The 180813-nt window shown below is 68.4% G+C and carries 168 protein-coding genes, 2 tRNA genes, 2 pseudogenes and 1 riboswitch (1 of these 173 cut by a window edge); of the genes and pseudogenes, 77 read left to right on the top strand and 95 right to left on the bottom strand.

Annotation, left to right across the window (positions count from 1 at the left end; translation table 11 throughout):
- Window positions 1-1654 (bottom strand): ATP-dependent helicase HrpB (gene hrpB / locus GGR89_RS03190; protein WP_245201532.1); only part of this gene is annotated, 1654 nt, incomplete at its 3' end.
- A 60-nt stretch (window positions 1655-1714) separates the two neighbouring features.
- Here hrpB and GGR89_RS03185 point away from each other — a divergent pair.
- Window positions 1715-1933 (top strand): hypothetical protein, encoded by a 219-nt coding sequence (locus tag GGR89_RS03185; RefSeq protein WP_125973848.1) that lies wholly within the window; start codon window positions 1715-1717, stop codon window positions 1931-1933.
- Between the two features lie 82 nt (window positions 1934-2015).
- Here the strand turns inward: GGR89_RS03185 and GGR89_RS03180 are convergent, their stop codons facing one another.
- A complete protein-coding gene (locus tag GGR89_RS03180; RefSeq protein ID WP_167712742.1) occupies window positions 2016-3029 on the bottom strand; it encodes a polyprenyl synthetase family protein in 1014 nt (337 codons plus the stop codon).
- 82 nt (window positions 3030-3111) lie between these two features.
- On the opposite strand from GGR89_RS03180, the gene GGR89_RS03175 reads away from it, so the two are divergent.
- The 4 genes from GGR89_RS03175 to GGR89_RS03160 all read left to right on the top strand — a co-directional run bounded on the left by GGR89_RS03175 (window position 3112) and on the right by GGR89_RS03160 (window position 7479).
- Entirely contained in the window at window positions 3112-3420 is a 309-nt protein-coding gene (locus GGR89_RS03175) for a chorismate mutase (protein WP_125973852.1), read from the top strand.
- Between the two features lie 37 nt (window positions 3421-3457).
- A complete protein-coding gene (locus tag GGR89_RS03170; protein ID WP_167712740.1) occupies window positions 3458-4573 on the top strand; it encodes a glycoside hydrolase family 130 protein in 1116 nt (371 codons plus the stop codon).
- A 190-nt stretch (window positions 4574-4763) separates the two neighbouring features.
- On the top strand, window positions 4764-6347 hold the full coding sequence (locus tag GGR89_RS03165; protein WP_167712738.1) for an alpha-amylase family glycosyl hydrolase: 1584 nt from the start codon (window positions 4764-4766) through the stop codon (window positions 6345-6347).
- 121 nt (window positions 6348-6468) lie between these two features.
- Complete coding sequence (locus GGR89_RS03160; protein ID WP_167712736.1) at window positions 6469-7479, top strand: glycosyltransferase family 4 protein; 1011 nt, start codon at window positions 6469-6471, stop codon at window positions 7477-7479.
- Here GGR89_RS03160 and GGR89_RS03155 read toward each other — a convergent pair.
- Window positions 7465-8352, bottom strand: a complete 888-nt coding sequence (locus tag GGR89_RS03155) for a helix-turn-helix domain-containing protein (RefSeq protein ID WP_126001205.1) — start codon at window positions 8350-8352, stop codon at window positions 7465-7467. The two genes, GGR89_RS03160 and GGR89_RS03155, sit on opposite strands and share 15 nt — an antisense overlap.
- 115 nt (window positions 8353-8467) lie before the next feature.
- Between GGR89_RS03155 and pobA the strand changes: the two genes are divergently transcribed.
- Window positions 8468-9637 carry a 4-hydroxybenzoate 3-monooxygenase gene (gene pobA, locus GGR89_RS03150; RefSeq protein ID WP_167712734.1) on the top strand — a complete coding sequence of 390 codons (1170 nt, stop codon included), beginning with the start codon at window positions 8468-8470 and terminating at the stop codon, window positions 9635-9637.
- A 2-nt stretch (window positions 9638-9639) separates the two neighbouring features.
- Window positions 9640-10650 (top strand): aldo/keto reductase, encoded by a 1011-nt coding sequence (locus GGR89_RS03145; protein WP_167712732.1) that lies wholly within the window; start codon window positions 9640-9642, stop codon window positions 10648-10650.
- 7 nt (window positions 10651-10657) lie between these two features.
- Here GGR89_RS03145 and GGR89_RS03140 read toward each other — a convergent pair whose 3' ends face one another.
- Together GGR89_RS03140 and GGR89_RS03135 are read right to left on the bottom strand one after the other, a co-directional pair.
- Entirely contained in the window at window positions 10658-11347 is a 690-nt protein-coding gene (locus GGR89_RS03140; RefSeq protein WP_126001208.1) for a GntR family transcriptional regulator, read from the bottom strand.
- Between the two features lie 41 nt (window positions 11348-11388).
- A complete protein-coding gene (locus GGR89_RS03135) occupies window positions 11389-12474 on the bottom strand; it encodes an aromatic ring-hydroxylating oxygenase subunit alpha (protein WP_167712730.1) in 1086 nt (361 codons plus the stop codon).
- 681 nt (window positions 12475-13155) lie between these two features.
- Here GGR89_RS03135 and GGR89_RS03130 point away from each other — a divergent pair.
- A complete protein-coding gene (locus GGR89_RS03130; protein WP_126001209.1) occupies window positions 13156-13938 on the top strand; it encodes an aldolase/citrate lyase family protein in 783 nt (260 codons plus the stop codon).
- 129 nt (window positions 13939-14067) lie between these two features.
- On the opposite strand, the gene GGR89_RS03125 is transcribed toward GGR89_RS03130, so the two are convergent.
- The 14 genes from GGR89_RS03125 to GGR89_RS03060 all read right to left on the bottom strand — a co-directional run bounded on the left by GGR89_RS03125 (window position 14068) and on the right by GGR89_RS03060 (window position 31437).
- The gene (locus GGR89_RS03125) at window positions 14068-15705 is read right to left on the bottom strand and encodes a glycosyltransferase family 39 protein (RefSeq protein WP_167712728.1); all 1638 of its coding nucleotides are present in this window, start codon (window positions 15703-15705) and stop codon (window positions 14068-14070) included.
- Window positions 15702-17321 carry a hypothetical protein gene (locus GGR89_RS03120; RefSeq protein ID WP_167712726.1) on the bottom strand — a complete coding sequence of 540 codons (1620 nt, stop codon included), beginning with the start codon at window positions 17319-17321 and terminating at the stop codon, window positions 15702-15704. Before GGR89_RS03120 ends, GGR89_RS03125 begins: the two co-directional genes overlap by 4 nt.
- Window positions 17322-17359: 38 nt before the next feature.
- Window positions 17360-18742 (bottom strand): hypothetical protein, encoded by a 1383-nt coding sequence (locus GGR89_RS03115; protein WP_167712724.1) that lies wholly within the window; start codon window positions 18740-18742, stop codon window positions 17360-17362.
- Complete coding sequence (locus GGR89_RS03110) at window positions 18739-19122, bottom strand: GtrA family protein (RefSeq protein ID WP_167712722.1); 384 nt, start codon at window positions 19120-19122, stop codon at window positions 18739-18741. Before GGR89_RS03110 ends, GGR89_RS03115 begins: the two co-directional genes overlap by 4 nt.
- A gap of 2 nt (window positions 19123-19124) precedes the next feature.
- Window positions 19125-20081, bottom strand: a complete 957-nt coding sequence (locus GGR89_RS03105) for a glycosyltransferase family 2 protein (protein WP_342449826.1) — start codon at window positions 20079-20081, stop codon at window positions 19125-19127.
- Window positions 20078-21166 (bottom strand): hypothetical protein, encoded by a 1089-nt coding sequence (locus GGR89_RS03100; protein ID WP_167712719.1) that lies wholly within the window; start codon window positions 21164-21166, stop codon window positions 20078-20080. Before GGR89_RS03100 ends, GGR89_RS03105 begins: the two co-directional genes overlap by 4 nt.
- A complete protein-coding gene (locus GGR89_RS03095; RefSeq protein WP_167712717.1) occupies window positions 21166-23061 on the bottom strand; it encodes an SLBB domain-containing protein in 1896 nt (631 codons plus the stop codon). Before GGR89_RS03095 ends, GGR89_RS03100 begins: the two co-directional genes overlap by 1 nt.
- A 156-nt stretch (window positions 23062-23217) precedes the next feature.
- Window positions 23218-24162 carry an NAD-dependent epimerase/dehydratase family protein gene (locus tag GGR89_RS03090; RefSeq protein WP_167712715.1) on the bottom strand — a complete coding sequence of 315 codons (945 nt, stop codon included), beginning with the start codon at window positions 24160-24162 and terminating at the stop codon, window positions 23218-23220.
- Entirely contained in the window at window positions 24155-24817 is a 663-nt protein-coding gene (locus tag GGR89_RS03085; RefSeq protein WP_126001218.1) for an HAD family hydrolase, read from the bottom strand. Before GGR89_RS03085 ends, GGR89_RS03090 begins: the two co-directional genes overlap by 8 nt.
- Window positions 24814-26658, bottom strand: coding sequence for a thiamine pyrophosphate-binding protein (locus GGR89_RS03080; protein ID WP_126001219.1), 1845 nt, complete (start codon window positions 26656-26658; stop codon window positions 24814-24816). The genes GGR89_RS03085 and GGR89_RS03080 overlap by 4 nt, the downstream gene beginning before the upstream one ends.
- Window positions 26659-26837: 179 nt before the next feature.
- Window positions 26838-28199, bottom strand: a complete 1362-nt coding sequence (gene rfbH / locus GGR89_RS03075) for a lipopolysaccharide biosynthesis protein RfbH (protein WP_126001220.1) — start codon at window positions 28197-28199, stop codon at window positions 26838-26840.
- A gap of 4 nt (window positions 28200-28203) precedes the next feature.
- Window positions 28204-29277, bottom strand: a complete 1074-nt coding sequence (gene rfbG, locus GGR89_RS03070) for a CDP-glucose 4,6-dehydratase (RefSeq protein WP_167712713.1) — start codon at window positions 29275-29277, stop codon at window positions 28204-28206.
- Entirely contained in the window at window positions 29271-30044 is a 774-nt protein-coding gene (gene rfbF, locus GGR89_RS03065) for a glucose-1-phosphate cytidylyltransferase (RefSeq protein WP_126001222.1), read from the bottom strand. Before rfbF ends, rfbG begins: the two co-directional genes overlap by 7 nt.
- A gap of 313 nt (window positions 30045-30357) precedes the next feature.
- Window positions 30358-31437, bottom strand: a complete 1080-nt coding sequence (locus GGR89_RS03060; protein ID WP_126001223.1) for a T6SS phospholipase effector Tle1-like catalytic domain-containing protein — start codon at window positions 31435-31437, stop codon at window positions 30358-30360.
- A gap of 424 nt (window positions 31438-31861) precedes the next feature.
- Here GGR89_RS03060 and GGR89_RS03055 point away from each other — a divergent pair.
- Window positions 31862-32860 (top strand): annotated as a pseudogene (locus GGR89_RS03055) (glycoside hydrolase family 43 protein); the annotation flags it as partial.
- A 162-nt stretch (window positions 32861-33022) separates the two neighbouring features.
- Here the strand turns inward: GGR89_RS03055 and GGR89_RS22170 are convergent.
- Window positions 33023-33208 (bottom strand): annotated as a pseudogene (locus GGR89_RS22170) (hypothetical protein); the annotation flags it as partial.
- Between the two features lie 140 nt (window positions 33209-33348).
- Between GGR89_RS22170 and GGR89_RS22165 the strand changes: the two are divergent.
- Together GGR89_RS22165 and GGR89_RS22555 are read left to right on the top strand one after the other, a co-directional pair.
- Window positions 33349-33633 carry a TadE/TadG family type IV pilus assembly protein gene (locus GGR89_RS22165; protein WP_167712709.1) on the top strand — a complete coding sequence of 95 codons (285 nt, stop codon included), beginning with the start codon at window positions 33349-33351 and terminating at the stop codon, window positions 33631-33633.
- The gene (locus GGR89_RS22555) at window positions 33623-33754 is read left to right on the top strand and encodes a hypothetical protein (protein ID WP_280740951.1); all 132 of its coding nucleotides are present in this window, start codon (window positions 33623-33625) and stop codon (window positions 33752-33754) included. Before GGR89_RS22165 ends, GGR89_RS22555 begins: the two co-directional genes overlap by 11 nt.
- 37 nt (window positions 33755-33791) lie before the next feature.
- On the opposite strand, the gene GGR89_RS03040 is transcribed toward GGR89_RS22555, so the two are convergent.
- On the bottom strand, window positions 33792-34910 hold the full coding sequence (locus GGR89_RS03040; RefSeq protein WP_167712707.1) for a collagen-binding domain-containing protein: 1119 nt from the start codon (window positions 34908-34910) through the stop codon (window positions 33792-33794).
- 576 nt (window positions 34911-35486) lie between these two features.
- Window positions 35487-35577, bottom strand: a tRNA-Ser gene (locus GGR89_RS03035).
- 79 nt (window positions 35578-35656) lie between these two features.
- Here GGR89_RS03035 and GGR89_RS03030 point away from each other — a divergent pair.
- Window positions 35657-36544 carry a peptidylprolyl isomerase gene (locus tag GGR89_RS03030; RefSeq protein WP_167712705.1) on the top strand — a complete coding sequence of 296 codons (888 nt, stop codon included), beginning with the start codon at window positions 35657-35659 and terminating at the stop codon, window positions 36542-36544.
- Between the two features lie 3 nt (window positions 36545-36547).
- Here GGR89_RS03030 and GGR89_RS03025 read toward each other — a convergent pair whose 3' ends face one another.
- The 4 genes from GGR89_RS03025 to GGR89_RS03010 are packed head-to-tail and all read right to left on the bottom strand — an operon-like array spanning window position 36548 to window position 40042.
- Window positions 36548-37141: an ABC-type transport auxiliary lipoprotein family protein gene (locus GGR89_RS03025; RefSeq protein WP_125976817.1), complete on the bottom strand. Its 594-nt coding sequence runs from the start codon at window positions 37139-37141 to the stop codon at window positions 36548-36550.
- 8 nt (window positions 37142-37149) lie between these two features.
- On the bottom strand, window positions 37150-38115 hold the full coding sequence (locus GGR89_RS03020) for an MlaD family protein (RefSeq protein WP_125976818.1): 966 nt from the start codon (window positions 38113-38115) through the stop codon (window positions 37150-37152).
- Window positions 38115-38936 (bottom strand): ABC transporter ATP-binding protein, encoded by an 822-nt coding sequence (locus GGR89_RS03015; protein WP_125976819.1) that lies wholly within the window; start codon window positions 38934-38936, stop codon window positions 38115-38117. Before GGR89_RS03015 ends, GGR89_RS03020 begins: the two co-directional genes overlap by 1 nt.
- Entirely contained in the window at window positions 38933-40042 is a 1110-nt protein-coding gene (locus tag GGR89_RS03010; protein ID WP_125976820.1) for an ABC transporter permease, read from the bottom strand. Before GGR89_RS03010 ends, GGR89_RS03015 begins: the two co-directional genes overlap by 4 nt.
- Before the next feature lie 61 nt (window positions 40043-40103).
- Here GGR89_RS03010 and GGR89_RS03005 point away from each other — a divergent pair, with 61 nt between their 5' ends.
- The 3 genes from GGR89_RS03005 (at window position 40104) to GGR89_RS02995 (ending at window position 45173) form a co-directional block, all read left to right on the top strand.
- A complete protein-coding gene (locus GGR89_RS03005) occupies window positions 40104-40781 on the top strand; it encodes an HAD family hydrolase (protein WP_125976821.1) in 678 nt (225 codons plus the stop codon).
- Between the two features lie 91 nt (window positions 40782-40872).
- Complete coding sequence (locus tag GGR89_RS03000) at window positions 40873-42582, top strand: histidine kinase famiy protein (RefSeq protein ID WP_125976822.1); 1710 nt, start codon at window positions 40873-40875, stop codon at window positions 42580-42582.
- Window positions 42579-45173 (top strand): PAS domain-containing protein, encoded by a 2595-nt coding sequence (locus tag GGR89_RS02995; protein WP_125976823.1) that lies wholly within the window; start codon window positions 42579-42581, stop codon window positions 45171-45173. The genes GGR89_RS03000 and GGR89_RS02995 overlap by 4 nt, the downstream gene beginning before the upstream one ends.
- Window positions 45174-45177: 4 nt before the next feature.
- Here the strand turns inward: GGR89_RS02995 and GGR89_RS02990 are convergent, their stop codons facing one another.
- From GGR89_RS02990 to GGR89_RS02965, 6 genes are all read right to left on the bottom strand, one after another.
- Window positions 45178-46119 (bottom strand): Gfo/Idh/MocA family oxidoreductase, encoded by a 942-nt coding sequence (locus GGR89_RS02990; protein WP_125976824.1) that lies wholly within the window; start codon window positions 46117-46119, stop codon window positions 45178-45180.
- Between the two features lie 23 nt (window positions 46120-46142).
- Entirely contained in the window at window positions 46143-46988 is an 846-nt protein-coding gene (locus GGR89_RS02985; protein ID WP_125976825.1) for a class III extradiol dioxygenase subunit beta, read from the bottom strand.
- Complete coding sequence (ligA, locus tag GGR89_RS02980; RefSeq protein WP_125976826.1) at window positions 46988-47392, bottom strand: protocatechuate 4,5-dioxygenase subunit alpha; 405 nt, start codon at window positions 47390-47392, stop codon at window positions 46988-46990. The genes GGR89_RS02985 and ligA overlap by 1 nt, the downstream gene beginning before the upstream one ends.
- Window positions 47389-48414: an amidohydrolase family protein gene (locus GGR89_RS02975; RefSeq protein ID WP_125976827.1), complete on the bottom strand. Its 1026-nt coding sequence runs from the start codon at window positions 48412-48414 to the stop codon at window positions 47389-47391. The genes ligA and GGR89_RS02975 overlap by 4 nt, the downstream gene beginning before the upstream one ends.
- Window positions 48411-49283: a DUF1932 domain-containing protein gene (locus tag GGR89_RS02970; protein WP_125976828.1), complete on the bottom strand. Its 873-nt coding sequence runs from the start codon at window positions 49281-49283 to the stop codon at window positions 48411-48413. The genes GGR89_RS02975 and GGR89_RS02970 overlap by 4 nt, the downstream gene beginning before the upstream one ends.
- A 64-nt stretch (window positions 49284-49347) precedes the next feature.
- Window positions 49348-50505, bottom strand: coding sequence for a LysR family transcriptional regulator (locus GGR89_RS02965; RefSeq protein WP_125976829.1), 1158 nt, complete (start codon window positions 50503-50505; stop codon window positions 49348-49350).
- A gap of 100 nt (window positions 50506-50605) precedes the next feature.
- Between GGR89_RS02965 and ligK the strand changes: the two genes are divergently transcribed.
- The 5 genes from ligK to GGR89_RS02940 all read left to right on the top strand — a co-directional run bounded on the left by ligK (window position 50606) and on the right by GGR89_RS02940 (window position 56005).
- The gene (ligK, locus tag GGR89_RS02960; protein WP_125976830.1) at window positions 50606-51280 is read left to right on the top strand and encodes a 4-carboxy-4-hydroxy-2-oxoadipate aldolase/oxaloacetate decarboxylase; all 675 of its coding nucleotides are present in this window, start codon (window positions 50606-50608) and stop codon (window positions 51278-51280) included.
- A 201-nt stretch (window positions 51281-51481) separates the two neighbouring features.
- A complete protein-coding gene (locus GGR89_RS02955) occupies window positions 51482-52534 on the top strand; it encodes a 4-oxalomesaconate tautomerase (RefSeq protein ID WP_167712703.1) in 1053 nt (350 codons plus the stop codon).
- Window positions 52531-53406: an amidohydrolase family protein gene (locus GGR89_RS02950; RefSeq protein ID WP_125976832.1), complete on the top strand. Its 876-nt coding sequence runs from the start codon at window positions 52531-52533 to the stop codon at window positions 53404-53406. The genes GGR89_RS02955 and GGR89_RS02950 overlap by 4 nt, the downstream gene beginning before the upstream one ends.
- Before the next feature lie 126 nt (window positions 53407-53532).
- On the top strand, window positions 53533-54648 hold the full coding sequence (locus tag GGR89_RS02945) for a polysaccharide pyruvyl transferase family protein (RefSeq protein WP_125976833.1): 1116 nt from the start codon (window positions 53533-53535) through the stop codon (window positions 54646-54648).
- Between the two features lie 79 nt (window positions 54649-54727).
- Complete coding sequence (locus GGR89_RS02940) at window positions 54728-56005, top strand: Coenzyme F420 hydrogenase/dehydrogenase, beta subunit C-terminal domain (protein WP_206434315.1); 1278 nt, start codon at window positions 54728-54730, stop codon at window positions 56003-56005.
- 42 nt (window positions 56006-56047) lie between these two features.
- On the opposite strand, the gene GGR89_RS02935 is transcribed toward GGR89_RS02940, so the two are convergent.
- A complete protein-coding gene (locus GGR89_RS02935) occupies window positions 56048-56950 on the bottom strand; it encodes a manganese catalase family protein (RefSeq protein ID WP_125976835.1) in 903 nt (300 codons plus the stop codon).
- A gap of 256 nt (window positions 56951-57206) precedes the next feature.
- On the opposite strand from GGR89_RS02935, the gene GGR89_RS02930 reads away from it, so the two are divergent.
- Window positions 57207-57449, top strand: coding sequence for a hypothetical protein (locus tag GGR89_RS02930; protein ID WP_125976836.1), 243 nt, complete (start codon window positions 57207-57209; stop codon window positions 57447-57449).
- Between the two features lie 57 nt (window positions 57450-57506).
- Here GGR89_RS02930 and GGR89_RS02925 read toward each other — a convergent pair whose 3' ends face one another.
- The 8 genes from GGR89_RS02925 to GGR89_RS02890 all read right to left on the bottom strand — a co-directional run bounded on the left by GGR89_RS02925 (window position 57507) and on the right by GGR89_RS02890 (window position 67192).
- Window positions 57507-57989, bottom strand: a complete 483-nt coding sequence (locus GGR89_RS02925) for a hypothetical protein (protein WP_125976837.1) — start codon at window positions 57987-57989, stop codon at window positions 57507-57509.
- A gap of 127 nt (window positions 57990-58116) precedes the next feature.
- Window positions 58117-58485: a hypothetical protein gene (locus GGR89_RS02920; RefSeq protein WP_125976838.1), complete on the bottom strand. Its 369-nt coding sequence runs from the start codon at window positions 58483-58485 to the stop codon at window positions 58117-58119.
- A 78-nt stretch (window positions 58486-58563) separates the two neighbouring features.
- On the bottom strand, window positions 58564-60525 hold the full coding sequence (gene ftsH / locus GGR89_RS02915) for an ATP-dependent zinc metalloprotease FtsH (RefSeq protein ID WP_125976839.1): 1962 nt from the start codon (window positions 60523-60525) through the stop codon (window positions 58564-58566).
- Between the two features lie 68 nt (window positions 60526-60593).
- Window positions 60594-61607, bottom strand: coding sequence for a tRNA lysidine(34) synthetase TilS (gene tilS, locus GGR89_RS02910; RefSeq protein ID WP_125976840.1), 1014 nt, complete (start codon window positions 61605-61607; stop codon window positions 60594-60596).
- Window positions 61585-62493, bottom strand: a complete 909-nt coding sequence (locus GGR89_RS02905) for a tol-pal system YbgF family protein (RefSeq protein WP_125976841.1) — start codon at window positions 62491-62493, stop codon at window positions 61585-61587. The genes tilS and GGR89_RS02905 overlap by 23 nt, the downstream gene beginning before the upstream one ends.
- Window positions 62494-62575: 82 nt before the next feature.
- Entirely contained in the window at window positions 62576-63496 is a 921-nt protein-coding gene (locus tag GGR89_RS02900; protein ID WP_241218024.1) for a helix-turn-helix domain-containing protein, read from the bottom strand.
- Between the two features lie 123 nt (window positions 63497-63619).
- The gene (gene ptsP / locus GGR89_RS02895; protein WP_125976843.1) at window positions 63620-65896 is read right to left on the bottom strand and encodes a phosphoenolpyruvate--protein phosphotransferase; all 2277 of its coding nucleotides are present in this window, start codon (window positions 65894-65896) and stop codon (window positions 63620-63622) included.
- Between the two features lie 264 nt (window positions 65897-66160).
- Entirely contained in the window at window positions 66161-67192 is a 1032-nt protein-coding gene (locus GGR89_RS02890) for an NAD(P)H-dependent flavin oxidoreductase (protein WP_206431115.1), read from the bottom strand.
- Between the two features lie 135 nt (window positions 67193-67327).
- Between GGR89_RS02890 and GGR89_RS02885 the strand changes: the two genes are divergently transcribed.
- Window positions 67328-69916: a glycosyl hydrolase 115 family protein gene (locus GGR89_RS02885; protein WP_167712701.1), complete on the top strand. Its 2589-nt coding sequence runs from the start codon at window positions 67328-67330 to the stop codon at window positions 69914-69916.
- Window positions 69917-69944: 28 nt separating this feature from the next.
- Here GGR89_RS02885 and GGR89_RS02880 read toward each other — a convergent pair whose 3' ends face one another.
- Complete coding sequence (locus GGR89_RS02880) at window positions 69945-71216, bottom strand: aspartate kinase (protein WP_125976845.1); 1272 nt, start codon at window positions 71214-71216, stop codon at window positions 69945-69947.
- Between the two features lie 58 nt (window positions 71217-71274).
- Between GGR89_RS02880 and ubiG the strand changes: the two genes are divergently transcribed.
- From ubiG to GGR89_RS02860, 4 genes are read left to right on the top strand one after another with little or no spacing between them, the layout of a single operon-like run.
- Window positions 71275-72006, top strand: coding sequence for a bifunctional 2-polyprenyl-6-hydroxyphenol methylase/3-demethylubiquinol 3-O-methyltransferase UbiG (gene ubiG / locus GGR89_RS02875; RefSeq protein WP_125976846.1), 732 nt, complete (start codon window positions 71275-71277; stop codon window positions 72004-72006).
- A gap of 4 nt (window positions 72007-72010) precedes the next feature.
- The gene (ung, locus tag GGR89_RS02870; RefSeq protein ID WP_126001265.1) at window positions 72011-72706 is read left to right on the top strand and encodes a uracil-DNA glycosylase; all 696 of its coding nucleotides are present in this window, start codon (window positions 72011-72013) and stop codon (window positions 72704-72706) included.
- 39 nt (window positions 72707-72745) lie between these two features.
- The gene (locus tag GGR89_RS02865; RefSeq protein WP_125976848.1) at window positions 72746-73000 is read left to right on the top strand and encodes a type II toxin-antitoxin system Phd/YefM family antitoxin; all 255 of its coding nucleotides are present in this window, start codon (window positions 72746-72748) and stop codon (window positions 72998-73000) included.
- Complete coding sequence (locus GGR89_RS02860; RefSeq protein ID WP_125976849.1) at window positions 72997-73263, top strand: Txe/YoeB family addiction module toxin; 267 nt, start codon at window positions 72997-72999, stop codon at window positions 73261-73263. The genes GGR89_RS02865 and GGR89_RS02860 overlap by 4 nt, the downstream gene beginning before the upstream one ends.
- An 84-nt stretch (window positions 73264-73347) precedes the next feature.
- Here GGR89_RS02860 and thiC read toward each other — a convergent pair whose 3' ends face one another.
- The 5 genes from thiC to GGR89_RS02835 form a co-directional block, all read right to left on the bottom strand.
- Complete coding sequence (thiC, locus tag GGR89_RS02855; RefSeq protein WP_125976850.1) at window positions 73348-75219, bottom strand: phosphomethylpyrimidine synthase ThiC; 1872 nt, start codon at window positions 75217-75219, stop codon at window positions 73348-73350.
- A 45-nt stretch (window positions 75220-75264) separates the two neighbouring features.
- Window positions 75265-75375, bottom strand: a riboswitch (TPP riboswitch).
- A gap of 69 nt (window positions 75376-75444) precedes the next feature.
- Entirely contained in the window at window positions 75445-76152 is a 708-nt protein-coding gene (locus GGR89_RS22160; RefSeq protein ID WP_241213333.1) for a PEPxxWA-CTERM sorting domain-containing protein, read from the bottom strand.
- 134 nt (window positions 76153-76286) lie between these two features.
- A complete protein-coding gene (locus GGR89_RS02845; protein ID WP_125976851.1) occupies window positions 76287-77141 on the bottom strand; it encodes a MipA/OmpV family protein in 855 nt (284 codons plus the stop codon).
- Between the two features lie 66 nt (window positions 77142-77207).
- Window positions 77208-77567, bottom strand: coding sequence for a DUF2141 domain-containing protein (locus GGR89_RS02840; protein WP_245201557.1), 360 nt, complete (start codon window positions 77565-77567; stop codon window positions 77208-77210).
- Window positions 77557-78354, bottom strand: a complete 798-nt coding sequence (locus GGR89_RS02835; RefSeq protein WP_125976852.1) for a sterol desaturase family protein — start codon at window positions 78352-78354, stop codon at window positions 77557-77559. The genes GGR89_RS02840 and GGR89_RS02835 overlap by 11 nt, the downstream gene beginning before the upstream one ends.
- A 196-nt stretch (window positions 78355-78550) precedes the next feature.
- On the opposite strand from GGR89_RS02835, the gene GGR89_RS02830 reads away from it, so the two are divergent.
- Window positions 78551-81019, top strand: a complete 2469-nt coding sequence (locus GGR89_RS02830; protein ID WP_241218025.1) for a TonB-dependent receptor domain-containing protein — start codon at window positions 78551-78553, stop codon at window positions 81017-81019.
- Window positions 81020-81066: 47 nt separating this feature from the next.
- Here GGR89_RS02830 and GGR89_RS02825 read toward each other — a convergent pair whose 3' ends face one another.
- Window positions 81067-81861 (bottom strand): PEPxxWA-CTERM sorting domain-containing protein, encoded by a 795-nt coding sequence (locus GGR89_RS02825; protein WP_126001267.1) that lies wholly within the window; start codon window positions 81859-81861, stop codon window positions 81067-81069.
- A 198-nt stretch (window positions 81862-82059) separates the two neighbouring features.
- On the opposite strand from GGR89_RS02825, the gene crtY reads away from it, so the two are divergent.
- The 4 genes from crtY to GGR89_RS02805 all read left to right on the top strand — a co-directional run bounded on the left by crtY (window position 82060) and on the right by GGR89_RS02805 (window position 86397).
- Window positions 82060-83217 carry a lycopene beta-cyclase CrtY gene (gene crtY, locus GGR89_RS02820; RefSeq protein ID WP_125976853.1) on the top strand — a complete coding sequence of 386 codons (1158 nt, stop codon included), beginning with the start codon at window positions 82060-82062 and terminating at the stop codon, window positions 83215-83217.
- A complete protein-coding gene (locus GGR89_RS02815) occupies window positions 83217-84695 on the top strand; it encodes a phytoene desaturase (protein ID WP_125976854.1) in 1479 nt (492 codons plus the stop codon). The genes crtY and GGR89_RS02815 overlap by 1 nt, the downstream gene beginning before the upstream one ends.
- Window positions 84696-84892: 197 nt before the next feature.
- On the top strand, window positions 84893-85474 hold the full coding sequence (locus GGR89_RS02810; protein ID WP_125978155.1) for an LOG family protein: 582 nt from the start codon (window positions 84893-84895) through the stop codon (window positions 85472-85474).
- On the top strand, window positions 85474-86397 hold the full coding sequence (locus GGR89_RS02805) for a phytoene/squalene synthase family protein (protein WP_125978157.1): 924 nt from the start codon (window positions 85474-85476) through the stop codon (window positions 86395-86397). Before GGR89_RS02810 ends, GGR89_RS02805 begins: the two co-directional genes overlap by 1 nt.
- A gap of 143 nt (window positions 86398-86540) precedes the next feature.
- Here GGR89_RS02805 and GGR89_RS02800 read toward each other — a convergent pair whose 3' ends face one another.
- From GGR89_RS02800 to ftsE, 4 genes are read right to left on the bottom strand one after another with little or no spacing between them, the layout of a single operon-like run.
- Window positions 86541-87224: a lysophospholipid acyltransferase family protein gene (locus GGR89_RS02800; RefSeq protein WP_125978159.1), complete on the bottom strand. Its 684-nt coding sequence runs from the start codon at window positions 87222-87224 to the stop codon at window positions 86541-86543.
- A complete protein-coding gene (locus tag GGR89_RS02795) occupies window positions 87224-87763 on the bottom strand; it encodes a YdcF family protein (protein ID WP_125978161.1) in 540 nt (179 codons plus the stop codon). The genes GGR89_RS02800 and GGR89_RS02795 overlap by 1 nt, the downstream gene beginning before the upstream one ends.
- Window positions 87760-88644 carry a cell division protein FtsX gene (locus GGR89_RS02790; RefSeq protein ID WP_125978163.1) on the bottom strand — a complete coding sequence of 295 codons (885 nt, stop codon included), beginning with the start codon at window positions 88642-88644 and terminating at the stop codon, window positions 87760-87762. Before GGR89_RS02790 ends, GGR89_RS02795 begins: the two co-directional genes overlap by 4 nt.
- On the bottom strand, window positions 88641-89342 hold the full coding sequence (gene ftsE / locus GGR89_RS02785) for a cell division ATP-binding protein FtsE (RefSeq protein WP_125978165.1): 702 nt from the start codon (window positions 89340-89342) through the stop codon (window positions 88641-88643). Before ftsE ends, GGR89_RS02790 begins: the two co-directional genes overlap by 4 nt.
- 165 nt (window positions 89343-89507) lie before the next feature.
- On the opposite strand from ftsE, the gene GGR89_RS02780 reads away from it, so the two are divergent.
- Complete coding sequence (locus tag GGR89_RS02780; RefSeq protein ID WP_125978167.1) at window positions 89508-90203, top strand: zinc-ribbon domain-containing protein; 696 nt, start codon at window positions 89508-89510, stop codon at window positions 90201-90203.
- Here GGR89_RS02780 and GGR89_RS02775 read toward each other — a convergent pair.
- Window positions 90175-91533 carry an MATE family efflux transporter gene (locus GGR89_RS02775; protein ID WP_125978169.1) on the bottom strand — a complete coding sequence of 453 codons (1359 nt, stop codon included), beginning with the start codon at window positions 91531-91533 and terminating at the stop codon, window positions 90175-90177. The two genes, GGR89_RS02780 and GGR89_RS02775, sit on opposite strands and share 29 nt — an antisense overlap.
- 129 nt (window positions 91534-91662) lie before the next feature.
- Between GGR89_RS02775 and GGR89_RS02770 the strand changes: the two genes are divergently transcribed.
- The 4 genes from GGR89_RS02770 (at window position 91663) to GGR89_RS02755 (ending at window position 96457) form a co-directional block, all read left to right on the top strand.
- A tRNA-Leu gene (locus GGR89_RS02770) sits at window positions 91663-91749 on the top strand.
- A gap of 169 nt (window positions 91750-91918) precedes the next feature.
- On the top strand, window positions 91919-94489 hold the full coding sequence (locus GGR89_RS02765; protein WP_164542728.1) for a TonB-dependent receptor: 2571 nt from the start codon (window positions 91919-91921) through the stop codon (window positions 94487-94489).
- Window positions 94490-94568: 79 nt separating this feature from the next.
- The gene (locus GGR89_RS02760) at window positions 94569-95906 is read left to right on the top strand and encodes a M28 family metallopeptidase (protein WP_125978171.1); all 1338 of its coding nucleotides are present in this window, start codon (window positions 94569-94571) and stop codon (window positions 95904-95906) included.
- Window positions 95907-95920: 14 nt separating this feature from the next.
- On the top strand, window positions 95921-96457 hold the full coding sequence (locus tag GGR89_RS02755) for an NADPH-dependent FMN reductase (protein ID WP_125978173.1): 537 nt from the start codon (window positions 95921-95923) through the stop codon (window positions 96455-96457).
- Window positions 96458-96580: 123 nt separating this feature from the next.
- Here GGR89_RS02755 and GGR89_RS02750 read toward each other — a convergent pair whose 3' ends face one another.
- Genes GGR89_RS02750 through argH form a run of 5 tightly spaced genes read right to left on the bottom strand, consistent with a single transcriptional unit; the run spans window position 96581 to window position 101192 of the window.
- The gene (locus GGR89_RS02750; RefSeq protein WP_125978175.1) at window positions 96581-97531 is read right to left on the bottom strand and encodes a CorA family divalent cation transporter; all 951 of its coding nucleotides are present in this window, start codon (window positions 97529-97531) and stop codon (window positions 96581-96583) included.
- A complete protein-coding gene (locus GGR89_RS02745) occupies window positions 97528-98283 on the bottom strand; it encodes a precorrin-2 dehydrogenase/sirohydrochlorin ferrochelatase family protein (RefSeq protein WP_125978177.1) in 756 nt (251 codons plus the stop codon). Before GGR89_RS02745 ends, GGR89_RS02750 begins: the two co-directional genes overlap by 4 nt.
- The gene (lysA, locus tag GGR89_RS02740) at window positions 98280-99539 is read right to left on the bottom strand and encodes a diaminopimelate decarboxylase (protein WP_125978179.1); all 1260 of its coding nucleotides are present in this window, start codon (window positions 99537-99539) and stop codon (window positions 98280-98282) included. Before lysA ends, GGR89_RS02745 begins: the two co-directional genes overlap by 4 nt.
- Before the next feature lie 34 nt (window positions 99540-99573).
- Entirely contained in the window at window positions 99574-99819 is a 246-nt protein-coding gene (locus tag GGR89_RS02735) for a hypothetical protein (protein WP_125978181.1), read from the bottom strand.
- Entirely contained in the window at window positions 99816-101192 is a 1377-nt protein-coding gene (gene argH / locus GGR89_RS02730) for an argininosuccinate lyase (RefSeq protein ID WP_125978183.1), read from the bottom strand. Before argH ends, GGR89_RS02735 begins: the two co-directional genes overlap by 4 nt.
- On the opposite strand from argH, the gene GGR89_RS02725 reads away from it, so the two are divergent.
- A complete protein-coding gene (locus GGR89_RS02725; RefSeq protein ID WP_125978185.1) occupies window positions 101191-101775 on the top strand; it encodes a TlpA family protein disulfide reductase in 585 nt (194 codons plus the stop codon). The genes argH and GGR89_RS02725 overlap by 2 nt on opposite strands.
- Before the next feature lie 162 nt (window positions 101776-101937).
- On the opposite strand, the gene GGR89_RS02720 is transcribed toward GGR89_RS02725, so the two are convergent.
- From GGR89_RS02720 to GGR89_RS02710, 3 genes are all read right to left on the bottom strand, one after another.
- The gene (locus GGR89_RS02720) at window positions 101938-102873 is read right to left on the bottom strand and encodes an alpha/beta fold hydrolase (protein WP_125973271.1); all 936 of its coding nucleotides are present in this window, start codon (window positions 102871-102873) and stop codon (window positions 101938-101940) included.
- A 49-nt stretch (window positions 102874-102922) separates the two neighbouring features.
- Window positions 102923-103792, bottom strand: coding sequence for a hypothetical protein (locus tag GGR89_RS02715; protein WP_125973269.1), 870 nt, complete (start codon window positions 103790-103792; stop codon window positions 102923-102925).
- Window positions 103793-103880: 88 nt separating this feature from the next.
- Window positions 103881-105701 (bottom strand): ABCB family ABC transporter ATP-binding protein/permease, encoded by a 1821-nt coding sequence (locus tag GGR89_RS02710; protein ID WP_206431074.1) that lies wholly within the window; start codon window positions 105699-105701, stop codon window positions 103881-103883.
- A gap of 90 nt (window positions 105702-105791) precedes the next feature.
- Here GGR89_RS02710 and GGR89_RS02705 point away from each other — a divergent pair, with 90 nt between their 5' ends.
- The gene (locus GGR89_RS02705; protein WP_125973267.1) at window positions 105792-106028 is read left to right on the top strand and encodes a hypothetical protein; all 237 of its coding nucleotides are present in this window, start codon (window positions 105792-105794) and stop codon (window positions 106026-106028) included.
- 123 nt (window positions 106029-106151) lie between these two features.
- On the opposite strand, the gene GGR89_RS02700 is transcribed toward GGR89_RS02705, so the two are convergent.
- Entirely contained in the window at window positions 106152-107060 is a 909-nt protein-coding gene (locus GGR89_RS02700) for a prephenate/arogenate dehydrogenase family protein (protein ID WP_125973265.1), read from the bottom strand.
- Complete coding sequence (gene hisC / locus GGR89_RS02695; RefSeq protein WP_125973263.1) at window positions 107060-108154, bottom strand: histidinol-phosphate transaminase; 1095 nt, start codon at window positions 108152-108154, stop codon at window positions 107060-107062. The genes GGR89_RS02700 and hisC overlap by 1 nt, the downstream gene beginning before the upstream one ends.
- Window positions 108155-108271: 117 nt before the next feature.
- Here hisC and metX point away from each other — a divergent pair, with 117 nt between their 5' ends.
- Genes metX through GGR89_RS02675 form a run of 4 tightly spaced genes read left to right on the top strand, consistent with a single transcriptional unit; the run spans window position 108272 to window position 111283 of the window.
- Window positions 108272-109408 (top strand): homoserine O-acetyltransferase MetX, encoded by a 1137-nt coding sequence (gene metX, locus GGR89_RS02690; protein WP_125973261.1) that lies wholly within the window; start codon window positions 108272-108274, stop codon window positions 109406-109408.
- A complete protein-coding gene (locus tag GGR89_RS02685) occupies window positions 109408-109833 on the top strand; it encodes a GNAT family N-acetyltransferase (RefSeq protein ID WP_125973259.1) in 426 nt (141 codons plus the stop codon). The genes metX and GGR89_RS02685 overlap by 1 nt, the downstream gene beginning before the upstream one ends.
- On the top strand, window positions 109830-110423 hold the full coding sequence (gene metW / locus GGR89_RS02680; protein ID WP_125973257.1) for a methionine biosynthesis protein MetW: 594 nt from the start codon (window positions 109830-109832) through the stop codon (window positions 110421-110423). The genes GGR89_RS02685 and metW overlap by 4 nt, the downstream gene beginning before the upstream one ends.
- Entirely contained in the window at window positions 110420-111283 is an 864-nt protein-coding gene (locus GGR89_RS02675) for a pirin family protein (RefSeq protein WP_125973256.1), read from the top strand. Before metW ends, GGR89_RS02675 begins: the two co-directional genes overlap by 4 nt.
- Window positions 111284-111449: 166 nt before the next feature.
- On the opposite strand, the gene pgmG is transcribed toward GGR89_RS02675, so the two are convergent.
- The 3 genes from pgmG to GGR89_RS02660 form a co-directional block, all read right to left on the bottom strand.
- Window positions 111450-112838 carry a phosphoglucomutase/phosphomannomutase PgmG gene (pgmG, locus tag GGR89_RS02670; protein WP_125973254.1) on the bottom strand — a complete coding sequence of 463 codons (1389 nt, stop codon included), beginning with the start codon at window positions 112836-112838 and terminating at the stop codon, window positions 111450-111452.
- A 137-nt stretch (window positions 112839-112975) separates the two neighbouring features.
- Window positions 112976-113239 (bottom strand): J domain-containing protein, encoded by a 264-nt coding sequence (locus GGR89_RS02665; protein ID WP_125973252.1) that lies wholly within the window; start codon window positions 113237-113239, stop codon window positions 112976-112978.
- Complete coding sequence (locus GGR89_RS02660; RefSeq protein WP_121072932.1) at window positions 113239-114033, bottom strand: division plane positioning ATPase MipZ; 795 nt, start codon at window positions 114031-114033, stop codon at window positions 113239-113241. The genes GGR89_RS02665 and GGR89_RS02660 overlap by 1 nt, the downstream gene beginning before the upstream one ends.
- A gap of 80 nt (window positions 114034-114113) precedes the next feature.
- On the opposite strand from GGR89_RS02660, the gene panC reads away from it, so the two are divergent.
- Both panC and GGR89_RS02650 read left to right on the top strand, forming a co-directional pair.
- On the top strand, window positions 114114-114947 hold the full coding sequence (panC, locus tag GGR89_RS02655) for a pantoate--beta-alanine ligase (protein WP_125973250.1): 834 nt from the start codon (window positions 114114-114116) through the stop codon (window positions 114945-114947).
- A gap of 90 nt (window positions 114948-115037) precedes the next feature.
- Complete coding sequence (locus GGR89_RS02650) at window positions 115038-115334, top strand: SEL1-like repeat protein (RefSeq protein WP_125973248.1); 297 nt, start codon at window positions 115038-115040, stop codon at window positions 115332-115334.
- 6 nt (window positions 115335-115340) lie between these two features.
- Here the strand turns inward: GGR89_RS02650 and GGR89_RS02645 are convergent, their stop codons facing one another.
- Window positions 115341-115811, bottom strand: a complete 471-nt coding sequence (locus tag GGR89_RS02645; protein WP_241213174.1) for a hypothetical protein — start codon at window positions 115809-115811, stop codon at window positions 115341-115343.
- A 149-nt stretch (window positions 115812-115960) separates the two neighbouring features.
- Between GGR89_RS02645 and GGR89_RS02640 the strand changes: the two genes are divergently transcribed.
- Window positions 115961-117610 carry a hypothetical protein gene (locus tag GGR89_RS02640; protein WP_125973246.1) on the top strand — a complete coding sequence of 550 codons (1650 nt, stop codon included), beginning with the start codon at window positions 115961-115963 and terminating at the stop codon, window positions 117608-117610.
- Between the two features lie 23 nt (window positions 117611-117633).
- Here GGR89_RS02640 and GGR89_RS02635 read toward each other — a convergent pair whose 3' ends face one another.
- Together GGR89_RS02635 and ssb are read right to left on the bottom strand one after the other, a co-directional pair.
- On the bottom strand, window positions 117634-118992 hold the full coding sequence (locus GGR89_RS02635) for a TIGR02594 family protein (protein WP_164542617.1): 1359 nt from the start codon (window positions 118990-118992) through the stop codon (window positions 117634-117636).
- A 130-nt stretch (window positions 118993-119122) separates the two neighbouring features.
- A complete protein-coding gene (ssb, locus tag GGR89_RS02630) occupies window positions 119123-119704 on the bottom strand; it encodes a single-stranded DNA-binding protein (RefSeq protein ID WP_125973242.1) in 582 nt (193 codons plus the stop codon).
- 62 nt (window positions 119705-119766) lie between these two features.
- Between ssb and GGR89_RS02625 the strand changes: the two genes are divergently transcribed.
- The 3 genes from GGR89_RS02625 (at window position 119767) to GGR89_RS02615 (ending at window position 123273) form a co-directional block, all read left to right on the top strand.
- Window positions 119767-119952, top strand: a complete 186-nt coding sequence (locus tag GGR89_RS02625; protein ID WP_125973240.1) for a DUF4169 family protein — start codon at window positions 119767-119769, stop codon at window positions 119950-119952.
- A gap of 64 nt (window positions 119953-120016) precedes the next feature.
- Complete coding sequence (locus GGR89_RS02620; protein ID WP_125973238.1) at window positions 120017-122743, top strand: ATP-dependent DNA helicase; 2727 nt, start codon at window positions 120017-120019, stop codon at window positions 122741-122743.
- Window positions 122740-123273, top strand: coding sequence for a SixA phosphatase family protein (locus tag GGR89_RS02615; protein ID WP_125973236.1), 534 nt, complete (start codon window positions 122740-122742; stop codon window positions 123271-123273). The genes GGR89_RS02620 and GGR89_RS02615 overlap by 4 nt, the downstream gene beginning before the upstream one ends.
- A 182-nt stretch (window positions 123274-123455) precedes the next feature.
- On the opposite strand, the gene GGR89_RS02610 is transcribed toward GGR89_RS02615, so the two are convergent.
- The 5 genes from GGR89_RS02610 to rpmF all read right to left on the bottom strand — a co-directional run bounded on the left by GGR89_RS02610 (window position 123456) and on the right by rpmF (window position 126485).
- A complete protein-coding gene (locus GGR89_RS02610) occupies window positions 123456-123785 on the bottom strand; it encodes a MerR family transcriptional regulator (RefSeq protein WP_125973234.1) in 330 nt (109 codons plus the stop codon).
- An 8-nt stretch (window positions 123786-123793) separates the two neighbouring features.
- Window positions 123794-124102, bottom strand: coding sequence for an integration host factor subunit alpha (locus GGR89_RS02605; RefSeq protein WP_277600087.1), 309 nt, complete (start codon window positions 124100-124102; stop codon window positions 123794-123796).
- A 134-nt stretch (window positions 124103-124236) separates the two neighbouring features.
- Window positions 124237-125208 (bottom strand): beta-ketoacyl-ACP synthase III, encoded by a 972-nt coding sequence (locus GGR89_RS02600; RefSeq protein WP_125973232.1) that lies wholly within the window; start codon window positions 125206-125208, stop codon window positions 124237-124239.
- Between the two features lie 24 nt (window positions 125209-125232).
- The gene (plsX, locus tag GGR89_RS02595) at window positions 125233-126264 is read right to left on the bottom strand and encodes a phosphate acyltransferase PlsX (RefSeq protein ID WP_125973230.1); all 1032 of its coding nucleotides are present in this window, start codon (window positions 126262-126264) and stop codon (window positions 125233-125235) included.
- A 41-nt stretch (window positions 126265-126305) separates the two neighbouring features.
- Window positions 126306-126485: a 50S ribosomal protein L32 gene (gene rpmF, locus GGR89_RS02590; protein ID WP_064310610.1), complete on the bottom strand. Its 180-nt coding sequence runs from the start codon at window positions 126483-126485 to the stop codon at window positions 126306-126308.
- A 202-nt stretch (window positions 126486-126687) separates the two neighbouring features.
- Between rpmF and GGR89_RS02585 the strand changes: the two genes are divergently transcribed.
- Entirely contained in the window at window positions 126688-127089 is a 402-nt protein-coding gene (locus GGR89_RS02585; RefSeq protein ID WP_125973228.1) for an MAPEG family protein, read from the top strand.
- A gap of 131 nt (window positions 127090-127220) precedes the next feature.
- On the opposite strand, the gene GGR89_RS02580 is transcribed toward GGR89_RS02585, so the two are convergent.
- The gene (locus tag GGR89_RS02580) at window positions 127221-127901 is read right to left on the bottom strand and encodes an MBL fold metallo-hydrolase (protein ID WP_125973226.1); all 681 of its coding nucleotides are present in this window, start codon (window positions 127899-127901) and stop codon (window positions 127221-127223) included.
- Window positions 127902-127981: 80 nt separating this feature from the next.
- Here GGR89_RS02580 and pabB point away from each other — a divergent pair, with 80 nt between their 5' ends.
- The 3 genes from pabB to msrA are packed head-to-tail and all read left to right on the top strand — an operon-like array spanning window position 127982 to window position 131708.
- Window positions 127982-129751: an aminodeoxychorismate synthase component I gene (pabB, locus tag GGR89_RS02575; RefSeq protein WP_206434263.1), complete on the top strand. Its 1770-nt coding sequence runs from the start codon at window positions 127982-127984 to the stop codon at window positions 129749-129751.
- Window positions 129752-129785: 34 nt separating this feature from the next.
- Window positions 129786-130985 (top strand): pyridoxal phosphate-dependent aminotransferase, encoded by a 1200-nt coding sequence (locus GGR89_RS02570; protein ID WP_125973224.1) that lies wholly within the window; start codon window positions 129786-129788, stop codon window positions 130983-130985.
- Window positions 130986-131030: 45 nt separating this feature from the next.
- The gene (msrA, locus tag GGR89_RS02565) at window positions 131031-131708 is read left to right on the top strand and encodes a peptide-methionine (S)-S-oxide reductase MsrA (protein WP_125973222.1); all 678 of its coding nucleotides are present in this window, start codon (window positions 131031-131033) and stop codon (window positions 131706-131708) included.
- Window positions 131709-132039: 331 nt separating this feature from the next.
- Here msrA and GGR89_RS02560 read toward each other — a convergent pair whose 3' ends face one another.
- The gene (locus tag GGR89_RS02560; RefSeq protein WP_125973220.1) at window positions 132040-132201 is read right to left on the bottom strand and encodes a DUF1674 domain-containing protein; all 162 of its coding nucleotides are present in this window, start codon (window positions 132199-132201) and stop codon (window positions 132040-132042) included.
- 113 nt (window positions 132202-132314) lie between these two features.
- Here GGR89_RS02560 and GGR89_RS02555 point away from each other — a divergent pair, with 113 nt between their 5' ends.
- The 4 genes from GGR89_RS02555 (at window position 132315) to purH (ending at window position 137719) form a co-directional block, all read left to right on the top strand.
- The gene (locus tag GGR89_RS02555) at window positions 132315-133595 is read left to right on the top strand and encodes an RsmB/NOP family class I SAM-dependent RNA methyltransferase (protein WP_125973218.1); all 1281 of its coding nucleotides are present in this window, start codon (window positions 132315-132317) and stop codon (window positions 133593-133595) included.
- A 131-nt stretch (window positions 133596-133726) separates the two neighbouring features.
- Window positions 133727-134383, top strand: coding sequence for a ribulose-phosphate 3-epimerase (rpe, locus tag GGR89_RS02550; RefSeq protein ID WP_125973216.1), 657 nt, complete (start codon window positions 133727-133729; stop codon window positions 134381-134383).
- Window positions 134380-136110, top strand: a complete 1731-nt coding sequence (locus GGR89_RS02545; protein ID WP_125973214.1) for a heparinase II/III family protein — start codon at window positions 134380-134382, stop codon at window positions 136108-136110. The genes rpe and GGR89_RS02545 overlap by 4 nt, the downstream gene beginning before the upstream one ends.
- Before the next feature lie 40 nt (window positions 136111-136150).
- A complete protein-coding gene (purH, locus tag GGR89_RS02540) occupies window positions 136151-137719 on the top strand; it encodes a bifunctional phosphoribosylaminoimidazolecarboxamide formyltransferase/IMP cyclohydrolase (protein WP_125973212.1) in 1569 nt (522 codons plus the stop codon).
- 158 nt (window positions 137720-137877) lie between these two features.
- Here purH and GGR89_RS02535 read toward each other — a convergent pair whose 3' ends face one another.
- The 4 genes from GGR89_RS02535 to nadB all read right to left on the bottom strand — a co-directional run bounded on the left by GGR89_RS02535 (window position 137878) and on the right by nadB (window position 145065).
- Window positions 137878-139326, bottom strand: coding sequence for a lipopolysaccharide biosynthesis protein (locus tag GGR89_RS02535; protein WP_164521686.1), 1449 nt, complete (start codon window positions 139324-139326; stop codon window positions 137878-137880).
- A gap of 56 nt (window positions 139327-139382) precedes the next feature.
- Window positions 139383-142139: a DNA polymerase I gene (gene polA / locus GGR89_RS02530; protein WP_125973207.1), complete on the bottom strand. Its 2757-nt coding sequence runs from the start codon at window positions 142137-142139 to the stop codon at window positions 139383-139385.
- Window positions 142140-142217: 78 nt separating this feature from the next.
- Entirely contained in the window at window positions 142218-143327 is a 1110-nt protein-coding gene (locus GGR89_RS02525) for a serine hydrolase (RefSeq protein ID WP_241217825.1), read from the bottom strand.
- A 133-nt stretch (window positions 143328-143460) separates the two neighbouring features.
- Window positions 143461-145065, bottom strand: a complete 1605-nt coding sequence (nadB, locus tag GGR89_RS02520; protein ID WP_125973205.1) for an L-aspartate oxidase — start codon at window positions 145063-145065, stop codon at window positions 143461-143463.
- A 93-nt stretch (window positions 145066-145158) separates the two neighbouring features.
- On the opposite strand from nadB, the gene GGR89_RS02515 reads away from it, so the two are divergent.
- Together GGR89_RS02515 and GGR89_RS02510 are read left to right on the top strand one after the other, a co-directional pair.
- Window positions 145159-146052 (top strand): CE1 family esterase, encoded by an 894-nt coding sequence (locus GGR89_RS02515; protein WP_125973203.1) that lies wholly within the window; start codon window positions 145159-145161, stop codon window positions 146050-146052.
- 145 nt (window positions 146053-146197) lie between these two features.
- On the top strand, window positions 146198-146647 hold the full coding sequence (locus GGR89_RS02510) for a hypothetical protein (RefSeq protein WP_125973201.1): 450 nt from the start codon (window positions 146198-146200) through the stop codon (window positions 146645-146647).
- A gap of 18 nt (window positions 146648-146665) precedes the next feature.
- Here GGR89_RS02510 and GGR89_RS02505 read toward each other — a convergent pair whose 3' ends face one another.
- Window positions 146666-147583 carry an ABC transporter ATP-binding protein gene (locus GGR89_RS02505; protein WP_125973199.1) on the bottom strand — a complete coding sequence of 306 codons (918 nt, stop codon included), beginning with the start codon at window positions 147581-147583 and terminating at the stop codon, window positions 146666-146668.
- Between the two features lie 67 nt (window positions 147584-147650).
- On the opposite strand from GGR89_RS02505, the gene GGR89_RS02500 reads away from it, so the two are divergent.
- Window positions 147651-147881: a zinc-finger domain-containing protein gene (locus GGR89_RS02500; RefSeq protein WP_019369149.1), complete on the top strand. Its 231-nt coding sequence runs from the start codon at window positions 147651-147653 to the stop codon at window positions 147879-147881.
- A gap of 49 nt (window positions 147882-147930) precedes the next feature.
- A complete protein-coding gene (gene tldD / locus GGR89_RS02495; protein ID WP_125973197.1) occupies window positions 147931-149358 on the top strand; it encodes a metalloprotease TldD in 1428 nt (475 codons plus the stop codon).
- Here tldD and GGR89_RS02490 read toward each other — a convergent pair whose 3' ends face one another.
- Window positions 149359-149655 carry a CcdB family protein gene (locus GGR89_RS02490; RefSeq protein ID WP_125973195.1) on the bottom strand — a complete coding sequence of 99 codons (297 nt, stop codon included), beginning with the start codon at window positions 149653-149655 and terminating at the stop codon, window positions 149359-149361. It abuts the gene before it with no gap.
- Entirely contained in the window at window positions 149655-149900 is a 246-nt protein-coding gene (locus GGR89_RS02485) for a type II toxin-antitoxin system CcdA family antitoxin (protein WP_125973193.1), read from the bottom strand. The genes GGR89_RS02490 and GGR89_RS02485 overlap by 1 nt, the downstream gene beginning before the upstream one ends.
- 50 nt (window positions 149901-149950) lie before the next feature.
- Here GGR89_RS02485 and GGR89_RS22875 point away from each other — a divergent pair, with 50 nt between their 5' ends.
- Complete coding sequence (locus GGR89_RS22875) at window positions 149951-150082, top strand: hypothetical protein (RefSeq protein WP_425338735.1); 132 nt, start codon at window positions 149951-149953, stop codon at window positions 150080-150082.
- A gap of 14 nt (window positions 150083-150096) precedes the next feature.
- Window positions 150097-150165: a hypothetical protein gene (locus tag GGR89_RS22870; RefSeq protein WP_425338737.1), complete on the top strand. Its 69-nt coding sequence runs from the start codon at window positions 150097-150099 to the stop codon at window positions 150163-150165.
- Here the strand turns inward: GGR89_RS22870 and GGR89_RS02475 are convergent.
- The 3 genes from GGR89_RS02475 to GGR89_RS02465 form a co-directional block, all read right to left on the bottom strand.
- Complete coding sequence (locus GGR89_RS02475; RefSeq protein WP_125973191.1) at window positions 150155-151372, bottom strand: UbiH/UbiF/VisC/COQ6 family ubiquinone biosynthesis hydroxylase; 1218 nt, start codon at window positions 151370-151372, stop codon at window positions 150155-150157. The genes GGR89_RS22870 and GGR89_RS02475 overlap by 11 nt on opposite strands.
- An 80-nt stretch (window positions 151373-151452) precedes the next feature.
- Complete coding sequence (locus tag GGR89_RS02470) at window positions 151453-152799, bottom strand: Gfo/Idh/MocA family protein (RefSeq protein WP_206434262.1); 1347 nt, start codon at window positions 152797-152799, stop codon at window positions 151453-151455.
- Window positions 152796-153866, bottom strand: a complete 1071-nt coding sequence (locus GGR89_RS02465) for a Gfo/Idh/MocA family protein (protein ID WP_164542616.1) — start codon at window positions 153864-153866, stop codon at window positions 152796-152798. Before GGR89_RS02465 ends, GGR89_RS02470 begins: the two co-directional genes overlap by 4 nt.
- Window positions 153867-154170: 304 nt before the next feature.
- Here GGR89_RS02465 and GGR89_RS02460 point away from each other — a divergent pair, with 304 nt between their 5' ends.
- The 4 genes from GGR89_RS02460 (at window position 154171) to ribA (ending at window position 159333) form a co-directional block, all read left to right on the top strand.
- Window positions 154171-156558: a DNA translocase FtsK gene (locus tag GGR89_RS02460; RefSeq protein WP_125973187.1), complete on the top strand. Its 2388-nt coding sequence runs from the start codon at window positions 154171-154173 to the stop codon at window positions 156556-156558.
- A gap of 114 nt (window positions 156559-156672) precedes the next feature.
- A complete protein-coding gene (locus tag GGR89_RS02455) occupies window positions 156673-157266 on the top strand; it encodes a LolA family protein (RefSeq protein ID WP_209092082.1) in 594 nt (197 codons plus the stop codon).
- 229 nt (window positions 157267-157495) lie between these two features.
- Window positions 157496-158278, top strand: a complete 783-nt coding sequence (locus tag GGR89_RS02450; protein WP_125973182.1) for an exodeoxyribonuclease III — start codon at window positions 157496-157498, stop codon at window positions 158276-158278.
- Window positions 158275-159333, top strand: coding sequence for a GTP cyclohydrolase II (gene ribA / locus GGR89_RS02445; RefSeq protein ID WP_125973180.1), 1059 nt, complete (start codon window positions 158275-158277; stop codon window positions 159331-159333). Before GGR89_RS02450 ends, ribA begins: the two co-directional genes overlap by 4 nt.
- A 41-nt stretch (window positions 159334-159374) precedes the next feature.
- Here the strand turns inward: ribA and GGR89_RS02440 are convergent, their stop codons facing one another.
- Both GGR89_RS02440 and GGR89_RS02435 read right to left on the bottom strand, forming a co-directional pair.
- Window positions 159375-160073, bottom strand: a complete 699-nt coding sequence (locus GGR89_RS02440; RefSeq protein ID WP_125973178.1) for an HAD family hydrolase — start codon at window positions 160071-160073, stop codon at window positions 159375-159377.
- Window positions 160070-160738, bottom strand: a complete 669-nt coding sequence (locus GGR89_RS02435; RefSeq protein WP_125973176.1) for a YggS family pyridoxal phosphate-dependent enzyme — start codon at window positions 160736-160738, stop codon at window positions 160070-160072. The genes GGR89_RS02440 and GGR89_RS02435 overlap by 4 nt, the downstream gene beginning before the upstream one ends.
- A gap of 22 nt (window positions 160739-160760) precedes the next feature.
- Between GGR89_RS02435 and GGR89_RS02430 the strand changes: the two genes are divergently transcribed.
- Window positions 160761-161282 carry a thiamine phosphate synthase gene (locus GGR89_RS02430; protein ID WP_125973174.1) on the top strand — a complete coding sequence of 174 codons (522 nt, stop codon included), beginning with the start codon at window positions 160761-160763 and terminating at the stop codon, window positions 161280-161282.
- 14 nt (window positions 161283-161296) lie between these two features.
- On the opposite strand, the gene GGR89_RS02425 is transcribed toward GGR89_RS02430, so the two are convergent.
- Window positions 161297-162028: a hypothetical protein gene (locus GGR89_RS02425; RefSeq protein ID WP_241213170.1), complete on the bottom strand. Its 732-nt coding sequence runs from the start codon at window positions 162026-162028 to the stop codon at window positions 161297-161299.
- 207 nt (window positions 162029-162235) lie between these two features.
- On the opposite strand from GGR89_RS02425, the gene GGR89_RS02420 reads away from it, so the two are divergent.
- From GGR89_RS02420 to GGR89_RS02400, 5 genes are all read left to right on the top strand, one after another.
- Window positions 162236-162667 (top strand): DUF3576 domain-containing protein, encoded by a 432-nt coding sequence (locus GGR89_RS02420; RefSeq protein WP_125973172.1) that lies wholly within the window; start codon window positions 162236-162238, stop codon window positions 162665-162667.
- A gap of 13 nt (window positions 162668-162680) precedes the next feature.
- Window positions 162681-165212, top strand: coding sequence for a leucine--tRNA ligase (leuS, locus tag GGR89_RS02415; protein WP_125973170.1), 2532 nt, complete (start codon window positions 162681-162683; stop codon window positions 165210-165212).
- The gene (gene lptE, locus GGR89_RS02410) at window positions 165209-165712 is read left to right on the top strand and encodes an LPS assembly lipoprotein LptE (RefSeq protein WP_125973168.1); all 504 of its coding nucleotides are present in this window, start codon (window positions 165209-165211) and stop codon (window positions 165710-165712) included. Before leuS ends, lptE begins: the two co-directional genes overlap by 4 nt.
- Complete coding sequence (holA, locus tag GGR89_RS02405) at window positions 165709-166731, top strand: DNA polymerase III subunit delta (protein WP_125973166.1); 1023 nt, start codon at window positions 165709-165711, stop codon at window positions 166729-166731. Before lptE ends, holA begins: the two co-directional genes overlap by 4 nt.
- A 211-nt stretch (window positions 166732-166942) precedes the next feature.
- On the top strand, window positions 166943-169693 hold the full coding sequence (locus GGR89_RS02400; RefSeq protein ID WP_167712699.1) for a glycosyl hydrolase 115 family protein: 2751 nt from the start codon (window positions 166943-166945) through the stop codon (window positions 169691-169693).
- On the opposite strand, the gene GGR89_RS02395 is transcribed toward GGR89_RS02400, so the two are convergent.
- Window positions 169669-170547, bottom strand: a complete 879-nt coding sequence (locus GGR89_RS02395; protein WP_125973162.1) for a PEP-CTERM sorting domain-containing protein — start codon at window positions 170545-170547, stop codon at window positions 169669-169671. The genes GGR89_RS02400 and GGR89_RS02395 overlap by 25 nt on opposite strands.
- A gap of 92 nt (window positions 170548-170639) precedes the next feature.
- Here GGR89_RS02395 and dinB point away from each other — a divergent pair, with 92 nt between their 5' ends.
- The 4 genes from dinB to GGR89_RS02375 all read left to right on the top strand — a co-directional run bounded on the left by dinB (window position 170640) and on the right by GGR89_RS02375 (window position 175978).
- The gene (gene dinB / locus GGR89_RS02390) at window positions 170640-171725 is read left to right on the top strand and encodes a DNA polymerase IV (protein ID WP_125973160.1); all 1086 of its coding nucleotides are present in this window, start codon (window positions 170640-170642) and stop codon (window positions 171723-171725) included.
- Between the two features lie 92 nt (window positions 171726-171817).
- The gene (locus GGR89_RS02385) at window positions 171818-172759 is read left to right on the top strand and encodes a YihY/virulence factor BrkB family protein (RefSeq protein WP_125973158.1); all 942 of its coding nucleotides are present in this window, start codon (window positions 171818-171820) and stop codon (window positions 172757-172759) included.
- A gap of 65 nt (window positions 172760-172824) precedes the next feature.
- The gene (locus GGR89_RS02380; RefSeq protein ID WP_125973156.1) at window positions 172825-175188 is read left to right on the top strand and encodes a hypothetical protein; all 2364 of its coding nucleotides are present in this window, start codon (window positions 172825-172827) and stop codon (window positions 175186-175188) included.
- A 115-nt stretch (window positions 175189-175303) separates the two neighbouring features.
- Window positions 175304-175978 (top strand): glycoside hydrolase family 11 protein, encoded by a 675-nt coding sequence (locus GGR89_RS02375; RefSeq protein WP_277600086.1) that lies wholly within the window; start codon window positions 175304-175306, stop codon window positions 175976-175978.
- Between the two features lie 49 nt (window positions 175979-176027).
- Here the strand turns inward: GGR89_RS02375 and GGR89_RS02370 are convergent, their stop codons facing one another.
- The gene (locus tag GGR89_RS02370) at window positions 176028-176417 is read right to left on the bottom strand and encodes a four-helix bundle copper-binding protein (RefSeq protein ID WP_125973154.1); all 390 of its coding nucleotides are present in this window, start codon (window positions 176415-176417) and stop codon (window positions 176028-176030) included.
- 135 nt (window positions 176418-176552) lie between these two features.
- Between GGR89_RS02370 and GGR89_RS02365 the strand changes: the two genes are divergently transcribed.
- Window positions 176553-176777, top strand: a complete 225-nt coding sequence (locus tag GGR89_RS02365) for a DUF3072 domain-containing protein (protein ID WP_093296318.1) — start codon at window positions 176553-176555, stop codon at window positions 176775-176777.
- 11 nt (window positions 176778-176788) lie between these two features.
- Here the strand turns inward: GGR89_RS02365 and kdsA are convergent, their stop codons facing one another.
- The 4 genes in view from kdsA to GGR89_RS02345 are tightly spaced (at most 11 nt apart) and all read right to left on the bottom strand, a layout consistent with a single transcriptional unit that may run on beyond the window.
- Window positions 176789-177610, bottom strand: coding sequence for a 3-deoxy-8-phosphooctulonate synthase (gene kdsA / locus GGR89_RS02360; protein ID WP_125973152.1), 822 nt, complete (start codon window positions 177608-177610; stop codon window positions 176789-176791).
- Window positions 177611-177621: 11 nt separating this feature from the next.
- Window positions 177622-178950: an RraA family protein gene (locus GGR89_RS02355; RefSeq protein WP_125973150.1), complete on the bottom strand. Its 1329-nt coding sequence runs from the start codon at window positions 178948-178950 to the stop codon at window positions 177622-177624.
- Window positions 178943-179941 (bottom strand): KpsF/GutQ family sugar-phosphate isomerase, encoded by a 999-nt coding sequence (locus GGR89_RS02350; protein WP_125973148.1) that lies wholly within the window; start codon window positions 179939-179941, stop codon window positions 178943-178945. Before GGR89_RS02350 ends, GGR89_RS02355 begins: the two co-directional genes overlap by 8 nt.
- Window positions 179938-180813, bottom strand: the 3' portion of a protein-coding gene (locus tag GGR89_RS02345; protein ID WP_125973146.1) for a hypothetical protein. 309 nt of this gene lie beyond the right edge of the window; the window shows 876 of its 1185 coding nt (coding positions 310-1185); its start codon lies beyond the right edge, outside the window; the stop codon is at window positions 179938-179940. The genes GGR89_RS02350 and GGR89_RS02345 overlap by 4 nt, the downstream gene beginning before the upstream one ends.

Here is a 180813-nt window from a genome sequence, read left to right as displayed (position 1 = left end):
CCGGCCCGCCCCGCCGGGGGCGGGGGGCGGGGGGCGGGGGGGGGGCCGCCCCCCCCCCCCCCCGCGCGCCCCCCCCCCCCCCCCCCCCCCCCCGCGGGGGGGGGGGGGGGGGGGGGGGGGGGGGCCCCCCGGCATCGGCACCGGAATCGCTTGGGAGGCGCGGGGGCCCACCCCCTAGCCCCCTCCCGCTTGCAGCAGCGGGGACCAGCTTGCTCCAGCGTTCGGCCAGCCGCCGCGCATTCTCGGCCCTCTGGCCGCGCTCGCCCTTCCACCGGCGCAACCGCAGTTCGAGGTCGGCATCACTGCCCCCCAGCCCGCGCTCGCCGAGCAGCACCGCCACCGCCGCCGCCGTCCGTGCCATGCCCCGCTCGCTGGCGCGCACCAGCATGTGGCCGAGGCGTGGCGGCAGCGGCAGGCGGGCGATCGCCTTGCCATGTTCGGTCGGGCGGCCGTCGGGGTCGATCGCTTCCAGCGCCCCCAGCCGCGCCCGCGCCTCGGCGATCGCAGCCTCGGGCGGCGGATCGAGCCAGGCGAGCTGGCGGGGATCGGTCACGCCCCAAAGCGCGCAATCGAGCATCAGCGCCGACAGATCGGCTTCCAAAATCTCCGGCGGATCGAAGCGCGGCAGCCCCGCGGTCGCCGCCTCCTCCCACAGCCGATACGCCGTCCCCGGCCCCTGCCGCGCGGCACGCCCGGCGCGCTGGGTCACCGCCGCCTGGCTCGCCCGCTCGGTAACCAGCCGCGTCATCCCCGCCGCGCGATCGTAGCGCGGGCGGCGCGCCAGCCCCGAATCGACCACCACCCGGATGCCGTCGAGCGTCAGCGAGGTCTCGGCGATCGAGGTCGCCAGCACGATCTTGCGCCGCCCCTCGGGATCGGGCGCGATCGCGGCGCGCTGGGCGGCGGGCTCCAGGCTGCCGTGCAGCCGGTGGAGCATCGCGCCGCCGATGTCGCCCAGCCGCTCCGCAGTCCGCTCGATCTCGGCCACGCCCGGCAAAAAGGCGAGGATGCCCCCCTCCTCCTCCCGCAGCGCCTGCCGCACCGCGCCCGCGACCGAATCCTCGATCCGCGCCTCGGCCGCGCGGCCGAGATGGCGCAGCGTCAGCGGATAGCTGCGGCCTTCGCTCTCCACCACCGGCGCATCGCCCATCAGCCCGGAGAAGCGGGTGCCGTCGAGCGTCGCCGACATCGCGACCAGCCGCAGGTCCGGCCGCAGCGCGCCCTGCGCATCGAGCGCCAGCGCGAGGCCGAAATCGCTGTCGAGGCTGCGTTCATGCACCTCGTCGAACAGCACGGCGGAGACGCCCGCCAGCTCGGGATCGGCCTGGATGCGGTTGACGAAGATGCCCTCGGTGACCACCGTCACCCGCGTCGCGGCCGAGCGCTTGCTGTCCATCCGCGTGGCATAGCCGAAGGTCTTGCCGACGCTTTCCCCGGCCAGCGCCGCCATCCGCTCCGCCGCCGCGCGCGCCGCGAGCCTGCGCGGGGAGAGCAGCAGGATTTCGCCGGTGCACCAGGCCTCGCCGAGCAGCGCCGGGGCCACCGCGGTCGTCTTGCCTGCCCCCGGCGGCGCGACCAGCACCGCGTTGCTCGCCACCCGCAGCACATCGAGCAGCGCCGGCAAAACAGCGTGGATCGGCAGGGGTGACGTCATTCGGCTGCAACCATTCGGGACAAGCGTGGTTAGGCGGACTCACCGCCAGAGGAGCGCGACATGGCACGAATCCTTTCCCAGTTCACCATCACCCCGGACAGCGACGGCGATTACACCCTCCACCTCGAGGACGAGGACGGTGAGACGATCGAGATGACGGCGAGCTACGAGCAGCTCGACCTGATCGTCGAGGGCATCGAGGAAGTGCTCGACATGGACGAGGAAGACGCGCTCGAAGTCGACGAGGACGAGGGCGAAGAAAAGTCGACCGAGGCGTAATCCCCGGAAGCTTTTTGATGGTCGCATTTCCCGAGCCTTGGATCGCAAGCGATCCACTCGGAAATGCTCCGGTCGGCGCGCGTCAGTAGGCGCGCGCCACCGCGAATTCGACCGCCTCGACCATCGCGTCCTTCGCCTCGCAGGCGCGGAAGCCGCCCAGCGCATCGATCGCGCGCTGGCCGTAATGGCGGGCACGGGCGAGCGTGTCGTCCACCGCGCGGCAGCTCTGCACCAGCCGGATCGCCTCGGCGAAATCCTCGTCCGAGATGCGGCGGCCCGAAATCGCTTCCTTCCAGAAGCCGCGTTCCGCCTCGTCGCCGCGCGCGTACGCCAGGATCACCGGCAGCGTCATCTTGCCTTCGCGGAAATCGTCGCCGGCATCCTTGCCCATCGTCGACGCGTCCGAGACATAGTCGATCGCGTCGTCGACCAGCTGGAAAGCGATGCCGAGGTTGCGGCCATAGGCGTCGAGCGCGAGTTCCTCCGCCTCGGGACGCTCGGCGACCACGCCCGCCACCCGGCAGGCGGCGGCGAACAGCGCCGCAGTCTTGGCGCCGATGATGTCGAGATAGCGATCCTCGGACAGGTCGATCCGGCGCACCGCGGTCAGCTGGTTGACTTCGCCCTCGGCGATCACCGCGCTGGCGTTCGACAGGATGTGCAGCGCCTTGAGGCTTTCGGCCTCGACCATCAGCTCGAACGAGCGGCTGAACAGGAAGTCGCCGACCAGCACGCTGGCGGGATTGCCCCAGATGATGTTGGCGGTGCGGCGGCCGCGGCGCAGGTCCGAGCTGTCGACCACGTCGTCATGCAGCAGCGTCGCGGTGTGGATGAACTCCACTGCCGCCGCCAGCTTGTGGTGGCGCGTGCCCGAATAGCCGAGCAGCCGGGCGCTGGCGAGCGTCAGCATCGGCCGCATCCGCTTGCCGCCGCCGGCGATCAGATGGCCGGCGAGTTCGGGGATCAGCGGGATCTCGGACTGCATGCGATCGAGGATCACCGCGTTCACCAGGTTCATGTCCTGGGCGACCAGCGCCATGATCGGATCGAGCGAAGGCTGGGTTCGCGAGCCCAGGCGGTGGACGGTTGCGCTCATATGCAACGAGCCTCTGGCCTTTGTGCATTGCAAAGGCAAGAGGTGCTTGCATGGCCGTGCCGCAGCGGCAAAGGAGATTCGCATGACCGACGCGACGCTGACCCGCTATCGCCAGAGCATCGACAATATCGATGCGGCGCTCGTCTTCATGCTCGCCGAGCGGTTCAAGGTGACCCAGGCGGTGGGGCGCTACAAGGCCGAATCCGGGCTGCCGCCCGCCGATCCCGGCCGCGAGGAGGCGCAGATCGCCCGGCTGCGCGCGCTGGCGCAGGATGCCGATCTCGACCCCGAATTTTCCGAGAAATTCCTGCGCTTCATCATCGACGAGGTGATCCGGCACCACCGCCAGGCCCAGGAAGCCGGCGCTGAAGCCGGAACCCCCGGGGCCTGACCCCGTTGCTGGGCGTGAAACCCGAGGGGGCAAGCGCTTGAGCGACGATTATCTGATCTTCCGGCCCGACGATGTCGACCTGACCCGCTCACCGCTGCGCGAGGGGGTGGACGACGCGACCTATGTCCTTGGCGCCTTCAACCCCGGCTTCGCGCGGCTGCCGAACGGCAATCTGCTGCTGATGGTGCGCGTGGCCGAGGCGCTGCGCGATCCGGTGGTGGATGGGCATGCCCGCGCCATTCGCTGGACGCCTTCGGGCTATGTGCTCGACGCGCATGCCGTCGCGGGGCTCGACATGGCCGATCCGCGCCAGTTCGCGCTCAAGGACCGCAATCCGCGGCTGCTCGGGCTTACCTCGCTCTCCTGGCTGTTGCCGGTGGAGCTGGATGCCGATGCCCGCACGGTGGTGGCGGTGCATTACGACAAGGCGATCGCGCCCTCGGCCAGCTATCTCGATTACGGTGTCGAGGATGCGCGGATCACGTTGATCGACGGCACCTATTGGATGACGGTATGCGGCGTCTCGGCCGAGCGGCACTGCACCGCGATGTACCGCTCTTCGAACGGCCTCGACTGGGAGCTGCTCGGGGTGGTGCTCGACCACCAGAACAAGGACATGCTGCTGTTCGAGGGCCGCATCGACGGCTTCTTCCACGCGCTCACCCGGCCGCTCGGCGAAGTCTATTTCGCCTATCCGGACGACTCGCCCTGGCTGGGCGGCCCGTCGATCAACCTTGCCCGCTCGCCCGACGGGCTGCACTGGAAGCCGCTCGACCAGCCCGGCCTGCGCGCGCGCAAGGGCTCGACCTCGAACCAGCGGATCGGCGGCGGCAGCCAGCCGGTGCGCACCGAGGCGGGCTGGCTGCTGATCTACCACGGCGTCGAGAAGCGCGACGCGGTCGGCATCTATCGCAGCTTCTGGGCGCTGCTCGACCGCGACGATCCCAGCATTATCCTGCGGCAGGAAGACACCGTGCCGCTGCTGGAGGCCAATCCGGCGCTCACCGCGGACATCGCGCACCAGCTGTATCTGCCGACCCCGGTGGTGTTCACCACCGGGCTGGTGGATGCGGGCGAGCGCTACATCGTCGCGAGCGGCGAGGCGGATCTGGCCTGCCGGATCACGCATATTCCCAAGGCGCGTTTCCGGTGAATGGCCCTGCAATTCCTCCCCGGCACGGGGAGGGGGACCGCCGCCGAAGGCGGTGGTGGAGGGGCCGCGCCGCAGGCGCGGTGCGGAGGACGCGCGCCGGACCACCGCCGCGTGCCGCGACGGCCCCTCCACCATGCTGCGCATGGTTCCCCTCCCCGTTCCGGGGAGGAATTTTCACGAGGAACCCCCAATGACCGAACCACGCTGGTGGCAGACGGGCGTGATCTACCAGGTCTATCCGCGCTCGTTCAACGACTCGAACGGCGACGGCATCGGCGACCTGGCGGGCGTGACCGCGCGGCTCGACTATCTGGTCGATCTCGGCGTCGACGCGGTGTGGCTGTCGCCGATCTTCCCCTCGCCGATGGCCGATTTCGGCTACGACGTGGCCGATTATTGCGGGATCGATCCGCGCTTCGGCACGCTCGCCGACTTCGATGCCCTGCGTGACGCAGCCCATGCCCGCGGCCTGAAGCTGCTGCTCGATTTCGTGCCCAACCACAGCTCGAGCGAACATCCCTGGTTTCTCGAAAGCCGGTCCTCGCGCGAGAACCCCAAGCGCGACTGGTATATCTGGCGCGACCCCGCGCCCGATGGCGGGCCGCCCAACAACTGGCAAAGCTATTTCGGCGGCAGCGCCTGGGAATGGGACGCGGGCACGGGCCAATATTATCTCCACCAGTTCCTCAGGGAGCAGCCCGAGCTCAACTGGCGCAACCCCGATCTGCGCGCGGCAATGCTCGATGCGATGCGTTTCTGGTTCGATCGCGGCGTCGACGGCTTCCGCATCGACGTGCTGTGGCTCACGATCAAGCACCCGGACGTTCCCGACAACCCCGCCAATCCGGACTGGCGCGAAGGCATGCAGGATATCGAGCGGCTGCTGCCGGTCCACTCGGCCGACCAGCCCGAGATGATGGAGATCATCGCCGCGATGCGCGAGGTGGCGGAGGCCTATCCCGAGCGCGTGCTGATCGGCGAGATCTACCTGCCGATCCCGCGGCTCGTCGCCTATTATGGCGAGGGCGGCAACGGCGTGCACCTGCCCTTCAACTTCCATCTGCTCGACGCACGCTGGGATGCCGCGGCGCTGGCCGGGCTGATTACGGACTATGAGGGCGCGCTGCCGGCCAATGGCTGGCCCAACTGGGTGCTGGGCAACCACGACAAGCCGCGGGTCGCCTCGCGCGTGGGGCCCGACCAGGCGGCCGTGGCGATGCTGCTCCTCCTCACGCTGCGCGGCACGCCGACCTTGTACCAGGGCGACGAGCTCGGCATGCCGAACGTCGCCATCCCGCCCGACCGGGTGCGCGACCCGCAGGCGCTGCGCGAGCCCGACACCGCGTTCAACCGCGACGAGGTCCGCACGCCGATGCCCTGGGATGCCAGCGCGCATGCCGGGTTCAGCAGCGTCGAGCCCTGGCTGCCGCTCAATCCCGATTGGGCGGAGCGCAACGTGATGGCGCAGCGCGACGCGGCGGGGTCGATGCTGAGCTTCACCCGCGCGCTGCTTCAGCTGCGGCGGGCGCATCCGGCGCTGTCGGTTGGCAGCTGGCACGCGGTGTCGAGCGACGGCGCGGTGCTCGCCTACGAACGCCGGCATGGCGACACGCGCGTGCTGGTAGCGCTCAACCTGTCCGATGCACCGCAGACGCTGGCGCTGCCGGCATGGGCCGCCGCGCTGGCGCCGGTCCTCACCACGCCCCGCCATGACCTTCGCGTGGAGGGCTCCCCCCTCCCCCTCGCCCCGAACCAAGGCATCCTGCTCGCATGATCAACCCACCCGTGCCCCTGCGAAAGCAGGGGCCCAGAGCCACGCGCGATTCGCTCTCCAACCCTGGGCCCCTGCTTTCGCAGGGGCACGGTGACGCTTTGCGCACAAGCGGGCCCGCCGCATGAAGATCGCGATGCTCGCGCCGATCGCCTGGCGCACCCCGCCGCGGCATTATGGCCCCTGGGAGCTGGTGACGAGCCTGCTCACCGAGGCGCTGGTCGCCAAGGGCGTCGACGTCACCCTGTTCGCCACCCAGGACTCCATCACCACCGCGCGCCTCGCCGGCGTCGTGCCGCGCGGCTACGAGGAAGATCCGGCGATCGACGCGAAGGTATGGGAATATGCCCACCAGTCGCACCTCTTCGCCCGCGCGGGCGAGTTCGACCTGATCCACAACCAGGCCGATTTCCCCGCCCACGCCTATGCCCCGCTGATCGACACGCCGATGGTGACGACGATCCACGGCTTCTCCTCCGAACGCATCCTGCCGATGTACAAGCCGTTCGAGGACCGCGTGCATTATGTCGCGATCTCGGATGCCGATCGGCACCCGGCGCTGCGCTATGCCGCGACGATCCACCACGGCATCCGGCTGGACGAATTCGCCTTCGACGCCGCGGGCAGCGAGGACCTGCTGTTCTTCGGCCGCATGCATCCGGACAAGGGCGCGGCGGAGGCGATTGCGGTGGCGCAGGCGACCGGCCGCCGGCTCGACCTCTACGGCATCGTCCAGGACCAGGGCTATTTCGAGCGGGAGGTGCAGCCGCACCTGGGTGACCGCATCGTCTATCACGGCCCGGTCGGCGGCGAGGCCCGCATCCGCGCACTCGGCAGCGCCCGCGCGCTGCTCCACCTGATCAATTTCGACGAGCCCTTCGGCCTGTCGGTGATCGAGGCGATGGCCTGCGGCACCCCGGTGATCGCGGTGCGGCGCGGCTCGATGCCCGAGCTGATCGACGACGGCCAAACCGGGCTGCTCGTCGCCTCGGCCGACGACGCGGTGGAGGCGGTCGAATGGGTTGGAGCGATCGATCGCGCCGCCTGCCGGTGCGCCATCGAGGCGCGCTTCTCGGTGGAGGCGATGGCCGATCGCTACATCGCGCTGTATCGCGAGGTCCTAGCGCGCGACTGAGGCCCCACCCCGCTCGCGAAAGGCGCGCGGCGGGGCACCCACATGCCGCGCAAAGAAGCGCGAGAAATAGGCCGGGTCCTCGAACCCCACCGCGTCGGCGACCTCGCTGACCGACAGGTTCGAATAGAGCAGCAGCCGCCGCGCCTCGAGCAATGCCCGCGCATCGAGCATCGCCGCGGGGCTGCTGCCCGCGACCCGGCTGCAGGCGAGGCGCAGCGCGGTGACGCTCACCCCCAGCGCGCGGGCATGGACGCCGACGGGCTCGCGCAGGCGAAACCGCGCCTCGATCCGCGCGCGCAGCCGCGCCACCACCTCCGCCTCGCGCCGGCTGCCGCTCCCCCGCGCTGCCGCCGCCCCGCCGCAGCGCAGGCTGCGCACCAGGATCGCGAGCAGCGCCGCTTCCACCGCCGCGCGCTGGCCGGGCGCCGACCAACTGAGCTCGCGCTGGACCTCGCCGAGCGCCGCGGCGATCGCCTCCCCCTCGCCTTCGGTCAGCGGCAGCGCTCGCGGCATCCGGAACAGACCGTCGAGCGCCGGATCGCGCATCGCCAGCTGGGCGAAATAGGCGTCGGCGAGGGTGCAGACCCAGCCGCGCGACTCCTGATGCCAGCCAAAGCCATGGACGATCGCGGCCGGCACCAGCAGCAGCGCAGGCGCCGCGAACGTCACCGTCTCGGCCTCGGCGGTCATCGCGCCGCCGCCCTCGGCGATCAGGATCACATGGTGGAGATCGCGGTGGAGATGCGGGCGTATCGTCCATTCGCTCGGCCGCGAGCGATCGTCGAGATCCTCGACATGGACGAACCCCTCGGCGACGCCCCGCTGCGGCTCGCCATAGAGATAAAAGGCCGGGACCGGGCTCCGCGCGCGCATGGAAGGAGCGTTACACGGCCGGGCGAATCGTCCAAGCAAAAGGTTGACGTGTCCCTCACGCACCGTTGCGCGCCTCGGCACCATGCTGCGCAACAAGAAACGTGGAGAGGCTCCCATGCGGACACAGGTTGCGATCATCGGCGCAGGCCCTGCAGGGTTGCTGCTCGGCCATTTGCTGCGGGCGGAAGGCATCGACGTGGTCGTCGTCGAGCGCGCCACGCCGGACTATGTCCTGGGCCGCATCCGCGCCGGCGTGCTGGAGCGCACCGCGACGATGCTGATGGAGCGGGTCGGTCTCGCCGGCCGCATGCACCGCGAGGGCCTGCCGCATGACGGCTTCGCGCTCGCCGATGGCGACCGGCTGATCCGCATTCCCGTCACCGAGCTCACCGGTCACCATGTGCTGGTCTACGGCCAGACCGAGCTGACCCGCGACCTGATGGAAGCCGCCCCAGCGCGCGGGCTCCAGGTGCTCTACGGCGCCGCCGATGTAGCGCTGCACGATCTCGAAAGCGACGCGCCGTACCTAACCTACAGCCAGGACGGCCGCGCCGAGCGGATCGATGCGGACTTTATCTGCGGCTGCGACGGCTTCCACGGGCCCTCGCGCAAGGCGGTGCCGGCCAGCGTCGGCGCCGCCTACGAAAAACTCTATCCGTTCGGCTGGCTCGGCATCCTTGCCGATGTGCCGCCCTGCCATCACGAGCTGATCTACGCCAACCACGACCGCGGCTTCGCGCTCGCCTCGATGCGCTCGGCGACGCGCAGCCGCTATTACATCCAGGTGCCGCTCGACGAGGACCTCGGCGACTGGCCCGACGACCGGCTGTGGGACGAGCTGGCGGTGCGCCTCGGCCCCGAGGCCGCAGCCAGCCTCACCCGCGGCCCGGCGATCGAGAAGTCGATCGCGCCCTTGCGCTCCTTCGTTTTCGAGCCGATGCGCCACGGCCGGCTGCTGCTCGCCGGCGACAGCGCGCACATCGTGCCGCCCACCGGCGCCAAGGGGCTCAACCTCGCCGCCTCGGACGTGCACTATCTCTCCGAGGCGCTGGTCCGCCACTATCGGCACGGCGACCAGGACGCGATCGGCGGCTATTCGCAAAAGGCGCTCGCACGGGTCTGGAAATCCGAGCGCTTCTCGTGGCAACTGACCAAGCTGATGCATCGTTTTCCGGAGACCGATGCGTTCGATCGCCGGATGCAGCTGGCCGACCTGGACTATATTGCCACGTCGCGCGCGGCACAGACGACGATCGCCGAAAACTATGTAGGATTGCCGCTCTGACCATGACGACGCTGCCCACCCGCAAGATCGGCCCCTTCACCGTCTCGGCGATCGGGCTTGGCTGCATGAACCTCAGCCACGCCTATCTGCCGCGCCCCGACGCGGCCGATGCCGAACGGCTGCTGCTCCATGCGCTGGATGCGGGCGTGACCTTCCTCGACACCGCCGCGCTCTACGGCTTCGGCGCGAACGAGGAACTGCTCGGCCGCACGGTGATGCATCGCCGGGGGGACTTCACGCTGGCGAGCAAATGCGTGCTCGGCGGATCGGACGGCAAGCGCGGGATCGACGGCAGCCCGGAAGCGATCACCCGCACGCTGGAGGACTCGCTCCACCGACTGAACACCGAGCATATCGACCTCTATTACATGCACCGGCTCGACCCCAAGGTGCCGGTGGAGGAGTCGGTCGGCGCGCTCGCACGCGCGGTGGAGGCGGGCAAGATCGGCGCGATCGGGCTTTCGGAGATGTCGGCGGCGACGCTGCGGCGCGCGCACGCCGTGCATCCGATCGCGGCGATGCAGACCGAATATTCGCCCTGGACACGCAACCCCGAGATCGCGGTGCTCGATGCCTGCGCCGAGCTCGGCACCGGCTTCGTCGCCTTTTCGCCGGTCGCGCGCGGGCTGCTCGCCGGCGGAATCTCGGCCGAGGGCGTGCCCGAGGGTGACCTGCGTCGCGGCATGCCGCGCTTCCAGGGCGAGAACCTCGCCCGCAACCTCGACATGGCCGCGCGCTTCCGCGCGATTGCCGAGGCGGCGGGCTGCTCGATGGCGCAATTGTGCATGGCGTGGCTGCTGTCGCGCCGGGAGTTCATCGTGCCGATCCCCGGTACGACCCGGATCGACCATCTCGACGACCTGCTCGGCACCTTCGCCCATCCGGTGGCGCCCGAGCTGCTCGCCCAGGTCGACGCGCTGTTCCCGCCCGACGCCGCCGCCGGCCCGCGCTATGCCCGGGAGGCGCAGGCGCAGGTCGACACCGAAGTCTGGCCGGACGAGCAGCTGGCCTGAGGCTGTCCTATCCCGCCAGCATGCGGAACGCCCGGCGGTTGGCGACCGCCACCGCCGCGTGGCCGCGCATCAGCCGCTCGGCGCGCTCGGCGTCGCCGGTGCGGAGCGCCTCGAACACCGCGCGATGCTCCTGATGCGCCGCGCGTAGGTGGCGGTACTCGCCTTCGAGGTCGTCCCAGTCGAGCGCCAGCGCCGCGGCCGAGGCGAAGGGCAGATGGTTGTTGCGGCCGAGCGCCAGCGCGATCGAGGGATTGCCGCTCGCCGCGATCAGCAGGTCGTGAAAGGCTAGATTGTAGCGGTAGAAGCCGTCGAGATCGCCTTCGGCCAAATGGCCCTTGGCGAACAGCGCGTCGCCCTCCGCCAAGATGGCCTCCAGCTGCGCCGCCTCCGCCTCCGTCAGCCCGCGCTCCGCGACCCGACGCGCCGCCAGCCCTTCGAGCACGCCGCGCACCTCGATCGCGCCGGTGATCGCGGCGGCGTCCACCGCACGGGGGGTATAGCCGCGCGCGCCGAGCTTCTCGACCAGCCCCTCATGCTCCAGTGCGCGCAGCGCAGTGCGCACCGGCATGCGCGAGACACCCAGCGCGGCGGCGGTGGGGATCTCGGCGATGCGTGCGCCCGGCTTGATCGTGCCGTCGGCAATCATGCGGCGGAGCGCGGCCAGCACCTGCTGGCCCGGCTTGGCAGGCTTGTCCATCGCCGGCGCTTAAAGCATCGACGCGGCGCCCCGCCAAGGGCCTAGGCGGCTGCGTCGACCGGCGTTGCCTGCTCGGCGGCGATCGCGCGTTCGATCATCAGCCGCGAGCGTACCCCGCCCGCATCGATGTTGAGCTTCATCAGCCGGCGCTCGGGATAGCGCAGCAGATTGGCCTGCTGGCGCTCGAGCATCTCGAGATCCTCGCCGAAGATCTTGCCCTGGCCCGCGCGGATCGTGTCGGTCAGCGCGCTGTCCGCCACCGCGAAGCGCCGCGCCATGCCCCAGAAATAATGGTGCGAGGTCTCGGTCTCGGGGGTAATGAAGTCGACGACGGTGCTCGCCGCCTTCCAGCGATCCTCGGCATGATAGCCGCCCTTGCCGGCAAGCGCGACGCCCACTTCGATCAGCACATGGCTCGGCAAGGTAAAGCGGCAGATCTGCCAGCGATCGACCGGCTGGTCGTCGGGCAGCCCGGCGCCGCGCAGCGCCATCTTCCAGAAGGGCGGCGCCTCGATCCCGTCCATGAAGCGGCGGGTGACCACCTGCTCGCCCTCGATCAGCGTCTCGACCGGTGCCTCGTCGATCTCCTTCTGGCCGATGCTGGTGCTGTGGACATAGGTTTCGTGGGTGAGGTCCATCAGATTGTCGACCATCAGCCGATAGTCGCAGGCGATGTGGTAATAGCCGCCGCCATAGGCCCAATCGGGGCTTTCGGCCCAGGCGAGGTGATGGAGCCTGGCAGGATCGGCGGTTTCCGCATCGCCCGGCCAAACCCAGAGAAAGCCGTAGCGCTCGATCACCGCGAAGCGACGGATGCCGGCGAACTTCTCGACCCGCTGGCCCGGCATCGCCGTGGCGCGCCCGGCGCAGCCCATCACCAGCCCGTGATAGCCGCAGACCAGCTCACCGTCGCGCACGAAGCCGAGCGAGAGCGGCGCACCGCGATGCGGGCAGAAATCCTCGAGCGCGACCACCTGCCCTTCGGCACCGCGGAAGAACACCATGGGCTGGCCGCAGATGGTACGCCCGAGCGGGCGATCGGCAAGCTCGTCGGCTGCCGCCGCGACATACCACGCGTGGAGGGGCCAGGGTGACGCGATATCCTGCGTCTGGGGGGATCGACTCATTTCCTCTCCTCGTGTCGAGCACGCTATTGGATCCAATAGGCACATGTGCGGGGCGGTTTGTCAATGCGGGTGCAGGCCGCCGCCAGGGTCAGCGCCGCCAGCTTCTCCATCGCAAGTTCGCGTAGGTCGGGATCGTCGATATCGGGGATCCTCACGAAACCCGCATGAGGCGAGCATGAAGCGCCGCCAACTCTTCTACGGCAGGTCCTTGCCGTAGCGGCACATGGTCGACGGGGGCAGCAACAGATGACGGACGCGCCGGCCTTTATTGCCATTGTAACTATGCCACATTGCGGCATCTTCTCCGTCGCGCCGATGACGGACAGGTGGACGTGATGCACGAGCGAAACGGAACCGTGCCGCGCCGCGAGAACTACTCCGGTACCGCCACCGATTGCCGCAAATTCGAAAGCGCCCGCTGTTTTCTGCATTGACCAACGGCGAAACGGGGTCCAACGAATATCGCCAAATAATGTTGCAATGTGAAGCCACAGCACGTGCAACGGCATTTGGGTTTGGGTTGATCGGCCGCAGGGCACGGCCTGGTCGGTGCGTGCGAAGCGCGGCTAGGGGGTTTGTTAACCATGTTCCACCACGATCGATCCGATACCCCCGGGTTCGCCCCGGCTTTCGTTTGTTGACTGCTAAAGGAAAATCCTTGTGACTCCGAATGAGCGTAAGATGCTTGATTGCCTCAAGAAGGGGCGCGACCATTACGGTGTCGTTGCCGTGAAGGCAGAGTTCGAAGCGGAGGGCACGCGGCCGGACGAGTTCCTCCGGCTCCTCGAACTGGCGCAGCGCGCGGACCTCAAGGTCGCGCTGAAGATCGGTGGTTGCGAAGCGGTTTCCGATCTGCTCTCGACCAAGATCTACGGCATCGACTATGTCATCGCACCGATGGTCGAGACGCGCTACGCGCTGTCGAAGTTCATCGATGCGAAGAACAAGACCCACGGCCCGAACGAGGAGCGTACCGAGTTCCTGTTCAACCTGGAAACCCAGACCACGCTCGACAATCTCGACGACATCGTGCCGCTGGCGAAGGGCAATGTCGACGGCATCGTGTTCGGCCGGGTTGACTTCACCCTGTCGCGCGGCATGGCCCGCACCGCGGTGAACGAGCAGAGCATCACCGAGGCGGTGCTGCAGGTCGCCCAGGCATGCGTCAACAACGATCTGGAGCTGGTCGTCGGCGGTTCGGTGTCGATGGACGCGATCGACGCACTGCGCGAGTTCCGCGCGGTTCGCCTCGACCGGTTCGAGACCCGCAAGGTGATCTTCGACGGTGAAGCCGCGACCAGCAAGTCGCTCGCCGAAGGCATCGCGAATGCGGTCGAGTTCGAGCTGCTCTGGCTCAAGAACAAGCGCGACTATTACACCAAGATCGCGGCAGAAGACGCTGCGCGCATCGAAATGATGGAGCGCCGCATCGCGGTTAACGCGGACACCGCCGCCGCCGCCTGATACCGGCCCTGCCCGCCGGCAACGGTGGGCCGGAGCTACAAGAAAGGCCGCAACCTCCGACGCGAGGTTGCGGCCTTTTCCTTGTCCATCGCGGACAGGGTGGATCTCACCAAGGTGCGGCCGCCAAGCTCAGCGCGGCGGCGGCTGGGGCCCGTGAAAGTCCACGATCGTCACGATCCGCCCGCCGATCTCGCCCGGGCGCGGAACGAAGCGCGTCACGACGTGACCCCGTGCAACATAGTCGCGATAGGCGGCATATTCCTCTGGAAACGCGCTACGTTCGGCTTTGTAACGCTCATATTGGGTCAGGATCGCGAAATCAGCGCGGCACGTGTCGCGCTTGCCCGGAGCAACGGTGCCGTAATCGACATTGGCGCGCGCACCCCGTGCCTGGTCGATCGGTCCGTAGCCGATCTTGCCGCGGAGTTTCGCCGCCGCGTCGACGCAGCCTGCCTCCGCCATCGGGAACAGGAAGTGCCAGGGCTGCGGCAGCAGATCGAAGGCGAAATGCTCGACCAGTACCGTGCTGCCTGCCGGAATGTGCGCGACCGCCCAAGCCGACGCCTGTTGCCGCGTGTCGTGCATTCGCTCGCGCGCCTGCGCCAACGACGTCAGGAAAAGCGGCACCGCGACGGCGCCGGCGGCAACCACGCCCACCGCAACCCGCCAACGCGGACCGACCCAGGCGGCAAGGCTGCACAATCCGAACGCGATGAGGATCGCACACAGCGGCAGAACGGGCATCGCCCAGCGCTCCCATACCATGGTCTGCGCGCACAGCACGACGAAGAAGCTGCACAGCAGCGGCAGTATCAGCATGGCAATCGGCGGCCGGCGCACCGCCGCCGCGATGCCGGGAAGCAACAGCAGCAGCCCGACAACACTCAATCCCGTACGGAGCGGGCCCGTCAGATACCAGCCCGCGTTGAACCAGAGCGGACCGCCGGTGGACCCCAGGTGCCGCACCTGGCTCTCGCCCGTGAGGTTGCGCACCACCGTGGCATGGTCGAGCACCAGATAGGGCGAGAGCAGCGCGCAGAAGCAGAGTCCGAGCAGCCCAGTGGCGACCAGCCGCACCAGGCTCGCGCGCGTGGAAATGGCGCCCGAACGGCGATACAGCCAGATCCCGCCGGCGATGGCGAGAAAGCTCAGCGCGAACGGCCATTTGGTGATGATGGCGCAGCCAAGCCAGAACGCCGCCAGCACATGGTCGCGCCATCGCCCGCGCTCCGCAATGTTCAAGGCCGCGAGCATTGCCATCAGCATGAAGAAGCACGCCATCATGTCCGATCGGATGATCTGCGAATAGGTGATGTGCACCGGGCTGAGCACCAGGATGGCGGCGCTGAGCAAACCGACCTCCGTGCCGGCCAGCCTCTTGGCGAGGCGATAGGTCAGCACGATCGTGCCGATCGCAAAGACCGTCATCGCCAGCCGTCCCGGCAGGATGATCCAGCTCGGATCGCCATAGACTGCAGTGCCGAACGCCTCGACCGAGGCGAAGCGGCCGCAGAGCCAACCGCCGAGGAACACCAGCACGTTCACTACCGCGAGCACGTACATCGTCGTCGTCGCCGGGTGGCCGAACCAGCCGGGATTGAGCGTGTGCCCGCGCAGCATACGGATCGCCCCCAGCTCGAACATCAGTTCGTCAGGGTCGTTGAGCGCGGGCAAGCCGAACCCGATCGAAGACAACCGCAGCCAGAGTGCGACGACCAACAGGAGCGTCAGCGTCCAGCCCGGCTTCCAACCCCAAGGTGCGCTCACGCGCCCTCGATCACGATGTCGGCGGTGCGCGCCTGCGCGGCCGGGCGGTTGCCGATCCGCACCCGGCTGTCGGCCCCGCCGAGAAGCGCGGCATCGTCGAGGCCGCTGGCGTCGATGCGGATGCGGCGGCTTTCCGTATCGAGCTCCACCCCCGCCGAATAGGCAGGCCGTCCGTAGCCCAGCAGCAGCGCCACCGATCCGCGGCCGCACTGGCGCAGCGAGGCGGCGGGCGCCCGCATGTCGCGCGACGCACCTACCCACGCCTGCACCGCAAAACCCTGGCAGCGATCGAGCACCACGGGCGCGACATGCTCCAGGATCTTCAGGCCGTTCACCTGCACGCCTGCACTGTCACGGGCGAGCAGGCCCGCCGCATGGCCGCCGCTGCGGCTGTTGGTGCCGCCGACCAGTTGCCCGCCCTGAATGCTGATCGCCCCCCGTTGCGCGACGCACTGGATCGCTGCCTGGGCCGAGGGCGCGGCGGCGACATAGGGATCGCTGATGTCGATCAGCGCCTGCGGACTGGTATCACGGATGTCGATGCCGATCGCGCCGCACTGGTCGATGACGGGCATGTGCAGGTGCAGATTGACGTGGCCGTCGCGGGCGCGCCCGCCGATCTCCGCGGTCCGGCCGTCGACACGGATGCCGGTCGCTGGGCCCGCTGTCTCGAAATTGGTGATGAAGCTGTCGGCGAAGGCGCCTTCGAGCAGCAGCCCGACATTGTCGCCCAGCGCCGGATCGCCGCCGATGGTGGCGTTGCAATCGGTGAGGAACAGCGAGGCATTGCCGCCCGCCAGCCCGATCGCCTGCGTGCCGTCGAGGAAGAAGCCGCGCCACGGCGCGCCGCGCTGCGTGCCAGGGATCGAGCGGAACGCGACGCAGTTGCTCATCTGCGACCGTACCAGCCCGCGGGCGACGAAGCCGATGCCGTGCTCGGCGGCGCTGATTTCCTCGAAGCGCGCGAACAGCAGGAACTGCGCCCGCATCCCGGCGGGCGGGTTCGCGGGATTGCCGGCCACCGGCGCCGAGCGGCAGAGCGCGATGCCCGTCACCACGATGTTCTGCGGATAGTCGTTGACCATGCGCGGGCGCCTGGCGGGTCCGACACGCAGCACGTCGGCCGTGCCGTTGGTCATCACCAGCCGGGTGCCGGCCCCCGCCACGGTCCCGCGGAATCCCGCGCCCGACACGCGCACGAACGGCCGCTCGATCACCCAGGTGTCGGACAGGAAATAATCGGCGGCGAGCAGGTGCAGGACCGGATGCGCCGCAAGGCACGCGGCGAGCGCGGGCAGGCTGTCGACCGCGCCGTTGCCGGGCGCTGCCCCCCACCATTCGGGATGCGCATGCGGCGTCCGGCTCTGGTTCAGGTCGACGCGCCCGCCGCCCGTGAACACCCGCGCGACCGGCGCGGCGAATTCCCCCAGCACGCGCAGCGTCGCGCCGGCAGCGATGTCGAGCACCGCACCCGGCTGAAGCTGGAGGTCGCCGTCGATCGTCTGGTCGGCGACGACGCGGTGGACTCCGGCGGGAAGGATGCGGGTCGCCGACGGTGGATTCGCAGCGCCCGCTGCGGCCGGCTCTGCGGCGACGAGGCCGCCGAGCGCCAACATGGGCAAAGGAAGCACGCGTCGGCGGGAAAGGCCTTTCCTCACGATTGTGTCGACCGCTCGGGATAGGGACGTTCCGGCCGGAGCACCCCAGGAAGCAGCGGCAGGTCGCGTCGGTAGCGCCAGCGGTTCCGCCAGCCCTGCAGGCGAATGTCGCGCCAGACGTCATGAATGGTCACGGCCGAGAGGCTGATGCTGACCAGGATCAGCAAACCCGGGCGCAGGAACATGCCCAGCGCGACGCCGAGATGCACCTCCACCTGCCGCCCCGCCAAATAGCTGTCCCGGACGAGGGGCGGGATATAGCCGATGATGATGTCGGCGGGCAGGCACAGAATGTAGCAGATCATGATCGCGAGCGGACGACCGACACCGCGCCAGGGTTCCATGAAGACGAACAGCATGATCATCGTCTGGGTGTAGCCGCCGGCTTCCGAGGTCATCAGCGCCAGGGCCGTGCCGAAAAAGGCCGTGCGATACGCCGGCACGACCTCGGGCCGCAGCCATGTGGCGGCCGCAGCGATCAAGATCGAGGCCTGGCCGATATGCACCCAGGCGGGAAGTACGGTCAGGCCGATCTCGGCAGTGCGCGAGCCGATGACGCTGGTCACCGGGAAGGACACGCCCTGGAGCAGCGAAATGAGCGGGCCGTAGGTGACCGAATACCAGACGTCGAGCACCTGTGCGGCAATGAAGCCGGACGAGAATTCCGTGATGTTGCGGATGATCTCGTACGGCGTCCCGACACCGAGAATGCCGAAGCTCAACAAGTAGACCGTCACGGTGGCGATCAGCGCGCCTTCGCACCATAGCCAACGGCGACGCAGCAACTGCGCGACGATCGCCGCTATGAGATAGATCTTGAAGTTGACCGCGATGCCCGCGAAAATCCAACGGATTCGCGCCGAGCGGATGAGCGGGCCGAAGCCGAGCAGCGTGGCGGTGAAGCAGAGCAACAGGATGTTGCCGCGCTCCAACGCGAACAGCATCGGCATCCCGCTGGAAAGCGCGATCGCGCGCGGGATCGCAGTTCGCCGGTCGATCTTCTTATAGGTCAGCGCGACCAGCACGATGTTCAGCACGAAGATCGCATGGATCGCGATCAGGCCGATCCAGTCGCAGTCGCGCACCACCTGCCCTTCGGCACCCGCATAGCAGCTCGACTTGCCGAGAAATCGCAGCACCACGAAGGATAGCGGGGGGTAGATGGTCAACCAGCTGTCGTAGGTGCCGGTATCGCGCGCCCAATAGGCGGTATTGAACCAGTCCATGAAGGTGTCGGCCGGTTCGTAGAAGAAGGGCTGCGGCAGATATCCTTCGAAATAGAGGACCGCCATCGCCCGGCCGATCAGCAGCAACACCCCGGCACCCATGGCATATTCGAGCCAAAGCCACCGCCGGCCTTGCTTGGGCGCGCCACTCATGCCGGCTTCGCTCGAAACACGAGGCGTTTCAGGGCGAAGTAATTGACGACCGATACGAGGAATGCCGAGATGAAACCGGCGAGATACGGCGATCCGACGACCCGCGATACGCCGGCCAAGGTAACCAGGCCCAACAGATAGTTCGCGCCGTACGAGAGCACGAAACGTAGCTTGGCGGGGTCGGCGTCGCGGAACACATGCCGGCTGTAGGAAAAGTAATTGAAGGCCATGCCCAGCAGATGCGCCGTAAGCTGGGCGGCGAACATGTTCATGCCCAACCAAACCAACAGCGCATAGGTGCCCAGTCCGAAGGCGGTGTTGAGCACGCCCATCTGATAATAGCGCCAGAGCTCCAGCAGGCGTGCGCGCGGAATGGCCATGCTCAATAATCCGGCGGGAAGTTCACCCGCTCGCGCTCAAGCACCAGCGGCGTCCGGCGGGTACGTTCCGAGATGATCCGAACATTGTCCCCGAGCAGGCCGATGAACCCGAACAGCATCGCGAACTCCGCCTGCACGACGGATGCGATGAACCAGCCCGCGATCGGCTTGCCGAGAAAGAAGGCGACCACGCCGCCGATGAGCATCACCAGCGTGAGCACCGCGCCAAGCGCGCCGATATAGAGCGGCATGCGCAACAGCTTCTTCGACGAGCTGGCCAGCGCCGACATCGCGAAATCGAACAGCGCGAAGAAGTTGTTCTTGGATTTGCCCGCGGCGCGCGGCGCGCGCGGGTAGCTGATCGTCTCCAGGCGGTAGCCGGTTTCGACCAGCATCGCCCGGAAGAAAGGCTCCGGCTCGGCCAGTCGGCGGGTCGCGTCCACGACCCGTGCAGTGTAGAGTCCGAAGCCGGTGGCGTTGGGCACCACCGGATAATCGCCGAAATTACGGGCGAGCCAATAGGAAAGCCGCCGCATCACGGTTAGCACCGGCCCGGTCTTCTCGGTTTCGCGAACACCCAGTACGATGTCCACGCCGGCGCGCCAGCGTTCGACGAAATAGGGGATCAGCGTCGGCGGATCCTGGAAATCCGCGCACATGCCGATCACCGCCCGTCCGCGCGCCTGGTAGATGCCGTGCGTCGGCGATCGCATCTGGCCATAGTTGCGGCTGTTCACGATCAACCGGACGTTTGGGTTTTCCCGGCAGAGTCCGCGCAGGATTTCCACCGTGCGATCGGTCGAGTCATTGTCGATGAAGATGATCTCGTAGCTGACGTCCAGCCGTTCGAGCTCCGCCGTCGTCGCCGCGCAGATCGCGGCGGCATTGTCTTCCTCGTTATAGCACGGGATCACGACCGAGATGTCCGGTCGATTCACCGCCACTGCCGGTGCATTCACGCGAGGCTCCTTTCGCCGAGCGGCGGCCGAATGGCGTAGAACTCGATCGCAGCGCCGAGGATCAGCAGCATGATCGCGATCGAAAGCGGCAGGATATTCACCTGGCGTGCACTGTCGACATAAGCCGGCTCGAGCACGCGTACGTTCGCGCTTGAGGTCAGGTCCTCGACCGAGGTGCCCTGAAGGAAACGCTTGTAGTTATCGTACAGGTTCTGCGACAGGTCGAGCTCGCGCCGAAGATTGTCGACCTGGGTCGACTGGCGCACGACTTCGCCCACCGAGCTTTGCTGCCCCGGCGAAAGCGAGCGCGCCGCCGCCAGCTGGCCCTGCAGGGCTTCGATTTCGGCGAGCACCTGGCGTACGCGCATGTTATCGTCGGTTGCGAACTGCCGCATCTGGGCGAGCTGCACGTGCTTGGAACGGATGATGGCTTCCAGCTCGGGAATCCGGTCGCCAGCCGCATAGATGGCCGCCTGCGGGCTGGAATAGCGCGTCCGCAAACGGAAATTGTCATATGCCGCCCGTGCCTTGGACAGCCGCTCGCTCGAACTTTCGACCAGTTCGATGAGGATCTTGCGCTTGAACGCGGTCTGGTCGCGGGCAATGATCGAGAGCTGCTGGCGGACCGCTTCGCCGAAGGCGGCGACGAGCTGGCGGGCGAACTCGGGATCACGATCCATCACTTCGAACTGGACGATGCCACCGCGTAGAGAGCGGATGTCGACATGGCGATCGAGCCAGCGATGCGTATCCACCGCGTTGCGATGCAGGCGCTGCTCGAGGTTCAGCCGCTTCGACACGATCGAACGGACATATTCGCTGCGAGCGACCTTCAGGCTGACCTCGACAGCCGCCTGATTGCCGAACACGTTGCCGACAGCACCCAACTGCCCCAGCGTGCCGCTGAGCCCCAAGCTGGCGGGATCGGCCGGCGTGAGGCTGGTAGCGGCCCGGTAACGCTGCGGGAACAGCGCCAGGACGGTGAACAGCGCGATGAGCACGAGCAACAGCGTACGCCGCAAGGCAGGCTTGCGCAGCACCGGCGCCGCGGCGAACGTGCCGATGATTGTGCGGGGCGGCGTCATCAGTTGATCGCCGCGAGCGCAGCGGCGGTGATGCCGAACTGGAACAGGATCGTTGAGATGTCGCGGATCTTCGCGAGAATCGACGACGACTGGCTCTTGATCGGCACGAACACCACATCGCCCGGCAAGACCTTCGCCGACATGGCGCCGCGCGACCGCGTCAGCACCGATCCATTCGCGCGGACGACGAAGATGTTGCCCTTGTCCGCGCCGCGGATCGCGCCACCCGCCTGATAGACATAGTCCTTCACCCGCAGCGGCTTGCCATAGCTGAGGAGGAACGAAGCGGGACGGTATACCGCGCCGAACACGCCCACGGTATCAACGCGCGGAGGCACGACGATATGGTCATTGTTCTCCAGCGCCAGATTGGCGGGAAGCGCCGCTGCCGTGGGTGCAAGGTCCATCACCAACCGGCCGTCCGGCTCCTTGGCCCGCAACTGCTCCAGAAAAGCCCGCGCAGCGGCGACCTGCGACTGCCGCTCGCCAGCATCGACGATACGATCGGCATTCAGCGGCGCCGCCGCGAGCGTCACCTCCATCTGATCGACTGCCTCCCGGAAGCTGCGACGCTGCTGGGCGCGGACGGATTCCCGATAGAAGCGCGTGCCGTATACATAGGCGCGCGCGGTCATACCGCCGGCCATTTCCAGCACCTTCTCGAACGGCGTGTTCGGCGGAACGTAATAGTTTCCGGGCCGGTTTACTTCGCCCTCGATGCGCACCACCGCCTGCTGGCGCTCCAGCGGGCGGGTGAGCGATCCCTGCGGCAGCAACTGGACGATATCGCCGCCTTCGGCGCGCTCGCTTCCCGCCAGCGCGATATCGATCAGGCGGCTGCCCACCGTGTCTTGGTCGCTCTGGCGATAGAGGACGAGGCGCGACGGGTCGGCAAGGGTGGTGGGACCGCCGGCAAGCGCCAGCACGTCCGCCAGGCTCTCGCCGGGACGGGTCTCGTAGATCGCTTCCTCGTTGACGCTGCCGATGACCGCGATCTGCTTGCCGACCGCCGGAATGAACAGCACGTCTTCGTTCTGCAGCAGCGGATCCTGGGCGCGATTGCCCTTGCGAAGCAGCTGATACAAATCGAAGTCAGCGACTTCGGCGCCGTTGCGATACAGTTTCACCGACCGGAAGCTGCCGCCCCCGGAAGGACCGCCGGCAGCGAGAACCGCGTTCACCAGCGTCGACAGGCTCGTGACCGAATATGCCCCCGGATTGTTGGCGAAACCCGTCACATAGACGCGGACGCCGGCCAGCTTCTTGATGCTCACCGAGACGTTGTAGCCGCGATACTGGCGACCAATAGCGGCGGCGATGCGATCCTTGAGATCGCGATACCGCACGCCGATCAGGCTTACCGCACCGATATTGGGCAGGAAGATGCGACCGTCGCGATCGATTACCGAATCGATGCTGCCCTCGACCGAGCCAGTGAGCGAAATCGAGACCGTATCGCCGACGTTCAGCGCATAGTCCGGCGGAATGGTTGTCGTCGACGGTACCGCGAAATCGCGGGCGGCGGGGACCAGCAGATCGGAACCATAGCGCTTGAGATCGCGGCCGGTGGCGTCGCGCGCCCATTTCTCGAATTCGCCAGGCGCTGCCGGCTTCTTCAGATTGACACTGTCCAGTTCCAGCAGCCCATTGGCGCCGAGTCGCGGACCCGAGCGCCGGCTATCGCCATATTCCTCGTTCGACGAGGAGGGGTCGCGTACCGCAACCGGCTCGTACGGATTGGAGGTCGTCGCCGTCTGGCTGTTGTCCGTCCGGTCGCTCTGGCCGCTGCGACCGCTTTGCTGCTGGTCGGAAGCGTTCTGATCACCCGTCGAGGTCCGCGGGATCGAATTCGGATCGATGAGCTGCGCGAAGGCGGGAAGGGGTGCAAGAAGCAACGCGCTCGCCGATACAGAGCGGGCAAGAAGACGCATCCCCGCGTGCCTGCCCGTCTTGGTCATTGCCGTCATGTAGTCTCGTATCCTTCGATTATCGTCTTGCTCGCCCGCGCCGCCTCTATCACGCACCAGAATGCTAGGCCAGCATCGAGCGGGTCAGGAATGACGGCCGCGCAGAAACCCCGCCGTCTCATGGATTTGCACGTCCAGTGGCACCGGTGTGATGCCGTAATGGGCCAGGAGGGCGGCATAAGCCGCACCGTCGCCGGCATAGCGATCTGCCACCGCTTCGGTCACCGCGGCGCGCTCGACGCCCGCCCCACCCAGCGCTTCGGCCACGGCTGCCGCGACCGCGCCGAGTTCCAGCACCGTACCGCCGGTATCGAAATGCACCACGCCCGACGCTTCCGCCGCCATCATCGCCAGAATCAGAGAGACAAGTTCGCGGATGGCGACATACGCCCGGAACACCTCGCGCGGCGCCCGGACCGCGATCGGCCGCTGCGCCAGCGCATCAAGGATGAAATTGGCGATCGCATAGGCAGCATGCTTGTTGATGTATGGCCCGGTGATGTTGAAGATTCGGCCGATCACGGCACGCCGGCCGGACTCCTCGGCCCAGGCGGCGAAGCGGCGTTCGTCCGCCAGCTTCATTTCGCCATACAGCCGCATCGCCGGGCTTGCCTGGGGATCGTCGATCTTGGTCACCGCGCCCGAGGAGGCAACGAACAGCGCCTCCACCGGCAAGGCTCGCGCTGCCGTCAGCACGGTCGCGCTGATCGCGTCGTTGGCGGCGCGATACGCCTCCTCGCTCAGCGTCTCCGCGCGGTCCTTGGTGAGGAAGGCGAAGTGGAACAGCCAGATGCGCTGCGCCTGCAGCTTCGGCAGCTCCGTCAGCGGCGCCTGCACCACCTGGCGTCCGCTCTGCAGCGTCAGCGTACGGGCCGCGCTGCCATAGCAGGAGACGCGCGCATCGAGCCGGTCGCCCAATGCCTTTTCCAGCAGATCCAGCGTGGCCAGCCCCAACCATCCCCCCGCGCCAGCGAGAACGATGTGCTGCTCGCCCTCCGCCAGAAGCCGGGCGACGGCAGGTTCAAGCATGGACCGAGCCTATCCGTTCCGACAACGCGTTGGTGAAGGTGGAAAAGCAATCGAAACAGTCGGACTCGCCGGGGTCCCATTCGGGATCGGCATAGCCATAGGTCATCAGGTAGAAGCCCATGCCAGCGTCCCGCGCGACCGCATGGTCGAGCTCGCTATCGCCCACGAACACCGCTTCCTGCGGCGCGCAGCCGAGGCGATCGGTCACCGCGCGCAGCAGATCGGGCTCGGGCTTGGGGCGCAGGCCCGGCTGGCCACCGACCACGACGTCGAAATAGGGCGCGAGCCCGGTATCCTCGAGCACCTTGTCGACCAGATTTTGCGGCTTGTTCGAGCATATCGACAGGCGCAGCCCGGCCCGGTGAAGTCGCTCGATCCCGGCGGCGACCCCGGGGAACAGGCTTTCGCGCTTGGTGACGTGACGGGCGTAGCGCGCGCGGAAGTCGGCAAGGTCGTCCGCAAAATGCCGACGCGCGGGCCCCAGCAGCGCCGAAACCATCTCCGCGCCGCCGCTGCTCATGTGCAGCCGCGCCTCGACGGGATCGATCACGTGCATGATGCCACGATCACCGATCATGCCGGTGAGGATCGAGACGCAGACCTCACAGCTGTCGACCAGCGTGCCGTCGAGGTCGAAGATGACGTGCCGGATCACGGGCGCATCGCCTCGGCCAGTTCCTCCCGCGGGAGGAAGGGCGAAAGATCCTCGAGCGTCGGCGACACCATCGTGCCGTCCTCCAGGCGCCGCGAACTGAGCTTCGGCGCGAATTCCTGCCGCTTGTCGATCATCACTTCGCACAGCTGCGCGCCCTCGCCGTCCAGCGTGGCGCGGATCGCCGCCGAAAGATCGGCATGCGTCGCGACGTTGGACGAAGGCAGGCCGAAGCCCGCCGCCAGCTTGGCGAAATTGGGGAAGGACAGGCCGCTGTCGGGGCCGCAGCCGACGATGTTGTCGGGGAAGTGGTTCTGCTGCGACTGGCGAATCGAGTGATAGCCGTCGTTGTTCAGCACGAAGATCTTCACCGGCAGCTGCTGGCCGACGATGGTCTGCAGCTCCTGCAGGTTCATCATGATGCTGCCGTCGCCGGCAAGGCAGATGATCCGCCGGCCGCCGCCCGCCTGATAGGCGCCGATCGCCGCCGGCAGGTCATAGCCCATCGACGCGCAGCCCGAGTTGGTGAACAGGCGCTGGCCTTCCTTGAGGTTCGCCGCCTGGAACATGGTGACGCACGCCGTGCCGTCGCCGGAGACGATGATGTCGCCTTCCTCCAGCTCGCGGAACAGCAGCTCGCCGAAGACATACGGATTGATCAGCCCGTCGGTCTCCCAATATTCGGGGAGGACCACCGGATAGCGCGCCGCGCGCTCGCGGCTGCGCGCCAGAAAGGCGGCGCGTGCCTCGGCCTTGTCGTCTTCCGGCAGCGGCAGCGCCGCGGCGACCGCGAAGAAGGCGCGGAGATCGGCATGGATCGGACGGTGGAGATTGAGCGTCGGCTTGGCCAGCTCGGCCCCGTCGATCTCGACCATCGCGACGCGCGCGTTGCGGGCGAAGCTCTGCCAGTTGTAGCTGATCTGGCGGATATTGAGGCGCGAGCCGAGCACGAGGACATAGTCCGCGGTCTGCACCGCGAAATTGCCGCCGCGATCGCCCACGGTACCGGGCCGGCCGACATAGAGCGAGTGGGCGTTGGGCAGCGTGTCGTGCGCGTTCCAGCCGGTCACCACCGGCACGCCGAGGCGCTCGACGAAGCGCAGGAACTCGGCATGCTGGCCCGAGATCCGGACGCCCGCACCGACCAGCACGACCGGCCGCTCGGCGGCGCAAAGCTCAGCCAGCGTCGCTGCGACTTCCGCCTCGAGCGCTGCACCTTCGAGCAGGCCGAGTTCGGCGCGGTTGTTCGGCACTTCGCCCGCTTCGTCCAGGCTGGCGGGATCGAACGGCTCAAGCGCGTCGAAATCGACCGGGGCCGCCTGCACGTCGATCGGCACGTCGATCCATACCGGACCCGGCCGCCCCCGGCGCGCCAGGTGGATCGCCTTTTCGACGACCTTGCGGGTGTCGAGCGGATCGTTGAGCACCACGGCATATTTGGTGATGCCGCGCACCATGGAGACGATGTCGACTTCCTGGTCGCCCAGCTGGCGCAGCGGGATCGCCGGATAGTTGCCGGCATAGGTCTCGCGCTTCACCTGCCCCGACACGACGATCATGCCGATCGAATCGACATACGCGCCATATACACCATTGAGCGCATTGACGCCGCCCGGACCGGTGGTCACGTTAACGACTGCGGGCGTACCGGAAAGACGACAATAGGCCTCGGCCGCGATCGCGGCGGCTTGCTCGTGATGGGTGAAGACCTTCTTCAGGCCCTTCTCTCGGCCGAAGGCATCGTTCAGGTGCATCGCACCGCCGCCCGTGAGCATGAAGCAGTCGGTGATCCCGTGCTCCACGAGCATCCGGGCGATGAGATCGGCTACGCGCGTTTTTGCCATGCTATTCGAACCAGCTCACTTTTTGCCGTGAAGATCCTCATCATTGTAGATGCGAGTTCCTTAACCGGCCCGATATCGTTGATGTTTGTCTACGGGATTTGACCGAACGTACCGGCCCTTTGCTGGTACCTGTCTGCCGGGGGCGCCCGCCTGCGCCACCCGGCCCTGTCACGCGTGCGTCAGGCGCCCTGACGCAGGAAGAGCGCGATCTGCTCGACGATATAGTCGAGATGATCGGCGGTCAGCCCCGGATAGACGCCGATCCAGAAGGTGTTGGTGGTAACCAGATCCGCATTGGTGAGATCGCCGACCACGCGGTAGTTGCGGCCCTTCATATAGGGCTGGCGCAGCAGGTTGCCGCCGAACAGCAGGCGCGTGCCGATCTTCTTCTCGTTGAGATACTGGACCAGCGCCTCGCGATCGATGCCGCTTTCCGGACGGATCGTGATCGGGAAGCCGAACCAGGACGGCTCGCTGTTGGGCGTCGCCTCCGGCAGGATGAACACGTCCTCGTGCGCACGCAGCCGCTCGGTGAGACCGGCGAAGTTGCGGGCGCGCGCGGCGATGAACCCGTCGAGATGGCCGAGCTGCGAGAGGCCGACGGCCGCCTGCATGTCGGTGATCTTCAGGTTGTAGCCGGCGTGACCATAGGTGTACTTGTGGTCATAGCCCATCGGCAGCGTGCCGAGCTTGCGGGCGAAGCGCTTGCCGCAGGTATTGTCCTGGCCCGGCTGGCACCAGCAGTCGCGGCCCCAGTCGCGCATCGATTCGATCACGCGCTTCAGGCGCGGCTTGTCGGTGAACACCGCGCCGCCTTCACCCATGGTGATGTGGTGCGCCGGGTAGAAGCTGAGCGTGCCGATATGGCCGAAGGTGCCGACGCCCTGGCCGTTATAGGTGGCGCCCAGCGCGTCGCAGCAATCCTCGACGACCCAGAGATTATACTTCTCGGCGACGCGCATCACCTCGGCGAGGTCGAACGGGTTGCCCAGCGTGTGCGCGATCATGATCGCGCGGGTCTTGTCGCTGACCGCCGCCTCGATCATCTCGGGCTTGATGTTGTAGGTCGGGATGTCGACGTCGACGAACACCGGGGTCAGGCCGTACTGCAGCGACGGGTTGACCGTGGTCGGGAATCCGGTGGCGACGGTGATGACCTCGTCGCCCGCCTTCAGCGCGTCCCCGCGGAAATAATGCGAGGTCAGCGTCGACAGCGCCAGCAGGTTCGCCGACGAACCGCTGTTGGTGGTCAGCGCGTGCGCGACGCCCAGACGCTTGGCCAGCTTGGCCTCGAATTCCTCGTTGAAGCGGCCGGTGGTCAGCCAGAAGTCGAGCGAGGAATCGACGAGATTCCGCATGTCGCTCGAATCATAGACCTTGCCCGAGACCGGCACCAGGCTCTCGCCGGGGATGAAGGTCTTGGGCGCGTGGAAGCGCCGGGCATATTCCTCGGTCAGGTTGAGGATCAGCGAGCGAAGCTGGCCCTCGTCGCAATCTTCGGCCAGCGCAGCCGGGTTGGCAGCCAGTTCCTGAACAGTCATGATCCTACTTTCTCCCCGCCAGCACGCGGTCCAGCTGCTGGCGATATGCGTCCAATTGGGCACTCGATGTTTCAAACGCATTTCCGCCATCGGCGACGGCACGGTGCCAGTCGACGATGTAGCGCAGCGCTTCTTCCAGCCGCAGCGCCGGGCGCCAGCCGAGTTCGGTGCGCGCCTTCGAGCAATCGAGCTTGAGGATCTTCGCCTCGTGCAGTTGCGCCTGCTCCTCCGTGCGCCAGCTGGCGCCACCCCAGGCGGCGCACATGCGATCGGCGATCCAGCGCACCGGCTGGGTATCGTCGTCGGCCGGGCCGAAGTTCCAGCCGGTCGCCGCCCAGGCCTCGCCCGCGGCGAGGTGCTGCGCGATCATCAGATAGCCGCCCAGCGCCTCGAGCACGTGCTGCCACGGCCGGATCGAACCCGGCGAGCGGATGAACGGCGCCTCGCCCGCGATCAGCGCGCGGATGATGTCCGGGATCAGCCGGTCCGCCGCCCAGTCCCCGCCGCCGATGACGTTGCCCGCGCGCACCGAGGCGAGTTGCGGCCCGTTCGCGAAGAAGCTGCGGCGATAGGCCGCGATGATCAGCTCCGCCGCGCCCTTGCTGGCGCTGTACGGGTCGTAGCCGCCCATCGGGTCGCTCTCGCGATAGGGCCAGACCCATTCACGGTTTTCGTAGCATTTGTCGCTGGTGACGCAGACGATCGCCTGCAGCCCGTCGACCCGGCGGCAGGCGTCGAGCACGTGCGCGGTGCCCTGCACGTTGGTGGCGAAGGTCTCGACCGGCGTCTCGTAGGAGAGGCGCACCAGCGGCTGCGCGGCAAGGTGGAACACCACCTCCGGTTGCGCCGCGGCCATCGCCGCCTCCACCGCCGCCATGTCGCGGATATCGCCTTCGACATGGGTGACCATGTCGGCGATCCCGGCCTGGCGGAACAGGCTGACCGGCTCCGCCGGCAGCGAGAAGCCGGTGACCTCGGCGCCCATGCGGGTCAACCACAAGGCCAGCCAGCTGCCCTTGAACCCGGTGTGGCCGGTCAGGAATACCCTGCGGCCACGCCAGAAATCTTCGTTTACCATGACTTCCAGGGAGCTCCCTGCGCCCAAAGCGCTTCGAGGTGCTGCTTGTCGCGCAGCGTGTCCATCGGCTGCCAGAAGCCGTCATGGCGATAGCCCATCAGCTCGCCCGACGATGCCAGGCGCTCCAGCGGCTCGCGCTCCCAGATCGTCTCGGGCGCGTCGATGAGGTCGACCACCGAGGGATCGAGCACGAAGAAGCCGCCGTTGATCAGCCCGCCGTCGCCGGCCGGCTTCTCGACGAAGCTGCGTACGCTGTCACCCTCGAACTCAAGCGCACCGAAGCGCCCTGGAGGTGCGACCGCGGTGATCGTCGCCTTGCGGCCATGCGCACGGTGGAAGGCGAGCTGCGCCGTCACGTCGATATCGGCGACTCCGTCGCCATAAGTGAAGCAGAAGGGCGTGCCCGGCTCCAGATACTGGCGAACGGCGCGCAGGCGACCGCCGGTCATCGCGTCCATGCCGGTCTCGACGAGCGTGATGCGCCACGGCTCGCTCCAGTTCTGGTGAACCTCCATGCTGTTCTTGGAGAGGTCCAGCGTCACGTCGGCAGTATGCAAGAAGTAATTGGCGAAATACTCCTTGATCATATACCCCTTGTACCCGAGGCAGATCACGAAATCATTGATTCCATGGCTGGAATAAATCTTCATTATATGCCACAGAATCGGCATCCCGCCCACTTCCACCATCGGCTTGGGACGCACGGACGTCTCTTCGCCTAGGCGGGTTCCCAGCCCCCCGGCTAGGATAACTGCTTTGACCGACATGATATTCCAGTAACTAAGATGACTTTGCCCGGGCCTCCGTGGAAGCATCCGGTTTGCGTGTCAAGTTCTCTCTCAGACAGCTTGTCGCACGGTGGTAGCGGAATCGGCCGACAACGCGTGCAGGAAGAAGATGAGGGGCAAACGCCGCGCCCCGATTTCTTCGACACCAGCGGCCGCGTCGACATCCATCAGCAACGACGCAGAGTTGTAACACTGCAGCGCGACCTGGAGCGGTGCGACCTGCGCAACGCGGACGATGGCCAGATTCCGGTGGCGGGTTCGCGGTGCTGCGCCTCGGTCGCCTCCGCCGCTGCTAAACCGGGATCGCGCCCGCCGGCAGCCGCCCGGCATAGCCCGGTATCTCCCAGGCGACGTGGTGGACCAGCGGCGCATCCGGCAGCGTGCGGCGGCGGAACAGGTTCGCCCGCCATTCCCAGCGCTGCTTGGCGAAGCTGTAGCGCTTCTTGGGCACGAATTCCGCCAGCGCCCAGAAGAAGGTCATCGTCCGGTCATGCAGCGTCGCGGTGGGCGACGCGGGGGCATAGCGCGGGCTGGTCTTGCCGAGCACTTCGTCGAGCCGTGCCTGGTCGAGCAGCAGGCCCGCGGCCCGCGCCTCCTCCGCCATCCAGGCGAGCGGATATTTCGACAGGCCGCTGTCCGCCTCGGGCCAGCCGCCGCCGACATCGCCGTGCCAGCCGGGGAACCACACCTGCCTGATGTCCCGGCCGGGCTCCTCCTCGAACCAGTTGACCCGGAAGAAGCCGCGGCGTTCGTCGAGCGCCATCGCGTGGCGGATGATCGCGGTACCGGGGACCTTGCGGGTGTAGGGCAGTGCCAACGGATCGCCGATCCAGCCGACCGAATTGACCGTATCCCACACGCCGAGGAAATGGGTGGGACAGTCGCGCCCGGAGATGGTGTTCTTGAAGTCGGCGGCGAGCTGGAAATAGTCTTGCTTGTCGGATTTGCGCCCGGCGCGCCGGATCGCCCACATCATCTCCACCGCGAACGGCACCAGCGCGTCGTTGCCGGGCGCGGCGAGGCCGTACATGGACAGCATCGCCGCCACCACCCGGGCGGTATAGGCGCCGCGGCTGAAGCCGAACAGGAACACGCGGTCGCCCGGCTGATAGGCGTTCATCAGGAAGCGATAGGCGTCGACGATGTCGTCCTGCAGCCGGTAGCCGAAGGCGAGCCCCAGCCACTTGCCCACGGTGCTGCCCACCCGGGTGCCGATTCCAGTCGGCGCCCGCGTGCCGATGCCGGGGTGATAATAGACCGCCTGCCGCGCCGGATCCTTTTCCAGCGCGTGGAAGAGCTTGATCACGCTGGTGCGATCCTTCGAGAATTCGTTCGAAGTACCGTCGCAGCACAGCACAAGATTGCGCGCCATTTTCTCCGCCTCCCCGACTTTCCCGATCGCATGCCATCGTGCCCGCTTTGCGCAACGCTGTCACGATCCGAAGCAACGCCCCCCGGGTCCTCTGTCGCACGTCCACCGGAACGCTGGCGGAAAGGGGCAGGTGCTGCGCCGGATCGCCACGCGATGATCGCTCGCGCGCGCCGCCCCCTGCGGGTTCGCGGCGGAAGCCGCCGGCGAGGCAGCCGTCCGCCTTGCCGGGTGCCCTTCCCGCCGCATCGGGTTGACGGTCGATCGAATTTGTCTGACTAAAGCCGCGGACAATGTGCCGATGGTCGAGCCGCTGCGGGTACGAGGGGATGTCATGATCGAAGGCCGGGACACGCACGGGCGCGGCGATGCGGACGTGGACGACGCGCCGTCGTTGCGCCTCGGCCGGCGCAGCCTGATCGGCGGCATGGCGGCGCTCTCGATCGCGCCGGCGGCTTGGGCGCGCGAAACGACGGGGATCGTCAACCCGGTGGTGCGCCAGCGGGCCGATGCGCAGGTCTTCCGCCACACCGATGGCAGCTATTATCTGACCGGGTCGGTGCCCGAATATGACCGGCTCGTACTCCGCCGCTCGAAGACGCTGGCGGGCCTCGCCACCGCGCCCGAGCGCGTGCTGTGGCGGCACCAGGCCAGCGGCCCCATGTCCGGCTTCCTCTGGGCGCCCGAGCTGCATCGGATCGACGGCACATGGGTGATGTATTTCGCCGCCGGACCCAGCGGCGGCGGCGAGGACGTGTTCCGCATCCGCACCTATGCGGTGGTCTGCGACGGCCCGGACCCGATGACCGGCACCTGGTCGGTGCTCGGCCAGCTGCAGACGCCGTGGGACAGCTTCAACCTCGATTCGACCAGCTTCGTCCACAAGGGCCGCCGCTATCTCGCCTGGGCGCAGCGCGAGCCGGGGATCGACACCAACTCGAACCTCTATCTGGCGCCGCTCGCCTCGCCGCTGACGCTCGCCGCCAAGCCGGTGCGGCTGTCGGTGCCGACGCTCGACTGGGAAGTGCAGGGCTTCAAGGTCAACGAGGCGCCCGCCGTGCTGATCCGCAACGGCAAGCTGTTCCTGACCTATTCGGCGAGCGCCACCGACGCGCGCTACTGCCTGGGCATGCTCACCGCGCCTGCCGATGCGGACCTGATGGACGCGGCCAGCTGGACCAAGTCGCCGGTGCCGGTGTTCCAGACCTCCGCCGCGCACAGGATCTTCGGGCCGGGGCACAACAGCTTCACCGTCGACGAGCGCGGCCGCGACGTGCTGGTCTATCACGCGCGCGACTATGCCGAGATCCAGGGCGATCCGCTGTTCGATCCCAACCGCCACACGCGCATGCAGTATTTCGGCTACCGCGCCGACGGCACGCCCGATTTCGGCGCGCCGGTCGCCAACGGACCGTTGCGGCAGCGTTGAAGCGCGCGGTGTCGCGCGTGCTGGCCCTGCTCGCGGCGGCGGGCGGGGCGGCGGCCAGCGCGCCGCGCCCCGTGCCACTAGTGCTGGAGGGCGCGGTCGCCGGGGTGCATGATCCTGCGATCCTCAAGGACGGCGACACCGATTATCTGTTCGCTACCGGGCATCACGCCAGAGCAGCCCGTTGCGGTTGACGAACATGATGCCGCTCCGCAGCCGCCGGTCATCTCCCCTCGGCGGGCCGTGGCGCTTCGGAAAGAACAGCAGCAGTCGCTCGATCTGGTCGTCCATCAGCCTAAACAAGAACCTAGCAGATTGACGAAGCCTGGTCGCTTCCTGCGGGAGCATCTGCCCGGCGGGGAACATGCCGTCGTCGACCGCAGGCTATTATCTGCAGATCACCGCATCGTCCCGGTACCGAGCCGTCGTTCTGCCGCGGGCATGTTGAACGGGACGCCGATCGTGCAAACCGTTGCGCTACGGCTGCAATGAGCAGGGGTTTCGGTGACGACAGCAGCAGCGCGACGGCGATCGAATTCACATTGCTGGCACCCATATTCTTGATGATGCTGTTCGGCATCGTCGAGGTGGGGCGCCTATTATGGGTGAAGCAGGCGTTGACGGAGACCGCCTATAGCGCGGTGCGTCGCGGCGCTCGCATCTTCCTGCAAGACCCAAAGCGATATCCAGGGTTTCGCCACGGCGCACGGGCTGCGCCGTGGCCTGCGCCTCAATGCCGGCTTGGTAGGTTACAATGCCAGCATGACCTGTGACGGCAACGCAGGGGCGGTGCAGGTGACGATCCGCTACGCCTTCGCCTCGCCCCTATCGGGTTTCATCGCAGCCCTGCCGCCGAGCGTTCAGGCGCATGGCTGCTTTCCGAAGCTGTCCTGATACCAAGCGGGCGGGGGGAGCCCCCCGCCCAGACACCTCATGCGGCAACCAGCGGTACGCGACGGCGGCGAAGGATCGCCCCGAGCGCGCCGAAGCCAAGCAGGAACATCGCCCAGCTGGCCGGTTCCGGAACACCGGACGGCGGCGGCGAAAAGCTGCTGGTACCGTTATAGGTGCCGAGATGGATCTCGCCGTTCAGCGTGAAGTTGCGCGCCACGATCGACCCTTCCAGCGCGCTGCTGTTCGAAACCGTCGCGTCGGGCGCCAGAATGCTGCCGTGAAACCCCTTCAGCGACAGGCTTTCAGCCTGATGGAAATTCCAGATCACGGATTGATTGAGCAGCTTGCTGTTGACGTTGCCCTGCGCCACCAGATTCGTCCCCAACACGTTGATGATCGTGGTCATCCCGCCGGACATGCCGTTGAACAGGAGGTCGAAGTTGGCGTTCGGGTCCTCGAACGCCGCCTCCGTCATCGTGAACACCGCGTAGCCGTTCTGCGCGCCCGAATAGTCGAGCGCATTTGCGGCCGACGTGATCGTGGCGAGCGAGGGCAAGGTCGCCAGCTGGCTCGACAAGGCCGTCAGGTTCGCTTGCAGCGCGCGCATCTGGTTTTGCAGTCCGGCAGCGACGTCGTTCGCGCCGCCGGCGGCGAGACTGCTGTCCTTCACGGCACCGTTCAGGCCGCTCACGGCCGTTCCGCCATACCGAACGACGTTGCTGTTGATGTTGAACGTGCCGGTGAGGTTTCCGCCGGCCAGCAGTGCACCGTTGACGCCCCCGGCCGTGTTGAAGTCGATCGACCGGACATCGCCGCCGACGCGTGCGGTCGTCCCGACGATTCCGTTGGCACCGTTCTGATAGCCAGCCTTGAGGCGGAAGGAACCGTTCGCGTTCCCGACGACGCTCAGCACATCAAAGGACGACGTTGCCGCGCCCTGCGACGTGTTTCCGATCCCGAAATTGGTGAAGTTCGCAGCCGCGAGCTGGCCGACGAACGTCCGTCCTTCCACTTCCTGCCCGTTGGTGGTGAGGGTGTCGAACACCACCAGGTTCAACTCGCGCATCGCCTGAAGGCCCGCGGCCGGATCCGGCATCGCCAGAGCTGGCGACGCGACGAGAACAGCCGCGATGGCGGCGACGGACAGTAGGCGCATTATACCCCTTCCTGGGAAGAAAGCCGACCGATCTGCCAAGCGAGCATGGTCGAGCGTATTGAGGCCCTGCCCGGTAGAGGAGCCTGCGCGAAAGAAGTACCCGATATTACGAGAGCTTACGTCCCGTAGTGAGACGTGCGGCACACCTGGACGGGATGCTATGGTTTTGATCCACCGAGCGGCCGACGCCCCCCTTGCCCGGGGTTCTTTCGATCACGCGCTAGAGGCTGCTCGGGGCATGGTGCCGCACCGAAGAGGCCGCGATGTACGACAATCCGCTTACGCGTCGGGCCGTGCTCGGCGGCGCTGCGATCTCGCCAGAATGGTCGGTCTGCTGTGCAGCCCGGTCACGAAAGGCCGAGCGGAACCCTTAACACCGTGATGGCGAGATTCATGTCTCGTAGAATAGTGAGGAGGGTCAGTGGGCTTTCCCATGCTACCTCCACCGCATTCTTCCCCACACTTCGCGTGAAATCGTGTCGGATCGGTTGAAACGCCGCGGAACAAAGAACCGCTGATTTCCGCGGTTTTCTAGCAGTTTTCAGCGAGTCCGGGGAGTCCCAAAAAGGGCGCAGGTGGCGGAGCGGGAGGGATTCGAACCCTCGATACGGTTTTGCCGTATACTCACTTTCCAGGCGAGCGCCTTCGACCACTCGGCCACCGCTCCGCAGGATACCTGGAAGGCGCGGCCCTACCGTTCCTTGGGCGGCTAGGCAAGCGTCCGTTGGCGTGCCAAGCTCCCCCCCATGGCAAAAACCCTGCTCGTCCTCGCCGCGGCCCTCGCCGCCGCACCGCTCGCCGCCCAGACTGCCCCGCAGACCGCCGCGGCCTCGCGGCCTGCCCCCTCGTCGGCCGAGCCCGCCCCCGAGGACTGGCACGACATCCCCGATGACGAGATCCTGCTGATCCAGCTGGCCAACGGCAAGCAGGTCGCGATCCGCCTCGCCGCGCGGTTTGCGCCCGCGCATGTGAACAACATCCGCAAGCTCGCCGCGGCGCGCTGGTGGGACGGGGAGAGCGTCTACCGCGTGCAGGAGAACTGGGTCGCGCAATGGGGCGATCCCACCGAGAAGAAGCCGCTGCCGCCCGAGATCCTCGCCCGGCCGCCCGCCGAGTTTGAGATCGGGGCCTTCGCCCCCGCCCAGCGGCTCGCCAAGCCGGACTCCTACGCGGCTGCCACCGGCGTCACCGCCGATGGCTGGCCGGTCGCCAGCGACGGCAAGGCGGCATGGCTCACCCATTGCTACGGCATGGTCGGCGTGGCGCGCGACGCGCTGCCTGATACCGGCACCGGCGCGGAGCTGTTCACCCCGATCGGCCAGTCGGCACGGCGGCTCGACCGCAACTACACGGTGGTGGGCCGGATCATCGAGGGGATGCAGTCTCTCTCGGCGCTGCCGCGCAGCGACGCCGCGATGGGCGTCTATCCGACCGAAGCCGAGCGGACCGGCATCGCCTGGGTGCGGCTCGCCAGCCAGCTGCCGCCTGACGAGCGGCCGCACTTCCAGGTCCGCGCCACCGACAACCCGCGCTATGCCGCGATGCTGGCGCTGCGCGAGAACCCCGCCCCGCCCACGATCGCGACGGGGCTCAACGTCTGCGACCTGCCGGCAGCGGTCCGCCGCCGGCCCTGAGCCTTACTTGCCGACCCAGTCCGCCACGTCGGCGGCGACCTGGTTGGCGGCCTGGTTGAGTGCCGGGCCGATCGCGGCGGTGTCGATCGCAGCCACCGGCACGCGCGCCTCGAAGCGGCGGCGCTCGAATGCCTGGGTGCCCTCGCGGCCGAGCGACGCGTCGAACACCACCACCGCTTCCATCTTGCTGGCATCGACGCCGAAGCTGCGCACGTCACCGCCCAGGCTGGCGCTGGGCGTGCTCAGCGACTGGCGGCGGCTCAGCACGATGCGCCCGGTGCGTGCGGCGATGGTATCGGCGAGCAGCCGGCCGAACAGGCTGGCGGGCCCTTCGACCCATTGCGCATCCTTCACATAGGCGATCGTCGTCCCGCCCGGCCCCGAATGGACCGGCACGCGCGTCGTCGCCAGTTCCTGCGGCGCGTTGACCGGACCGATCGTCACGGCCTTGACCGTGCCCGACTGCTGGATCTCGCCCGCCGGCAGCACCGCCGCCGGCTGCAGCGTCAGCAGCGAGGCGGGCGGCTTGGCCGCGAACGAAATGCAGCCGGAAAGCGACGCGGCGGCGAGCAGCGCGGCGATGGCGGACTTGTTCATCCGGAACCTCACTTCTTCGGCTTGTAGGTGGGCAGCGCAGGCGCGCCGATCAGGCTGGAGGCTCCGCCCTGATCGAGCTTGTGCGCGACACTGGTGAGCGCCATCGACATCTCGCGCAGATCCTGCACGAGCTGGCCGACCTCGGGCATGGTCTTGTTCGAGAAGGTCTGGATCCCCGGCCGGGCGTCGCCGATCGTCGCATCCAGCGTCTCGACGCTCTTGCGCGCCGAGGTGATCGTCGCGTTCAGATTGGCGATGGTCGGCTTGATGTCGCTGGTCACCAGCCCGTCGGTCGTCGCGGCGAGCTGGCCGATCTGCTGCGCGGCGGCGCCGGCCTGCTGGATCGCGATCCGGGTTTCGGCCAGCGTCGCGGCGATTTCGGGCCCGCGATCCGCCAGCGACTTGGTCAGCCGGTTGGTGTTGGCGAGGATGCCCGAGATCGAGGCCTGGTTCTTCTCGTCGAGCAGGTCGGAGACGCGCTCGGTGAGCGTGGTCAGCCGCTCGAGCAGCTTCGGTGCCGAGCTGAGCAGCGCGCCGAGGCCGCCCGCCTTGGTCGGGATCACGGGGACGCCCAGCGGGCAGGTCGCGCGGGGATTGTCCTTGGGGCATTCGATCGGCGGCTGGCCCTTCACCGCGCCGTCCAGCTGCACGGTGCTGGGGCCGGTGAAGCTGCCCTGGATCGTCGCGTTGGTGCCTTCGAGGATCGGCACGTCGGGCTGCACGCTGATCCGCACCCGCACCAGGCTGGGGTCCGGGCGCCAGAACTGGATGTCCTTCACCGTGCCGGCGGGCACGCCCGAGAAGCTCACCGACGAACCGCGGCTGAGGCCGTCGACCGACTGCTTGAAGAAGATGTCGTACTGGCGCTCGTCGCCGCCGCCCAGCCGCGACAGCCAGACGATGAACAGCGCGAGCACCGCCAGCAGGATCAGCACCACCGCGCCGACCAGCACATGATTGGAACGCGTTTCCATCAGCCCCTCTTATCCTCATGCACCGGCCGGTTCGGGCCCGCGACCGCGGCGCGCCCGCGCGGTCCGTTGAAATATTCCTGGATCCACGGATGGTCCAACGCCAGCAGCTCGGGGATGGTCCCCACCGCGATCACCCGCTTGTCGGCGAGCACCGCGACGCGGTCGCAAATCGCATACAGCGTATCCAGATCATGGGTGATCAGGAACACGGTGAGGCCCAGCGTCTTCTGCAGCGATGCGGTCAGCTCGTCGAACGCCGCCGCGCCGATCGGATCGAGCCCGGCGGTCGGTTCGTCGAGGAAGAGCAGTTCCGGGTCGAGCGCCAGCGCGCGCGCCAGGCCGGCGCGCTTCTTCATGCCGCCGGACAGCTCGGCCGGATATTTGGGCCCCGCCTCGGGCGGCAGGCCGGTCATCACCACCTTGTAGGCGGCGATTTCCTCGAGCAGCGCCTGGTCGACCCCCGGGTAAAATTCCTTGAGCGGCACCTGGACGTTTTCGGAGACGGTGAGCGTCGAGAACAGCGCGCCGCCCTGGAACAGGATCCCCCAGCGCTTGCGGATGTCGACGGCCTCGGTCTCCTCGCGGCCGATCGTGTTCTCGCCGAACACCTCCACCGATCCGTCCAGCGGGGTCTGCAGCCCGATGATCGAGCGCATCAGCACCGACTTGCCGGTGCCCGACCCGCCGACCACGCCGAGAATCTCGCCGCGGCGCACGTCGAGATCGAGATCGTCATGAACGATCTGCTCGCCGAAGCCGTTGCGCAGGCCGCGAACGCGGATGAGGATTTCGCGGTCGTCGCCGCGTGCAGCGTCGGTCATGTCCAGCCCACATTGGTGAAGAACACCGCGAAGAAGGCGTCGAGCACGATCACCAGGAAGATCGCCTGCACCACCGCGGTGGTCGTGCGCTGGCCGACCTGCTCGGCATCGCCTTCCACCTGCATGCCGTGGAAGCAGCCGGCCATCGCGATGATCGCGCCGAACACCGGCGCCTTGACCAGCCCGACCCACAGATCGGTGAGCGGCACCACTTCGCGGATGCGCTGGATGAAGGTGACCGGCGTGATGCCGAGATCCACCCAGCAGAGCAGCCCGCCGCCGAGGATCGAGATGATCGAGGAATAGAAGCCGAGCAGCGGCAGCATGAACACCACCGCGAAGACCCGCGGCAGGACCAGCGCCTCCATCGGCGAGACGCCGATCGTCCGCATCGCGTCGATCTCTTCGGTGAGCTTCATCGTGCCGAGCTGCGCGGCAAAGGCCGATCCCGAACGACCGGCGATCATGATCGCGGTCATCAGGATGCCGAGCTCGCGCAACGTCAGCCGCCCGAGCAGGTTGATCGTGTAGATCTCCGCGCCGAACTGGCGCAGCTGCACCGATCCCTGCTGGGCGATGACGATGCCGATCAGGAAGCTCATCAGCCCGATGATGCCGAGCGCGCCGACGCCGACCACCTCGAAGCGCTGCACCGTCGCGTTGAAGCGGAAGCGGCGCGGATGGGTGATGACGTGCCACAGCGCGAGCACGGTCGCGCCCATGAAGCCGAGCAGGCCGTAGAGCGTCTTGCCCGAATTGATCACCGCGCCGCCGATCTCGCTCAGCGCGCGGGTGAGCGATCCCGGCGGCGGCGGCGGCAGCTGGATCGGGTGTTCGGCGGCGATCACCTGCTCCAGCAGATGCTGCTCGTCCGCGCCCAGCCCCTCGATCCTGGCACCGCGATCGCGCGCGAAGCGGTGGACCACCCAGGCGCCGACCGTGTCCATCCGGCCGATGTCGCTAAGGTCGAGCCGGGCGACGTCGCCCTCCACGGTTTCCAGCCGCGCGGGCAGATCGCCCAGGCAGGCAAGCGAAAGATTGCCGGAGAAGCGGAGCACCGCCTCGCCGTTGTCGTCGGACCGTTCAAAGTCGGCGGGTGCCCTCATCGAAACCCCCTTTCCGCGATTCTGGCTGGAACGGCAAGTTCCTCCGTGGCTAGAGAGCGCAATGCAACGCCTCGCCATCTACGACATGGACAAGACCATCACCGCGAAACCGACCTGGACGCGGTTCCTGTTGCACGTCGCGCGCACCCGCGCGCCGTGGCGGCTGGGGCTGTTCCCGGTGGTGGGGCTGGGCGGCCTCGCCTATCTGGCGCGCCGCGTCGATCGCGCGGGGCTCAAGCGGCTGTCGCACCGGCTGCTGCTCGGCCGCGCGCTGCCGCCCGCCGAAATGACCGTGGTGGCCGAGGCCTTTGCCGATCTGGAGCTGCAGAAGGGCGTGCTGCAGGGCGCGCGCGCGCAGATCGCGGCCGATCGCGCCGCCGGCTACCGGCTGGTGATGGCGACCGCCTCTCACCGCTATTATGCCGAGGCGATCGGCAAACGGCTGGGCTTCGACGACGTGATCGCGACCAATGCGAAGCGGGACGGGCAAGGGCATATTCTCTCCGAACTCGAGGGCGAGAACTGTTACGGGCCCGTAAAGCTCCACATGATCGAAAATTGGCTGGCGGCAGAGGGTCTGCTGCGCGCTAACTGTTACGTCCGCGCCTATTCGGACCATGTTTCGGACGCGCCGCTGCTCGGCTGGGCGGACGAGGCGTTCGCGGTCAACGCGCATGGCCCGCTGGCGAAGCTGGCCGCGGCGCGCGGCTGGTCACAACTGGACTGGCGGCAACCCTGAAATTTTCCTATGCTTCCAAAAGGTTCGCAACCGAAACGGCGTTTCGCGCATTTGTCTGGCGGGTTGCTGTGATCACGAGGAAGCCAGACGCGTGCAGACTGACGACGAGCACAAGCCCGCCGCGACCGGAGAAGCGGCCGGCGACCTGAAGGATTCGACCTCCTACAGCCCGACGGGCAATCACCCGACGCACCATTGGAAGCGCGCGGTCATCGACACGCCCGGCCTCGGCGATCGCAGCACGGTGTTCTTCGCCGCGCTGCAGATGACGCGCATGCCGATGATCCTCACCGACCCGCGGCAGGACGACAATCCGATCGTCTTCGCCAACAAGGCGTTCCTCGACCTTACCGGCTATGAGGAGCACGAGATCCTCGGCCGCAACTGCCGCTTCCTCCAGGGCGCCGAGACCGATCGCGATGCCGTGGCCGAGCTGCGCGCCGCGATCGACGCCAAGGAAGCGATCGCGCTGGAGCTGATCAACTATCGCCGCGACGGCAGCTCGTTCTGGAACGCGGTGTTCATCGCGCCGGTGCTCGGGCCCGATGGCGAGCTGCTCTACTTCTTCGCCAGCCAGCTCGACGTGACGCGGCGGCGCGAATCCGAACAATCCTTCCGCCAGGCGCAGAAGATGGAGGCGATCGGCCAGCTCACCGCCGGCCTGGCGCACGATTTCAACAATCTGCTCCAGGTCGTCTCGGGCAATATCGACATCGTCGCAAGCCAGGTGGAGGACGAGCGCCACCGCCGGCTGCTGACCAACGCCGCGCGCGCCGCCGATCGCGGATCGAAGCTCACCCGCCAGCTGCTCGCCTTTGCGCGCAAGACCCGGCTGGAGCCCAAGACCGTCGACATGAACCAGCTGATCCACGAGTTCGGCGACCTGCTCGACAACACCGTCGGCGCGCAGATCCGGCTGGTCACCGCGCTCGAGCGTCGGCTGCCGGCGGTGCAGGTCGATCCCACCCATCTCGAAATGGCGATCCTCAATGTGCTGCTCAACGCGCGCGACGCCATGCCCAAGGGCGGCACCGTCACGATCGGGACGCGGTTGTGGAAGCTCAACGGCGATGCGCCGATGCACCAGCTGCCCGAGGGCGAGTATGTCGTCCTGACGATTCGCGACGAGGGCACCGGCATGCCCGACCATGTCCGCCGCCGCGCGACCGAGCCCTTCTTCACCACCAAAGGTGCCGAGCGCGGCACCGGGCTGGGGCTTGCGATGGTGCATGGTTTCGTCCAGCAATCGCTGGGGCGGCTGGAAATCGACAGCGCGCCCGGCGAGGGGACCGAGATCCGCATGCTGTTCCCTGTTGCCAATGCCACGACCGGGACCGCACCCGCCGCCCCCGCGCCGAAACAGGCGACCGGCCAGGGCGCGACCGGCGGCAGCGAAACCATCCTGCTGGTCGAGGACAGCGACGACGTGCGCGCGCTGGCGCAGGAGCAGATCGCCGCGCTCGGCTACCGCGTCGTGCTCGCGTCGAGCGGCGAAGAGGCGCTGGAGCGGCTCAGGACAGAGACGATCGACCTGCTGTTCACCGACATCGTCATGCCCGGCGGCATGAGCGGGCTCGAGCTGGTCGAGCAGTTCCGCGAGGCCCATCCGGAGACGCCGGTGCTGATGACCACCGGCTACAACGAGGACCTCGTCGCCGACATTCCGCGCGGCTCGAACCTCGACGTGATCGGCAAGCCCTATCGCCGCGAGCAGCTGGCCGACCGCATTCGTGCGGCGCTCGACCGGCGCACGTCCGGGGCCCGCCGCGCCGTCAATCCGATCGTGCCTGCCGAGGGATGACCCCACCGGCGGGCCTCGACGCCGCCAGCGCGACACCGCTCGATCGGCTGATCGCGGCGCGGGACTGGTCGGACTCGCCGCTCGGCCTGCCCGAGACCTGGCCGCGCTGCCTGCGCGACGCGCTGACGCTGATGCTGCCATCGCACGCCCAGGTCGCGATCTTCTGGGGGCCGGACGATGTCGCGCTGTACAATGCCGCCTACGCCCAGACGATCGGCAACAAGCATCCGGATGCGCTCGGCAACCCCGCCCAGCCCTATTGGGCGGAGAGCTGGGACGAGCTGGGGCCGATGCTCGCCCATGTGCGAACCACCGGCAAGACGCTCTCCGCGCGCGACCGGCGCTTCTACACCGAACGCCATGGCTTCGGCGAAATCGTCTATTTCGACATTTCGATGTCGCCGGTGCGCGATGAAGACGGCGCGGTCGGCGGGGTGATGTCGGTCGTCTCCGAGACGACCGAGCGGGTGAAGGCCGATCGCCGGCTGCGCGAGAGCGAGGCGGCGCTGCGGGCCAGTGAAGGGCTCGCCCGCGAGCAGGCCGACGAGCTTGCGGTGATGTACGACAACTCGCCGGTAGGGCTGGCGGTGCTCGATACCGATCTGCGCTACATCCGGATCAACCGCCAGCTTGCCGAGTGGAACGGAATCCCGGTGGCCGACCATATCGGTCGCCACGTCAGCGAGATCGTGCCCGAGCTCACCGACCAGGTGGCGGCCGCGCTGCTCCGGGTGCTCGCCGGCGAGCCGCTGCTCGGCATCGAGATCACCGGACCCACGCGCGCGCGGCCCGACGGGACCTCCACCTGGCGCCAGAACTGGGTGCCGATCTATAATTGGAACGGCGAGATCCACCAGATCGCCATTTCGTGCGAGGACGTGAGCGAGGAACGCAACGCCCAGGCCGCACTGGAGACGCTCAATCGCGTCGGCGCGGCGCTCTCGGCCGAGCATGACCTCGAACGGCTGGTGCAGATGCTCACCGATGCGGGGGTGGCGCTGACCGGCGCCAGCGTCGGTGCCTTCTTCCACAATGTGATGGACGAAAGCGGCGAGCGGTTGCACCTGTTCACGCTCTCCGGCGAGGATCGCGACCGCTTTGAATCGCTCGGGCGGCCGCGTGCCACCGCGGTGTTCGCGCCGATCTTCCGCAATGTGGTGATGCGCTCCGACGACGTGACCCGCGAGCCGGACTATGGCCAGAACACGCCGCATCACGGCATGCCGGCGGGCCACCCCGTCGTCACCAGCTATCTCGCCGTGCCCGTCGTGTCGCGCGATCGCTCGGTCCTGGGCGGGCTGCTGTTCGGCCATTCGCTGCCCGGCCGCTTCACCGCCCGGCACGAGGAACTGGCGCGCACCCTCGCCGCACAAGCCGCGGTCGCGATCGACAATGCCGGGCTGATCGCCGATGTCCGAGCCGCCAACGAGACGCTCGAACGCCGCGTCGAGGAACGCACCGCCGCGCTGCGCGAGACCGAGGCGGCGCTGCGCCAGAGCCAGAAGATGGAGGCGATGGGCCAGCTGACCGGCGGCGTTGCGCACGATTTCAACAATCTGCTGACCCCGATCATCGGCAGCCTCGACCTGATCCTGCGCAAGCGCGGCGACGATCCGGTGCTGCACCGGCTGCTCGACGGCGCGATGCGCTCGGCGGAGCGGGCGAGCACGCTCGTCCAGCGGCTGCTTGCCTTCGCCCGACGCCAGCCGCTCCAGCCCGCGCCGGTCGACATGGCGGTGCTGGTCGACGGCATGGTGCCGCTGCTCGCCAGCACGCTCGGCCCCAAGATCGCGCTGTCGGTGACCAAGCCCGAGGCGCTGCCGCCCGCCCGCGCCGATGCCAACCAGCTGGAGATGGCACTGCTCAACCTGGCGGTGAACGCGCGCGACGCGATGCCCGAGGGCGGTGCGCTCGAAGTGCGGCTGGGGTTGGGCAACGCGGGCGATGCGCCGACGCCGCTACCCGCAGGGCGCTATGTGCGGCTGGCGGTGCGCGACACCGGATCGGGGATGGACGCAGGCACCCTCGCCCGCGCGATCGAGCCCTTCTTCTCCACCAAGGGCGTCGGCCGCGGCACCGGGCTCGGCCTGTCGATGGTCCATGGCTTGGCGAGCCAGCTGGGCGGCACGCTGGGGCTGTCGAGCCGGCTGGGCGAAGGCACCGAAGTCGAGCTGTGGCTGCCGGTCAGCGCCGAGGCGCTCGCCGCCCACGAAGCGCCGCAGCGCCACGAGCCGCATGACGGCGCCGGCACGGTGCTGCTGGTCGACGACGAGGATATCGTGCGCGGCACGGCCGCCGAAATGCTGCAGGCGCTCGGCTATCAGGTGCAGCTGGCCGACTCCGCCGAAGCAGCGCTGGCGATGCTCGACAGGGGCCTGGTGCCCGACCTGCTCGTCACCGATCACCTGATGCCGGGGATGACCGGCACCGACCTCGCACGCGCGGTGCAGGCGCGGCTCGGCGCGCTGCCGACGCTGATCGTCTCGGGTTATGCCGGTGTCGAAGGGCTGGGGCGCGACTTCGCGCATCTCCCCAAGCCCTTCCGCCAGGCCGACCTCGCCCGCGCGCTCACCCTGCTCGGGGTGCGCTGACTTCTCAGCCCGCCAGCTGGGTCTCCAGCTGCCCGAGCACGCGGTAGCAATCGAGCACTTTGCCCACCGAACTGTTCGGCTCGCGCCCCTCGCGGATGGCTGACACGAACTCGCGGTCCTGCAGCTCGATGCCGTTCATCGACACGTCCACCTGGCTCACGTCGATCGGCTCTTCCTTGCCGTTCACCAGATCGTCGTAGCGGGCGATGTAGGTCCCGTTGTCGCAGATGTAGCGGAAGAAGGTACCCAGCGGCCCGTCATTGTTGAAGCTGAGCGACAGGGTGCAGATCGCCCCGCTTTCGCTCTTGAGCTGGATCGACATGTCCATCGCGATGCCGAGCTCGGGATGGATCGGCCCCTGCACCGCATGCGCCTGGACGATTCGGCCCGCCTGATAGGCGAACAGGTCCACCGTGTGCGCGGCATGGTGCCACAGCAGATGGTCGGTCCAGCTGCGCGGCTGGCCCTTGGCATTGATGTTCTTGCGGCGGAAGAAATAGGTCTGCACGTCCATCTGCTGGACGGCGAGTTCGCCCGCCACGATGCGGTGGTGGACCCATTGGTGGCTCGGATTGAAGCGCCGGGTATGGCCGACCATGCAGACCAGCCCGGTCTCCTGCTGCTTGGCGAGCACGGCCTGCGAATCCGCCCAGCTGTCCGCCAGCGGGATCTCGACCTGGACATGCTTGCCGGCCTCCATGCAGGCGATCGCCTGTGCGGCATGCATCTGGGTGGGGGTGCAGAGGATCACCGCGTCGACATCGTCGCGGGCGAGCGCGTCGGCCAGCTCGGTCGAGTGGTGCCGGGCGCCATATTTCTCGGCGATGGCGGCGGCCTGCTCGGCGGTGCGGCTGATGATCGAGGTGATCTCCACCCCGTCGATCTTCTGCAGGCCGTCGAGATGCTTTTCGCCGAACGCGCCGGCACCGGCCAGGGCAATACGCATGGATGTCTCCTGTAAGTCGTGGGTCAGCGGACGGGTTCGAGCACGAGATGCCCGACCGCGGTGTTGGAAGCGGGCACGTGGTAATGGCGGTGCAGCGCCCGCACGTCGCGCCCCAGCGCGCCGCGCATGATCAGCCACATCACCATCTCGATCCCTTCGGACCCGGTCTCGCGCAGGTATTCGATATGCGGGATGGCGCGGAGTTCGTCGCCATAGGGGCCGCTCATCCAGTCGAGGAAGCGATTGTCCCACTCGGCATTGATCAGCCCGGCGCGCGGCCCCTGGAGCTGGTGGCTCATACCCCCGGTGCCCCATACCTGCACGTTCAGATCCTCGGGATAGCTCTCGACCGCGCGCGCGATCGCCTCGCCGAGCAGCCAGCAGCGATTGCCCGAGGGCGGCGGATAGGTGACGACGTTCACCGCCAGCGGCACGACCCGGACCGGCCATGCCTCGGGCTGGCCGAACATCAGGCTCATCGGCACGGTGAGGCCGTGATCGACCTGCATCTCGTTGACGATGGTCAGGTCGAACTCGTCGAGGATACAGCTCTGCGCGATGTGCCAGGCGAGATCGGGATGGCCGATCACGTCCGGCACCGGCCGCGGCCCCCAGCCCTCGTCGCAGATGCCATAGCGCTCGGCGCAGCCGATCGCGAAGGTCGGGATGATCCGCATGTCGAAGGCCGAGGCATGGTCGTTATAGACCAGGATCACGACGTCGGGCTTCTCGCCCGCGATCCATTGCCTCGACCAGTCATAGCCGGCGAACACCGGCTGCCAATAGGGCTCGGCCGTCTTGCCGAGATCGATCGCCGCGCCCACGGCGGGGACGTGGCTGGTCGCGACGCCCGCGGTAATCCGTGCCATCAACGCTTCTCCCGGATCGAGCGGACGCCCTGCGGGCTACGGCCGCCGGCGACCATCATCGCCTGATACTCCTCAGGGCGCATCCCCGTCATCGTGCCCACCGCCTGCAGGAAGCTGAGGCCGTCGGTGGAGAAGAGCTTGGCGAGAAAATAGATGTTGCCGCCCAGATCGAGGCAGCGATTGTAATCACGATCGAGCAGCGCCTGCTTCTGCTCCTCGGTGAGCGGCCACGCGTCGAGATAGGCGCGCTCGTCGGCCTTGAAGCGTTCGCGGTTTTCCGCCGTCATCAGGCTCATGGCGAACTGGTTCATCCAATAGCCGCGCCGCGCCCGTGCCGCCGTGTAGACACGGGTGCCGGGAATATCCTCCAGCTCGGCCAGATATTCGTGGATGTCCGTGCTCATAGCCCCCGCGCCTTCAGCTTGGCGTCGAGCAGCGGGAAGACGCGGCGGGCATTGCCCTCGAAGATCGCGTGGCGCTCCGCCTCGGGCAGGTTCAGCGCGTCGACATAGCGCTTGGTGTCGTCGAAATAATGCCCGGTGGTGGGATCGATGCCGCGCACCGCGCCGACCATCTCGGAGCCGAACAGGATGTTCTTCGTGTCGATCACATCGGCCAGCAGATTGATGCCCGGCTGGTGATAGACGCAGGTATCGAAGAAGATGTTGTGCATGAGATGCTCGTCGAGCGACGGCTTCTTGAGCATGTCCGCCAGGCCCCGATAGCGGCCCCAATGATAGGGCACCGCGCCGCCGCCATGGGGCACGATGAAGCGCAGCGTCGGGAAATCCTTGAACAGATCGCCTTCGAGCAGCTGCATGAAGGCGATCGTGTCCGCCGCGATGTAATAGCCGCCGGTCGCGTGCATCGCCGGGTTGCAGCTGCCCGAGACGTGGATCATCGCCGGCACGTCCAGCGCGACCATCTTCTCGTAGAAGGGGTACCAGTAGCGGTCGGTGAGCGGCGGGTGGGTGAAGTGGCCGCCGCCCGGATCGGGATTGAGGTTGCAGCCGATGAAGCCGAGTTCGGTGACGCAGCGCTCCAGCTCCTCGATCGAGCCCTGCATATCGGCCTTGGGGCTCTGCGGCAGCATGCACACGCCGACGAACGTCTCGGGGTAGAGGGCGACGACGCGCGCGATCAGGTCGTTGCAGCGCCGCGCCCATTCCTTCGCCACGCCCTCGTCGCCGACATGCGGGGCCATCGCCGAGGCGCGCGGCGAGAAGATGGTGAGGTCGGCGCCGCGTTCCTGGATCAGGCGCAGCTGGTTGGCCTCGATCGTCGCGCGAATCTCGTCGTCGCTGATCTCGGGATAGGGCGGCGGCGTTTCGCCGGCGTTGAACGCGGCCTTCTGCGCCTCGCGCCAGGCGTCGTGCGCCTTGGGCAGCACGGTGTAGTGGCCGTGGCAGTCGATGATCATCGTCATGCGGATTTCGTCCTCTCCTCGATCGCGGCGAGCTTGGGCCCCAGCCCCTCGGGCGGGGTACCGAGCCCCAGCGCGCCGATCGCGCGCTGCCGCTCGACCGTGCCGCGGGTCATGGCGGCGCCGGTGCCCAGCGCCTCCAGCGTCTTGACCACTTCCTCCATCTCGGCGGCGCGGCGCAGCCCGTGGACCAGCATGCGGTCGAGATTATAGTCGGCACGCGTCTCCCAGGGACGCTGGCGCTCGCTGGCGTCGAGCGAGGCGAGCACCGCATCGCGCACCCCCGCTGCCTCGGCCGCGAGCATGCATTCGGCGGTCAGCGCCTCCATGCCCTTGATCATCACCGACCGGATCATCTTGATCGACGAGGCCCGGCCGACCGCATCACCGACAATGTCGATGCTCTGGAAGCCGAGGGCGGCAAGCACCGAGGCCGCAGCCTGCGCCTGTCCGCCGCTGAGCAGCACCGGGACGGCGAGGCGGGCGGGATCGACCGGGGCAAGGATCGCGAGATCGACATAGTGTGCACCCGCCGCTTCCACCGCCCGCGCCGCTGCCTGCTTGGTCTGCGGCGCGACGCTGTTGCCGTCGCAATAGAGCGCACCCGGCGCCAGATGCGGCGCGGCGGCTTGCGCCACGGCAAGCGCCTGGTCGGCGGTGACGAGCGACAGGACCAGCGGGCGGTAGGCCAGTGCTTCGGCCAGCGTCGCCGCGCCCTCGACCCCGGCCTCGGCATAGCGCGCGTGCATCGCGGCGGCCGCGGTGCCGTCGGTCTTGCGATCGAACACGCGTGCGCCGGCCTCCCAGCCGCCGGCCCGCGCGAAGGTCGAACCCGCCTCTCCAAAGCCGATCAGGGCGATCCTGTCTTGCATGGTGCCCGGCATGGCCGAGCGCCGACCGGGCGACCAATCGAATCCGCCGCCCCGCTATAAGTTTTTACGTATAGAGCGTCGCCGCCGAGGCATGGAGCGTCGCCAGGAACGCTGCCTGTGCGCGGGTAGGCCGCCAGTCCGCGCGGTGGGTCACCCCTATCGTCCGCGTGACGGCACCCGGCGCCGGCCCCAGATCGACGAGCAGCCCGCTGGCCAGTTCCACCGACAGCTGGTCGACCGAGAGCAGGGTCAGCTCGTCACCCGCCTGGAGCAGCTCGCGGATCGTCATCACTGATCCGCATTCGATCGGCACGGGCGGCAGCGGGCCACCGAGTGCGGCGAACAGATTGCGCCACAAGGTGCGCAGCGGCGTGCCCTCGGGGGGCACGATCCAGCCATGGCGATGCAGCGCCGCGAGCCGATCGGGCGCGGCCGCCAGCGGGTGCCCGGCGCGCGCGATGATCGTCGGCCTATCGTCGAACAGCCGCGCCTGGACGAGGTCCGGCCCCAGCGTCTCGGGATCGCGCAGCGCGCCGATCATCAGGTCGACCTCGCCGTCGCGCAAGGGTCCGACCAGCTCGCCATGCGCGCCTTCGTGGATCAGCAGGTCGATGCCCATGTGGGCGCGGCGGAAGGCATTGATCGCATGGGGCAACAGCCGCGCACGGCAGAGCGGCATCGCCCCGATCGAGATCCGGCCCGACGTTCGCCCGAGCAGTTCGCCGAGATCCTCCACCCCCGCGCGCAGCTCGGCAAGCGCCAGCCGCAGCCGCCGCGCTACCTGCGCCCCATGATGGGTGAGCACCAGCCCCCGCCCCCGCCGGTCGACGAGTCGCTGCCCCAGCGCCAGCCCGAGATCGCCGACCGCGCGGTGCAGCGAGGAAACCGTCACCCCCGCCGCCTGCGCCGCCGCCGGGTAGCTCCCCCGCTGGGCCAGCGCGACGAACGCCCGCAGCTGCGCCGCCGTCACCCGGTTGCTGCCGATCAGCCGCAGCGCCGCCTCCACCCGCGGGGCGAGCCGCGCGGCGGCCTCGGTCGGCATCATGCCGGTCGCGCGCCGCTCAAACAGCGCGAGCCCCAGCTGCGCCTCCAGCTTGGCGATGCCCTGGGTCGCCGCCGGCTGGGTGAGATTCACCGCCTCCGCCGCGCGGCTGACGCTGCCCAGCCGCACCGCGGCGGCCATCGCGGCGAGATGGCGGATATTGAGCTGATCGACCTGCACACACGACGATTAGCAAAAACTAATGACCTTGCCATCCTTCCGATTGGCTCGGCTGGCGCCATGCGCGCACCTCCACCGGCAAAAGACCAGAGGAGCTGCCATGTCGGGCATCGTCGTCCAGAACATCGAACGCGCCGATCCTGCGGTGATCGACGGCCTCGCCCATGCCGGCGTCGCCACGGTGCACGAGGCGCAGGGCCGCACCGGGCTGCTCGCGCCGCACCTGCGGCCGATCTATGCCGGCGCGCGGATCGCGGGCAGCGCCGTCACCATCTCCGCGCCGCCGGGCGACAATTGGATGGTCCATGTCGCGATCGAACAGCTGCGCGAAGGCGACATCCTCGTGCTCGCGCCGACCAGCCCCTGCACCGACGGCTATTTCGGCGACCTGCTCGCCACCTCGGCGCAGGCGCGCGGCTGCCGCGGCCTGATCATCGACGCGGGCGTGCGCGACGTGCGCGACCTGACCGCGATGGGCTTTCCGGTCTGGTCCAAGGCGGTGCACGCGCAGGGCACGATCAAGGCGACGCTCGGCTCGGTCAACGTGACGGTGGTCTGCGCCAATGCGCTGGTCAACGCCGGCGACGTGATCGTGGCGGATGACGACGGCGTGTGCGTGGTACCGCGCGGCAACGCCGCTGCCGTGCTGGAGAAGGCGCAGGCCCGCGAAGCCGCCGAGGAGGCCAAGCGCCAGCGGCTGGCGGCCGGCGAGCTCGGGCTCGACATCTACGCCATGCGCCCCCGCCTCGCCGAGATGGGCCTGAAATATGTGTGAGCAGTACGCCCAGTCCTCCCCCGGCTTGCCGGGGGAGGGGGACCGTTCGCGCAGCGAATGGTGGAGGGGCCGCGCCGAAGGCGCGGGTGCCGATCGCCGCCGGGATGCCGCCGCTCGCGCGGCGTCCCCTCCACCACACCCTGCGGGCGCGGTCCCCCTCCCCGAGCGATGCTCGGGGAGGATCGTGCGGGTGTACGCCGCATGACCGCCGCCCGGGTGATGTGGATGCGCGGCGGCACCTCGAAGGGCGCGTTCTTCCTCTCCGAGGATCTGCCCGCCGACACCGCCGCGCGCGATGCCTTCCTGCTGCGCATCATGGGCTCGCCCGATCCGCGCCAGATCGACGGCATGGGCGGCGGCGACCCGCTGACCAGCAAGGTGGCGGTGGTGCGCAAATCCAGCCGCGAGGGCGCCGATGTCGATTACCTGTTCCTCCAGGTGTTCGTCGACCAGGCGGTCGTTTCCGACGCGCAGAATTGCGGCAATATCCTCGCTGGAATCGGCCCCTTCGCGATCGAACGTGGACTGGTCGAAGCGCAGGACGGCGAGACGCGCGTCCGCGTCTATCTGGTCAATACCGGCCAACAGGCCGTCGCCACGGTGCAGACCCCGCAGGCCCGCGTCACCTATGCCGGCGACGCCCGGATCGACGGCGTGCCCGGCACCGCCGCCCCGATCCCGCTCGAATTCCGCGACACCGCCGGCTCCTCCTGCGGCGCGCTGCTGCCGAGCGGCAATGTCGTGGACGTGGTGGAAGGCGTCCCCGTCACGCTGATCGACAACGGCATGCCCTGCGTGGTGCTGAAGGCGGCGGACGTCGGCGTCACCGGCTATGAGGATCGCGACACGCTCGACGGCGACACCGCGCTCAAGGCCCGCATCGAGGCGATCCGGCTCGCGGTGGGCGAACGCATGCACCTCGGCGACGTGCGCGAGAAGTCGGTGCCCAAGATGATGCTGGTCGCCCCGCCCCGCAACGGCGGCGCGGTGACGGTGCGCAGCTTCATCCCGCACCGCGCCCATGCCTCGATCGGCGTGCTCGGCGCGGTGAGCGTCGCCACCGCCTGCCTGCTGCCGGGCTCGCCTGCGGCCGAGGTCGCGGTGGTGCCCGAGGGCCAGCGCAAGACGCTGTCGGTCGAGCATCCGACCGGCGAGACCACCTGCGTGATGGAGCTGGACGAAACGGGCGCGGTGGTCACCGCCGCGATGCTGCGCACCGCGCGCAAGCTGATGGACGGAGAGGTCTTCGCATGAGCCGCATCACCAGCTGGCACGCCGATCCCAGCGTACCGCGCTTCACCCCGCCCCCCGGCGCGGTGGATGCGCACTGCCATGTCTTCGGCCCGATGGCCGAGTTCCCGTTCAGCGCGAAGGCCAAGTACCTCCCCGAGGATGCCGGGCCCGAGATGTTGTTCGCGCTGCGCGACAGGCTCGGCTTCGCCCGCAACGTGATCGTCCAGGCGAGCTGCCACGGCACCGACAATGCCGCGACGCTCAACGCCATCGCCAAGTCGGAGGGCCGCGCCCGCGGCGTTGCCGTGGTCGATCCGGCGATCAGCGATGCCGAGCTCGAACGCCTGCACGACGGCGGCATTCGCGGCGTGCGCTTCAACTTCCTCAAGCGGCTCGTCGACGATGCGCCCAAGGACAAGTTCCTGGAAGTCGCCCGCCGCATCCAGCCGCTCGGCTGGCATGTGGTGGTCTATTTCGAGGCCGATATCCTCGCCGAGCTCCGGCCCTTCCTCGACGCGATCCCGACGCTGCTGGTGATCGACCATATGGGCCGCCCGGACGTGGCGCAGGGCGCGCACGGCCCCGACATGCAGGCATTCCGCGCGCTGCTCGACAGCCGCCCCGACATCTGGACCAAGGTCACCTGCCCCGACCGGCTCGACGCCAAGGGCCCGCCCTGGGACGATTTCGCGGCCGCGGTGGCGCCGCTGGTCGCCGATTATCCGGACCGCGTGCTGTGGGGCACCGACTGGCCACATCCCAACATGCAGGATGCGATCCCCGATGACGGCGCGCTGGTCGACATGATCCCGCGCATCGCGCCGACGCCGGCGCTTCAGCACAAGCTGCTCGTCGGCAACCCGATGCGGCTGTACTGGCCGGAGGCATGCTGAGGCTGACGTCACCCCTCAATTTTTAGGCTTGAGGCGCAACCGCACGCCCTCCCCCTCGTTCATGGCGAAACCAGAGGGAGGACACCACATGGCTTCGGCCGTTTTCGGCACCGGATGCGCGCGCGCATGAAACTTCCGGGGTCCGACGATTCTTCGACGCTTCTCTACGACTTGCGCAGCGATACGCGCAGTGTCGGCATCCTCACCTTCCATCGCTGCATCAATTACGGCTCCTATTGGCAGGCACGCTGCCTGGCCGAGGGCGTGCATGCGCGCGGCCACCGGGTGATGCTGCTCGATCACGAATGCCCCCGCGTCACCCGCGCCGAATGGCGGGGCGCGCTCCAGCCGACGCTGCCGGTGCGCGCCAGCGCCGGGGATCGCCGCCGCTATGGCGCCAAACTGCGCAAGTTCCTCTGCGCCTTCGATGCGCTGCCGCTCTCGCCGGGCTTCGACCTGGTCGATCCGCTGGAGATGCCGCATGTCGATACCGTGCTGGTCGGCAGCGACGAGGTGTGGAACCTGCGCCACCCCTGGTATGGCGGCGCCTCGATCTTCTTCGGCCAGGGGCTCAACGCCGAATGCGTCGCCGCCTATGCCGCAAGCTTCGGCAGCTATGATGCCGATGCCGGGCTCGATCCCTATTGGCAGGACCAGTTGCGCCGCTTCGACAGGATCGCGGTGCGCGACGCCAACAGCCAGAAGCTGGTGGCAGAGGCGATCGGCAAGGCGCCAATGGTGGTGCTTGATCCCTGCCTGCAATTCCCGCCCCAGTCCGACGCGGCGACGCCGGTGCCCGCGGGTCGCTACGCGCTGGTCTATGGCCACGGCCTGCCCGAGGATTTCGCCGCGGCGGCGCGCAACTGGGCAACGGCGCGCGGCATCCGGCTGATCAGCATCGGCTATCGCAACGACTGGGCGGACGAACAATGGCTTGATGCGGGCCCACACGACTTCGCCGCGGCGATGTCGGGGGCGCAGGCGGTGCTGACCAACTTCTTCCATGGCTGCGTGTTCGCACTGCTTAACAAGACGCCCTTCGCCTGCGCGCCTTCGCCCTATCGGATGAACAAGGTGCGCGACCTGACCGAGCTGCTCGGCGCCGAACGGCACCTGCTCGTGCCCGGCGCGCGGATCGATCTCGGCGCGATCCTCGACGTGCCGCTCGATGCCGCAATCGGCGGCAGGATCGCGGCGATGCGCGACCAGTCGAACGCCTATCTGGACAAGGTGCTTGGCTGAGGCGCCCAGCCCGGCCGCCATTAGTCGCTCCGGATTGTGCATCGGCTGCGGCGGCTGTGCGTCGGGCGGGGGCGGGCATATGGGCTGGGACGGCTATCGCCAGCTCAAGCCCCAGGGCCCGCCCGGCTGGCGCGAGACGGCCACGCCGCACTTCGCCGCCACCTGCCCCTTCTCACCCCAGGCGGTGGACGAGAATGCGATCGCCGAGGATCGCTTCCCCGCCGCCCCGGTCGCCGACCCGAGGATCGGTCGGTTCGAGGCCGCCTATGTCGGCCATGTCGCCGAGGGCGACTTCCGCGCCGGGGGCAGTTCGGGCGGGATGGTCAGCTGGGTCGCCGCCGAGCTGCTCCGCCGCGGGCTGATCGACGGCGTCGCGCATGTCGTGCCGCTGCCCGGCCCCGCCGCGCCGCATTTCGGCTACCGCATCTCGCGCAGCCTCGACCAGATCGCCGAGGGCGCGCGCTCGCGCTACCATCCGGTCCACCTCGCCCATGTGCTCGACGAGATCCGACGGGTGCCGGGCCGCTATGCGGTGGTCGGCGTGCCCTGCTTCGTCAAGGCGGTGCACCTCGCCCGCGCTGCCGAGCCGGTGCTCGCCGAGCGGATCACCGCAACGCTCGGGCTGTTCTGCGGCCATATGAAGAGCGGGCGGCTGGTCGACAGCTTCGCCTGGCAGCTGGACGTCGACCCAGACGGGGTGACCGCCGTCGATTATCGCCGCAAGGACGCCGATCGCCCCGCCAACTGGTACACCGCGCACCTGACCCTCGCCGACGGCAGCGCGCGCTGGCAGGACTGGTGGCATCTGGCCGACGGCGACTGGGGCGCGGGGTTCTTCCAGAACAGCGCGTGCAACCTATGCGACGACGTCGTCGCGGAAACCGCCGACATCGCGTTCGGCGATGCCTGGGTGGAGCCCTATGCCTCCGACGGCCGCGGCACCAACGTCGTGATCGTCCGCGCGCCGGTGCTACGCGACATAGTGGCGGCGGCGATCGGCGAGGGACGGCTGGCGCTGGAGTCCGTGGACGCCGACTTCATCGCAGGCACGCAGGATGCCGGGCTGCGGCATCGCCGCGAGGGCCTGGCCTATCGGCTGACCTGGACGCGGCGGGGGATCCGCCCGAAGAAGCGCGTGGCGCCCAGCGCCGCCGGGATTGGATGGCGGCGCAAGCTTGTCTATCGCACCCGCGCCGGGATTGCCGCCTGGAGCCACCGCATCGCCTGGGCGGCGGATCGGGTGGGGATGCCGGGGCTGTACATCCGCTGGGCCAAGGCCTCGCTCGGCCTCTACCAGGCGCTCACCTATTCGCGCGGTAGGCTCGGCGCCTGGCTCGACAGGCTGGAGCGCCGCTGAAGCAAGACCCGGCCGAGCAGCATGCCCGGCCGGGCCGAAGCCTCACGCTTCGACGTCGCTCTTGGTCCGCCCCGCGCCAGGGCCAGCGGCGAGATCGGCGCCGGTGGTCGGGTTGGTCGAAGGATCGGACTTGGTCCGCTCGGCCAGCTGGCTGAGCGCGGCGGTGTCGGCCGAACCCAGCGTCACCGTCGGCATACCGTCGCCATCGTCGGCGGGCAGCGTCTGCTGGAGATCGTCGACCCGGTCCCATTCCGGCCCGTCGTTCCACGGACCGCGCATGTCGCCTTCGCCCTGCGAGGTGTTGACGTACATGCTCGCATATTCCGGCACGCCCGGCAGCTTGCCCGGCGGGAAATTGTCCTCGATCGCATAGAGCGCCTTCTCGAACGACTTCTGGTGCGCCACCTCGCGCGTCATCAGGAACTTGAGCGCGTCCTGGATGCCGGCATCGTCGGTGAGGTTGATCAGCCGCTCATAGACGATCTTGGCGCGGCTCTCGGCGGCGATGTTCGAGCGCAGGTCGCAGGTCGGGTCGCCGCGGCTGTCGACATAGGCCGCCGTCCACGGCACGCCCGCCGAATTGGTCAGCGCCGGGCCGCCGCCATAGAGGATCGCCTGGGTGTGGCTGTTCCCCCCTTGCGTCAGCGACATGTACAGCTCGGCCTCTTCCATGTCGCCTTCCGAGATATGCGCTTTCACGCCCTTGTTGAGCATCGCGACGATCGATCCGATCACCTCGAGATGGCTCAGCTCCTCGGTGGCGATGTCGAGCAGCAGGTCCTTGCGGCCGGGATCGTCCTCGGCGAGGCCCTGGGTGAAATAGCGCATCGCCGCGGCCAGCTCGCCATCGGGGCCGCCGAACTGCTCGAGCATCAGCGAGGCGAGCACCGGGTTGGGCTCGGCCACGCGCACGGTATATTGCAGGCGTTTGTTGTGCATGAACATGCCGTCTCTCCTTAAGTGGTACGGGGAGAGAGCGGATGGGCTTCGACATGGTTCACATAGTTCGGTTATGATCGATTCTTTTTCGCCATAACGTGCATCAATTCTAGCACTGTTCGTACGATACTGCGCGGGTCGTTCCGGCTTCTTCAACATGGCTGGTGGCGCAGCGCTGAACGACTTGGCCGATCAGCGGAACGGCCATGCGCACCGCTTCGTTGATTTGCGAGCGCAACACGAACAATCAGGAGCTTGGCGAATGAGCGACAAACAGCCGATGCAGGCGAGCGGCGGCGGTGCGCAAAAGGGCGCGCCCGACGGTGTCTCGGACGTGGAGACGCAGGGGCGGCCCAAAGGCGAGAGCGAAGGCGGCGCCTATCCGAATCCCTATCCGGAAAAGGCGAAGAAGGAAGGCCCCGGCCACCTGATGGGCCATGGCGGGCAGAGCCATATAAACTATGAGGGCGGGCCCAACCCCAACGCGACCACCAAGGGGGAGTAGCAACATCCGACTCCTGCCTTCTCTGCCCCCTCCCGCTTGCGGGAGGGGGCAGAGACGTCACCCCACCATCGACGCGAGGGCTTGCGCGCCGCCCGGCTCGATCGAGGTTGGCTTGTCAGCCGTCACCGACGGCGTCTCCGCCGCGGCCGCGCTCTCGGCCTCCTCCTGTCCGACCGGCAACGTCTTCCCCGTGGTGCGATCCAGCCCGATCGCCGTCACGATATCGATCACCGTTGCCGCCGCGACGAAGGCGATCGCGCCCCAGACCGCCTTGTTCTGCGGCGCCCGCCGCGCGGCGAGGCCGAGCGCGGCGATGTCCATCGCGTCGCCGGCCACCCGGTTCCACACGCGGACGCTATGCGCCGGTCCGGAAAGCAGCGCCGCGCCCGCCAGCAGCTCGCGCGCGCCGAACGCCCGCACCACGCCGTCATGGTCTTCCGCGGACAAGCCCCGCGCAATGCGCTTCGACGCGGCGAGTTCGGCGATGCCGAGCCCGATCGAGAAAACGCCCAGTCCAAATCCCAGCTTGCGATAGTCCATCGGTCCGCTCCTTGCGCTTCGTATGCTCGATGCGCCCGGCATTGCGGTGCCGGACGGCGACCCACCAACTGCCTGCAAACAACGGCCGTTCCGAGGATTTCGCCAATACTATCCTATGTTTGCAGGATCACTTGCAGGGGAAGCGCTGCTGCATCATCGCAGCGAACGCCGCCTTCACGCTGATCCCGCGCTGCGCCGGCGGGATCTTCTCGAACGCGGCGATCAGATCCTTGCTGCCCATCTTGCTCTGCCCCTTGGGCGGCGGGCAGCTGCTCGGCTTCTTGCCCGCGGCGGCGGCTGCAGCGAGGTCGCCGCGATAGGCATCGGAGGCGCCTTCCACTTCCCGCTTCAGCACGCCGATGTCCGAGGAGAACATCGCCATCGCGCCCTTGGCCTTGAGCGCGTTCACCTTGGCGAGGAACTCGGCCACGCTCATCGCCTGGGCGGGCACCGCCACCAGCATCAGTCCACCGGCCGCCAGAAACAGTCGTCGCATAGGAAAAACGCTCCCGGGAAGGGTTCCCGGAAGCGTTCTCTAACGGTGCGAAGCGGACCCTGGCAATGCCGGGGAGCGTCAGGCCCCCTGCGGTGCCGGGTTGCCGAACGGATCCTTGAGCTTGCGCGTCTTGGGGATCGAGGTGCCGCCCACCGCGGGCATGCCCGGCGTGCCGGTGGGGTCGCCGCGATCCAGCGTCTCGCCGGCGATCAGCTTCTTGATCTCCTCGCCGGTCAGCGTCTCATATTCGAGCAGCGCCAGCGCGATGGTGTGGAGCTGGTCGATATGATCGCCCAGGATCTGCCGGGCGCGGTTGAGGCCCTGCTCGACGAAGCGCTTCACCTCGGCATCGATCAGCCGCGCGGTCTCGTCCGACATCGGCTTGGAACGCGCCACCGAATAGCCGGTGAAGCTGTCCTCGCTCTCCGAAAAGTCGAGCGGGCCGAGATTGTCCGACAGGCCCCATTTGGTGACCATCGCGCGGGCGAGACGGGTCGCCTGCATGATGTCGTTCGAGGCGCCCGAGCTCACCTTGTCATAGCCGAAGATCAGTTCCTCGGCGACGCGGCCGCCGAACGCCACGGCGATGTCGGCGTGCATCTTGTCGCGGTGATAGCTGTACGAATCGCGCTCCGGCAGCGGCTGGACCATGCCGAGGGCAAAACCGCGCGGGATGATCGTCGCCTTGTGGATCGGATCGGCGGTCGGCTCGTGCGCGAACACCAGGGCGTGGCCGGCTTCGTGATAGGCGGTCATCCGCTTCTCGTCGTCGGTCATCACCATCGAGCGGCGCTCGGCGCCCATCAGCACCTTGTCGCGGGCGTCGTCGAATTCCTGCGCCGCCACCAGCCGCTTGCCGCGACGGGCCGCGAGCAGCGCCGCCTCGTTGACGAGGTTGGCGAGATCGGCACCCGAGAAGCCCGGCGTGCCGCGCGCGATGACGCGGGCGTCGACGTCGGGTGCGATCGGCACCTTCTTCATGTGCACCTGCAGGATCTTCACGCGGCCCTCGATATCGGGGCGCGGCACCTGCACCTGGCGGTCGAAGCGGCCCGGACGCAGCAGCGCCGGATCGAGCACGTCGGGGCGGTTGGTCGCCGCGACGATGATGATGCCTTCGTTCGCCTCGAAGCCGTCCATCTCGACCAGCAGCTGGTTCAGCGTCTGCTCGCGCTCGTCATTCTGGTTGCCCAGACCGGCGCCGCGCGAACGGCCGACCGCGTCGATTTCGTCGATGAAGACGATGCACGGCGCCGACTTCTTGGCCTGTTCGAACATGTCGCGGACACGGCTCGCGCCGACGCCGACGAACATCTCGACGAAGTCCGAACCCGAAATGGTGAAGAAGGGCACGCCCGCCTCGCCGGCGATCGCGCGGGCGAGCAGCGTCTTGCCGGTACCGGGCGAGCCGACCAGCAGCGCGCCCTTGGGGATCTTGCCACCGAGGCGTGCGAACTTCGACGGGTCCTTGAGGAACTCGACGATCTCCTGCAGCTCCTCGCGCGCCTCGTCGATGCCCGCGACGTCGTCGAAGGTGACCTTGCCTTCCTTCTGCGTCAGCAGGCGGGCGCGGCTCTTGCCGAAGCCCATAGCGCCCGAACCCGAATTCTTCTGCATCTGGCGCAGCACGAAGAAGGCGATGCCGAGGAAGAGCAGGAAGGGCAGCGACTGGACGAGGATATATTGCCAGATCGACGGGCTGTCCTCGGGCCGTGCGTTGATCACCACGCCCTTCGAGCGCAGCGTCTCGACCAGCTTGGGATCGCCCGGATTGTTGGTGCGGAACTTGCCCTCGCTGGTGCTGCCGGTGATCACCCCGGAGCCGACCGCGATGTTGACGTCCTTGACGTCGCCCGACTGCACCTTGTCGAGGAAGGTCGAATAGGGAATCGCATTGCCCGCGGGCTGCGCGGTGCGAGTGTCGAACAAGGTGACGAACAGCGCCAGGGCTGCGAGAATACCTACCCAGATGAGCAGGCTCTTCATCCAGGGGTTGTTGCCCCCGTTTTCCGGACCCTGCTGCTTGCCGTTATCGCTCATCGTGTACCCGGTACCTTTCAAGCCCTAAGATAGGCGCGGCGGCGTCAATGACAATGGAACAACGTCGATCATGGTGATCGATGCGGGGGCGCCGGCGCGAAGCGCCAGCGGGGCCCCGGTCGCACCACGACTCCGGCCAAGGTCGCCACCTTCCCGGCATCCACCGCGGCGATCAGCCGGTCAAGCCCGGAACCGCGCAGGGGCGGGGCGTCGGCCGTGGTTTTGAGCGCGCGGGCGACAAGGCGGCGGCGGAGTTCGCGCGGGAGACCGGCAAGGTCGAGCGCGACCTTGCGATCCTCGACCTGCGCGCGCGCGGCCCATTCGCGCTCGGCCATCCAGTCCAGCGCGGCCTCGGCATCGCGGAGGTTGGTCGCGGCGAGGGCGAGGCGTGCGGGCGGCAGTTCAGGCGTCTCGGCGAGCAGGCGTCGGACCCGGCTGCGGTCGAAGCGGGGGTGGCGGTTGGAGGGGTCCTCGACGGGCGCGATGCCGGCGGCGTGGACCAAGGCAGCCAGCTCGGCGCGCGACCAGCCGAGCAGCGGGCGGACCAGCATGGTCGGCGCGCCGATGCGGAGCGGCCGGCAGGGCAGCATCGCGGCGAGGCCGCCCAGCCCCGCCCCGCGCCGGGCGCGCAGGAGGAAGGTTTCGGCGAGATCGTCCTGCTGGTGGGCCACGGCGACCCACGGGGCAGCAGCGGCGCTCGCCCAGTCGGCGAGGCAACGATAACGCATCGCCCGCGCACGATCCTGCAGGTTGCCGCCTGCCAGCATTTCGGGACGGGGCGGCAGGATCGCATGGGGCACGCCGATGCGCGCGCAGAGCGTGCCGACGAATGCGGCTTCCTCTGCCGATTCCGCGCGCAGGCCGTGATCGACCGTTGCGGCGACCACGGCACCGGGAAAGGCGGCACGGGCGAGGAGCAGCAGCGCCAGGCTGTCCGTGCCCCCCGAAACGGCAACGCCGACCGGTGCCTCCGCGCCGGGCACCTGCCCGGCTGCCGCGCGCCAGTCGGCGAGGAAGCGGGCGACGTCCGCGCCCGCGATCGCGTCGATCAGCGACGCGTCACTTGCAGCGCTGATCCGCACGGCCCTTGGCGACGCCCGCGCGCATCTCGGCCGAGAGCCCGGGGCCATAGACCTTGTTCAGCTCGTCATAGACCTTGCAGACCTCGCCCGACGGCTTGTTCAGCTTCACCAGCGCCTGGGCGAGATAATAGAGGCTGTCCGGCGCGCGCTCGCCATTGGGGTCCTTGGTGTAGTTCTCGTACAGCGCCACCGCCGCGAGGCTCGGCTTGTTGTCGTCGAGATAGACGCGGCCGAGCAGGTTGCGCGCGAAGCTGGCGCGCTTGCCGGAGGGGTACTTGGCCTTGTACTGCTCCAGCGCCTTGGCGGCTTCCGGGTAGAGCTTGGCCTGCCACAGGCGGAAGCCGTAGAGATACAGGTCTTCGCCCGCATCGCCGGTGCTCGGCTTCTCCACCGCCGCGACCTTGGCGGCACGATCGCCCGAAGGCTGCGCCGATGAAGCCGCCGAATTGCCGGAAGCGGCAACGGCGCCGTCGGTCGGCATGGCATCGGCAACCGGCTGCGGCGTCTCCAGCGCCTTCACCCGCGCGTCGTTGGCGGCCTTGTAGGCGCCGAACGCCTCTTCCAGCTGGCGCATGCGATACTGGTTCTGCTCGATCTGGCCGGTCATCGTCTGGATCTGGCTTTCCAGCGCCGCGACGCGCTCGGTCAGGTCGGCAAGCGGGCTGGTCGCGGGCACGCCGGGGGGCGTGTTGTCGACCTGCTGGGTGATCTGCGGCTCGACGGTCATGCCGGCACCGCCGGGGAACACCTTGCGCTGCACCGCGCGCATCTCGCGCTCCAGCTTGTCGACGCGCTGACCGACATTGCCGTCCTGGGCCTGCGCCATCGCGGTGCCGTTGAAGCCGAACGCGGCAAAGGCCAGTGCCGCTGCGAGAGCAATACGCATCGTCGATCAATCCTTACGCGCCTCCCGGGGAACGGAGGCGTGGCGCCGCTATAGCCAAGCGGCGCCCGCTTGCGCCACCCCCTCAGGGATTGGGCGTGTCGCCGGCCGGCGTGGTGGCGGGCACGGTGCTCGCTTCGGTGCTGTCCGCGCGGGGCGTGCTGCGGCGGCGCAGCGGACGGTCGCGCAGCGGCGTTGCGGCGGCGGTCGCGTCCGGCGTCGGCGACGGGGTCGCACCGGGCTGGCCGCGGGCGCGCAGCGCGGCCGAGGTCAGCTCCGCCTCGATCACCTTCACTTCGGTGCCGAGCGGCGCGACTTCGCTGCCGTTGAGCAGCACCTGCAGCTGGTCCGGGCGGCCGGTGCGGATGCGCGGATGGTCGGCATCGTCGGGCACGTCGTAGCGCTCGCCGGCGGCCAGTTCCTTCTCGACGAGCTTCTTGCCGGTCGCGTCGGTGATGCGGATCCAGGCGGGGCCGCGCGCAACGAGCGTGACGTGCTCGACCGCGGGAACGGTCGGCGTCGGGGTCGGTGCGGCGGCGGCCGTAGGCGTGGGGGTCGGCTCCAGCTGCTGGACCAGGCTGTCGCCCTGCGCGGCGCTGCCGCCACGGAACCAGTCGGTGCCGTACCAGATGCCGATGCCGGCGACGATCACCAGCGCGACGATCACGCCGAACCAGACGATCCCGCTCGGTGCGGCGCGCGACGGCTCCTGCAACGGATATTCGGGGGTGATCGCCGGCCGCTCGATCTGGCCGAGCTCGGCGCGGACGTCGTGCGCGATCGACACTTCGTCGACATTGACCGCGCGCGCATAAGCCTTGGCGAAGCCGCTGGCATAGGTGATCGACGGCAGCCCCGAATAGGTGCCCTGCTCGATCGCTTCGAGGTGGCGCTGGGGAATGCGAGTACGCGCGGCGATCTCGGGCAGATCCAGCCCCATGGCTTCGCGCGCGGCGCGCAGACGCTCGCCGGGACGCACGGTGGACGGGGTGGATTCTTCGGGCATGTCGCCTTGCATTCTGTCCTCCGGCGAACGCGTTGGACCCTGGAACGTCCGCCTTATGCTGCAGGGGATGCCGTCCCGGCCGTATCGCTGTCAACGCCGGGAGGAAATCATTCCGGTGGATGGTCAGGCCAGTTCGACGCCCTGCGCCTCCGCCCAGCCGGTCAGCACGTCGCGCAGCGGCGCCTCCGGATGCCGCAGCATCTCCTCCATCGCCGCCATCACCGCGCCCCGATCGAGCCCGCGCAACATCGCCTTGATCGGCCCCACCGCGGCGGGGGTAATCGAGAGCCGGTCGATGCCCAGCCCGATCAGCGCCAGCGCCTCGAGCGGTCGCCCGCCCATTTCGCCGCACACCGCCACCGGCACGCCCGCCGCACGCGCCTGGTCGCTCACCCGCTTGAGGAAGCGCAGGATCGCCGGGCTCAGCCAATCGTAACGCAGCGCCAGCTTGGGGTGCGCGCGATCGGCCGCGAACAGGAACTGGGTGAGGTCGTTGGTGCCGATCGACAGGAACTGCAGCTTGGGCAGCAGCAGGTCGAGCACCTCGGCCAGCGCCGGTACCTCCAGCATCGCGCCGTAGCGGATCTCGGACGGCATCTTGCGCCCGCGCGCGGCGAGCCAGGCATGCTGCGCCTCGAACAGCGCGCGCGCCTGGTCGAATTCCCAGGGCTCGGAGACCATCGGGAACATCACGTTGAGCGTCCGCCCCGCCGCCGCCTCGATCAGCGCGCGCGCCTGCGCCTTCATCAGGCCGTCGCGATCGAGCGCCAGGCGCAGCGCGCGCCAGCCCATCGCGGGGTTCTCCTCCTCGCCATCCTCGTCATGGTTGAGATAGGGCAACGCCTTGTCGCCGCCGATGTCGACGGTGCGGAACACCACCGGCCGGTCGCCCGCAGCCTCCAGCACGTCGCGGTAGAGCCGCCGCTGCGCCTCGCGCTGCGGCAAGGTCGCCGAGACGAGGAACTGGAACTCGGTGCGGAACAGGCCGATGCCGTCGGCGCCGGTCAGGTCGAGCGCGGACACGTCGTCGCGCAGGCCGGCATTGACCATCACCGTCACGCGGTGCCCGTCCTTGGTCACGGGCGCCACGTTCTTCAGCTGCGCGAAGGCGGCGCGCCGCTTCTGGCTGAGCGTGAGCTTGGCCTCGAACGCCTCCTCCATCGCCAGCGAAGGGCGCACGAACACGCTCTCCTCGCCCACGTCGAGCAGCAGCAGGTCGCCTTCGGCCACCTCGCGGCGGATCTCGCGGACGCGGCCCAGCACCGGCACCCCCATCGCGCGGGCGACGATGGTGACGTGCGCGGTCAGCGAGCCTTCCTCCAGCACCACGCCCTTCAGCCGCCGCCGATCATATTCGAGCAGCTCGGCGGGCCCCAGATTGCGCGCGATCAGGATCGAATCCTGCCGCAGCCCCAGCTGTGCCGCCGTGCCGAGCTGGCCCGAGACGATGCGCAGCAGCCGGTTGGACAGGTCCTCCAGATCGTGCATCCGGTCGCGGAGCAGCGGATCGTCTATCTCGCGCATGCGCTGGCGGGTGCGCTGCTGGACGCGCTCGATCGCCGCCTCGGCGGTCAGGCCGGAATCGATCGCCTCGTTGATCCGGCGGCTCCAGCCCTCGTCATAGGCGAACATCTTGTAGGTGGCGAGGATCTCCTCATGCTCGCCGCCGACGCCGAACTCGGCCTGGCTGGTCATGCGGTCGATCTGCTCGCGCATCTTGTCGAACGCGGCATAGACGCGGTGGCGCTCGGCCTCGGTATCCTCGGCGACGGTATGCTCGATGACGATGCGCGGCTGGTGGAATACCGCGACGCCCCGCGCCATGCCCTCGACCAGCCGGAAGCCGCGGATCGTCCCCGCCGCGGTCGGCTGCAACCGGGTGGAGGTGCCGCCCGCCGCATCGATCAGCTCGGCATTGGCGATCAGTTCGGAGAGCACCATCGCGACGGTCTGCAGCGCCTCGATCTCGATATCGGCATAGCGCCGCGGATCGACATGCTGCACGGCGAGCACGCCCACCGCCCGCTCGCGGCGGATGATCGGCACGCCGGCGAAGCTGTGGAACCGGTCCTCGCCGGTCTCCGGGTTATGGACGAAATTGGGATGGCTGGTCGCCTCGTCGAGGTTGAGCGTCTCGACATGCGCGGCGATCGTGCCGACCAGCCCTTCGCCCAGCCCCAGCTTGGTGACGTGCACGGCCTCCTGCGCCAGCCCGCGCGTGGCGAACAGCTCGAGCACACCTTCGCGCAGCAGGTAGATCGAGCAGACTTCGCTGTGCAGCGCCTCGCCGATGATGTTCGCGACGGCGTTGAGCTTCGATTGCACCGGCAGCCGTTTCGCCATCAGGTCATGCAGGCGGGTGAGGATTTCCCGGGCGGAGGCGGCTGCGGTCAAGGCCATGTGTCAGCGGTAACAGATTGTGCGCACCCGCGCCAAGCCGGGTGCGCAGCAAAAGCGCGGAAAGCCTATCCTCCCGGGCACGACCAGGTCCTCCCCTGCACCGCAGGGGAGGGGGACCGCGCTGCGCAGCAGCGTGGTGGAGGGGCCGCCGCGCCAGCGGCGGAATGCGTGACGGGGAGCACCGCGCCTCGCGGCGCGGCCCCTCCACCACCGCCTGCGGCGGCGGTCCCCCTCCCCCAGCAAGCTGGGGGAGGAATCAGCGCATCACGCCGCGCGCTTCTCCAGCGCGTGCGCGGCTTCGGCCATCAGCGTTTCGATGATCGTCGCGACCGGCTCTTCCTTGGTGACCATGCCGACCGACTGGCCCGCCATCACGCTGCCATGCTCGACATCGCCGTCGATCACCGCGCGGCGCAGCGCGCCGGCCCAGTAATGCTCGATCTGGAGCTGCGCCTCGGCCATCTCCACGCTGCCCGCGTCGAGCGCCTGCGCCACTTCGCGCTGCTTGGCGGTGAACAGCTCGCCGCCGGCATTCTTCAGCGCGCGCACCGGGATCACCGGCAGGCGCGGATCGATCTGCACGCTCGCGATCGCGTCGCGGGCGGAGGCGCGGATGAACGCCTTCTTGAAATTGGGATGGGCGATGCTCTCGGTCGCGGCGGCAAAGCGCGTCCCGAGCTGGACGCCGGCCGCGCCCATGTCGAGATAGCCCGCGATCGCCTCGCCGCGGCCGATCCCGCCTGCGACGAACACGGGGACCTGGCTCGCCACCTCGGGCAGGATCTCCTGCGCCAGCACGCTGGTCGACACCGGGCCGATATGGCCGCCGGCCTCCATGCCCTCCACGACGAGCGCGTCGACGCCCGAGCGGATCAGCTTCTTGGCGAGGCTCAGCGCGGGCGCGAAGCAGATCAGCTTGGCGCCGTGCCCCTTGATCGCATCGAGCGAGCCCGCCGGCGGCAGCCCGCCCGCGAGCACGACATGGCCGACGCCGTGCTTCCCGCATATGTCGATCAGCTCGAACAGCTGCGGGTGCATGGTGATGAGGTTGACGCCGAAGGGCTTGTCGGTCAGCGCCTTGGTCGCGGCAATCTCGGCGTCGAGCAGCGCGGGGCTCATCGCGCCGCACGCGATCACGCCGAAGCCGCCCGCATTGGAGATGGCGGCGACGAGGTTGCGCTCGGACACCCAGGACATGGCGCCGCCGAGAATGGCGACCTCGCTGCCCAGGAATTCGCAGCCGCGCGCCATGCGGCGGGCCAGGCGCTCGGCGCCGATCGAGGAGGTGCTGGTCATGCGCGGCGCCTAGCGCTGCGGGGGCGGACTCCGCAAGGGGCCGCTAGCATCGCGCTGTGCCGGTTTCGGGCTTGCCCGCCACGCCGCAAATGCGCATGATAGCGCTATCAATGATAAGAAAATCCAGGAGTTGCGATGTCCTCCCCCGTTGATCCCACGCGCGCGGTCGATCGCCGCACGCTGTTGCAAGCCTCGGCCGCCGCTGCGGCGCTGGCGGCGGGAAGCGCGCGTGCCGGCACCGCACCGGAGCCGCTGCGCGTGCTGGAGGACAAGGGCGCCGGCTTCCCGCTGATCCGCGGCGGCGTGCCCGCGACGCTGCTGGTCGAGGCGGGTGCCGACCCCGCGCTCGCCCATGTCGCGGAGGCGTTCGCGCAGGATCTGGCGCGCGTCGGCGGCACTGCGCCCAAGCGTGTCCAGCGGCTGGAGAACGCGCAGGGCCCGGTGGTGCTGATCGCCCAGCTCGGCCGCTCGCCGATCCTCGACGCGCTGGTACGCGGCGGCCGGATCGACGTGCGCGACTTGGCTGGCGAATGGGAAGCCTATCGCCAGATCGTGCTCGACCACCCCGCCCCCGGCGTGCCGCAGGCGCTGGTGATTATCGGATCGGACCGGCGCGGCGCGGTCTATGGCACCTACGATATCTCGCAGCGGATCGGCGTCTCGCCCTGGCACTGGTTCGCCGACGTGCCGGTGCGCCGCCGCGCCGACGTGACGCTCGCCCCCGGCAGCCGCCGCGACCAGCCGCGGGTGCGCTATCGCGGCTTCTTCATCAACGACGAGGATCCCTGTTTCAGCGGCTGGGCCAAGAAGCATTTCGGCGGGGTCAACGCCGCGATGTACGCCCATGTCTTCGAGCTGCTGCTGCGGCTGAAGGGCAATTATCTGTGGCCGGCGATGTGGGGCAAGGCGTTCAACGACGACGATCCCCGGAACATGGTGCTGGCCGATGCGATGGGCGTGGTGATGGGCACCTCGCACCACGAGCCGATGACCCGGGCGCAGGAGGAATGGCACCGCAACACCGACAAGGGCGTCACCGGCGGCAAATGGGATTACGCGACCAATGCCGAAAATCTCCGCCGCTTCTGGCGCGGCGGGATCGAACGGATGATGTCGAAGGGCGACGGCAAGGGCTATGACTGCCTTGTCACCGTCGGAATGCGCGGCGACGGCGACGAGGCGATGGCGGAGGGCACCGCGACCGAGCTGCTCGAGACGATCGTCGCCGACCAGCGCAGCATCCTGGCGGACGCGACCAGGCGTCCGGCCGAGGCGACGCCGCAGATGTGGGCGCTCTACAAGGAAGTGCAGGACTATTACGACCACGGCATGCGCGTGCCGGACGATGTGACGCTGCTGTTTGCCGATGATAACTGGGGCCAGATCCGCCGCCTCGCCACCGCCGATCTCAATCGCAAGGGCGGGTACGGGGTCTATTACCATTTCGATTATGTCGGCGCGCCGCGCAACTACAAGTGGCTGAACACCAACCAGATCGAGAAGAGCTGGCAGCAGATGGACCTCGCCTGGCAGCGGGGCGCGCGGACGATCTGGATCGTCAATGTCGGCGACCTCAAGCCGATGGAATATCCGCTGAGCTTCTTCCTCGACCAGGCCTGGAATCCCGAGGCGATGACGCTGGAGGCGATGTCCGCCTATCCGGCGCGTTGGGCGGGCGCGGCGTTCGGGCCGGCGCTGGCGGAGAAGGTCGGCGCGCTGCTCACCCGCTATGGCCAGCTCGCCGCGCGGCGCAAGCCCGAGCTGCTCGACGCCGATAGCTTCGCGCTGGGGCCGGTCCGCAGCGACGGCAAGCTGGACGGCGGCGACTTCGGCCGCGTGGTCGCCGAATGGGAGGCGCTGGAGCGCGACATGGCGGCGGTGAAGCCGCGCATTGCCGCCGACGCGCGCGACGCCTGGTTCCAGCTGGTCGAGCATCCGATCCTCGCCGTCGCGAACGTCTACCGGCTCTACTACGCCGTCGCCTGGAACCGCCGCCTCGCCGCCGCCGGCGATGCCCGCGCGAACGGCTTCGCCGAGCAGGCCGAGCGCGCCTTCGCCCGCGACGCGGAGATCACCGCTGCCTATCACGCGCTGAACGGCGGCAAATGGGACGGGATGATGGCCCAGACCCATATCGGCTATACAAATTGGCAGGAGCCCAGGCAGCAGGTGATGCCGGCGGTGCGCCGCGTCGACGGCAAGGCCGCGCCGATCGTCTTCGTCGCGCCTACGCTGCCCGCTGATCAGATCGTGATCGAAGCGCCGGACTTCGTGTCCGCCAGCGGCGGCAAGGGGCTAAACTGGCGCCGGGTGCCGCATCTCGGTCGCACACTGGGCGCCGTGACGACCTTTCCGCAGGGGCGCCCTGCCACCGCCGCGGCGGACGGCGTCCATGTCGATTATGCAGTGACGGTTCCGAAGGGCGGCCCGCTGGAGGTGGCGCTGGAGCTGGTGCCGACGCTCGACACCACCGGCCGCAACCAGCAGCGCCTCGGCGTGTCGGTCAACGATGGCCCGGTGCAGATCCTCACCGACAGCCTCGTCCCCGCCCCCAATGCGACGACCACCCAGGCCCAGCGCGATTGGAACAAGGCGGTCGAGGAAAATGGCCGCACGCTCGCCGCGCGGTTTCCCTCGGTGGCGCCCGGCCGGCATGTCGTGAAGGTCTGGCGGATCGACGACAATGTCGTCCTCCAGCGCCTCGTCGTGACGACGGGGGCGTAGCCGCGCCGGCCACGCCCCCGCGCTCGGGTCAGGCGGCGACGTCGTCCGCGTCGAGGCCATAGGCGGTGTGCAGCACGCGCACCGCCAGCTCGGTATAGTCTTCCTCGATCAGCACCGAGACCTTGATCTCGGAGGTGGTGATCGCCTGGATGTTGATGCCGCGCGCGCCCAGCGTCTGGAACATCGTCGCGGCGACACCGGCATGGCTGCGCATGCCGACGCCGACCACCGAGACCTTGGCGACGCGCGTGTCGTGGCTGACGCCCGTGAAGCCGATCGCTTCCTTCTGCTGCGCGAGGATCTCCAGGGAGCGGGCCAGATCCGCCGCCGGCACCGTGAAGGTCACGTCGGTCGCACTCGCGCTGCCAGCGCTCTGGTGCGCGATGTTCTGGATGATCATATCGACATTGATGCTGGCATCGGCCAGCGGCGTAAAGATCGACGCCACCGCGCCGGGCTTGTCCGGCACCGCGGTGAGCGTGATCTTGGCTTCGTTCTTGTCGTGCGCGATGCCGGTGATGAGCTGGCGTTCCACGTCCTGAATCTCCTCTTCGCCCACGATCATCGTCCCGGGCAATGTATCTGCCATCGGCGCGTCGTCGCCCGTAAAGGACGAGAGCACCTGCACGCGAACCCCTTCCTTCATCGCCAGGCCGACCGAACGGGTCTGGAGCACCTTGGCGCCGACGCTGGCGAGTTCGAGCATTTCCTCATAGGTCACGCGCTTCAGCTTGCGCGCACGGGGCACGATGCGCGGATCGGTGGTGTAGACCCCGTCGACATCGGTGTAGATGTCGCAGCGATCGGCCTTCACCGCCGCCGCGACCGCCACCGCCGAGGTATCCGATCCGCCGCGGCCCAGCGTGGTGATCCGGTCCTCGTGCACGCCCTGGAAGCCGGGGACCACCGCCACCTCGCCGTTCCCCATGCTGGCGAGCAGCGCGTCGGTGCCGATGTCCTCGATGCGCGCCTTGGCGAAGGCGTCCGAAGTCTGCACCGGCAGCTGCCAGCCAAGCCAGGAGCGCGCCGGCACGCCGATCGCCTGCAGCGCGATCGCCAGCAGGCCGCTGGTGATCTGCTCTCCGGCGGAGACGACGACGTCATACTCCTTGGGATCGTAGAGCGACGAGGCCTCGCGGCAGAAGCCGACCAGCCGATCGGTCTCGCCGGCCATCGCCGATACGACCACCGCGACCTGGTTGCCCGCCTCCCACTCGCGTTTGACGCGGGCGGCAACGCTGCGGATACGCTCGATTCCGGCCATCGATGTGCCGCCGAACTTCATTACGATACGCGCCATGGCTGGTTGCTTGTTTCCTGCCCTTGGGAGAGATGGGCGAGCCTGATAGGAGCCACGGATGCCGAACGCAACTAAAGCTACGATTGACCCCCGTGAAGCGGAACATTTCGGTCGTCTGGCGGCCGATTGGTGGAATCCGAAGGGCTCCTCCGCCATGCTTCACAGACTGAATCCTGCGCGGCTCGGCTATATCCGCCGCGCGGTCGACGTGCATTGGAGCGGCGACTCGGCCGATTTCATGCCGCTGACCGGCAAGTCCGCGATCGACGTCGGCTGCGGCGCCGGGCTCCTCTGCGAGCCGCTGGCCCGGCTCGGCGCGCGGGTGACCGGCGTCGATGCCGCGGGCGAGAATATCGGCGCGGCGCGCGCGCATGCCGAGCTGTCCGGTCTGCCGATCGACTATGTCCATGGCGGCATCGAGGATCTGGCGGGCCGCAGCTTCGACCTCGTCACGTCGATGGAAGTGATCGAGCATGTCAGCGATCCCGCCGCTTTCGTGCGCGGGCTGGCCGGCGCGCTGGCCGAGGGCGGGCTGATGGTGCTGTCGACGCCCAACCGCACGCCGCTTTCGCGGCTGGCGATGATCACGCTGGCCGAGGGCACCGGCGCGATTCCCAAGGGCACGCACGACTGGAACCGCTTCCTCAAGCCCGAGGAACTGGAGGCGTTGCTGGTGGATGCCGGCCTGAAGGTGTTCGACCGCCGCGGCCTGACCTTCTCGCCTGCCCGCGGCTTCGTGGTGAACGAACACGACGCGCTCAACTATCTGGTCACCGCGGTCCGGGCCTGAGCGCATGGCCGCCGTGAAGCTGCACCCGAGCTGGCTCGCCCCGCTCGAGGAGGAATTCGCCCAGCCCTATATGGCGGCGCTGCGCGACTATCTTCGCGCCGAGAAGGCGGCGGGGAAGCGCATCTTCCCGGCGGGCAGCGAGTGGTTCCGCGCGCTCGACCTGACGCCCTTGGAGCAGGTGCGCGTGGTGATCCTCGGGCAGGACCCCTATCACGGCGAGGGCCAGGCGCACGGCCTGTGCTTCTCGGTGAAACCGGGCGTCCGCGTGCCCCCGAGCCTGGTCAACATCTACAAGGAGATGGAGACCGACCTCGGCATCCCGCGCGCGCAGCACGGCTTCCTCGAACATTGGGCGGAACAGGGCGTGCTGCTGCTCAACGCGGTGCTGACCGTGGAAATGGGCCGCGCCGCCGCCCATCAGGGCCGCGGCTGGGAGCGCTTCACCGACGCGGTGATCCGGCTGGTCAACGCGAAGACGGAGCCCGTGGTGTTCCTGCTCTGGGGCAGCCATGCGCAGAAGAAGGCGGCATTCGTCGATTCGATCGACAAGGGCGGGCGCCATCTGGTGCTGAAGGCCCCCCACCCCTCCCCGCTTTCAGCGCATTCGGGGTTCTTCGGGAGCCGCCACTTCAGCAAAGCGAACGCGTTTCTGGAGAGCGTAGGGCAGAAGCCGATCGACTGGGCGCTGCCGGCATTGTGAGATTTGAAGTTTCGTACAGATTGATGTACAAGAATCGCCATGCAGACCCTGACCGTCTCGGAAACCCGCGCCAATCTGAAGGCCGTGCTGGACCGCGTCGTCGCCGACAAGGCGCCGATCCAGATCGTGCGTCCCAAGGGCGAAGGCGTAGTGCTGGTTTCCGAAAGCGAGTGGGAGGGGATGCTGGAGACGATCCATCTCATGTCGTCTCCAGCGAATGCGAAGCGCCTGCTGGACGGCATCCGCGAACTCGATGCCGGGCTCGGCGAGGAGCATGAGCTGATCCAGCCATGAAGGTCGTGTTCGGGTCAACGGCCTGGCTCGATTACATCGCCTGGTCGCGCGAGGACGCGAAGGTGCTGGAGCGCATCAACGCGCTGATCGAAGAGTGCCGCCGTCACCCTTTCACGGGCACCGGCAAGCCGGAGCCGCTGCGGCGCAATCTCTCCGGCTGGTGGTCGCGCCGGATCAGCGGCGAGCATCGGCTGGTGTATCGGGTTAGCGGATCGGGTGACGCGCAGGCGGTGGAGGTGCTGAGCTGCCGCTATCATTATTGAGGCGCGGCTACCTTTGTGGAATCGTTCACCCGCGCGTGCCGTAGCGAAGGCCGGGCAGGTAACACCCACCCAGCCCCATAGTCCTCAATCGTGCTCGCGGCCGCCGGCGCCCATGTAGAGCTCGCTACCGGTCTCGCGGAAGACCTTGCTCATCTCCGCCATGCCCGTCTCGGCATCCACCGTCGCCGGCGTCGCCGCCAGGAAGGTATCGGCCGAGGCGTTCTGCTTCGCCGCGAAATCGCGGACCTCCTGGGTGATCTTCATCGAGCAGAATTTCGGCCCGCACATCGAGCAGAAATGCGCAGTCTTAGCGCCCTCGGCCGGCAGCGTCTGGTCGTGATACTGCTCGGCCGTGTCCGGATCGAGCGACAGGTTGAACTGGTCGCGCCAGCGGAACTCGAAGCGCGCGCGGCTCAGCGCGTCGTCGCGCACCTTCGCCGCCGGATGGCCCTTGGCGAGGTCCGCCGCGTGCGCCGCCAGCTTGTAGGTGACCACGCCCACCTTCACGTCGTCGCGGTCGGGCAGGCCGAGATGCTCCTTGGGCGTGACGTAGCAGAGCATCGCCGTGCCGTACCAGCCGATCATCGCCGCGCCGATGCCGCTGGTGATATGGTCATAGCCCGGCGCGATGTCGGTGGTCAGCGGCCCGAGCGTGTAGAAGGGCGCCTCGCCGCACGCCTCGAGCTGCTTTTCCATGTTCTGCTTGATCTTGTGCATCGGCACATGGCCGGGGCCCTCGATCATCACCTGCACGTCCTGCTCCCAGGCGCGCTTGGTCAGCTCGCCCAGCGTGTAGAGCTCGGCGAACTGCGCCTCGTCATTGGCGTCGGCGATCGAGCCGGGGCGCAGGCCATCGCCCAGCGAATAGGCGATGTCATAGGCCTTCATGATCTCGGTGATCTCGTCGAACCGCTCGTAGAGGAAGGATTCGCGGTGATGCGCGAGGCACCATTTGGCCATGATCGAGCCGCCACGCGAGACGATGCCGGTGACACGCTTGGCGGTCATCGGGATATAGGGCAGCCGCACGCCCGCGTGGATGGTGAAATAGTCGACGCCCTGCTCGGCCTGCTCGATCAGCGTGTCGCGGAAGATCTCCCAGGTCAGATCCTCGGCGATGCCGCCCACCTTCTCCAGCGCCTGGTAGATCGGCACCGTGCCGATCGGCACCGGCGAGTTGCGCAGGATCCATTCGCGGGTGTCGTGGATGTTGCGGCCGGTGGAGAGGTCCATCACCGTGTCCGCGCCCCAGCGGATCGACCAGACCATCTTGTCGACCTCGTTCGCCACGTCGCTGGCGACCGCCGAATTGCCGATATTGGCGTTGATCTTGACCAGGAAGTTGCGACCGATCGCCATCGGCTCGCTTTCCGGGTGGTTGATGTTGTTCGGGATGATCGCCCGGCCGCGCGCCACTTCGTCGCGGACGAATTCGGGGGTGACGTAATCGGGGATCGAGGCACCCCAATCCTGCCCGTCGCGAACATATTCGGCCAGCCGCTCGCGGCCGAGATTCTCGCGCTCCGCAACATATTCCATCTCGGGCGTGATGATGCCGCGCTTGGCATAGTGCATCTGGGACACGTTCATGCCCGGCTTGGCACGCAGCGGGCGCTTCACCACGTTCGGGAACTGCGGCACGCCGGCCGAGCGGTCCGGGCCCTTGAGGCCATTGTCCTCGGGCCTCACCTGGCGCGCGTCATAGGCCTCGACATCGCCGCGGGCGAGAATCCAGTCGCGGCGCAGCGCCGGCAGGCCGGCCATGATGTCGATGCGGGCATCAGGATCGGTATAGGGGCCCGAGGTGTCGTAGACGCGCACCGGCGCCTCGCCGCTGCCCGGCTCGAGATGGATTTCGCGCATCGCCACGCGGTGCTTACCGACATGGATCTTGCGGCTGCCGCGGATCGGGCCGGTAGTAACGCCGATTTCGGTCTTGGCGGGGATGTCGGCCATGCTCGTCTACTCCTTGGGCGATACGCGGGGAGCAGATGGACCTCGGGGAACAAGACCCTCCCTCCCTACGCCGGTGTCAACCGGATCAGGTTCAGCGGGTCGAAGGCTGCAGCCTTCCTCTCAACCGCTGCGCCAGCGGTCCCCCGGGGAATGGATACCCGTCTACAGACACGCGGCGCGCCGGGCAATCCCGACGCGCCGCCATCCTACCAAAGGTTAGGAAGATCAGGCGAAGCGCACGGTCGTCCGCGCGCGGCGGCGGCGGAGTGCGCCGCCGGCGAGGCCGAAGCCGCCGATCAGCATCGCCCAGGCCGCCGGTTCGGGCACGCCTGCGCCAGCGGTGGCGCCGGGGCTGAAATCGGCCCTGAACTGCACGTCACCGAACGCGCCGTGCGGGTCGTCCCACTGAGTCCGCGCGATCGCGTCGAGGCTGCTGCCGACATTGGTGTAGACGAAATCGCCGCCATCATAGGCATTGCTGCCGAAGCTGCCAGCGGTGGGCATCCAGCTCATCTCGCCGTCGCCGGGCTGGGCAAGGCCCGCGGTGGTGAGGAAGGCGACGTAGCGCTGGCCTGCGCGCAGATCGAGCGCGCCCACGTCGAAGCGCAGCGCATCGAAGGCGTCGCCTGCGGTACCGGCGAAGCTGCGTGCATCGCTGGCATAGAGCGCCGCACCGAGCGGGCCTGCGCTACCCCAGGCATAAACATAGGCGCGAACCCTCGCCGCGCCGCCGCCGAGATAGAAGGTGAAGCCGTTCAGCGCATTGTCGCTGCCGACGGTGAAGGTCTGCCCGTAGGTGGGCGTATACTGCGCGCCGAAATAATCGATCTTCGATGCATAGCCGCCGCTGGTGTCGATCACCGATGCCGCAGCCGGTGCGGCAATCGTCGCGCCGAACACGCCAATGGCGCCAACTAGTGCTGCAAGTTTCATACATCTCCCCCTGATGTTGCCCCGCGACCACATACGACGCGAGTCCCGGATAGGCAGGCTAGCCCCCAAGACTTGCGTCGGCAATTTGTAAGTTGTTAGAAAACAGGACATTCGCCGCAATTACGCGCCGTAGGTCAGAAGGTATAGGCAAGCCCCAGCGCACCGTACCACTGGTCGCGCGAGCCGGCGATGCGCACCACCGGCGAGTCCGCCGCGTCGTCGAGCATCCGCCGATAGGCGACGCCGCCGACCATCGACAGGCCATGGGTGAGATCGCCGGTGAGCGCGACCGTGCCCATCGCGCCCAGCGTCCAGTCCTTCCAGCCCTTACGGGCGTAATAGACCGGCAGGCCGCTGCGCGCACTGCCGCCCGGCGTCACGCCGAAATAGGTCTGGGCATAGCCGTTGCCCATGTAATTGCCCGACGCGTTCAGCAGGACATAGGCCTTGCGGCTGAGCGGCGTGCCGTAGCTGACCGACGGCGACATCACATAGCTCTTATGCACCGTCCCGACATCGTGGAGATAGGAGAAGCTCACCGTCAGCTTGTCATAGTCGCTGGTGATCAGCCCCTGCTTGCCGATGCCGACAAAGCCGCCCGCCTCGACTGCGGTGTCGATCTTGCCGAGGGCTGCCACCTGGCGGTCGTCGATCCGCGAGGTGCGGTTGAGGTTGACGTTGACCACCGGGCCGGCCTGGAAATCCCAGCCCGGGCCGTTATTGTCGGCGATCACGTCCGCCCAGGCGCGGCTGCCCAGCACGACGAAATTGATGCCGGAGACGCGGCCGCGGACCAGCGGCGCCGCGGTGACGACGTTCTTGTCCGAGCCGTCATAGCTCGGCACCACCGCTGCGCCGACGCCGAGCGTCACGGTGTCGCGGGTCATGTCGGGCGGCGAATCCGCTGCTTGCTGGGCGAGGGCGGGCATTGCCGCGAGCAGCGGAAACGAAGCGAGCGCGGCGCGCGTCGCGGGACGCAGGAAAGGCATGGGGGTACTCCGGGAACGGGATCCAGTGATCAGCACCCCGGAAACGCCTGCAATCTCGCGCAGTTCCTAAAGCAGGTAGCGCAGCTTCACTTCCTGCCGATCGCTGCCGCCGTCGAGCGGGAACTGCGCGGCGGAGAAGCGCGGCGGTCCGAAGCCGATCACCGGGTTGCGCGAAAAGCCGAAGCCTTCGCGCGGGATGCCCATGAAGGTGTCGAGCTTGCCGTTGCTGTTGGCGTCGTGAATCACTGCAACCGCATAGTCGCCCGGGGCGAGCCCGCTGAGGCGCAGCTTGCCCTCGGCGGCGGGAATCGAGCGCTTGATCGCGCCGTGCCCTTGGCGGCAATCGGGGAACTGGCTGGCGGCGGGCGCGATGCAGATCTGCAGCAGCCCACGCGTCGAGCGCAGCTTGGTGAAATCAAGCTCCAGCGTCGCCAGCGGCGCGGCGCTGGTCAGCAGCGGCAGGGCGACGAGGGCCCATGCGGCGCGCCGCAGGATCGAACCGCCCGAGCCCCTGGTCGGTCCCGCACAGCCGGTCCCAGAACCGGAAATATAGTCCATAGTTGCACCCATACCGCTCATGATGCCGCTGGTGATGGCTTGCCGTGATCAGCCATCCGCCCAGCGGCCCCCGCCACATCCAGGCCGGGAAGATCTCCCAGCCCATATGATTGGTCACACCCATAACCGTCATGATCGTCAGCACCAAGCCGAGCGCGCCGACATGAATGGGAATCGCGAAGACCAGCAGCGGAATCACGATCGCGCCCGACAGCGCCTCGCCCCAATGAAAGCTCATCGCCGCCCAGGCGGTGGGCGGGCGGCTGGCATGGTGGACGGCGTGATAGCGGCGGAACAGCGCGGGCACGTGCATCGCCCGGTGCGTCCAGTAGAACCAGGTATCGTGGAGGAACAGGTAGAGGAACACCGACAGCGGCAGATACCAGAGCGGCCAGGCATGGACATCGGTATAGATGCGCGTCCAGCCATGCGCCTTCCACCCCCAGGCGACGATGCCGGCGGGAATGCCGTAGATCGCGGCGGAGGCGAGGCTCCAGCCAATCTCCATGCGGATCTGCCGGTCCAGCCCGGCATAGAGCCCCGGATGCTTCAGCCGGGTGGCCAGCGCGAACCCGGCCGAGGCGGCGACGTAGCGCACCCCCACGATCACGGTCATGGCGATCGCGGAGGCGAGGATGGCGAGGGCGATGTCCATGTCTCCCGCTGCTACGCCTTCCTGCGCCTGGCGGCAATGCGGCGCGAACCGCCTTGCCGGCCGGCCGATCCCGCAACCGATCGTTGCCGGGATGTAACCGCCGTAATTCTACGAAGAAGCGCGGTAACAGAGTTTAACATCTGCCCCCCCTACCATGCTGGCCCCAGAAGAACAGATATGGGTCGGAGAGGTCGTCGTGAAGCTTCGTTATTGGTTGCTCGCCTTTTGCTCGAGCTGCATTGTCCAGCCGGCGCTCGCCCAGTCGGGCCAGGATACGCCAAAGCCATCCACCGCACCGGCGCCCGAGAAGGAGGTCTTCTCCACCGGCGTCGCCAAGGGCCGCGACCGGCTCGACAGCGCAACCTCGACCAGCGCCTATCGCGCGGCCGAGTTCGAGAAGCTGGGCCCGCGCCCCCTGGGCGACCTGCTCCGCACCATGCCCGGCCTTCGCGTCGAGAGCGGGATCGGCGAGGGCAACGCCAATTATACCGTGCGCGGCCTGCCGCTGGCGGCGGGCGGCTCCAAATACATGCAGTTCCAGGAAGACGGGCTGCCGGTGCTCGAGTTCGGCGACTTCTTCAACATCGCCGCCGACGTCTACATGCGCGCCGACTTCAACGTCGCCGCGATCGAATCGATTCGCGGCGGCTCGGGCTCGACCTTCTCGTCCAATGCGCCCGGTGGCGTGATCAACCTGATCTCGAAGACGGGCGAAGTCGCCGGCGGCGCCGTCCGCCTGACGACCGGCGTGGACTATGGCGAGAAGCGCCTCGACTTCGACTATGGCAGCCCGCTGGGCGGCGGCTGGCGCTTCCACATCGGCGGCTATTATCGCTCGGGCGAAGGGCCACGCGACATCGGCTTCACCGGCTTCAAGGGCGGGCAGATCCGCCTGAACGTGACCAAGCAGTTCGCCAACGGCTATGTGCGCCTGCACGGCAAGTGGCTCGACGACCGCTCGCCGACCTTCGCGCCATATGCGATCCGCATCACCGGCACCAACGAGAACCCCGTCATCGGCGACGTGCCCGGCTTCGACATTCGCCGCGATTCGACTCTGTCGCCCTATATCGGGCCGGTGGTCACGTTGGACGGCGACAACAAGCTGCAGCGTTTCCCCGTTTCCAACGGCATGCACCCGACCTCCACGTCGATCGGGCTGGAGGCGCAGTTCGATATCGGCGGCTTCACGCTGTCGAACCGCATGCGCTATTCGAAGAACAGCGGTGATTTCAACCGCGCCTTCCCCTCCAGCATCACGACGGTCGCGGCGCTCGCCGCCTCCCAGGGGGGCGCCGGGGCAACCGCACGCTACGCGACCGGGCCCAATGCCGGACAGCTCATCTCCACCACCACGCCGATCAACGGCAACGGCCTGCTGATGTTCTCCTACATCTCGCAGACCCGCGCCCGCTCGCTCGACAATTTCACCAATGATTTCCGCGCGACCCGCGTCTGGAAACTGGGCCGGGGCGACCTGACCGTGACGGGCGGCCTCTACAAGGCCAACCAGCAGCTCTACACCCAGTGGCTCCACACCGCGATCAACACCGATGTCGCCGGCGGCGGGCGGACGGCAATGGTCGACATCTTCAACGCGGCCGGCGTCGCCCAGACGCTGGGCGGCTATTATGCGTTCAGCCGGAACGGCAGCAAGTTCCGCCGTATCTTCGACGTTTCCTACGACATTCTCGCGCCGTACGGTTCCGTCAACTATCATGTCGGCAAGATCTCGATCGGCGGCAGCGTCCGCTATGACCGCGGGCGCGTACGCGGCCAGCTGTTCGGGGCGGATCTCGGCGGCAATCGCAACGGCGTGGTCCGCTTCGACGTCAATGGCGACGGCGTGATCTCGCCGGCGGAGACCCGCGTCGCCTTCCTGCCGCTCGATGCCCCGGCACCGGTCAACTACAATTACGGCTATTGGAGCTATTCGAGCGGCATCAACTATCGCGTCGCCGAGCCCTTCTCGGTGTTCGCGCGCTACAGCCGCGGTGCCCGCGCCAATGCCGACAAGATCCTGTTCACGCCGGCGGTGAGCGCCACCACCGGCGGCGTGCCCGATCCGACCGACAAATATGACGAGGTTCGCCAGCTCGAAGGCGGCTTCAAGTTCCGCAAGGCGGGCGCGACGCTGAACGTCACGGCCTTCCGCGCGACGGCCGACGACCACAACGTCCTCAACGGATCGGCCAACCAGACCATCCGCAGCTACCGCGCCACCGGCGTGGAGATGGAGGGCGGCTACCGCAGCGGCATCTTCAGCATCACCGCCGGCGCGACCTACACCAAGGCCAAGATCACCCAGGACAAGCTGGACGCCGCGCTGACCGGCAAGGAGCCCCGCCACCAGCCGACCTGGACGCTGGAAGCGACGCCGCAGATCGAGCTGCGCCAGGCAACGCTGGGGGCGAACGTGGTGACCATTACCGGCAGCTACGCACAGGACAGCAACCTTTTGCGGATGCCGGGATTCACCGTCGTCAACGCCTTCGCGGTGATCCGGCCGATCCGCCACGTCGAGCTCATGGTCAACGCGAGCAACCTGTTCGACCAGCGCGGCTTCTTCGAGTTCAACCAGAGCGAAGTGCCGGCGAACGGCATCGGCTGGGGCCGCTCGGTCAATGGCCGAACGGTATCCGTCTCGGCCAAGTACAGCTTCTGAGAGGCGGCAGGGGAGCGCAGGCGAGGCCGGTGCTCCCCTGCCGGGGATCAGGCGTGCGCCGTCGTCTTGGGCCGGCGGCGCAGCGCTGCGCCGGCGAAGCCGAAGCCGCCGATCAGCAGCGCCCAAGCGGCCGGCTCGGGCACCGCGCTCTGCGCCAGCGTGGCAGTGAGCGTCAGGTCGTCGATCGCCAGGCCGTGGTCCGACCCGCCGACGTCACGGTCGGTCCAGCGGATCGCGAAGCTGCCGCCGTCGGCGATCAGCAGGTTGCCGATCGTCGCGCTGACCGACTGGCGATTGCCCGCGGCGTTGCCGTCGAGCGCGCTGCTAGCGCTGCCCGAACCGGAGCCGTTCCTGATGCTGGCGAAGTCGAGCGCGTCGAACGCGGTCCAGCTGCCGTTCGACAGCGAGGTGGCGTTGAGCGAATATTCGAAGTTCAGGCGGTCGCTACTCGCGGTGCCGAGGCGCCACTGCTCGCCGAAATAGCTGAGCGTCAGCGACTCGATCGCGCCGCCCAGGGCATTGGTGAAGAAGGCGCCGAACAGGATCGGCGTCGCATTGCCCGAGGTGACGCTGCCCAGCGCGCGCTCGCTGCCGGTGCCGAAGGCATAGGCGGTGCCGGCATTGGCGTTGCTGGTCGCATAGGCATCGTCCGAACCGGCGGTGCTGCTGCCGCGCTCGTCGAGCTTCCAGCCCGTCGGTAGCGCCTTGCTGGTGCCGCTGGTCGCCAGCGCGTCGAAATTCTGGGTGTAGGTCTTGGTCGACAGCGCGACCTGGGCCTGCGCGACAGGCGCGCCGAGCAGCGTGGCGGCGACGAGTGTCGCGCCAAAGAGCGTCTTCTGCATTGCTTTGGTTCCCCTACTTCACAAACCGCAAACGCGGTTGCCCGGCACTAGGAGGCAAGTGTGCAAGCCGTGTGACGATAGTTAAAAGAAAATGAACGGCTTGGCCCTGCGCCGGGGCGCCCCCGGCCAGCGACCGTTTCGCGCCGCGTCCCCAAGGGTGGGGTTCCCACACCCCCGCCCTTGAGCTAGGCGACGGCAATGCCTTCAACCATCAGTTGTGACGTCGCTATTGTCGGCGGCGGCCTTGCCGGCGGGCTTATCGCGCTGGCAATCCGGAAGAAGAAACCCGATTGCTCCGTCCGGCTGATCGAAGGCTCGGCGCGGATCGGCGGCAATCACCTCTGGTCGTTCTTCGCCGACGATGTCGCACCTGAGCATCGCTGGCTCTCGGCGCCGCTGATCGGCCATGGCTGGAACGGCTATGACGTTGCCTTCCCCGGCCATTTTCGCACCCTGCCGTCGCGCTACTACTCGGTCGAGTCCGAGCACTTCGATCGCGTGGTGCGCGAAGCGCTGGGGCCGAAGGGCCTGCTGCTCGGCCGCGAGGCGGCGGACATCACCCCCACGGCGGTGGCCCTGGCCGATGGCGACCTGGTCGAGGCCGAGGGCGTGATCGATTGCCGCGGCGTCGGCGATACCAGCGCACTCCAGCTCGGCTGGCAGAAGTTCCACGGTGCCGAGCTCGTGCTGAGCAACCTGCACGATGTGACGCGGCCGGTGATCATGGACGCGACGGTGCCGCAGATCGACGGCTATCGCTTCGTCTACTGCCTGCCGTTCAGCCCGACGCGGATGTTCGTCGAGGACACCTATTACAGCGACACGCCCTCGATCGACGTCCTCGCCACCGGCGACCGGATCGAAGCCTATGCCGATGCGGCGGGCTGGCAGGTCGAGCGGGTGCTGCGCGAGGAAGTCGGCAGCCTGCCGGTGGCGATGGGCGGCGACCATGCCGCCTATTGGGCCGCGGGCGGCCGCGGCATCGCCAAGGCGGGGATGAAGGCGGGTCTCTTCCACCCGATGACCGGCTATTCCTTCCCCGACGCCGTCCGCACCGCCGCCACCATCGCCGACGCATACGACTATTCCGGCGAGGCGCTGCACCAAATGCTGTATGGCTATTCGCGCGCGCTCTGGCGCAAGCGCGGCTTCTATCGCATGCTCGCCGCGATGCTGTTCAAGGCGGCCGAACCCGAGGAGCGCTATCGCGTGCTGGAACGATTCTACCGTCTGGATGCAGGACTGATCCAGCGCTTCTACGCCGCGCAGTCGACCTGGGGAGACCGCGTCCGCGTGTTGTCGGGCAAGCCGCCGGTGCCGATCGGCCGCGCCCTTTCCGCGATCTGGAACCGCTGATGCGCCGCGCAGTCGTGATCGGCGCCGGGTTCGGCGGCCTCGCCCTTGCCATCCGCCTCCAGTCGGCGGGGGTCGATACCACCGTCATCGAAGCCCGCGATAAGCCGGGCGGCCGCGCCTATTATTGGGAGCGCGACGGCTTCACCTTCGACGGCGGCCCGACGGTGATCACCGATCCGGACGCGCTCAAGGAGCTGTGGCGCCTCTCGGGCCACGACATCTCCGAAGACGTGACGCTCAAGCCGGTCACGCCCTTCTACCGCCTCTCCTGGCCCGACGGCACGACCTTCGACTATACCAATGACGACGCGGTGCTGGCGGGCGAGATCGCCAAGCTCGATGCCAGCGACATTGCCGGCTATCGCAAGTTCCTCGACTATTCGGCGAGCGTCTACGAGGAAGGTTATGTCAAGCTGGGCGCCAAGGCGTTCCTCGACTTCAAGTCGATGCTCAAGGCGGCACCGGCGCTGATGCAGCACCAGGCCTGGCGCTCGGTCTATTCGATCGTCGCCAGCTTCGTGAAGAACGAGAAGCTGCGCGAGGCGCTGTCGTTCCACACCCTGCTCGTCGGCGGCAACCCGATGGCGACCAGCAGCATCTACGCGCTGATCCACAAGCTGGAGCGCGACGGCGGCGTCTGGTGGGCCGAGGGCGGCACCAACCGGCTGATTGCCGGCATGATCACGCATTTCGAGCGGCTGGGCGGCACGGTGCGGATCGGCGACCCGGTCGACGAGATCCTGACGCTGGGCGACCGGGTGGTCGGCGTGCGCACCCATAGCGGCTTCGAGGTCGAGGTCGACGCGGTGGCGAGCAACGCCGACATCGTCCACAGCTACCGCGACCTGCTGCGCAACTCGCGCAGCGCGCGGCGGACGGCGAACCGCCTGGTCAACAAGCGCTTCTCGCCCTCGCTGTTCGTGGTGCATTTCGGGCTGCGCGGGACTTTTCCCGACATCCCGCACCACATGATCCTTTTCGGCCCGCGCTATAAGGGGCTGCTCGACGACATCTATACCCACGGCGTGGTGAGCGAGGACTTCTCGCTCTACCTCCACCATCCGAGCGCTTCGGACCTGAGCATGGCGCCCGAAGGCCATTCGACCTTCTACGCGCTGGCGCCGGTGCCGCATCTGGGCAAGTTCCCGGCCGACTGGAACGAGGTGGGGCCGATCCTGGAATCGCGGATCCTGGCGGAGGTCCAGCGCCGGCTGATCCCCGATCTGGCCGAGCGGATCGTCACCAAGTTCCACTATGCGCCGACCGACTTCCGCGACGACCTCGCCGCGCATCATGGCTCGGGCTTCAGCCTGGAGCCGATCCTGACGCAGAGCGCCTGGTTCCGCGTGCACAACCGCGATGACGCGATCTCGAACCTGTATTTCGTGGGGGCGGGGACGCATCCGGGCGCGGGGATTCCCGGCGTGGTGGGGAGCGCCAAGGCGACGGCGGAGCTGATGCTGGGCGAGATGGCCTGAACCATCTTAAGCCCCTCCTCCTTGGAGGAGGGGTTGGGGTGGAGGGATTCCAGAACGCAGGTCTCGGTGAGACAGCGCCCCACCCCCCCTCCCCTGAAGGGAAGGGGCTTAAGCGTGAAAACCCCTCTCGCTCGTGTCGCGAAACCCCTCTCCCTCCCCGCCAAAACACGCTATCAGCCCCGCCACAGGAGCACAGAATGAAGCGTATCGCCGTCTATTGCGGTTCGGCCAGCCCGGCCGACCCGGTCTATATCGAAGCTGCCCGCACCCTCGGCCGCACGCTCGCCGAGCGCGGCATCGGCGTCGTCTATGGCGGTGGCCGGCTGGGGCTGATGGGCGCGGTCGCCGATGCGGCGCTGGAGGCCGGCGGCGAGGTGATCGGCGTGATCCCCACCCTGCTCGTCAATGCCGAAGTCGCGCATCGCGGGCTCACGGCCCTCGAAGTCTGCGAGACGATGCACGAGCGCAAGGCGCGCTTCACCGAGTTGGCGGACGGGTTCATCAACCTGCCCGGCGGCACGGGGACGATGGATGAATTGTGGGAGGCGATGAGCTGGGCGCAGCTCGGCTATCACACCGATCCGATCGGGCTGCTCAACATCGCGGGCTATTACGACAAGTTGGTCGAGTTCTGGGAGCATATGGGCACCGTGGGTTTCGTTCGCCCGCAGCACCAGGGGCTGCTGCTGGTCGACAGCACCATCGACGGGCTGCTGACCAAGATGGCTGAGGCTCAGCCAGTGGTGCCGATCGCGCAGCTGCGCCGCGAACAGCTGTAATGCGCTTTCCCGGCCGCGATGCGATCGTCGCGACCGCGGGCGAGTCGATTGCCCGCGGCTCGCGCAGCTTCGCCGCCGCAAGCAAGCTGTTCGATCCCGAGACTCGCGAGCGCGCCTGGCTGCTCTATGCCTGGTGCCGCCGCTGCGACGATATCGTCGACGGCCAGGACCATGGCCATGGCATGACCCGCGTCGCCGCCCCCGCGGCCCGACTGGCGGAGGTTCGCGAACGCACCGCGGCGGCGCTGGCAGGGGAATGGGTCGGCGACGCCGCGTTCGACGCGCTGCGCATCGTCGCGGCGGAGACCGGCATGCCGCACCGCTTCGCCTGGGACCTGATCGAAGGCTTCGCGCTCGACGCCGAGGACTGGCGCCCGCAGACCGAGGACGATCTGCTGCGCTATTGCTACCATGTCGCCGGCGTGGTCGGCTGCATGATGGCGGTGGTGATGGGGGTCGCGCCCGACGACGCAGCAGTGCTCGACCGCGCCTGCGATCTCGGCCTCGCCTTCCAGCTCGCCAACATCGCCCGCGACATCGGCGAGGATGCCGAAGCAGGGCGCTGCTATCTGCCCGCCGACTGGCTTGCCGAAGTGGGGCTCACCGCCGCCGATCCGATGGCCGACCTCAATGCGCTCGCCATTCTGGGGACGCGGCTCGCCGATCGCGCGGAAGGCTATGAGATCAGCGCGCGCGGCGGTGCGGCGGCGCTGTCGTTCCGCTCGGCCTGGGCGGTGCTGGCGGCGGCCGACATCTATGGCGGGATCGCGCGCAAGGTGCGGGCACAGGGCCCGCGGGCCTGGGACAGCCGCACCACCACCTCAGGCGGCGAGAAGCTCGGTGCGATCGTGAAGGCCTGGGGTTCGGCCTATCGCCGTGCGCCGACGCCGCGTCCGGCAGGGTTGTGGACGCGGCCGCGCTGAAGCCGGCTCCGCGGCCGCCCCAACAGACGACATCCCGGCGAAGGCCGGGATCCAATCGCCTCTCGCTAAAAGCCGGAGCCTTGATGTAGGCCTCAATGGGTCCCGGCTTTCGCCGGGGTGACAGAACAACAGGCCTCCTGGGCCTACCCGTTCAGCGCGTTGATCGCCGCATGCACCCGCGCCTCGATCTCGCGGCGGGGCAGCCCGGGCGGGATCGGCTCGCCAAAGCGGAAGACGATCTCGCCTGGGCGCATCAGTCCCTTGCGCGGCCAGACACTTCCGCTGCGCACCGCCACCGGCACCACCGGCAGGTCGAGCGCGCGGTAGAGTCCGGCAAAGCCCGAGCGCAGCGGCGGCGCCTCCCCCGGCAGCACCCGCGTCCCCTCCGGGAAGATCAGCACCGAACGCCCGCTCGCCCGCGCCGCCTGCGCCGCCCGCATCATCGAGCGTAGCGCGGTTGCATTGGCCTCGCGATCGACCACGATCGTGCCGTAACGCTGCGCCGCCCAGCCCCAGAGCGGGATGCTGGCCAGTTCGCGCTTCATCACCGTTGCTGGGCTGTGCAGGATCCGGGTCAGTTCCAGCGCCTCGAAGTAGCTTTCATGCTTGCCGGCGAACAGCAGCTGTCCCTCGGGCACCGTGCCCTCGATCCGCAGCCGCGCACCGACGATGGCGTGCAACGACCATTGCATCGTCCACGCCCAGAAATTGGAATAGGCGCGCAGGAAGCGCCCGCCAAATAGCGCCGCGAACGGGACGCACAGCACCAGGATGATCGACACGCCGTAGAAGAAGATGCGGAAGAGAACCGTACGCACCGCGTCCATCAATCGACCCCCAGCAACAGCGCCCCCCGGCGCACCAGATATTTGTGATATTCGCGCAGCAGCATCCGCCAGCCGGGGCGGCTCGGTACGCCGTCGCCGACGATCGTCACGCCCTGCAGGACATGGGCGAGCTCCAGCCGGGCGCGCGCCATGTGCCAGTCCGAGGTGACCAGCCTGATGGAGTGATAGTCGTGATCGTGCACCCAGCGCCCGGTCTCGTCGGCGTTGGAGCGGGTGTCGACCGCCTCGTGCCCCAGATCCACGCAGCATCCGAACAGCGCACGGTCAGCGGAGAATTGCGCCGCCAGCTCGCGCGGACGCACGTCGGGATTCACCCCGCTGACCAGCATCCGCCTGGCATCTTCGCGGCGCAGCGCATCGAGCCCGCGCTGGATCCGCCCCGGCCCGCCGGTCAGCACCACCACCGCATCGGTGCGATGCGCGCCCAGCGGCTTGCCGAGGCTGAACAGGAACAGCGCGAAGCCCGCGCCCCAGCCGAGCGCGAGCAGCACCAGCAGGAAGAACAGCCGCCGGATCACAGCTTGCGCCCCAGCGTGTGGAGTACGGTCAGCCGTGTCGCCACGGTGGCGAGCAAGGCGAAGCCGATCGGTAGCAGCAGGAGCAGCGTCCAGTCGACCGGCGCCAGCGTCGCGCCGCCCAGCACTTCCGATCCGGTCAGCGCCAGCTTGGTCTGGAACAGCGCGACCAGTGCCAGCGCCGCCAGGGTGCCGATCGCGCCGCCGAGCAGCGTGTCGCGCGCGATTCGGCGCTGGAGAAGGCGCGCCACCTGGAGATCGGTCGATCCGAGCATGTGGAGCACGTCGATCGTATCGCGGTGCGTGTCCAGCCCCGCGCGCGCAACGAGCAGCGCGACCCCGGCCGTCGCCGCGGCGATGACCAGCACCAGCCCGATCGCGACGAGCCCCAGTGCGCCGAGCAGCCCGCGTACCGGCGACAGCCATCGCGCGCTGCTGTCCACCCGCGCCTGGGGGGCGACGCGGCGGGCGGCGGCGGACACCTGCGCGGTCGATCCCTCCGTGGCGGTCACGTCGATCAGCACGGGCATCGGCAGCTCGGGATCGAGCCCGACATCGCCGAGCCACGGCTTGAGCAGCGCCGCCAGCTCGGCACGATCGGCCTCGCGCACGCGCGTGACGCCAGGCACTTTGGCGACAGCTGCAACCAGTGCCTTGGCCCGCACGTCACGCAGCCCGGCATCGGGTTCGACCAGCTGCACCGTCAGCTGCCCGGCGAGCTGGCGATCGAGCCCGATGGCCGAACGCGCCACGCCCAGCCCCAGCGCCCCGGCCAGCACGGTGAGAAACAGCATGATCCCCATGATGCCCGCCATCACCCAGCCGCGCTGGCCTTCGCCGAGCAGTCGCAGGTCGATCGCGGCGCGATGCCGGAAGCCGTTCATGCGCCCCCCGGCGGATGGCGGAGCAGGCCGCTGGGATCGACCAGCTTGCCCTTCTCGACGCGCATCAGCTGCGCGTGCGGAATGCGGCCGATCAGGTGGAGATCGTGCGTCGCGACGACGATGGTGGTGCCCAGCCGGTTGAGCGCCTCGAACAGGTGCAGCAGCCGGTCCGCCATGTCGGGATCGACGTTGCCGGTCGGTTCGTCGGCGACGAGGATCTCGGGCCGGGCGATCACCGCGCGCGCAATCGCGATGCGCTGCTGCTCGCCGCCCGACAGCGTCGGCGGCTTGGCGGTGACGCGCGCGCTCAGCCCCACCCAGGCAAGCATCTCCATTACCGGCGCCTCGATCTCGCTTTCGCGCACCCCCGCCACGCGCAGCGGAAGGGCGACATTGTCATAGGCGGAAAGCTGCGGCAGCAGCCGGAAGTCCTGGAACACCACGCCGATCCGGCGGCGGAAGCCGGGCAGCCGCGCGCGCGGCAGCGACCCCGCATCCTCGCCGAACAGCCGCACCGCGCCGCGCGTCGGGCGCTGGGCGAGGTAGAGCAGCTTGAGCAGCGAGGTCTTGCCGGCACCGGACGCGCCGGTGAGGAAATAGAAGCCGCCCGTCGCCAGCGTGAAGCTCACGTCCGACAGCGTTTCCGGTCCGGTCCCATAGCGCAGGCCGACATTTTCGAAGTGCACGATGTTGCCCATGCGCCGTGCGGCCCGGCCTCCTGTTCGCGGTGGTCTTAGGCCGCCATCGCACAGCCCCGGATTCCGCTCAAGCCGCCGTCCGTCCCAAGCCGCTTGCTGGCCCGAATCGGCCCCGCTAGACTCGCACGTCCGTCGCGTTTCGGACGGGTACCAGGGGGTGTGGGCATGATCTTGGAGTGCAGCCAGTGCGGATCGCGCTACGAGGTGCCGGATTCGGCGATCGGCCCGGACGGCCGCACGGTACGCTGCGCCAATTGCAAGCATAGCTGGTTCCAGTCGGGCGCTTCGCCGGCACCCGCCGCCCCGCCGCCTGCCCCGGCCGCGGCCCTCGCGCCGGAGCCCGAGCCCGCACCGCTCCCCCCGCGCAGCTTTGCCGCGGCCGAGCCCGTGCCGGAGCCCAGCTACGATCCGTTCGACGAACCCGCCCCGAAGCAGCGCAGCGGCATCCGCTGGACGATCGCGGCGCTGGTCGCGCTCGTCTCGGTGCTGCTCGGCGGCGCGGCCCTGCTCTACTGGAAGGCCCCGCAGGTGCTGACCCAACTCGGCCTGCCGATCGGGGGCGCGAATGCGCAGCTGGTGTTCAGCGAGAAGAACGTCGCGCTGCAGGCACGGACGGACGGCAGCAAGCTGTTCATCGTCTCGGGCAAGGTGCTCAACGACAGCGCCACGGCCCAGCATGTGCCCGACATCCGCATCCAGCTGCTCGATGGCGAGCGCCGCGAGGTCTATAGCTGGCGGATTACCCCGCCGGTCCGCACGCTGGAGCCCAAGGCCGGCTTCGACTTCAACGGGGCCAAGGTCGACGTGCCCAGCGGTGCCAAATCGGTGAAGCTCAGCTTTGTGAGCGAATTCGACGGGTGACGACGAGCAGGCGGCCGCCGTCGAGCAGGGCCGCCGCCACCATGCCGAGCCCCGAGGCGAGCACCAGCGCCTGTGCGCCGAGGCCGGCCTGGACCAGCCACAGCCCCAGCCCGCCGGTCACCAGGAAGAAGGCGAGGATGCCGTTGATGCCCGCGGCGACCTGGTCGCCCAGCGAGCGCAGCGCATAGACGAACACCACCTGGACGCCATCGAAGAGGATGAACGGCGCCCACAGCAGCAGCATCGTCGCCGCCATCGCATGGACCTCGCCCGGCGCGGGAAAGCGCGCCACGACCAGCATCGGCACCAGCATCAGGCAGGCGGCCAGCAGCCCGGTGGCAAGCGCGGCGAGCAGCGCGGCGATGCCGGCCCGCCCTGCTGCCGCCTGCGGCACCCCCTCGCCCACCGCATTGCCGGCGCGCACCCCCGCCGCCGACCCAAGTCCCAGCGCCACCGCAAAGGTGACGTTGTGGATCGAGAAGACGATCTGGAAGGCATGCGCGGTGGTCTCGCCCAATTGGGTGGAGAGCGCGATCAGGATCGAGAAGCCGACCAGCTCCAGCCCCGATGCCACTGCCGGCACCACGCCGAATCGGGCGAGCGCCCAAGCGCCGCGCCACGTCTCCGCCCGCCCCCAGTCGCCGAGCAGCCGCACCCCGCGCGGCTCGGCACGCGGCAGCGTCCAGGCGGCGGCGAGCATGCCGATCGCGCCGAGCGCCGACGCGATGGCCGTGGCGGTCGCCGCGCCGACCGCGCCGAGTGCCGGCAGCCCCCAGGCGCCGGTCGCGAGCAGCCAGGCGAGCAGCGCGTTGATCGGCAGCACGGCGAGGTTGACCACCGTCACCCGCGCCGGCCGGCTGACGCCTTCGAGGAAGAAACTCGTTGCAATGGTGAGCAGCTGGAACGGATAGGCGAGCGCCATCACCCGCACCACCGGCGTACTCGCCGCGACCAGGTCCGGCGCGACGCCCACCCCAGCGAGCAAAGGCGCCGCGAAGCCGAACAGGATGGCCATGCTCGCCAAGCCGAGCAGCAGCGCGAGCAGCAGGCCTTCGTGGAGCACGCGGCCGGTCTGGCGCAGTTCGCCGGCGCCGTCGGCGCGCGAGACGTGGACGAGGATGCCGGTCAGCGCGCCCAACCCCATCACGATTCCTGGGAAGGTAATCGTCCGGCTCGCGCCCAGCGCCGCGACCTGGTGGGTGCCGGCCATGCCCACCACCACCACGTCCGTCACATGCAGAATCGTCCAGTTGAGCCCGGTCAGCATCACCGGCCAGGCCAGCGCGAGAAGGCGGCGCGTTTCGGCGGCGAGCGGGGTGGCAACGGACATGGCCGGAGGCATAGGCGGAAGCGACAACGCAAGAAACCCGCACAAAGCGGGTTGCCAGCCCGATTTCGCTTTGCTAGGGGCCGCTGCCTTACCAGCCGCTGGTATGGAAATGCCGGCGGAAATTCACGTGCGGTCGTGGCGGAACTGGTAGACGCGCAACGTTGAGGTCGTTGTGGCCGAAAGGCCGTGGAAGTTCGAGTCTTCTCGACCGCACCATGAATTCAGAGGATGGGGGCTACGGCCCCCATTTTCGCATCTGCGCAACAAGCGCGACAATTTATCGGATAATCGGGCACAGTTTTGCGACATGTGCGTCGTACCCGCCGAACAAGGACGAGCGGGCCTGCGGGCCCGCTTCTGATTCGGAACAAGGGACGGAGCAACGATGAAGCGACTGGGGACCACCCTGGCAGGACTGTTGGCAGGCGTATCGCCGCTGGCGGCGCAGGCACAGACAACGACGCCGATGCAGCAGGCGGGCGGCCGCCCCGCCCAGACCCAGCCCGCCGCGCCCGTACAGGAAGATCCCTATACCGACGAGATCGTCGTCACCGCCAGCGAGCCGCGCGGCGCGGTGAAGGGCGACATTCCGCCCGAGATCCAGCTCAACCAGGCGGACATCCGCGCCTATGCCGTCTCCTCGGTCGCCGACCTGCTCAACGAACTCGCGCCGCAAACCGGCAGCGCGCGCGGCAGCGGCCGGCCGGTGGTGCTGCTCAACGGCCGCCGCATCTCCAGCTTCGCCGAGATTCGCGACCTGCCGACCGAGGCGATCGAGCGGGTCGACATCCTGCCCGAGGAGGTCGCGCTCAAGTTCGGCTATTCGGCCGACCAGCGCGTGGTGAATTTCGTGCTGCGCGAACGCTTCCGCGCGCTCACCACCGAACTCGAAGGCGGCGTGCCGACCGAGGGCGGCAACAGCACCCAGGAGGTGCAGGCGGACATCCTCAAGATCAACCGCGATCGCCGCGTCAATCTCGACGTGAAGTACCAGGGCACTTCGGCGCTGCTGGAGAGCGAGCGCAACGTGCAGGCGACGTTCAACGACGGCAGCGGCGTCAACCAAGCGCCCTATCGCACGCTGGTCGCCCCCAGCCAGGACCTCACCGTCAACGGCAGCTATGCCCGCAACCTCAGCGAAAAGGTCGGCGCGACGGTCAACGGCACGCTGGAAGTGCAGCAGAGCGAAGCGCTGCGGGGACTCGCATTGTCGCAGAGCGCGGCGCCGCTGGCGCTCACCGCCGAACCCAGCCCGCTCACCGCCAGCAGCCGCACGATCACCTCGCATTTCGGCACTACGCTCAACGGAGATGAACTGCCGTGGAGCAACAGCTGGAGTTGGTCGCTCACCGGCAATTACGATCGCGTCGAGAGCAAGACGATCACCGATCGCGGCTTCGATTCGCTCGGCGCGGCGCGCCCAGCCGATCGCGGCAATTCGACCTCGAACACCGGCACGGTCGACGCACTGCTGCGCGGGCCCCTGTTCAAGCTGCCGGCCGGCGATGTCTCGACCTCGTTGCGGATCGGCGGCAGCCTCAGCGGGTTCGACAGTACCGCCTTCCGCAATGGCCTGACGACCGATGCCTCGCTCTCGCGCAACATCGGCAGCAGCCAGCTCAACATCGACCTGCCGATCGCCAGCCGCCGCCGCGACGTGCTCCAGCCGCTCGGCGACCTGACGATCAACGGCAACGTCGCCGTCCAGCACCTCTCGGACTTCGGCACGCTGACCACCACGGGCTATGGGGTGAACTGGTCACCGTTCAAGCCGGTGCGGCTGCTCGCCTCCTGGACCGATGCCGAGGATGCGCCGAGCACCAGCCAGCTCGGCGGCCCCGTCGTCGCCAGCCCGAACACCCGCGTGTTCGACTATCGCACCGGCCAGACGGTGACGATCACCACCATCACCGGCGGCAATCCCGCGCTTCAGGCGGAAAAGCGCCATGTGATGAAGCTGGGGTTGGAATTGCGGCCGTCGGAGAAGACCGACCTGTCGATCCGCGCCGATTATGTGACCAGCCGCATCCGCAACGACATCGCCACCTTCCCCGCTGCCACCGCGGCGATCGAGGCGGCGTTCCCCGATCGCTTCGTCCGTGATCCCGACGGCGATCTGGTGAGCATCGACAATCGCGCGGTGAACTTCGCCGAAAACAACACCCAGCAGCTGCGCTGGGGCTTCAACCTTTCGGTGCCGATCAAGTCGTCGCTCGAGAAGAAGATCGCCGCAATGCGCGCCCAGCGCGAGAAGGAGCGCGCCGACGCGATCGCCGCGGGCAAGCCGCTGCCGGCGGAAGGCCAGGCGCGGCTGTTCGGCCAGGGCCAGAACGGCCAGCGTCCGCCGTTCGGCGGCAGCCTGTTCGGTCCGCCCCCCGCCCCCCCGGCCGGCGCAGCGCCCGGCGGCGGTGGCCAAGGCGGCGGCGCCGCGCGGGCACGTGGCGGCTTCGGCGGGCCCAATGGCGCGTTGGCGGGCCGGCTGCAGTTCAGCCTCTACCACACCTGGTACTTCAAGAATCAGATCAAGATCCGCGACGGCGTGCCGATCCTCGACCTGTTGCACGGCGATGCCGCCGGCAATGCGGGCGGCCAGCCGGCGCATCAGATCGATGCGCAGGCGGGCTTCACCAAGGACGGTGTCGGCATGCGGCTCGGCTTCAAGTGGCAGAGCAGCACCAGCGTCTATACCGGGCTGAACAACACCAACCAGCTCAACTTCGGCGATCTCGGCACGTTCAACCTGCGCGTGTTCGCGGACCTCGGTCGCCAGTTCAAGCTGGTGCGCGCGCATCCCTGGCTGCGCGGCACGCGGGTGAGTCTGGGGGTGACCAACCTCCTCAACAGCCGCCAGCGCGTGACCGACCAGACCGGCGCGGTGCCGCTCAACTACCAGCCCGATCTGCTCGATCCCACTGGCCGCGCGGTGACCCTCAGCATCCGCAAGCTGTTCTTCTGACGGTCAGCGGGCGCGGCACCGGTTGCGCGCCGCGCCCGCTTGCCCCATCACCCGGCACGAACCGAACGGGGGATGGCGAATGAAGCGTGGGTTGCTGCTGGCGGCATGGGCCGCCGCAAGCGTGCTGGCAGTACCGGCGAGCGCGCAGGTCAGCGCAGACTGGGTTCGCGCGCACGAGACCTTTCTCGCCGGCGACGAGCTGCGCGGCCGCGGCAGCGCCACGCCCGACGAGGCGATCGCCGCCGCCTATGTCGCCGCCCAGTTCCGCGGCTTCGGGCTCCAGCCCGCGCCGGGGATGGACGGCTATCTGCAAAAGGCCGATATCGTCCGGCTGAAGCTCAAGGCGCCGATCACGCTGACCGCCAACGGCCAGACGGTGCCGGGCGCAGTGCTGCTGGTCGGCGACGGCACGGGCAGCGAGGGCGTCGCCAGGCTCACCCCCGCCAAGGCGATGTCGCGCATGGCACCCGCCCCGGTGATGCTGATCACCGGCGAGATGCCCGTCATGCAGCTCTACCGGCTGGCACGCTCGTTCAAGACTCCCCGCCTGCTGCTCGTCCGCGAGAGCGCCGAGACGCAGGCGATGATCAAGGGCCTGCACGGCGAACCGCGCCTGCCCGGCGGGCTGCGCAGCGAGCCGCGCGAACCCGCACCCTCGATCGTAGTGCTGCCCGCAGCCGCCTTCGATGCACTCGCGGCGCAGAAAGATCCCAAGGTTTCGCTCACCGTGCCGGTGGAAGAGAAGGTCGCCACCACCACCAACGCGATCGGCTGGCTGCCGGGTGCCGACCCCAAGGCGGGCGTGTTGCTGCTCAGCGCGCATCTCGATCACCTCGGCGTCCAGGCGGACGGCACGATCCTGCACGGTGCCAATGACGACGCCTCAGGCACCACTGCGGTGCTCGAACTCGCCCGGACGCTGGCCGCCAAGGGCCGCACCAAGCGCGGCATCCTGTTCGTCGCGTATGGTGCGGAAGAGATCGGCGGCTATGGCTCGACCTATTTCGGTGCCCACCCGCCGGTGCCGCTCGACCAGATCGTCGCCAATGTCGAAGTCGAGATGATCGGCGCGCAGGACCCCAAGCTCCCCGCCGGGACGATGATGATGACCGGCTTCGAGCGCTCGACGCTGGGCGAGACGCTGAAAAGCCACGGCGCGCTGGTCGCCGCCGATCCCTATCCGGAGCAGAACTTCTTCCAGCGTTCGGACAATTACTCGCTCGCGAGGAAGGGCGTCGTCGCCCACACCATCTCCGGCTGGGCGGTGGTGCCGACCTATCACAGCAAGGACGACACGCTCGCCAATATCGACATCGCCTTCATGACCCGCGCGATCCAGTCGCTGGTCGAGCCGCTGCATGCGCTGGCCAACAGCGACGCCAAGCCGGAATGGAAGCCGGGCGGCAAGCCCGAATGACCGAACGAGGTAGCATGACCACCCCCCATATCGTCGCGCTCGGCGGCACGCTTCGCGCGCAATCGAGCACCGCCCGCCTGCTCAGCGCCGCGCTCGCCCGCGCGGAGGCGCGCGGCGCGCGCACCACGTTGCTCACCGGGCCCGACATCGTCTTCCCGCATTTCGAACCCGAGCATGGCGACAGCGATGCCAAGGTGATGCGGTTCGTCGAGACGCTGCGCAGTGCCGATGCGGTGCTCATCGGCTCGCCGGGCTATCACGGCACGATTTCCGGGCTGGTGAAGACCGCGCTCGACTATGTCGAGCTGCTCAGCCGCGACGATCGCGTCTATTTCGACGGCATGCCGGTGGGCCTGATCGCCACCGCCGCGGGTTGGCAAGCGTCGGTCTCGACACTGCAGGCGCTGCGCACCATCACCCACGCGCTGCGCGGCTGGCCGACGCCGATGGGGATTGCGGTAAACACGGTCGAGACGCCGGACGTGGAATCGCACTGCCAGGCATCGCTCGACGTGATGGTCGGGCAGATCTTCGACTTCCTGAAGCGCTGAGGCGCCCCCCACCAGCCGTCATCCCGGCGAAAGCCGGGATCCATTCGCCGCTACGTTAGGACTAGAGCCGAGACGGTGACCCCAATGGATTCCGGCTTTCGCCGGAATGACGGGCTTGGGCGTCTATTCGAACCAGTGCCGGTGGGCGAAATAGCCGGCGATCCCCAGCGCCATCGTTAGGCACACCGCCACCACGCCCCAGAAGGCCCAGGGCTCGTGCGCCCAGGGAATGCCGTCGACATTCATGCCGAGCAGGCCGGTAAGGAAGGTCAGCGGCAGGAACACCATCGCGACGATGGCGATCACCAGCGAGCGCTGGTCGAGCAACTCGCCGCGCAGGTCGGTGAGCGTTTCGTGGGTAAGCGCGGCGCGCTCGCGGATGCTCTCGACTTCCTCCGCCATGCGCGCGGCGCGGTCGGCAGCGGCGGCAAGGTGGAGCCGGTCGTCCTCACGCAGCCATTCGCCAGGCAGGCCGGCCAGCTTCTCGATCGCAGCGCGCTGCGGATTGAGGAAGCGGCGATAGCCGATCGCCTGCACCCGCACCTTGTTCACCATCCGCCGCAGCTCGAAGGCGCGGTGCCCGGAAATCTGCTCCTCGCAATCGTCGAGCGAGTCGCCGAGCTCGGCCACCACCGGGTCGAGTTCCTCGGTGATTGCCGAGGCGATCGCGGCGATCAGGTCGCCGGGATCGAGGATCTTGTGCGACTCCACCTCGTCGCGCACCGATTGCAGCGCGCTCAGATGCTTGCGCGTCACCGAAAAGACGCAGCCGCCCATCGCGTAGATGCGGATCGAGGCGAGCGGATCGGAGGCGGTCGTCGCCTCGGACGACAACCCGCGCAGGTTGATCACCGCGCCCTCGCCGACCGCGTCGCAGCGCGGGCGCGTTTCGGTCGCGGTCAGCGCGTCGATCACATATTGCGACAGCTGCGCCTCGCCGCCGAGCCAGAGCTGGGCGCGCTCGTCATTGGTGGTCAGATGGATCCAGGTGAGGCCGCCATTCTGCCCGAGCGCCGCGCGCATCGTCGGCTGCTCGACCTTGCCGTCCTTCACGACATAGGCAAAGCCGCTCAACCCGCCATCTCCAGAAAGAGCGACAGGCCTTCGCCGGGATCGGCGGGGGGACGGGCGAGGATGCGCGCGGCATCGGCACGCGCGCGGTTGAGGATGGCGTCGGGCACGTCGCCACAATGGAAAAGCCGGTCGGCCTGCGCAAGCAGCCGCGCCTGCCGCAGCGTGAGATCCTCGGGATCGGGCGAGGTCAGCCGCAGGGTGACGAGCTCGGCTTGGGGTGCGGCGCCCTGGGCCAGCCAGCGATCGACATCGCCGTCGCTTGCGAGCAGGTCGAGCATGCCGCCCTCGCCGAGCGCATCGGCCAACGCGCGCCGGCGAGCACCTGCATCGGGCCAGCGCGCCTTCATCGCCGCCCGGCTGCGGCCCAGCCCCTTGGCCAGCGCGCCGAGGCTCGTCGGCAGCAAGGCCTCCAGCCGTTGCCGCAGCGCCGCGGCGAGCCCGGCGGAAACCCCGCCGGTGCCGATGGCGATCAGTACCGGATCGCGGTCGACGATCGCCGGCAGGGTGAAGTCGCACAGCTCGGGCCGGTCGACGCAATTGACCAGCACGCCTCGCGCCTTGAGCCGGGCGACAACGTCCTCGGGTTCCTCCAGTGCAACGATGGCGAGCGCGGCGGCATCGCCCTCGCCCACCACCCGCGCGCCGGCGCGGTCGAGCAGGCGGCGCTTGGCGTCGGCCGGCTCGCCTTCGCCGACCAGAATCACCGGCCGCCCCGCCAGCTTCACGAACAGGGGCAGCGCGGCGAGCGTCACTTCAGCCAGTCCGGCACCTGCTCGGCGGCCATGATCTCCTCAGCGGAGATGCGGCCGGCGACGATGGCGTAGCGGTCGCCCGAGACCAGCACCTCGGGCACCAGCGGGCGGCTATTATAGGTGCTGGCCATGGTCGCGCCGTACGCGCCGGCCGTCTCCAGCACCGCGAGGTCGCCGGCCTGCACGGCGTCGATCTCGCGCGCCTTGACGAACACGTCGGTGCTTTCGCACACCGGCCCGGCGACGTTGGCGACGAAGCGCTCGCCGCTGGGCTTCACCGCCGCGAATCCGTGATAGGCATCGTACAGCGCCACACGGGCGAGGTCGTTCATCGCGGCGTCGACCACCACCCAGGGATGGACCTGCCCCGGCTTCACCCACAGCACTTCGGTGACCAGCACGCCCGCGCTGCCGGCGATGGTGCGGCCGGGCTCGAACATCAGCTCGACGTCCCAGTCCTTCGTCACCCGCGCGACCATCTCCGCATAGGCTTCCGGCGTCGGCGGCACCTCACCGGGGCGATAGGCGACGCCCAGCCCGCCGCCGAGATCGACATGGGTGATGGTGTGCCCATTCGCGCGCAGCTCGGCGAGCAGCCGGCCGACGCGCTCGAACGCGGCTTCCAGCGGCGCGAGGCCGAGCAGTTGGCTGCCGATATGCACCGCGATGCCGTGCAGATCGAGGCCCGGCAGCTTGCCGAGCCGGTCGAAGATCTCGGGCGCCTCGCCGATCGGCAGGCCGAACTTGTTCTCGGCCTTGCCGGTGGAGATCTTCTCGTGCGTGCCGGCATCGACGTCCGGGTTCACGCGCAGCGCCGCGCGCGCGGTGAGCCCGCGCTCGGCCGCAAGTGCCGCCAGAACTTCGCCTTCCTCGACCAGCTCGAGGTTGAACTGGCCGATCCCGGCCTCCAGCCCCTTGACCAGCTCGCGGCGGGTCTTGCCGACGCCCGAGAAGACAATGTCCTTGGGCGCCACGCCCGCGGCCAGCGCGCGCGCCATCTCGCCGCCCGAGACGACATCGGCGCCGAAGCCCTCGTTCGCCAGCAGCTTGAGCACCGCGAGGTTGGGATTGGCCTTGATCGCGAAGGCGAGGTGGATCCGCCCCAGCGGCTTCAGCGCGTCGCGGAAGGCACGGGCATTGGCCTGGAAGCGCTCGGTGGAATAGACATAGACGGGCGTACCCACCTCGGCGGCGATGCGCGCGAGGGGCAGCGATTCGACGTGCAGTTCGCCGTCGATCATCGAGAAATCGGTCATGGGCCTCTGGGTGCGGCGCGATTGGCCGCCAAAATCAGTTGGGTGGCAGGTCGAACTCGTCGCTCCGCCGCGCCTCGGACGCCTGGATCAGGTCGTCGCTGCGCGAAGGGCGGGTCTGCGCCGTGGGTTTGAGAAGATCGGGAGGCGTGGGCGTCGCCGCGGCGCCATACGGCGCCACCGGCAGCGATGCCCCCGGCGGCGGGGCCAGGGCCTCGCGCACGCCGCAACCGCTCAGCACCAAGCCCAGGGCCGGTACGGTGAGCAGCAGTCGCTTCCTCATGCTTCCTCCTCACGGCCCTTGCGCGCCGCCGCTATCGCCGCGCGAACGCGCGACGGTGCCGTGCCGCCGAAGCTGGTCCGGCTGTTCACCGATGCGTCGACGCTGAGAACGCCGTACACGCGTTCATCGATCCGTGCATCGATTTCCTGGAGCGCCGCGATCGGCAGCTGGTCGAGCCGGATACCGTCCGCCTCGGCCTTCGCCACCGCACGGCCAGTGATGTGGTGCGCCTCGCGGAACGGGATGCCGCCCTCACGCACCAGCCAGTCGGCCAGATCCGTCGCGGTCGAGAAGCCGGCCTCGGCCGCCGCGCGCATCCGCTCCAGCCGGAAGGTCGCGCTCTCGACCATGCCGGTCATTGCCGCGATGCTGAGGCCGAGCAGGTCGTGCGCCTCGAACACCGGCGGCTTGTCGTCCTGCATGTCCTTCGAATAGGCGAGCGGCAGCCCCTTCATCGTCATCATCAGACTGACCAGCGCGCCGCTGATCCGGCCCGAATGCCCGCGGACCAGCTCGGCCGCGTCGGGGTTGCGCTTCTGCGGCATGATCGAGCTGCCGGTCGACCATTGGTCGGACAGGGCGACGAAGCCGAAGGGCTGGCTCGCCCAGATCACGAACTCCTCGGCCAGCCGGCTGAGGTGGAGGCTGCACTGCGCGGCGGCCGTCAGGTAATCGAGCGCGAAGTCGCGGTCCGACACCGAATCGAGCGAATTGCGGGTCGGCCCGTCGAAGCCCAGCGCATGTGCCGTCGCTTCGCGATCGAGGTTGAAGCCGGTGCCGGCCAGCGCCGCCGAGCCGAGCGGACACAGGTTCATGCGGGCGCGGGCATCCTTGAGCCGGGAGCGATCGCGCGCGAACATCTCGAAATAGGCCATCAGATGGTGGCCCAAGGTTACCGGCTGCGCGACCTGGAGATGGGTGAAGCCCGGCATCACGCTGTCGGCATGCTGCTCGGCACGCGCCAGCAGCGCGTCCTGCAGCGCGCCCAGCGCCGCATCGGCCTGGTCGATCGCGTCGCGCACCCAGAGGCGGAAGTCGGTCGCGACCTGGTCGTTGCGCGAGCGCGCGGTGTGGAGACGGCCCGCGACGGGGCCGATCGTCGCAGCCAGCCGGCTTTCGGAGAGCATGTGGATGTCTTCCAGCGCCAGATCCTCGGGCACGCCGTTCGCGGCGAACTCCTCGGCGACCTGGTCGAGTCCCGCGCTGATCGTGGCGGCATCGTCGGCGCCCACGATCCCTTGCCGGCCCAGCATCGCGACATGCGCCTTGGAGCCGCGCAGATCCTGCTGCCACATCCGCTTGTCGAAGGGGATGGAGGCGTTTATCTCGCGCATCACCGCGGACGGGCCTTCGGCGAAGCGCCCTCCCCACATGGAATTGGAGCTGTCCTTGCGCTCGGTGATCGGTCTTCTCCTTCTGGGCGCCCTCGCAGTTGCGGGGTGCGATAAGCAATCGCAGCCTTCTCAGCAAGCGAACGAAACTTCGGCCCCGCCAAACGCGACTGCGCCCGCGCCGGGCGGCACCGTCGACCGCAGCCACAAGGGCGAGGCAGCACCGACGATTCCGTTCACCGATGCCGCGGGCAAGAAGACCACGCTGGCCGCGTTCAAGGGCAAGCCGGTGCTGCTCAACCTGTGGGCGACCTGGTGCGCGCCGTGCATCAAGGAGATGCCGACGCTCGATACGCTCGCAGGCAAGGCGGGCGACAAGCTGGTGGTGCTCCCGCTCAGCCAGGACCTGAAGGGAATGGAGGTCGTCGGCCCCTTCTTCCAGAAGAACGGCTACAAGAATCTGAAGCCCTATCTGGACACCGACACGGCGTTCAGCGTGCAGCTCGGCGTCAACCTGCCGACGACGATCCTGTATGATTCGGCGGGCAAGGAAGTGTGGCGCGTCTCGGGCGAGTTCGACTGGGCGGGTGACGCTGCCGCCAAGCTGATCGCCGAAGCGAAGTAAGCAAATCCTCCCCCAGCTCGCTGGGGGAGGGGGACCGCGCTGCGCAGCGGCGGGGTGGAGGGGCCGCCGCAGGCGGTTGACCGTCCCTCCGCTACGCTACGGCCCCTCCACCATTCGCTTCCGCGAATGGTCCCCCTCCCCGGCGCTTCGCCCCGGGGAGGATCACAAATTAGCCAACACCTCGCGCAGCCACGCCTCCGTCTCGTCGGCACGCGTCAGCGGCAGCATGTGCCCGCCCTCGATAAGCGTGACCTGGCCCTTCGCAATCTCTGTCGCCGTCCGCTCGCCGTGCAGCGCAGGATCGAGCAGCGCATCCTGCCGTCCATAGAGGATCGACACCGGCACCCGGATCTCGCCGTAGCGCGCAATCAGCGGCGGCATCGCATGCTGCGCCATGCGGATCTCGAAGCTGCCCATCTGATAGGCGGACGCGCGCGCCGACAGCGCCCCGCCACCCGCCGTGGCGAAGTCCGCCGGCACCGGATCGGGCGCGAAAACCGCCTCCGCCCCCTGCTTGCCGAATGCCACGGCCATCGGCACCGCAACCGTCCAGGCGAGCACCTCGCGGAGGCCCGGCGGCGCCATCAGCCCGCGAAACACCGGCGGCGGCTGGTCGACCATCTGGGTGAGCGGTGCGATCAGCGCCAGCGCACCGGGCACCTCGGGCCGCTCGGTGGCGAGCGCCAGCGCCACCGCGCCGCCCATTGAATGGCCGACGACCAGCGGCTTTTCGAGCCCCAGCTTCTCGATGAGCGCCGCGATGATCCGCCCCTGGCGCGCGAGATCGGGGCGCGGGCCGGTGAGCCGCGAATGGCCCCAGCCGGGGCGGTCGACCAGGATCACCCGGTGGTCCTTCGCCAGCCGGCCGGCGAGCGAATGGCTGAAGTTGCGCAGCTGCGCCATCACGCCGTGGATCATCACGATCGCCGGCCCCGCCGCGTCCTTTGGCCCCAGCTCGACGATGTGCAACCGCGCGCCGTCGACGTCGACAAAGCGACCGTCCGCCGGCACCATCGCCTCGGCCTTGCGGCTCGCCCAGGCGGACCAGCCGACCAGCCCGAGCACGCCCATGCCTGCCAATCCGAACGCTATCCGCATCTGCTCGTCTCCTCACCCGCGCCGACGCCTCGGACTCCGCGGCGTGCCCTTAGCGGATATAGCCGTGGCTGCGCAGAAAGTCGCGAAGGTCGGCCGGAAATGGCTTCTTGTTCCAGGTCGAGCGCGGGTCGTATTGCGCGAGCATCTGCTTCCACGCTGCGTCGAACTGCCCGATCCGAGCGGCATCGGCGACATAGCCCGCGCAAGCACCATTGCGCTCGTTCCCGGCCCATGCCGGCGCGGCGCAATAGGCGCGCGCCTCGGCCATCTTCATGGCGAACAGCGGCCGTAGCCCCGGCGCCTTCGACACATCCACCGTGCGGGTACCGACGATGTTCAACACCAGCGGCGGCGGCATGCTGCCGGCATAGCTGGAGAAGCGATAGAGAAACGCATCGTCGGTCAGCACGAAGTCGGCAATGCCGTCGCCTGACAGATCGATCGGGAATTCGTCCAGCGCGGCATCGAACATATGGCTCGTCTTGCCGTCGACACCGCGATGGCTGAGCCGCACGACGCGATAGGCCGCTGCGTCGGGCGCCGCGACGTCGATCACGCTGCAGCAATGCGCGCCCCCGGTGAAGCTCTCGAGCAGCACCGCCGGCGCGCGGACTTTCGAATCGATCCGGCCGATACCGAATCGCCAGCCGATCCCGGGTTCGCCGCGGAGCGTGACCGGTGCCATGCCGGTCCGCCGGACGGTGACGACCGGAACCCGCTGATCCGGCGACGCAGCTTCGCTCGCCGAGACGGTCAGCTGGAGATCGTCATTGCCATAGGTGACGCTACCCTGCTTGGGCTGCCACGCGAGCAGGCTGCGCCACGGCAGATTGCGCGGTTCGGGAGTGGTGGGTTGGGCAGAGGCGGAAGCAACGCAGCCAAGTACCGCCGCGATCGCGGCGAGGGTGAGTACGCGCATCGACAAGGCTCCGATTCGAGGAACCGCACGAAACTATCGCACCCGCCCTCCTCCGTCCATCGCTGTTAAACAACGCTTCGTCGCAGATTTATTCTGCGACCGGCGCCTCGCCTTCCTCGCGCTCCTGCGCCTGCCGCGCCCACATTTCGGCATAGATCCCGCCTTCGCGCAGCAGTTCGGCATGGGTGCCCTGCTCGACCACGCGGCCGGCCTCCAGCACGATGATCCGGTCGGCATGTACCACCGTCGACAGGCGGTGGGCGATGACGATCGTGGTGCGGCCCTGCTCGATCGATTCGAGCGTCGCCTGGATGTCCGCCTCGGTGCGGCTGTCGAGCGCGCTGGTGGCTTCGTCGAGGATCAGGATCGGCGGGTTCTTCACCAGCGTGCGGGCGATCGCCACGCGCTGCTTCTCGCCGCCGGAAAGCTTGAGCCCGCGTTCGCCCACCCGCGTGTCGAGCCCATCGGGCAGCGCCTGGATGAAGCCCGCGATCGAGGCGCCGCGCACCGCCTCGGCGATCTGCTCGGGGGTCGCGCCCTCGCGGCCATAGGCGATGTTGTAGCCGATCGTCTCGTTGAACAGCACCGTGTCCTGCGGCACGATTCCGATCGCGGCACGCAGGCTGGTCTGGGTGACCTCGCGGATGTCCTGCCCGTCGATGGTGATGCGGCCGCCGGTGACGTCGTAGAAGCGGTACATCAGCCGCGCGAGCGTCGACTTGCCCGCGCCCGAGGGGCCGACCACCGCGACGGTGGCGCCTGCCGGAATGTCGAGGTCGATCCCCTTCAGGATCTGACGATCGGCGTCATAGCCGAACTGCACGCCCTCGAACCGCACATGGCCCTGCTGCACGGCCAGCGGCTGGGCATCGGCGGCGTCCTTCACCTCGGCGCCGGTATCGAGCAGGTCGAACATCGCGCCCATGTCGATCACGCCCTGGCGGATCGTGCGATAGACCCAGCCGAGCATGTCGAGCGGACGGAACAGCTGGCTGAGCAGCGTCGACACCAGCACCACGTCGCCCGGCGTGAAGCGGCCGGTGGACCAGCCGAACACCACCAGCGCCATGCCGGCCGCGAGCATCAGGTTGGTGATCACCGCCTGGCCGATATTGAGCCAGGCGAGCGAATTCTCGCTGGTGACGGCGGCGTTCATGTACGCGGTCATCGCCTTATCGTATCGCGCGCTCTCGCGGGCTTCGGCGTTGAAGTACTTCACCGTCTCGAAGTTGAGCAGCGAATCGACCGCATGCGCGACCGCGCCCGTGTCGAGGTCGTTCATCTGCTCGCGCAGCTTGGAGCGCCAGTCGGTCACCCAGCGGGTGAAGGCGATATAGACCACCACCATCGCCAGCGTGCCCGCGACCAGCCACCAGCCGAAGCGCGTGCCGAAAATGCCCAGCACCATGCCGAGCTCGAGGATCGTCGGCGCGATGTTGAACAGCAGGAAGTAGAGCATCGTGTCGATGCTCTTGGTGCCGCGCTCGACCACCTTGGTCACCGCGCCGGTGCGGCGGTTGAGGTGAAAGCGCAGGCTCAGCTGGTGGAGGTGGCGGAACACGTCGGAGGCAAGCCGGCGGGTCGCATCCTGCCCCACCCGCTCGAACACCGCGTTGCGGAGGTTGTCGAACAGCACCGTGCCCAGCCGCGCGGCAGCATAGCCGGTGACGAGCGCGACGATCAGCCACACCGCGTCGCGCGGGCCCGAGGCCATCCGGTCGATCGCGCCCTGCAGCGCGAAGGGGGCGCCGTAAACCTGCACCAGCTTCGAGCAGAGCACGAGCAGCAGCGCGAGCACGATCCGCACCCGCAGCCCCGGCGCATGGCGCGGCCATAGGTACGGCAGGAAGCGCTTCATCGTGCCGAACATGGGCCGGTCGAGCTTGGAGGACGAGGTTTCGGGAGGCATCCGCCCTAATCTGGGACGCAAGGCCACGCGACGCAACCACGGGAACAGCCCGGAGGTCCGTCCGTTGATTGCGGCAGGAGGTCATCTGCCATGGACCAACTGCTCTACGTGCTGGCGATCATGGGCTGCACCGACGATGCGCAGGCCTGCCGCCAGGTCCGACTGGAACCCGCGCGCTATACGTCGCAGGTCGCCTGCCAGGAAGCCATGGAGGCAGCGCTTCGTCGCGCCACCGATGTCGACTATCCCGTCGTGCAGGCTGCCTGCCAGCGGCAGAGCGAGCAGATGGTCGCGCGGGAGCAGCGGCGGCCGGTGACGGGGGGCTGACGCCCCAACCCGGAACCGTCATCCCGGCGAAAGCCGGGATCCATTCGCCACTACGCCGCAGCAAGAATGGTTGCGGAGACCCCAATGGATTCCGGCTTTCGCCGGAATGACAGCCCACCGGGACTATTCGTGCGAGCGCCCGAAGTCCGGCCGCGCGTCGTCCTGCCCCTGGTCGATGATCGAGCGACGGATCGCGCGGGTGCGGCTGAACAGCTCGAACAGCTCGTCACCCTTGCCCCAGCGGATCGCGCGCTGCAGCGCGGTCAGGTCCTCGGTGAACCGCTGGAGCATGTCCAGCACCGCCTCGCGATTGCTGAGGAACACGTCACGCCACATCGTCGGATCGGACGCGGCGATGCGGGTGAAGTCGCGGAAACCGCCTGCCGAATATTTGATCACCTCGGACTGGGTGACTTCCTCGAGGTCCGAGGCGGTGCCGACGATCGTATAGGCGATCAGGTGCGGCAGATGGCTGGTCACCGCGAGCACCCGGTCATGGTGCCCGGGCTCCATCGTCTCGACCATCGCGCCCAGCCGCCGCCAGAACTCGCTCACCCGCTCCACCGCGAGCGGATCGCTGCCCTCGGGGGGCGTGACGATGCACCAGCGATGGTGGAACAGCGAGGCGAAGCCGGCGGTCGGGCCGCTATTCTCGGTGCCGGCTACCGGATGCGCCGGGATGAAGGTCGCGTTCGGCAATGCTTCCCGCACCGCCTCGATCACGCTCAGCTTGGACGAGCCGACATCGCTGACGATCGCCTCGGCGGGCAGGTCGGCGGCGAATTCCGCCGCGACCGCGCCCATCGCACCCACCGGCACGCAGAGGATCACCAGGTCCGCATCGATCACCGAGGTGCCGGCGCTGTCCGCCACGTCGTCGCACAGCTCGATCGCCACTGCAGTCTCGCGCACGGACGGATCGGCGTCATAGCCGGTCACGCGCACGCTCGGCATGTGCTGGCGGATGCCGCGGGCGATCGACGAGCCGATCAGCCCGAGGCCGAGGATGGTGACGCGCGCGAAGGGCAGCATCAGGCGCCGAGCAAGCGGCGCAGCGAGGCGGCCACGCCCTTGATCTCTTCCTCGGTGCCGATGGTGATGCGCAGCCCGTGCGGCAGGCCCTGGCCGGGCAGCCAGCGGACGATATAGCCGTCTTCCATCAGGTGCTTGTACGCCGCCTCGGCGTTCACCGCGCCTTCGAACAGGACGAGCTGGAAGTTGGCCTTGGAGGGCACCGCGCGGACGCCCTTGTTGCCCATGCTCGCGATCTCGTCGGCGAACCATGCGCGCCACTTGGCATTGTGCGCACGGCTGTGCTCGACGAAATCCTTGTCGCCCAGCGCGGCGATCGCCGCCCGGCCGGCACCGATGCTGAACGCGAAGGGCGCGCGGATGCGGTGCATCGCGGCGATGATGTCGGGGTGCGCATAGCCCCAGCCGACCCGCTCGGAAGCCAGGCCGAAGATCTTGGAGAAGGTGCGCGTCACCAGCACGTTGGGCTGGGTGCGGGCGAGCTCGAGGCCGCCGTCATCGTCCTCGGGGTCGAGATATTCGGTGTACGCCTGGTCAAGCACCAACAGCACGGTCTTGGGGAGCGCGGCGTGCAGGCGGGCGATCTCCTCGCGCGCCGTGTAGGTGCCGGTCGGATTGTTCGGGTTGGCGAGGAAGACGATCCGGGTCTTGTCGGTCACGCAGGCGAGGATCGCGTCGACATCGGTCGCATAGTCGCGATCGGGCGCCACCACCGGCGTCGCGCCGACCCGCCTAGCGGCGATGTCGTACACCGCGAAGCCGTAGCGGACATAGATGATCTCGTCGCCCACCCCGGCAAAGGCCCCGGCGGCGAGGTGCAGCACTTCGTCCGAACCCGTGCCGTAGACGATCCGCTCGGGCTCCACCCCGTAATGCGAACCCAGCGCCTCGCGCAGCGCGACGGCGCCGGCATCGGGATAGCGCTCCAGCTCGGTCGCGGCGGCGGCATAGGCATCGCGCGCGGCCTGAGGCGTGCCGAACGGATTCTCGTTCGACGAAAGCTTGGCGGCGGGCTTGCCCGAATCGGTGGTGGCGCGGCCCGGGACATAGGGGGCGATGGCCATCACCCAGGGCTTGGGGACGGGTGCGTTCATGGGGCCGGGGATTGGAGGAACGGGGGCGGATTGGCAAGCGGTACGGCAATTCCTCCCCGTGCCGGGGAGGAATGGGAAGCTTGAACACCGGCCCTCCCCGGCTTAACCGCCTGCGGCATGTCCGATGATCCGCGTTTCGGCCTTCGCCGCTCGGTAACGCTGCCGGGGCCGCTGCGCCTCGACGGCGGCGTGCTGTTCTCGCCCGTCGACATCGCCTACGAAACCTATGGCACCCTCGCCCCGGACGCGAGCAACGCCATCCTCGTCTGCCATGCGCTGACCGGCGACCAGCACCTTGCCTCCGAACATCCCGTCACCGGCAAGCCCGGCTGGTGGGCACGCATGGTCGGCCCCGGCAAGCCGGTCGATACCAGTCGCTGGTTCGTGATCTGCTCGAACGTGCTCGGCAGCTGCCTTGGCTCCTCGGGTCCCGCGACGATCAACCCGGCGACCGGCCAGCCCTGGGGGATGCAGTTCCCAGTGATCACCATCCGCGACATGGTGCGCGCGCAGGCCATGCTGCTCGACCATCTCGGCATCGACCGCCTGTTCGCGGTGGTCGGCGGATCGATGGGCGGCATGCAGGCGCTGAGCTGGGCGGCGACCTTCCCCGAGCGGGTGCGCGCGGCGGTGGTGATCGCCTCTGCGGCTAGGCACTCCGCGCAGAACATCGCCTTCCACGAGGTCGGCCGCCAGGCGATCATGGCCGACCCCAAGTGGCGCGGCGGCGCCTATTACGCGGCACAGGATCCGCCCGCCGCCGGGCTCGCCGTGGCGCGGATGGCGGCGCACATCACCTATTTGTCCGAGGCGGGCCTCACCGCCAAGTTCGGCCGCAAGCTGCAGGGACGCCCTGATAATCCAAACGGGGCCAAGACCTTCGGCTTCGACGCCGATTTCCAGGTGGAGAGCTATCTGCGCCACCAGGGCTTGGCGTTCGTCGACCGGTTCGACGCCAATTCCTATCTCTACATCACGCGTGCGCTGGATTATTTCGATCTGGCCGAAGAACATGGCGGGCTGCTCGCCAACGCCTTCCGGGGATCCCAGGCGCGATTCTGCGTGGTGAGCTTCGATACCGACTGGCTCTACCCCACCGCGGAATCGCGCAGCATCGCCCATGCGCTCAACGCCGCCGGCGCGCCGGCCAGCTTCGTCGAACTGAGCTCGCCCTTCGGCCACGACGCCTTCCTGCTGGAGAGCCCGGAGCTGGACCGCGTGATCGGCGGCTTCCTCACGGCGGGAGGCGCGTGATGGCGTATCGCATCGCGATCGGGTCCGAAGCCCAGCAGCTGGATGTGGTGCATGGCTATCTGACCACCAGCTACTGGTCGCCGGGCATTCCGCGGGCGATCGTCGCCCGCGCGATCGCCAACTCGATCTGCGTCGGCGCCTTTGCCGTCACCGGCGAACAGATCGGCTTCGCCCGGGTGGTCAGCGACCGCGCGACCTTCGCCTATCTGGCCGATGTGTTCGTGCTGGAGCCGCATCGCGGCGCCGGGCTGGCGCGACGGATGATCGAGGCGCTCCATGCCCATCCCGAGTTGCAGGGCCTGCGCCGCTGGGCGCTGTTCACCCGCGACATGCAGCCGGTCTATGCCAGGCTCGGCTGGACACCCTACCCGCACCCGCCCGAGCGGCTGATGGTACGCGAAGACCCGGAGATCTATTCGCGATGACTCTGCGCCCCGACCTCGCGATCATCGCCAGCCACGTGAACCGCGGCGCGCGCATCCTCGATGTCGGTTGCGGCGACGGCGCGCTGATGGCGGCGCTCCGCGACGATCGCGGCTGCGACGCGCGGGGGCTGGAGCTGGAGCCGACCAACGTCGCCGCGGCGGTGGGGCGCGGCCTGTCGGTGATCCAGGGGGACGCCGACAGCGATCTTGCCGATTATCCCGACGACAGCTTCGACTATGCCATTCTCAGCCAGACGCTGCAAACCACGCGGCGGCCCGATTGGGTGCTCGAGCAGTTGCTGCGGATCGGCCGCCACGCCTTCGTCTCCTTCCCCAATTTCGCGCATTGGCGAGTACGCGCCTCGCTGCTGTTCGGGGGCCGCATGCCGGTCACGCGGCTGCTGCCGATCGCCTGGTATGCGACGCCCAACATCCACCATGTCACCGTCGACGATTTCCGCGCGCTGGTGAAGGAACGCGGTATCGCCATCGAAGGCGCCTGGTTCCTCTCGGGCGACCAGCAGACCGGATCGGGCATGGCCAACCTATTGGCGGAACACGCCGTCTTCCTGTTGAGACACGACCGATGACCGACGTCACCCTGCGCGCCACCCACGCGGCCTATCGCGACGATATCGGCGATCTCGTCACCCGCCGACCGGTGCCGGGACCGGGGCTGGAGCAGATCGGCGCCTTCCTGTTCCTCAACCATCACGGGCCGCAGACCTACCCGCAGAATAATCGCGGCCTGCCCTTCGGCCCGCATCCGCATCGCGGCTTCGAGACGGTGACCTTCATCCTGGAGGGCTCGCTGGCGCACACCGATTCGGCCGGGCACGAAAGCATCATCCGCGCCGGAGGCGTCCAGTGGATGACCGCCGGGCGCGGGATCGTGCATGCCGAGGTCTCGCCGGCCGAGTTCAAGCGCGACGGCGGGCCGATGGAGATTCTCCAGCTCTGGGTGAACCTGCCCAGCCGGCTCAAGATGACCGCGCCGCGCTATGTCGGGCTGCAGGCGGAGGCGTTTCCGGGCGTGGCCGCAGGCGACGGCGCGACGGTGCACCTCGTCTCGGGCGCGTTCGAAGGGCGCACCGGTCCCATCGAGTCGCTGACCGGCGTGTTCCTGTGCTGGGCGGAGCTGGCGGCAGGAGCGACGCTGACTTTCGATGGCCTCGCGGGCCGGGACCTGTTCCTCTACGCGGTGCGCGGTAGCGTCCGCGTGGGCGAGCGCGCGCTGCCGAACTGGCACCTCGCCAGCCTCTCGGCGGGCGACACGCTGACGCTCACCGCCGACGCGCCTGCGCTGGTCCTGTTCGGCCACGCTGCGCCGATCCCCGAGCCGGTGGTCGCGCATGGCCCGTTCGTGATGAACAGCGTGCAGGAAATCCACCAGGCCTATGCCGATTACCAGCGTGGGCTTTTCGGCGTGGCGGAGATCGTGGCGGGCTGAGGCACCGCTTTCCCAATGCTTGTCATTCCGGCGAAAGCCGGAATCCATTGGGGTCACCGCTGAAGCAAGCGCCGTGACGGAAAGGTGTCTGGATCCCGGCTTCCGCCGGGATGACGGCAAAGGAAGGGGCCGCCCTCCGCCCGCGGCGGAGCGCAGCCCCCTCGCCTCAATGCGCCGCTTGCTCGCCGCGGACGATGCCGCTCTTGGCCAACTGGTCGTCGATCTGCGCCATCAGGCGATCGAGACCCGCCTGGTCCTTCGCCTCGGCGCGCGCCACCAGCACGTCCTGGGTGTTCGACGCACGCAGCAGCCACCAGCCGTCATCGGTGTTGACCCGCGCACCGTCGGTGCGGTCGACCTGGGCGCCGTCCGCCTCGAGCCGATCGAGCACTTCCTCGACGACCGGGAACTTGCGGCTCTCGTCGACCTGGAAGCGCATCTCCGGCGTGTTGACCATCGCCGGCATCTCGTCCTTGATCTGGGTGAGCGACTTGCCGATCACGTGCACCGCCTGGATCAGGCGGATCGCCGCGTACTGGGCGTCGTCGAAGCCGTAATAATCCTGCGCGAAGAAGATGTGGCCGCTCATCTCGCCCGCGAGCGGGGCGCCGGTTTCCTTCATCTTGGTCTTGATCAGGCTGTGGCCGGTCTTCCACATCACCGGCTTGCCGCCGAGCTCCGCGATCCGGTCATAGAGCGCCTGGCTGGCCTTCACGTCCGCGATGATCGTCGCGCCCGGATCGATGCGCAGCACCGGCTCGGCGAGGATGGCGAGCAGCTGGTCGCCCCACACCACCCGGCCCTGGCCGTCGATCGCGCCCAGACGGTCGCCGTCGCCGTCGAAAGCCAGACCGAAATCGAGGTTCTTCTCGGCGACGAGCTTCTTCAGATCCGCGAGATTCTTCTCTTCGGTAGGATCGGGATGATGGTTGGGGAAATTACCGTCCACATCGGTGAACAGCGTATGGTGCTCACCCGGCAGCAGCTTGACGAGCTTCTCGATCACCGGGCCGGCGGCGCCGTTGCCCGCGTCCCAGCCGATCTTGAACGAACCGCCGGCATAGCCCGCGACGAGACGGCTGACATACAGGTCCTCGATGTCAGCATCGGTCACCGTCTCGGTGCCGTCGCCCTCGTCCCAATCGCCTTCCGCCGCCATCTTGCCCAGCGTCTGGATGTCCTGGCCGAAGAACGAGCGGTGCTGGAACACCATCTTGAAGCCGTTATAGTTGCCGGGATTGTGGCTGCCGGTAATCTGGATGCCGCCATCCACCTCCAGCGTTGCCTCGGCATAATATAGCATCGGCGTCGGGCCCATGCCGGTGCGTACCACGTCGCAGCCCGAGGCGGTCAGGCCCTCGATCAGCGCCGCCTCGAGCATCGGCGAGGAGATGCGGCCGTCGCGGCCCACCGCCACCCGGCGGCCGCCGGCGCGGCGCAGCAGCGTCGCGAAGCCGCGGCCGATCGCCCGCGCGTCGTCCGGACCCAGCGTCTTTCCCACGATTCCGCGGATGTCGTATTCGCGCAACGACGTCGGATCGAAACGGTGCGTCATGTAAGCCCTCCCGAAGGTAAAGATGCGCGCCTCTTCCGCGAGTCGAAACGAAGTTTCAAGCCGCCCGAGACACGAATAGGTTAATATTTTGCACTGCAACATCGTCGCAGGCAAATGTTACGTGACGAGGACGGACCTCAGCCCCGCAGCAACGTGTCGCGGGCCAGATTGATCCGGCGTGTCAGCTCGGCCGAGCCGCCCTTGTCGGGGTGCAGCGCCGAGACGAGCCGGCGGTGCGCCGCCCGGATTTCGGCGGGCCCTGCCGCCGCATCGACGCCGAGAATCGCCCGCGCCTCGCTCTCGCCGAGGCGGGGCGGCGGTGCCGCAGGCGCCTTCTTCTTCGGCTGCAGCCAGCGCCACAGGATGTAGAGCAACGCCGCAGCGATCAGCAACTTCGCCATCAGGCGAACAGCGGCGCGTTGACGTCGGGAAGCGCCAGGCCCGCCATCATCTCGCGCAGCTCCTGCCGCGCCGCGACATGGCTGAGCCCCATCTCGCCGAACTCGCGCGAGTCGAGCATGGTCAGCCCCTGGGGGAACAACTCGCGATAGATCACGCGCTCGGACAGGCCCGAGATCACCCGAAAGCCGACGCGCTTGGAAAGCTGGTCGATCGCTTCGGACACGCGCTTCATGTTGCGGGCTTCGATGTGCTGCATGCGGTTGCGCAGTACCACCCAGTCGATCGTCTCGCCGTCCGCCTTGGCGCGGCGCTTGCGCGATTCCCAGATCATCTCCGAATAGAAGCTCGGCCGCGTCACCCGGAAGCTGTCCGGATCGACCTGGCCGATCAGGTCGAAATCGACGAAGCTGTCGTTCATCGGGGTGACCAGCGTGTCGGCATTGGTGACCGAAATGCGGGCGAACTTGTCGTCGCGGCCCGGGGTGTCGATCACCAGGAAGTCGGCGCCCTCGCCGAGCCGGTCCAGCGTATCGGTGAAGAAGTCCATGCTCTCGCCGTCATGCGTCTCGTAGACCGGCATCGGCAGCTCGCGGCCCATCCGGCGCATCGTCGCGCGGCGATTGTCGAGATAGCGGCCCATGGTCCGCTGGCGGTGATCCAAATCGAAACAGGCGACGCGCGCGCCCTTCGCCGCCAGCGCGATCGCCGCGTGCACCGCGGTGGTCGACTTGCCCGTGCCGCCCTTTTCATTGGCAAAAACCAGCACATGCAGTCGTTTAGCGGGCTGATTCAATGCAGCTATTCCTTCACTTGATCGGGCGGCCTCCCCCCCATAGAAGGCCCCGCTTCCGTTCATATCGAAAGTGCCCAAGCGTGCAAACCGTTCGCCAGATCGACGATCTTCGCCAGGCGCTGGACGCCTTCCGCAGCGAAGGCGCCCGGCTGGCCTTCGTGCCCACCATGGGCGCGCTGCATGACGGGCATATGGCGCTCGTCGAAGCGGCAAAACGCGCCGGCAATCGCGTGATCGTGTCGATCTTCGTCAATCCGATCCAGTTCGGGCCGAACGAGGACTTGGCGAAATATCCGCGCCGCGAACAGGCCGATTCGCGGCTGCTCGCCAACGCCGGCGTCGACCTGCTGTGGATGCCGACACCCGAGATCATGTACCCGGAGGGCTTCGCCACCAGCGTGCGCGTCTCGGGCGTGAGCGAGCCGCTCGACGGCGCGCACCGCCCCGGCCATTTCGACGGTGTCGCCACCGTCGTCAGCAAGCTGTTCCACCAGGTCCAGCCGCATGTCGCGCTGTTCGGCGAAAAGGACTGGCAGCAGCTCCAGGTGATCCGCCGCATGGTCGCCGACCTCGACATGCCCATCGAGATCCAGGGCGTGCCGACCCAGCGCGAGGATGACGGCCTCGCCCTCTCCTCGCGCAACGCCTATCTGATGCCCGAGGATCGCGCCCGTGCGGTGGCGCTGCCGCGCGCGCTCGGCGCCGCTGCCAAGACGATCGGCGAGGGCGGCGACCGCGCGGCGGCGCTCGCCCAGGCGCAGGACTCGCTGACCGCCGCCGGGTTCGAGGTCGATTATGTCGCGCTGGTCGATGCCGAGTCGCTCGCCGCGCCGATCGACGGCCGGCCAATGCGGCTGCTCGCCGCGGCGCGGATCGGCGGGACCCGGCTGATCGACAATATCCCCGTACTATGAACTATTACGGTTAAGCGGCTTAACCTTTTATTGTCCTTACCCCCCCAGATTCGGAGTCAACAAGGGCACCGAATCTGGGGCGGTACGACAATGGCGAGTAGTGAGAAGAGTGCGCGATTTCTGATCGAGAGCCGGCTGCGCGATGCCGCGCGCGGTAGTGCCGATGCCTGTTTCGATCTTGGCGTGGTCTATTCGAGCGGCGCCGAGGGCGTGACGATCGACTTGGTCGAGGCGCACAAATGGTTCAACATCGCCGCGATGACCGGCAGCGTCGAGGCCCAGGCCTGCCGCGCCGACATCGCCGAGGACATGACCGCCCGCGAGATCATCGACGCGCAAAAGGCTGCGCGTGCCTGGCTGCGGGGCCTGGAAAGCCGCGCCGCCTGAGCCAGTTCACGGCGCCTTCTGGCCCCAATTGACCGACACACGGGTGCGGCCGCGATGGCCCTCCACCACCACGCGCAGGCTGCGTTCGCCTTCCTCGCCGGCTTCGTAGCTGAAGCCTGTCTCGCGGCGATATTTCAGGCCCGAGGCATTGGCCTGGGCGCGCGACCAGCCGAGCACTTCCTTCTCCGGCGCATCGGTCTCGTAGACCAGATTGCCGCTGACATGCCGCCCGGGCAGCCCATCGGGCGCGGCGGTGCAGCTGAGAATCGTCGCATTGGCATAGACCGGCACGAAATCGGGCTTGTTGCTGCAATCGATCGCCGCCGTGACGTTCGCCGGCACGCCCGCTGCTGCTGCCGATGCGACATTCTGCGCCACCGGGTCGTCGGTGGTCTGCTCGCCGCCTCTGCCGCAACCCGCGAGCAGCACGAAGCCCCCGAGCAGCATGGCGCGCGCGATGGTGTGACGACGTTGCATCCTGACCCCTTTTTCGCCCGGTCGACCGTAGCGCCGGCGCTAGCTGCTAGGAACGGTCCGGCCAACGCTTTGCTCCCCCTTGGTACGACGGATCGGCGCTGCTAGCCATGGGGCCGGGCCGCCAGGGCCCATGGGGGATTGCCACGCGAATGGTTCGATTGTCGTCCGCCGGGCTGGCGCTGGCCGGTGCCGTGCTGGCCTTGCTCTTCTGCGGCGGCCTGCTGGCCTATGGTGCCGGCCGCGGCATCGATCTGACCGACGAGATTTTCTACCTCGTCTGGGCGCGCGACCCCGAGGCCTATGCGCTGCTCTACCAGCCCTTTGGCTATCTGCTCCACCCGCTCTACGCGCTGCTCGGCGGCGACATCGCGCACTACCGGCTGGCAGGATTCGCGATCACCGCGGCGGCGGGGGTGCTGCTCGGACGCCAGCTCGCGCCGGAACCGGCACGGCGCCTTGCCTTCGCCGTGTTCGGCGCGGCGGCGGCGCTGGTCATCTATTTCCCCTGGATCGTCACCCCGAGCTACAATTCCGCCGCCAATGTCGGCGCGATGCTGGTGCTGGCCGGGGTGGCGACGCTGCTGCGAACGGAAGGCGCTCCCGCGCGCCTAACCGCTGCCCTGGCGATTGCCTGCGGCCTGTGCGCCGCCGCCTTCGCCAAGCCCCCGCTGTTCGCATTGGGCAGCGTGCTGGTCGTCGCCCTGGCCACATGGTCGTTCCGGGGGAATCGAGGGCGGAGCATCGCGCTGCTCGGCGCGATGGCGCTGACCATGCTGCTGATCGCGCTGTTCCTGCCGCTGTCCCGCGTGCCCGGCCTGCTCGCGCGGATCGCGGCGAGCCAGCACATCCTCGCGCTGCCCAACACCCCGCTCCGCCTGCCGATCAAGGTGCTGGGCGACGGGGCCGCGGTGCCGCCGCTCCTCACGGCGGCGGCGCTTGCTGCAATCGGCGCACTGGCGTTGCGACGCACCCGCTGGGGCGGCTGGCTCGGCCATGGCGCCATCGCGTTTGGCCTGCTCTACCTGGCGTCGACGGTGCCGGACACGCTCGACGGCGGCATCCCCGAATTCCCGGGGCTCGCGCTGCTGCTGATCGCGATGGGCTATGCCGCGCTCGTCGCCCGCCGCGACGGGCTGCTGCTGGCGCTGCTCCTGGTCGCGCCCTTCGCCGTCGCGCTGGGCACCTTCAACAACCAATGGGCGCAGCTCGATTTCAGCATGGTCTTCCCGCTGCTCGCGCTGTTCCGCCTCGCGGCCGACGACCCCCTCCCCTGGCGTCGGACCGCCGCGACCCTGGTGGCGATCGCCGCGCCGCCGCTGCTGCTGCTCGCAGCCGCAATGGCGCCCTACAGCCTGCCCGACTCGATCTTCGCGCAGGCCATTGCGGTGCGCCACCCGCTCACCGGCAGCGCCTTGCTGGTCGACGAGGAGACCGCCGACTTCCTCAACGGCGCCCGGGGCAAGGCCACCGGCGCGCTGCTGGTCGACCTGTCCGGCACCGGCCCCGGCGTTGCCGCTGCGCTCGGAGCGAAGGCGCCGGTGCTGCTCTGGCTCAACCCGGCGACGGCGACCTGGCCCGACGTGGTATGGTCGCGCCTCACCGAGCAGGCGCGGAGACGCGCCTGGTTCGTCGCCCCGGTACTGCCGCTGTTCGCCCCCTCCGCCCCGGCGCGCTGGTTTACGGCGCATCGCGCCAGCTATTGCCGCACACCGCTGCCGCGCATGACCTTCTGGTGGGAAGCGCGGTCGCTTGAGCTCTGGCGGCCCTGCCCGGCCTCCCGCGCCCATCCCCAAGGCTGAGCGCGCGGCCGTGCGGTCACGGCTCAGCGGCGGATCGACAGCAGCTTGTACCTGGTCTGCCCCACCGTTCCGTCGGCGGGATAGCTGGTGATGCCCACCCGGTTGCCCTGGTTGCCGCCGAGCACCCGGATGCGGTCCTTGCCGTCATGGCCGACGAAGAAGCCGACATGGCCGCCATCGACCGATGGCGACTTGCGGCTCCACACCACGATGTCGCCGGGCTGCGGGCTGCTGGTGACGTCGTGTCCCCAGCCGCTGTCGTGCCAGCTGCGTGCCCATTTGCTGTCGGTGCCCTTCATCCCGGCCTTCTCGACGCAGTAATTGACGAAGGAGGAGCACCATGCCGTCTCGTCGGACGCCTCGCCGCCCTTGGTCGAACCGTGGTAGAGGACGATCCGCGGATTGTCCTGCCGACCCGGGGTTTCCTTGACGCCCAGCGCAAGCTCGGCCTGCGCGACCGCATAGGGTGTCGTCGGCGCGGCCGACGGAGTCGGCAGCGGCAGGCCGCCGGACAGCGGCTTCAGGAACTGCCGAGCCATATAGCCATCGGCCACGCCATCGCCGTTGACGTCGACCTGCACCCAGTCCGCTTCCGTGCCGAGCCCGTGCACCAGGGCGCCGAGCGGCAGGCTCCGCAGGACGTCGAACTGCTCGCCCGCGCCGCCGCGGACACGCAGGCCGCTCCGCGCCGCGACCTCGAACACCGCGACGGAGTCGGCCGGCCGCCGCCCTGGCGCGGCGGACGCCGCCCCGAACTGCCCGAAATCGGCAAAGGCCGGATTGGCGAGATTGCCGTCATAGTCGAAATTGCCGAAGGGCGCCCGCAGGTCCTGGAATTTCTGAAACAGCGTCCATTGCTGCGAGGCCAGGAATGCCCTGGACCCCGTCCACCCCATCGAAGCGGGCAGCCAGAACAGGCTTGCCAGTTCCTTGGCCTTGAGGTGCGCACAAACGGCCCCCGACCCATAGACGCCAACGCGGAAATCGCCGTTCAGCGCCGCGTGGATTTCCTGGAAATACTGCTCGATCCGGACCAGCTCTGCAGGCCTGGCGAAGTCATGGTCGACCGCGAAATAGATCGCCGAGCCCTTGGGCTGGCCGATGGTTCCGGCGAGTTCGAGCGCACGCTTCGCATCCCGCGCCCCCTTGCCGCTGCCGAAATCTTCGATCGCGCCGCCGGCACCGCCGCGCTGCTGGAAGACGACCGCCACGTCGAGCCCGGCGGCAACCAGCTTCCCATATTCCGCCGCCGTCAGGCACTTGGACAGGAAAGTGCTGGAATTCTTGATGTTGTAGTAACGGATGACGGTGCGCACGCCCTCCTGAAACAAGCGCGCAGCATAGTCGCCGACATTATACGGCGAGTCGATGATCTCTTGCATGGTTGATCCCCCTGCCCGCGCCCCTTTCGCAAGCAGGGCACAGCATGCCATCTATCGTGAATGGAAAAAAGGGCCCGCAGCTGTACACCGCGAACCCTTCCAATCTTGTGTTCGGATCGCTGGCCGTCGATCAGAACGGCACGTCGTCGTCGAGATCGTCCGGGAAGCCCCCGCCGAAACCGCCGCCACTGTTGTTGGCACCGCCGCTGCGCTGGCCGCCGCCGTTGAAGTTGCCGCCGCCGCGACCGGCCGGTGCGCCGCCGCCGAAGCCGCCGCCAGCGCCACCGCCGAACGAGTCGTCCGCACCCCAATCGTCGCCGCCGCTGCTGCCACTGCTACGGCCGCCACCCTGGCCGCCGCCGGGACCGTCGAGCAGCACCATCTGCGCATTGAAGCCCTGCAGCACGATCTCGGTCGAATAGCGGTCGGCGCCGCTCTGGTCCTGCCATTTGCGGGTCTGCAGCTGGCCTTCGAGATAGACCTTGCTGCCCTTGCGCAGATAGCGCTCGGCGACGTTGGCGAGACCTTCGGAGAAGATCTTCACCGTGTGCCACTCGGTCTTTTCCTTGCGCTCGCCGCTGTTGCGATCCTTCCAGCTTTCCGAGGTGGCGATGCGCAGCTCGACCACCTTGCCGCCGTTCTGGAATGCCCGGCTCTCGGGGTCGCGCCCCAGATTGCCGACGAGGATCACCTTGTTGACGCTGCCCGCCATGCCGCAAAAACTCCGATATACGATGGTGCGCCCGCGCGAAGGGGCGCTAGAAAGACTCAGCTATGGCCGACATCCTTAACCTGAACAAAGCGAGAAAAGCGAGAGCGAAAGCGACCGCCCAGTCGCAAGCCGAGGCCAATCGCGCCCGCTTCGGCCGCACCAAGGCGGAAAAGGCGCGCGACGCGGCGGAGGCCGAGCGCAAGATGCGCACGCTCGACCAGGCGAAGCGCGAGACGCCGGGGGACTGAGCCTTCGTCTCGGCGCATTGTCGCTGTCAAAGCGGAACGCATCGTGTACAACACGCCTAGTCCGATGCTGCCGCCGCTCCCCTATCCTGCCCTCCACGCCAGCCATTCGGGCGTGTGGATCGCCACGGCCGAAGGCACGCGCGGGCTGAGCCGGGGCGAGGCGATCCGCATCGCCGCGGATACGCCGGTTCTGCTGCTCAACGCGCCCTTGGTCGGGCAGCGGCTGGGGCACCCGGAGCTGAACGGACTCGACCTGCTCGAGCTGTTCGCCTTTCTCCGCCCCGCCCGCTTCATGGTGCCGACGCCCAAGGGCCTCGCTCGTGCCTGCGGCCTCGAACCGCCGACCGACGACGCCCAGGTCGCCGCCCTGCTCCGCGACGCCGCCGCCGCGCTGCTGGCGCTCGCCGAGGGCGACTGGCCCGAGCGCGAGGGTGCGTGGCACGGGCTGCAGTCGCTCGGCCGGCTGCGCTGGCCGTGGAGCGCGGCGCTCGGCCAGCGCATCGCCAAGCCCGAGCGCGCCGAGCGCTGGCTGTTCTCCAAGCTGCCCGAATGGGAGGAGGGCGCTCCCCGCCCCGCCCCGCGCACGATCACGCTCGATCCCACAGAGGTCGCCGAACGCCTCGCCCGCCTCACCGGCGCCAGCGCCGAGCGTCGCCAGGGCCAGCGCGACTATGCCGAGGCGGCCGCGCAGGCCTTCGCCCCGCGCAGCGTGCCCGATACGCCCAATCTGGTGCTGGCCGAGGCGGGCACGGGGATCGGCAAGACGCTCGGCTATCTGGCACCCGCCTCGCTCTGGGCGGAGAAGTCGGGCGGGCCGGTCTGGGTCTCCACCTTCACCAAGGCGCTGCAGCGCCAGCTCGGCAACGAAGGCGAGCGGCTGTTCCCCGATGCCGCGCAGCGGCGGGCCCGCATCGTCACCCGCAAGGGCCGCGAAAATTATGTCTGCCTGCTCAACCTGGAGGACGCGCTGCAGGGCGGGTTCGCGGGGCGCGCGGCGATCCTCGCCCAGCTGGTCGCGCGCTGGGCGGCGTACACCGCGGATGGCGACATGGTCGGCGGCGATCTGCCCGGCTGGCTGCCGACGCTGTTCCGCCGCAACGGCTCCACCGCGCTCACCGATCGCCGCGGCGAGTGCATCTATGCCGGCTGCCCGCATTACCGGAAATGCTTCATCGAGCGCGCCGCCCGCGCCAGCGCCGATGCCGACATCGTCATCGCCAACCATGCGCTGGTGATGGTCAATGCCGCACGGGGGCGCGAGAACCAGACGCGCCCCACCCGCTATGTGTTCGACGAGGGCCACCACCTGTTCGACGCCGCCGACGCGATGTTCTCGGTCGCGCTCACCGGCCAGGAATCGATCGAGCTGCGCCGCTGGCTGACCGGCCCCGAATCCGGCTCGCGCGGACGCCGCCGGGGCCTTGCAGCCCGCCTGTCCGATGTCGCCAGCTATGACGATGCCGGCGGCCGCGCCATTGCCGAAGCCGTCGATGCCGCCCGCGCGCTGCCGAGCGATGGCTGGCTCCAGCGCCTCAACGAAGGCGAGCCCTTCGGACCGATCGAGGCGCTGCTCGCCGCCGTGCGCGGTCTGGTCTATGCCCGCGACGCCAACGGCTCGGCCGATGCCGGCTATGGGCTGGAAACCGAACTCACCGAGCCCGATGCCGCGCTGGTCGAGGCCGCCGGCGTCGCCACCGCCGCGCTCGATGCGCTGCTCCGCCCGATGGTCGTCCTCGGCCGCCGGCTCGAAGCGGTGCTGGCCGAAGCGCCCGACTGGATGGACGGGCCGGCGCGCGCCCGCATCGAAGGCGCGATCGCCTCGCTTGGCTGGCGGGTGGATACGGTCGGCGCCTGGCTGGCGCTGATCGCCCGGATCGGCGGCCCCGCCGACCCGGAATTCGTCGACTGGCTGGCGGTCGACCGCGTCGAGGGCCGCGAGTTCGATATCGGCCTCCACCGCCACTGGCTCGATCCCGCCAAGCCGCTCGCCAAGACGGTGCTGGAGCCCGCGCACGGCGTGCTCGTCACCTCGGCGACGCTGCGCGCGGGCGGCGACTGGGACGTGGCCGAGGCGCGCTCGGGCAGCGTCCATCTGCTCCGCCCCGCCCAGCGCTTCGAGGCGAAGAGCCCGTTCGACTATCCCAACCAGGCCGAGGTGCTGATCGTCACCGACGTCAAGCGCGGCGACATGCCCGCACTGGCCAATGCCTATGCCCGGCTGATCGCGGCGGCGGGGGGCGGCACGCTGGGACTGTTCACCGCGATCCGCCGGCTGCGCGCGGTCCATGCCCGCATCGCCGACCGGCTGGCGCGCGACGGGCTGCCGCTCCTCGCCCAGCATGTCGATCCGATCGACACCGGGACTTTGGTGGACATCTTCCGCGACGATCCGCGCGCCTCGCTGATCGGCACCGATGCCCTTCGCGACGGGGTCGACGTGCCCGGCGATTCGCTGCGGCTGGTGGTGATGGAGGGCGTGCCCTGGCCCAAGCCGAGCGTGCTCCACGCCGCCCGACGGCTGGCGGGCGGCGGCTCGGCCTATGACGACCGCATCGTCCGCGCCCGGCTCGCCCAGGCGTTCGGCCGGCTGATCCGCCGCGCCGATGATCGCGGCGCCTTCGTGCTGCTCTCCGCCGCCACCCCGTCGCGGCTGCTCGACGCCTTCCCGCCCGGCACGCGGATCACCCGCACGACGCTGGATGCGGCGGTCGAGCGGGTTCGGCTTTCCTTGGGGCCCCGCTTGCGGCATGAGGCGGGCGAAGCCGCCAGCGCAAGTATCGGGGAAGCATGAAGACCCTTCTCGTCCTCCGCCACGCCAAGTCCGGTTGGGACGATCCGGTCGCGCGCGATTTCGATCGGCCGCTCAATCCCAAGGGCCAGCGCGCCGCGGTGGCGATGGGGCGCTATCTCCGCGACCAGGGCCTGCGCTTCGACCATGCCATCGCTTCGCCGGCGGTGCGGGTGGAGGAAACGCTGGCGCAGGTCGCCAACGGCTATGGCGAGACGATCGCGCCCGCCTGGGACAAGCGCCTCTATCTCGCCTCGCTCGGCACGCTGCTCGATGCGATCGAAGCGCTGCCCGATACCGCCGATGTGGTGCTGCTTTCCGGGCACAACCCCGGGCTGGAGGAGCTGGTGCTCGATCGCGTGTCCGCGCCCGGCCCGTTGCGCGACGCGGTCGAGCAGAAATACCCCACCGCGACGCTCGCCGAACTACGCTTCGATATCGCGCACTGGGCCGAGGCGTCCCGCGCGGACGCCGAACTCGTCCGGTTCGTGCGTCCGCGCGATCTCGATCCCAGCCTCGGGCCCGACGCCTGACGAACCGGTCACATCACTCGACAGCGGCCGATGATACCCCCCATCGGTCATCCCGGCGAAAGCCGGGATCCATTGGGGCCTCCCGATCGGCGCTTGCGGATAGCTAGAGGCGACTGGATCCCGGCTTTCGCCGGGATGACGTGCGGGGAAAAGGGTACGCCGCCTTCGACGCACCCTCGATCTCAGCGATCTTCTTCCAGGGCGTCGGACAGCGAGTCCCGGATCGCCTGCAGCTCGGCGGCCTTGCTTCGGCCGCGTGCCGCTTTCTCTTCCGCCAGCAGCTTCTGCACGCCGCGGATGGTGTAGCCCTCCTCGCTGAGGAGATGGTGGATGCGGCGCACGAGCGCCACGTCATCGGGTCGGTAATACCGGCGGTTGCCCGCACGGGTGAGTGGCTTCAGCTGGGGAAACCGCGTTTCCCAATAGCGCAAGATATGCTGCGGCCTGCCGATTTCAGCGGCGAGCTCACCTATGGTCCGCAACGCACCGGCGGCCTTTTCGGTCGCCGGCATCGCGGGCCTCAGCGGGCTGAGACGATGCGGTCGCGCATCATCTGGCTGGCACGGAAGGTGAGCACGCGGCGCGGTGCGATCGGCACCTCGACCCCGGTCTTGGGATTGCGGCCGACCCGCTCGCCCTTGTCCCGCAGCACGAAGCTGCCGAAGCCCGAGATCTTCACATTCTCGCCCTTCGCCAGTGCCTCGCACATGTGCTTCAGGATCTGCTCGACGATCCGCGAGGCGTCGGCGCGCGACAGCCCCACTTCGCGATGCAGCGACTCGGCCAAGTCTGCCCTGGTCAGCGTTCCCGCAGCATTCATTCCGGCAATTCCTTTCGTGTACTGGGGTACCCGTATCAGATTGTTACGCGCTATCAAGAATGATCTTGAAGCGCTGGTAACGCCTCAGACATATTCTGGAAAAACACGTAATTCGTCCAAAATGGGGATACCGCCCGTACCACCTAGAAGCGGACGACGGCTGCACCCCAGGTGAACCCGCCGCCCATCGCTTCCAAAACGAGTAGGTCACCGCGTTGGATGCGTCCGTCCCGCACCGCAGCATCAAGTGCTAGCGGCACCGAAGCGGCCGAAGTATTGGCATGGCGATCGACCGTCACGATCACCTTCTCGGGCGCCAGGTCGAGCTTGCGCGCGGTCGCATCGAGGATGCGGGCGTTGGCCTGGTGCGGCACCACCCAGTCGACATCGCTGGGCTGCAGGCCGGCCATCGCCAGCGATTCGTTCATCACGGAGGCAAGATTGACGACGGCGTGGCGGAACACCTCGCGCCCCTTCATCCGCAGCTTGCCGACGGTGCCGGTGGTCGACACGCCGCCATCCACATAGAGAAGGTCGTTGTAGCGGCCGTCGGCGTGGAGCTTGGTGGAGAGGATACCTTGCGGCGTCTCGCCCTCCGTATCCTGCGCCTCCAGCACGATCGCGCCGGCGCCGTCACCGAACAGCACGCAGGTGGTGCGGTCTTCCCAATCGAGCAGTCGGCTGAACGTCTCGGCGCCGATCACCAATGCGCGGCGGTGCACGCCCGCGCGCAACATCGAATCGGCGACCTGCACCGCGTAGAGGAAACCCGAGCACACCGCCGCCACGTCGAAGGCGACGCAATCGAGGATGCCGAGCGCGTTTTGCACGCGCGTGGCGGTGGCGGGGAAGGTCTGGTCCGGCGTGGCGGTGGCCAGCACGATCAGATCGATCGAGGACGCCTGGACACCCGACGATTCCAGCGCCGCGCGCGCGGCATCGGTGGCCAGCGTGCCGGTGGTCTCGTCCGGTCCCGCAATGTGGCGGAAGCGGATGCCGGTCCGCTCGACGATCCATTCGTCGCTGGTATCGACGCGCTCCGCCAGCTCCGCGTTGGAAACACGCTGCGCCGGCAGGGCCGAACCCGTACCGAGAATCACCGAACGTACGGTCATGCGACCCCTTCTTATCCCGTCTTCCTACGCGGCCTTGGCCTCGAAGTTCCCCAGATCCTCGGCAATACGCCGGGTCAGTTCGTCGCGCACCATCTTGGCGGCGAAGCCGATCGCGGTATCCACGCCGACTTCGTTCGCGCCGCCATGGCTCTTCACGACGATGCCGTTCAGCCCTAGGAAAACGGCACCATTATGGTTGTTCGGGTCGAGATGGTGGCGCAGCAGGTCGGTCGCTGGCTTCGAGATCAGGAAACCGACCTTGGAGCGCAGCGAGGAACTGAACGCGCGGCGGAGCAGGTCAGCGACGAAGCGCGCGGTGCCTTCGGCCGTCTTGAGCGCGATATTGCCCGAGAAACCGTCGCAGACGATCACGTCGACATCGCCGCGCGACAGCCGGTTGCCTTCAATGAAGCCGGTGAAGTCGAGCGGGAGATGCTTGGCCGCGCGGAGCTGGGCGGCAGCATCGCGGATGCTGTCGGTGCCCTTCATCTCTTCGGTGCCGATGTTGAGCAGCGCCACGCGCGGGCGCGCGAGATCGAGCGCGGTGCGCGCATACGCCGCACCCATCACCGCGAACTGGACGAGATTGCGCTCGTCCACCTCGGTGTTGGCGCCGAGATCGAGCATCACCGTGTCGTTGTCGCCGAGCGACGGCAGCAAAGCGGCGAGCGCGGGACGGTCGATCCCCGCCATGGTGCGGAGCGACAGCTTGGCCATCGCCATCAGCGCGCCGGTATTGCCCGAGGACACGGCCGCACCGGCACGCCCCTGCTTCACCAGATCGATGGCGATTCCCATCGAGGTGGTTTTGGCGCGGCGGATCGCCTGGCTCGGCTTGGCATCGGACGCAACGATTTCGGCCGCGTGGACGATCTCCGACGCGGCTGCCAGATTCGGATGCGCCTTCAGGCCGTCGCGAATGCGCGACTCGTCGCCGACGAGAAGGAACTCCATCCCCTCGAAGCGGCGACGTGCACGTGCGGCGCCGGCGAGCATGACGGCGACCCCCTCATCGCCGCCCATTGCATCGACGGCGATCCGCGAGGGAACAGTCATACCGGCAACCCCCCGTTGCGGCCCTCGTTGCGAAACGTCGTTCAGCCCTCGACCGAAACGATTTCGCGGCCGTTATAGTGGCCGCACGCGTTGCACAGGTTGTGCGGACGCTTGAGTTCGCCGCAGTTCGGGCACTCCTGGAACGATTCGACGGTCAGCGAATCGTGCGACCGACGCATGCCGCGCTTCGACGGCGAGGTCTTTCTCTTAGGAACGGCCATTTCGGCACCTTCAACAAGCTAATGAATCAATAAGTCGCGATACGCCCACAGGGTAGTTCAGGCAAGCGACGGCTAGGCCGGCCGCTCGCCGGACCAGCGGACAGGTCACGAAGCGAGCCCGCGCGTATAGCGATTCTCGTCCGCGTTGCAAGCAGAAGCCGCACGTGGCAGGGCTTGCCACCTTGGTTTCAGGGGGACACGCATGTTTTTTCTGCCGGTTACACTCACCAGCGCGGGCGCCGCGGCGCTGCTCAACCTGTGGCTGGCGATTCGCGTCATCCAGCTGCGCCATGCCGACAAGGTGCTGACCGGCGACGGCGGCAGCCCCCGCCTCCTCGCGCGCATGCGCGCGCAGATGAATTTCGTCGAATATACGCCCTTCATCCTGATCCTGATCGGCCTGATCGAGCTGGCGCAGGGCACGCGACTCTATCTGTGGGTGATCGCCGCGGTGTATCTGCTCGGCCGCGTGCTGCACGGCTTCGGCATGGACGGCTGGAAGCCCGGCCGCGCGATCGGTGCGGGAATCACCTTCCTCACCCTCGCCGGTCTCGGCCTCTACGCAGCATGGCTCGGCTACACGGGGTCGAACCCGCTGCATTGACCGCACCCTTCGCCGTCATCCCGGCGAAAGCCGGGATCCATTGGGGTTTCCGTTCCGGCTCCTGCTGCGACCGCGTGGCGACTGGATCCCGGCTTCCGCCGGGATGACGACCATTTAACAGGTGCGTCGATTCACGCCTGCGCCAGCACCGAATCGGCGACGAACGGGTTGGTGCGCCGTTCCTGGCCGAAATTGCTCGGCTGGCCGTGGCCGGGGACGAACACCGTCTCGTCCCCCAGCGGCCAGAGCCGGGTGGTGATCGCGTCGATCAGGTCCTGATGATTCCCAAGCGGAAAGTCGGTCCGCCCGATCGATCCCTGGAACAGCACGTCGCCGACAATTGCCAGCCGCGATTCGGGATGGTGGAACACGACATGCCCCGGCGTGTGCCCAGGGCAGTGGTAGACGTCGAGCACCAGCTCGCCCACCGTCACCTGGTCGCCCTGCTCCAGCCAGCGATCCGGCTCGAACGGCTTGCCGGGGACGCGATAGGCGCGGCCGTCATCCTCCAGCCGCGCGATCCAGTAGCGGTCGGCCTCGTGCGGCCCTTCGATCGGCACGCCCAGTTCCTCGGCGAAGATGCCGGCCGAGCCGCAATGGTCGATATGGCCATGGGTGATCAGCAGCTTCTCGATCGTGACGCCGTGCTGGGTCGCCGCCGCGCGCAGCCGGTCGAGATCGCCGCCCGGATCGACGAAGGCACCGCGCATCGTCCTGGTGCACCACAGCAGGGTGCAGTTCTGCTGGAGCGGGGTGACGGGCACGATCGCCGCACGAAGCGGCGGCTGGGCGGCGTTGGGATCGGAAGCCATGCCCCTTCGCTACCGCGCAGGCGCGCGCGCGGCAACCAAGGCTTGCCCTTCGCGGCGCGGCTCTGCATTTCAGCGGACTGATGGTTCTGCGTCCCCCCTTCGTCCTGCTCGACGACGCGCGCGCCGACGGGCGCGGCGCAAGACTCTATGCGAATCCCGTCGAGATCGTCGTCGCCCACCGGCTGGAAGACGTCGCCCCCGCGCTCGACCGGCTGCGCAGCGCGGCGGCGGAGGGTCTCGATGCCGCCGGCTGGCTCGCTTATGAAGCCGGCGCCGCGCTCGAACCCGCCGCGCCCGCGCGCGCGATGGAAGGTCCGCTGCTCTGGCTCGGCCTGTTCCGCGGCCACCACCGACTGCGCGCTGAAGAGGTGCCCGCGCTGCTCCCCGATTCCGCCGGCGCCTGGGCCGGGCGCCCCCGCCCGCTGCTCGACCGCGCCGCCTATGATGCCGCCCTCGCGCGCGTGCTCTCTTATATAGAAGCCGGCGACATCTATCAGGCCAACCTCACCTTCCGCGCCGAAGCGCCGGTCGCCGGCCACCCCGCCGCGCTCTACGCCCTGCTCCGCGCCCGCGCCGCCGCCGGGCACGGCGCGCTGGTCGCGACAGGGGAGCAATGGCTGCTCAGCCTCTCGCCCGAACTCTTCTTCACGCTGCAGGACGGCATCCTCACCGCGCGCCCGATGAAGGGCACCGCACCGCGCGACCCCGATCTCGCGATCGACGCCGCCCTCGCCCGGGAACTGGCGGAAGACCCCAAGCAGCGCGCCGAAAACCTGATGATCGTCGATCTGATGCGCAACGATCTCGGTCGCGTCGCGCAGCCCGGCAGCGTCGCGGTGCCCCAGCTCTTCCAGGTCGAGACCTATCCCACCGTCCACCAGATGACCTCGACGGTCACCGCCCGCCTCGCCCAAGGCCTCGGAGCCGTCGACGCCCTTGCCGCGTTGTTCCCCTGCGGATCGGTGACCGGCGCGCCGAAGATCCGTGCAATGCAGGTAATCGCCGAAGTCGAACCCAGCGCGCGTGGCGTCTATACGGGTTCGATAGGGAGGATCGATGCCGATGGTGGGGCCGAATTCAACGTCGCGATCCGCACTTTGGCCGTCGATGCGGCCGGGCGAGCGCGCCTCGGCCTCGGTTCGGGAATCGTCGCCGACTCCCGCGCCGACAGCGAATGGGCGGAATGCCGCGCCAAGGGGGCGTTCGTGACGATGGGCGAACCGGGCTTCGACCTGATCGAGACGATGCGCTTCGATCCCGAGGACGGCATCCTCCTGCTCGAGCGCCATCTCGAGCGAATCCGCGACAGCGCCGCGACCTTCGGCTTCCCGTTCGACCGCCATGTTGTCCGCAACGAACTGCAGGCCGCCACCTTCCGCCTGCGCGATGCCGCCAAGGTGCGGCTGCTGCTCGGCCCCTCGGGCGCGGTGGCGATTGGCATCTCCCCGCCCCCGGCCCCGCCCGCCGAGCCGGTAAAGGTCCGGATCGTACCCCATTCGGTGCCGCGCGACGATTTCCGCCTCGCCCACAAGACCACCCGCCGCAAGCTCTACGACGAACCTCGCCGCGCCGCCGGCACCTGGGAAGTGGTGTTCACCGATGCCGAGGGCTATCTGACCGAAGGTAGCTTCACCGCGATCTTCGTCGAACGCGACGGCGTGCTGGTCACCCCGCCCCTCTCCCGCGGGCTGCTCCCCGGCGTGCTCCGCGCCGAACTGCTCGCCAGCGGCCGCGCGGTGGAAGGCGACCTCCGTCCCGAGGATCTCGCAGGCGGCTTCCTGCTCGGCAATGCGCTGCGCGGACTGGTTGCAGCCGTTACAGTTGCGGAAGGCGCCGAAGCGGACCTATAGGCGCGCATCTTCCCCGGAAAAGGCGTCTAGACTCATGCAGACCTCCGCCGCGCTCCAGCGCATCCAGCCCTCCGCCACGCTCGCCATGACCAGCCGCGTGTTCGAGCTGAAGCGTGCCGGTGTCGACGTGATCGGCCTGGGCGCCGGCGAGCCCGATTTCGACACGCCCGACTTCGTCAAGGAAGCCGCGATCCAGGCAATCCGCGACGGCAAGACCAAGTATACGAACGTCGACGGCACGCCCGAGCTGAAGGACGCGGTGATCCAGAAGTTCAAGCGCGACAACGGCCTGGACTATACCGCGCAGCAGATCACGATCAACGTCGGCGGCAAGCACACGCTGTTCAACGCGATCGTCGCCACCGTGGAAGCCGGCGACGAGGTGATCGTGCCGGCGCCCTATTGGGTCAGCTATCCTGACGTAATCCAGTTCGCGGGCGGCACGCCCGTCTTCATCGCTGCCGGTGCCGAGCAGAACTACAAGATCACGCCCGAGCAGCTCGAGGCCGCGATCACGCCCAAGACCAAGTGGGTCATCCTCAACTCGCCGTCCAACCCCACCGGCGCCGCCTATTCGGCCGCCGAGCTCAAGGCGCTGGGCGAAGTGATCGAGCGTCACCCCCACGTCTGGGTGTTCGCCGACGACATGTACGAGCACATCCTGTACGATGGCTTCGAATTCGCCACGATCGCGCAGGTCTGCCCGTCGCTCTACGAGCGCACGCTCACCGTCAACGGCTGCTCCAAGGCCTATGCGATGACCGGCTGGCGCATCGGCTTCGCCGGCGGCCCGGCGCCGCTGATCAAGGCGATCGCCAAGCTCCAGTCGCAGTCGACCTCGAACCCATGCTCGATCGCCCAGGCGGCGGCCGTCGCGGCGCTGACCGGCGACCAGAGCTTCCTCAAGGACCGCGCCGCCGCCTTCCAGACGCGCCGTGACCTCGTCGTCGGCATGCTCAACGCGATCGACGGCATGCACTGCCCGACACCGGAAGGCGCCTTCTATGTCTACCCGGAATTCAGCGCGCTGATCGGCAAGACCACGCCCAAGGGCAAGGTGATCGCCACCGACGAGGACATGATCGGCTATTTCCTCGACGACGCCCGCGTGGCGGCGGTGCACGGCGCGGCCTTCGGCCTGTCGCCGGCGATGCGGATCAGCTATGCGACCTCCGAGGCGCTGCTCCGGGAAGCCTGCACCCGCATCCAGACGGCCTGCGCCGAGCTGCGCTAAGGGACCTGTAACGCGGGGGCTTCTTCTTCCCTATATGGGGGTATCATGATCCGAAGCACGTTGAAGCTCCCGCTCTCCCTCGCCGGCCTCGCCGGCGGCGCCCTGCTGCTGGTCGCCGCAGGTGGCATCCCCATCGAGAAGGTAAAGGCGGTCGCGGTGCCAGTGCCCGCCGTCGACGTTGCCAAGGCGAAGAAGCCGCAGACCGCGATATTCGCCGGCGGCTGCTTCTGGGGCATGGAAGCCGTGTTCCAGTCGGTGAAGGGTGTCCAGTCCGTCACCAACGGCTATGCCGGCGGCACCGCGGCGACCGCCACCTACGACCAGGTCAAGAACGAGAATACGGGGCACGCCGAGGCGGTGAAGGTGGTCTATGATCCCACCCGCGTCAGCTACGGCACGCTGCTCCGCGTCTTCTTCTCGGTGGCGCACGATCCCACCCAGAAGGGCGGACAAGGCCCCGATCGCGGCCCCAGCTATCGCAGCGCGATCTTCCCGCAGACCGCCGAGCAGCGTCGCATCGCCGGGGCCTATATCGCCCAGCTGAGCCAGGCCAAGGCGTTCGCCAAGCCGATCACGACCAAGCTGGAGACCGGCGGCTTCTATCCGGCCGAGGAGTACCACCAGGACTTCTTCTGGAAGCACCCGACGCACCCGTACATCATGCGCTGGGACCAGCCCAAGGTCGCCGCGTTCCGCTCGACCTACCCCCAGCTGGCGCACTGATCGGGCATCTGCCCTACAGGCAAAGTTCCTGCTATGTTCGGCAGGCTCTTTGAAGTGTCGGATTCACGGCGCTGTCGCGAACAGCATCGTCATCCCGGCGAAAGCCGGGATCCATTGGGGTCTACGCAGCGGCTCTTGCTCCTAGCGAGCGGCGAATGGATCCCGGCTTTCGCCGGGATGACGGCCGGTTGACGAGGCAGCTTCTTCAGCGCCACACTTGGCCAGAAATTCCCGAGCGGGAATCGCGCACAGGCCTAAACTTCGTAAACTTCAGCCCGGCTGAAAACCCGCACGAACCTAAACTTCCTAAACTTCGCAGCCCGCGCCGCCCTCAAAAATCGATCGCGATGCCCTTCAGCTCCCAGTCGCCATAGCGGACGGGATCCTTCTCCAGCGGGTCCTTGTCGGGCCGCTGCATCGGTTCGGGCTTGGGCACCGGCGGGCTCTTGGAGAGATAGGCCGGGGGCTGCACATGGTCGGGTCGCTTGCCCATCGGGATTGCCTTCCTTGGTTGCCCGGCCCATGTCGGCCCGCGAAGGAGCATGGTCAAGTGAACCCTTGGGTAGCGTACGAACGAGCAGAACTTTCAAAGGGCGTGCGCTGACCATGACCCGCCCGAACACCCGCCGCTTCGCCGAGCGCGAGCCCGACGCCCCCGGCGTCCCCGCTCGCCGCGCCGCGCTCAAGCTGCTCGACGCCGTGCTGCGCCGCGGCCTCGCGCTCGAACAGGCGCTCGACTCCGCCGCGCAAGGCCTGGCACCCAACGACCGCGGCCTAGCCCATGCCATCGCCGCCGAGGCGCTGCGCCGCCTGCCCGATCTCGATGCGCTGATCGATTCCGCCACCCGCCAGCGCCTGCCCGACGACGCCAAGGCGCGCTTTGCGCTGCGCATCGCGCTGGTCCAGGCCATCGCGCTCGGCACCCCCGGCCATGCCGCCATTTCGACGGTGCTGCCGCTGGTCGATGGCGGCCCGCGCAAGCTGGTCCATGGCGTGTTCGGCACGCTGATGCGCGGCAACGCCACGCTGCCCGACCTGCCGATGCTCCCCGATCCGGTGGCGCTGCGCTGGCAGGCGCTCTGGGGCGATGCGATGGTGCAGGCCGCCTGCGAAGCCATCGCCTCCCCGCCGCCGCTCGACCTCAGCCTCAAGACCGATGGCGTGACCGTCCCCGGCGCGACCAGCCTCGCGCCGCGCCACGCCCGGCTCGAGCCCGGCACCAGCGTCCCCGAGCTGCCCGGCTTCGCCGAGGGCGACTGGTGGGTGCAGGACCTCGCCGCCTCGATCCCCGCCCGGTTGATCGGCAAGGGGGAAGGCACCGCGCTCGACCTCTGCGCCGCCCCCGGCGGCAAGACGCTCCAGCTCGCTGCCGCCGGCTGGCAGGTGACCGCGGTCGACGTCGCCGAGAACCGCCTCGCCCGTCTCCGCGAAAATCTGGAGCGCACCGGGCTGTCGGCGCAGATCGTCACCGCCGATCTGCTCACCTGGAGCCCCGCCGCCCCCGCCGATGCGGTGCTGCTCGACGCGCCGTGCAGCGCCACCGGCATCTTCCGCCGCCATCCGGACGTGCTCCACCGCGTTCGGCCTTCGCTGATCGCCGAGATGGCCGAGCTCCAGGCCAAGCTGCTAGACCGCGCCGCGGGCTGGGTGAAGCCGGGCGGCACGCTGGTCTTCGCCACCTGCTCGCTCGAGGCGAAGGAAGGCGAAGCCCATCTCGCCCCCTTCCTCGCCGCCCATCCCGAGTACACGCTGGTGCCCGCGACCGCGGACGAGCTTCCCGCCGGTATTTCGCCGCGCGAGGACGGCTCGGTGCGCGTCCTGCCGGGCATGCTGGCCGAGCAAGGCGGGCTCGACGGCTTCTTCATCGCCCGCTTCCGCCGCCGCTGATCGCACGTCCGGCGCCCTTCGTCCCGGTTGCGCAGCAAGCTGTGGATAAGTCTGTGGAGAAGCGGTGCGCAACCCGTGGGCACCCGCCCCCTCCGGTTGCACCCGACTCGCCCTTTCCCTAGGAGACGATCATGTCCGTCCGCATCGCCCCCTCGATCCTCTCGGCCGATTTCGCACGGCTCGGCGAGGAAGTCCGCGCCATCGACGCCGCCGGCGCCGACTGGATCCATGTCGACGTGATGGACGGGCATTTCGTGCCCAACATCACCATCGGCCCCGCCGTGGTGAAGGCGCTGCGCCCGCACTCGGCGAAGAACTTCGACGTGCACCTGATGATCACGCCCGTCGATCCGATGCTCGCCGCTTTCGCCGAGGCCGGTGCAGACACGATCTCGGTGCACCCCGAGGCGGGCCCGCATCTCCACCGCACGCTCCAGACGATCAAGGCGCTCGGCAAGCGCGCCGGCGTGGTGCTCAACCCGTCCACGCCGGTGGACGCGGTCGATTATGTGATGGACCTGGTCGACCTGATCCTGGTGATGAGCGTCAACCCGGGCTTTGGCGGGCAGAAGTTCATCGAGAGCCAGCTGCCCAAGATCACCGAGCTGCGCCGCCGGATCGAGGCGAGCGGCCGCGCCATCGACCTCGAAGTCGATGGCGGCATCGACCGCGAAACCGCGCCCAAGGCGATCGCCGCCGGCGCCAACGCGCTGGTCGCGGGCACCGCGACCTTCACCGGCGGTCCGACCCAATACGCCGCCAATATCGCGGCGCTGCGCGGGGCTTGAACGACCTGACGCCGGACTCCGCGGCCGACGGAGTCGAGGAAGGCAAGCGGCTGATCCGGGTAGGCGGCGACCGCGGCCTTTCGCTGGCTGACCGGATCGCCGATCGCTTCCAGCGGCTCGCCTGGCGCTCCCCCTTTTATGCGATGCGGCTGAAGGGCCGGCACCCGCTCAAGCTGCTCACCGCCGCCGACGATCCGTTCTTCGGCGATCCGCAGCGCGGCAACGCGCTGCTCGACGGCGAACTGCGGCTCTGCGGGGAGGTGCGGCCAATCGAGACGCTCGATTTCGCCAAGCCCGACTGGTCGCCCGCCTTCACCCAGCATCTCCAGGGATTCGCCTGGCTGCGCGACCTGTCCAGCGTCGCCACACGGCAGCAGGGCGCGCCGATCGCCGAAGACCTGATGCGCCGCTGGCTCAAGGTGCATGGCGAACAGGTCGCGGACCCCGCCTGGCGCCCCGATCTGGTCGGGCGGCGCATCCTCGCCTGGGTGGCGCATGCGCCGCTGATCCTCTCCTCCACCGACCAGGTCTATCGCTCGGGCGTGATGCACGCGCTGGCGCGCGGTGCCCGCCATCTCGACCGTAGTGCCGACAAGGTGCCGGCGGGTGTCCCCCGGCTGGCGGCCTGGGCAGGCCTGACCGTCGCGGGGCTGGTGCTGCCGGGCGGCGATCCGCGCCGCGCCTTTGCTGAGGCGGGGCTCAACCGCGCGATCACCGCCTCGGTCTATGAGGATGGCGGCACCGTCGGCCGCTCGCCGGACGGCCAGCTCGACGCGATCCAGCTGATCACTCTGCTGTGCGAGACCTATGCCGCCCGCCGCATCGAACCGCCCGCCTTCGTGCTCGGCGCGCTCAACCGGATGGTCGCGGCGCTGCTCGGCGTCTGCCACGGCGATGGCGGGCTCTCCAGCTGGCAGGGCTGCGCGCCGGTAAGCGGCGAGTGGATCGAGCAGGTGATCGAGGCGACCGGCGTGCGCACCCGCCCGCTGAAGCAGGCGCGCGACTGGGGCTATCAGCGCCTTTCGTGTGCCGGCACGGTGCTGATCCTCGACGCCGCGCCCCCGCCTGACGCCCGTGTCGCCCAGACCGGCTGCGCCTCCACCCTGGCCTTCGAGCTTTCGGACGGCGCGGACCGGATCGTCGTCAATTGCGGCGGCAGCCGCGCCGCCGATGCCCGCCTGCCCGCCGAGCTGGTCCAAGGCCTGCGCACCACCGCAGCGCATTCGACGCTGACGCTCGACGACAGCAACTCCACCGCGATCCATGCCGACGGCACGCTCGGCCGCGGGGTGAGTGAAGTCGAGCTGGTGCGCCAGGAGACCGAACACGCTAGCCGCATCGAAGCGGCGCAAGACGGCTATGTCCGCCGCTTCGGCCTGCTCCACCGCCGCGAGCTGACCCTGTCGCACGACGGGCGCGACCTGCGCGGCGAGGATCTATTGCTCCCCGCGGGCAAACGCCGCATCGACTCCAAGCCCTTTGCGGTGCGCTTCCACCTCGCCCCGCAGGTCGAGGCCTCGCCCACCGCCGACGGGCATGGCGCGATCCTGCGCACCGCCTCGGGCATGCTCTGGCAGTTCCGCGCCAAGGGCGGCACGCTGGCGATCGAGGAGAGCCTGTGGATCGACGCGCGCGGCCGTCCGCATGGCACCCAGCAGCTGGTGATCCACGGCGAGACGCCCGCCGGCGGCGCCAGCCTCAACTGGGTGTTCCACCGCTCCAAATAGGGCTTGCCCCGGCGCGCCCGATTGAGGAGAGGGGCGGGCCATGGACATCAAGATCACCCGCGCGCTCCTCTCGGTCTCCGACAAGACCGGGATCGTCGAACTCGGCCAGGCTCTGGCTGCCCAGGGCGTCGAGCTCGTCTCGACCGGCGGCACCGCTACCGCCCTGCGTAACGCAGGCCTCACGGTCCGCGACATCTCGGACCTGACCGGCTTCCCGGAAATGATGGACGGCCGGGTGAAGACGCTGCACCCCAAGGTGCATGGCGGCCTGCTCTCGGTTCGCAACAATCCCGAGCACCAGGCCTCGATGGCCGAGCATGACATCGCGCCGATCGACCTCGTCGTGGTCAACCTCTACCCCTTCGCCCAGACCGTCGCCAAGGGCGCGGATCGCGACGAGATCATCGAGAATATCGATATCGGCGGCCCGTCGATGGTGCGCTCGGCCGCGAAGAATCATGAGTCGGTGGCCATCGTCACCGATCCGGCCGATTACGCGCTGGTGATGGGCGGCACGACCACGCTCGATCAGCGCCGCAAGTTCGCCGCCAAGGCCTATGCCGCCACCGCGGCGTACGATGCGGGCATCGCGCGCTGGTTCGCGACGGTCGACCAGGGCGAGACTCTGCCCGAAACGCTGCCGCTCGCGCTCGTGAAGCAGGCCGATCTGCGCTATGGTGAGAACCCGCATCAGTCGGCGGCCCTGTACGTGCCCCAGCGCGTCGTCGGCGACGGGATTGCCCAGGCGCGGCAGCTCCAGGGCAAGGAACTGAGCTACAACAATTACAACGACGCCGACGCCGCGCTCGAGCTGGTCAGCGAATTCCGCGACGGCCCGCCGACCGTGGTGATCGTCAAGCACGCCAACCCCTGCGGCGTGGCGAGCGGCGCGACGCTGGCCGAAGCCTATGCGGCGGCGTTCGCCTGCGACACCGTCTCGGCGTTCGGCGGCATCATCGCCGTGAACCGCCCCCTCGATCGCGCCACGGCGGAGGCGATCAGCGGCATCTTCACCGAAGTGGTCTGCGCGCCCGACGCCGACGACGAAGCACGCGCGATCTTCGCCGCCAAGAAGAACCTGCGCCTGCTGCTGACCGGGGAACTGCCCGATCCGGCACGCGGCGGCCTGATGCTCAAGTCGATCGCCGGGGGCATGCTGGCCCAGTCTCGCGACAACGGCATCGTTACGCGCGACCAGCTCAAGGTCGTCACCCAGCGCCAGCCGACCGAGCAGGAACTGGCCGACTGCCTGTTCGCCTGGACGGTGGCCAAGCACGTGAAGTCGAACGCGATCGTCTATGCCAAGGACGGCAGCACCGCAGGCATCGGCGCCGGCCAGATGAACCGGCTGGAAAGCGCCCGCATCGCCGCTTGGAAGGCCAAGGACGCCGCCGACAAAGCCGGCTGGGCAACCCCGCGCACGATCGGCTCGGCCGTGGCGTCGGACGCCTTCTTCCCCTTCGCCGACGGCCTGCTGGCGGCGGTGGAAGCGGGCGCGACCGCGGTGATCCAGCCGGGCGGGTCGATCCGCGACGACGAAGTCATCGCCGCAGCCGACGAAGCCGGGCTGGCGATGGTGTTCACCGGCATGCGCCACTTCCGGCACTGAGGCGCACGCGCCGCGCCTCCGATGGGGGCGCGGCGTTGCGACACCTACCCGTCACCCCCACGAAGGCGGGGGGGCCATTGGCGCTGGGGCGGCGGTCCTTTCCCCAGACGTTCGGGCGAATGGATTCCCGCCGCCTGCTTCGCCGAGGCAGGAAACGCTTACGCCGCCTCGCCGGCCATCGCCTCCGCCGCTGGCACCTTGCGGAACAGCGCGCGGTCTTCCGGGCCGAAGCCGAAGCGGATGATCACGAACAGGAAGGTGAGCAGCATCGCCGGCATGCCGAGGCTCATCTCCGCCCATTCAAAGCGGTGCGGGAGCGAGGTGAAGGCGGCGCCGACCAGCCCCGCGATTGCCATCGCCGCAAAGAAGCTGGGGCGGATGCTTACCACCGGCGCGCCGAGCTTGGCCTGGAGCAGCAGGCCCTTGGCCACCGAGCCGATCGTCAGCGAGAGCGCCAGCGCTACCGCCGGCGCGGCCGATTGCACCGGCACCGACCAGCCCTGTCCCCGCGCCACGAAGATCAGCACGAAGCTCAAGGCGATCTGCAGCATCAAAACGCCGATCGAGATCGCCAAATTGGTATGCCTGGCAATATATACCAACGCCGTCTCGCACACCGCGCCGGGCGAGGCGAGCACTTCCGAGAACAGCAGGATGCACAGCACCGCCGAGCCGATCACGAACTCGCGGCCGAGCAGCCCCATAATCCCCTCGGCGGGAATCGAGAACATTACCGCAAGCCCCGCCTGCGCGCAGAGGATCCAGAAGCCCACCTGGCGCACCTGCCGCGCCACCGCCGGCCGGTCGCCCGCGGCGAGGCTCTGGGTGATCACCGGCCCCAGGATCGGGTCGAAGCTCGATTTCAGCCGCTGCGGCACCGAGGCGACCTGCTGCGCCATGTAGTAGATGCCGACCACCGACGGCGCGAACAGCAGCCCCAGGATGAAGCGATCGACGTTGCGCGTCGCCCATTCGATGGCGTCGGCCCCCGCCAGCGGCGCGTTGCGCCGCGCCAGTCCCCAGATCTCCGCCAGCCGCGGCCGCCAGCCCACCGGCAGGCCATATTCGCGCACGAACGGCACGATCGAGGCAACCAGCGCCGCGCTCATCGACAGCACATAGGCCATCAGCAGCCCGTCGCGCGCCGAGACGAAGGAGAATACCCAGGCGGCGATGCTGATCGTCCAGGGCTCGATGATCGCGCGCGCGGTCACCGAGGCGCCGATATTGTGGCGATAGGCAAGCGCGGACAGCGACACGTCGGACAGCGCGATCGCAATCACCACCACCGGCAGGAACCGCTCGAGCCCCATCACCGGGCTGTTGGGGAACAGCGCCTGTGGGAACAGGATCATCACGCCGCTCGCGATCAACGCCGCGACAAAGGCAACGACCATCGCGTCCCATACGACATGGGTGTGCGGGCGGTCGGTGCTCGAGAGCGCCTGCGCCAGCCCGCGCTTGAGGCCGAGCGTCGCCACCAGCGCGACGAACTCGATGACCAGCACCGCGATGGCGTACCGCCCGACGATCTCCGGGCCATAGGAGCGCCCGGCGATGAACAGGAACGGCAGCCGGGCGACCAGCCGGATGATGAAGCCGAGCATGTTGGTGCGCCCGCCCTTGGCGAGCGCGTTGATATCCCTGGACGCGTCCCCCTGGCTCAATGCGCGGCGCCCCAGCTGGGGCCGACGCCGATCTCCACGCCCAGCGGCACGGTGAGCTGGATCGCAGGTTCGGCAGCGGTGGCCATCACCCGCTCGATGATCGGCCGCGCGGCCTCGACATCGCCCTCGGGCAGCTCGAACACCAGTTCGTCGTGCACCTGGAGGAGCATGCGGACTTGGGTGAGCCCTGCCTCGCGCAGTGCCGGGACCATCCGCGCCATCGCGCGCTTGATGATGTCGGCGCTGGTGCCCTGGATCGGCGCGTTGATCGCGGCGCGCTCGCTGCCCGCGCGCTCGTTGGGGTTGGAGGCCTTGAGCCGCGGGAAGTGCGTCTTCCGGCCGAACAAGGTGGTGGTGTAGCCGCGCTCCTTCGCCTCGCGTAGCGTGTCGGCGATGTAGCGGTTGATGCCCGGGAAGCGCTCGAAATAGCGGTTGATCATCGCCTGCGCCTCGTCCGGCGTCACGTCGAGCCGGCCCGCGAGGCCCCAGCGTGAGATGCCGTACAGGATCGCGAAGTTGATCGTCTTGGCGCGGCCGCGGGTGTCGCGGTTCACCTCGCCGAACAGCTCCATCGCGGTCAGGCTGTGGATGTCGTCCCCGTTCGCAAAGGCGGTGCGCAGCGCCGGCACGTCGGCGATGTGCGCAGCCAGCCGCAGCTCGATCTGCGAATAGTCGGCCGAGAGGATGACGTTGCCCGGCTCCGCCACGAACGCGTCGCGAATCTGGCGGCCGGTCTCGGTGCGCACCGGAATGTTCTGCAGGTTGGGATCGGTCGAGGAGAGCCGCCCGGTCTGCGCGCCGGTCAGGCTGTAGCTGGTGTGGACGCGGCCGGTATGCGGGTTGATCTGCGCCTGCAGCGCATCGGTATAGGTCGATTTGAGCTTGGAGAGCTGGCGCCAGTCGAGCACCTTCAGCACCATCTCGCGGCCGGGAGAATCCTTGTCGGCGGCGATGCGCTCCAGCTCGTTGACATCTGTCGAATAGACGCCCGACTTGCCCTTGCGGCCACCCTTGATCCCCATCTTGTCGAACAGCACGTCGCCCAGCTGCTTGGGGCTGCCGATGGTGAACTTGAAGCCCGCGATGACGTGAATCTCTTCCTCCAGCGCGGCGATCTGCTGCGCGAAATCGGAGGAGAGTTTCGACAACACCCCGGCATCGACCTTGATGCCGGTGCTTTCCATCTCGGCGAGCACCGCGACGAGCGGGCGATCGACGCTCTCATAGACCCGGGTCACGCTCTCATAGGCGAGCCGGGGCTTCAATCGGCGCCACAGCCGCAGCGTGACGTCGGCATCCTCGGCGGCGTAGCGGGTCGCGGCCTTGAGATCGACCTGGCCGAAGCTGAGCTGGCTCTTCCCCGTGCCGACGACGTCCTTATAGGCGATGCAGCTGTGCGCGAGATGGGTGGCGGCGAGCTCGTCCATGCCGTGGCCGTGCAGCCCGGCATCGAGATCGAAGCTCATCACGATCGTATCGTCATAGGGCGCGACGCGGATGCCGGCGCGGCCGAGCACGATCATGTCGTACTTGAGGTTATGGCCGATCTTGAGGACGGCGGGGTCCTCCAGCAGCGGCTTGAGCCGGGCGATCGCCTCGGCGCGGTCGAGCTGCACCGGCTTTTCGGCGAACATGTCCGTCCCGCCATGGCCGAGCGGGACATAGCAGGCGAGGTTGGGCGCCAGCGCCATGCTGACCCCGACCAGATCAGCCTGGGTCGCATCGAGCCCGCTCGTCTCGGTATCGATCGCCACCCAGCCCTGGTGGCGCGCGGCGGTGATCCAGCGATCGAGCGCGTCCATGTCGGTCACGGTCTCGTAGCCGTCATGGTTGCAGGGCGGGTCTTCCTCGACGCCCGGCGCCGCGTGCACCTCCACCGGCGCATCGGCGACCGAGGACAGGCGCGAGAGCAAGGTCTTGAAGCCGTGATGCTCGAGGAACGCGCGGAGCGGTGCATCGGGGATGCCCTGCAGCTCCAGCGCCTCCAGCGGCTCGGGCAGCGGCACGTCGCAGGCAAGCGTGACAAGCTTGTGGCTCAGCCGGGCGAGGTCGGCATGCTCGATCAGATTGTCGCGCAGCTTGCCCTTCTTCATGCCCGGTGCTGCGGCGAGCACCGATTCGAGATCGCCATGTTCGAGGATCAGCTTGGCGGCGGTCTTGGGGCCGACGCCCGGCACGCCGGGGACGTTGTCGACGCTGTCGCCCATCAGCGCGAGCACTTCGCCGAGCTTCTCCGGGCCGACGCCGAACTTTTCGCGCGTGTCGTCGGGCCCCATCCGCCGATTGTTCATCGTGTCGAGCATGTCGACGGAAGGGTCCGTCATCAGCTGCATCAGGTCCTTGTCGGAGCTGACGATCGTCACCTGCCAGCCCTGCGCCAGCGCCGCCTTGGTGTAGCTGGCGATCAGGTCGTCGGCCTCCCAGCCCAGCTCCTCGATGCAGGGCAGGCTGAAGGCGCGCGTCGCGTCGCGGATCATTGGAAACTGCGGGACCAGATCTTCCGGCGCCGGCGGGCGGTGCGCCTTGTACTGGTCGTAGAGCTCGTTGCGGAAGGTATGCTCGGACTTGTCGAGAATCACCGCCATATGGGTGGGCCCATCGGCCTTGTGGAGCTCGTCGGCGAGCTTCCACAGCATGCTGGTGTAGCCGTACACCGCCCCCACCGGCTCGCCATGCTTGTTGGTCAGCGGCGGCAGCCGGTGATAGGCGCGGAAGATGTAGCTGGAGCCGTCGACGAGATAGAGATGGGGCATGGGCGGGAGATAGCAGCGCGGTGCGCCGCCGTCATCCCGCCGATGCCTCTGTTTTAGGCCCCAGTTTTAGGCTCTGTTTCAGGCGCCCAGCTGATGCTCGGCGACGACCGCGCGCACCACGCCCTGCATCAGCAGCTGGCGCTCGTTGATCGGCCGCGGCGTGTCGCCGATCATCACCGCCAGCGCATAGGAACGACCGTCGGGCGCGGTAAGCAGCGCGACGTCGTTATAGCCCGCGGTGCGCCCAAACAGGTCCTGCCCGGTGCCGGTCTTGTGGGCGAGCTGCCAGCCCGGCGGCAGCGCGCCGCGCAGGCGGTACTTGCCGGTGTGCGAGGCCTGCATGGTCGCGATCAGCCACTGGGTGGAGACGGGCGAAAGCAGCTCGCCGCGCTTCAGCCGCGCGAGCGCGCCCGCGATGGCGAGCGGCGCCGCGCCGTCGGGCGGATCGGCGACGTAGCGCTGGAAGGCGGCGACGCGCGTCGCGCGGGGCAGCTGGGCGCGGGCGACGGAGAAGCTGTTGCCCATCGAATATTCGGGCTTCCAGGCGGGCAGCCCCGAGGTGCCGAGCTGGAGCAGTTTCTCGCCCGGCCCGAAGCGGATCGAGCCGAGCGCATTGCGCGCGATGAACGATCGCACCGCCGGCGGCCCGCCGACAAGACGCAGCAGCTTGTCGTTGCAGGTATTGTCGCTCATCGTCAGCGCGCGCCGCAGGATCTCGCCCACGGTGCTCTGATAGCCCTGATCGCCCTTCACCAGCGACGCGACGGGCTGGTGGAACAGGGTGAAATCGGCGCGGGTGATGACGAGCGGGTCGTTCAGCCGGATGCGGCCCTGGTCGACCTGGTCGAGCACGGTCATCGCCACCCACAGCTTGGAGACGCTCTGCTGCGGCAGCTTGCGCGCGCCGCCCTGCGAGGCGGTCCAGTTGCGATCGACGCTGGTCACCGCGATGCCGACGACGCCGTCGAAATCATGCGCGATGTCCGAGAGACGATTCACCAGGCCCGGGGGCGGCGGCACTTCGGGGCGGGGCGCGGCCTGGGCACGCGGGATCGGCATCAGCACGCCGTAATTGGGCGCAGGCAGATAGGCGGCGAGTTCGGGGTGTTCGTGGACGGCGCAGCCCAGCAGCATCGCAGGGCCAAGCCCCGCAACGGTCAGCGCACGCTCGACTTTCGAAAACCGGATCTTACGCACCGCAACCAACCTCTTGCCCACCTCCATCATGTGACGGCCCCTAAGGGCGGCAAAGCGCGGGATTCCCGCAATGCGACGAAGCGAGTCGGAGGAGCGACGAGGCGTGGACCTCCCGGAATCGCAATCAAGGCACCAGCACCGTGTCCACCGCCTCCGCCAGCGTCTCCGGATAGTCGAGCGTATAGTGCAGGCCCCGGCTCTCCTTGCGGTGGAGCGCCGAGCGGACGATCAGATCAGCGCTTTCCAGCAGGTTGCGCAGCTCAATCAGGTCGGGGGTGACGCGAAAATGGCCGTAATAGTCGGCGACTTCCTCGCGCAGCAGCTTGATGCGGTGCGCGGCGCGCTCCAGCCGCTTGGTGGTGCGGACGATGCCGACATAGTTCCACATGAAGCGGCGAATCTCGGTCCAGTTCTGCTTGATGACGACTTCCTCGTCGGAATCGGTCACGCGGCTCTCGTCCCAGGGCCGGATCGCCGGCGGCGGCGCGAGCTCGCCCCAATGCGCACTGATGTGATTCGCCACCGCCTCGCCGAACACGAAGCATTCGAGCAGCGAGTTGGACGCCAGGCGATTGGCGCCGTGCAGCCCCGACTGGCTGACCTCGCCCGCGGCATAGAGGCCCGGCAGGTCGGTCCGCCCGTCGCGATCGATCACCACGCCGCCGCAGGTGTAATGCTGGGCGGGGACCACCGGGATGGGCTCCTTCGTCATGTCGATGTCGAGGTCGAGCAGGCGGTGGTAGATGGTCGGGAAATGGTGCTGGACGAAGTCCGCGCCCATATGGCTGATGTCGAGATGGACATAGTCGAGGCCGAGCCGCTTGATCTCATGGTCGATCGCCCGCGCCACGATGTCGCGCGGCGCCAGCTCCAGCCGCGCGTCGAAATCGGGCATGAAGCGGTGCCCCGCTTCCTCGCCGGCATCGGGGGGCAGCAGCAGGTGGCCGCCCTCGCCGCGCACCGCCTCGGTGATCAGGAAGTTCTTGACGTCGAGATTGTACAGGCAGGTCGGATGGAACTGCATCATCTCCATGTTCGAGATGCGGCAGCCCGCGCGCCACGCCATCGCAATGCCGTCCCCGGTCGCGCCGCGCGGGGCGGTGGAGAAGAGATAGGTGCGCCCCGCCCCGCCCGTCGCCAGCACGGTCGCCCGGGCGGTGAACAGCTCGACCCGGTTGGTCGCGCGGTTGAAGGCATAGACGCCCCAGACATTGCCCGCGCCCGAATAGCGGAGTTCGTGCCGGCTGGTGGCGAGGTCGATCACCACCATGTCGGGCACGAGCGTGATGTTCGGATGCGCCTGCGCGGCGCGGAGCAAAGCGGTCTGCACGGCGAGGCCGGTCGCGTCGTCGACATGCGCGATGCGGCGATGGCTGTGGCCGCCCTCGCGGGTGAGGTGCAGCGCATTGCCCTCGGTATTGAACGGCACCCCGAGCTGGACCAGCCGCTCGATCGCGGCGGGCGCATTCTCGACCACCATCTCCACCGTCGCGCGATCGTTGAGGCCGGCGCCGGCGACCATCGTGTCCTCGATATGGCTCTCGAAGGTGTCGCCGTCTTCCAGCACCGCGGCGATGCCGCCCTGCGCCCAGGCGGTCGAGCCCTCGGCAAAGCCGCCCTTGGCCAGCACCGTCACCTTGAACCTGTCCGCCAGATGGAGCGCGGTGGTAAGCCCCGCCGCGCCGGAACCGAGGACCAGGACATCGCTTTCGTGGGTGGTGTCGGACAAAGAGGCACTCCTTTGCGGCGCTTTAAGCCCGCATGGGGCGGGTTCCGCAATCCCTACCCTTGGACCATAGGGGTTAGCGAAGAGGAGAGATGCATGCGGTTAGGCTGGTGGATCGGAGTGGCGGCGCTGTTCGGCAGCGGCTCGGCGCAGGCGGCGACGTGTCGGCTTGGGCCAGCGGGGACGACGGTGCCGGTGGCGATCGAAGGCACCGGGCGCTCGATGCTGGTGCATGTGCCTGCCGGTCGCAGCGCCGCCCGGCTGCCTTTGGTGTTCGTGTTCCACGGCAGCACCGGCAAGGGCCGCGACATCCTCGACCAATCGAAGCTGGAGGCGACCGCGGACCGCCACGGCTTCCTCCTCGCCGCGCCCGATGGCGGCATTCCGGCGGAAGGCGGTTTCGTGTGGAACATCCCGGGCGTGCCGACGGTGACCGGCAAGATCCCCGGCCCCGACGATGCCGACGACGTCGCCTTCGTGCAGACCGCGATCGACCAGCTGGCGACCAAGGGCTGCGTGGATCGCGCGCGCATCTACGCCACGGGCTATTCGGGCGGCGGGCGGATGACCTCCTGGCTCGGCTGCGTCGCGGCCGACCGCTTCGCCGCGATCGCCCCGGTGGTGGGCCTGCGCGCCGGCAATCCGCGCAAGGACCTGCCCCGCGTCCCCGATCCGGCGACCTGCACGCCATCGCGGCCGATCCCGGTGCTGGCCTTCGCCGGCGATGCCGACACCACCAACCCCGTGCAGGGCGGCGGCGCGGGCTATTGGCAGTACACGATGCACACCGCGCTGGTCCGCTGGGCGGACCTGAACGGGTGCCGAGTTGGGCCGGTGGAGCGCGAAGTTTCGACCGACGTGAAGGAGGAACGATTCAGCCGCTGCTCGGGCGGCGCGGACGCGGCCGGCCGGGTGAAGCAGGGCGCGGGCCATGTTTGGGTAGCGGACAATGAGGCGATGTGGAGCTTCTTCGCGAAGCACCGGCGGTGAGCAGGTCTGATATTAAACGGGACGCCGAGCCCAACCTCGTCGCGGGCGGATGGCTCTAAGCAACCGCCGATGGTGGGGAAACTGGCAGCGCCCTCCTGACATCGGTTGCGTTGTGCGCGTTCGGACCAAATGCCAAGGTGGCTTCGTGACCACTCCATCTGACCGCGCGCGCTTCGACCGCCTCTTCGAAAAAGCCCTTAGAATCCGTCATGAACGAAAGATCGGGGTGTGGCGGCCGATAGTTTGGCATCTTGCCTTGCGCCATTATCCAGATGCCATGATAGAAATAGCTGACTTGCTTGCCGAGGGCGACGACCTGGGCGCATTCGGCAAGGCCGCAGACCCGTTCAGCCCTGCCGGCCTGTATCGGCGAGCTTGGGCAAGCGGGAACGCCAGAGCTGCGGCGAACGCCGCCGTGAGCAGCTTCAATCGCAACGACATGTTGAACTATCGCAGGTGGCTACACCATGCGGCCAACGCTGGCGGTACAGAGGCTGCGGCGGAGTTACGAAGCTTTGAAACGCGCCTGTGGCACGGAGCGGCTCGAAAAATTAGACGTCTGCGGCCGTATCAGAAGCGGGACCGGTCAAGGTAACGCGGCAATTCGTTCCCCCTACGCCGCCCGCGTCAGGTTCAGGAACACATCCTCGAGGTCCGCCTCGCGCGTCGAGACGTCGACGATCCCCAGCCCCGCCGCCTGCACCGCGCCCAGCACTTCGCCGGCGTTCGCCTGGTCCTTGCGATAGGTGATCACCAGCACCCGCTCGCCCTTCAGCTCCACCTTCTGGAAGCAGGCATTGTCGGGTGCCGCCGCGATGTCGCGGTCCACCGTCACCTCGACCACCTTTTCCTGCGCCATGCCGACCAGCTCGCGCGTGGGCTTGTTGGCGATCAGCTGGCCGTGGTTGATGATCGCGATGCGATCGCACAGCTCCTCGGCCTCTTCGAGATAGTGCGTCGTCAGCACCACGGTCACGCCGCGCTGGTTGAGCTGCTTCACATAGGCCCAGAGCTGCTGGCGCAGTTCCACGTCAACGCCGGCGGTCGGCTCGTCGAGCACGATGATCGGTGGCGAATGGACCATCGCCTTGGCGACCATCAGCCGCCGCTTCATGCCGCCCGAAAGCGTCCGCGAATAGGCGTTGGCCTTGTCTTCCAGATGCACCGCGCGGAGCAGCGCCATCGCATCGAACCTGTCCTTGGTCACGCCGTACAGCCCCGCCTGGATCTCCAGCGTCTCCTTGGGCGTGAAGAAGGGATCGAACAGGATCTCCTGGTTGACGATGCCGATGCTCGCCTTGGCGTTGCGGGGGTGCGCATCGATGTCGAAGCCCCAGATCGACACCCTGCCGTCGGTCTTGTTGACCAGCCCCGCCAGGATGTTGATCAGCGTCGACTTGCCCGCGCCGTTGGGGCCGAGCAGCCCGAAGATCTGCCCGCGCGGCACCTCGAAGCTCACCCCGTCCAGCGCGCGCTTGCCGCCGGAATAGGTCTTGCAGAGAGTGTCGATCGCGATCGCAGCCTGGGTCATGGCCGGCAGCTTTAAGACCCTGCGCATCCGATTGCGAGCCCCCGCGCGCTTTGCTAAGGCGCGGGACATGATCGCCCCGCCCGAAGTCATCCGTACCGCCCACGCCCGCGTTGCCTGCGACGGCACCGGCCCCGGCCTGCCCGCCGCGCTCGGCCATCCGCGCGTCTATCTGCAGATCGACGAGTCCGGCTATGTCGATTGCGGCTATTGCGACCGCCGCTTCGTGCTGATCGGCGGCCCCGCCGACGGCGCCGACCAGAGCCAGCTGCCCGACCATCCGGCAGGCGCCAGCATCTGATCGTCGCGGGAGCGCGTGACTCTGCGCACGCGCCTCCTATATCGGTAGGATGAGCATTCCCACCGATCCCCGCGCTTTCCTCTATCGCGACGGGCTCGATCCCGATGCCGCCATTCGCCTGACCGCCTATGCGCTGGGCCAGGCCGAGGATGGCGAGCTCTATCTGCAATATCGCAAGTCCGAGGCGTTCGGCTTCGACGACGGCCGGCTGAAGACCGCCGCCTATGACACGCAGTCGGGCTTTGGCCTGCGCGCGGTCTCGGGCGAGACGACGGCCTTCGCCCATGCCAACGAGATCAGCGCCGCCGCGATCCGCCGCGCCGCCGAGACGATGGCGCTGATCGATCCGGCCAAGCAGGGCAAGGCGCCGCCGCCGCAGGGCAACAACCGCCACCTCTACACCGATGCCGATCCGCTCGACCTGGTGCCCTTCGCCGACAAGGTGAATTTGTGCCAGACGATCGACGCCGCCGCCCGCGCGCGCGATCCGCGGGTGAAGCAGGTGTCGGTCAGCCTCACCGGCCAGTGGAGCGTCGTGGAAGTGGTGCGCGCCGACGGCTTCGTCGCCACCGATGTGCGACCGCTGGTGCGGCTCAACGTCTCGGTGGTGGTCGAGCAGAACGGAAGGCGCGAGACGGGCAGCTTCGGCACCGGCGGGCGCATGGTCTATGACCGGCTGTTCCAGCCCGAGACCTGGAACCGCGCGATCGACGAGGCGCTGGCCCAGGCGCTGGTCAATCTCGACGCCGTCGCGGCCCCGGCCGGCGACATGACCGTGCTGTGCGGCCCCGGCTGGCCGGGCGTGCTGCTCCACGAGGCGGTGGGCCATGGCCTCGAGGGCGACTTCAACCGCAAGGGCACCAGCGCCTTTTCCGGCCGGATCGGCGAGCGCGTCGCGGCGCCGGGCGTGACCGTGGTCGACGACGGCTCGCTCCACGATCGCCGCGGCTCGCTCTCGATCGACGACGAAGGCACGCCGACGCGCGAGACGGTGCTGATCGAGGACGGCATCCTCAAGGGTTATATGCAGGACCGCTTGAACGCCCGGCTGATGGGGGTCGAGCCGACCGGCAACGGGCGTCGTGAGTCGTTCCAGCACGCGCCAATGCCGCGGATGACCAATACCTTCATGAAGGGCGGCAAGGACGATCCCGCCGAGCTGCTCGCGCGCGTGAAGAAGGGCATCTACGCCAAGAGCTTCGGCGGCGGGCAGGTCGACATCGTGTCAGGCAAGTTCGTCTTCTCCTGCACCGAGGCCTATCTGATCGAGAACGGCAAGCTGGGCGCCCCGATCAAGGGCGCGACGCTGATCGGCGACGGGCCGACCGTGCTCCACCGCGTGACCGGCATCGGCAACGACTTCGCGCTCGACGAGGGCATCGGCATGTGCGGCAAGGGCGGGCAGTCGGTGCCTGCGGGCGTCGGCCAGCCGACGCTGCTGGTGGAAGGGCTGACGGTGGGCGGGACGGCGGCGTGATCAGCCGCTGCCGGTAAGCACGTCGATCGCGCCGAGGATACGGAAACGCTCCTCGGCCAGCGATCCGACCCGCTCGCGGAGTTCCGCAGTGCGGATCGCGGCGGCGAATTCCGTCATCAGGACCCACGTCTCGCCGTTGATGTCGAATTGCGGGTGAAGGCGCGGCGTCGTCGGGGCGCTTTCGCCGGGCTTCGCGAGCGGGATGACGAAGCGCGTACCGATCGTTGCGAGATCATCGGCCTGACAGTCGATCACCAAGCCGCCGGCTGCCAGCCGATGCACGTCGAACTGCGCCATTAGAACAGACGATAGCGCTCGAGCGGCAATCCGTTCTCTTCGACCCAGCGATTATGGGCTTCCGCCCATTCGCGATTTTCCTCCGCCCAACGCCGGTCACGCTCTGCCTTGGCGGCCGCGCGTATAGCGGCTTCGCAGACCTGGGAGAGATTGAGGCCCACTTCACGCCCTGCAGCCACCACGCCCGTATCGAGCGACAGGTTCACCGCCTTGCGCTTGCCGGATGCGATCGGATCGTGCTTCATGCGGATAAGCTATGCGCATGCCCCATGCGCGTCAATCATCGGAGGCCGGCATGGCGCTCGTCGAACTCGGCCGGTTCAACCGGCAGGAAGCCTTTATCGTCCAGGGCCGGCTGGAAGATGAGGACATCCCCAGCTTCGTGTTCGACGCAGGGTCAACATTGCCGACGGCAGCTATCTGCTGATCCCGGTACGCGTGATGGTCGACGACGAGGATCTCGCCGCCGCGCGCACCATCGTCGACGCTGCGGGTGGCGCTACGCCGTAATCCCCTGGAGCAGCTTGGGCACGTCGCCGCTCTCGCCGCGCGCCTCGCCCATGAACCAGGACTTGAGCGGCGGGATCCGATCCACCGCCGACAGGCCGAAGCGCCGCACGGCATTGGGCATCGCGCCGGGGATGCCGAACAGCCGGGTGAGCCCGTCGGTCGCCAGCGCCACCATGAAGGTGTCGAGCCCGCGCCAGCGCTGGTAGCGCGCGAGCAGCTCGGGATCGCCCATATCGAGCCCGAGCCTTTTGCCGTCGACCAGCACCTCGACCAAGGTCGCCACGTCGCGGAAGCCGACATTGACGCCCTGCCCCGCGATCGGATGGATGCCGTGCGCCGCGTCGCCGACCAGCGCCAGCCGCTCGGCGGTGATCCAGGCGGCGTGGTGGAAGCCGAGCGGGTAGGAAGAGCGCGACGACAGCGGCCCCAGCTTGCCGAGGAACCCGCCCATCTTCTTCTCCGCCTCGGCCAGATAGGCGCGATCGGAAATCTTGTGCATTGCCGCCGCGTCGCGGGCGTGCACCGTCCACACCACCGCCGAGCGATGGCCGTTTGCGTCGTCGAGCAGCGGCAGGATCGCGAACGGGCCCTGGGGATAGAAGATCTCGTAGGCGATGTTTTCGTGGCTGCGCTCGTGGCCCAGCGTCGCGATCATCGCGGCGTGGTTGTAGGTCCAGCGCGCGACCTTGAAGCCGGCCGAATCGCGGGTCGGCGAGTTGCGCCCCTCCGCCGCGATCAGCAGCTGCGCGCGCACCGTCGCGCCCGAATCGAGCGTCGCGACCACGCCGTGGGCCCCGCGCTCGACCGAGACCGCGCGGGTCTGCATCCGCACGTCCGCCAACGGCGCGGCCTGCGCCGCCTCGTAGAGCGCGGTGCGCAGCACGCGGTTTTCGAACATATGGCCGAGCGCGCCGTCATCGTCCTCCGGCGCGAAATCGAGCTTGCCCGGCGCCAGCCCGTCGGAGACGCGGATGCCTTCGATCGGGCACCCCTTCCCCGCCAGCCGTCCGGCAACGCCGATCGCCTCGAACATCCGCATCGGCGCGCTCGCGATAGCGGAGGCGCGGCCGTCGAAGGTCGCGGCAAGGATGGTTTCCGGGTTTGCCGGATCGATCACGATCGAGCTGATGCCATGCGCATCGAGCGCCGTTGCGAGCGCGCTGCCGACCAGCCCGCCGCCGAGGATGAGAATGTCCGCCTGGTCCATGCGCCTGCCCTAGCAGGTTCGCACGCGCCTGCCAGCCGTCAACAGGTGCAGGGGCGGCAAACCCCTGCACCTGCGCGACCTCAATGCTGGTGCAGCCGCTCGATCATCCCGTCCATCCGCTTGGCAAGGAAGCCGGGCGAATAGCTGTCGCGATAGTTGCGCGGATCGGCCTTGGTCGAAGCCATCGGCTCGAAGGGCACGAAGCTCGTGGTCAGCGCGACGGCACCGCCCATCGTGCCTGCGCCCTGGATCGCCAGCGTCAGCTCGGTCACATGGAGGATGAAATCGGGCGGGATCGGGCACGGCTCGCCCATCCGCAGCGCGCGCGCGGTCTCGGCCACGCCGAGCATCTTGTCCTGCGCGCCCACCTCGCGGCGCTTGGCGCCGGCGACCAGCTTCTTGAAGAATGAGGTCTTGCCCGCGGCGTTGGCGCGCATCGTCGCGAACGATTTCCAGTGGCGCACGAAGGGCAGCACCCGTCCGCCCACGCCGAAGCCGCGGCCGAACAGCGGCTGGAGGCGAAGGCTGCGCGCCTTGCGGGCGTTGAGGCTGAGCTGCGAGAAGCGCTCGAGGAACACCGGCGACTGGTAATGCCGATAGGTGTCGGTGCTCAGCTCGCCCTCGTCGCCGATCACGCGCATGCGGTGGTCGGCCGGCGCCGCGATGCTGCAGGTGACGCGCGCGGTGACGCCGCTGACAAAATCGAGCGTCGCGACCGAAAAGTCGGGCGTGTCCGCCGGGTGCATCGGCTGGTCGGTCTTGTGCGGCACCACTACCTTCGAGAAGGCGGTGACCGAGCGCACCGGGCCGAACATCGCCAGCATCCACACCAGATGGTAGCCGACATGCTCGAAGGTGCAGCCCATCTCATATTCGTGGATATAGGGCCAGGGCGCGCCGGTGCGGCTGCGCCAGGTCTCGGGCTTCATCAGGTAGATGGGGTTGTCGTCGAACTCGGCATAGATCAGCAGCGGCTTGCCGATCGCGCCGTCGCGCACGGCCTTCCACATCGTCTGCACGCTGTCGCTGAGGAAGTTGCACGGCGCGCTCGACAGCACCAGCCCGCGCTCTTCGGCGATGCGGAACAGCGTGCGCGCTTCTTCGAGGTCGGTGGTGAGCGGCTTTTCCGAATAGACGTTCTTGCCGCCTTCGAGCAGCGCCCGGGTCAGCTCGAAATGGGCCTCGATGCTGGTGAGGTTGAGCACCAGGGTCACTTCGGGATCGTCGAGGATCGCCTGGAGATCGGGATAGACCGAGAAGCCGTAATAGTCCGAGACCTTGGCCGAGCGGGCCAGATCGATGTCGTACACGCCGCGCACGTCGATCTCGGGGTGCGCCCAGGCGGTGGTCATGTAATGGTCGAACACATAGCCGCAGCCGATGATGGCCACGCCCGTCTTGCCCGTGCTTTCACCCTGCATCTTCATTTGCCCTGTCCCCCGATCCGTTCGCGCACTGTATCCATGGTTTCCATCACCGCGATGCTGTCCGCCAACGTCATCTCGGGGCTCTCCTGGAGCCCCGCGGCGAGGCAGCGGCCGACTTCCTCGACCTGATAGTGATAGCCGTTGCCGGCGAACAACTGCCGGTCGACCTTGCCGGAGCGCGTCAGCAGGCCGTGCCACTGCGACAGCTTCTGCGGCAGCCCCTGCTCGCGGAGCAACGCCTTGCGGCCGAGCCCGGTGTCGCTCCCCTTTCGCCGCGGTGCCATCCGCTGGACCCGCACGCCATAGGGACGGAAGATCGGGCCCTCGAACGCGATGCTGCCATGCGTCCCGCCGATCCGAAGGCCGTTGTCGCCGAGCGCGCGCAGGCTGGTGTTGACCGTCGCCACCGCCCCGCCGGCGAAGCGCAGGCTGATCGCCGCGTCTTCCTCGACGCCGGTGTCGCCGATCCGGCCGAACGCCTCCACGCCCTCGGGCGCGCCGAACAGCCAGTGGAGCAGCGAGATCGGATAGACGCCGAGCTGGGCGAGCGCCCCGCCGCCGCGCTGCGGATCGAAGCTGGTATTCGCGGCATCGGGTTTGTTGGTGAAGCAGAAGGCGCCATGCGCCTGGCGCACCTCGCCGATCGCGCCGTCGCGGATCAGGTCGCGCAGGCGGCGGGCGGCGGGATTGAAGCGCGTCCACATCGCTTCCATGCAGAACACGCCCTGCGCGCGCGCCGCGTCGGCGATCCGCCGCGCCTCCGCCACCGAGGACGCGAACGGCTTCTCGATCAGCACCGCCTTGCCCGCCTCGATGCAGGCGATCGCGTGCCGCGCATGTTCGGAGGGCGGCGTGGCGATATAGGCCACATCGAAGGGCGACGCCGCGGTAACGCTGTCATAGCCCTCGGCCACCTCGGGAATGCCGAAAGCCTGGGCGAAACGCCGGCCCGATTCCGCGCTGCGCGACACCACCAGCTGCGGCTTGGCGCCCTTGGCATGGCGAAGCCCGGAGACGAACTTCGCCGAAATCCCGCCGGTGCCGAATATCGCCCAACGTGTATCCACCACTGAATCCCCCAAGGTCCTTGCCGCGTCGTGCCGGTAGCCAGGGAATCCCGGCTCCGTTGCTGATAATGCTCGCGGTTTCCACCAAAAGCAGCCACCGCGGATACGTTCCACAGGCGCACCGATTCCGATGCGCGGTTCGTTAACGGCATAGCAGGGATGAACTTGCTGCGCTGCAAAATGTTCGACGAGTCGAGTCCCGGATGCGATGGTACGCGTGCCGTACAGCGCCGCGCCTTGACGCCGGAGTCCGCAGGCGCGATGATTCCGCAACGTTTTTCCTTACAGATCCGGAGGCTGGGCGATGGCGTCCCGCGCAGAGGCGCCGCATTGGCGCGACACGATGAAGGCGGGCGTCCGTCGCGGCGGATTCGTCCTGGCGGGCACGGCGCTGTTCGTGCTGACGGTCGCGCTCGTGCTGGCGCTGCTGAGCTATCACGCCTCCGATCCGGCGCTGAACACCGCCGCCGGCGGCCCAGCACGCAACTGGCTGGGCCCGGTTGGCGCGTGGATCGCAGACATCCTCTACACGCTGGTCGGCCTGCCGGTGCTGCTGCTCGCCCCCGTCGGCCTGCTTGCCGCCCACCGGATGATGATCGACCGCCCGATCGAGCACCCGCGCCGGATGATCGGCAGCGCGCTCGCCGCCGCCGCGCTCGCCGCGATCGGGCTGGGGCTGCTCCATTTCGATTGGTCGCTGCCGCTCGACTGGCGCCTGCCCGCCGGCATGGGCGGGCTGATCGGGCTGTCGATCGCCGGCGGCATCGACTGGCTGATCGGGCTCGCCGGCGATCCGGCGGTGTCCTTCTGGGTCGGCCGCGGCATCGGTTTGCTGCTGCTGCTCGGCGGGCTGTGGCTGTGGTGGATACGGCTGGAGTTTACCTCGCCCCTGCGCCTGTTCCGCCTGCCGCGCTTCACCCGCTCCAGCGGTGAGGAGCGGATCGTCGCGGTCCCGGAGGGCACCGGCTTCCGCGCCCGGCCGCAGACCGCGCTGGTGTTCGACGAAGGTCCGGACGAGGACGACGACCTGCCCTTCGATCGCGACCCGCCCCGCGCCGCCGAACCGCGCCGCGTCGTGGTGCCGGACAATCGCCCCGGCCCGGTGATCGCCGATCGCACCGTCTCCACGGCGCCTGCCCGCGCCAAGCCGCCGGTGCAGGCCGCGCTCGACTTCAAGGACAGCTACCAGCTGCCCCCGCTCGACCTGCTCACCCCGCCGCCGGCCAACCGCACCGCGACGGTCGACAAGGCCGCGCTGGAGCGCAACGCCCGGCTGCTCGAAAGCGTGCTCGAGGACTTCCACGTGAAGGGCGAGATCGTCGAGGTCCGCCCCGGGCCGGTCGTCACCATGTACGAGCTGGAGCCGGCGAGCGGCATCAAGGCCAGCCGGGTCATCCAGCTGGCCGACGATATCGCCCGCAACATGAGCGCGATTTCCGCCCGTGTCGCCACCATCCCCGGCCGCACCGTGATGGGCATCGAGCTGCCCAATGCGACGCGTGAGAGCGTGAGCCTGCACGAGCTGATCGGCAGTCAGCAGTTCGAGGAACAGGGCGCCACCCTGCCGGTGGTGCTCGGCAAGAACATCGCCGGCGAGCCGGTGATCGCCGATCTGGCGCCGATGCCGCATCTGCTCGTTGCCGGTACCACCGGCTCGGGCAAGTCGGTGGGGCTCAACTGCATGATCCTGTCGCTGCTCTACCGGCTCACGCCCGAGCAGTGCCGGCTGATCATGATCGATCCGAAGATGCTGGAACTCAGCATGTACAAGGACATCCCTCACCTCCTCGCCGATGTGGTGACCGATCCGCCCAAGGCGGTCCGCGCGCTCAAATGGGCGGTGGAGCAGATGGAGGATCGCTACCGGATGATGGCCTCGGTCAACGTCCGCAGCCTGGCGAGCTACAACGACAAGGTGCGCACCGCCAAGGCCAAGGGCCAGACGCTCGGCCGCAAGGTGCAGGTCGGCTATGATCCGGAGACCGGCAAGCCGATCTACGAGGAAGAGACGCTCGACCTGCAGGTGCTGCCGCTGATCGTCGTCATCGTCGACGAGCTGGCCGACCTGATGATGACCGCGGGCAAGGAAGTCGAATTCCTGATCCAGCGGCTGGCGCAGAAGGCACGCGCCGCGGGCATCCACCTGATCATGGCGACGCAGCGCCCGTCGGTCGACGTCATCACCGGCGTGATCAAGGCGAACCTGCCGACCCGAATCAGCTTCCACGTCACCTCGAAGATCGATTCGCGTACCATCCTCGGCGAGCAGGGCGCCGAGCAGCTGCTGGGCAAGGGCGACATGCTCTACATGTCCGGCGGCAAGGGCATCACCCGCGTCCACGGGCCCTTCGTCAGCGACGACGAGGTCCAGGCGGTCACCGATTTCTGGCGATCGCAGGGCGCGCCGGATTACATCTCGGCGGTCACCGAGGAGCCCGAGGACGGCGGCTTCACCCTGGAAGGCGCGCCCGACGGCGAGGACAGCCCCGAGGAGCAGACCTATCGCCGCGCGGTGCAGCTGGTGGCGGAAAGCCAGAAGGCTTCGACCTCGTGGCTGCAGCGCCAGCTCCGCGTCGGCTACAACTCGGCGGCACGGCTGATCGAGCGCATGGAGCGCGAGAATTTCGTCTCCAAGCCGGACCATGTCGGCCGCCGCGAGGTGCTGATGGATACCGACGGTCGGCCGCTCTAAGGCAAGCCGTAACGGGATCGAATCGGGGCGGTACCGGGTTCACAGCCCGTTCAAGCCCCGCCCGCTACCCGGGCGACCAGCAATTCGGAGACTATCCCCGTGTTTTCCCGTCCCTTGGCCCTGTCCTTGCTCGCCGCGCCGCTGCTCGTCGCGGCCGCGCCGGCGCCCGAGTTCGCCCAGGTCCAGCAGCATCTCAAGGCGGTCACCAGCATGACCGCGGACTTCACCCAGGAAGACCGCAACGGTCGTGTCGTCGCCGGCACGATGACGCTCAAGCGCCCCGGCAAGATCCGCTTCCAATATGAAAAGGGCATCCCGCAGCTGATCGTCGCGGACGGCAGCAGCCTTTATTTCATCGACTACCAGGTGCGGCAGGTGCAGCGCTGGCCGATCGGCAACTCGCCGCTCCGCGTGCTGCTCGATCCGAATCGCGACATCAGCGGCTATGCGACGGTGAAGCCCACCGCCGATCCGCGCGTCGTCTCGGTCGAGGTGCACGACAACAAGCATCCCGAATATGGCCGGATCACCCTCGTCTTCCAGAAGGATGCGGCAGCGCCCGCGGGTCTCAAGCTCCAGGGCTGGGTCGCGCTCGACGCGCAGAACAACCGCACCACGATCCGGCTGAGCAACCAGCGCTTCAACGTGCCCGTCGCTGATTCGAGCTTCCGCTGGACCGATCCGCGACCGCAGGGCCGCACGCACTAATTTCGTTTTCCGTGCAATCGTTCATCCAAGCGACAGGTTCGCCGGTCTAAGAGCGTAGCGCGGATGGGGTTTTTGCCCGGGATTTTTCCCCCTGTTGCCTGGGCCTGGTACCCCTTCCCGCCTGCGTGACGAACGCTAGGTCGGCCCTCGCTCCATTGCCCCCGGAGCGGGGGCCTTTCCTTTTCCGGCTGGTCTGGCGCTGGCGCGAAGAATCGCTACATCGGCGCGCGTGAAGATCGCCTCCTGGAACATCAACTCCGTCCGCTTCCGCATCGCCATCGTCGAGCAGTTTCTGCGCGAGGAAGCCCCCGACATATTGTGTCTCCAGGAGACCAAGGTGATCGACGGCGATTTTCCCGAGGCGCCGTTCCATGCGCTCGGCTATGGCCACGTCATCAAGCACGGCCAGCGGATGCACCACGGCGTCGCGATCGTCTCCCGCGTGCCGCTGGTCGAGGACGACCGGCTCGACTGGCAGGCCAACCAGGAAGCGCGGCACGTCGGCGTGCGGCTGCCCAATGGCGTGCGACTCGAGAATGTCTATGTCCCCGCCGGCGGCGACGTGCCCGATCGGGCAGTGAACCCCAAATTCGGCCAGAAGCTCGATTTCGTCCAGCGGATGACCGAATGGTCCGAGGCGCTGTCGGTGCCGACGATCCTCACCGGCGACTTCAACATCGCCCCGCTCGAATCGGACGTGTGGAGCCACAAGCAGCTGCTCGACGTGGTCAGCCATACGCCGATCGAGGTCGAAGCGCTGGGCCGGCTGCAGGCGGCGCATGGCTGGGTCGACCTCGGCCGCAAGTTCATCCCGGCGCCGGCGCGCTATTACAGCTGGTGGAGCTACCGGGCGAAGGACTGGGCCGCCTCCGATCGCGGGCGCCGACTCGACCATATGTGGGCCAGCCCCGAGGTTGCGGAGAAGGCCGTCGCACACAAGGTATGCGAGCCGTGCCGCTCGTGGCTCAAGCCCTCGGACCATGTGCCGATCGTGACGGAGTTCGACTTTTGAACAACGCCCGCGCCGCCGCCGAAGCCGTGGACGCGCTGCGTCGCGGCTGGCCGATCGCCATCCGGGGGACGGAAGGCACGCTAAGGCTGCTGGCGATCGAGACCGGCGATGGCACGCGGCTGGCGTCGTTCGATCCCGCCGGCACCGCGCCGGTGCTGCTCTCGGCAGGCCGCGCGGCGACGCTCAAGCTCGCCAACCAGCGCGATGCGGCGACACCCGATGCGCCGGTGCTGGTCGAGCGCGTGGCGTGGCTCGACTTCGACGCGGCGACGGCGCTCGCCGATCCGCAATTCGACCTCGCGACGCCGCTCAAGGGCCCGTTCCGCGCGATTCCGGTGGTGCAGACCGATGCCGCGACGGCAGCGCTGCGGCTGGCCCGAATCGCGGGGCTGCTGCCGGCCTTCTTCGTGCTCGAAGGCGATGCCGAGCACGCCATCACCCTTGCCGATATCGACGCGCATGAGGATGCCGATCGCCTGCGCATCGTCGGCCGCGCGCGGCTGCCGGTGGAGGCGGCCGAAGACGCCGAGATCGTCGCCTTCCGCACCGACGAGATGCCGGGCGAGCATATCGCGCTGCTGATCGGCCAGCCGAACGGCGAGGCGCCCTTGGTGCGGCTCCACAGCGAATGCCTGACCGGCGACATGCTCGGCAGCCTCAAATGCGATTGCGGCCCGCAGCTCAAGGCAGCGATCGCCGAGATTGCCAAGAGCGGCTGGGGCATCCTGCTCTATCTGCGCCAGGAAGGCCGCGGCATCGGCCTGATCAACAAGCTGCGCGCCTATGCGCTGCAGGACCAAGGGTTCGACACGGTCGACGCCAACACCCGGCTCGGCTTTGCGATCGACGCGCGCAACTTCCGGGTGGCGGCGCGGATGCTGAGCCTGCTCGGCCAGCCGCGCATCCGGCTGCTCACCAACAATCCCCAGAAGGTGGAGACGCTGCGCGCCGCAGGTGTCGATGTGCTGGAGCGGGTGCCGCACGTGCTACCGGCAAACCCGCACAATGCGCGTTATCTCGCGACCAAGCGCGACCGGACCGGGCACGAGTTCTGAGCCTCCCGTGCTCCTGCGAAAGCAGGAGCTCGGCGACATCGTCAGGCTATCAGCCGCGCGACCTCGTCGAAATCGTGCGCGATATGGTGCACGCCCAGCGCCTTGAGCCGCGCGCCATGGTCCGCGGCGCAGTGCGAACCCGCGCACAGCCCGATCACCGTCGCGCCCGAGGCGACCGCCCCCTTCACGCCTACCGGCGAATCCTCCAGGATCACGCACTCCGCGATCGGCACGCCCAGCGCGGCGGCCGCGTGAAGGTAGAGGTCCGGGGCGGGCTTGCCGTTGGCGACATGCTCGCGGCCGCTGAACAGCTTGTCGCCGAACAGGTCGCGCACCCCCAGATGGCGAAGATGCGTGTCGAGCCAATGGGTCGGGCTAGACGACGCAATTGCCTTGGGCAGATCGGTGGGCAGGCTCTCCAGGAAGCGCAGCGCACCGGCCACCGCCGGCAACCCCTCCGCCAAGGCGCGGGCATCTTCCTCCGCACGGGCTTCATGGAAGCCTTCGGGAATCGCGCGGCCGATCCAGTGCTCGATCGCGGCAAGGAAATCATCCCCCGCCAGCCCCATGAAGTTCGCCATCGAGTGTTCGGGCGTGGTCGGGTGGCCGATGCTGGTCAGATACTTGGCGATCTGCTTGTTGCCGGCATATTCGCTCTCCAGCAGCACGCCGTCGAAGTCGAAGAGAATACCGGCGAAGCGCACCGGAATCATGCTGGGCAGGCGGCGCATCTCATTCATGCGCGGTCTCCGAACAGCGCCGTGCCGACGCGGATATGGGTGGCGCCGAGCGTCACCGCGGTCTCGTAGTCGCTCGACATGCCCATGCTGAGCCCGCCAAGCCCATGGTCGCGCGCCAGCTTGGCGAGCAGCGCGAAATAGGGTGCGGCTTCCAGACCCGCGGGCGGCACGCACATCAGCCCGACGACCGGCAGGCTGGCCGCCTGTGCCTCGGCGAGCAGCGCCGGCAGCTCGGCCACCGGGCAGCCGCCCTTTTGCGGCTCGTCGCCGATATTGACCTGGAGGAAGCAGGCCGGGCGGCGATCGGCCTTGTCCATCGCCTTGGCGAGCGCCGTGACCAACGACGGCCGGTCGACGCCGTGGATCGCATCGAACAGCGCGACGGCTTCGTCGGCCTTGTTCGACTGGAGCTGGCCGACGAGGTGGAGTTCGATGCCCGGCGTCGCCGCGCGCAGCTGCGGCCATTTGCCCTGCGCTTCCTGGACGCGGTTCTCGCCGAACACGCGCTGGCCGGCGGTGATCAGCGGCTGGATCGTCGCGGCGTCGTGGGTCTTGGAAACCGCGATCAGGGTGATGTCGGCGGGCTTGCGGCCGGCGATCTTGGCGGCGCGGGCGATCGCGGTCTGCACCGCGGCGAGCCGCTGGCTGGCATCGTCTTGAAGCATGGGGCGGGCTATAGGCACCCGAATGCCGACCCGCCACCCCCCAATCCCGCGCCTGTGGCTGATGACCGACCCGCGGCTCGGCGACGGGCTGTGGGGCGCACTGGCGCGGTTGCCGCGCGGCAGCGGCGTGATCTTCCGGCATTATCAACTGCCGCCCGCCGAGCGGCGCGCGCTGTTCGCGCGCATCGCTAAGGTCGCCCGGCGGCGGGGGCTCGTACTGCTCCGTGCGGGGGCGGAACCGATGCGCGGCGAGAGGGGCACCCATGGGCGGCACGGGCGCGGACTTACCACCTGGCCGGTGCATTCGCGCCGCGAGGCCATCGCGGCGATGCGCGCGGGCGCCGATGCGCTGCTGGTCTCGCCCGTCTTCCCTACCCGCTCGCACCCTGGCGCGCCGTTACTAGGCCCCGTACGATTCGGCTTGCTGGTCCGCGGCCTCAGCGTACCCGTCATCGCCCTCGGCGGCATGGACACGCACAAGGCCAGGCGACTCAAGCCGCTGGGCATCCATGGCTGGGCGGCGATCGATGGCTGGACCCGCTAGCCGGGCCCGAAGGATCAGAAGTGGAAGGCGGTGCCGATATAGATCGACTGGCTGTCGCGACGCGTATCTTCGTTGAACTGCGTCAGGCGATCGCGCTCGCTCTTGTAGCGCACGCCCGCGGTCACATCGAGGCGACGCGACACCGCATAGGAACCGCCCAGATCGAACGAATAGCTGGGCTTGTCGCCGATCAGCACCGGCGTGCCCGCCAACGGGCGATCCTCGCTCGCGGCGATCCGGCCGCTCAGGCGCTTGCCGGCATAGCTGAGCGCCACTTCGGAACGATCGCGGCTGCCCGGCTGGGTGTTCGCCATGTCGATATGGGTCACGTCGCCCGAAACGGCGAAGCGACGCCAGCCCACCGCGACGCCCAGATTATAGGCGATCGGCGCAAGGCTGACCGAGGCGGGCTTTGCGGTCGCGGAACGGCTCGCAAACTCCACCGCACGATTCGTGCTGGCGCGAACCGCGACATCGACGCCGCGCGCCGAAGCGGTGCGCGACTCGGCCGGGGTGAAGCGGAAGCCCGCGCCGTTCATCCCGCTGCGCGCCAACACGGCGGCGAGCTTGGGATCCGCGGATGCGGGAGTGAACCCGCCAGCGCCCTGCAGCGCCAGGGGTGCGGGGCGAACGGCCGCCTTCAATGCGCGGTCTCGTTCCTGTGCCTGGAGCGTGGGCGCGACGAGGAGCCCGGCGGCGCAGAGCGCCCCCAGCCCAAGTCCCGACATCCAACGTACCAAGCGCATTTGCATACCTCTCTAATGGTTGCCCCTACCATGGAATCAAAGCGACGTTCCACCGGTGGCAGCAATTTTCCCGGAGTGTTGCACGCAACCCACAGAATCGTACCATCTGCGACCAATCGGATACCAGCGCGTCGGCCTTGCTCCCGCCACATCCCGCCCTATAGATGCGGGCACTCATTCCCTTGCCCGGTAGGAAGTACGACGTCCATGAACCGCCTGTTGCGCTTTGCGATCCTGGGGTCGCTCGCTGTTTCCGCCGCCGCCTGCAGCCACAAGTCGCGCCCCAATGCCGACCTCGCAGCGTCGAAGGTGACGACGATCGGCGTCAACGCCTATCTGTGGCGCGCCACGCTGGACACGCTGAGCTTCATGCCGCTGCTCCAGACCGATTCGAACGGCGGCGTAATCGTCACCGACTGGTATGTGAATCCCAACGTCCCGACCGAGCGGATGAAGGTGACGGTGACCGTGCTCGACCAGGATCTGCGCGCCGATGCGCTGCGGGTCGCGGCGCTGCGCGAAGTCAACCGCAACGGCGCCTGGGTCTCGGCCCCCGTGCAGGCCGCCACCGTCCAGAAGCTCGAGGACATCATCCTGACCCGTGCACGCGACCTGCGCCGCGCGGCCGTCGCCAACTAACCGGAAGTTCATAATGGCGTCACGCTTCAATCCCTTGAAGGCGGACGCGACGTGGCAGAAGGCGTGGGAGGAAAACCGCACCTTCGCCGCCCGCGACGATTCGCCCAAGCCGAAGTCCTACGTGCTCGAGATGTTCCCCTATCCTTCGGGGCGCATCCATATGGGCCATGTGCGCAACTACACGATGGGCGACGTGCTGGCGCGCTTCCGCCGGATGAAGGGCATGGAAGTGCTCCATCCGATGGGCTGGGACGCCTTCGGCATGCCGGCCGAAAATGCCGCGATGGAAAAGAAGGTCCATCCCGGCGCCTGGACCCGCCAGAACATCGCGACGATGAAGGCGCAGCTCAAGCGCCTCGGCTTCGCGCTCGACTGGACGCGCGAGTTCGCCACCTGCGAGCCCGACTATTACGGCCAGGAACAGGCGCTGTTCCTCGACCTGTACGAGGCGGGCCTGGTCTATCGCAAGGAAAGCGCGGTCAACTGGGATCCGGTCGACATGACCGTGCTCGCCAACGAGCAGGTGATCGACGGGCGCGGCTGGCGCTCGGGCGCGCTGGTCGAGCGGCGCAAGCTCAACCAGTGGTTCCTCAAGATCACCGATTTCGCCGACGACCTGCTCGAAGGGCTGAAGGGCCTCGAGCATTGGCCGGACAAGGTGAAGCTGATGCAGGAAAACTGGATCGGCAAGTCGGAAGGCCTGCAGTTCACGTGGGAGTTGTCCAACGGCGAAGGGCTGACCGTCTACACCACGCGGCCGGACACGATCTTCGGCGCGAGCTTCGTCGCGATCGCGGCGGACCATCCGATCGCGCAGCAGCTCGCGGCCGGCAACCCCGAGGTGCAGGCGTTCATCGAGCGCTGCAAGCAGGGCGGCACCACTGCCGCCGAGCTGGAGACGCAGGAAAAGCTCGGCTGGAACACCGGGCTCACCGCACAGCATCCGTTCGACGCCAGCTGGCAGGTGCCGGTCTATATCGCGAACTTCGTGCTGATGGACTATGGCACCGGCGCCGTGTTCGGCGTGCCGGCGCATGACCAGCGCGACTTCGAATTCGCGACCAAGTACGACCTGCCGATCCGCCGCGTCGTCTCCGAAGGCGACAAGACCGATCCCAGGTTCGACGGCACCGAGGCCTATACCGGCCCCGGCACGCTGGTGAACTCGCACTTCCTCGACGGCCTCGACGTGGTCGACGCCAAGCGCGAGGTGATCCGCCGCGCCGAGGAAGGCAATTGGGGCACCGGCAGCACCGTGTGGCGCCTGCGCGACTGGGGCGTCAGCCGCCAGCGTTACTGGGGCACCCCGATCCCGATCATCCATTGCGAGGATTGCGGCCCCGTCGGCGTGCCCAAGGACCAGCTGCCGGTCTCGCTCCCCGAGGACGTGTCGTTCGACGTGCCCGGCAACCCGCTGGATCGGCACCCGACCTGGAAGCATGTCGATTGCCCCAAGTGCGGCAAGCCCGCGCGGCGCGAGACCGACACGCTCGATACCTTCGTCGATTCGAGCTGGTATTTCCTGCGCTTCGCCAGCCAGCCTGCGGACAAGCCGTTCGACAAGGCGGTGGCCGAGCAGTGGCTGCCGGTCGGCCAGTATATCGGCGGCGTCGAGCATGCGATCCTGCACCTGCTCTACGCCCGCTTCTTCACCCGCGCGCTGCGCCATATCGGCCGTATCGACGTGGCCGAGCCGTTCGCCGGGCTGTTCACCCAGGGCATGGTCACCCACGCCAGCTACTATCAGCTCGAAGAGCATGAGGGGCTGGAGCGGAAGGTGTATTTCGAGCCGACCCAGGTCTCGTTCCGCGCCGATGGCTCCGCCTATCTGACCGACACCGGCGCCGAGGTTACCGTCGGCCGCGTCGAGAAGATGTCGAAGTCGAAGAAGAACACCGTCGATCCGACCGAGATCGTCGACCAGTATGGCGCGGACGCGACCCGCTGGTTCGTGCTCTCCGACAGCCCGCCCGAGCGCGACCTCGAATGGAGCGAGAGCGGCATCGAGGGCGCCTGGCGCTTCGTCAACCGGCTGTGGCGCCTGTTCGATGGCCTGGAAGCAGCAGAGGGCGAGGACAAGGATCTCGACCGTAAGCTCCACCGCACCATCGCGGGCGTCGCCGAGGACATCGAGGCGCTGACCTTCAACAAGGCCGTCGCCAAGCTCTACGAGCTGACCGCGGCGATCGAGAAGGCCAAGCCCTCCGCCTCGCGCACCGCCGCGATCCGCGCGCTGGTCCGCGTCGTGGCGCCGATGGTGCCGCACATCGCCGAAGAGGCCTGGGCCGCGATGGGCGAGACCGGCATGATCGCCGATGCCGCATGGCCGGCGGTCGATCCGGCGCTGCTGGTCGACGACGAAGTGACGATCGCGGTGCAGGTCAACGGCAAGCTGCGCGATACGCTGGTGATGCCGAAGGGCGCGGCGAAGGACGTCGTCGAGGCCGCGGCACTTGCGTCGGACAAGATCGTTCGGCTGCTCGAAGGCAACGCACCGCGCAAGATCATCGTGGTGCCCGATCGATTGGTGAACATCGTCGCATGAACAAGACCGTCGCCCTGCTCGCCCCCTTCGCCTTCGCGCTCTCCGGGTGCGGGCTGCATCCGATGTACCAGGGGGGCAGCGGCGGCGCGGTCGCGACGACGCTGTCGGCGATCGAGGTCGCGCCGATCCAGGGCCAGTCGGGCTGGCTGGTGTCCAACGCGCTCAAGGACCGGCTGGCGAACAACGGCGGTGCGGCGGCGTACCGTCTCGAAGTGAAGCTCGACGACCAGATCATCGGCCTGGGCGTGCGACGCGACGACTCGGTCTCGCGCGAGCGGCGGACACTGCGCGCGCGCTACCAGCTGATCGACCTCCGCAATGGCCAGGTGGTGCTCGATGCCACCGCCGGGTCGGACGCGGGCATCGACGTGGTCGGCTCCGAATATGCCACGATCGCCGCCGAGAAGTCGGCGCTGGAGCGGCTCTCGGGCATCGTCGCCGACCAGATCGTCGCGCGTCTGGCGCGGACGGTCCGCGAAGGCGGCGCGCGGCCCAAGTGAAGGCCAATGCGGGCCAGATCCGCGCGGCGGTAGATTCGCCCAGGCCCGGTACCCGGCTCTATCTGCTCCACGGCCCCGACGAAGCGGGTGCCGCCGATCTCGCGCAGCGGCTCGGCAAGGCGCTGGGGCCGGACGTCGAGCGCATCGACATCGACATGAAGATGCTGCGCGACCAGCCCGGGCTGCTTGCGGACGAGGCGGCGTCGCTCTCGCTGTTCGGGGGACCGCGCTACATCCGGGTTTCCAATATCGAGGAAGGCGCGGCCGAGGCGATCGCGCTGCTGCTCGGCGCCGAGCGCGCGGGCAATCCGGTGGTCGCGATCGGGCCGAACCTCAAGACCAGCGGCAAGCTGGTCAAGGCGGCGATCGCCGCGCCGACCGCCATGGCGTTCGCCTGCTACGTGCCCGAAGGCGCGGGCGCGGCCCAGCTGGCGGGCACGATCGCGCGCGAGCACGGGCTGCGCCTCACCGGCGACGTGCCGCACCGGCTGGCGCTGGCCTCGGCCGGCGACCGCGCGGTGCTGACTCGCGAGATCGAGAAGCTGGCGCTGTTCCTCGATGCCGATCCCGAACATCCGCGCGATGCGGATGGCGCGGCGCTGGATGCGATCGGCGCGGACCTCGGCGAAGGCGAGCTGTTCGGCGCGATCGAGGCGGTGCTCGACGGGCGCGTGGCCGAAGTCGGCGAGGAGCTGGCCAAGCTGGGCGAAGGCGGCGGCTCGGCGATTCCGCTGCTGCGCCAGCTGGTCCGCCGGCTGATGACGCTGGCCGAACTGCGCGCCGAGATGGACCAGGGCGCCAGCGTCGACGACGCGATGGAACGCCACCGCGTCTTCTTCAAGGAACGCCCCGCCACCGGTCGCGCACTCCGCCGCTGGTCCGCGCCGCAGATCGCGCGGGCGATCGAGCGGGTGCGGACGGCCGAGCGGACGATGATGAGTTCGGGCAGCGCGGGGGAGTTGCTGGCGGAAGTGGAGTGCGTCGCGATCGCGCGAGCTGCGGCACGGGCGAAGGGCTGACTCGATCCTCCCCGGCGCGGGGAGGGGGACCGCCGCCGAAGGCGGTGGTGGAGGGGCCGCCGCGGCACGCGGCGGTATCCCCACGCTTCAGCCCACCCGCGCCTAACGGCGCGGCCCCTCCACCAAGCCGCTGCGCGCCTTGGTCCCCCTCCCCGTTCCGGGGAGGATCTGGGGATTCCCTTCCGGCCTTCGCCATGCTTCAAGCCCCAGCATGCGTCATCTCGCCCTGCCCGCTCTCCTCGCCCTTCCAACCGCCGTACACGCCCAGCAGGCGGTGCTGTTCGACGGCCACACCACCGCGACCATCGTCCATGACGACGCGACCTCGGCCAAGCTCGCGGGCGAACTGCTCGCCCGCGACATCGGCAAGCGTGCGGGGAAGACGCCCCTCGTAGCAAGCGACCTCGCCGCCTGCGCCAAGCTCTGCATCGTCATCGGGCAAAAGGATTCCGCCTTGGTCCGCGCCGTGGCGGCCGACGCGAAGGTCGATCTCGCCGCGCTGAACGGCCAGTGGGAACGCTATATCCGCGTTCTCGCCCCCTCCAAGCAGCACCCCGGCCGCTCCTACCTGCTGATCGCCGGCTCGGACCCGCGCGGTGCGATCTGGGGCACGGTGGACCTCAGCCGCGCGATCGGAATCTCGGCCTGGGAATGGTGGGCGGACGTCACCCCGCGCCATGCCGACCGGCTGGTGGTCGACGGCCGCCGGCTGCTCTCCGACGCGCCGTCGGTCCAGTATCGCGGCATCTTCCTCAACGACGAGGATTGGGGCCTCCAGCCCTGGGCGGCCAAGACCTATGAGCCCGAGACCGGCGATATCGGCCCCAAGACCTACGCGAGAGTCTTCGAGCTGATGTGGCGGCTCAAGGCGAATCTGATCTGGCCGGCGATGCACGAAAGCACCAAGCCCTTCTACCAGATCCCCGGCAATGCCGAGATGGCCAAGGCCTACGGCATCGTCGTCGGCACCTCGCATGCCGAGCCGATGCTGCGCAACAATGTCCGCGAGTGGGACGAGAAGACCGAGGGGCCGTTCAACTTCTTCACCAACCGCGACCGCATGGTCGACTATTGGCGCCGCCGCGTGGACGACGTGAAGGGCTTCGAGAACGTCTACACGATCGGCCTGCGCGGCAAGCACGACTCCGCACTGGAAGGCGCCAGGAGCCCCGAACAGGCGCTCGCCGCCACCAGCCAGGCGATCGACCTGCAGCGCGGCCTGCTCGCCACCGCGCAGGGCAAGCCGGCCGACCAGGTGCCGCAGGTGCTGACGCTCTACAAGGAGGTGCTGGACGTCTATCGCAGCGGGCTGAAGGTGCCCGAGGACGTGACGCTCGTCTGGCCCGAGGACAATTACGGCTATCTCGGCCAACTGCCCACCGCCGCCGAGCGCGCGCGCAAGGGCGGCTCGGGCCTCTATTACCACATCAGCTATTGGGGGCGGCCGCACGACTATCTGTGGCTGGCGACCACTCATCCAGGGCTGATCCGCGAACAGCTCGACCGCGCATGGCAGACCGGCACCCGGAAATTGTGGGTGGTGAATGTCGGCGACATCAAGCCGGGCGAGGTGCTGACCAGCTATTTCCTCGATATCGCCTTCGACACGAAGCTGCTGGCCAAGCCGGTACGCGCGCAGCTGGCGGATTGGGCGGCCGAGCAGTTCGGGCCGCAGCAAGGTCCGGCGGTGGCCGATGTGCTGATGGAATTTTACGACCTCGCCTGGGAGCGGAAGCCCGAGTTCATGGGCTTTAGCACCGTCGAGCCCGAGACCCCGATCCGCATCGGCGACTATGTCCGTTCCGGCGGCGGCGAGGCAGAGGCGCGGATCGCCCGCTACCAGGCGCTGCTCGCCAAGGCCGAAGCGCTGGCCGCGACCATGCCCGCCGATCGCCGCGACGCCTTCTTCCAGCTGGTCCTCTACCCGGTGCGCGGCGCGGCCAAGCTCAACGAGCGCAACCTCAAGCTCGATCTCGCCGCGCTCTATGCCCGCCAGGGCCGTGCCAGTACCAATGCGCTCGCGGAGCAAGCCCGCGCCGCGCACCAGACCATCGTCGCCGATACCGCCGCCTATAATGCCCAGAATGGCGGCAAGTGGCGCGGCATCATGGACATGGCCCCGCGCCAGCTCGCCGTGTTCGCCGAACCGCCCTATCCCAAGATCGATCTCACGCCCGTCGCACCATGTGGCGCCGATGCCCGCGCGCTCGCCTTCGCCCCCGGCAAGGCGGAGACGCGGTACATGACCGTGTACGGCAAGGGCGCGGTGAGCGACTGGACGGTCGAGGGGCTGGAAGGCGTCGAACTCTCCGCCCGCGCCGGCCGGCTCGATGCCAGCAACGGCTACGAGATGCGCGTCGCGGTGCACTATGACGGCAAGGGCCCGATCGCCGCGGGCAAGATCCGCTGCAACGGCGCGATGGTCTATCTGGAACCGGTGCTCCAGCCCTTCCCCGCCGGCGACGCCACCCCCGAGGTGAACCACATCATCTCGCTCACCCCGGCAGACCTGAAGCTGGCCGGCACGCCGTGGGAGCGGATCGCCGAACTGGGCTCACGCGGCGCCGTGCTGCGCAGCAAGCTCGACCTGCCCTCCAGCGACAAGGCCGACGCTGCCGCCCCGCTCGCCCTGCCCTTCGTGCTGGGCAACAAGGGCGATGCCGAGCTCAGGATCGTCGCGCTGCCCGTCCACGCCCTCACCTCCGCCAACAAGCTCCGCATCGGCGTGCGGGTGGATGGCGGCGCGATCACCGTGCTGGACTATGAAACCCATGGCCGCAGCGACGAGTGGAAGGTCAACGTCCTTTCCAACACCGCGACCCGCTCGCTCAAGCTCGGCCTGCTGGCCGCCGGCGCGCACAGGATCGAGGTCTTCGCGATGGACCCGGGTTTCCTGCTCGACCGGATCGATGTGCGCCTCGACGGCGCGCCCGACTATTACGGGGCGCCGCCGACCCGCTGAGCCGCCAGCTCGGCGGCGGCGACGTCGCGCAACCGCCGGGCGACCTCGGGGTTGATCCCCAGATCCTCGGCGGCGCGCTCGCGCGGGCCCAGGCTGCGCGGATCGCGGCCGGTGATCGCGCCGAATGCGACCAGCGCCTCCAGATAATAGCCCTCGGCGCTGGCGTGATACTGGTCCCAGGTCCACAGGCTCACCTGGCCGAACGCCACGCCGTCGTAGGGATTGGGATCCGCATAGCCGTCGCGGATCGCTCGGTTCCAGGCGGTGCCGACCGGCAGCACGCCGAAGATGCCCGAGCCCGGCATCAGCGCCAGCCGATTGGCGGCGAGCAGATCCTCGGCCATGCGATAGATCGACGCGCCGTGCCAATGCCCGCCGGGGCGATAGGTCTGGTCTGCGCGCGACCAGGTCGCGACCAGGTTGACCTGCGCCGCCGGGTTGCGCGCATGGAACAGCGCCGCCAGTTCGCGCGCTGCCGCCAGATGCCGGGTGGGATCGCCCGGCCGCTCCGCATCGAGCGTGCTGTACCCCTGCAGCACCACCACGTCCCAGCGCCGGTCGATCAGCGCGCGGCGATTGGCGAAATGCCAGGCGAGATCCTTGCCGGGCGAGGTCTCGAGGCTCACCTGCCAGTCGAGCCCCGCTTCGATGGTGAAGGTGCGGAACAGCGCGGGCACCCCGCCGATACCCTCGCGGTTGAGGTCGGTCACGCGATCGGGGCGGTAGCGCATCACCGGCGAATTGGCACCGAAGGTGAAGCTGTTGCCGACGAACAGGATCGTCTTCGCCGCCGCGGGCAGCGTCCAGAGGAAACAGGCCAGCAGGAGGGCAAGGCGGCGAGCAAAGGTTGGCATGACGCTTCCTTAGCCGCCCGCCCGTCCGTTCCACAATGACTTGGGGCGGAAACGCTGTTCCCTATTCGTTCATCCGGCGGTATATCCCCGCCATGGCCCCGCCGCCCACTCGGAAAATCCTGCATATCGACATGGATGCGTTCTACGCCTCGGTCGAGCAGCGCGACGATCCGTCGCTGCGCGGCAAGCCGGTGGCGGTGGGATCGGCGGCGGCGCGCGGCGTGGTCGCGGCGGCGAGCTACGAGGCGCGCACCTTCGGGGTACGCTCGGCCCTGCCCTCGGTCACCGCGCTCAGGCGCTGCCCCGACCTGATCTTCGTGCGGCCCAGGTTCGACGTGTACAAGGCGGTGTCGCAGCAGATCCATGCGATCTTCGCCGACTATACCGACCTGATCCAGCCGCTGTCGCTCGACGAAGCCTATCTCGACGTGACCGAGGACCGCCGCGGGCTCGGCACCGCCTGGGCGACCGCCAAGGAGATCCGCGCGCGCATCCTGGCGGAGACCGGCCTCACCGCCTCGGCCGGCGTTTCCTACAACAAGTTCCTCGCCAAGCTCGCCTCGGACCATCGCAAGCCCAATGGCCAGTTCGCCGTCACCCCGGACATGGGCGCGGCCTGGGTGGAGACGCTGCCCGTCTCGCGCTTCCACGGCGTGGGACCGGTGACCGCGGCCAAGATGCAGCGGCTGGGGATCGAGACGGGCGCGGATCTGCGCGCCAAGTCGCTCGACTTCCTCCAGCAGCATTTCGGCAGCAGCGCCGAATGGTATCACCAGATCGTCCGCGGTATCGACGAGCGGCCGGTGAACCCCAACCGCGAGCGCAAGTCCTCGGGCTCGGAGACCACCTTCAGCCGCGACCTCACCGAGGACGCCGAGATCGAGGCGGCGGTGCTGGGCCAGGCCGACGACGTGTGGGAATGGTGCGAGCGCACCCAGGGGTTCGGCCGCACCGCCACGGTGAAGATCAAGTACGCCGACTTCCAGATCATCACCCGCAGCCGCAGCCACACCGCGCCGATCACCAGCCGCGAGCAGCTCCACGCCGCCAGCATCGCGCTGCTGCGCTCGGTGCTGCCGACGCCCAAGGGCATCAGGCTGGTGGGGGTGACCGTCTCCAACTTCGAACGCGGGCTGGCCGAGCCGTTGCCGCTGTTCGGCCATGCCGACATGGCCTAACCGACGCGATTTCAACACCCTGCACCTTGGTGCGCAAGGAACCCGCTCCGCGGGTCGCGCGCTTTCCCGCCACAAGAAACAGGGGAAGCAGGATGGATCCGAAAGGGCGCGACGCGCGCAGCCCATGGGCAATGCCCTGGGCCGGCTGGAAGTCCGTGCTGTGGCGCAGCTGGAACGAGGCAAGCGACGACAATATTGGGCTGATCGCCGCCGGCGTCGCCTTTTACGGATTCCTCGCGCTGGTGCCGCTGCTCGGCGCGGTGGTGCTGAGCTATGGGCTGATCGCCGATCCGGCTACCGTGCTGCACGATGTCCGCGCGCTTTCCACCATCCTGCCGCGCGACATCGCCGCGGTGGTGGGCGACCAGCTGCTCGGCCTCGTCGACAGCCCGGATAGCCGGAAGGGCTTCGGCATCCTGATTGCGCTCGCCATCGCGCTGTTCGGCGCGCGCAACGGCGCCGGGGCGATCATCGCCGCGCTCAACATTGCCTATGAGGAGAAGGAGAAGCGCAACTTCGTGTGGGTGAACCTCACCGCGCTGACGATCACGCTCGGCGCCGTGATCGCGGCGGTGCTCGCAGCCGGCGCGATGACCGCACTCGGCGCGCTCGATCGCCTGCTGCCCTTCGCCCCCGACGCGCTGCTCGTGCTCGGCAAGATCGTCAGCCATGTACTGCTGACGCTGGCCGGAGCGGCGGGCGCGGCGGCGCTCTACCGCTTTGGCCCGTCGCGCGGGAAGCCGCGCTGGACGTGGATCACGCCCGGATCGCTGCTCGCCGCCTTGCTCTGGCTGGGGCTGACGCTCGGCTTCGGCGCCTATGTCCGCTATATCGGGCGTTTCGATGCGACCTATGGCTCGCTCGGCGCGATCGTCGCGCTGCTCACCTGGCTCTATCTGTCGTCCTATGTGCTGCTGTTCGGCGCCGAACTCAATTCGGAGCTCGAGCACCAGACCGAGCACGACACCACCACCGGCGCGCCCCAGCCGCTCGGCCAGCGCCGCGCCTGGGTGGCGGACAACGTGGCTGAGTGACACGATACAACGGCTCGTCGCGCAGGCGGTGGCCCTGCCCTGCCCGCTTCCCCTATAGCGGCGCGATGCCTCGCCTTCCCCTGATCCCGCTGCTGCTGGCGCTGCTCTGCGCCGCCTTCCCTGCCCAGGCCCAGCAGAACGCCTTCGACCTGGTCGGGCCGGACCTGAAGCTGACGGTAACGCGCGGCAGCACGACGCTGCCGATCGGCGCGGTGCCTTCGCTCCAGCCGGGCGACAAGGTGACGGCGGAGGCGGCGCTGCCGCCCGACCAGTCGGCGCATTATCTGCTGGTCGTCGCCTTCCTGCGCGGCGCGACCAACCCGCCGCCCAAGGACTGGTTCTTCGTCGCCGAGACCTGGCGCAAGAAGAAGAACAAGCTCGAACTGACCGTGCCCGACGGCGCCGAACAGGCCGTGCTGCTGCTCGCGCCCGATACCGGCGGCGGGTTCGATGCGGTGCGCGACGCCGTTCGAGGCCGCCCCGGCGTGTTCGTGCGCGTGGCGCAGGACCTGTTCCAGGCCTCGCTCGACCGCGCGCGGCTCGATGCGTTCGTCACCGAAATTGCCCGCATCGGCGATACTGCCCCCGAACGCCTCGCCACCGCCGCGCCGGTGCTCGCCAATGCGCTGCGGATCAAGCTCAACGCCGAATGCCTGGCGCGCCCGCGCGGGCTGCAGGCGGCGTGCCTCACCCAGAATCGCGATTCGCTGGTGCTGCAGACCCAGCGCGGCACGACCCTGGCCGAGACGCTGACCGGATCGACCGCCGACCTCGCCTACAGCATCGCCGCGACACCCCAGGCGGGCGGCGGCTATTACAGCTCGTACATCGGGCTGGCGCGCGACGTGGCCAAGCTGTTCGGCGCGTTCCGCAGCCCGCAATATCAGTATCTGCCGGCGCTGGCGCTGGGCCGCGGCGACACGCTGAAGCTGCTGCTCAACGCCGCGCCCTCCTTCCAGAGCCCACGCTCGGTGCTCGCCGCGCCGCTGCCGCCGATCGGGCCCGCGACCCCGCCGATCTGGCAGGCGGGCGGGCCGACGCCGGTGTGCCTCGCCAAGCCCGATCTGGTGCTGCCGCTGGAGGATGCGCCGCTCCTCTACGCCACCGATTTCGGCCGATCGCTCTCGGTGCGGGTGACCAGCAACGAAGGTGCTGCGCGCGACTTCCCCGTGCTGCCCGATGTCGAGAAGGGCGGCGTGAAGCTGGACGGCGCGGTGCCGGCGGACCTCGGCACCGTCTCCAACGCGGCGCTGCAGGGCCGCTGGGGGTTCGACCCCTTCACCGGGCCGCGACTGCCGGTGCAGCTCGACAAGATGGGCGCGTGGCGCGCAGTGCCGGACAGCAACGTCGTCGTCGGGCGCGAGCATCCGCTGGTGCTGCGCGGCGGCGCGGCCTTCTGCGTCAGCCAGATCGCGCTCAGCGATGCCGCGGGCACCCGCACCCCGGTGCCGTTCAAGGTCACCGGCCAGGACGAGCTGACCATGACGCTGCCGCTCAAGGGCGCCAAGCCCGGCGCATTCACGCTCAACATCGCCCGCTTCGGCAGCGCCCCGCCGGACACGATCCCGCTGGTCGCGCGGCTGGAGGCGAGCCGGCTCGATCGCTTCGTGGTGCACGAGGGCGATGCCGAGGGCGTGCTGGAAGGCGCCCGGCTCGACCAGGTCGCGGGGCTCGACTGGCGCGGGCTGCACTTCACCGCCGGGGCCCTGTCGCGCGGTAACGACGGCGACCGGCTGGCGATGACCGCGCCGGGCCCGATCCCCGCCGGCGACGGCGAGGCGGTGGTGCGGCTCCGCGACGGGCGCAGCGTCAAGCTGGCGGTGCGCGCGACCGCGCCGCGCCCCGCGGCGACGCTGCTCAGCCGCGCATCGAGCGGTAAGCCCGCCACCGGCGCGCTGCCTATCACCCTGCCCGACGGCGTGCTGCCCGCCGATGCCGCGATCGATTTCTCGTTCAAGGTCACCCGCGGCTCGCTCGGCGATGGCGGCACGGTCGAGATCGCCGGCGCCGAGGGCCCTAGCGCCCGGCTCGGTTTTCGCGACGGCGCGCTGCAGCGGGTCGGTGCCGAGGTGGTGGTCGCGCATTTCACGCCCCGCGCGCTGCTCGGTGCCGGTATCGCCGGCCCGCTGCGCTACCGGCTGGTACAGGACGGCACGCCCGGCGACTGGCAGCCTTTGGTCACGCTCGCGCGGCTGCCGGTGCTGACCGGGCTGACCTGCCCGGGAGACGGCGCGCCCTGCACGCTTGCCGGCCAGGACCTGTTCGTCGTCGCGGCATTGAGCGATTCGCCCGATTTCGCGCGGCCGACCACGGTGCCGCTCGGCTTCGTCGGCGCCACGATCTCCCTCCCCGCACCGGCAGGGAATACGCTCTATCTGCGCCTGCACGACGCGCCGGACGCGGTGGCACGCGTAGCACCTCCCAAGTGAATCAAAGTATCTTTGGAGCACATTGACGACTCACCTTCGCATCGATCATGTTGGCGCACGTCACGACGTAGATATGTGACAATGTTCGGTAACGACCGTCGAAGGAGGAGGAATCATGATCGCCAAGGCTCTAAAAATGATAGCGCTACCATCGCTGCTCGCCGTAGCGGCATCGATCGGCAGCGCACATGCGCAGACAATCTGCTCGAACCAGACCGGCACCAACAACGGCTTTTTCTATACGTTCTTCCGCGATTCGGGCTCGGGTTGCATGACGCTCGGCAGCGGCGGCAACTACAGCGTCAATTGGAGCCTCGGCGGCAGCGGCAATCTCGTCGTCGGCAAGGGCTGGGCAACGGGATCGATCAACCGCGTCGTCGGCTATAATGCAGGCGTGTTCGTACCCGGCAACAACGGGTATCTGACGCTGTACGGCTGGTCGACCAATCCGCTGGTCGAATATTATGTCGTCGACAATTGGGGCAACTTCACCCCGCCGGGCAATGCGCAGCAGCTCGGCACGGTGAACAGCGACGGCGGCACCTACCGCATCTACCGTACCCAGCGGGTCAACGCGCCGTCGATCATCGGCAACGCCACCTTCTACCAATATTGGAGCGTGCGTACCGCCAAGCGCGCCACCGGCGTCAACAACACAATCACCTTCCGCAACCATGTCAATGCCTGGGCCAATGTCGGCATGAACCTGGGCACGATGAACTATCAGGTCATGGCGACCGAGGGCTTCGGCAGCGTCGGCAATTCCAACGTCACCGTCTGGCAGCAGTGACGGCGCGGGCGGGAGGGTCTGCGCGCCCTCCCGCCCCTGCTACCCGGCGTTACTGCACGCTGGGCAGCACGGCGCGGCAATCCCCGGCGCACTCGCGGCACATCGTCGCGCAGAGCGTGCAATGCTCGTGGTCGTGCCTGGCGCATTCCTCGGCACAAAGTTCGCAGGCGCGAATGCAGGTCTCCAGCATCGTCCGCAGCATCGCGATGTTCTGCCCGGTCCGCCGTGTCGCCAACCGGGCGGTGGCGGCGCAGACATCGGCGCAATCGAGGCAGGTCCGCACGCATTGCCGCATGTCCATTTCCTCGGCGACGCAGGCATCGGCGCAGCTGGTGCACATCAGCGAGCAGAGCATGGCGTGGCGCGCCGCCTTGGCGAGCGCTTCGTTGGCATCGGCCCCCACATCGGGGTGCAGCGCGATCATCTTCTCGAGGGACATGGCATGGCTCCTTGCTGGCCGGCATCGGTCCTCCCCTAACGGACCGAAGCCGCGAGGGTTCAGAAGAAATGCCGTGGAACCAGCCCATTGCGCCGCCCGTTATCGAACGTAACAGGAACAACCCGCGAGGCGATCATGGCTGAAACGCTGCACAACCCGAAGCTCGACGAGCATCCCGGCTCGAACACCGAAAAGGACCCCGACGACTGGGTCTCGGGCGACGATCCGATGACCGGCGCCCAGGCCTCCTACCTCACCACCCTGCTCGAGGAAGCGGGCGAGCCGCCGATCGAGGGCGATCTCAACAAGGCCGAGGCCTCGAAGCGGATCGATGCGCTGAAGGAACAGCTCGGCCGCTGAGCGGCGTCGGCTCAGCCCGCCTTGGCGAGCGTGTCGAACGCCTTCAGGCGGGTGAGCAGGCCGCGCAGCTGGTCGAGCGGCACCATGTTGGGGCCGTCGCTGGGGGCGGTATCGGGCGCCTGGTGCGTCTCGATGAACACCGCCGCGACGCCCACCGCCACCGCGGCGCGCGCGAGCACCGGCACGAATTCGCGCTGCCCGCCCGAGCTGGTGCCCTGCCCGCCCGGCTGCTGCACCGAATGGGTGGCGTCGAACATCACCGGATAGCCGGTTTCCGCCAGGATCGGCAGCGCGCGCATGTCGCTGACCAGCGTGTTGTAGCCGAAGCTGGCGCCGCGCTCGCACAGGATGATCTTCTCGTTGCCCGTGGACGCCAGCTTGTTGGCGACATTCTTCATGTCCCAGGGCGCGAGAAACTGGCCCTTCTTGACGTTCACCGCGCGACCGGTCCGGGCAGCGGCGATCAGCAGGTCGGTCTGGCGGCAGAGGAAGGCCGGGATCTGCAGCACGTCGACCACCTCGGCCACCGGCGCGCACTGGCCGGCATCGTGCACGTCGGTCAGCACCGGGCAGCCGAACGCGGCCTTCAGCTCGGCGAACACCTTGAGCGCCGCGTCCATGCCGATGCCGCGCGGTGCGTCGATCGAGGTGCGGTTCCCCTTGTCGAACGAGCTCTTGTAGAGGAAGCCGATGCCGAGATCGGCGCACAGCGTCGTCAGTGCCTCGGCCATGAAGAAGGCATGGTCGCGGCTCTCCATCGCGCACGGCCCGGCGACCAGCACGAACGGCTTGTCGTTGGCAATCTCCAGGGCACCGACCTTGACCGTCTTCATGCGAAAATCCTTCAGAACGCGCCGCAATCGGCGAGAATGGCATCCACGTCGCGGCCGCGCGCGGCCTGCATGCGAATGGTGGCTTCGTTGGACAGCACGTCCCACGCCGCCGCTTCGATCTCGGGCCACAATGCCCGCGGCACCGCGACGATGCCGTCCTGGTCGGCGAAGATCACGTCGCCATTGGCGATGCGCACCTCGCCCATGGTGATCGGACGGTTCATCGCCTTGACCGTGCCCTCGTACTTGATGTCGTCGCAGGTCTGGCTGCGGGCATAGACCGGCAGGCCCAGCGCGCGCACGTCCGCCGTGTCGCGCGTCGCGCCGTCGATCACCGCGCCGACCGCGCCCGACCGGATCGCGAGATTGGCGTTGAGGTCGCCGAAATAGGCGAAGTCGGGCAGCTCGGTCGCGACCATGATCACGTCGCCGGGCCGCACGAAGCGATAGGATTGCAACGCGCCATAGATGCCGTTCCATGCGCCGCCGGGTTCGCGATCGGGCCGGTCGGGCAGCGCGGCGAGCTCGAGCGTCTTGGCGCGGCCGAGGAACTTGCCCCCCGTGGTCGGGCGCAGCGCCTTGGGCAGCACCACCCGGTGGCCGCGCTCCTTGAGGATATCCGACAGCACCGGGGAGGAGAGATGCGGCAGCATCGCGCGGAAGCGGGTGACCTCGGCCTGGCGGAAGCCGGCGGCAACCGTCTCGGCGATCAGCAGGTCGTGGTGATGGTTGATGTCGATCTGCTCGATGGGATCGAGATCGAACAGGATCGGCCGCGTGCCGAAGCGGCGCGTCGCCGGGCCCTCGCCGGTGCGGCGGACGATGTAGAGGCTCATCGCCTCGACGATCGTCTCCGGCAGTTCGACGCTGTTCGGGATGCGGCCGGTGCCATAGGCGGGCAGCTGCCCGTCCCAGCAATATTGCTTGGCGCGGGTGACCGCGACGAGGCTGTCCGCCTCCGGATCGGCGAGCAGCCGTTCGATCGCCCGGCCGATCGTGTCGGCGGTGACGAAGGGCGCGGTACAGAGCAGCTGGACCCAGATATCGGCATCGGGGCGCTGCGCACATTCCCAGGCGAACATGCCGTGCCCGTCGGTGGCGTTGGTCGCCAGTTCGCTCGGGCGCTGGAGCCAGGTGACCGGCAGATCGCTCGCCAGCGCGGCCATCGCCGCGCTCTCGGTATCGAGGCAGACTTCGCTGATTGCCGGGCAGTCGAGCGCCTGGAGCAGCTTGCGGCGGAACAGATGCTCGCCGTCGAGGATCCGGGTATTCTTGTCCGACACGCGCTCGCTGCTGCCCTTGGCGGGAACGAAGGCAACGATCTTCAGGGGCTTAGCCATTCAACATGTCCTTGGCATGCAGCATGCCGTGCAAAAGCCCCGCACCGTCGACCACGGGCAGGACCGAATAGCCGCCTTCGCGCTCGCGCAGCAGCAGCAGCGCGTCGCCGAGCGTGGCAGCCACGTCGATCACGCGCGGTCGCGGCTGCATCAGCGCGCTGGCGGGGGTGTCGTAGACGTCGCGGCGGGACTGGAAGTGCCGGCGGATGTCGCCGTCGACGACCAGGCCGAGCAGCCTGCCGTCCTCGCCCACCACGCAGGCGGCGCCCATCCGCCCGCGCGACATGGCGGCGAGCAGGTCGGCGACTGGCGCATGGGGGCCCACCACCGGCAGCTCGTCGCCCGTGCGCATCAGCGTGCGCAGCGGCAGCGACTGGCGGCCGAGCAGCCCGGCGGGATGGTGGCGGAGGAAATCGGCGCGGGTGAAGCCCAGGCTGCGGCTGACCGCCACCGCCAGCGCGTCGCCGATCGCGAGCTGGAGCGTCGTGCTCGACGTGGGTGCCATACCGATATGATCGGCCTCGCACGCGACGCAGGCGGGAATCAGGATGTCGACCGCGCGGCCGAGCGGCGAATCGGGGCGGCCGACCACGCCGATCAGCACGCAGGCGCGGCCCTTCAGCACGGGCAGGATGCGCAGGATCTCGTCGGTGGTGCCGCTGTTCGAGAAGAGCAGCACGACGTCGCCGTCCTGCACCGCGCCCAGGTCGCCGTGCGCCGCTTCCGCGGCGTTGAGCGCATAGGCCGGGGTGCCGAGGCTGGAGAAGGTGGCCGCGACCTTGGCGGCGATCAGCCCCGACTTGCCCATGCCCAGGCAGGTGAGCGGGCTCGCCCGCCCCGCGATCACCGCCACGGCATCGGCGAGCGCGGGCGGCAAGGCGGCCTCGAAGGCTTCGAGCGCACGGCGTTCGCCCGCGATCACCTCGCCTGCCCAGGCGAGCGCGGGGACCGGGGTCGACTCTGCGGCCTGCACGATCGCTGCATGCTTCATGCGACGGTCTCCAGCGCCGCATAGCGCTGGAGCCGCGCTACGCCGGCTTCCCAGCGCGCCGGATCGACCGGGTTCAGCGCGCGCTCGATCACCATCGCCCCGGTGAGCAGCGGATCGGTCGGGTAAAAGGCCTCGTTGGCGTTGTGATAGGCGAACCAGCGGCGGACGGCGTCCATGTCCGGCCGCTGCGCCTTGCCCGCGCGCACTGCGGCGAAATAGGCGGCCAGATCTGTCTCGGCGTGCAGCCAGGCTGCGCTGGGGAAGCGCGACTGGCGGAACATCGGCACGCCGAAGGCAGCAGCGACGGCGAAGCTCTTCGAATCGTTCAGCAGCACGCCGTCGCCGTGGCGGAGCAGCGCCGTGGTCGCCGAGACGCCGAACACCGGCTGATCGGCGAGGATCGGTCCGCCGAGATCGAAGATGAAGTCGTACAGCGCGTCGCGATCGACGTGCAGCGTGTTGAGCGGATGATCGGTGACGGCCAGCGTCACCCCCGCCGCCTCGGCCGCGGCCGCCGCCTGCGCGACCAGCGCCTGGTTGCTGAGCCGGTCGGGCCGGTGCTGCAGGAAGAAATTCTCCGCATGCTCATATTCGAGCGGGAGCACGACCACCGGCCGATCGCCGGGAATGCCGATCGCGCGATAGACCGAATCGCGATCGCGCGCGGCGGCCTGCCAATGCGCCTCCATGTCCGGCCAGAACGGCGCGATCAGCGCGTCGAGCCGGGCGGCATCCGCCTCCGAGAGCACGGGCATCGCGCCGTTGACGAAGGGCTCTTCGGTGAAATGGACGGTGTTCGCCGGCGACACCGGCTGGAACGGCGTGGTCACCGCCTCCATGATGTAGCGGACCTGGCCCGGGAAATGGCGCGG

This window comes from Sphingomonas trueperi (assembly GCF_011927635.1).
Classification (GTDB): domain Bacteria; phylum Pseudomonadota; class Alphaproteobacteria; order Sphingomonadales; family Sphingomonadaceae; genus Sphingomonas; species Sphingomonas trueperi.
The sequence above is the reverse complement of the archived record's forward strand: the minus strand, read 5'-3'. Positions and strand labels throughout refer to the sequence as shown.

Coding starts and splice junctions, on each gene's coding strand:
- GGR89_RS03110 (WP_167712722.1), bottom strand. CDS start 19,122: ATGGCCATTCCGCGCGCACGCCTGCTGGAGCTCTGGCGCTATTATCAG.
- GGR89_RS02365 (WP_093296318.1), top strand. CDS start 176,553: ATGGCTGAAACGCTGCACAACCCGAAGCTCGACGAGCATCCCGGCTCG.
- rfbG (WP_167712713.1), bottom strand. CDS start 29,277: ATGGTAAACGAAGATTTCTGGCGTGGCCGCAGGGTATTCCTGACCGGC.
- GGR89_RS02985 (WP_125976825.1), bottom strand. CDS start 46,988: ATGGCACGGATTACCGCGGGCGTCGCGACCAGCCACGTCCCCGCCGTG.
- GGR89_RS02970 (WP_125976828.1), bottom strand. CDS start 49,283: ATGCAAGACAGGATCGCCCTGATCGGCTTTGGAGAGGCGGGTTCGACC.
- GGR89_RS02810 (WP_125978155.1), top strand. CDS start 84,893: ATGAAGCGTATCGCCGTCTATTGCGGTTCGGCCAGCCCGGCCGACCCG.
- GGR89_RS22875 (WP_425338735.1), top strand. CDS start 149,951: ATGGCGCTCGTCGAACTCGGCCGGTTCAACCGGCAGGAAGCCTTTATC.
- rpmF (WP_064310610.1), bottom strand. CDS start 126,485: ATGGCCGTTCCTAAGAGAAAGACCTCGCCGTCGAAGCGCGGCATGCGT.
- GGR89_RS02425 (WP_241213170.1), bottom strand. CDS start 162,028: ATGCGCTTGGTACGTTGGATGTCGGGACTTGGGCTGGGGGCGCTCTGC.
- GGR89_RS02645 (WP_241213174.1), bottom strand. CDS start 115,811: ATGCAACGTCGTCACACCATCGCGCGCGCCATGCTGCTCGGGGGCTTC.
- ubiG (WP_125976846.1), top strand. CDS start 71,275: ATGCCGAACGCAACTAAAGCTACGATTGACCCCCGTGAAGCGGAACAT.
- GGR89_RS02975 (WP_125976827.1), bottom strand. CDS start 48,414: ATGACGATGATCATCGACTGCCACGGCCACTACACCGTGCTGCCCAAG.
- GGR89_RS02475 (WP_125973191.1), bottom strand. CDS start 151,372: ATGGACCAGGCGGACATTCTCATCCTCGGCGGCGGGCTGGTCGGCAGC.
- GGR89_RS02825 (WP_126001267.1), bottom strand. CDS start 81,861: ATGCAGAAGACGCTCTTTGGCGCGACACTCGTCGCCGCCACGCTGCTC.
- GGR89_RS02760 (WP_125978171.1), top strand. CDS start 94,569: ATGAAGCGTGGGTTGCTGCTGGCGGCATGGGCCGCCGCAAGCGTGCTG.
- GGR89_RS02880 (WP_125976845.1), bottom strand. CDS start 71,216: ATGGCGCGTATCGTAATGAAGTTCGGCGGCACATCGATGGCCGGAATC.
- GGR89_RS22555 (WP_280740951.1), top strand. CDS start 33,623: ATGACCTGTGACGGCAACGCAGGGGCGGTGCAGGTGACGATCCGCTAC.
- GGR89_RS02995 (WP_125976823.1), top strand. CDS start 42,579: ATGACCCCACCGGCGGGCCTCGACGCCGCCAGCGCGACACCGCTCGAT.
- GGR89_RS03165 (WP_167712738.1), top strand. CDS start 4,764: ATGACCGAACCACGCTGGTGGCAGACGGGCGTGATCTACCAGGTCTAT.
- GGR89_RS02355 (WP_125973150.1), bottom strand. CDS start 178,950: ATGGCTAAGCCCCTGAAGATCGTTGCCTTCGTTCCCGCCAAGGGCAGC.
- GGR89_RS22165 (WP_167712709.1), top strand. CDS start 33,349: ATGAGCAGGGGTTTCGGTGACGACAGCAGCAGCGCGACGGCGATCGAA.
- GGR89_RS02815 (WP_125976854.1), top strand. CDS start 83,217: ATGCGCCGCGCAGTCGTGATCGGCGCCGGGTTCGGCGGCCTCGCCCTT.
- GGR89_RS02505 (WP_125973199.1), bottom strand. CDS start 147,583: ATGACCCAGGCTGCGATCGCGATCGACACTCTCTGCAAGACCTATTCC.
- GGR89_RS02625 (WP_125973240.1), top strand. CDS start 119,767: ATGGCCGACATCCTTAACCTGAACAAAGCGAGAAAAGCGAGAGCGAAA.
- metW (WP_125973257.1), top strand. CDS start 109,830: ATGACTCTGCGCCCCGACCTCGCGATCATCGCCAGCCACGTGAACCGC.
- GGR89_RS02385 (WP_125973158.1), top strand. CDS start 171,818: ATGGATCCGAAAGGGCGCGACGCGCGCAGCCCATGGGCAATGCCCTGG.
- GGR89_RS03020 (WP_125976818.1), bottom strand. CDS start 38,115: ATGGAAACGCGTTCCAATCATGTGCTGGTCGGCGCGGTGGTGCTGATC.
- GGR89_RS03030 (WP_167712705.1), top strand. CDS start 35,657: ATGGCAAAAACCCTGCTCGTCCTCGCCGCGGCCCTCGCCGCCGCACCG.
- GGR89_RS02885 (WP_167712701.1), top strand. CDS start 67,328: ATGTCCTCCCCCGTTGATCCCACGCGCGCGGTCGATCGCCGCACGCTG.
- GGR89_RS03115 (WP_167712724.1), bottom strand. CDS start 18,742: ATGAGTGGCGCGCCCAAGCAAGGCCGGCGGTGGCTTTGGCTCGAATAT.
- GGR89_RS02380 (WP_125973156.1), top strand. CDS start 172,825: ATGCCTCGCCTTCCCCTGATCCCGCTGCTGCTGGCGCTGCTCTGCGCC.
- GGR89_RS02420 (WP_125973172.1), top strand. CDS start 162,236: ATGAACCGCCTGTTGCGCTTTGCGATCCTGGGGTCGCTCGCTGTTTCC.
- GGR89_RS02725 (WP_125978185.1), top strand. CDS start 101,191: ATGGAATTGGAGCTGTCCTTGCGCTCGGTGATCGGTCTTCTCCTTCTG.
- GGR89_RS02920 (WP_125976838.1), bottom strand. CDS start 58,485: ATGCGACGACTGTTTCTGGCGGCCGGTGGACTGATGCTGGTGGCGGTG.
- GGR89_RS02485 (WP_125973193.1), bottom strand. CDS start 149,900: ATGAAGCACGATCCGATCGCATCCGGCAAGCGCAAGGCGGTGAACCTG.
- GGR89_RS02490 (WP_125973195.1), bottom strand. CDS start 149,655: ATGGCGCAGTTCGACGTGCATCGGCTGGCAGCCGGCGGCTTGGTGATC.
- GGR89_RS03040 (WP_167712707.1), bottom strand. CDS start 34,910: ATGCGCCTACTGTCCGTCGCCGCCATCGCGGCTGTTCTCGTCGCGTCG.
- GGR89_RS02470 (WP_206434262.1), bottom strand. CDS start 152,799: ATGAAGATGCAGGGTGAAAGCACGGGCAAGACGGGCGTGGCCATCATC.
- GGR89_RS02930 (WP_125976836.1), top strand. CDS start 57,207: ATGAGCGACAAACAGCCGATGCAGGCGAGCGGCGGCGGTGCGCAAAAG.
- GGR89_RS02580 (WP_125973226.1), bottom strand. CDS start 127,901: ATGGCTTCCGATCCCAACGCCGCCCAGCCGCCGCTTCGTGCGGCGATC.
- GGR89_RS03140 (WP_126001208.1), bottom strand. CDS start 11,347: ATGGACAAGCCTGCCAAGCCGGGCCAGCAGGTGCTGGCCGCGCTCCGC.
- GGR89_RS02900 (WP_241218024.1), bottom strand. CDS start 63,496: ATGCCCGAAGAATCCACCCCGTCCACCGTGCGTCCCGGCGAGCGTCTG.
- thiC (WP_125976850.1), bottom strand. CDS start 75,219: ATGGCCGACATCCCCGCCAAGACCGAAATCGGCGTTACTACCGGCCCG.
- GGR89_RS02835 (WP_125976852.1), bottom strand. CDS start 78,354: ATGGACATCGCCCTCGCCATCCTCGCCTCCGCGATCGCCATGACCGTG.
- GGR89_RS02940 (WP_206434315.1), top strand. CDS start 54,728: ATGGGCTGGGACGGCTATCGCCAGCTCAAGCCCCAGGGCCCGCCCGGC.
- GGR89_RS02805 (WP_125978157.1), top strand. CDS start 85,474: ATGCGCTTTCCCGGCCGCGATGCGATCGTCGCGACCGCGGGCGAGTCG.
- GGR89_RS02435 (WP_125973176.1), bottom strand. CDS start 160,738: ATGCTTCAAGACGATGCCAGCCAGCGGCTCGCCGCGGTGCAGACCGCG.
- tldD (WP_125973197.1), top strand. CDS start 147,931: ATGAGCATTCCCACCGATCCCCGCGCTTTCCTCTATCGCGACGGGCTC.
- GGR89_RS02845 (WP_125976851.1), bottom strand. CDS start 77,141: ATGCCTTTCCTGCGTCCCGCGACGCGCGCCGCGCTCGCTTCGTTTCCG.
- GGR89_RS02800 (WP_125978159.1), bottom strand. CDS start 87,224: ATGGACGCGGTGCGTACGGTTCTCTTCCGCATCTTCTTCTACGGCGTG.
- pabB (WP_206434263.1), top strand. CDS start 127,982: ATGGTTCTGCGTCCCCCCTTCGTCCTGCTCGACGACGCGCGCGCCGAC.
- GGR89_RS02610 (WP_125973234.1), bottom strand. CDS start 123,785: ATGCCGGCGACCGAAAAGGCCGCCGGTGCGTTGCGGACCATAGGTGAG.
- ftsE (WP_125978165.1), bottom strand. CDS start 89,342: ATGGGCAACATCGTGCACTTCGAAAATGTCGGCCTGCGCTATGGGACC.
- GGR89_RS02460 (WP_125973187.1), top strand. CDS start 154,171: ATGGCGTCCCGCGCAGAGGCGCCGCATTGGCGCGACACGATGAAGGCG.
- GGR89_RS02515 (WP_125973203.1), top strand. CDS start 145,159: ATGCGGTTAGGCTGGTGGATCGGAGTGGCGGCGCTGTTCGGCAGCGGC.
- GGR89_RS02665 (WP_125973252.1), bottom strand. CDS start 113,239: ATGGCGAAGTTGCTGATCGCTGCGGCGTTGCTCTACATCCTGTGGCGC.
- ssb (WP_125973242.1), bottom strand. CDS start 119,704: ATGGCGGGCAGCGTCAACAAGGTGATCCTCGTCGGCAATCTGGGGCGC.
- GGR89_RS02780 (WP_125978167.1), top strand. CDS start 89,508: ATGATCTTGGAGTGCAGCCAGTGCGGATCGCGCTACGAGGTGCCGGAT.
- GGR89_RS02600 (WP_125973232.1), bottom strand. CDS start 125,208: ATGACCGTACGTTCGGTGATTCTCGGTACGGGTTCGGCCCTGCCGGCG.
- GGR89_RS03025 (WP_125976817.1), bottom strand. CDS start 37,141: ATGAACAAGTCCGCCATCGCCGCGCTGCTCGCCGCCGCGTCGCTTTCC.
- GGR89_RS02560 (WP_125973220.1), bottom strand. CDS start 132,201: ATGGGCAAGCGACCCGACCATGTGCAGCCCCCGGCCTATCTCTCCAAG.
- purH (WP_125973212.1), top strand. CDS start 136,151: ATGGACATCAAGATCACCCGCGCGCTCCTCTCGGTCTCCGACAAGACC.
- GGR89_RS02905 (WP_125976841.1), bottom strand. CDS start 62,493: ATGCGTATTGCTCTCGCAGCGGCACTGGCCTTTGCCGCGTTCGGCTTC.
- GGR89_RS02615 (WP_125973236.1), top strand. CDS start 122,740: ATGAAGACCCTTCTCGTCCTCCGCCACGCCAAGTCCGGTTGGGACGAT.
- GGR89_RS03180 (WP_167712742.1), bottom strand. CDS start 3,029: ATGAGCGCAACCGTCCACCGCCTGGGCTCGCGAACCCAGCCTTCGCTC.
- GGR89_RS02350 (WP_125973148.1), bottom strand. CDS start 179,941: ATGAAGCATGCAGCGATCGTGCAGGCCGCAGAGTCGACCCCGGTCCCC.
- GGR89_RS03175 (WP_125973852.1), top strand. CDS start 3,112: ATGACCGACGCGACGCTGACCCGCTATCGCCAGAGCATCGACAATATC.
- GGR89_RS02860 (WP_125976849.1), top strand. CDS start 72,997: ATGAAGGTCGTGTTCGGGTCAACGGCCTGGCTCGATTACATCGCCTGG.
- GGR89_RS03130 (WP_126001209.1), top strand. CDS start 13,156: ATGCTTGATTGCCTCAAGAAGGGGCGCGACCATTACGGTGTCGTTGCC.
- GGR89_RS02395 (WP_125973162.1), bottom strand. CDS start 170,547: ATGCCAACCTTTGCTCGCCGCCTTGCCCTCCTGCTGGCCTGTTTCCTC.
- GGR89_RS02430 (WP_125973174.1), top strand. CDS start 160,761: ATGCCGACCCGCCACCCCCCAATCCCGCGCCTGTGGCTGATGACCGAC.
- GGR89_RS03135 (WP_167712730.1), bottom strand. CDS start 12,474: ATGAGTCGATCCCCCCAGACGCAGGATATCGCGTCACCCTGGCCCCTC.
- GGR89_RS02925 (WP_125976837.1), bottom strand. CDS start 57,989: ATGGACTATCGCAAGCTGGGATTTGGACTGGGCGTTTTCTCGATCGGG.
- pobA (WP_167712734.1), top strand. CDS start 8,468: ATGCGGACACAGGTTGCGATCATCGGCGCAGGCCCTGCAGGGTTGCTG.
- ftsH (WP_125976839.1), bottom strand. CDS start 60,525: ATGAGCGATAACGGCAAGCAGCAGGGTCCGGAAAACGGGGGCAACAAC.
- GGR89_RS03120 (WP_167712726.1), bottom strand. CDS start 17,321: ATGTTGGCGCTCGGCGGCCTCGTCGCCGCAGAGCCGGCCGCAGCGGGC.
- GGR89_RS02990 (WP_125976824.1), bottom strand. CDS start 46,119: ATGCGTATTGCCCTGGCCGGTGCCGGCGCGTTCGGCGAAAAGCATCTC.
- GGR89_RS02775 (WP_125978169.1), bottom strand. CDS start 91,533: ATGTCCGTTGCCACCCCGCTCGCCGCCGAAACGCGCCGCCTTCTCGCG.
- metX (WP_125973261.1), top strand. CDS start 108,272: ATGTCCGATGATCCGCGTTTCGGCCTTCGCCGCTCGGTAACGCTGCCG.
- GGR89_RS22160 (WP_241213333.1), bottom strand. CDS start 76,152: ATGAAACTTGCAGCACTAGTTGGCGCCATTGGCGTGTTCGGCGCGACG.
- rfbH (WP_126001220.1), bottom strand. CDS start 28,199: ATGACTGTTCAGGAACTGGCTGCCAACCCGGCTGCGCTGGCCGAAGAT.
- GGR89_RS03080 (WP_126001219.1), bottom strand. CDS start 26,658: ATGGCAAAAACGCGCGTAGCCGATCTCATCGCCCGGATGCTCGTGGAG.
- GGR89_RS03145 (WP_167712732.1), top strand. CDS start 9,640: ATGACGACGCTGCCCACCCGCAAGATCGGCCCCTTCACCGTCTCGGCG.
- GGR89_RS02635 (WP_164542617.1), bottom strand. CDS start 118,992: ATGCAAGAGATCATCGACTCGCCGTATAATGTCGGCGACTATGCTGCG.
- ligK (WP_125976830.1), top strand. CDS start 50,606: ATGTCGGGCATCGTCGTCCAGAACATCGAACGCGCCGATCCTGCGGTG.
- plsX (WP_125973230.1), bottom strand. CDS start 126,264: ATGACTGTTCCCTCGCGGATCGCCGTCGATGCAATGGGCGGCGATGAG.
- GGR89_RS02710 (WP_206431074.1), bottom strand. CDS start 105,701: ATGCCTCCCGAAACCTCGTCCTCCAAGCTCGACCGGCCCATGTTCGGC.
- ung (WP_126001265.1), top strand. CDS start 72,011: ATGGCCGCCGTGAAGCTGCACCCGAGCTGGCTCGCCCCGCTCGAGGAG.
- GGR89_RS02765 (WP_164542728.1), top strand. CDS start 91,919: ATGAAGCGACTGGGGACCACCCTGGCAGGACTGTTGGCAGGCGTATCG.
- GGR89_RS02950 (WP_125976832.1), top strand. CDS start 52,531: ATGAGCCGCATCACCAGCTGGCACGCCGATCCCAGCGTACCGCGCTTC.
- GGR89_RS02440 (WP_125973178.1), bottom strand. CDS start 160,073: ATGAATGAGATGCGCCGCCTGCCCAGCATGATTCCGGTGCGCTTCGCC.
- GGR89_RS02755 (WP_125978173.1), top strand. CDS start 95,921: ATGACCACCCCCCATATCGTCGCGCTCGGCGGCACGCTTCGCGCGCAA.
- ligA (WP_125976826.1), bottom strand. CDS start 47,392: ATGAGCACGGACATCCACGAATATCTGGCCGAGCTGGAGGATATTCCC.
- GGR89_RS02790 (WP_125978163.1), bottom strand. CDS start 88,644: ATGAACGGCTTCCGGCATCGCGCCGCGATCGACCTGCGACTGCTCGGC.
- GGR89_RS02375 (WP_277600086.1), top strand. CDS start 175,304: ATGATCGCCAAGGCTCTAAAAATGATAGCGCTACCATCGCTGCTCGCC.
- GGR89_RS03090 (WP_167712715.1), bottom strand. CDS start 24,162: ATGCTTGAACCTGCCGTCGCCCGGCTTCTGGCGGAGGGCGAGCAGCAC.
- argH (WP_125978183.1), bottom strand. CDS start 101,192: ATGTGGGGAGGGCGCTTCGCCGAAGGCCCGTCCGCGGTGATGCGCGAG.
- pgmG (WP_125973254.1), bottom strand. CDS start 112,838: ATGACGCACCGTTTCGATCCGACGTCGTTGCGCGAATACGACATCCGC.
- GGR89_RS02555 (WP_125973218.1), top strand. CDS start 132,315: ATGACCCGCCCGAACACCCGCCGCTTCGCCGAGCGCGAGCCCGACGCC.
- GGR89_RS02715 (WP_125973269.1), bottom strand. CDS start 103,792: ATGCGCGTACTCACCCTCGCCGCGATCGCGGCGGTACTTGGCTGCGTT.
- GGR89_RS02535 (WP_164521686.1), bottom strand. CDS start 139,326: ATGCTCGGCTTCATCATCCGGCTGGTCGCCCGGCTGCCGTTCCTGTTC.
- GGR89_RS02700 (WP_125973265.1), bottom strand. CDS start 107,060: ATGCTGCCCTTCGCGCGCGTCACCATCCTCGGCCTCGGGCTGATCGGC.
- hisC (WP_125973263.1), bottom strand. CDS start 108,154: ATGAACGCACCCGTCCCCAAGCCCTGGGTGATGGCCATCGCCCCCTAT.
- kdsA (WP_125973152.1), bottom strand. CDS start 177,610: ATGAAGACGGTCAAGGTCGGTGCCCTGGAGATTGCCAACGACAAGCCG.
- GGR89_RS03060 (WP_126001223.1), bottom strand. CDS start 31,437: ATGGCGCGCAATCTTGTGCTGTGCTGCGACGGTACTTCGAACGAATTC.
- dinB (WP_125973160.1), top strand. CDS start 170,640: ATGGCCCCGCCGCCCACTCGGAAAATCCTGCATATCGACATGGATGCG.
- GGR89_RS03010 (WP_125976820.1), bottom strand. CDS start 40,042: ATGAGGGCACCCGCCGACTTTGAACGGTCCGACGACAACGGCGAGGCG.
- GGR89_RS02620 (WP_125973238.1), top strand. CDS start 120,017: ATGCTGCCGCCGCTCCCCTATCCTGCCCTCCACGCCAGCCATTCGGGC.
- GGR89_RS02890 (WP_206431115.1), bottom strand. CDS start 67,192: ATGACCAGCACCTCCTCGATCGGCGCCGAGCGCCTGGCCCGCCGCATG.
- GGR89_RS03005 (WP_125976821.1), top strand. CDS start 40,104: ATGCAACGCCTCGCCATCTACGACATGGACAAGACCATCACCGCGAAA.
- msrA (WP_125973222.1), top strand. CDS start 131,031: ATGATCCGAAGCACGTTGAAGCTCCCGCTCTCCCTCGCCGGCCTCGCC.
- GGR89_RS03155 (WP_126001205.1), bottom strand. CDS start 8,352: ATGCGCGCGCGGAGCCCGGTCCCGGCCTTTTATCTCTATGGCGAGCCG.
- GGR89_RS02955 (WP_167712703.1), top strand. CDS start 51,482: ATGACCGCCGCCCGGGTGATGTGGATGCGCGGCGGCACCTCGAAGGGC.
- GGR89_RS02865 (WP_125976848.1), top strand. CDS start 72,746: ATGCAGACCCTGACCGTCTCGGAAACCCGCGCCAATCTGAAGGCCGTG.
- ptsP (WP_125976843.1), bottom strand. CDS start 65,896: ATGGCCTTGACCGCAGCCGCCTCCGCCCGGGAAATCCTCACCCGCCTG.
- GGR89_RS03160 (WP_167712736.1), top strand. CDS start 6,469: ATGAAGATCGCGATGCTCGCGCCGATCGCCTGGCGCACCCCGCCGCGG.
- GGR89_RS03100 (WP_167712719.1), bottom strand. CDS start 21,166: ATGACGCCGCCCCGCACAATCATCGGCACGTTCGCCGCGGCGCCGGTG.
- lysA (WP_125978179.1), bottom strand. CDS start 99,539: ATGACCGATTTCTCGATGATCGACGGCGAACTGCACGTCGAATCGCTG.
- GGR89_RS02400 (WP_167712699.1), top strand. CDS start 166,943: ATGCGTCATCTCGCCCTGCCCGCTCTCCTCGCCCTTCCAACCGCCGTA.
- leuS (WP_125973170.1), top strand. CDS start 162,681: ATGGCGTCACGCTTCAATCCCTTGAAGGCGGACGCGACGTGGCAGAAG.
- GGR89_RS02570 (WP_125973224.1), top strand. CDS start 129,786: ATGCAGACCTCCGCCGCGCTCCAGCGCATCCAGCCCTCCGCCACGCTC.
- GGR89_RS02675 (WP_125973256.1), top strand. CDS start 110,420: ATGACCGACGTCACCCTGCGCGCCACCCACGCGGCCTATCGCGACGAT.
- GGR89_RS03015 (WP_125976819.1), bottom strand. CDS start 38,936: ATGACCGACGCTGCACGCGGCGACGACCGCGAAATCCTCATCCGCGTT.
- GGR89_RS03185 (WP_125973848.1), top strand. CDS start 1,715: ATGGCACGAATCCTTTCCCAGTTCACCATCACCCCGGACAGCGACGGC.
- GGR89_RS02585 (WP_125973228.1), top strand. CDS start 126,688: ATGTTTTTTCTGCCGGTTACACTCACCAGCGCGGGCGCCGCGGCGCTG.
- GGR89_RS02650 (WP_125973248.1), top strand. CDS start 115,038: ATGGCGAGTAGTGAGAAGAGTGCGCGATTTCTGATCGAGAGCCGGCTG.
- GGR89_RS02935 (WP_125976835.1), bottom strand. CDS start 56,950: ATGTTCATGCACAACAAACGCCTGCAATATACCGTGCGCGTGGCCGAG.
- GGR89_RS02735 (WP_125978181.1), bottom strand. CDS start 99,819: ATGAGGAAGCGACTGCTGCTCACCGTACCGGCCCTGGGCTTGGTGCTG.
- GGR89_RS02705 (WP_125973267.1), top strand. CDS start 105,792: ATGGACCAACTGCTCTACGTGCTGGCGATCATGGGCTGCACCGACGAT.
- polA (WP_125973207.1), bottom strand. CDS start 142,139: ATGCCCCATCTCTATCTCGTCGACGGCTCCAGCTACATCTTCCGCGCC.
- rfbF (WP_126001222.1), bottom strand. CDS start 30,044: ATGTCGGTCAAAGCAGTTATCCTAGCCGGGGGGCTGGGAACCCGCCTA.
- GGR89_RS02945 (WP_125976833.1), top strand. CDS start 53,533: ATGAAACTTCCGGGGTCCGACGATTCTTCGACGCTTCTCTACGACTTG.
- crtY (WP_125976853.1), top strand. CDS start 82,060: ATGCCTTCAACCATCAGTTGTGACGTCGCTATTGTCGGCGGCGGCCTT.
- GGR89_RS02370 (WP_125973154.1), bottom strand. CDS start 176,417: ATGTCCCTCGAGAAGATGATCGCGCTGCACCCCGATGTGGGGGCCGAT.
- lptE (WP_125973168.1), top strand. CDS start 165,209: ATGAACAAGACCGTCGCCCTGCTCGCCCCCTTCGCCTTCGCGCTCTCC.
- GGR89_RS02685 (WP_125973259.1), top strand. CDS start 109,408: ATGGCGTATCGCATCGCGATCGGGTCCGAAGCCCAGCAGCTGGATGTG.
- GGR89_RS02500 (WP_019369149.1), top strand. CDS start 147,651: ATGATCGCCCCGCCCGAAGTCATCCGTACCGCCCACGCCCGCGTTGCC.
- rpe (WP_125973216.1), top strand. CDS start 133,727: ATGTCCGTCCGCATCGCCCCCTCGATCCTCTCGGCCGATTTCGCACGG.
- GGR89_RS02720 (WP_125973271.1), bottom strand. CDS start 102,873: ATGCGGATAGCGTTCGGATTGGCAGGCATGGGCGTGCTCGGGCTGGTC.
- GGR89_RS02640 (WP_125973246.1), top strand. CDS start 115,961: ATGGTTCGATTGTCGTCCGCCGGGCTGGCGCTGGCCGGTGCCGTGCTG.